Raw genomic sequence first — 230,686 nt, 5'->3', positions numbered from 1 at the left:
GGATATAGGATCTCCCTTCACTCAACATATTTCCCCATTCAGGTGTCGGCGGTTGTATCCCTAATCCTAAAAACGACAATCCCGAGATTGCCAGCATCATTCCTCCAATATCCAAAGCCAGCTGCACCAGCAATGGAGATATAATATTAGGAAGAATATAATAAGTAATAAGTTTTAGTGTTCCGGCACCTGCCATCTTGGCTGCATCTATGTATTCGCTGTTTTTCGCCCCCATTACAAGCACTCTGGTTAATCTGGCATATTTTGTCCACCATATTACAGATAACGCTAATATCGTATTGACTAAGCCGGGACCCAGCATTCCTACAATCGCAATAGCAAATATAATGTCCGGAAAAGAAAGCACAATATCTGCTATCCTCATAATGATGGCATCAACGGCTCCTCCGGCCATCCCGGCAACGATGCCCAGTATTAGGCCTAACACAAATACAAGACCTAAAAGCATAAACGTTATGCCAAGGGAGACTTTTGCACCGCATAAAATCCTCGAGCATATACATCTTCCTACTTGATCCGTCCCCAAAGGATACCGCTTGCATGGACCCTTCAAAACATTGGAAAAGTCGGTTTCCAAAGGATCATGGGGAGCAAAACCCGGTGCTATCAGAGAAAATAAAATGGTTAAAACCGCAGCGGATAATATCACAAAGAAAAAAATCTTTTTATGTTGTAGCGTCCTCACCTATTTTTATCCCCCCTTATATCCACTCTCGGATCAAGAGCCTGTGTAATGATATCTACAATAAAGTTGATACTTACATAGATTACAGCCATGAAAATGACATATGCCTGTAATAACGGATAATCTCTGTAAGTTATCGCTTCCAATGCCATAGAACCCAGGCCTGGCCAGGAAAATATATTTTCCACTATAACAGTTCCACCTAACAGTAATGCCGTGGACAAACCGAAAAGAGTGATAATGCTCATCAGCGCATTAGGCAACACATGTTTAAAGATAACTGCACTTTCTCTTATCCCTCTGGCTCGAGCCCCTACCACATAATCATAAGACAATTGATCCAATATTGCCGCCCTTATCTGTCTCGTATATCTTCCTATCAAAGGAATGGCCAATGTAACAGCCGGCAAAATGATGCTTTTAAAGCTATTAGGGTTTGTGATGGTAAACCAATGAATCTTCACAACAAAAGAATAAATCAATATTAATCCCAGCCAGAAAGTAGGAATGGAAATCTCTGCAAACGATAGTATTCTGATGATATAATCTAAAGGTTTGCTTTTATTGATAGCGGACAAAATTCCAAGTACAAGGGAGAATACAGCCAAGAATAATAATGCTGCAGCTGCCAGCTTGACGGTCATAGGTATCTTTTGTGCCAGCACACCGGCTACGGGACTTCTCGAAATATAAGAATACCCCAAGTCTCCTGTTAGTATATTTTTCAACCAAATTCCATACTGCATCAAGAAGGGCTTATTAAGTCCCATTTCTTCTCTCGTCTTTTCCAACATTTGTTCCGTTGGGACAATATCATGGGATTTAAGCATTAACTCCGCGGGATCACCGGGACTAATGTAAGTAAGTGCAAAGGTTAAAAATGTTGCTCCCAATATAACAATGATTAATTGTATAAATCTTTTTCCAATATAATTTTTCATAATATTTATCACCACTTAATGACTCTCAAGAATGAACACTTTATTGAGCATTTTTTTTCTATACAAGAAAAGAACGGTACTTCTGCCCAGACTAAATAGTATAAATGCAAGCCACAGGCCATGATTCCCAAACTGAGGGACAATAGCATAATATATTGAAACAAACACAGCCAGTGAAAAAATCATAGAGTTCCTAATAGGAACCGTATAGGTACTTCCTGTATAAACACCTTCATATACAAGCGCAATACAGATCACAAAAGGAAATACAACCAACCACATAATATACCTGCCGGATAAAGATACTATGTGGGCTAAATCTGTAAAAGTCATGATAATACTATCTTTGCAAAGCATTATGATCATTGACAGTACCACGCTTAATATGCCGGCACAGACATAGGATATATGTATCACTTCTTTATATTGTTTCACATTGTTTTCGCCAAGATATTTTCCCGCAAAAACACTGGAAGCATTGCCTAATCCACCATACAAATACGCAATGATGTATTGCAACTGGAATAACACTGCATTAGCCGCTAAAAAGTCGGTCCCCAGTTCACTTCCCTTGGCTACAAACATATTGGTCATGGTCAAAAGACAGACTGTCCTTATCATAAGGTCAGTATTTACACCTAATATCTTTTTGAGTGCGGCTTTCTCTAAAAAGTCTCTCTTATATTTCACTATTTTCAGCAAATCCAGCTTTTTTGCTATTAGAACTGTTCCTAGAATAAAACCGTAGAACTGGGAAATAAGTGTGGCATAAGCGACACCTGCTACCCCCATCTTTATTCCCATTACGAATATAATATCCAAAACGATGTTCATAACGTTTGTGGAAACCTGCAAAAATAGTGTTTCTTTTACATATTTTCTACCCATCAACCATCCTAGATTCACATATCCTATGAGCACCAAAGGAGCACCCCAAATAAGTATTTCAAAATATGTACCGGCATGAACACCCACATCCGGCTCAGGATTATATATTTGCATAGCTGCATTTTTAATAAATACTTGTAAAATAATAAATACACTGCTTACCACTATCGCAATTAAAACAGGCCTAAAATAAGCGTAATAACTATCCTTTTCTCTCTGGCTGCCCAGTGCTTGTGCAGAAAATCCGGATGTGCTTACCCTCAAAAAACCAAAAAGCCAATACATGGTATTAAATATTACCGCTCCAATTGCGACACCTCCAATATAAGATGCCTCCTGTAATCTACCGATTACAGCGGTATCTACTGCGCCTAAAAGCGGCTGCGTTACAGTTGATATCACAAAAGGTATTGCGACAGCTAAATATTTCTTATAGTCCATAGGCCACCTCGCAAATTACATTATTAGTTTTAACAACCTATGCTGTACACCCATTCCAACGAATTTTTATAATAATTAAAAATGGGGTTGTCCCAACACCGGAATGACAAAAACAGCGAAAAACCCCTTAACTAAAAGTTAAGAGGCTTTTAAATACACAAATGAATAATGAATCTCATTTATATCACCTCTCCATCACTCGTAGAGTTTCATGGTGTAAAAAACAGGCAGGTCTTCTGGCTCAAGCATCTTCATCCTTACAGCCTTCCTGGTTTCCCAGTGGCATGTTGCAAGGACTCCTCTTTCACAGTGGCGGGACCGCGTGGGATTTACACCCACTTCCCTTTTCATCAATTCATGTTTTTCTTGCTCAAAAACATGATTGACACCTGTTTTTTTATATTAAGTTTTTATGTCCTTGTTATACTATATTATATAAAACATCTTTTGTCATGTAAAAATTTCATTTATTTTATAACTTTTTTCGGATTGCTATTGCATCTCTAGTTTTTTAACCATTTTATCTCAATACCTCTTAGCAACTGTCAAATTTCATCCAAATCCCCTGTAGGAACAGCATAAACTATCTCCAGATTGCTGCGTAAGCATGCTAAACTTCTCCTTGCTCCCGGTCGTTTTTTGCCTCTCGGTACTTCTGCAATGCTGCACCACATAATTGGATGTTATCTGAAAATCCGAAATGATTCTTGAAATATCCACAACCTCAAGCTCAGAACATAAAGTCGTCCTGAACTCATAGTCAAGCCCGCTGCTTTTTATAAGCTGGACGCTTTTCTTTATAGCCGGCAAATCCAGTTTTATTCCACATACGCTTTCGTATTTGTTTAAAGGTGCTTTGATATCCATCGCAATAAAATCTACAAGCTTATCTTTTATTAATGCACTTAATACATCAGGATTCGTTCCATTGGTATCAAGCTTTACACAGAGGCTCCTGGACTTCAATTCTTTTAAAAAAACACCGATGTCTTTTTGCAGCGTTGGTTCCCCTCCGCTTATCACTACAGCATCGATCATTCCGTTTCTTTTTGAAAACCACGTTAATACATCTTCACCCCGAATATCTTCAAGCGCATCATTGGTCTCATTGCTGTTTAGCAAACCGGGATTATGGCAATAGCAGCAATCAAGATTGCAGCCCTTTGTAAAAACAACAGCAGCTATCTTGCCGGGATAATCTACAAAAGATGTTTTAACAAATCCGCCTAATTTCATCAAACCACCTCTGGCATCTTAAACTTTTTACGCAGGTTGTATTCTTCCTTCTTGCCAACATTATAATTTTGCACCGGTCTTAAGTAGCCGGTAACCCTTGACCATACCTCCGCCGCTTCCCCGCATTCCGGGCAGTGATAATGCTCCCCGCTGATATAGCCATGGGTAGCGCAAATACTGAAGGTGGGTGTAATAGAAATATAAGGCATGCTGTATTTTTCGAACACCTTACGGATCAGCTGCTTGCATACCTCAATATCTTCGATTGCCTCACCTAGGTATAAATGCTGCACCGTACCTCCCGTATAAAGAGATTGCAGTTGATCTTGAAGCTCAAGTACTTCAAAAATATCATCGGTATAATTAACAGGAAGCTGTGTTGAATTCGTATAATAGGGAATATCTTTTCCTGCCGATATTATTCCTCCATATTTTTTATGATCCAGCATCGCCAACCGATAAGAGGTTCCCTCAGCAGGGGTCGCTTCAAGATTATATACGTTCCCTGTCTCTTTTTGGAATTGCAATAAGATCTTCCGTAAATAGTGCATTACTTCCAGTGAAAATGTCCGGCCTTCTTCCGATGCAATATTCTTCCCCATGAAATTCAGAAGTGCTTCATTCATTCCGATGATTCCAATTGTACTGAAATGGTTGTGCCAGTACTTTCCGAAACGCTGCTTCGCATTTCTCAAATAGTGTGCGGAATAGGGATAAAGCCCTTTTTCTGTTTGCTGTTCAATCATCTTTCTTTTTATCTCAAGAGATGTCTTTCCTATTTCTGCAATCTTGCGGAGATTGGACAGAAAATCCTCTTTTGTGTCTGATAGATAACCAATACGGGGAAGATTGATTGTAAAAACACCGATAGAACCCGTTAATGGGTTACTGCCAAAAAGTCCGCCCCCCCTTTTCTTCAATTCACTAATATCGAGCCTGAGACGACAGCACATGGATACCGCGTCTTCCGGTGAAAGATCGGAATTTATATAATTGGCAAAGTACGGAATCCCATATTTGCATGTGACTCGCATAAACGCATCGGCTACCGGGCTTTGCCAGTCAAAATCGCCGGTAATATTCAGCGTAGGAATGGGAAAAGTAAACACCCGGCCCTTTGCATCACCTTCCAGCATCACTTCGCAAAAAGCCAAGTTAAATACATCCATCTCCTCTTGAAAATCGCCGTATTTGTCATTGGTATACTGTCCACCCATAATGACCGGTTCATCTTTCAAAGTAGAAGGCACCCGGATATCAAAGGTAAGATTGGAAAACGGGCATTGGAACCCGACCCTTGTCGGCACATTGATATTAAATATGAATTCCTGCAGGCACTGCTTCACTTGTTTAAAGCTTAGTCCGTCATAACGTATAAACGGGGCACAATAAGTGTCAAAGCTTGACCACGCCTGTGCTCCTGCCGTTTCACCCTGTGTGGTAAAGGTTGAATTTACAATTTGCCCCAGAAAAGAACGCAAGTGCCTTGCCGGGCCGCTTTCCACTTTGCCCGGCACTCCTCCGAAACCATCCGACAATAGCTGGCGCAAATCCCAACCGGCACAATAGGGACCAAAGAAGCCTAAGTCATGGATGTGACAATCCCCCTCTTCGTGTGCCTTCCGCACTTCCTCCGGATAAACTTCATAAAGCCAATATTTTTTTGTAAATACATCTCTTACATAATTATTAAGACCATTTACACTTTTTTGCGTATTGGCGTTTTCATTTATTTGCCAATCCTTGTCTCCGAGATAATCGGAAAACATCTCAATGGTCGCACCGATTAGCGCATCCATTTCCCGGGCGCTTTTTCTTTTCTGACGGTACAATATGTATGTTTTTGCAGTACGGGCATGCCCATTTTCAATCAATATTTTTTCAACAACATCCTGTACCCTTTCGATATCGGGTGTTTTATTTCCATATTTATCTTCCAGTACTTTTACAACTTGTCTTGTCAATTCTTCGGCCGTTTGAAAGTCTTTCCCTCCACACGCTGCTGCAGCCTTAAATATAGCATGTGTAATCTTCTCCGCATTAAAGGCTTCACGTCTTCCATCTCTTTTAATAATCTCTGAAATCATGTTTACCTCCTGTTGAAAATAATAATCTTCCTGACACAGACGCTTTTATACACAATATGTAGATATATGCATTTTATACTATACGATATATTGTTTCAATCCAAAAAAATACAATTCACTCCATAAGTCGGAACGCTAAGCACTTAAAGTCCTAAACCCTTTTCCTATAATCTCCGATGTATTTGTAATGGACATAAAAGCTTTATCATCTATACTCCTAATATAGCTCCTAAGAGCAACTGCCTGTCTTCTATTAACAATAGTCGTAATGACCTCCTTTTCTTCATCGGTAAATGCTCCTCTCGCACTATAAATGGTGGCACCACGATGCAATTCTTTGACGATATAGTGTTTGATTTGCTCCGGCTTCTCACTAATAATAACAATCTCTTTGGATATATTCATCCCTTCTATTGCCAAATCAACGATAAAACCTTTCATAAATAAACCAAGCATGGAATACATCCCTATTCTTATTCCAAATACTGCTCCTGCTATCAATGTTATTAAAAAATCTGCTATTAGAAGCGTTTTCCCAATATTAACATGCATATATTTATTGAGTATTTTAGCAATAATATCTGTTCCCCCTGTTGATGCGTTTTGATTAAATACGATTGCAGATCCGATTGCGGGAAGAACAATCGCAAATATCAATTCCAAAAACGTATCTCCCGTAAGAGGCTGCGATATTGGCGGACATACTTTTTCCAACAGCCACACCATCCCTGATAACACAAAACTTGAATAAGCCGTTTTAGAACCAAAATTAAAACCTATGAATATAAAACCTGCAATCAACAATACGATATTGATGATCAGCATAAACGGACCAACCGAAATGGTTGAAAAAAAATAACTCATAATCATCGCAATGCCACTCACCCCACCTGTAGCAAAATTATTTGGTATCTTAAAGAAAAAGATGCCTAACGCAACAAAAAGTAATCCGATATTGATTAACAGAAAAGCTTTAATCTTTACAAAAAAAGGTTCCCCCATAATATTTGTCCACCCTTCCGATCGCAATTATAAAATTATAGATATGTACTTTGTGATAATTCTTTACTGTTAAAAAATAGACATCCCACATATCATGAAGTGCACCATCCAACAAACAGGATATTTTTGAACATTATATTACTCAATGAAAAATGATTTGAAAAGAAAATAGGATAAGCAATGAATAAATTTTTTTGCATGTTCTTTTCCTCCTAATATTGTTTTATAGAGGAAATAGACACAATTTGACCTCAAATCGTCCCTATCTCCATACCCAAAGATTGAGATTAGCATATAAGGCAGGTCTCCTGGCTTACCATCATCCTACTCTTCCAGCCTTCCCGCAGCAATCGCAGTGGCATGAAGGAATTTCGTCAAGTTTACAGTAGTGGGAGCTGCCCGGGATTCTCACCCGGTTCCCTATTATCCTCTATCCTTAGAGGCACCTCACAGCTAATTATCATTCTATTTGCAAAGTACATAATTGTCAATATTATTTATAATTTTAAGCAAATATTAACAACTAAACTCGATAACGGGAAATCCAACAAAAAAGAGCGTTTACACGCCCGTTAATATCAGATTTTAGTTTTATAATCAAAATCATTTACAAAAAAATTTTTATAATGATAAATTCAGGGTATTCAGATTACTAATCAGCCCCCTTGGCCTGTTATCCCTTGTTCTTCCTTCTTTATCCTGCAGCAGATAAATAATCTCATTCCTAACCTTAACCAGTTGAGGCGCTGCCAAACTTCTTTTGGCTTTGAGTATCTTTATATCGAATTCTTTAATTACTCTTGCAGGTCTGCCGGATAATATCAGTATCCTGTCTCCAAGCAAAAGTGCTTCATCAATTTCATGGGTAACAAACACAATGGATTTTTTTGTACTTTCCCACAACTCCAACAAATATCTTATCATATCGAGTCTCAGATTGTAATCCAGTGACTTAAAGGGTTCATCCATCAGCAATAAACCCGCGTCGTAGTTAAAAGCCCTTGCTATGGAGCACCTTTGTCGCATACCGCCGCTTAGCTCCGAGGGATAATACCCTTCAAAGCCTTCAAGTCCTACTTTTCTAATCAAATCCAAACATTTTTCCATGGAACATTTCTTGTTTACAATTTTTATATTCTCATAAACATTTTTCCATGGCAGCAACCGGTCTTCCTGAAAGACATAGCTTATATCAGGGCTGTTATTTATAATTTCACCTTCCGAAGGCACCAACAATCCTGAAATAATATTTAAAAGTGTGGATTTTCCGCAGCCGGAAGGGCCGATAATACATACTATTTCTTCTTCATTGATTTTCATGGAAAAATCATTTAAAACACAAACAGTATCAAAGCTTTTTTTAATCCTATCAATTTTCAAAATCATAATTTTTTCTCCGCAATGGTTTAAAATCCAAAATTAAAGCAATAATTTTTTGGGACAAAAAACAAAGCATAATAATGATAATCCCCCAGGCAAATACCTTGTTTGTTTCAAGATTCATCCTGGCATCGGTAATCTGTGCTCCCAAACCGGTACCCGAGCTTAATACCTCTCCCATCACCACCAGTTTCCACCCCAGGCCTACAACAATAATCAGCCCTGATTTAAAGTATGCTTTTAACGAAGGCATGATAATTTCAACAATCATTTCCATCGGTGAAAACTTAAATACCTTGCCCATTTCCATCAGTTTTACATCAATATTTTCAAACCCTTCCTTTATATTAACGGCCATGACGGGTGTACCGGCAATACATATAATAAATACTGTCGCCTGCCCATCCAAACCGAACCAAATCATCGCAAGGGCCATATACAAAATCGGTGGAACCGATTGAATAAAATAAATCAGCGGTTCAAACAAACTCTTTACTCTTTTACTGCCGCCCATCATAATCCTCAATTTTTCCTCCAATGCTTTCAGGTTTAAAGCTTGATAAAACATTGCAATACTTTTCTATATCCTTTGCCGCATCAAAGGATGTTTTATAAACGAACCGGATGCTCGGCACTGCATTTTCTATAAGCTTGCTGTTTGCATTTAAATATTTCTCTGCTAATGCTCCTGCTTCAGCATTGATGGATTATATTACTGCACTTTATTTAAAGAAAAATCAAAAACCAAAGTATTTTGTTTTAATATGTGAAAACAAATATTTATGTGTATTTTAATTCCCTAATTTCTTTCTCACAAAATTAGTCAAAATTTATAATAGTTCCATCAACAATTACTGATTTAACCATTGAAATATCTAATGGCAAGGAAGATATGCATTTAATTATCAGCTCTTCATTTTCCGTATATCTACTCACTGCATCAAATGTTCTTATACTGTCATCGGTCATATGAATACTAACAGTTATTTCTTCCAAACTACGGTCACTATTACCGCTGCCTATTAAAGTAACTCCCATTGGCGATACGGAAACACTGTTTACTGTCCATGTATCAAATTTAATGTTACAGTTACTTTGTCTTTTTTCTTCAGCAGGCCGTATTTTAAATGTAGTTTCCCAGTTTCCTGTTATATAGTTGCCGTTGGATACAAAATACCCCATAAGTTTTACCTCACTTAGATTTATATTAGTCACATCAAAAATATATTCAATGTATTCATTTCCGTATTCCGTATTACCTTCACTGTCCGTTCCGAAATAGATATTGCTCTCACTCATATCTATTTTATTTCCCAAAGCGTCAACAAAATATAAATACCCATGATCATCAACGCCGTCTCTGGTCCACTTGGTTTGAATATGGAGACGTCCATCAATATAGCCGATATTTGAAATATACATAAAATCAATTTTAGGCAGCTTGATATTCATCTGATCTGTTTTTAAAACATCTATGATTCCTTGTGATTGAAATTCTTCAAATAAATCTCCTCCCCCACCTGGAATATTATTCATATCAAGTGGGATCATTTGAGAACTGTCTGCATTATTTATATCTGACAGATTAATCCCTGTATCAACTGCATTAAACACTTGCTTATGGCTAAGAAATGAACGGATACCCCATCGTAGTTTTTTGCCACTTAGTTCTTTTCCTCCATTTGCTTGTATACGTAATGTTGCGGTTTTGCTTGCCTTATCATAATGAACAATTTGACTATTGAACATATGTGCTCCAGCCAGTGAATAGTCATAAATGTCTAAAGTTTCATCAATCCTATTCTCTGTTAGATCCTGCATTGTTATATAAATAACCGCCATTTCATCATCATTCATAGCCCCTATTACTTCCATTTTAATCCCATTATCTTCACTAATACTTTCAATTGGCTCAAGCATTAACGCTATATCAGGACTAATAATAGATAAAAGTTTATTGAAACCGGAAGTGGTCTGTGCCATCACAGAAATAGAGAGTATAAGGCACAAGCAAGCCCCCAATGCAATAGAGATTACTTTTTTAAAATTAAAAGGATATTTTAACGATTTGATTTTCTTTTCTACTTCTGCTGTAATATCATATTCAGGTGTTCGAATAGTATCAAGTGCATTTTTTATTATTCTTTCATTAGAATCATACTTCATTTTCCTTCCTCCAATCTTAAATAGTAGGGGTTGGTTTCTTTCAGTACTTTAGCCAACTTTGTTTTTGCCCGTTCATAACGTTTCCGTAATGTAGCAGTAGAAGTTTGATAGATAGACTCTAATTCTACATAACTTTTTTCATCAATAATTCGACTGAACACCAGGGCTCGCTCAGTTGGAGTCAGCGTCAAAAGCGCCTTTTTCAAATCATTCCCTATAAGATTTGAACTTGTATGGGTTTGTTTTTGCGATACTAAAAATAACACTTTTTTTCTTCTTAATATGTCAATACAAGTTGTATATGAAATACGGTATAACCATGCTGATAGAGATGTGCCGCTTCTAAAGCTTTTTCTTTTATTATAAGCTTTTATAAATGTTACTTGTACAGCATCTTGGGCTTCATTATAATCACAAAGAATACTATGACAATATCTCAAAAGGGGGCGGCCGTACAATTCTATCGCACAACGTAACTCATCTTCTCCTCCTGAAGCGAATTCCCGGTCTAAATCATTATTCTCCATCTCATCTCCTCCTCATATAAATCCTAATTCCCTCTTCACTTCTATAACGTAAATAATTAGCATTTTGTGACATTATAAGAAATAATTTTTATAAAAAGTTTGCCCAGTAAGCTATATCTCTACTGAGCAATCTTCATATAATTTATCTATAAATCCCTTTTACCTCAAAAATATAAAACTCTTCTTTAAGCATAATCTGTTTATATATTGCTTTTTTGATTTTTAAAGACATAATTGAAGTTGTAAAAATTCCGACAATTTACCAGTATAACTATAATAGGCTTTAAGCAGCCAATCAACATGAGGGATTGAATAAAACTGCTTTGATAAAGAGCAGCTCTCCTTTTCCAAAATAATGCGATTTAAGTCTGTTTTGAATATCCACCCTTAGTAATTATAAAATTCGATAGCAGCATGATCATTAATCCCATAAAGCCGGACAATGCACCTGCGGACATGACATTTAATATAAACTAGGCTATCCCTATAACCTGACCGGCAATATAGGCGATATTAAATAGTGTTAAAGTACTGACACCTATTCTTAAAAACTCGCTGTTGTATCTTTTTCCCACCCAATGCGCCAATGTAAGAGAATTTTGTTCCACGCCTACTTTCCTGAACCTCCTTGCAAAGAACAATAGGCCTAAAACAGTGCAAACAAATATACTGCATAATCGCCCTTGCAAGCACATTTTCCATCTTTCATTAGATATCCTCCTCTATTAGACTAACTCTAATACTAATATTATAAAACATGCTATCCTCTGCCTCTATAAAAAATGTTCACATTTTTTGTACTCTTTTATGTTCTTTACTTTTTTATCATTTTTTCTTTTGACAAGTTTCCAAAAAATAGCTTCCGCTCTCCATCCTGTATTTAATGTCTTCTTTTCATTTCACTATTTCGCTCCACCTTAATGGAGCAATTATATATATCTGACAGGCCCCGTTTCAGAGGTGTTCCATACGGATTCAACCGCTCCATGTAAAAAGAGACATTACAGCTTTATCCGCTGTACTGCCTCTTGCATTATTAGCCCTTATGAAGACAATTCGTACTCCAGTCAATGCTGATGCTTAATTGTCATTGTAATCTCCATATGTGTCTCTACATCCGTAATAGATTATAGAGAATCTGTGCCATCTGCGCCCTGCTGGCTGTCCCATTGGGATTAATGCTGTTGCTGTTGCTGTTGCCGCTGCCGCTGATGACTTCTGTACCGATAAACAGTTCTATCCCTTCTTTTGCCCAAGCTGCAGTTGCCCCGGCGTCGCTAAAGCTTGACAATGTTTTTGTGCTTGTACCCTCAGGCAGTTTGCCCATAAGCTTCAAAGCATTGTACAGCAACGTGAACATTTCCTGCCTTGTAATTTCTTTGTCGGGTGCATACAGGTTGTTTCCTGTTCCTTTAGACAAGCCCAGCCTTTTAGCTGCCGCAAGATAATTCGTATAATATGTGCTTCCCGCATCACTGAAATTATCTTGGGGATTTTCATCAAGCTTCACTCCATAGGCCTTCATCATCATCACAATAAACTGCCCCCGCGTCAGCTTATCATCCGGACCATAGTTTCCGTCTCCGGTACCGGCAGCTATACCCCTAGCAGATACAAAGCTGACTGCATCATGATACCATGCGTTTATGTCTACATCTCTAAAACTCACATTGTTATAACCAACCGCATATTGCGAAAAATGATCGGTTTTAAATGAAACCGTTCCGGTTGCGGCATCATATACGCAATTGGGGACTGGTTCCGGATTTCCGTCGGCATTGATGTAATAAATAACGATGGCATTCACGTTCTCACCGTCTTTCGGTGTGTATGGGATCGACACGGTTACCGTTCCGTTAAATTGAGATATTGTTTTTGCTCCGCTAGTTACTTTAAAATCAAACACCGGCCTGTCAGCTACCACCCGCTGTGCTTCCTCCGAAAGGTTTGATGCTTCAATCCTGGAGGCTTTTATTGCTACATTTCCGGATGCTTCACCCGATATAGCAGAAAGCGCTTTTACATCAAAAGCAATGGAAGCAACAGGCGTGGATACGATGAGAGCTTCGGTATTACTTTCCAATATCAAGTCCAATGCTTCATTTGGAATACTTGTTTCTACTGTTTTTGCATCTGCTGCTGTTTCCACCTTGATTTCAATCATTGCAGCCTTGTCTTTTCCTTCCTTTGCCGCTTCAGCCACAGCCTTGCCGACCGCGTCACTTATCTGCGTTTTGGTGACTTCTGCGGTTGCATTGCCATTGGAATCAACCTTTGCTTCAGTGGTCATCACGGAAGTTACTATGTTTCCGTTTTGATTGGTCACCGTAATTTCGGTATTTGATGTTTGAGGGGCTGCGTCACTCCCTCCGCTTTCGCTATCCGATGAACTGTCATTATCGTTGCTTTTTAATTTCCATTGTGCATATACCGTAATATCTGCCGTTAACACGGTTTCTGCCGTAAACGTTATACCGCTTCCATCTGCCTTAGTATTCCATCCGTTAAAACGATAGCCATATCTCATTGGAGCTGCCGGCAGCGCATCCAGGCTTTTGCCTGATATTGCCGTTTTTATCGTTGGACTTGCTTCCGTATCCCCGCCGTTCTTATCAAAGGTTACCGTATAATTTAAAGGTGCTTCCGTCAATACGATATTTACACCCGAAGTCGTTTCATTTTCCACAACATTTACATTCGTTGCACTTCCGCTAGTATAGCCGGTCTTGCTGGCCGTTACGATATAGCCGTTTCCGACAGGTACATTTGAAATGCTGTAGCTGCCGTCTTCTATCGTTGTTGCCTCGTATACAGCATTTGACACCGTCAGCCTCACATTCGCTCCTTCTATAGGATTGTTGCTGCTGTCTGTGACCTGTCCGGATATTGCTCCTATTGTTGAGACAGTGTTGATATATCTCACCTCTGAACGGCTCAATCCACCGTAGCTATCTGAGGCCTCAACATACCATCCGGCCCCGCCACTCTGAGCTGCATTCTCCCAAATTGCCGACACAATACTGCCGCTGGTAACATTTTCTTGTGTCGAAATCACTGTATCGGTATAAATGTTGACCTTAAAACTGTCTGTAGAGATATTCTTCTCCCGTGGAACGATGCCCAGATCTGCAAAAGGTATTTCAAACTCCTGATTAACCAGGTCCAGTGATGCATCATCTGCATCGTAGTCTTGTAATGAAGGTGAATAGGTGCGGCATATGATTTTTTTATCCTTCAAGCTAAAATGCATTAAACGAAGATAACCCAAACCACCTTCGGAAAGTCCCTGATAGTTGAATAAAATCTGATAGACCTTCCGGTCATTGATTCCATCGCCATTATCATCAAACTCATCTATTCTAGTGAATGCGTCATGATAATGTCCTGAAAACACCATGCATATATTCGGATTGACTTTGACAACTTCATCGTAAATACGCTGTGGAATCTCTCCTAGCCCACCGGTAGTCAGTATATACTCGTGGAAATTCAATATTGCCTTGCGTTCAGGATACTGCTGCACAACATCATTTATCCATTCGATTTCCTCGTCACCAATACCCCAGCCCATGTAGACCATTATAAAGTCTATACCGCCAACCGACAACAAATCGTAATGGCCGCGGTTATTCTTATAGCTGCCTCCATACCAAGGGTTTTGATTATACCGGTCTTCTCCGAAGTATTTGTAGTACTCCGTATAATCACTGTCTTTGTGACTCACATCATGATTTCCCGCTAGAACGCCATAAGGCAAGCCGGCATCGTCAAGATTTTTGTATGCTTCGTCCGCTCTTTCCCATTGATCCGTTTTATCCGCCTCATCCACAATATCCCCGGTGTGGAACAGATATTGAATATTCATGCGTTCCAAATTATCCAGTACATAATTGTGTATATTGGTTTGATGCCAATAATAGTCCTCATTATAATATTGTGTATCCGATTCCCACACAAAAGTAAAATCATAATCTTCTGCAAGTGTGTCTTCAGGATGTACTACAGGCGACCTGCCTGTATCATACCATTCCTTACCTGCGTACCCTTGCGAATGCTGCACAAGTATGGTCATTGTAGAATCTTTTACCCTGTTTTCATTGGGGACATCAGCTGTCAGGGTAAACACATCGTTATTAGATGTTATATGCCGGGCAAGTTCCTCCCATTTATTTTCCGCATAATTATAAATATACATATTGATCTTTGCTGATTCATTTGCGGCACCCGTCCATACGATATCAGCAATGAAACTCTCTCCTGCTCCCGCCGGGACTCCGACTTCATATAGATAATACGGCATCTCTTCTGCAAATGACTGGGTTATTTGTATCCCATCCGTATTGATAATGCTTTGAAGCTCTTCAATGCTCAAAAGCTGCTTATCTGTTCTGTCAGCTGATAAAGCCCAGTTGCTGCTTCCTTTATAGCTGCTCACACTGCTGTCAATGGGGCTCAGCCGATAACCCTGTTTAAATTTCACTGTCATACTATCAGCCGTGGAATCGTTTATTTTTGCGGTCAGCGTTACATCTTTATCCGTGATATGCGCCCCATCTTCAGGAAAAAGAAGTACGGGCCGGTCAGGTTGTTCTACAGGCGTACTGAATTTCACTTCAAATACAGCACGGTTTCCTACTCCATCCTCTGCCGATAGAATTAAAACATGTTCGCCGGCATCAAGAAGAATAGAAGAAGTTTCATAAGGTAAAGCAATACTCTTGCCATCCAAAGAAGCTTCTGCTTCCACTGTTCCGGTGATGGCATCATTTGCAGAAGCAGTAATAGTGAAAACTCCCTTATACTCTTTTTCTTCTATATTGGTAGAAATCACCGGCGCGGTATTGTCTACGGTCACAATGCTTTGGACACTGTTGGTTCCGTCATCAGCCGATATGACATGCTGGCCGTCAGAAACATCTGTCGTATCCCATCTGTAGCGGACTGTTTTAAAAGCATTTTCAGGCAGCGTAAACTTGCAGTCGATATAATCATTCTTGCCTGAACTATCGCCCATCTGAATAATGGCATCAGCATCCTCATAACCTTCCGGTCGAAGTTCTTGTCCATCAGGGAGAATTAGCCGAAGATTACGTATGGTAAAATCATCATTGTTTTCATCCAAGTCGATTGCCGGCTTTGCTTTGGTTCCGGCATAAACACTCAAGGTTAATTCCTGTCCCTTTACAAAATAATTCACATCTACATTCGTGCTGATGGTCTCCCATCCGGAATAAATACCATCATCAAAAATGCAGAGCACATCCTCTCCTATCAGCACACCATTCTTAAAGAACATATCCACACCGGAAGCTTCAAAAGCAAAAACTGCACTATTTTCTATCGAAGGCTCGGACTGTCCGGTAACATCCAGACTATCTACCGTTAAACCGGCATTTATCGGATAGTCATCTCCGCTCACCGCCACAGAAACTTGTCCGGATACGATATCTCCATCTTTCAGATTTAATCGTAACGGATCGGTGCTGACCCCTTGCACTTCCGCTCTCTGTGTGGAAGAAATTTGTGTATTAATTCCATCGCAAGCAGTGAAATAATAGTCATAATATTTTTTACCCGTGATGTCTGCGGCATTCACTATCTTATGGTAACTCCCGTTCTCCGATACCGTAACATTGTAGGCAGTATAGTCCTGTTGAAGATCACTCTTCAAATATAACGTAACTGTTTTGACAAGATTGTCATCAGTAATCTCGGCGCCAATATCAAAATCTTTATTCTGATCAATATGCTGCGCTGTTTTTAACGTGATCACAGGTGCCGATGAATCGGGCAGAATATAAACAGGCTGATCCGGTTTTTGTTCAACCGAGATCCTTCCAGGTGTTGCGTCCGCCAGGCCAGAAAGCTGTTGAACCGACGGCTGGTCCAGCACATAGATATACTGAATACCCTGGTTAGCCTGAGTATTATCTGCACCATCCATATTGTAATAGCCGGCAGATAAATATTGCTGTGTATTGGTAGATATTTTTACACCTCTCGCACCGGAATTGGCCATTCCTCCGGAGGCTATCTTCACGATATCTTGATTTTCAACCAAGCCGGTTCCAAAGTATGTATTGAAATCACTTACCGTAAGTTCATCATTTTTACCGTTTATAATCCAAAACACCAGCGTTTTACCCGGTGCAATCACGACATCATCGGGTACACTCGGCCATACAGTTTCACCTCCGGAATCCGGGTAGCAGTATATGATTTTATAGTCTTTAAAATTGATGTACCGGTCGGAGTTGTTGTAAATTTCAATAAATTCATATCCATCCGCACCATTGACATTCCCAGAATCCGGTAATAGTTCCGTAACCATCAGCGGAGAAAGTTTCTGATAGGCTTCCTGCATCTGTATATTAAGGGCATCCGGAGATACAGATCCCGGTGAGGGTACCCCTGTTTCTTCCATGATTTCCATGGCATCAGCAGACATGTCCGCCGGCAGCTTAAACTGTATCGGATGATCAGGTGCAGCAGTCCGTGCGGGATAATACGCATCCATAATGATATTATCTTGTGCATCTGCAATCCTAATGCCGCGGTTTCCTGTATTGGCCATACCGTTTTGTCCGGTAATCTCTACAAGTTGATAATATGTATCTTTATTAACGGATAAATCTTTGTAAAAAGCTTTAAAATCGTCCTCGGTTTTGCTGAAGCTGTCTACCTTGCCATTGGTATAGCGCAGCCAGAATACCGCTGCCTCTCCTGCTTTAATGGTAGTCCCGCCGGTATAAGTCAACGGCACATCATTTTTATAATAGTAATAAAATTTAATGCCCGCTTCCGAAAGATTTATATCTTGTTCCGAAGCATTATATACCTCAAAATATTCATAATGGTCATCACCGGTATTATCGGGACAAATCTCCGTGATAAGAAGTTTCGGACTGTTAACGTACGGCGTTTTATGAATGCTCACCGTATACGGTCCGGCTGTAGTAGTATTTGAATGTATATCTTGTGCAATGATTTCATATGTAATGCTGTCCGAAGCTGTGTTTTCAAGAACGGAAGGCTCTATGTGGGCAGTATATACGGCATCCGTAACTGTCATCGCCTTTTGCTGATATGATGTTCCATCCACACTATATGACACTACAGCTGAAGCTACTCCGGAAACATCCTGGATATCCGCTGAAATTTCCAGTCCCTGTGGAGCATATACCGACGATACGACAGTGTGTGTAATAGATGGCCCGTCAGTATCTTCACCAGCCGCAGGGAATTGGACAACCTGTGCAGGAACTTGTGCAGGTTTAACGGCTCCCGGATTGGCAGCTGCATAATCGTCCGTCAATATCATTGCATAACCGGTGGAGGGATATGCATACTCCAATGTAATATCTTGACCATTGGAGGTGGTATAAGAGGCTTCACAAATAACCACATTATCATCCGAAGCCAGTTGAAGCTTTCTTGCACTGGTGTTGGCCATTCCTCCGACAGGATCGGACGGTGGTGCCGGTACCCTGACAACCTGGTCTTCCGTGATGGTTACGCCCTTATCTTGAGCATAATAAACAAAATCCGATACAGTGAAATTTTCATTTGCATTATTTCTAATCCATGCCAATGCAATATCTTGGGAACCTACTATGCAATCAGTCGATATATCCCAATCATATTGCTTTGTTCCCGTATCATAAAGCAGCTTATAGTTTCTTAGATTCAAATTTTGATCCGTATTATTATAGATTTCTATATACTCATATCCATCAGCTCCACTGACATTGATTGTATTTGGAGCAATTTCGGTAATGAGCAGTTTTGGTAGAGTATTGTAATCCCCAACTTCCGCTGCAAACGTTGAATAAACCGGTAAATATCCTACCAGCAGTAAACATACTAGAACAGTACTTATAACCCTAGCAAATCTACACATTGAATACACCTTCTTTCAAAAATTATTTGATGGATTTCTTATCCGTTTCTGATAGCGACCCTTAATAAATTACAACACAAATATTAAAAAATGACTCATCAATGTCAATTTATTGTTATATTTTTGTAAAAATATCAAAAAAAATGAATATTTGTTGGATATTGAATCAGACAAACTAATAGGGCTAGGTGATATACTCAGATATATTATCTGGCCCCATTTTTAACTTATCTATCGGTATTTAGTCATTAATCAGCATATGTTTACATAATTTTGTCTATTGCTTTTCAGCACGTTTTTTGATAAATTTTAAATATCAGCTATCATACAACAATTTACGGTATTTTTGAGTTCTTGGATATTTTGTATGAAGAAAAAACGGGGGTTACATAACAATGAAAAAAACAATTATTAAAAAATTGGTATTATCATTATTGATTAGTTTTATTTCAATATCTTTAATTTCGTGCGGCACCCGAACAGTACAGACAGATACGGCACAAGAAAATCAAATAGTAAATACTCCAGTTACTACAACAAGTCAGACAGATCAAAAAAGCTCACATATACAAAATCAAGATCCGCAAGATCCAAACACAGCAGAGATTACCCCTGCTGATTCTTCAAAAGATAAAGATATTATAATTAATAATGCACACAAGAAAAGAGTGAAAGCAAAAGGCCTTTATTTAACTGCTACATCAGCAGGTGTACGGTTGCAACATTATATTGATTTAGCTAATACGACCGAAATAAACAGTTATGTTATAGATGTTAAAAACGACTATGGAAATGTATGTTACGATTCCAGTGTGCCATTGGCGAAAGAAATAGGAGCAATAGATGTAAGATATGATATTGACAAAGTTATAAAAGAACTTCACGATAATGATATTTACGCAATTGCCAGAATAGTAAGTTTTAAAGATCCTGTGTTAGCGAAAAGCAACCCGGAATTTGCTATTAAAAATAAAGATGGTGAACTATATGTCCATAATAAAATGAATTGGGTTAACCCATATAATAAGCAAGCATGGCAGTACAATATCGACCTGGCAAAAGAAGCGTTAGCAAAAGGATTTGATGAAGTACAGTTTGATTACGTGCGGTTTCCTGACGGCAGGAAAAGTGAAATGGTGTTTGGTGATACCCACGGCAAGAAAATGTACGAAACAATCAACGAATATTTGGCTTATGCACGTCAGGAAATGCCGGATGCAATATTATCGGCAGATGTGTTTGCAATTATTGCCGAGAGTCCTGGGGATACGGAAGGAATCGGACAATACTTTGAGCATATCGGTAAAAACATGGATTATATTTATTTGATGGCCTACCCCTCTCATTATGCCTTAGGCCAGATTATTAATAATGTAAAGTTCCCAAAACCTGACTTGGACCCTTATGGCGTTATCAAAAACACCCTTTTAAGAGCCAAAGAAAGATCCTCCAAGGTTGATGGCCATACACCTGTTGTTAGAACCTATTTACAGGACTTTACTGCATCATGGATCGGACAAGGCAATTACCAAAAATACGAAGACAAGCAAATTAGACAGCAGATACAAGCCGTATATGATGCGGGATACGAAGAATGGATACTGTGGGACCATATGAACAGTTACAGAGAGGGAGCCTTTGAAAAGAACTAGATATCAATGCATTGATTCTAATGTTTAAAAAAGCTATTAAAAAACGGGGATTATCCAAGCAAGTAAATTCCCTGCTTGTGTCATTGCAAAAACACCTCTGACAATGGTATACTATAAAATACAGAGAGACAGGGATTTGGCTGATATAATACGGCAAAATAGTGATGAAATTTGTATGATTAGGTTTAAAAGTGGCTTATTGCGCTTGTACTATTGATACAGATCCCTAAAATGGAGGGGTCTAAAAAATGCAAAACAAAAAAAGATTTGCTTTGCTTGGAATACTTGTTGTAGGAGTTTTGGGATATCTCTTTATACATTATTTTATTATGCCGGTAATGTCTCTAAATTTCTTTGGAACTTTGTTTTTATTATTGGCGTCAACAGGAATTATCGCGGCAATCCTTATATATTATAAAATAAAATTTGCCTGGGTAATTCCCGTACTGGTAGCCATATTAGTGGTTTTCAAAACAGTCTCATCCTTTGCTTTTTTTAATCACATAAAATATAGGAACATGATTGGAGAAGTAAAAGAAAAAGATTTTTCTGTAGAAATATCTCCGATTGATTTGTCCAAACTACCGGTTGTTGATGCAGAATTAGCCGCTAACTTAGGAGAAAAAAAACTTGGAGAACAAGTGGCACTTGGAAGCCAAGTAACACTAGATGAATTTACATTGATTAATGTAAAGGATACGCTATATTGGGTATCTCCATTGGTTCATACAGGCTTTTTTAAATGGAGCGCAAATCGTGAAGGAACACCGGGATACATTCAAATTAACGCAAGTAACCCAAGAGATATTAAGTTAGTACAAGAGATTGACGGACAAAACCTTAATATAAAGTATCAACGACAAGCATATTTTGGAGATGACTTAAAGAGGAAAGTTTATCAATCAGGGTATAAGAGTGTAGGATTAACTGATTATTCCTTTGAATTAGATGATAGCGGTAAGCCTTATTGGGTGATTACAAAGTACGACAAAACGATAGGAATTTCGGGGAATAAGGCTATAGGAGTTATTATCGTAGATGCGCAAACCGGTGAAATCTCTGATTATGACTTGGATAATGTTCCTCAATGGGTAGACCGGGTAATTCCTGTTGATTTTGCATTGAAGCAATTGAATGATTGGGGAAAATATGTAAATGGTTGGTGGAATCCAAGCAATAAGGGTGTGCTTCGGTCAACTGAAGGTTATAACTTTATTTACAATAATGGCAGAGCCTATATATATACAGGGCTCACATCATCAGGTGCTGACGAGTCTACAGTAGGATTTACGCTGATTGATACAAGGACGAAGGAAGCAACCTTCTATAAAGTGTCCGGCAGCCAAGAAACGGCTGCCATGCAATCGGCGGAGGGAAAAGTGCAGCATCTTGCATATGAAGCAACTTTTCCTATACTGATTAATGTAGATAACCACCCTACTTACTTTATGACATTAAAAGATAAAAAAGGTCTAATAAAACTTTATGCAATGGTTAATGTAAATGATTATAGCATAGTAGGAACCGGGGAGTCTGTTAGTAAAACCAAGTCAGATTATATAAAATACCTTAAAAACCGCGGAGATTGGCAAGGATTAGGGGATAGCGGAGCAGAGAAATCTATGGAAGGAACTATACAAAGGATAGGTAGTTCTATGATTGAAGACACAACCTTTTATTATATTATTTTAAATGAGCAACCAGACAAAATATTTATTGCCTCACTGAATATCTCCAATGAGTTACCTCTCACAAAAGAAGGAGACAGAGTAAAATTAGAATATTTTAATAATAGCAACTCTAGTATAGATTTGATAAAATTTGATAATATGACCTTTATGCAAACGGTTATAGGGGAAGAAGAAGAGATAATAAAGAGTAACGAAGTGCTAGAACAAGTACTGGAAGAAAAATTGGAAAGTAAACATAATAACAAATAGTTAAACAAGAACCCGATGTTTTGCCTAAAAATCAAAGCTGCTGACATACTTATATTTGTCAGCAGCTTTGACAGGTAATAAAGCTATACTCCAAATTTTGATCGTTAGATCGATGTTCTTTAAAGTAGATTCTTTTTGATAGAAAAAACATAGATTTTGGGCTTCCAGCAAGACTACTTCTCCCTTCCGGGTTTTGCAACATATTTTTATTATCTATTTACAATCGTATCGAGTTCTTATAACGCTACTGCATACTCTACTACCAAATTATCCACTTGACCGTATTGGTATTTATCCTTTATTGCTCTTCTTATATCTTCCCGGGCTTTATCATATTTCTCAAAAAGAGTACGGGCAACATCCGGGTTATGATAAACTTTCCAGTAACTGCACAGGATGCTGTTCTCACCTCTATATTTTATGAAGCCAACCACATCTTCCACAGGAATCCCCAAGAATATTCCGATTTCATGGGGACATACACGCTCAAATCTCTGTTTAAGCCGTGACAAGCATGCTTCCAGCGTCATCAACTTGCCATAACCTACCCTGTTTAAAAAATCCCTGCATTCTTTTTTATAAATGCATTCCTCTAACTGTTTTCTCTTGTAAAACAATACCCGGACACTATTGCTTTTTTTATTAAACTCTATAAATTCCAAATCCAATTCTTTGCCTACTTCGGATTTATAAGTATTCCACAAATTATAAAGATTCTTACCGTTTTTAGTAAAGGTCATCAGAGAGGAAGGTTTTTCCTCCCTGATAGTAGGCGCCGTTCCATAAGAGATCATAGAAAGCAGATATTCCCTCTCCGGCAGCCGGTTAATCAGATTTATAAAATGCAGTTTTTCATGTTTTATTACCATTAGAACCCCCTGAAATATTTCATCAGCCGTCAGCCAGTTTTGATCCCAATTCTTTGCAGCTTGCAATTCCGTTTTCATCCGGTGTATTCTGCACGGTCAGACCTTCTGCTACAAGCTTGACTCCCAGTTTTTCCATCCTATCTGTCCAGTCCCTCATCCACTGTCCGTCTCCCCAGTCAAAAGAACCGAAAAGTGCCATAGGCTTACCCTTTAAATCTTCTTTTTCCAATGCCTCTACAAAAGGTTCCATCTCTGCCTCTTCAAGAACCTCGCAACCCATGGACGGGCAACCAAGTGCTACGGCGTCGGCTTTCAGTACATCCTGTACGGAAGCATTCGCAACTTCTTTTAGCGTTACTTCCATCCCTTTTTCTTTCGCTCCTTCAGCGACAGCAACCGCCATCTGTTGTGTATTCCCTGTTCCGCTCCAGTAAATAATAGTAATATTTTTCATATCTAAATACCTCCAAATGTTTTATTTTTCCCTTTTTAAGAGGGACAGGCAGTATCCCCTACAATATTTATTCTTCCTTGTCCCTTAAATATAATGACTTCCATACAATACCTCCTAATGTTTATACTTCTGATTGCATTTACAAGTTCTAGCAACAAATTTTTAATTGATGTAGCTTGCAATATCAACGTTAACCATCATCATTAAAGTTTCTCTGCTATTTTTCACACAATAGTGCCTGTATAATAAGATATAGATCTATTATTGATTATGATAATCATTATCATTTAACTACTTTTAAAAAAGTTGCTTTCTTATTTCAGCAACCTCGCTTGCTTGACTATTTTTATGTTTACCATTAAATGATATTGATAATTAATTTCATTTACACTTTATATTTTAGCAATCTTTAACAACCTTGTCAATATGCAAACTCTTTTTTCACATAAAAAAACGTAAAAGAAAGGATTTGTGCGTGAAGGGTGGCGTGGCACTGGCAGAATTTAAAGCGTGGCTGGAAAAATGAAACAGGTATAGCTATATGAAGAATAATATTATTTTTATGTGCATTGTATCTACTATGCACATATTTTATGTTAAAATGTATATAATGATAGTAAAGGAGGAATGTCAAATGTCTGAAACAACGAATTTAACCATTCGGATGGATAAAGAACCGAAGGAGCAAGCAGAGCAGCTTTTCTCTGAGTTAGGCATGAACATGACAACGGCCTTCACCGTCTTTGTCCGGCAGGCTGTTCGACAGGGAAAAATACCCTTTCAAATTTCTTTGAATATTCCAAATGCTGAAACAATAGCGGCTACGGAAGAAGCCAATAGAATAAGCCGTGACCCAAATGCAAAACGCTATTCAAGATATCATTCCTACAGAATATTGCCAAATGAATGAACCGTCCCCTTATTTGCCCTTATTTGCATAAAAAAACCACCTAAAAGAAGGCGGATTTTTTAGTAGAATAACATCATCCTGTACTTATATTATTTTTTCTTATATAAATCACACTTCAATTTCATATTTCCTTATTTTGCTGTATAAGGTATTCCTTCTAATTCCCAAAGCTTGCGCGGATCGAGTGATATTACCTTTATATTTTTTCAGCACCTTTTCCAAGTGCTCTTTTTCAATATGCTCCATATTTAGGCACTCTTTATTGATGCTCAACAATACATCATTATTCTTTTCTTCCTGTCCGAAATACCCCGATGGTACCGATTCTGTGTTGATGATAAGCTCTATTACATTTTCCAATTCTCTTATATTTCCCGGCCAGCTGTAACTCAACATTGCGTTCAGGTATTCTTCATGTATTTCCACTTCTTTCTTATTTAACTTTTCCGATATATTGCCCATAAAATACTTTATCAGCAGCAATATATCTTCTTTTCTCTGTCTTAATGGCGGCAGATACAGCGGCAGCACATTCAGCCTATAATATAAATCCTTTCTGAATCTACCCATTTCCACTTCTTTTTTTAGATCTTTATTCGTCGCAGCGATCACTCTTACATCCACAGAGATCGTTTTCGAACTTCCGATTTTTGTGACTACACCTTCTTGAAGAACCCTTAAAAGTTTCGTTTGCATGTCCAGCGGCATTTCTCCGATTTCATCCAACATGATGGTCCCACCATTAGCCAATTCGAATTTACCCAGATTTCCTCCTTTTTTAGCACCGGTAAAAGCACCCTCTTCATACCCGAAGAGTTCCGATTCTATCAGTTGATTAGGTATGGCACCACAGTTTAATGCGATGAAAGGTCCATCCATTCTGCTGCTGTAATTATGAATGGATTGCGCAAACACTTCTTTCCCCGTTCCACTTTCACCTAAAATGAGGATAGTAGATTTGCTGTCCGCAATTTTTTTTGCATACTGTATTATTTTCAGGAAATTTTCATTCTCCCCTATAATTTTATCAAAGGTGTAGTAGGCCTGATATTCATTTTTCTTCTTCGCTTTTTGAGCTTCTTCAAAAACATGTACGATCTCAATATTATCATCTTCCGGATTATAGACAGTATTGGCAATAAGACGGCATGGAAACCGACTTCTCAGCGTCATGATATTGATTTCCTGGGAAATACTTTTACCTAAACATATCTCATTCTTTACTCTGTCCCAATCTTCAACGAGATATTTCATTTCCTTCGCTTTTAACTGGTTATCGGTATTGCCGAATAATTCTACAGCTTTGTTGTTATGAATTTTTATATTTCCGCTTATATCGGAAGTTACAATAGCCAGCGGCATAGAATTAAATATTGAGATAATATGCTTACTGTTCAGATTCTGAAGCTTGTTGAATTCTTTGACTTTTGCCATTTCCTCTATCGCATTGGAGGCTGCAATAACCATGCCCAATGTATGCGGATGTACCTGCTGGGTGTATCCTGTCAAATTCAACGCCCCTATTAGGTACCCCCTGTTATCTTTGATAGGGGCTGCCGAACAGGTCCATCTATGGTATGCTGTAATGAAATGGTCTTTACCGGAAATTTGTACTGGTTGTCCGGTTTTAATTACAAGCGACATGGCATTGGTTCCGATGCTTTCCTCATTCATAAAAGCCCCGGGAACCATCTTTAAATCAAAAGCTTCAGAAAGTATTTTCTCATCTCCGCTGGCATTTAAAATACATCCTTCACCATCGGTAAGCAGTGCAAAAAAGTTGCAGCCTTTTACAAAGTTGATCAACTGCTCTATATAAGGCGCCGCAGTAACAATCAGTTTCCTGTTTTGAGCAAACTTTTCTTGCAGCTCCGTATCATCGATAATTTTTCTACTGAAAATCCGGTCTTCTTTAATTCCTAAAACTTTACACCTCTCATGCGAGAGTTCTATTTCGCGCTTGCTATCCGCTATTAGCATGTGATTACCCCTTCAAACATATTGTCTCACACAACCATCGTTGACATCTTCCATCCCAATGAAGTTGATTGATACATCCATAGGGCTGACCTATTTTAAGTATTTCTTTCAATGGATAGCCCAGAAGTTTACTTAGGATGACCCGGTTCACTCCTGCATGCGCAACCACTAAAGCGCTTTCGGTTGTGCTTTTAATGATGTTTTCAAAAGCAGGCATGACTCTTTTTTGCAAATGCTCAAAGCTTTCCCCTCCGGGAGGTACGAAAACATCGATATTTTCCCCTCTTCGTTCATACTGCTCAGAAAAACGATTCCTTATATATTCCAAAGGAAAGTTCTCCCAATCCCCCATACTGATTTCTCTCAACCCATTGACCGGTATCCGTTCAATATTTCTGTCTTCCAATATTATGTCAGAAGTCTGCACACACCTTTTCAATGGGCTGATATAAGCTTTTTCAAGCCTAATACCGCCAAAATATTCTTTAAGCCTGCCGATTTGTTTAATCCCGCCAGTACTAAGCGGTAAGTCCGTCGTTCCTATATAACGTTTTTCTGTCCCGTAGTCAATTTCACCATGCCTGATCAGGTAAATCGTCTTATCCATAATGAAATCCTCTTCCAGTTCTTTTTTCTATCTTCCTTATAATTTTATTGGCGGCATCCCATCTATTTTTTATTTTCATCAGAACTTCAGGGTGATCACCGTATGCTTTCAATGCCAACGCAAATCTATCTTTAAGAGCTACAACTTTATCTTCTTTTACCAGTTTGTCCGCCAGGTAAAGTATCTCATTTTCAGTAATCATATCATCTTCATCTACTTTAATATCGGTGTGGGTCGCTATGATAGCACCTACCTTTTTATATCCGATCTCTTCAATGATCTTTCCGCCTATCTTGGCATGATTTCTTTCCTTTCTTGCAATATCGTGTAATAGCGCGGCAGCTTCCAAAGCTGATCGATCCAATTCACACCCCGTGCGTTTTAAATTGTTAAGGATATCATTCGATACACCGGCTACTTGTATACAATGACTTACAATATGCTTAGGAATGTTATAATGATTCATAATAGCATGGCATTCTTTTCTACTGGGTGCACCGGAATAGAAATACTCTAAAAGCCTTTCGTAATCTTCCGGGGTATCCATATCCATAAGGACTGACTCATCAAATACCGGAACGCATAAAGCATCATCTGCAAAGTTTTCAAGTATTTTTTTCAATCCCCCGTACCCGTCATCATCTAAGATGGCCTTCTTATATTTGCAGTCTATCAAAGGCGGATGACCCTTATCCCCGCAAAATTCTGGGTACAAAATACCTTTTCCATGTTCGATATACTTGCTTTTGAGCATCTCAACCGTCTCTCTCTTTACAAGAGGAATATCTACAGGATGTAAAAAAAACGCTGCAATATCCGTATCCAGTGTTTCCACACCCTTCCATACCGATGAAAACATACCCTGTCGGTAACTCTCATTCGGTACGCACCGAACATCTAAATGATTCAATTTTTCGGCAACTTCGCATCCTTTATGTCCTGTCACAACGATGATTTCATCAATACCGGCACTTTTATGGGCATTGACAACCATCTCTACCGCTGTAGTCTCCCCAAATTTTAGCAGAGGCTTAAAACTGCCCATTCTGGAAGAATACCCCGCAGATACAATAATGGAAGCAATTCTATCGTTTCTCATTTTGCGGTCCTCTTTTCACTTTTATCAATTCCGCTGCGATGCTGACGGCGATCTCTTCCGGTGTTTGTGCATAGATGGGAAGCCCAATAGGGCTATAGACCCTATCCAAATCTGCCGAAGTAAATCCTTCATTCAGAAGACTGCTATAGACAAATTCCCTTTTACTCCTGCTTCCAATCATGCCGATGTATTTTGCATTGGTCTTAAGCATCTGTGCCAGTACCTCTTTGTCATAAGCATGACCTCTGGTTACGATAATTACATAACTATTGTTATTTATTATAACATAGTTGGGCAGATTATCAAAAGACGGGATTACCTTTATTTCATCGGCCGTATTAAACCTTTCTCTATTAGCAAACTCTTCACGATCATCCACCACTACAGTATAAAAACCCAGCATTTTTGTAATGTCTGCTATTTTTTGTGCTACATGTCCCGCTCCAATAATCACAGCACTTTCATAATTTAAAAAAGGTTCTACTAAGTATCCTTCATTTCCAGCAATAACTTCCTGTACTCTCATCCCGTAAAAATTCTCCCGGATTTTTCTTATAATCCCTTGAACCTCATCAGTTTCAATACCATAAAATCCTGTTTCAGTACAGATCCATTTATCCGCTCCCATGATCTTCTTTTGATGCTCTGATAATTTTGTTATCATAAAAAAATCAATTTTTTCTTTTTTTAGTTCTATTGCTTTAGAATATATTTCAACCACTCCTGAATCCTCGCAGTCTACATATTCCAGCAACACCTGTACATCTCCGCCACATACCATCCCCAAGGTTGAAGCTTCTTGATTGGATAGACTGAAATCTTCAATAATGAATTCATTATTTTTAAATACCTTTGACGATAACTTGATCGTCATCGCTTCTAATAGTCCGCCCCCAATGGTACCGTTGATAGATAAATGTTTTCTAACCAGCATTTTTGTTCCTTCTTCCCTGGGTGCAGAACCGGATTTTTTTAAAATAGTAGCTAATACGAAATTCTCTTTGCAATCCAGCAACTCTTTCATGAGTTCATAAATATCTTTCATCTTTCAACTCCCCCTGCAGTCATAAATCTTTCTTTTGATCATGCTATTGGTTATTTTGTGGCTATTATTGTCCTGCTTTTCCAATACTTTTACGCTTATTTTATATCCGGATTTTTTATATAAGGCATCTTCTATATTGCGTACTACTTCACCTTCAATCATTCGGAACGCTGCATTGTTTCGTGCCGCAAGTTCAATAATTAAGCTATTCCCGTCAGATATATAGGCTCTGTAATCCATCACTTCCTTAAAAGATAGCACCGTTTCATCCAGCTCTCTCAAATATATGCATTGATTCTCCGTTATACAGACTTTATTGTCTATTCTCCCTAATACCCTTCTCATGGCTTTTAAAAAAGTCCCACAAGCGCAAGAGGTTGATGAAAATGATCCTATATCTCCCGTCTTATATCTAATAAGAGGCATGGCCTGCCTTGTAAGAGTTGTGAATACTACTTCACCCCACTGTCCGTCCGGAAGTACCTGACCGGTCTCAGGATGAACGATTTCAAAGTACAAATCTGCTTCCCTCATGTGGTACCCATCCAAAGCCTCGCATTCCACACCCCCGCCGTATCCCATTTCAGTCATACCATAATGGGTAAAAACTCTGCACCCATGCTGCACCGTTAATTCCCGGATTAAAACTTCCGGCACATAATCTGTACTAAGCAGAACTTTTTTTATATTTCTTTTGAAAACATCTGCTTTAATTCTGCTGAAATACAACACCTGCATAGGAATTCCAACGATACAAGTAATATTATTTTGTGCAATACATCTTGCTGTTTCTTCCGGATCGTTAAGGACTCCCTGTACAAAACACTCTATCTTTGACATCGCTAATGCCTTTTTTAATAAATCCCCTATGCTGCCATAAGCCTTGCCCGGCAAAAGTACCAGCACTTTATCCGTCTCATCCGCCAAACAGTCCATACCATGCTTGAAAAAGTCAACAGTAAGACCCAGGTCTTCTTCGGTAAAATAGATTCTTTTTTCTTCACCGCTTGTTCCCGAACTGTTCAATGTCACAATCCTTTTGATATCCCGCAGAGGTACACACAAAAAAGAAAGGGGATTTTCCTTTATCTGATTCGGAATAGTAAAAGGGATACGCTGTAAATCTTCTAGATATTGAATTTCATCTGCATCAATGTCTCTTAATTGCCCGCTGTAAAACAAGCAGTTTTTCTTCGCATAATGTATCATCTCTTTTATTTTATTCAGTTGGTACGCCTCTAATGCGTTTCTGTCCCTCTCCTTTATGCCGGATTTATTCATGATCCAGTGTTCAAGGGGTGTCAGCTTCATAGTTCATCTCTCATTTCTATGTTCTATATAACGTACGTCCTTGCATATCCGTCAGGTTATAAAGGCAAAAGGGAATCAGCTTCCCTTCGGGATTCACCACATGAATACAGCAATCTTTCACTCTCTCCAGATTAACATTCCAAACATCCTGAAAAGCCATGGCAGAAATACTAAAAGAATTGTTATGAATATTGTCCAATATTTCATCCCATCCTGAACTAGTCTGCGAAGTACAGTTTTCTTTATCCTCTTCTGATTTTCTATAGGACCAGTTGCGTGAAACATACTCTTTTGCTTTGATGGCTCCCTCTTCTGCCTTTTCAGTTTTACAGCAGCAGCTTGAATGACCGGTTAAAGGCTGCAGTTTCCAATTCCCTTTATAAAGATAATTACCGTGAAAGGAGCATAATGCATTTTCACATCCCGGAGGTTTCAAGCTTTCCAACTTGATTTTTCCCGCTGTTTGCTTCTCGATTTCTTCCATAACCTCAGGCAGGGTAATCCTGTCTTCCTCCTTCGGAGCACAAGGAATTCTGCCAAAATAGCTTACAGGCTGAAAGTGTACTCCCCTGACTGCCGGAACATACTGCAATGCAAAATCTATGATATCCGCTATGTTATCCACATTTACTTTGGGAACGATTGTCGGAACCAATACAATCCCTATACCATATTTATTGCAATTTTCTATCGCTCTGATCTTTACCGCCAGCAGCTCTCTTCCTCTGAGCTTTTTATATATTATATCATTTGTACCGTCAAATTGTAAAAAAATCGAATCCAGCCCGGCCATTTTCATTTCTTTTACAAATTCCTCATCTTGGGCAATACGCAGCCCGTTTGTATTCACCTGTATGAATTGGAAGCCCAACTCTTTACCCATCCTGATGATGGCAGGCAAATCATCTCTTACGGTAGGTTCTCCCCCCGAAAGCTGTATATTGCACACGCCTGATGCTTTAAGCACACTTTGATACTGAAACTGTATTTGTTTTAGGGATGGCTCCTCCTTTTTAGAGGGATTGGAATCAGCAAAACAAAAACGGCATTGCAAATTACAGTGATGCGTAACTTCTATTAATGCCGTACAAGTATGCTGCCTATGTTCACTGCATAATCCGCAATCAAAAGGACAGCCTCTCCTTATTTCAGTAAGAGGGTTATTTATATAGGCTCTCTCCTTTTTTCTAACCCATTTCTCAATGGGAGTTCTACCTTTCCATATAATGGTCCTAAAGCTCCCATGAACCGGGCAGATTTTTTCCATATAAGCGTTTGTACCTTGTGAAAATATATTGGCATCGATCTTTTTTAAACAGACCGGACATAGACTTTGTGTTTTTGAAATCACTTTAGTATTATCCATCATTATTCTCTGCTCCCGAATTCAAAACCGTGATTCATCAATATTTGCTGTATATTTCTATAGCTTTCCACCAGTATATCTCCACATTTTAATAAATAGTTCTGATTGGTAGTATAGTCGGTGATGTTACCCACACCAATAATATCATGGCATTCCGTGCTTCCGAACCTGCTTTCAAACCACTGGATATATTCATTCACCATACCGGCATATTCTTGCTTTTGGTATTCGGTTTCATCCCCTTTCCCTGCATAGAGCCCCAGGATTGCGACCCCTCCTGTTAAGACCCCGCATGTTTTTTGAGTACTGCCGATACCCATACAGAGACCATTTACAGCCCTAATCAAATCGTCATTTTCTTTTTCTTCCGCTTCCAGTGCCATTTTCATCATAATTTGAGTACAGCAGTAACCGGAACTCGCCAGCTTATACATTTCAAAAGCGATATTATCCACGATTGACCCCTCCCTTTCTGGCCACTAACATAAAATATCCGGGTTTACAACGTTTTAATGCTTGCTGAAATTTACATCCGTCAATGCAGTTTTGCGTTGTAATATTCCAAAAAACATCCATTGATCCATAGGAAAACCCTATTTTTACCATCAGTTGTTTTAGCAGATCACTATGATCCTCCAAAAGATGAATTTCAAACCCCGATCCTTCCAGTTTTTCAATCAGCACTCCCAGGTCGTGAAGTCCTCTCATACAGCTATTTAAGGAGAATTGATTAAGTTCCTCAATATTATCGGAATGTTTGGCGTAAACATCGGTAATTATAAACCATCCCTTGTCTTCTAATACCCTGTAGACTTCCTTTATTGCACTGTCCACATCATCCATGAGAGATAAGGTGCATTCTGCAAATACACATTGAAAGTTTCGGTCATCAAACGGAATATCCTCCCCTCTTCCGATGACAAACTCCAAACCCTCACACAATTTTCTCGCAGCCTCTATCAATTTTTCCGAAGGATCGATGCCTACCGCTTGGATATGATGTCTTTCTTTCAGATAAACTACCGTAGCTCCTCGTCCGCATCCCAAATCCAACACCCGATGTGCTGTAGAGATGTTACAGAAGCGCACCCCTTTTTCAGTCAGATTGAAGCCTCCCGGCCTGAGTGTGTGTCCCATCGTTTCTTTCATGATGTCACTCTCATATGCATTGCAGCATTTCACCCTATTTATCCTCCAATCCTTTTTCTACCTCCAGCATCTTGCCTAGTGCTAAATCCTCCTCAATAAATACCATATTGCATTGAGGGCATTTCATTAATTCTACTTCAAAATGCCCGCCCAAATAACGTACCTTTACCTTACGATACTCTAGTTCTTTTTTGCATTTATCACATAGCCACGGCAAATCCTTTTGATGTTCACTTTTCATGTTCTACTCCTCCACTACTTCCATTCTGTGGCCGTAAACGCTGTTGATCAGTATCCCTTCTTCATGCTCTTGATACTTGACCCAATAGGTAATATTATCCAGTCTCAGCCTAGCCAAATAGTTTGAGTCTTTAGGATTAAAGAATCGTTCCCCGGTTGCTTGCGCATTCGCAACTACTTTTGCAATGTCTTCTTTCAAGATATAGCGCTGTTCCATCATTTCCCATACTTCATCAGGGATGATCAAGTTCAAGCCATTACTTTTTTCCGATTCCATTCCCGTTTGTTCCCTCCATAGCTCTTTTAAAAGTTTACTTTTCAATTGCATTCTATTTTCATGTCTTTGGGATAGGTTAGGCATTTTTTTGAGGGCAATGTTTTCTAAATCCTGCGCAAATATCAAATCCAAGATATGATAGGTTCTTTTCCCTCCGCTTACAAACAAATCTTTACACATCGCGCAATAAACAAGCAAATCATCGCTGCTTTCATCCATCCGGTCTTTTACAAAGTCCTCAGCCTGCTCCCGGTTGGCATAATACACCAATCCTCCATAGCCACAGCACTTTGTCTTGTCTTTGGAATACTTCAATTCCTCTATTTCATACCCCAACGCAGATGCAATCTTTCTTACACTGTCATGGATCATTTTATTATTCCGTGTAGCGCAGGCGTCATGAACATTTAATACATAATTTTGCATTTTTCCGTTATTTGAAGGAATGCCAAATCTTTGAAAGATCTCCCACAAAGATACTACTTCTATATCCTGTAAATACTTTTCAAAAATGCTCAAGCAACTGGAACATGCCAAGATAAAGGTCGGCTTTCCTTTCTCAAGCCAAATCTCTTTCAGCTTTTGAACATTCTCCTGCATCAAATCTTTTCTTCCCGCCCAATCCGCCGGAGCACCGCAGCAGCCTAACATTAATCCTACACCTTCCTTAATACCGGAAAGCAAGTACTCATAAGTTTTTTGTACATATTCCGGGTAAGACGCCGACAATTGACATCCGGGATAAAACAGGTAATCCACTTTCGCATTCTCTGGCGCTTCCCCTTTATACATCGATTTCGCATAATTTGAAAAAGTAATACGTGGATAGGTAAACAACTCCCGTTCTCTTTCCCTTCTCTTTTCATCCGGGATGGGAGGTGGGGATTTTACCATAAAAAACTTGCTGCTATTACTGAATGCCATATCCTTCAACGCAAAATCATGAGCAGACGGAGGCATTTTATCCCTCTCCACCATACTTTCTCTGGTTTCTTGGATAATGTCCTTCATGCTGATATCTAAAAAGCATTGTTCTTTACACAGCCCGCATAATGTACACGAATTGATCATTTTGTTTGCATAGCGCGTTCCCATGATGACATTCTCATTATGATTGATCTGCCGGGTATATCTCTTAGGTGGCATCTGGAATTTCTTCATATGGCTACAGGCTTTAATACATTGATTACACCTGCACTTTAAGCATCTCTCCGCTTCTTTTACCGCTTCATCTTCATTATAAACCCCTGATGCCTTGTTCACCCTCATTACAGGCTGTACATCATCCATCTCAAAATTCAACGGTGTTTCAAAAGACCCTTCCCTATCCCGGGAAGCTGTCATTGAAATTTTTTTAACATATCTTTCAATGGATACGGCCGCTCTTTTGCCTGAGCTTACCGCATCAATCATTGAGTTATTTCTATTTAAAAGGCTACCTCCTGCAAACAATGGAGAATCTTCCACTTGAAAAGTTTCCGGATTTATATTTAGTGTTTCTTCCCATTCGCCCGTTGCCAGGTAAACCGCATCATATTCTACGATTATTTTTTCCAAATCTGTCTGATTGATTTTATGATTTAAATTTACATGAATACCTATCTTGTGAATAACTTGCAGCTCTTCTTCAATGATCTTCTTATCAAGAATGGCGCCTTCACAATCCCATATATATCCACCTAATTTGTCGGATTTCTCATATATCGCTACTACAAAACCTTTTTTGTCCAATTCAAACGCAGCCGTTATTCCATTCATTCCTCCGCCTAAAACAGCCACTTTTCCATTTTTTTTGGGGATTGGCAGCGTTTTTTTCGGTGGCGTATACCCAAGGATTACAGCAGCTTTTTCCAGCTCCGATATGCTGACTGCTTCATCACATCCATTTCTTACACAAACACTTTCACAAGGATGATCACACACTAACCCAATGATCCTTGTAAATGGAATTCTTTTCTCCATTACTTTATAGGCCTTTTTAAAATCACCTTTTTGCATCTCTGCCATAAATGCAGTTACATCCATATGCAAAGGACACCACGCCGTACATGCCGCAGGCTCGTCATGGATACACTTGTCCCCTGTCTCCAATAATTTATCGTAATCCATTTACACCACCTCCTATGGGGATAAAACCCGCAAAGCCGGTTTTATCCCCATCAGGTTCATTATATTATTATTTAGTGATAACTATTTTTTAAGCTGTTGCAAACCTTCCAGCACTTTTTCAGGATATGCGGGCAGCTTGGTAATACGCACACCGGTCGCATTATAAATCGCATTAATAACGGCTGCATGTGGCGCTGAAAGCGGCATTTCTCCAGCTCCGGCAGCTCCGTAAGGTCCGAATGGTCTTGGTGTTTCTTGATGGATGATCACCATATCATCCGGTATATTCTTTATTTGAGGGAATCCGCAGCCGGTAAGTGTAGTGTGTTTTTTCAAATCTTCAAAATCTTCATATAAAGCTAAACCGATCCCTTGTGCAAGTCCGCCTAAAAGCTGTCCTTCTACCAATAATTTATTGATGATGGTTCCGCAGTCGGATACGATGGTCATTTTTTCAACTGCCGTCTTACCTGTAGTGGTATCCACAGCAACTTCCGACATGATGACACCATACATATGCACTTTAAATGGTTCTCCTTGTCCGGTAGTTACGTCACATGCGGTACCGGGAGCAGTCCATTTTCCTTCGTATTTAACCGGCAGGTTCTCAGCAACCATTTCATCATAGGTTCTGTACGTACCGTCCTTCTTTTTAAGTGCAGCCAGCAGGTTTTCACAGGCAACCTTAGTAGCACTTCCTGTTACAACATTTTGACGGCTTCCGCCCGAAGGACCGCTGTCCGGAGTGAAATCCATATCATTCATGACTAACTTAATCTGTTCGGGTTTTATTCCCAAAGGTCTCAAGGTTTCATAGGCAAATGCCAGTGTTCCCATATCGGCACCTTGTCCGTGGTCTTCCCACGAATTTCCAACCGTCACTCCTGTAGGCGTGATTTCTGCCCATGCATTTGATGTATCTGCACCATCAAGACCGCAGCCATAGTTATTCAAGGATATACCCACGCCGTATCTAATGTTGCTGCCTTCCGCTTCCGCCTTCTTATTCTTTTCTGCCACTCTTGCTTTTGCTTCCTTATAAAGCGGCCTCATTGTATCTATTGCCTGTGGAAATGCTATTACATCGGGCGCACAACCGGTAGGTGTGGTAGAACCCTCTCTATAAACGTTCAAATATCTGAATTCCAATGGATCCATGCCTATTTTTTCTGCCATTTCATCAATTAAGACTTCTGTTGCAAATAAGCTCTGGGGTGATCCGTATCCTCTAAAAGCAGAACCCCAACCATGATTGGTAGCAACGCATCTTCCTTGGCTTCTGTCGTTTGGAATATTGTAGTTCGCACCAATGAACTGGGTACCTCTCATTGTAAGAAGATCACCGAATTCACAGTATGGGCCGTGGTCAACAGTCCAGTCTGCTTCCATCGCTTTCAGCTTGCCATCCTTATCGGCACCAAACTTAAGATTAATAAAGAATGGAGATCTTTTTCCGGTATAAGTAATCTGCTGGAACATGTCGAATTCCAGAAATACCGGTCTTTTTGTGACTAATGCGGCAACACCCAACAGTGCTTCATTGGTAGGACTGAATTTATATCCGAAGGTTGCACCTGTAGGATTCTGTACGATAGTTAATTTTTCTAAAGGAATCCCGATTCCTTCTGCCACCATCAAAGCATGGCAATGAATTGCGATACTCTTAGAATGTACGATAAGTTTTCCATTCTCATCAAGATACGCAAAACCTACATCAGGTTCCAAAGGAAGATGGGGCTGTCTACCTACATAGAAATCATCTTCAATAACATACGGAAGACTTTCCATCAAAGGTTTTGTATCCTCGCCCTTGACTCTCCCTGTCTCAAAATATACATTCGGTGTTCCCGGATGGATCTCGATAGCATCTTCCGCCATTGCTTCCGGTGCGCTCATATAGGCCGGCAGTACTTCCAATTCAACCTTCACCTTTTCCGCTGCCTCTTGTGCCTGCGTTGGAGTATCTGCAAGAACTGCTGCCAGGACATCACCAAACTGGAATACTTTCTTATCATTAAGGATAGGTCTTTCTTTACCGTCACCCTTATTCTCAGGGAACGCAAGTCCATTGATCCTGTTGGTTCCCGGAACATCCTTATAGGTAAGCACTTTGAAAACGCCGGGCATTTTCTCTGCTTCCGAAGTATCTATGGACAGTATATTTGCATGGGATACTTTCGCTTGTACTACTTTCATGTGCAACGTATTTTCAGGAAGCTTCAGTCCTAAATCCGCGCCGAAATCCCATGTGCCTGTTACTTTTGCGAGTGCGGACGGACGAACTACAGGAGTACCCAGTATGCTGTCGCCTTCCTTCAGTTGGAACCATAAATCTTCTTTCGTTATTTCTCCTCTCATCAACTTGGCAGCATCCATTACACCATCCACCAATGGCTTATATCCGGTACATCTGCAAAGGTTTCTGTTCTTTTGGAACCAATCCCTTACCTCTTCTCTTGTCGGGTTTATGTTTTGGTCCAGCAGCGCTTTGGCGGACACAATGAACCCAGGTGTACAGAATCCGCATTGTGCTCCCCCATTAACCATCCATGCCAACTGCAGCGGATGAAGGTTATCTTTTGTCCCTACACCTTCAATGGTGATAATTTCAGCTTCATCACGGACCCTGGAAACTTTTACAATACAGGATCTTACCACTTTTCCATCCAGGATGACGGAACATGTCCCGCATTCGCCTTTACCGCATCCTACTTTAGTACCTGTAAGATGGGCTTGCTTTCTAATTACGTTTGCCAACGTAGTGTCCGGCGCAACTACCAACCGTTGTTCCACTCCGTTGATAATGAGTGTTTTCTTAATCATTTTAATGCCCCCTTTAGTTTTATTATTTATATTAATTTTTAGTACTGCCCGCTTTTTCCAAACCCACAGTTGGGATATCTGCATTCATCACATACCAAGCACAATCCCCCATGGGCCAATTGAATGATATCTTTCCTTTCTATTCTTTCTCCCGCTACCAGTCTGGGAACAACCAAATCAAAGATGGTCCTTTTGCTGTACATGACACAGCCAGGCAATCCCAAAACCGGAACATCTCCTATATACGATAGTAAAAACATCGCTCCCGGCATGGTAGGTGCACCATAGGAGATAATTTGCGCACCTGTTCTTTTTATACCGGTGGGCGTGACGTCATCAGGATCTACCGACATGCCCCCTGTAACCAATACGATATCTGCGTTCTCTTTTATTAACTCTTTGACAGAATCTGCAATCATATCCGGATCGTCTTTTGAAAACAACTGTTTAAACACTTCACATCCCATGTCCTGAAATTTCTTAGTGAGTGCCGGACCAAATCTGTCAGGAATACGTTTATAAAAAACTTCATTTCCTGTTGTTACAACACCGGCTCTTAACTTGCGCAGAGGCACAACCTGTATGATGGGATTATTATGCTTGCAGATGCGTTCCATCCAAACAATCTTCTTTTCTTCAATCTTTAAGGGAATGATCTTTGTTCCGGCCACAAGGGTACCTTTATTGACCAATTGATTGGTATGAAGTGTTGATACGACAATCTCATGAATATCATTGATTTCAATTAATGCCTTTGCATTAATCTTCAACAGTCCGGAATATTCAGCAAAAAGGTTTACTTTCCCCTCTGATGCTTCAGAAAATGTTATACCTTTACCTGCTGCCGCTGTTGCCATACGGAAGGCTGCTTCATCTTCGTGAATATCACCTTCTTTGTACTCTATAATATAGATGTTCTCTTTTCCCATATTCAACAATCTTGGAATATCTTCTTCTTCTACGATGTGCCCTTTTTTAAAGGCAGCACCTTTATATTTTCCAGGAATGATTTCTGTCATATCATGCGCCAGCACCATTCCTATAGATTGTTCAACAGGTATCATTTTCATATCCCGACTCCCCTTCGTTTCATCACAGCGCTATTAATGATTGATACTTAAAATACTTACAACAATATATAAAGCAAATTCCATGCCAAATCTAAAAGCCGCATGAATTGGGAGCTGGCATTTCAAATATTTTAAATTCGTTCGATATTTGAGCGTTTTTTCCCATGGAAACTGTTCGTTTTTTATACAACGCGCTTTTTTAACACATCTATACTAAATAGATCTATATTATTGCTTTATAAATTTAAAATACATTTCAAAGTGGTTTCAGCTCCTTCATACCAGCAATAATGATGATTAAAAACAACAGCGTTAGTATGGACTTTTTGACGCGAAAAATCTCCATAACACAGAACTTGCTCCTAACACATCTAAGAACCGGTTCTTATCATGGAGATTTTTGTATATCGCATTTATTTACTTCTTTGTCTTCGCATTTCTCACCTCATCTTAAAAGCTTTCCCGGATAATTGCCGGTCAATTTTCCATCTTGATAAACCCTTTCACGGTAGATACACGGCAAATCCTGCTTTGATGCTTATTATATATTAAAATTCCAGATATATTAAGGTAATATTCTAATATATTGCATTATATAATATTAATGGAATTAACATATTCACTAGGGTGTTTAATGTTTTTTATATTACCGGATTGATAACATTACACTTATCAGGGAGGTATAAGAAGCATTTATATTATGTGGGGGTAAAACAATGAAGAAGAGATTAATAATTGTAACAATTATTGCTAGTACGACTGGGGTTATTCTAATCCTTTTAGCTTCATACCTTGAGATATTTTTTCCGGCAAAAAATGCCTTCTATATTGGAGTTTTCGGCGATGCTATACTTTCAATAATAAAAGGCTTAGGTATAGCACTAATAACCTCTGCTTTGATTAATGCGTTAAAATATTTTGCAGAAAACGCAGAAACGTTAATAAGAAATGATTTTATCAGTATACTAAAAAACGAAGAACTCAGATCAATAAAAAGCAGGATTGACCATGCACTATATTTTAGAGGAAGAAATTATGATGAGGATAATTTCTATACTTTTTACGAGAAGGAAATATCATCACTCTTAGATAGTTATTACTATAAGTCATATAAAACTTTCATTGACTGTGAGTTTTCAACCTACTATATAAAAAAGACAATCCGAAAACAACTTGAAATGATTAATGCTGGAAAAAAATCCTGTACTACAAAAATCCCCTTCGAAGCATCCTTACAAAAAGTAAATGGCTTTGATATGAACGATCTGTATCAAATCAAAAAATTCACAATAGATTCTAAAGATTATACACAAGAAATAAACGAAAAACTAACGATTTGCGACAATAGTAATAATTCAACTGATGAATACTGCATAAATGCAAGTACAAGCTATGAAGTTGCTTTTGAACATAGATGCCAAATTGATATGATTATTGAAACAATTGTACCAATAGATGATACTCACTTCTCGAATAAAGTAACTGTTCCTTGCAAAGAATATAGCATCACATTTAAACTAAATAATCCCTTATATAAATTGTCCTGGTATAGTTTCGGTTTTTCAGGGAATCATAAAGACAAATTATTATATGAAATCCCTTTAAAAGACGCTTTAGAAATAGGATTTAAGGAATGGATACTTCCTGGTGACGGCGTATTAATCGCTATAAATAAAAAGGTATAAAAATAAAAATATTGGAAAAAATAGTTAAAAATAAGCACTGGACATGCACCAAAACAAATGAATCCGATATAATGATATTGGAAGGAGTTGTATACTATGTTTGATGAAAAAACCATTAATGCTTTAGATGAAAAAACTGTGAACTAAGAATATTTTTTAATAATTATCTATAATGTACCGATAGATAAGAATATTTGAATTTTGGAAGCCTCCAATATATTTTAGATTTAGCAACGGAGGCTTCGTACGTTTCCGATTATCACAAATCTATAATATTTACTTTATCCCAACCTTCACTCAATTGTGGGTCCTGAATCCTATCGTACATTCTTATTATAACATTCTCAGGGACATTTCTATCTCGTATTTTGTTTTGATATAATGCTTTTTCTAAAGATATCTTAATGTAATAGCATTCCTTATAATAGGGCATGAATCTTTTCAGTATGCTCTTACGTTCTGATCTTCTAATATTTGTCGCATCAAAAACAACACTTTTCCCTTGATTTAAGTACATATGAGACTTACTAAACATTTCACTAAATAAGTCAGCATTTTTTCTAAACTCCCAGACAGTTCCAAACAATTCTTCCCTTAGTTGATCTGAAGATACGATTACGCCATTTTCTTTTCTTTTAATTTCTTCCGCAAATGTACTTTTTCCACTACCTGGTATACCAATCATCATTATAAATTTGCACATATCTTTAATCCTTTGTTAATATACTAAAATATTTTCTGCTCTATTATTATCTCTCAAATTCCCTAAAAAATTTTAAGTTACCTAAAAATGGATGTATCTTTTTTGCCTCTATCATTTTAGGTAAATTTTCATTTCTTGATTACCATTTAGCAAAAAAACTTGGATGATTATAACTCAAGTTTTTTTTGATATACAATTTAAACAGCGGATGCTTTCGCTTTTTTAGCTTCTTTTCTTTCGTTCAAAAATGCGATCACCACCATGACAACAGTTAATACGAGAAATACCCCTGCAATGGGGGATGTAAGAATGGGCATAAAACTAACCCCGGTACGCATGAGTGAACGTCTTAAGTTTTCCTCCGGAAGAGGTGCAAGAATAAAGCCCACTACCATTGGAGATATCTGACAGGAAGTATCAATAATCCCTTTACCCTTGCCAAGGGCAGTAGAATAGAAATTAAAGAAGAGGTTATAAAAAATATTAACGCAGGTATCAATTTGATCTCTCCCGAGTGCGCTATACCCTTTAATGTGCCGAATATTAATTTGATGGAACTTGTCAATACTGCTCACAGAACCAAATCTTTGTAATGATGCGATATAATAAAATACCTAAGCTTTTATACAAATGAATGAATGTACTATTTGTATAAGCTTAGGTATTTTATATGATGATAAGATTCTTCACTTTTATAGATAATAAGCCGCTTCCTTACTCATTACCTTTTATATTATTTGGCATTCTAATAACAGCCTTAAATAGATCTCCGTCTATTTCTATATGGAACCTCCCTTTTTGCAAATCTATCAGGCTTTTTGCGATAGAAAGTCCTAATCCGCTCCCCTGGCTGCTTCTGGATTCATCTCCCCGTTTAAAACGCTCCATCAGTTCATCCGCCGAGACATTGAGTTCATAAGCTGAAATATTTTTGATTGTGATCATGATTTCGTTCTCTAAATCTTCAATGTCTATATAAATCCTTGACCCTTTGAGGGCATATTTAAATATATTTGATAATAGATTTTCTATGGCTCTCCATAATAGTCTGCCGTCGGCTGAAATAAACATTTTATCTTTAGGATGGTTAATCTTAAATTGTAATTGCGATGCTTTAATTTTATCATCCAGTTCTCCCAGCCCCTGCGTTATTAATGACACGATGTCTATTTTCTCATAATTGACCGGAATACTGCCGCTAGAAGCTTTTGCCGCTTCAAACAGATCATCGGTTAGTATTTTTAATCTTTCAGCCTTCCGATCTATAATCTCTATATATTCTGCTGACTTTAACGGATCTTTTTCTTTTTTTAACAAATCAATATACGTAATAATCGAGGTCAAAGGTGTCCTGATATCATGGGATACATTGGTAATCAATTCAGTTTTTAACCGTTCGCTTTTAATTTCATTGTAAACCGCTTTATTCAATCCTTCTGCAATGCCATTGATCTCGGCAGCAAGCTTTCCGAACTCTCCATTTCCCGGTACATCTACAATATGATGAACATCTCCGTTTTTTATTTTTTCTACCCCTTCTTTTATTGCATTAAATTCCTTCACACGCTTAAGCGCAAGCCATGCTCCTACGCCTATCGTAACCGGAAACATAAAGAATGTTGCAGCAACCAATAACGGGTATCCTATTATAATCACAATAATTTTAATACCAACGTTTCCGTTGCCATACACATCTTTCCCAAATTTAAAAATCCTGTACAAAAGGCTATATAACAATGTATGCTTTATGATGGTTTTATTCTTAATATGCTTAATCAATGATAACACCAGAATCAATCCCAATGAGGCAATAAAAGCAGTTACAGGTATTAAAAATCTATCGGTGCTGCGAAAGTATACATCTTCCATAAATACAACCCAAAGTACGATCAGCCCAAAGCATAATACCACATTAATATCGTTATATAATTTGTCCACCCAATTCAAATGTACTTCTTTATCCTTAAACGATTTTCTGCCAATAGTAAATACAAGATACAGGAATGATATCAACAATCCCAGCAAAAAGAGCGCGATTCTATTAAGACCGTCCGTCATCATTACTTTCGCTGCAACCCACTTGTTAATCTTTGAATTTACAAACTCATCTGAAAATGCAATATATATGTCCAAATCTTGCTGTTCTAATTCATCAATAGCATAGGATAACGTCCAATCATAATACTTGCTGTCTTTGACCTCTTGAGGATATACCTCTTTTTCATCTGCATCAAATACCATATAGGAAGGAAAGGTTTTAAAATACTTTTTACTGATATCGGAACTAGTTGTTATTTGATTTTTCCCGTCACTTGCATAAAAGATCATCCCTTTATAGGTTTGTAACCTTTTCAGGCAGCGGTTATATTCTTTTAAGTCTTGTTTGATTAATCTTTCTTTGATTTGTGAAATCTCCTCACCATAAGCTTCTTTAAAATCTGCATAGGCTTTTTTATAATTATCCTTGTCATTCAAATCCATCTCTTCATTATTAAAGTCATGCTGATGTTGTGAAAACAGCTCCTCTTCTTCCCTTTTGATTTCATCTTCAGTAACAGTACCCCCCTGCAGAATATATTCTTCATTCTTAAATTCTTTTATGATTCGGGTTAGATTATTTATAATATCTTGATTTGTTCTCATATATTCGTTGCCGAGATAGTAACTATCTTCAAAAGCTATATCGAGAGTACCTTGCTCATTTTCCAGAAGATATACAAACGTTGTAATCGCACCGGTAAAGCACGTGATTACTATCATAAACATGATGATTTTAACTATCACCGAATGGCTATAATTTTTCGACTTTATATCCAATTCCCCACACCACCTTCAAGTATTTTGGCTCTTTAGGATTTATTTCAATCTTTTCTCTTATTTTTCTTATATGAACTGCTACGGTATTTTCCGGATTATAGGCAATCTCTTCCCATACCTTTTCATATATTTCATCTATGGAATACACCTTCCCCGCGTTTGCAGTCAAAAGTCTTAGTATTTTATATTGTACCGGAGTAAGCTGGACCTCTTCTCCATCAACAGTAATGATCTTACTCTCATCATCGATGACTAGTCCGCCTGTTTTATAAATATTACTTTTCACTTCAAGACTTCCTAATGTTGTATATCTTCTTAGCTGTGACTTAACCCTTGCAATTAATTCCAAAGGATTAAAAGGCTTGGTTACATAATCATCGGCGCCCATATTTAGTCCCATTATTTTGTCTGTATCCTCGGTTTTTGCAGAAAGCATAATCACCGGTATATTATTCTCTTCTCTTATTTTCATGACAGCTCTTAGTCCATCCATTTTAGGCATCATGATATCCATGATAATCAGATGTATTTCATTTTCTTGTACTATTTGCAGCGCTTCTATTCCATTAAATGCTTTCAGCACCTTATAGCCTTCATTATGTAAATAAATTTCTATTGCATCTACTATTTCCTTCTCATCATCGCAAACAAGTATATTCAAGAAGTATCACCTCTGCATATCAATTTGTACATATTATAACACACCCCTTATCATTTTGTTTAAGGTAATGATATCAATCAAATCTTAATAAATGCTCAATATAAATCTTAAGATTTTCTTAATAATGATGATAAGAAAGCTTATTTTCTGCCCTTCAGCCTACAAAGACTCTTACGGCTTTTAAAGATATTTGTTATAATATTAAGTATTAGGATATATATTCAACATACTCGAAACGTTACGACGTTTGCCTTGACGGGCAGCGCTTAAAAGGACGGCCAATGGCCGCCCCTTTAGGCATACTATTCAAACGATCTATATATAGTCCCTTACTTAATGTTCTGTTTAGTAACACTCAAATATTTACATCCCTAAAGTTCTAAAAAACCGGAAGAGCAATCTCTCCGGGTTTTTTATTCTACCTTTCTATTTTTTTCATATTGATAAATAACGTTTCCCAAATTGGATAGGAATGGGCGGTTAACACGGGCATAATCGTTGTAATTATCAAAAGCACCATCATGAATAACAGCTGTCAGCAGGAATTCTACATTGTTTTCCTCATCCATAATATAGGCATTATTAATCATATATCCCCATGCATAACCGCTTTTTCTGAATACGGCAGTACTGTTAGGGAAATTATATCCGGCTTGTCGTGGTGTTACCGCAAGGTATTTTTGTAAAAAGATGTGATCATCGTCTGTAAGGTTGAATCGTTTAGATTCAGGCGTTTCCCATTTAAATATAATGGCTTTTAGAATACCCTGCAAAACTTCAATAGATATATAATTGTTCTCTGAAAAGTTAACCGAATTCACACCCGTTCCTTTAACAAAACCCTCCTGGTCAAGCTTTTGACTATAATCTTCTTGATTATACCCACTAGGTTGTTCATAGATGACCTTGTTATTCTTATAGAAGGTGAAAGGATTAGTGTGCCGATTCGCCTCTAGAGATGCGTGCTGAGCTAACCTATGGAGGACTTTTATATTGCTGTATCCTTTGTTCCATAGAGTTTCATTATAGTATTTCTGCCCTAAGAACTCATATAACCTGTTAAAGGCATAATTATCACTAAAAATCAAAATACGCTTAACATATTCTGCGATGGTTCCCGATGTGGTGGTTTGACCAGGATAATCAGCACCAACTTTCAAATATGTATATTTATCCAAGCCCTCAATATCCAAGTTATTCAATTTCTCAAGCGCAAGCACACACGCAGACAGTTTTATAGAGCTTCCGGGATAAAAGTATTTTCTTGGATCTACACGATAATAATATGATTGAAAGGATGGTGTCCCGCTATCGTCGCGATGTACCTGAGTATATAGTATCTGTACTTCATGCTTATCAATATTATCGAGTATTGCTCCAAACAAGTCTCTTCTGGACTGCAATAAATCTTCAATCAGGTTTTTATTTTCTTCTCTACTATGATCACTGATATTGATATTATGTTTCTCATCAGGCTGCGCAACAGTCTCTATCGCTTGATCTTCATTATTCTCTGTATTCGTATTTTCATTAACATTTTCTTCATCATGTTTATCTTTAACAGGCTTTTGAGTAATATCTTCATTCCTATCAGTGCTAGTATCTATATCTATATTAGCATCCATATTCTCATTTTTACTCATACCTTCATCTGAATATACAGAGCTTGTATCTACCGGCGACTGTATTGCAGCTGCAAATGTATGACCTGTAATCAGAAACATCAATAGCCATGCAGCCAATATTTTAAATGAGATTCCTTTCAATAAAAGCATCTCCTTTTCTTAGGATTTAGAATATAGTACATAAAAATATATGAATGACAGATATTTTATATGCACCAATTATTCTAAATTCCAAGAAAAGATATGCTGAAGCTTTCAAAAACAAATGAGCAGAGTAGGTACCTACTCTGCTCATTTATCACTTGTTATGCGGTAACAATACGGCTTTCCGCCTGTAACCCTAATTTTTCAACAGCGTGTTCACGCATCTTATATTTCATGATCTTTCCGGCAGCATTCATCGGAAACTCGGTAACAAAATCGATGTATCTCGGAGTTTTATGCTTTGCCATGTGTGAACGGATGAAATCCTTAAGTTCATCTGCAGTCAGCGTTGCACCCTCTTTGAGTATCACGCATGCCATAATCTCCTCGCCATACTGCTTGTCAGGTACTCCGATTACTTGAACATCCTTTACCATAGGATGCGTGTAGATAAACTCTTCAATTTCCTTAGGATAGATATTTTCACCGCCCCGGATGATCATATCCTTAATACGTCCGGTGATTTTGTAGTTACCATTGGCATCACGTCTTGCAAGGTCTCCGGTATGCAGCCACCCATTTTCATCAATAGCCGCGGCTGTTGCCTCAGGCATTTTGTAGTAACCTTTCATGATATTGTAGCCACGCGCAACGAACTCGCCATCTACATCATCGGGCAAATCCTCCCCGGTTGCGGGATCTACAATCTTACATTCAACACCAGGCAGCGCCCGTCCAACAGTATTGACGCGTACTTCAATCGGATCATCCACGCGGCTCTGGGTACAGCCCGGAGAAGCTTCGGTCTGTCCGTATACAATACTAATCTGGGTCATGTTCATTTTGTCCACTACATCCTGCATAACCTTTACAGGACATGGGCTTCCTGCCATGATACCGGTTCTCATGTGGGAGAAATCGGTTTTTGGGAAATCCTCATGCTCAAGCAGTGCAATAAACATGGTAGGAACACCGTGGAAACAGGTGATCTTCTCCTTGTTGATGCATTCAAGAGACTGCTTTGGAGAAAAATACGGTATCGGTGAAAGTGTAACACCATGTGTCATAGAGGCAGTCATTGCAAGCACCATTCCGAAGCAGTGGAACATCGGTACCTGAACCATCATCCGATCCGCAGTGGAAAGGTCCATACAGTCTCCGATATTTTTTCCGTTATTCACAACATTATAGTGGGTAAGCATAACCCCTTTTGGGAAACCGGTAGTTCCGGAAGTGTACTGCATATTGCACACATCATGTTTGTTAATGAAAACCGCACGGCGGTAAACTTCATCAACAGGAACCTTCTCCGACATCGCCACAGCTTCCTCCCATGTCAGACATCCCTTCTGCTTAGAATCAATGGTGACGATATTGCGCAGGAAAGGCAGGCGTTTCATATGGAGAGGTTTTCCTGCCTCAGCAGTTTCCAACTCAGGACAAAGTTCCTTAACAATACCGACATAGTCGGAATCCTTATATCCGTCAATCATTACAAGAGTATGGGTATCCGACTGGCGCAGCAGATATTCTGCCTCATGAATTTTATAAGCAGTATTGACCGTAACCAGAACCGCACCGATTTTAGTGGCTGCCCAAAACGTAATAAACCACTGTGGGACATTGGTTGCCCATATGGCAACATGATCGCCCGGTTTAACGCCCATTGCAATCAGCGATCTGGCAAAAGTATCGACGTCATCGCGGAATTCGGAATAGGTTCTGGTATAGTCCATTGTCGTATAGCGGAAAGCATACTGATCCGGAAATTCTTCAACCATACGGTCAAGTACTTGAGGAAAAGTCAAATCTATCAGTGAATCCTTCTCCCAAACATATTTACCGGTCTTTGCAGCATTATCATACAGCTGACCTTTTACTGATTTCTTTTCAACATAACGACTCATATAGTTTGCAAAGTGCGGAAAGACAACACCTGCATCGTTAAGATCGGGCGCCCAACGCTTCACCCATTCTAAAGAAACAAAACCATCGTAATTGATTGATCGCAATGCAAGCATCATTTGGTCAATGGGCAAATCTCCCTCACCCATCATGCAATACTGCAGCACCCCGTTTTCCATAATGGAATCCTTCACATGCACATATTTGATATAGGCACCGAGGTTTTGTACTGTCTTTTCAGGTGATTCTCCTGCAAATCTGTATGGATGATGAACATCCCACAGAACTGCTACTGCGTCACTCGCTACGTGGTCAAGCAGTCCCCGCAAGCGTGTAGTGTCGGAATAGACGCCGTTGGTTTCTATGAGCAGGGTTACGCCGTTCTCTTCTGCGATCGGAATCAAACGATTCAACACAGAAAGTACCACCTCATCATCTACAGCACTTCCGGGTTGAGGGTCAATATCGGCCAAGATACGGATATATGATGTCCCAAGCTTGGATGCAAGTGCAATATATTGCACAATTTCTTGGTAGTTTTCTTCCGCCTTTTCAGCAAACTTCAGACAGCAACCGGAAGAAAGACAAGGAATTTCAAGGCGCAGGTTGGAAAGCTTCTTTACTGTTTTCGGAAGCTGGGATTCAGTGAAGGGCTGTGCCTTAACTGCAAATATGTCGTTGCCCAGTCCGCGGATTTCAATACCGTCAAAACCAAGATCCTTCGCCATGGAATAAATATCGTCCCAATCAAAATCAGGACAGCCGAGAGTTGAGAATGCAATTTTCATAAAATCCTCCTTTAAATAAATAATGACGGATAACGGTTACTTGTCTGGTGAGATTTTTCTCTTTTACCTATGGAATAAAAAAGCTTTCGTCACTTAGCATTTCTACTAGAGACGAAAGCATTATACTTCCGTGGTACCACTCTTATTGGTATATACATACCCACTTATGCGGCATCATCCATAATGAAGAATGCCCTCTCTTTATAACGGCGAGAAACCCGGTCACTCCTACTTGCTGCAGCTGCCATAACAGCTACTTCAACTTTCAGATGACTGCTCAAGGGGGAGTTCACAATCCGCTCTGTGCACTGTTTTTCAGCAACCAACAGCTCTCTGAAGCATCATACGCAGCGTGTTTTCCCTATCAACGCATTTAACTAATTTGTTAAATATGCTATCAAATTTTATGATATTTGTCAAGTACGACTCTTTTTAAAAATCGGCATCATCTTAAGATCTTATTTCTGAATATTTCATTTCTACTCTCGTCTTTACATTTTCCTGTAGGTTCCGGAAGAAAAACTGATAATCATAGATATGGAATACTCCTCTTTCAAAAATATCTAAAACAGGAGGATATTTATCTGCACTCACATCGGTCACTTTAAGAGTTCCTCGCTCGGGATCTATATAAGCTCCTGTAAACTGGGAAATCTCATTTACAATATTCCCGGTATAATCCGTAAAACAAGCGCCAAGATGAAGTTCCCTGGACGCAAGTGTGCTGTCCGACTTCCAGTTTAACGGGTTGATTGACAAGGTGCTCTCAGGAACAATAATGGAACGGTCCACGTTTTCCGCTTCACAATTAAAGGATACGATCACCCCGGTATCTTTCTCTCCTTCAGCCATCTGCAAAAACGGATATTGTTCAAGGTCCTCATCGGTCACCCTCCAACCGATGATGTAAGCCGCAACCAAAAGGTCACGGTATTTATCCTGACCAAAATATTCTTTCATCAACCGCATAGCCATATCGGATCCCTGCGAAAATCCGGCCAAAACAATAGGACGACCTTCATTATAATTTTCCATGTAGTATTGAAAGGCTGCTCTGACATCCTGATAGGCAATATCCAAATATGCTTCAGCCTCTTCTTCCTTCATGGAAAAAATATTTAGCCCTGCTTGTCTGTAATAAGGTGCATACATCCGGCAGCTTTCTTCATAGATCCCTTGTTCCATATTAAGTGCACCTAAAAACTTCTTTTTGGTTTTTTCATCGGAAAGCGGCATATTGTACCGATTTTCTTCCCCCTTATACACAGTGGGACAGATTAAAAACAGATCCGCTTTTTTATTCTCTCCGACACCCAAATAAGCCCAATGTTCACTGTTAGAATACAGCGATTCTTGCTTATTGACTTGTGTATCGGCCGCACAGGCTGAAAGAGTGAATGTTAACAGCAGGACAAAAAAAAGGATGGAGCTGATATTTCTTCTTTGTATCTTCCTCATAAAATGACCTCCCCTAAATAAAATAGTGTAAGAAGACTTTTTCTCCGAAGCTAAAGTGCTTCCATGATTGATTCAATATTATCTATTAGTAATTCCTGTGCAGTTATATTATAAAAGTTTTGTTTATAGCTTTCACCATCATGTCTTTCTTTTAGGATTGTCGTTATCCCTATTTCTTCGCCTTTTGCTGTTGCAATCTTCGCATTTTTACCATCGGTTGTTTCTATTTCTAAATATCCTTGAAGCGTTAAATATTCTGCTAATTTTTTTGCAGATATTTTCTTGTCACACCTTTGCAAAAGTAAGGCATTTATCTTATCCGTAAACCTACTTATAGGGATCATTTCCTCCGATAATTGTATACTTTCTTTTATGAAGCTGCATATTTCATTTAAACTGTAGGTTGATGATACCGGTTGTAAAATTTCATCACTATCAAAGTTATTTATAATCTCTAAAAATGCTTTGCCATACCGTTCTAGCTTCATTTTCCCCACACCCGATATCTCTAAAAACTCATCATCATTTCTAGGCATTTTGCAGCACATATCCGTTAATGTCGCATCTGAAAAAATAACAAATGCCGGGACTTTTTGCTCTTGTGCCAGTTTAAATCTTAATTCTTTTAATTTGTTAAGCAAGTCACTATTTACTACTGCTTTTTGTTTTATAGGTTTTGCTTCTCTTGCTTCCTCTTTTACTATTTTCATAGTTAGTTTTTCCCCATTCAGAAGTACATTTCTTGATTTTGAGGTTAGCTTCGCTATTGGAAATTCCGAATTGGTCAGCATCAGATACTCATTTAGTACCAAATGATTTATAATCTCTCGGATACGCTTTTCTTTGATACCGGACATGATGCCATAGGTTTTGATTTTATCCAAGCCTAATTTTACTACTTTTTCCGCCTTGCTGCCGCGCAAAGTATCAATGATTATTTTAATGCCGTACCGTTCTCCCATCCTCACGATACAGGACAGTATTTTCTGTGCATCTTCTGTAATATCTATGTCCTCAAAGTTGGTATTACAGTTACTGCAATTACCGCAAAAATTCGCTGTTCTATCACCAAAATATTTTAATATATATTCTCTCAGACAATCAAAGCTATGACAATAATAAGTCATCTGCTTTAGGCGCTCTCTATCCTTCTCTTTTACTTGCTCTAAAGTTTCCGGATCCAGATCATTTTTGTCATCGGTGATATCTATTAAGAATTGGTTGGTAATTACATCTTGACCGCCATATAATAGAATACAATCGGCAGGAGTTCCGTCTCTTCCTGCTCTGCCTGCCTCTTGGTAATAGTTTTCCAGATTCTTAGGCATGTTATAGTGAATAACAAAGGATACATTGCTTTTATCAATACCCATTCCAAAGGCGTTGGTTGCCACCATGATCGGTTTTCTATCATATAAAAAGTCGTCTTGATTCTTTGTTCGCTCATTTTCGGATAATCCTGCATGATAGCGTGTTGCGCTGTAATGATCCTGAATTAAATGATCACATACTTCTTCCACTGTTTTTCTTGTGGAGCAATAAATGATACCACTCTTATTTGCATTATTTTCCAAATAATTCATAACCGCTTTATATTTATCGACCGGTTTCTGAACTTCAAAGTATAGATTCTCACGATTAAATCCTGTTGCCATAATAAAAGGATCGTTTAATTTTAGAATTTCTATGATATCTTGTTTAACTTCACTAGTTGCTGTGGCTGTAAAAGCTGATATTACCGGTCTGCGGGAAAGCTTTTCAATAAATCCGTTGATTTTGAGATAGCTTGGCCTAAAATTTTGCCCCCATTGAGATACACAATGCGCCTCATCCACCGTTAGCATTGAGATATCCGCATTTTGGGCAAACTCCAAAAATTCAGGTGTATCAAGCCTTTCAGGGGCTACATAGATAATCTTGTACTTTCCGTTTTTAGCGTTTTCTATCGCTTTTATTGTTTGATTATATGTCAGCATTGAATTGATAAAGGCAGCAGCAATACCATTTGCAACAAGTGATTGTACTTGGTCTTTCATCAGAGAGATTAAAGGTGATATAACCAAAGTAATCCCATCGAATATCAGTGCCGGCACCTGAAAACATAGAGACTTTCCTGCTCCTGTCGGCATAATTCCCAGTACATCTCTTCCCCTTAAAACATTATCCATTAATTCCTCTTGTCCTGCCCGAAAAGCAGTATATCCAAAATATTGTTTTAAGATTTGTTCTTTTTGCATATCATATAGCTCCTATCTACCTAAGCATTTTTTCCTGTTGTTTCTTTTAATTGCTGTTGATTTAAATACGAAATAGCTCCATATTTTTCTCTAATTACATCTGCTTCCTAACAATTTTATATTCGTCATTAAATTCGAAATAGGGACAGTTATCAAAAGTATTGCTTAAAAATTTTCCCATTTCATCTTCATCTAAATTCACTTGACATTCATAATAGCTGTAGTCTTCATCATAAATATAATTTATGCAGCAATCGCAACTTTTTTTAGCTTTCATATCACAAATCCTCCCTTAAAATATAAATACGTAACATCCTACGTATGTAGCTTATCATTTTTATATTTATTTAATTGATTCCTATGTTTTTTGCACATTATTTTATCCTATCAAATAATTCAATATATTTTATCAAACATCTCCATATTTCTCAACACCTACGAAAACGGATGTTAAAAACTACTCATTTGCTCATCACTTGTAACTTGGTTATTGTATTTTGCCACTTGGTATTCTTTTGTTGACTATACCTTTAAAAACTAATATATTGTAAATGTAGCCGCTACAATTGTAAATAGAAAGGGTGAACTTCTCATGAAATACGTAATTGATGAGAATGAAACTTATGAGGATGTAGAGATTATTATCAAGTGTAAAAAATGCGATGATAGTATACTATCTTTGATCTCTCGCTTGAAAATGCAAAACGAAAAAATTATTGGAGTCATTAACGAAAAAACTTTTGTGCTTGACCCTAAAGATATTTTATATTTCGAAAGTGTTGATAAAAAAAGCTTTATTTATACCAAAGATGAGGTATATGAATCATCCCTACGGCTATACGAAATTGAAAAGATATTACAGATGCAAGGTTTTATCAGAGCTACAAAATCTACAATTATAAATATTTCTAAAATAAAGAGTATTAAAACAGAGTTCAACTCAACATTAACCGTAGAGATGGAAAACCATGAGAAGTTAGCTGTTTCAAGGCAATATGCACCTATATTAAAAGAAAGGTTGGTACAATAATTATGAAAAAATTTATACATGCAATAGGAGAAGTAAAATTTATTACCGGATTATATTTTATGGCAGCAATTATGCTAGGCTCCATTGGCAGTTATTTTATGCATGGCCTGAGAGAATTCTCATTTATAACCATATGGCAGCTTTTAGGAATGTCTGCTGTTTTTGGTGGCTTGCATTTCATACAATTTTCAAAGCTGCAGCCATTGATTAAAATAACAGTTCATAGCATATTATCCTATCTTACAGTGATACTTTTTTCACTATTTTGTAATTGGGGATTTACAGAAAGCACAACGGTATTTTGGCAATTTACTGTTATATTCTTAGGGATCTATGCTTTAATGTTTTTCGCTTTTTCACTGTATTATAAAAATGAAGAAGTATATCTTAACAAAAAACTAGACGAATATAAGCAAAAGAATAAATAAGTCGAATGAATAAACCGTCCCCTCATTTGCTCATATCCCCAACATCGACTATTTTGCTATCTTCCCTCATATAATCCTTATAACTGCTCCACTTATATCTCTCAATGGCGCTGATACCATGTTTCAAAGGACTTTATAGGAAATAGAAAAAGGGCTATTACTGATGCCCTTTTTCGTATAACAGCTATTTTAAATTTTTACTTGATATCTATCAGCTTTCTAATACTTCTCTATATCATGTGCCGCAAAAGGTTCGATAAGGACAGGCTGATGGCTCAGGCAGTGTGGAGTATTCCGCCTGTTCGGGGGAATGCGCATAGGGTTTTGAAAGCACACTAAGCAGCCGCTCCATCACACTGTAGTCTCCTTGTTTTACTGCGGCTTCTAGCGCTTCTTCTACCCGGTGGTTCCGAGGGATTATCGCAGGATTGGAGTTTTGCATCAACTGATACGATAAATTTTTCGATTCCTGCTGTCTGCCTAATCTCGCCTGCCACAGCTCATGCCACTGAGCAAATTCCGTAGTGCCAAACAGGGCCGTATCCGACCTCTCATCAAAAGTTAATGCGCGGAAGGTATTGGTATAGTCCTCACGATACTTCTGCATCATCCTTAGGAGACCTTCAATAAGTGATTCATCCTCCGGCTCTTGATTGAATATTCCCAACTTTGCTCTCATGCCTGCAAGCCAATGACCCCGATACAACTCAACAAAATCCGAAACCGCATCCTGCGCCAGTTTGACAGCCTGCTCCTGGTTAACATCCAGCAGCGGCAATAGGGTTTCAGCAAATCTGGCAAGATTCCATGCGGCAATATCCGGCTGATTGCCGTAGGCATAGCGGCCATGAATGTCAATGGAGCTGAATACCGTTGCCGGATCATAGGTATCCATAAAGGCGCAGGGACCGTAATCAATGGTTTCTCCGCTAATGGTCATATTGTCGGTATTCATCACTCCGTGGATAAAGCCAACCAACTGCCATTTTGCAATCAGCGCGGCCTGACGCTTGACCACTTCCTGAAGCAGCGAAAGATAGCGATTGTCACCAGTATCAACGTCTGAAAAATGTCTTTGCAATGTATAGTCCGCCAGAGCCCGGAGATCTTCAACAGAACCCCATTTAGAAGCATATTGAAAAGTACCGACGCGCAAATGACTGGCGGCCACACGGGTGAGAATTGCGCCAGGCAGCACAGTATCGCGGATAATGGACTCACCGGTTGTCACTACCGCTAAACTACGGGTGGTAGCAATACCAATCCCATGCATTGCTTCGCTGATGATATATTCACGCAGCATAGGTCCAAGCGCCGCTCGGCCATCGCCCCCTCGGGAATATGGTGTTCTGCCTGAACCCTTAAGTTGAATATCAAACCGCTCACCTTGGGGAGTAATCTGCTCGCCAAGCAGCAGTGCCCGGCCGTCTCCTAACATGGTAAAATGCCCGAATTGATGCCCGGCGTAAGCTTGGGCAAGAGGCAAAGCGCCTTCGGGAACTTGGTTGCCGGCAAGCACTGCTACACCATCATTACTTTGCAGCATCTGGTCGTTTAACCCCAAGGATATTGCCAAGGGATGATTGAGAATAATTAACTTGGGTGATGGTACAGGATTTAGATTGAGACTTGTAAAAAATATTTTCGGCAGACGAGCGTAACTGTTGTCTAAGTTCCATCCTGTTTCTATTATTTCTTTTCCCTTTGTCATGTTATCTCCTTTCCTTCTCTGATATTTGTGTATTCTAGACTTTTTTACATAAAACAAAAAGCATATGCACTATCGTATTTTTATTTATTTACTTTCAAAACAATCCAATCTTTTTTAGTGTCTACTTCTGCCGATTTATTATACCTTTTCCACACATAGATAGGATCTTTTAGATATTCTTTAAGAATATATTGAAAAGCCTCGTTCTCTCTTGTTTTCTCATTCCAATTTATTCTACTTAAAAATAAAAATCCGGCAAAGGTAACTTCTCCTCAGCCGGCATATTTGCAAAATATTCAATTTTACTTTTGACTGCAATACGTCATGAAAACAACTTTGTCAAATACATCAAATCTTAACTTTTACATATATTTCTATTCTGATGTTAATACTTTTTCTTTATTTGTAATTTAAACCCAGCAAGTCTTTAACCACATATGCTATACCATTCGAAGGATTGGGTATCTCTACACCTATGGTTTGCAATATAGCCATCGTGAACGCCAACAGTAAAAACAGTGAGAAAACAATAAGTTCACGCCGGTATTTTTTCCGGATAAGGTCTGGAACTTCAAATAATGCTATTCCTATAAAAACCATGATTAACAAAAATATCACCGACATTTCCCCCTCTGCATTTTGGGTACCCTGCGTATTTTAGCTATCAATAGTGACATGAGAGGAATAATAAAATAAAACAAAATACTGAAGACAGGCCAAATACTGCTGCCAAAATAAGCGAATTCCATGGTAGACTCGTGGCTCGCCACTCCAAGGATAATACTGATAATCCCGATGGGAAGAACCAGCGGTACATAAGAACGTAAATGCAACAACTGAGCCATACCCAATACACCTGCATAATAGAAAACGCTAGCCTTTATAAATATCATATTTAACATATTGATTGCAATCAAGACCTCGAGCCTGGTTAAGATTTTTGCTATATCTATCAGTCGTACTGCATCATACGCAGGAAATCCCACAATGGTGGATATAATTCCGAGCACAGCTGTATCTCTTACTGAAATAATTAATAACGTGGCTCCTCCGATGAGTAATCCCGACAAGACAGCACTTTTTACCTGGTTTTTCTCATTCATATAAGGAATAATCATGAGAAAAACCAGTACTTCCAAAAATGGGATGGATGCAATGACATGAGTCCCCTGCATAAAATCTATCACAGGAATGTCAAAAACCGGTAAAAAGTTGACCCATTTCATGTCTTTCAGCAATAAAACGAATGTTAAAAACACTATTATTAGGGTAACTCCTACAAATATAACACTGATACGGGCTATTACTTCTATCCCGCTGCGTACGGCCCAGGCACAAATGAAAGCAAACATAATTGCAATTACCAGTAAGGGAGTCTCCGGCATAATATAGATCAAAAAAAAGTCGCCAAGAAAACCTAATTGGAAAGAGAATATTGATAAAAAAAGCCATACATATAGTGCAGAAATCAATTTGCCTAGATAATGGCCGTAAATAATATCATGAATCTGGATCAAGTTTTTACCTGGGAATCTTTGGGCAATCGCTATGTAAATCAGTACAAGGAGCAAGCATATCACCAATGCTGCTAAAATAGCCAGCCAAGTATCATGATTGGTTATCTGATTAATAAAAGATAGCGTTAAAACAGAACCCTGAATCAAACCCCCTATTAAGAACATCAATTGTGAACTCGATATTTCTCCTTTTTCAAGCCTCATAAATTGCTCTACTCCTTTTCCGTACTGGCAGGTCTAGTTATTCTACCTGTTCTGCGCAGCTTGGCCTCAACTATTACTTCTACTTCTATATTGGGAAAAACCTCATCCCATCTGTCTTCTAATTCTTTCCACTCTTTGCGATATTTTTGATGTACTGCTTCACCAAAACCAAATATATCCGTGTTAAGTTTCCTGGCTTTTTTCAATGCAGCCATAACTTCACTTCGAATAACAGCCTCTTTCTCTTTTTCCAGGAAATCAACCTTCGGTGGTAATGTCAAATCTTCAAGACATGACTGGCTGCCCAAATTTCCTTCTTCTTTGATTTCTATCTTCATATGTATCCTGCCATCCTTTATTTTCGGCGTAATTTTACTGCTGGCCCGGATTATTTCAAGGCTGGCTTTACCACCGCCGGGACAATCCACATCAATAATACCACTTTTTATTTCTCCTATGACCCATAAAAGGCCTCGGGTTTCAGTCTTATCCAGCTCGCCGGTCAGTTTATCCTTCTTAAAAACTGCCGTTCCCGATACGAAGGCTTTTTTTTCTTTGCCTGAAACTTCAATGAGAGGAGCTACAGGCGATGTAGTTTTACTTAACAACCGAGTAATAAAATGCTGCAGCTTAACAATACTTGATTGGGATGTAGCCTTCTGTGCTTCAACCAAATCACTGATTTCTAGTGCCGGAATTAACTCCAACTCAGATTTTATTTCTAAAAGCTCATCTGCTTTATCTTTGGCAACTAGTATCCAAACCGTTAACCGGGTTTCAGGGTCACGCACAAAGAAATCAATATATTTTTGCACTCCTTCTTCAGCGGTGTTCCGACTGAAAATGATTACCTGGTTATGGGGAAAATACAGCTTGCGTGTTGCTCCATGTGTAAACTCCCTCACCGCAGTAAAGACAGTATCTCCTGTGCTTTCTATATTAAAGTAGGCATCCTCCGGGCTACTGCTGCCTTCTCCAGGCTTTAATGCCCTTGGTTTGACTATTTGAGCCGTCAGTTGTATTTCACCATCCTCCTCAGATTTATCAATACCCATACCTGCAACAATAGAAAATTCATCCAATTCATGGCGGCTCCAACAGCCGGTTAAAATTGAAATGAACAACATATAAATTACTATTTTCAAAAATAAACCTATACGGTTTTTCATCAATTACACTCCCAATATAGAGTTTTCTCTAACCTTACCGGTCATCCCTCTCTTTTGATGGAGGTTTAGGCTTTAATCTGAATTCCTGCCGTTGAGAATTATGCCAGGCTATGGCTCTGGGTTGGGTAAACATAGCCCAAATAGGCACTCTGACAAATACATCCTTTAGATCACGGAAGGTGAGCGGAGCCACAGGCGACAAATAAGGGGTCCCAAAAGACCTTAAAGAAGCCAGGTGGATCAAAATACCCAATAATCCGATCGCAATCCCAAATCCACCCATGAACCCAGCAAGAATGAGCAGAATAATACGCAGAATAACTCCTGCATCTGTCTGGGATGGCACAACAAAACTGGAAACAGCCGTTATGGCGATTACAATAACCATAGGTGCTCCGATAAGACCGGCTGCTACCGCAGATTCGCCGATTACCAATGCGCCTACAATACTGATGGCCTGTCCGACCGGACGGGGTAGGCGTACTCCGGCTTCCCTGAGTATTTCAAATGTTATCATCATCATACCGGCTTCCAGTATTGCGGGAAAAGGAGTTCCTTCACGGTTTGCTGCCATGGTGAATAAAAGAGCAGTAGGAATCAACTCCTGGTGAAAGGTTGTCAAGGCTACATATACCGCGGGACCAAGAGTGCTTATAGTAAAAGCAATGAATCTCAGCATTCTGACCAGGCTTGCAAAATATGCACGGGAATAGTAATCTTCCGAGCTTTGAAAACCTTCAATGAAGACCATGGGAACGGTAAGCACAAAAGGTGTGCCGTCAACCAGAACAGCTACCCGCCCTTCCAGCAGTTTTGCAGCAACAATATCAGGCTTTTCACTGTTGGCAACAGTTGAAAAAATAGAAAAAGGTGCATCTTCAATAAATTCTTCAATATAACCCGACTCCAGGATAGCATCGGTATAAATTCTTTTTAACCGGCGCCTGACTTCTTCTACAACCTTGTCATTGGCCACTCCTTTTAAATAGGCAATGCATATACTTGTTTTTGTTTTTTTGCCTAATTTCATTGTTTCAAGGGTTAAATCAGGGTTTTTAATTTTACGCCGCAGCAGTGTCGTATTGGTACGCAAATTCTCAGAGAAAGCTTCACGCGGTCCCCGGACAACAGCTTCGGTCTTCGGTTCATCCACACCACGGGTGGCCCAACCCTTGGTATGAATATCTAAAGCTTCTTTGGACCCATTTATCAGCAAAATGGTATCTCCTGATAAACAATCATCCACCAGTTCATCTATAGCGGTTACTATACCAATATTCCCCACAGAAAGCATGGTATTTTTAATACTATCAATATTAATCGCTTCTGATGTTTCTTCGCTACATATAAAACGGCTGTCATACATCAAAGGCTTTATTATACTTTCATTGATAGTCACTTTGTCCGTCATGCCTTCCAAAAAAATAAGTGCAGCATTGATTTGCCCTTTATGACCAAAGGAGAATTCTCGGATAATAATATCATCGCTTGTGCCCAAAATCTCTCTTAAGGTTTTCAGATTTTTCTTAAGGTCATGTGAAAGGTTAACTTGAGATAATTTTTGAGGATCATTCTCTTTATTAAAATTTCGGTTAAGTATTTGCCAAAAACGTAATTTATTCGATAGAAAATGAAACATAAATCCCCTCCACTTACCGTAAAATTCATTCATGTGTAATTATTTCCAAATAGATTGAGGTTATTCAGTACCGTTGGTGTTGAATTTAAATAATAATATATGTATCAAAAAAGCAAGAATTCATTAGCTTCATATTTATATCATTAAAGAAGTCCGGTGCTGTCTTACACACCGGACTTCTTTACCTATTTAGCTGACACTTTTGTCCCACCACTATAAATTATAGCCTTTTTGGATAAATATTCTTTATATCATTTAAAATAATCTATATAAAAATAAAAAAATGCCATGGTAAGATATTAAACTTACCTCTGGCACCAGCGCCTTTCAAAATATTTATTGACCATGAAACATCTAAGACCAAACTTGCAAATTTAATCGTTTATTTTGGCTTCAGTATAGCATAGCAATAGATAAATGTCTATGTATCTATTGACAGAAAGCCCTTATGCACAATGCATCTATAGTTGATTTTCCCTAAAGAATCGGAATATAAATCAATTTGTAATTTGTGAAAAGATATCCTGTTGAATGATTCTTAATAATTCTTAAAAACCTCTTATGATCATTCAACAGACAAGTTTTTGCCCTCTCGCTTGTTCAAGCGACTGATAAAAACACTCGTAGTGATAGTATAAATCCATAGTGAAAAATCCGAATTTTCTTTAAATGTATTAATCTTTTGAAATGCCCGGATAAATACCTCTTGCGCAAGCTCGGATGCATGACAGGAGTCTCCGACTTTATTGACGAATAGCGTATATACTTTGCTTTCATATCCTTCAATAAGGCTCTCAAAAGCTTCAATATTCCCTCTTTTCGCCTCTTTTAGAAGCTGACTGTCACATTTGCCCACTGCCGCACTCCCCTTTTTTCGGTAACTCCATTATAATAAAATTAAAGGGTGAATAGTTTACAAAATGGTTACAGTATTTATAAATAGAGTTTTTAATCTCGAAGGGAGTGGTTTTCTCTAAAGATCCATTGTCCTATAAAAATAAGCGCATACTTTTTGATTTCAGTCGATTTCCTTTACTAGTTCAGTTCATTGAGAAAACTTTCTTCCCACATATTCACATAATCACCAACGGCCCATTCTGCCATAACCACCATTGCTCCTTCTTGGATGGGTATTTGGTTAGCAGGCTTATGAGATAAATCCCCGTTATTTATAGTATAGATATAGATAACATTTTTACAAATGATGACTGCAATATCTTTATTAGGCGACGTATACGCGTCTAATGCCGTCGGAACCTTACTCTTTATCACATTCCATGATACCGCCAAATCATCATAACTAATCATGTTTTTGGGGGGAATAACGGGAATATTAAAATCGGCATCATGATCCATAAACCGCTTTGCTCTGGCATTTAACCTCCCCTGCATCATCCAATGTCCGTTCTTCCTTGTAATGGTAAAGCTTTCTTCATCAGGGGTACTTTCCACTCCATCTCTGTTTTCCTTGTTTTGAGCGGAAAAGTACGCCTGCGCTGCATGGAACATCGCTTCTTTTCCGCTTTCTCCTAAAATTTCGGATATTTTTACGCCTTTATTGCTTTCGATATTGTCTACAGGCAATACCTTAAGCCTATGAAAAGCCTCCCTATCTTTTTCTTGTACAGTATACTCCAATGCCATATAGTCATTCCCGATAAAAAGTATGCTTTTTTTCGAAGTGGAGCTAATCAAAGAAGCATTATCATTGATATTATTAATGTTTATTTCATTATCTACCGGATAAGCGAACAGAGAATCATTCAACCCATTTGTTTGTACTTCCCTGGTGACTCCTACTTTCCAAAACCCGTTTCGCCGGGGCAAAAATAAATTGTCCATCTCCAGTACCGGTCTAAGCCTTTTATAGTCGGCCGAAATCCACAACGTTTTGTAAAATACCCGCTCCCCGTTTTGACCCGGTAATTTGCTCTTATCAAATCCGCTTTCTTTTAAAGAACGCAGTCCCAAGACCACGCCTGAATGATACCGAAAAGCTTCCATCTTGTTTTGGCTATTTTCTGCAGATCCCTGCCTTCCCCCTGTTGGAGCTTTATTTTCCTCCAATTCATCCGAAAGCTTTTTAAGATAAAGCATCCGGTTGCCCATAGATAGAATCAACTGTGAAGCATCTATTCTCACAAATTCGTAAAATAATTTATCGCCGGAAGTAATGGTTATAACATCAACTTTTGCACTTTTTATCCCCAGTTTTCCCGCATCTGCCTTATAGGTATATAAAAAATAATATCCGGCATCAACATTTTTTATTTTATATTGAGGATGCTCACATAATTCTTGTGCAAAAAAAACGTAATCCTTACCGAATTCCGCTTTTTCTCCCAGCCATTTGTCTTGTTTTTTCCCTTCAGTGTCCTCCTTTGCCAGAGAAATGCTTTTTTCGATAATCCAAGTTCCTTTGATAGGAATTGCATTGTTTTCAGGTGCACCTATTTTTTCATCCGTTTCTATTTCTATATGATTACAAGCTGCTAATAGAAGCATAGGAACTATAAATAATATAATCAACCATTGTTTCATGTGTTTTTCTCCCCTTTGGGAAGTTCCTCGATGCTACAGCGGCAGTTTTACATACACTGTAGTCCCTTTTCCCAATTCACTTTCTATTTTGAAAATACCGTCATGCATTTTTATAATTTCGTCACAAATGGATAAACCTATTCCGTTCTGAGCCTTGCTGCTCTTACCTTTATAAAACTTCTCCTTCACTTTTGGCAAATCTTCACTGCTGATTCCGCAGCCATTATCAATCACCGACAGTATAAGGTATTTGCTATCCGCATTTGCTCTTAAGAGAACCTTCCCACCCTCCGGTGTAAACTTGAAAGCATTATCCAAGATATTGATCATTACTTGCTTCATCCGGTTTCTATCAATAAGCACGTTGGGAAGATCTTCATCATACTCTACGACAAATGCTATTTGTTCCCTCGCCGCCCGTGGGGCCATGTAACGCTTGATATGCTCAATGAAAAAGGCAAACTCCGTCCGTTCTTTCTCAAGCGACACTTTGCCCGAAACAAACCGCGAAAAATCCAATAGCTCCTCCACCATCCGGGTCAGTCTTTCACTTTCTTTTTCTATAATGGCAAATCCCTCTTTTAACATAGGCTTATCCCCTAAAGATTCTTCGGTATTCAGCGTATCTACCCATCCTCTGATGGAAGTAAGAGGCGTTCTGAGTTCATGGGAGACTGAGGAGATAAAGTCATCTTTCAGCCGGTCTTTTTTCAATATTTCATCTGCCATAAAATTAAGCGTATCCGACAGCTTCCCGATTTCATCTTCCCTTTGTTTGATGCTTCTGACTTTCAAGTTTCCTGAAGCCATGATACCGGCAATACCGGTTACTTCTTTTATAGGCTCCACAATGCTATTTGCCAAAAGTACGCTGACACATCCGGTAACTATAATGACAAAAGCACCTATGGCTACGAAAATCCTCGATATGTTTCGGATGCCTCTGTCAACTTCACGAAGTGATGTAACAAACCGCAGCACGCCGACAATCTGTTCATCCGACCGAAGGGGATAAGCTACCGCCATAGTATTAAAAGAATTATATTCAACTTTTCCCAACCATCTTCCTTTTTCTCCCGTCAGCGCTTTTTTGACGTCATTTGTTTGCAAGGGCTCCTTAGGCATAAACCCTACCGAGTCCATGAGAACCCTGCCCGAGAGATCAAGAATTTGGACTTGTGCTTCGGTTTGATTCCAGAAAACATCCACATTTGCCATAATATTGTCTTCCAAAGAAGCGTTGGAAAAATATCTTGCGTAAAAATCTGCAGAAATCTTTATCTGGTTTGTGAGAATTTCCTCGGTATTATTATAATAATACTGCTGTACGAAGTTCATAAGCAGTATCTCCAATATTCCGACGCTGATCAGGATGACCAGCATAAAGCTTCCCACTAACCGCATTTTTATACTTTTCATAATTACCCGCCTATTTTATTTGATGACCTGCCCATTTATACCCGATCCCCCAGATAGTCACGATATATGTGGGGTTTACCGGCGAATCCTCTATTTTGGCTCTTAACCGCCGGATATTGACATCTACCACTTTGGGATCACCCATATAACTGCGCCCCCATACCATGTCCAACAGTTCATCCCGGTGAAAGGCTTTCCCTTCATTCTCCATAAACAATTTTAAAAGAACATATTCCGTCGGAGTAAGCTCGATTTTTGCCTCTTGCTTAAAGGCCTCTTGGGCATATATGTCAATGGTGAAGGGACCGCTTTTTATCCTTTTATGTTCTTTTGTTTCATTCTTGATATCTAGCCTTCGGGACAGAGCTTTCACCCGCAATATCAATTCTGCTGTATTAAAGGGCTTTACTAAATAATCGTCTGCTCCGTTTTCAAGACCTGTAATCTTATCGGCGTCCTGACTGCGTGCCGTAAGCATTACAATTCCCATACTCGAAAATTCTTTTCGTAATGCTTCGCAAACCTTAAATCCGTCCATACCGGGCAGCATCACATCCAGTATGACGATTTGAGGCTCTTCCCGTCTTGCTTTTATAATACCTTCTTCTCCCGATTCGGCCTCTATCACCGTATATCCGTTACGCTCAAAATTTATTTTTAAAAATCTCCGTATATTGCTCTCATCCTCCACAATAAGTATCTTGTGTCCCATTTTTTCTCTCCCGATGATTTTGAAATATGATAATATGATTATAACATATTGTATTTCTCTCCCAAATACTTAATCTAGTGTTCCGAATACATAGCCCTGTTCTTTAAGATATCGGATAATTTCCGGCAGCGCTTCCACCGTGCTGTGCTTTCCTGCGGAATCGTGCATGAGCACTACAAGATGGTCTTTCCCTCGTGAGGTTTCTTTAACCCGTTGAATGAGCCGGGAAGCATCAGTCTTTTTCCCCTCGGCATCTCCGTTCAAACAGTTCCAATCGACATATCCGTATCCTTGCTTTATGATTTCTTCTCTAAAAAGCACCTTACTCTTTTCAAAAGACCCCCCTGGAAATCTGAAAAGTCTTGTTTGAAAGCTCTCCCCCAGGATATTTTTAAGAACCGAATCCGCCTGCCTTACTTCTTTCATAAAGCTGCTTACATCGGCATAGATCTTCTTGTATTTATGGGAATAAGTATGGTTTCCAATCATATGTCCTTCTTCTATATGTTTTTTGATCAAATCCGGATTTTTTTCTGCCAGTGAGCCGATAACAAAAAATGTAGCATTGATTTGGTTATTCTTTAATATTTCCAATATTTTAGGTGTGATATCCGGAGTAGGGCCGTCATCAAAAGTTAGATAAGCGATTTTTCTCCCATCAGGCTTATAAATATTTTTTAATCTTTCCGCAATATCCTGGGTATCTTTCATTGTTGTATCCTGAGCACCCTGCGCCTGCGGCTTCAATGCTTCCGCAATATCCGTGTCGTCAGCTTTCAGGTCTGCTGCCATATCTGCTTCCTCTTTTTGTTTTAAGATATTGCGCTGTAAATCCATACCTGTATTCGCTTCATTGGCATAAACCGTATTGTTGAAAAAGACATCTGCCGACTGTGAAACCACTGATAAAGTCGCAATTTTTTGAGCCGAAGAAATCAGACTAGGGGACTGGTCTGCTGTCAGGCCTGATTTTTGGCCGGACTGCGGCCCTGTCCCCTTGTGTGATTTCTGAACAATCAAGTAATTTTTCAGCGGCCTCGCCGACTGTACCTGTCTTTTTTCGCTATTTGCTGCAGAAAGGTGTTTTTTCCCTAACGTATTTATGAAAGACACCCCGTAAGTAAACATATATATAAATACGGCCATGCACGTCAAATATATCAAAACTGTTCTACGGTAATTTTGCCACTTCAGACTTTTTTGTTCAGCTTGTCCCTCCATAAAATGCCCCATAAAAAATAACCCCCGATGTCGAATTCTGAAATTCTATTTATATATAGAATACTAAATTCCGACATTATGAGGGTTACAATATAGTTACAGATTCATAGACTTTCACGTACCCAATCTAACTTTTATATGCGTTGTATTTCTTAATTTATATACAAACAAAGACACCAAGTCTTTTCTCCTTAGTGCCTTTGTTTTTTCTATAATCAAATTTTTTAGACAAACAAAAAGTTTCTCATAATGCGAATATGTCGATTGCTTTCTTTAATGCTTCATTAAAAAATGCGAAGTCATTCGCACCTTTCCATTCTTCATAGGTAAAATCAAACTTCAATTTCTTTCCAAGCCGGAAGTTTTGCCATCATGCCTTTGGCAGCATTCCGGGCAGCTTCTTCATCTAACCCTTGTGTTTTGACAATAAATCCTGTCATACCTTTTAGCTTTTCATCATAAGACTGCATAGTACCATCAGGCCTTGCACAAAATTTGCAGTAATCCTTACTCTCATCCCCCATCGCAAAATCTTCTTTTGTTTTCATCGGCATTCCGCAAGCAATACATGTCTTCATATTGGTTAACCCCTTTCTTCACTCTTTCTATGTTAATAAATCGAACTTTTTCAATAATCTTGTACATGTCCCGTTCCCATGTCTTTCTTTCACTCTGCAACCGATATACCTATAAATTGATATATTCCAATATCATCACCGACACTTTGTCCTTTAATTTGAGACACCTCAATAGTATCTTCATCTAAGACAGCATTTACTCTCCGGGGTTCCCAGCCTCTGGTATTGTTTCTTATCCAGTCTCCAACGCAAAGACCGTGTTGAGGGATTTTTATAATAGTCTCAGTAGTTCCCTCCTGAGCTATTAAATTTTTTTGCTTCGAGAACTTTTCTATAGTGTCTCCGGCAGCTTGCCCTTGAATAGCATATTCATGAGCTATAATGTCAGGGCCTATGACCTGCACTGTCCTGAATTGATTGTTCCTCTGTGTATTTACTACGGCATCATTAGCCTTCAATAAATGATTTGATATTTTTATAATTTTCTCCTCCGTCGTTTTGGACGTAATGACAACTCTAAACGGAAGAACCGGCATATCTACGTCGTTGTACAGGCTAATATTAGGATAGTTGACCCAAGCATATCTCACTCCTGCCGGTTCTAAAATCTCATCATGCCACACCTCTACAGTATTGTTCTCTGTGTTAATGATTGCATTCGCCATATGCCATTTCCCCTGCTTGTCAAGAACTTGGAAGTCTTTTGGAATATCCTTTTTAAAGTAAATTCTCCCATAATGGTTGTCGAATCCGATAATTGCTTTATTTCCTTCAAATTCACAATACTTAAGCTTAGCGCTTTTTCCTTCAATTTGTTTTCCATATATCAGATCCATTGCTAAATATGCAAGGCGTCTCCCAATCTCTTTTTTTTCTTTAGGATGTATTTCTATCGGATCCTTATCCGACAAATCTATTGCAGTAACCAGTCCGGTATTATCCATACCTGCTACTCTCATCTGAACATCCCGTATTATCGGCCATTCATTCCTGTCGGTTTCATAATCATTGTAACTGTAACCGGCAAGCTGAACAAGCATGGCGGGTAAGTGTGAATCCTTAAATTCCATTCTTAAACCCCGCAAATAATCTCTAAGCAGGGACTCATATTTGTATCCCAGGTGGGTGCTGTTTTCTCCCTGATAATATATAACTCCTTTTATAGCAAAAGGTGTAATGGGTTCCATAAACCCATTCCAAAAGCCCGACATAATCGGTTCATCATCTCTTTGGATATAACCGCTTTCTTCAGTAATAGCATTGGGCATAAAAGCTTCCACAGTGGTACCGCCATACGTCATTCTAATAATACCTATAGTAACATCGTTCAATTGTTTGTTTAATTCAAGTAATTTTTCCGCAAAAAAAGTCCCGATTGCCGAGGAATAATCAATCGCCCATCCCTCAGAATACTCCCATTGTCCTTTACTGGTAAAATTCGGTGTAACCGCTGTGATCTGTTCACCTGAATAAAATCTCAAATTTGATTTACCCTCGAATTTTTTCCGCGTTTCTTCCGCTCCGTAACATTCGTATAAGAACATTTCGGCATTTGATTGGCCCGCTACAACAAATACCTCACCAACCTGAATATTATTTAGTGTAATGGTATCTTTAGTATTATTAACAGTTAATGTATACGGACCTCCATAGGGTTCCGGGTCAAGTTCCAGATACCAATGGCCGTTTTTTACAGTGGTCGTTTTGGTCTGCTTTTTAAATTTGACAGTAATGGTTTCCCCTGAAACTCCTCTACCCCAAACAGGAATTTTTTTATTTCCCTGCAAAACAGCTCCCGATGATAATATATTGGGAAGTTCTAGATTATAATTCACTTTTCTAATGCCGGCATCCAGCACTCTTAATATTATATTAGCAGTATCTGCACGGCTAACCAAGCTATCTCCCATAAATCTGAAGGAATCACTTAATCTAAGATAACCTTCGTTATAAGTATAAAGGGCCGCATTCTGATAGTTACTCGGAATAAACTTATAATCCCTGATAAAAGATGCATATTTTTTATCTCCCGTTAAATTCCCGTTAAACCTTGTAAGCATTAATGCTACATCATATTTGGTAATAGCCTTATTATAATCCGGAAATTCATTTTCTTTAATAATTCCAAACTCTATTCCTCTATTCATATAATGGTCAGCCCAATCAGACTGGTCTTCAGGATACTTTTCACCTTTCAGGGTAAGCAACATTTTTATAAATTCCGCCACTGAAACATGTTCATAGGGTCTAAAGGTATTATCAGGATGGCTATCTAGTATCCCCCTATTAATTACATATTTTATTTGTCCATACGCATCGTTTGATACTATATCTTGAGGATTAGTAGATATATATTTCTTTAATTGTTCCTCATATTTTTCAAACTCATGAACATCATAGAGGTTTATATTATCATAGCGTACAACAGGAGGCGTCCCCCAGCTACTATCCGTATATCCTACCGTTCCGAAAGCCGGTCCTGTAACACCGGATTTTATTCTATATTCACTGGTATCAGTATATTCAAGCAGCGGCTTATATTCCTTCATAGGATTTGTCGGACCATCGATGTAAAATTTTATGCTAACATTATCTTCATATGTATTTTGAATGAATAGACGGGCAGTGTAATCCACGTTCTCCCTTAACAAATAATATCCTTCAGCAAGGGGTTTCATTTTTGTCGGTGCCGCCGTATTTATTATCGCCCATTTAAATTTAAACTGATTTGCCACCGTGTTTTGCATATAGTAAGTAACGGCATAATATTCATTAAAATCTTTATCCTTTGAGCGAGGAATGACAACCGCGATTGGCCTGCCGGAATGACCTTCATTTCCCACTTTCTGGACATTTATAGTAAATTCCATTGCATAATTCTGTTTTTTTGCCCATAAGTCCTCAGCCAAAGCAGCGCGCTGCATATATCGGGCGCCACCCAGTTCCAAAGCTCCCGTATCTGTAATAGTATTTGTTTGTTTCTCCACATTATTAATTTGCCATATTGTTTTGTTTCTTTTATCAAGCACCCGGTTATTCTTTAAAGATTTATCAGAAAATGCTTCATGAAAATAACAGTATCCATCACTTATATCTTGTCCATCACTTATATTCGGTACCACTTCAGAAGCCTTAACCTCAACACAGAATATGACTAAAAAAACACCAATAAATAAAAAACGTATGAATGTTCTACTCATTATTAAAAACATCTCCTTTTTTAATTAAGGAACAGTGAAATAATAAGTTCCGAAATTTTCAGCGAGGGATTTTTTCGTCAGGCTAGGCGAAGGCCTTTGGCAATACTGGCGTATGGCAAAGGTCGACAACGACGCATGGCAGAAAAATAACCGCTGAAAAATCGGAAGTTATTATTTTGCTGTTCCTAAGCTTTACAACCTGTTATTTATAGCTCACAAACAACGATGGAAATATGTGTTCTTCATGATATATAGCTTTTTCTGCGAGTTCCCAACTTATTTTTATGATATATAAGTTGTAATAAATATGTTACATCCGCTACGCCACGGGGACAGTTCCTCAGGCACATAAAAAACATATGTGCCAGACGAACCGTCCCCATGACTCCGCTTTGCAACTTATATAGTTAAAATATTTTATATTCTCAAATGCAATTTTAACGGAATTGAGGCAACTCGTCTTTTGTAATAACATAATCGTGTTGATAGGCTTTTTTCAACATCCATGCTTGTGTGTATTCGTCCGAATAGGACTTCTGATCTTTTGTAAGCACAAATTCACCGCACCATGTCATATACCAAAGCCATTTTGTCCCTGTTGCCAACAAAGAATCCGGATCCGGAATTACTCCGGTTTCTGTGAGTGCAGCCATTTTATGTTTATCAGTATACACTTCCACTGTTTTAAACTCTTCATCCCTGGGAGAGTAATCGTTTTGGGGTCCATAAAAATCTATTCCGACAATATCTACCACATCATCACCCGGATACCACTCCTGATTCTCACCGTTCCAAACCCATATCAAATTAGATAAGTGATGATAATTTGTCATCCTGTCAAACATTATTCTCCACAACTTTTTATAAGGCTCGGATCCTTGGCTTCCCCACCAGAACCACCCACCGGATGCTTCATGTAACGGTCTCCATAGTACCGGAACTCCTTCTTCCTGAAGTTTCTTCAATTCTTCAGCAATAACATCAATATCACGAATCATTAACCGGTATTCTTCAGATTCTGTGTTTTCGATTCCTTTTGCGAAATTAAAAGTAGTTGCTTCGGTATAAAATCCACGATACCATTGCTTATCGGGTCCTTTGTCGATGAGATTCATGGGTGCATTCCAATGCCAGCAAAAGGTCGCAATTCCTCCTTCACGCCACCATTGAATTGCTTTTTCCGTGTCAATCCCTTTAGCTCCACGTTCCACTCTGGAAACTGAGTAATCCATAAAATCAAATCCAAGGAGTGCAGGTTTCTTTCCCGTGATTTGATAAATTGCCTCCACTTCCGAAAAATCCTCAGATAAATGTTGACCGGAAAGAATCTTCTTCCCGTAAATGTCTTCCAAATATTCCATTAATTTCATAGTATTCGCATGAGTGACTGAAGAAAATTCTTTCTTTTTCTCTTCACCTATCATTTGAATATTTTTTTCACTTTCCACCATTTGTGCACCGGCATCAACTTTTTCTTCAACCATTGTCACTTGAGTGTTTTCTTCACCCTCAACAGTTTGTGCTCCGGAATCAATTTTTTCTTCAACACTTATCATTTGAATGTTTTCTTTACCTTCCATAGTTTGCGCGCTGGAATCAAGTTCTTCTTTACTATCTGCGACATTATTGTTTTGCTCATCTTCCACATTTTTTATAGCCAAATCGGAATCTTCGTTCATATCTTCCGTAAGATTGACCGGGGGAGGCAAGTCTGCTTGGTGATGATGATAACCCATAAGATAACCGATATATAACAGTACTATTGTATATAAACCATAAAAGATAACTCTATTTGCAAGAAATTTTTGTCTTAAGTTAGTTCCAAACATTGCAACATCTCCTATTACATGTCGTTATTAATAGGCCAATAATGAAAAAAGTTGATCGAAAGAAAAAGCGGAAAGCCGATTCAAATCAATAAATCCCCCGTAAAACTCGTTACTCTCTAAATTCTGCATATTTTTCAACCTTTTAACCGCTAAGTAATAAAGCTCCTCATCATTATTCAACTTTGCAATACAAGCAGCTATAGCATATATTGCAGGAGATTCCACTGCATTAAGGGGTTTTCCTGCTGCAGAATAGCTGCCATATAAACCCCGCTGCTTAAGTTGTCTTTTTAACCAGCTAAGGGATTGGTAATCTTTTATTCCTACCTCAGATAAATGCATCATAATCATTAAATTTTCTATTGTAGGGAATCCTTCGTCTTCGGTGAACCATTCATCTTCATAAAAAGGCAAACCCTTAACCTGATGATTTAATATGTTTTCCATATTTACATCTGACAGTTTGTTCCATCTTGTATCAAACTGCTCCATCAGCTGCATTGCTTCAAAATCATAGTATACAAAAGGTGCTTTAGGACTATCCGGCGAATCATAACTCTTAAGATTATCTTTAGTTATACTGTGCATAAGCAGCTGGGTTGAAAGTCCTTTGGCAATAGCTTCATACTCATTTTTTTTCCATTTCTCAGCTGCCCTAATCAATGCTTTAACTATCCTTAAATCATCAATGGTGGCATTAACCGTCTCTTGGTTGCTGCCACGGCGAATACGCCATTTAACAAGCCGGTTGCTGTTCATAAAATGATCCGTCAATATATTGACCTGTATTTCAAACTTTTCCGGCTCATCCCTCTTCAGATGATAAAGCATCAGAAGACCTACTGACTCCGACAAAATATCTTCTCCTGAGGCGTTTTCTCTTTGCTCCGAATCGGTTAAGTTTGTTCTAAAGAAACCGTCTTCTATAAAATACTGATTAACAAATGCTTCCAGCGCTAACCTCTCCTCCTCATATCCTGGGAACTTGGTATATTCTCCCAGATTTAACTTAGAGGACTGTTTTTGAACAAATGAATAATAAAGCCCTATTCCTAGTATTAATAATACAATCGCGAGGCCCGGTTTCCTGAAGAAAGGTTTTCTATCCATAGCAAAGCCTCCAACACCTGATTTACTCAGATTATCATTTATTCTTTCTATTTTTAAACATATAAAAACCTAGAGCAATAATAAAAAATAACACTAGTGCGCCTGTAAATATAAAATAATCTCTCATACTCTTAGTAGAAGATTGTACTGTCCCGACGATCGGTCTTTCATCTTGATCCTTTTGAAATCTAAAATTTAATAGTTCTCCATCTCTACTAATAATCGCTGCATCTCCTGTAACTAGCCCCCTCTTGTCATCTTCCAAAAAATCCATAGCTTTGACAATGCAATCCTTATCTAACGATGTAATAGTCATAATTCCTTTATTGCCATTATACGGTGAGGTCTTTAGTTCTAAAAAAGTAGCAGTAGTTGATATTTCCGGTAACAATTCAACTTTTTCATTGGATAAAATACGGCTAAATTGGCTGTCATATTGGAACCACAGATTTTTATTCATACTCTTTATAGCACTATTCTCTTCTGGAGTACCAAAGATGATTAAATTATTATCATGATACTTTTCATCAAACATAGAACCTTTTACAGCATCAATAATTCCTTCATTATTTTTTACACCTACTCCCACTAACTCAGCAATTTTACCGGCAATTCTAAAGTCTTCCCTTGTAGGATTATCGGGAATTATGATTGTAGTTAAATCCAAATCATCGTTTCTCGAAAACGGAAATGGCAGATTATTCAGCAACATAAGCCTTCTTTCCTGCCTCGGGAAATAATAATAAGAATCCGCATTGATATACGCCCACGGTATGCTTGTCAAATATTGCTCACAAGTTAGGATACCGCTTGGTATAAGTTCAAACACGATACGGACATCATAGTAATTATTCCGTCTTAAAGATTCCGGCATATAAAAGGTCATTAAATGCAAATCTCTCTTGTCCCGGTCCATCTTCTGACTTCCTATAGGAACCCCATTTACATATACCGAAACCATGGATTTGTCAAAATCAAGATTATCCGAATATCTTATATTTAAACTGATATTTGATTCGTTAGCCAATACCTGATCAGAAGGAATTCTCAAGCCTATATTAGCAACCTGTTGATTGATTCCTTCAACTTTAATACCATTAATGCCCAAATCGTTTAGATAAATATAATCACTCATTCTTTGTTCTTTTATAGCTGTATCTAATTCCGGCATCAGTTTAATATAGTTATCTTCCATTTGTGCTTTTAAGTCACTGTTATTAAGCGCTTTTACAGCTTCAACTAGTCTATCTCCATTATCAGAAACAATTGCAAATATAGGCTTTCGGCCATCATTTACTGTAACTCTGTAAATATTAGCATTTTCAGCATATATATTTTCTTCATTGTTTATGATAGTTTTGAGCTTTTCCGGCATACCATTATACTTGCCGATGTAAATAAGGCTATCATAATGACAAATAGACGGGTTACTGGCTGTTATTAGTGTGCAAGGTACTTCATAACCGGAACTATATGTTTTCATATGTGCAATCAAAGTCAAGGCGGCAGAAATTTCTTTATCGGTATAGTCATCGGGAATAGCTACCCCTATACCCTGTGCTTCATCAGCATACATACCTGCAAAAGGTCTTGGGAAATCCGATATATCTCCGGATGAAGCCACTTTATCATATTTTATTACATAATTTGTGTTTCCGTCAATAATTACCCAATTGGCAATGTTCTTGTCATCTTCGCATGGCTCATCCGTTATTCTAGAATGGGTTCTGACTTTCAACTCATTATAACCTTTCTTAATCATATTAACGGGTATGTTAATTTGCCAGCTGTTGAGCAACTCATCCTTTAAACTTTTTATCTTCATTGACTTTATGGGAATATCATTCATATAAACAGTAAAATATGAATTATCTATTCTAATTAATTCGCTAATCTTCCAAAATAAATTGAATTTAAAATCTACCGTCTCCATATCTTTATCTACATTAAAAAACCACTTACTTTCACCATTAACACCTCTTAATTCTATATCATCTATAACTCTATAAGTATATTCCAGATTTCCTTCAGGCGTTTCATTAATGGTTATTTGTTTTTTTTCTCCAGGTAAACCATCAGTTATTTTACCAGATACATCAACAGATTCTTCAGCAGGTTCTTCGACAGGTTCTACTGCTGCTTTATTATCGGCTGCTGTTTTATTAAGATAGGCAGTCATCTGCTCCTTGGTGAGTTTTACAACATGGGCTTTTTCCGAATACTGCCTTGCTACGCTTACATCTTGTGACGCCTCAATTTCACAGCAATATATTCCATAAAAGATAGTATAAAACGATGTGCTTATCTTATAAGCATCAACACCTTTATTTTTTAACTGTTCAATATAATTGTCTGCATGTGCTTCATTTTTAAATACCTGCATCTGAATACCATAAAATACATCGTTTGTTTGTGCTTTGACTTGCATAACACTAAATACCATTTGTAGAATGATTATAATGCTTAGCATTTTTTTCATGTTCCGCCCCCCTAGAATCTCTCAGTTTTATACCAGGTTATTTGTCTTTTGAATATAGAATCATTGATGAAACTAACCAATCCGATAACAGCAACAATTGACCACAATTTGCAATAAGTGAAATACATTATTAAAGTGATTGCTGTGTTAGCCCCATTTATTTCTCCCTTTTCAGCGCTTAAAGCAATTAGAACAGATAACACAAAGAGAATATAGGCCATAAACCATAGCAGCAAACTATACCCCATAATTGTGGTTTCTATAAAGCCTCCAAAACCAAGTATAAAAATCATGTCAGAAATTATAGAGGATGACAAGAAGAGGACATAAACCGCAGCAAAATAAAGAAGATCAAATCTTATCGGGCCTGTATTCCTATCAAATAAATACTTGAAATTCTTTATTAATACGTAATAATTACCCTTTACCCACCGCTTTCTTTGCTTAAACCACACTGACAGAGTCTCAGGCTCTTGTTCCCATGTTGCAGAATGAGGGCAGAATCTTATATGATAACCCAACTGGTAAATCCTAAAACTAATTTCCGTATCCTCTGTTATAGCGTCCGTATCCCAACCACCAAGTTTATCCAGGATACTTCTACGAATAATAAAATTTGTCCCGGGAATTGTACACAACTTTAATAGCTGCCATCTACCTGCTTGGGCCATCCATTGAAAATAGACACCTTCGATATTAATAAATTTTGTTAAAAGATTCCTATTCTTGTTTCTGCACCTAAATTTACCGATTACCGCTCCCGCCTTTTTATCCTTTATGATTGCGTTGACTAATTCTTTTAACGCCTGTTTTTCCGGTGTATTATCGGCATCATATATCACAATAAATGAACCTTTGCTTTGAGTAAACCCTATATTTAAAGCATTCGATTTACCCTTTCCTCCAATAATACTGTCAGTATTAATGATTTGCAGAAGTCTTTCGGGATTATCCTCTTTAATTTTTCCAAGGATTTCTGCGGAATTATCATTGGAATTGTCATTAATAACAATAATCTCATACTTGTCCTTATCGTAATCCATCTCCAAAACAGATTTCAACGTTTTAGCTATAACCTTAGCCTCGTTATGTGCCGGAATCAAAACAGAAATAAAGGGCAAGTCTTTGTCAGGTATAAGTTCGTCACTTCTTTTATAATTTTTTAAATAAGAAACAAACCCGCTGATTACAAGTATTTTGTTCATAAGAACTACAATCCAAATAGAAAACAATGACAACAGCAAGAGATAATCATATATATTCTGCAACATAAAATATCACGTCCTTAAGTCTTAAAAAATTTCTTCACTTCAAAACGCTTTCCAATAAACACCATAATTATTAATGCACTAAGTAGTATAGTAGCTACAATAACAGCTGTACTGGTGAACCTTGATATATCATAACCTTCAGCAGTTTGTTCCTGTTCCAAATTTTCACCCCTTATTTTTTCCATCTCCAAATCCTTAAACATTTCAAGCTGTGTTTTTTCCTCTTTTGATGAGCTCTCATTTTCAATCGTAGCATAATTGGTATCCTTTAATTTTTCATAGTAATCTTCAGTCAAAAAACTTCTTATAGCAACCTTTTCAAGTCTAAATATTTTTAATAAATCCAGTAGCTTTTTTTCTTCATCCTCAATAGATATATACACAGATTGCTGATTGTATGGATATTCTTTTTGCTTATAACGAAAGATATCAAAGTGATTAATATCAACACCATTGATAATGGTATATTGATTAAGCACCTGAGAAACTTCCAACAAATCCCTATCCGTATCCACTTTTCTTTCACTCTCAGTTGCAAGAATGAATGGCAGCTTTAAATCTGCAAATACTTCCGTTCTAGTAAATATCTTGTCTTGTGGCATGGTTATTCCCATTATATCAAGACCTCGTTTACGGTATTCGTCCACAACTTTCTTTAATCCAATCCCGGGGTCTAAATTATACGTACCGTTTTCATTTTCAACGGGGTAATGGATAAAGAGATGCCCTCCCCTTTTGCTCACATATTCGATAACCTTTACATATGTATCAAAAGCCTCAAGTTCATAGTTATCATAAACGGGCATAATCGTTGCGATAAATTCAATTCCTTTATCATTTAACATCTCTGCCATATCCATCAGTTTGTTGAAATCAGAAAAAGGATAAACCTTATTGATAACTATTATGACATCCGTGGAATTCAAGCTTTCTTCCGGGATAATCAATTTATTGTCAAAAATCACCACTTGCGAATCATTTAAAGTATCTAAAATCCGGTGATATTTTTCTACCGACTCAAAACTTGAAGCAGCAACAATAACTATAGCATCATCTTCTATTTTTTCAGGGGGAAGCTTCTCTGCTTGAAGCAGCAGCACATCATGTCCCCTTGATCTCAATTCCATATACTGCAAAAGTATATCACTTGTATTTGCACCGTAACCGTACAAATGATCGTATACTAATACATACTTTGCAGGCTTTTGTAATGCATATGCGTGAATATTATTCAAAGTAATGATAAAAAGCAAATAAATAATAATATGCTTACATATAACAAAAGATTTTTTGGTATACATTTATACATCAAACTCCAAATCTTTTTCAGCCTTTTTAAAAAGCTCATAAGGACTGCTGGTTTCTTGTACATTATACCGCACCAATCCCACCTGGACTTCTAGCCAAAATCTATTAATTTTGGTATCATCATTAAAATTGATATTTTTGATTGTTTCTTTCAACCTGTTCTTTACATATTCTCCTCCATCTTTATTTGCTAAGAGGATAATGCCAAACATGTTAACATCTCTCAATATATATTTCTTATCTTCTTCCCGAAGCATTAAGCTAATCGCTGTAGATATTTGATTCACTATTTTAATGTATTTTGATTGTCCAAGGATTCCGATTACCTCGTTTTCATATTTAATTTTCACTAACATTAAATAGACTTCAATATGATATCTTTCATTGATTTTCATAAAAACCTGCAGTTCATTGAAAAATGTTTGAGAACTTAATAATCCTGTATCTTTATCAATCATAACAAATTCGTTATTTTCTTTTTCTAAACGGCTGTTCCGCTCTTGAATATTTCTAATTAATCCTCCATAATATGAAAATGTAATGGAGAATATCGGTACAGTGACCATCCAAAAATAAACATCGGCACTAACAGGTACTCCCTTAGAGATATTTAAAAAGATATGAATACTGGCATATAAAAAAATAAAAGTTATTGAATACAGCATTGAAGTCATAAAATTTGTATAGTAGCCAATAATCGTTCCCAACATGACAATAAATATCAGAAAAACATTCATGGGATTTTCATTTAATCCCATATATGAAAAAGCAATAATTAAGAAAAAAAACATGGTTATTATGACAACACTTGTTAAATCAATTTTCTTTATCATCTTGTTCTCCATCTTTTCCATTATAGCAGCTCCTTTTTAATTAATCTTTCAGTATTTCTACTCTTATAGATCATTGAAATTGCATAAGCAAAATAATAATAAAATAGTATGTCCAACGATACTGTCGTCATAAAAAGATGCTTTTTTAAGTCCGTATCTCCTGCAGCAATAAATGATATTAACACTTGAGAGAATCCAGTTAAGAACACGTAGAGCATTACAATTTCACTATAGAAAACTGTACGCACAGCCCCCTTATTCCTATATTCCACCACCTTATTTATAGCCAACGCTAAACAAATTACAAAGAAAAAATAAGCAAAGTTGGAGGAATGAGGAATGTGATTTTCCTTCAAATAACTCCACAATCCAAAAAAATTTGTTCTCTCACCATACTCTTTCCCTGAATCTCTTTCATAATTTCCTAAGACCTCGGGTCTTATGGTGTAACTGTTTTTCCATGCAAATTCCATAATTTTAGAAAATGCACTGGGATTTTTCAAATAATAAATAGTAACAGAAAATATATTATACCGGCTATAAAAGTTTTTTAGTAATATTTCATCCTCCGGATGGATTACAGGAGTCCTGTCAAAATAGATTGTCTCTGATAATAAAGCAAATTGTTCATCAATGCCTGCTTCTTTAGTCACTGCTTGAACATCCGGCTCAAACAGCATTACACCTCTGGTGATCATGTGGTATTTGTTGATAAGGTAGATTCTGTCATCAATCATAAAATACATCAAGATTGAAGACCCCAGCAAAAGAGATGCCAAGATAACCGAAAGCACCTTTTCTTTGTTAGGAATCTTAAAATACAACACCGATGTCAATAATGCAAAAGAAAAGATTCCATTTAGCGAAAACTGGCTTTTTGAACCCATAAATATAAAACTGGAAATAAAATATATAAACAAATATCTTTTTCTAATATCCCCACCCAGTGAAAATTTCAATAAAGATGATATCGACAGGAGGTAAAAAGGATAAGCAACTCCTTCTCCAAAAAAGCTATTAAAATAAGCAGTATAACCTATATCACCAAATATAATCACAGCAACTAATGCCATAAGATACTTAAAGCTTTTATGCTCTACCATTCCTTCAACGACTTCAATCATCCAATAAATGCTTAATGCAAGAACTGCAAGACTAATGAATGCTATAAATCTGATATCAAATTTTCCGTCATCAGTAAATATATCATCCAAACCCATAGCAATCTTTATGATTATACTATGAGTAGATTTTGCAGTTCCTTCTACTCCGTTATAATACTGCAACCTGTCATATTTGTGATTGAAGTAACCGAAATAATCATTTGAATCACGCTGCTGTTCGTGCTTTAAACCATTTGGCACCATTATTCTACCGAAGTCTCCGTTATCTGCTAAACCAATCAGCGGCGATATAAATAATGCATATCCGGAAATTAAAAATAGAATCAGCACGGCAAATATTGATGGTTTCATAATTCTATACATTAATCATACCCCTTTGGCAGCTTTCTCCTATTTAAATACTATGAATTCACTTAATAGATAATTTGTACAAATTACTATTATACTCCCAGCAATTTTAACCCCATATTGATCAAGTTCCATCAATGTTATGCATAAAAACAATATGATACTCTCCATCAAAAGTGTAGAAATTCTAGAGCCGGTAAATCTCATAAACTCACTAAAATCCATTTTGCTTGAATTTGGCGTAATAAAGACCCATCTTTTATTTGTTATATATGCAAATATAATTGATATTATAAAAGCCAAAAAATTGCTTGCCAGATAATAAATATTTAATCGTATACATAAGCTGAACGTTACGATATTTAGTAACGTGGTAAGTAATCCCCAAAATAAATAACTAATTACTTTTTGTAGCTTATACCCACTATCTTTCAGACATAGTCTTTTTATCATTATATTCGTTAATAAAATAAAGGGGTCTGTTTTTCGTTTCATCAAAAATTCTCCCTAAATATTCTCCTATAATTCCTAAGCTGATGAGTTGAATACTGCCGAAAAATAAAAACAAACTAACTAATGATGCGTATCCCGCAACCGGGTCTCCAAAAACTAATTTTTTTATAATGATATACGTCACATAAATAAACCCAATAGCAACCGCTATAAACCCCGCAAGCGTACAAATCCTTAAAGGAATTGAGCTAAACGAAGTAATCCCTTCAATGGCAAGCTCTGTAAGCTTGATGTAATTCCATTTACTTTTACCGGCAATTCGTGCTTCCCGTTCAAACAAAATCTCTTTTTTGTTAAAACCTATCCAACTAAAAAAGCCCTTTGTATAGCGATGGTGCTCTCTAAACTCTCTAATGGCTTCCACTGCTCTTCTGCTGAGCAATCTGAAATCTCCGGTATCTTCTTGTATCTCAATTCTGGATATTTTTTTTAAAATTTTGTAGAAATAGTGTGATGTCTCTTTCTTAAGCCATGTTTCACCATTACGGTTCTTTCTCTTTGCGTAAACATCATCAAATCCTTCTTCCCAATACTTAATCATCTCGGGAATCATTTCCGGAGGATCTTGAAGATCCGCGTCCATTATAATGACTGCATCACCTGCTACATAATCAAATCCTGCCGCCATAGCTATTTCTTTTCCAAAGTTCCGGGACAAATCCAGATAAGATATACATGGGTCCTTCTGCCTCAGCTCTTTTATTATTTTAATAGATTTATCTTTGCTTCCGTCATTAACAAACATGATTTCATAATCATATTTAATATCTTTTAAAACCCGTATTAATCTGCTATAAGTAATAGGTAATGTTTCTTCCTCATTATATAAAGGTATCACAATAGAAATTAATTTGTTCATAAAATCTCTCCTATGATTATCAGTCATATCTACACCGCTGACAATCCAATATTTCTTGATAATAAGAAAATAAGAAGAAAACAGATTTTTCGATACTTTGCGCGTCTTCATGTCCCATAAGTCTATTATATATTAAAATCGAAGCTATTTCACGATATAATTACTGCAAAACCACATTATTTTGTTATATTTTAGTATTCCGTGAGAATTTTGTCAACTATTCCGTAAGGAAATCATTGGTTTCTGCATACCAGTAGATAATTATTATGGACAACTGCTGTCTTCATTTTGCTTTTCAAGTTCATCATCTTAGGTCTTTCTATCATTCTTTAAAGCCGCTCCTTATTAGATATATCTAAGCTAATTTTAAATATAACTTATGACATTTTTACATATTTTTCTGCTCAACATCGATAGTCCGACATATATTTTACAATATGTTTGTTATAGAAATACCATTCATTGTTACAAAAATGTAACCAACACGTTTTTTATCAAAACTTGTAAATGACACACTAAGCAGATTATAATTTGGGGTAGATTTTTGTAGAATATTACGTAAGTTAAAACAAGCTGTATTTAACAAAAGTCTGAACCTTTTTATTCTTAAAACTTTTAAAGAATAAATTCTATATATGTTGGTATATATAAATCATATACATTAAAATAGGAGGCTTACATTTCAATGAATGACGAAAGATTTTCAAAACCGGATAAACGAGAACTTAAGGAAAATTTGACTCCAATACAATATAAAGTAACACAGGAGAATGCCACAGAGCCTCCTTTTAATAATGAGTTTTGGAATCATAAAGAACAGGGGATTTATGTAGATATCGTATCCGGTCAGCCATTATTTAGCTCTTTAGATAAGTTTGATTCAGGATGTGGGTGGCCTAGCTTTACAAAACCTGTTAAAAAGGACAATATTTATGAAAAAATAGATAAGAGTCATTTCATGATTCGTACTGAAGTGAGAAGCAAACATGCAGACTCTCACATCGGGCATGTGTTTAATGATGGCCCTGCTCCAACCGGCTTACGCTATTGTATAAACTCCGCATCACTTAGATTTATTCCCGTTAAAGATCTTGAGAAAGAAGGATATGGAGAATATCTAAAGCTTTTTACTTAACCTAGACACAGTAACAGGTGATGGGCTTCCACTCATCACCTGTTACCTATATCATGCTTTCTTTTTAAATATATTATATTAATCTGAGGTCTTGCAAAAAACCTGATCGGTATGCATCCTACATTTCCGATCCCATTTGATACCAGCACTTCGGTATATGGCAATTTAACAAGCCCGCTCCTGTATTTCTGTCCATGTCTTGAAGTCATAAAGGGCGCCCATAACCCAAATATGGTTCCTTGCCCCCCGTGGGTATGTCCACTTAGTACTAGATCTATCTTATCCGTTTTAATATTTTCAGCATAATCAGGATTATGAGATAATAAGATTACAAATTCATTATCCACTCCTTCAATCGTTGGATTTACATCTTGAATATCATTCCAAAAATCGCCTACTCCTCCAATCCTGATTCTATCTCTCCCTCTATGTAACCAGACTGCCTTATTATCAAGACATGAAATGCCGGCTTTCTCCATAGCATCTATAAGTATTTTTGCACCTGCCCGATGGTCATGGTTTCCTAATATCCCATAGACACCATGTGTTGCTTCAAGATTTTTCATCTCTTTAAAAAGTGTCTGTATATATTTTTTTTGATCAACGTAGTCACCACCTAGTAAAATCAAATCAGGCTTAAGCAGGTTAATTCGGTTCACCAGTGCTCTTACCCTCTTGCTTGAATATACTATGCCATGATGAATGTCTGAAACGAATACAATCTTAAAGTTTTCAAACGCTTCAGGTATTTTGTTATGAGCATAGTACGTTTCTTTATTTTCTATTCGATAAGGCTCTATCAATCCATAAGCGAAACAAGCAAGCGCAGGTATAATAAAATAATAGGTTCCCATTTTACATAAGGCCATAAAAACAACCCCCAATATAATCATCATCGTCCATTGCTTTAATCGTAATTTCAACATTAATGAATGCCCCTCTTGTATCATATAATATATCTATTTCTACAAATGTTTCTAAATTCCTTTTTTAGTATAATAATCAATATATTTTTTTAGAAGTATAAAGATGCATAAGTATCAAGCTTATCAAAACTAACGCTAATCCGGAAAAGAGCATTAATATTGAAATTGATGTATATTTAAGAAGTATACCAAATAACCCATAGGATATAGGCAGTGATATCTCACCAACCATGGATGAAATACTAAAAACACGTCCTGCCATATCATTAGAAGTATTAAGCTGAAGCATTGACTGCCAATACACAGAAGCATTTGCAATCACTATTCCTACAAGGCATAGCAAAATCATATATGGTAAAGCAACGGAGTTTGTTATAGCCTTGGTTATTGCTATGGATACATATAAGATACCCATAGCGGCAATAAAAACAAACAAATTGTTGTCTTTAATATGACTTTTAGCTCGTACTTGAATTGAAAGAGCACCCAACAACATCCCAACGCCCAGCATCATTTCCAAATTTCCTAACGTTTGTATATTGTCTCCCGACAGCGCTTTTGCCAAAAACGGCAGAGATACTATAAGCGCCCCTACAAAAAAGTGCGCTATTCCTATAACCCCTATTGTAATTACGATCTTCCTTCTACTTAGTAAATACTTGATTCCCCTTCCGATCTCATACCGCAGGGTATAGGCATCGGAGTGCGAATCCATATGTGAAGGAATAGTCATAAAAGATTCAAAGAAGGCTGAATTAAGATAAGAAAGACCATTAATGAGAAATACGATGGTAAAACCAAAGAAGCTTACAAAGGCAGCTCCTAGCACAGGACCGATGATGATACTGGCGGCATCCACCATTTCACTGAGAGAATTTGCCCGAGGTAATTGTTCTGCTTTAACGATTTGAGGGATGATTGCCTTTACGGTGGGATCAAAAAAGGCAGAACATAGAGATATAAGAATAGCTGCGACAAAGATATGCCATAATACAAGGATATTCATAGCCGAAAGGATTGCAATCATGATGACGCAAATCCCTCTCATCATATCGCTCATAATGATAATCATTTTACGATTCCATTTATCTATGAATACACCTGCAAAAATGCTGAAGATTAATCCCGGCAATACAGATGCTGCCATAAAAAGGCCCATCATTACAGAAGAATTGGTTCTCTGTAAAACCCACCATGCAAGGGCAATCCCATAAAACTTATCACCAATTTGAGATACAATCTGTCCTGTCCACAGTAAAAAGAAGTCTTTGTTCAAGAATAGTTTGCGAAACATTTTATTTACACCCTCCCTATTTTTTGAGTACATTGGTAGAATAAACTATAAAGTTATAGTCAGGTCAAGTACTTTTATTAATGCACTTAGGTATAAAGGTGTAAACTCCGGCAAAATAATTAAGGCCCTTCAAAGCACGGATATCACGCGATTCAAAAAGGCTTTTATTTTTAACCGCTAATTTGCTGTTGTGATAATTTTTGGGAATATTCCCTGATTAGACGAATTTCATCAACGGAAATACCCAGAAACTCCAGAAATGTTTGATGCTCCTTTGGATAACGCCTTTCAAACTCCGCATGAAGTTTATCCATTTCCTCCTCTTTCAGTCCGATGGTTTTTAGGATATCTACAAAATTTTCTTTTTCAATAAGTGATGTTTGCAGTGGCAATTCTTTGTTTTTTAATATATTTATGATAAACCGCTGTTGAAATTTGATCTTATTGATCTCATCATTTAAGCTTTCTAACCTTTTTTCGAAGATATCAGATAAACTACTCTTTGGAGAGTCAAGAATGGTTTTGATATCCTCTAAAGATACTCCTGTTTCTCTATAAAGAAAAATATGTTCCAATCTGGCTATATCCTCTTTTGAATACACACGATAATTTCCTCTTGTTCGCATCCTAGGCGTCAATAGCCCAATAGAATCATAGTATAAGAGCGTACTCCTTGAAATTCCAAATTTTTTACAAACCTGTCCAATAGTAAATATAAGATCACTTCCTTTGCATTAGCATCTTTGTTTTACAACGTTGTACATAGTCGTTCACGTATATTGACCACCTAGTAGTTGTTTAGTCACTCACTAAGAATAGAGCCTAATATCTATAGACATAATACCAAAAAACAAGGCTGAAAAACAAGGCAGATAAGTTAGAATATAATTTTTTAAAAAATTCACACCCGAAATTAACAAAGGGCGGAGTCATCAGCAGCTCCGCCCCCTTTAGAAAAAACGATCTCTTTTGTGAATACCAACTATACGTTGCTACTCAATAAAATTCGAACTATTTGAATTAATACTATTCAACAAATCTTCTTCATCCTTTAAGCTCTCATCATTCTCGGAAGAATCGGTGCTTCCTTTCCTGCTTTCAATTTCTGCAATATATTCGCTTCTTGATATAGTTCCTTCTGCCAACATATTTTTTAATTCATATTCAGAATACTGTGACAAATCGCTTGAATCGGTTGAGTCACTTGATTCATCCGATGTTAATGCTTCTACAGCAACTGCAGCAGCTGATGAGACTTCACTTGTTTCTGTTTGTTCAATTGGCACAGCTTTTTGGGGCTTGGACATGCTCTGTCTTTTACTCATACCCTGCTCGCTTATTTCAACAGTATCTCCATGTGAAGACATTTCGACTATTGCTTTGCCTTCAACGGATGATATTGTTTTTGATCGGATATTTGTTGACTCCTCTGCTGTTTTTTCAATACCGTTTTTAGTGTTTTGGCTTTGGTCGTTTTCTTCTGAGTTCAGTTTTTGAGTCTGAACTTCGGAGCTGTTATATCCCATACTAGTTGATCCGGAAATAGCTGATATACTCATTTCAAATCACTCCTATTCCTTTGATATATTAATTGTCTCAATTAATATATCGACCAAAACCGTATACTTGAATGTGGCAAAATTGCGGCAACTAGCTCTCTAAAAGTCCAGTTACAGATCCCCTTTCAGCCCAATGCTTTCTGCAACTTTTTGCATTCCCTTTAGAGTCTCTTCCATGATATAATCAAGCTCCAACCCCAGCATTTTTGCTCCTTGCTCAATAATCTCCCGGTTCACACCGGCTGCGAATCCTTTTTGTTTCCACTTTTTCTTAACCGATTTTAGCTCTGTATCCAAAATACTTTTACTTGGTCGCATTAAAGCCGTTGCTGCAATTAAGCCGGTAAGCTCATCAATGGTAAAAAGCACTTTTTCCATTCGTTCATCAGGCTTTACATTACAACATATTCCCCAACCGTGACTCTCAACGGCATGAATATAGTCCTCAGGCCAGTGATGCTCAGCAAGAATTTCTCGCGCCTTTAGACAGTGCTGCTCAGGATACATTTCATAATCAATGTCGTGTACCAAACCGACAATTCCCCACTTTTCCTTATCTGCTTCTTCTAAAATCTCAGCAAAATGGAGCATGACCCCTTCAACTGCCAACGCATGCTTGATTAAACTATCACTTTTATTATACTTTTCGAGCAGCTCATACGCTTGTCTTCTATTAGGTTCTACTGTGCTCATTTAAAACCCTTCTTTCTTTTTATGTGTTGATATATCTCTAAAAAAACGGCTCTCGAAAGTGATCAACTTACAAGAACCATAAAATTTTTCAGTATTCTCAATAGGCTTAAAGTAAGTTACACTTCACCTTTCCGTTTGAGCGGCTACCAAACTTATTGCACCGTATTTTCCCCTTAATCTCGGTTTTTCGATCTTCCCGGTAGGATTACGGGGAACTGTATCAAAAATAATTTTTCGCGGACGTTTGTAACGCGGCATTGGTGTGCAGAATGCCTTTATTTCTTCCAATGTGCAATCGCAATCTGGCTTTAATTCTATGATAGCAGCCGCTATTTCACCTAAACGCGCGTCAGGCAATCCAATCACTGCTACATCCTTAATTGCATCATGCGCACGTAGAAAATCTTCAATTTGTACCGGATATAAGTTCTCCCCACCGCTGATGATCACATCTTTTTTCCGGTCAACCAAATAAATAAAGCCATCTTCATCCATCCGGGCCATATCTCCTGTAAACAGCCAGCCATCCTTGATTACTGCTGCAGTCGCTGCCGGGTCGTTATAGTAGCATTTCATTACACCCGGTCCCTTGACCGCCAATTCTCCAACCTGTCCCTGTTCTACAGGATATCCATTCTCATCTGCAATCTTCACTTCCCAATTATAACCGGGTATTCCGATAGCACCAACCTTGTGAATATTCTCGGTACCTAAATGGACACATCCCGGACCGATAGATTCACTCAGACCATAATTCGTATCATAAAGATGATGAGGAAAATACTCCTTCCATCGATAAATCAAGCTGGGTGGAACAGGTTGAGCCCCGATATGCATCAGTCTCCATTGAGAAAGGTCATAGTCCTCCAGTTTGACATCTCCTCTTTCAATGGCATCCAGAATGTCTTGTGCCCAAGGAACCAAAAGCCAGACAATCGTAATTTTTTCTTCAGAGACTGTCTTAAGTATCCAATCCGGCTTAATTCCTCTAAGTAATACTGCTTTACTTCCCGCTAGCAAACTACCAAACCAATGCATCTTTGCCCCGGTATGATAAAGCGGAGGAATGCATAAAAAATTATCTTCACGTGTTTGACCATGATGCTTATACTCCGTGTAACATGCTGACATCAAACTCTGATGTGTATGTAAGATGGCTTTTGGAAATCCCGTAGTCCCCGAGGAGAAATATATTGCTGCATCATCTTCATCCGAAAGTTCAATCTGTGGGGTTTCTGAAGAACAGTTCGCAGTGAGGCGATCATAGCTTTCCGCAAAGGAAGGACGGTCCTCTCCTGCAAAAAATAGAGTTTTCACCTTAGGCATTTGATCATATATGGTTTCCATGCGACCGATAAACTCAGGTCCGAAAATCAAGGCAATGGTATCGGATAGATTCAAACAATATTTTATTTCTTCAGCCGTATATCGAAAGTTCAATGGCACCGCGATCGCGCCGGCTTTTAATATTCCAAAATAAATAGGCAGCCACTCCAGGCAATTCATCAAAAGAATAGCCACCTTATCTCCTTTTTTTATTCCTCTTCTCAGCAATAAATTAGCCATTCGATTGGCTTTCTCATCAAAAACTCGCCAGGTCATTTCCCTCCGGTACTCCCCTGCCGGATTGTTTTCAATCAGTTCATATTCACGCCAGATGACATTGTGGCTTTCCTGAAGATCCAAGTTAATCTCCGTCAGGCATATTTCCTGGCCATATTCATGGGCATTGCGCGATAATATTTCAGTGATAGACATTTTTCTTTCCTCCCATTCTACCATCATTACAAAAAATATCGTGTATTTAATAATAAAAAACCGTTCTACACTTACTATATTATAAGCTGATACAAGTCGTTATTCAACAGATTTTTATTAATTAATGACAGTAATCTGGGATTCGGTATTAATCCTTTTAATAGGCACGTAACATTAAATATTTCTAATCACTTTGCAAGGATTTCCTGCAGCAACTGCATTATCAGGTATATTTTTGGTCACAACGCTCCCTGCTCCTATAGTGACATTATCTCCAATTTTTACTCCGGGGCATATAATTGCTCCGCCACCAATCCAAACATTATTTCCTATAATAACAGGCTTAGCATATTCTTTACCGGTAAGCCTTTCTAGCGGATCAATCGGGTGCGCAGCAGTATATATCTGAACATTTGGTGCTAAAAGTACGTTATCTCCGATTTTAACCTTATTTACATCAAGTATAATACAGCCATAATTCGCATAGAAATTTTCGCCGACTTCGATATTATAACCGTAGTCACAGTTAAACGGTGCTTCAATATGAAATGCTCCTTTAGCAGCAATCAATTTTTTAATAATCTCCAGTCTTTTTTGATTTTCAATTGGTCTTGTATTATTAAACTCAAAAGTTAAATTCCGTGCATAAATCCTTTCATTAGTCAATTGTTCATCACTAGCATTATAATATTCACCTGCCAGCATTTTTTCCTTTTCACTTTTCATATATCATCCTCCTTTTTTATTTTTCAACAAAAACACCTGTAAAACCAACAGTTTTACAGGTGTTTTTAGCATAACACAGTATGATAAATAATATGCTTATGGATCAATAGTTTTTATCAGCATATCCAACCCAGCCGCCTTCTTTAACAAGAGTCTTGTCAAACTCGCCGACTTTGAAGTCGATTGCTTCTGATTTACCTGCTGAAGTTACAATAATTTGATCTTTATCAATATCAATTTCTATTGAAGTATCTTTGCCTGAATAGTTCTCAAGAAGATATTCAATCTTATCTTTTGGCAGTTCTATTGCGAACATACCACAATTATACATATTCTGCCTGAATATTCTTGCAAAGTTTTCTGCAAGAACTACATTGATTCCGTTTACTTCCAAAGCCCATGGCGCATGCTCTCTGGAAGAACCGCAGCCAAAATTGGCTCTTGTTACAACCACAGCTTTGTCTTTAATATCTTCTCTATTGTTGAAACCGGGAAGAGACAAGTCTTCTAATAAATATGGCTTTAATGCCTCTTTCGTAATCTCAGTCAGATATTTTGCCGGAATGATTTCATCGGTATTGATATCATTTCTATCTAAAAATAAAACTTTTCCGCTAAAATTCTTCATCATTACCTCCACTATCTAAGCTTTATAAATCTCAGAATTTGTTATTTTCCCTTCAATCGCTGAAGCTGCAGCAGTCGCAGGACTCATCAGATGAACTTTACCGCCTTTTCCCATTCTGCCGTTGAAGTTACGGTTTGTAGTAGAAGCGCAGGATTCACCATTGGCAAGTACACCATTACTCATGCCAAGACAAGCTCCGCATGTTGGGTTTGTAACGCAAAAACCGGCACTCTGGAAAATTTCAATAATTCCTTCTTTTAAGGCCATGGCATAAATATCCGGAGTTGCAGGACTTACAATTGCACGCACATCATCACTTATTTTTTTACCTTTAAGGATACTTGCAGCAATTCTCAGATCTTCAATACGGCCATTGGTACAGCTTCCTATATAAACCTGGTCAATTTTTGTGCCGGACATCTCACTGACTGTTTTTACCTGATCAGGCTTAAATCCAAATGTAACCATCGGTTCCAAGTTCGAAACATCATATTCATATACTTTTTCATAGGAAGCATCCTCATCCGAAATCCATTTTGAATATTCTTTTAAAGCTTCTTCCTTTGTACTAAATTCGTCTTTTATAAATTCCCATAAATATTCGACTGTTGTCATATCAGGATAGCATACGCCACAAGTGCCTCCGGCTTCTATGGCCATATTGCATAACGTCATACGTGATTCCATTGACATTGCATCGATGACCGGCCCTGTAAATTCGATGACCATGTTTGTCGCACCATTCACAGTCAGTTCTTTAATGATAAAAAGTATAAGGTCTTTTGCATAAACTCCCGGTTTCAAGGTACCATTCAGAACAAATTTTATTGTTTTCGGAAAGTGGAATGCACATACACCCTTTAATATACCAACTTCAAGGTCGGTAGTTCCCACACCTGCTGCGAAAGCTCCAAATGCGCCATGCGTACATGTGTGCGAATCACCCATAATAACGGTGTAACCCGGCCTCACGAAACCTTTTTCCGGAAATATCGCATGACATACGCCATTTCTTCCAATGTCAAAAAAGTCTTTGATACCATGTCTTTTGGCCCAATCACGCAATATCTTTCCCTGTTCAGCAGTTTTTGAGTCTTTTGCAGGGGTTACATGGTCTATAACCGCCTTTATTTTCGTAGGATCAAAAACTCTGTCCATTCCTCTTGCCATCAGATCTGTGATTGCAATCGGTGTGGTAATTTCGTGACAAAAAACCCTATCCAATTTTAAAACATGCGTATCAGGAAACGGCATATTTACTCTATGTGCGTCAAATATTTTTTCAGCTAACGTTTTACCCATTTCTTTCTCCTCACCTTTTTATTTATCACAAATCGATCAATTTGCACTCATTGTGTAAAGAATTAATGATCAATTTAATTCTTTTCTATATTGTAGATATTTTATATTATACAATCAATTTTTAAAATTTTAAAGTCAATTTCAGATAATTCTAAAAGTGAGCACGTTTAATGTGAATGATTTTTCTTTTATGAATTCTCGTTGGTATGGAGCGGTAACCATATAGGGTATACCAACTTCCCCCTCGGTGTACCTTTTCACCTTATATTCCCATGATAAAATTCCAAAAACTCTACGGAGCGTTGATTGAAAAATTATTTATTTACAGTTATATTTGATATATAGACAGGAGGAAATCGTTATGGACTGCAATAAAGTTGGATCACTAATTATGAGTTTACGTAAAGAAAAAAATATGACCCAGAAAGATATTGCTGAGAAGATGAATATTAGCGACAAGACCATCTCAAAATGGGAACGTGGTATGGGTTGTCCTGATGTGACACTACTCGGTGACCTTTCCAAAATATTAGGAGTTAACATCGAAAAAATTTTATCGGGTGATTTAGAAGAAAAAGATACGGATGGTGGTAATATGAAACGAATTAAATTCTATGTGTGCAGAAATTGCAGTAATGTTATAACCAGCACAAGTGAGGCTGAAATCTCCTGCTGTGGCAGAAAGTTAACCGCTTTAATTGAAAAAGCGGAAGATGAATCTCACAGGATAAATGTCACTGATATCGAAAATGACTACTATATTCAAATGCATCATGAAATGAGCAAAACTCATTATATTTCATTTGTCGCGTTTGTCTCTTTTGACAAGGTAATACTTACAAAACTATATCCTGAACAGAATGCAGAATTACGAATTCCCAAAATACGACGAGGAAAGCTATATACTTATTGCAGCGAGCATGGCTTATGGGTGAAAGGAATATAATTATGGATGTTAAATTTAATCCAATTGATTTGCAAACATGGCCTCATGGTCAGATGTTCTACTATTTTTCTAAAATGGCTCCAACAGGGTATTCATTAACTGTTGATTTAGATGTAACAATGATGAAAGCTGCTTTAAAAAACCGCAAAATCAAGTTTTTTCCTGCCTACCTGTGGTTAACAACAAAAATGCTTAATCGGCAAGTTGAGTTTAAAGTAGCTATGGTTGACAGTGTGCTGGGGTATTGGGATGTCCTTACGCCCCTATATGCTACCTTCCATGAGGATGATAAAACAATTTCATTAATGTGGACAGAATATGACGATACTTTTTCATTTTTTTATGACAGTTATTTAGAAAACCAACAGCAGTACAGCAATCATCATGGGCTTCTATCTCAGTCAGACCGATTGCCTCCCGCAAACAGTTATACTGTATCATCTCTACCTTGGGTAGGATTCAAGCATTTTGCATTTCATAGCTATGAAAATAAACCCTATTATTTTCCAACCATCGAAGCCGGAAAATTTATTGAGAATAATGAAAAAATCATGATGCCTCTTTCCATTACTGTTCATCATGCAACAACAGACGGTTGGCATATCAAAACATTCTTAGCTGATTTACAGCATGATATGAACCATCCGGAAATTTGGATAGATGAAAGTGCAACAATTTGATTTAAAAAATGTTATATCGCTGTTTTCTCGCCCCCTTTAAAACAGCCGTTACCTATTCTCTATACTCAATCCTATCTCATGAAAAAATGGCCTGCTTTAGAGTTTGCTGTGAGGTTGAAATTGCCGGAAGCATCTCCTTTAAATATGCCAAGTTTTGTCATGGTTCCGAGTATATTGTATATAAGATAATTAAGACAAAGGAACCGTCCGTCCCCCTGTCTGTTTGAGGCTGGCACCCATCAGACACCACGTATCGGGCATCGAATTACAGGGAATGCCAAGGTGCCAAGGGGGCATGCCCCCTTGGCATTTGCTTGATTTAAATCAACCGCCTCCTACCGGCGGAAAGATTGATACGGTATCATTTTGAGCAATAACCGTATCAATCTTTCCGCCTCTTCCGTTGATAAGTATTATTGCTGCATCTTTTTCCAGGATATTTAATCGCTCAATAATATCTTTGGGAGTGGCACCTTCCGGCAAATCCATCAGCATCTCTTTCTCGTTATTTATTCTCAAAGTCGCAAATAGCCTAACTGTTATCTTCACTATATTCACCTCTTTTAACTGTATTTCATTAATATCTAATGACATTTTATGATTTGTCCATTTTTATGGGCAAGCTATAATGCGTCTGGCCCAGAGACACTCTGCACAGGACGGGCTGTTGCCCCAGCAATCCATTTCGTTGCTTTCCGTATAACTGCAACCGTCCTGATACTTACAGTCAGTACAAGATGGGAAAAGATTTTCATTAACGACCCGCCTGAAATTGATATATCCGGAATCCATCCATATTTCTTGAAGTTTTTTTTCATTGACATTACCCAGGTAGCATGGGTGCATTTGTTTTTTTCTTCCATAAATATAACACTGATATGAGTGCATCAATGCATAACATGGACTCACATTCCCTTGATAATTGATACAAAAAGATTTATCTTTTACGAACTTACAGCTGCGTTCCGTTCTTAATTTCATATTGGATACTTGTGCCCAAATGGTGGTTTTTAAAGATTCTTTCCCAAACATACATCCTGTGTCATCCATATCATAAACAATTTCGTCTGCCATGGACTCGTGATACGGCAGCAAATTGCTGACAATAATATGACCGGCATTGAGATCGTAAGCCATACGAATCAGCTTAGGCAGTTGATAGAAATTTTTTTTCATGGCGACAAACTCTATTCCAAGCTCCGGTTTTTTGACCTTGCGTTCACGTTTCATAGCCTGTAAATTTGCGATATTCTGAGAAACACTCTGAAAGTCGGCTCCTTGCCTAATCTCGTTATATCGTTCTTCTTCAGGACTGTCAAGGGATGTAAAGAGAATATCCAACTCCAGGTCTATTAATTTATTAATATTCTCCTTGCTTAGATAAGAACCATTGGTGATCATTTCTACTCTTAGACCAAGTTCTTTAACCGACCTTAACATATCAAATATTTTGGGGTGCATCATTGGCTCGCCAAAACCGCCAAAATGTACCGACTCTAAATAAGGTAATTCTTTGAGGTTTCTAAGTATGTTTTCAAAAGTCTCCCAGTCCATATGCATCAGATTATCTTGCCAAGAGCTTCTTATGCAGGTTATACACTCAAAATTACACTTAGTAGTAACTTCAATATAGATTCTTCTTACATCTGGTAATAAAGGAATTAATCGGCAACCGTCTTCTGTTGATACAAATAGTACTTCCTGTTCTTTTCCCGCAGAAACCGGCAACTGTGTATAACCATTTTTCGAAATTCGAATCTTTTGGCCGGCTGCAAAAAGATTCGTCCCTAATGTTTCAAACTGTTTCTTCATATAATGCCCCTTATTATCAGAATTTACTCTTTCTTCTTGATCTTAAAGTTAGCTTCGTTGTCTTGGTTTTTACTATAAAATCCAAGGGCTATCCGATAAGGACCAGGACAGCCCGGCGGCAGAAAGGCCATTCGGTCACCAGGCCGGATTATGGAATCTAAAGGGTGAACAAATCCGTTTATAAAGATAACTTCAATTTCATCTAAAGGAATTTTTAATTTTTCAGCTAGAGCAATACCTGTAGTCGGAGTATCTAGATCAAGGATCAAAGGTATGGTGCCATATTTTTTTCTTAGAAAGGCATCTAAATGAAGAAAGCCCCTTACTTCAATTGTTTTTTTGCTTTGTTCAGCCATACAATCTATCCTCCTTATGAATACTCTTGTATTAAATAAAAAAATATTTTTAACAGTCCTTCGGTTAATATTAAGATATACTTCAACAGTAATTACAAATGAATTGAATAAAATACCAATAAGCCGGACCTAAGTCCGGCTATTTATAGTTATGTCTCCGAAAAACACGTAGACTAAAAGTAAAGATTAAAATTAGAAGTTATAAACTTCATCGATCTCTTCAGGAGTAAAGTCCCAAACCACGTTGTGTGGAGGTAATGGTTCATATTCGAAAAATTCAGGTAAACGGTCATGAGCGTTTGTAAAACCGGCTCTTTTATTGAAATCACGCTCAACCTTAAGGACAGATTCACCTAATTTATCAACATCTGTAGCAGTTAAAGATAGACCATATTGAGCATTAATCATATCAATGAGCGCTTGATATCCGCCAGGATTGTCAGCGATACCAAAGTAAACGAACAGACACATACCCGTACTATCAACTGCAGCAGTTCCGATTTGCATCGCACGAGCATACTCGATTTGTCCATCTTTCTTAAGTGGGTCTAAATCTGCTCCTACCTTTAAAATGTTACCGGATATACAATATCCTGCAGTATGGTCGGCACCCATTGTGGTAGTGGCATAAGTTAAACCGATACCTTTAACGGAACGTGGATCGTAAGCAGGTATTGCTTGATCTTTTACTACCGGTACTCTATATAGACCACAAACTTTACCAACAACTGCACAACCTCCACCAATGATTCGTCCTAAAGGAGTAGGAACAGCTATTTGTTTAATAACATCAAGTGCAGCTTTACCGTCGCCCCAAGGTAACAAACCACCTTCCATGGCAGTTGCTATTGCAACGGCAGTCTCGATGCTGTCAACCCCTATATCGTCCATGGCACGGTCCATATAAGCAATATCGTCTAAATCTTGAATGCCTGCATCAGCACCAAGTCCCCAGATGGTTTCATATTCAAAACCACTTGTTATATATTTACCTTGTTTGTCAGGATACCACTGAGAGCATCTAATAATACAACCACGATGACATCCATGAGATACTTTACCTTCGCCGCCACGTTCTGTAATGGTAGCATTTAATGTCTCGCCAGAGATATTATCATTATGATCTATACGGCCTTTTGTAAAATTATAAGATGGTAATCCACCCGCTTCATTCAAGATATTAACCAATACATCCGTCCCATATGCAGCCAAGCCTTGACCGGCAACAGGATGATCGAGAAGGGCTTTAGCAAACACCTTTGAAGCTGCTCTAAATTTCTCGGGATCTGCGATAGGAACTTGTGAAGCACCTGTATCGTCGATAACGAGAGCTTTTACTTTCTTTGACCCTAATACAGCTCCTAATCCTCCACGGCCTGCACTACGGATGTTTCCTTCAGGATCTTTAAAAGAAATATTAGCAGAAGGCAAACGGTGTTCACCTGCGGGACCCGCTAAGGCGATACCAACATCTTTCCCGTATTTTTCACTTAATATTTCAATCGCTTTGTAGTTGCCGCAGCCGCCAATAATTTCGGCAGGAGATTCTTCAATGGTAACGCCGTTCATATCAATTTTAATAATATAAAACTTGTCATCCTCAGGCATCCCTTCAATAACCAATGCTTTGATATCCATTTTTGCCATTTTTTGCGAAAACGAACCACCAGTATTACATTCTTTAATTGTTCCGGTTAACGGACTTTTTCCTCCTACAGAAAGACGTCCCGAGTTAGGAGCAGATGTGCCGCTGAGCAGACCAGGTGCAAAGATCAGCTTGTTGTTCTTGCCTAGGGCATGGCAGGTAGGTTTAACTTCATCATTAACGAAGTTGGAAGTAAGTGCACGTCCGCCCAGACCTACATATTTTTCGGGCACCGCTTCAGTAGTGACTTGCTTTGTTGTCATGTTTACGCGAATAAACTTATTCATAAAAATACCCCCTTTTTTTGGTTTGGTGATAGTCATTTGCAGATTACAACTTTTTTAATTTTTTACATCCCATTTCTTCCAAGCATTTTGCAAATTCCTAATAATTCGTTTCATAAAATATATAAAGCAAAAACTATGCCAAAATAAAAAACCCTCTCAATATGAGAGAGTTCAATGACTACAGATTGCCATTTTTAATTTCGTTCCATTTTGGAGCGATAAATTGCATGTTTATGTGTTACATATCGGAACACCGATCCATTTCAGAACAATGGCATAATTACAGAAAATATGACCTGACCGAGTTCCGACTTTAATTTACCTGCCTTGCAGCAAACTCATAAAACAAGCTTTTTTTATGCATCAGCTCATCATAGCTTCCTTCCTCCGCAATCTTTCCCTTGTCCAGCACAACAATCCTATCGCAGTCCTTAACGGTGGATAGCCTATGAGCTATGACAATCCTTGTACAGCCAAGTTCTGAAAGGCTGTCTGCAACATGCTTCTGGGTGATGTTATCCAGCGCACTTGTGGCCTCATCAAAAAACAGAATTCTGGGATTTGAAGCAAGCGCTCTGGCAATCAATATCCTCTGCCGCTGTCCGCCGGATATGCCTCCGCTTCCCTCGCTAATCAACGTATGCATTCCCATAGGCATTGCCTTGATATCATCCTCAAGCCCTGCCATACGGGCTGCCCTCCACGCATCCTCCAGTGTGCTCATGGGTGCGGTAATGATGATATTAGAAAATATATCCCCTGAAAACAGCTTTCCGTTCTGGAGACAGACTCCGATGTTTTGTCTTAACGAGCGCACATCCAGCGTTTGCATATCATTTCCGTCATAATACACTGCACCCGACTCCGGCTTTTCAAAGCCCAGTAATATCCGCATCAGCGTTGACTTCCCGCATCCGCTCCTGCCTACAATAGCAACATATTGCCCGGCATCTATCTTCAAGCTTATATTGTCAAGAACGGTTGGACCATCCTCCGTATACCTGAAGAAAACATTTGATATATCTATATTTCCGGATAGAGAGGTAACCGTCTTCTTGCTTTCATCTATTTCCGGCACAGCCTGAAATATCGGTCTGACCATTTCTAAAAGCGGCTTGATGTTGGCAAGGGTTAGGACGGACCCTGCAAGAGAAATGATGGCCCCGCTTACGATACCATATGCACTGCTGAAGGCAATATAATCCGATTGAGAGATGCCTTTCCTTGCTGCAAAATAGTAGAGAAGCAGCGTACCGCTTAAGGTGATCGCACCGGATATGGCGGGATTCAACCGCAAAAAAAGTGGCGGTGAATAGGCAGCCCTTCCTAATAATTTGTATTCTGCTGCCCATTTTGCAAACGCACGTTTTTCAGCACCGGCAAGCTTAATCTTCTGCAAACCGTTAAACAAACCAAATACCAGTCCCCTTAGCTTTGCCGACAGCTTCATACGCTTTTCGGAGTTTTTCTGCTGGATAAGGCCTGTCAATGCCGTAAATACACACATGGTGATAATCACAAGCAACCCCGGCATTAAAAGCGAAGGGGCAAAGCTGCCCATCTGAAATATGTAGACGAATGAAAAAAGTGCGGACAGCCCCGTAGTCATCACCGCATCCGACAGCATGGTGCTGAGTTGATTTATGCTCATAGCACGGCTGCTCAACTCACCTGAAGAATAGTCCTTAAAAAACGTCGCCGGCAGTGAAAATATTCTGATCATTGTTGCGGTTTGCACCGAGAGATTGATTTTGTCACGCAGCCTCATCAATATAAAACTCCGGTTAAGTGAGAACAAGGATGAGCCTATTGCCGCTCCAACCAAGAGCCACGCTACAGGGAATATATCACTTTTTATGCCGTTTGGAATCACACTGTCGAAAATTTGCTTGTTCATAAACGGAATAAAAAGACCCAGTAGGTTGACAAGTAAGCTCGTACCGAGAATCAACACGATATCGGCGCCTGTTATTCCCCGCAGGATAAACAGCCCCAAATCAAACAGATTTAGCTCCTTCGCCGGCAATGCACGATAAAAGCAATAGGCGTCGGTTCCGAGCTGTTGTGCTGTTTTTTCATTTACCCTGACCCATCTTCCCGTTTCGGCATCGAAAAACTTGTAACCGGATGGAAATACCGGCAGTATCGCCGTCACACCACCGTTTTTAGTACTGCCCAGTAAGACTCCGGCAGTATCCTTCCACCATTTCCCCGTCAGTTCCACACGCCTGCGCATGGTACCCGACCGATGCAGCACATATTCCAACCGTGCATTCAAGGACTCTATCTCTCCCGGAACCTGCGGCATCTTTATGCCAAGGGAACGCATGACTTGATTTATTGCGTTATCAATAACCGCTTCTTTTTCCTTTAGCAGCACACCGGCTTTACCGTCTCCAATAATCGCAGCAAGGTCTGCAAATGCACTATCCATCGCTTTATTATCATTTTCCATACGTCTTTCAAGCTGTTTTTGAAATGCCAAACAGTCACCCCCATTACTTATGTCAATCCGTTCCATCAATTGCTTATCAATGCAGCATATTGACCGCCTGTTTTTATCAGTTGCTCATGGGTTCCCCGCTCAACCACCTTGCCTTTGTCCAGCACAATAATCTCATCACAGTCACGAATGGTGGAAAGCCGGTGTGCTATAATAATCAACGTAATGCCCCTTGCCTTAATCGCCTCCATAATCAGCTGTTCGGTTTTTGTATCCAGCGCGCTTGTCGCCTCGTCAAGTATGATGATGGAAGGTTGCTGCGCAAATGCTCTTGCAATCTCAAACCTTTGACGTTGTCCCCCCGAAAAGTTTTTACCGCCTTCTTTAATGATGTGTGAATAACCTCCTTGGCGCCCCATAACCTCATCGTGCATCTGAGCGTCCTTGCAGGCGTTAACAATCGCAACCTCATCGATTGTCCTGTCCCACATGGTAATATTATTTATGACCGTATCCTCAAAAATAGCTACATCCTGATCGACTACCGCCAGTGAGGCGGTGAAGATACCGCGATTGATTTCATTTTTCAACAACCCGTCAAAGCGGATTTCTCCGAACCAAGGCTGATATAATCCTGAAATCAGCTTGGCCAAGGTGGATTTTCCGCTGCCGGATCCTCCTACAAAGGCAACACTCTGTCCCGGTTTCAAGCTAAGCGAAAAACCCTCAATTAAAGGCAGAGACAGTCTATTATATCCAAAAGTAACGTTACCGATATGAATTTCGCCCTTGAGCTTTTCTGCTTTTCCATCATCAGCCGCCTTTTCCTCATCATCCTCGACATCCGGTTTATAATTCATCACATCTTCCAACCGCTCCATCTGTGAACGCACTTCAATCAATGATTCTCCCACCTCCACAAGCTGGTTGACCGGCGTCAAAAAGGAGGTTAGGAAACCCTGGAACGCAATCAGCATTCCTATCGTCAAATCACCGTCCAGAATTAGGTAAACCCCTATCATAAGAACGCCGATATTCGCCATCTGCTGCAGCAGCGGTGGAATAGTATTAAAAAGTTTGCTGACTGTGTAAAATTCAACCAGTGCATTCCTCTGCTTTGTGAAATATCCTGACCAGCGCTCAAAAAAGCCTATTTCTGCCCCGGATGCCTTGATGGTTTCAATCATTTCAAGACCCGACATTGTTACGCCGGATAGCTTTCCTCCGTCACGCTGCACCCTCCGGGCCATATTGGCGCGCTTATGAGATACGAAACGCGCGATAACCATGTTAATAAGTACCGCAGCGATACCTACCACCGACAGGGTTATACTGTAATTTATCATCACTGCCAGGTAAAATATCAGCAGACAGACATTCATGAATATTGGCGCAAGCTTACTGATCAAAGAGGAAGCGATACTTTCATTTGACTCCTGTCTTGATACAATGTCACCGGCAAACCGCTGGGAAAAAAATTCAACCGGTAAACGCAGCGCATGCCACATAAAGGATGCATTCGCTTCAATTGCAATCTTTCCCTCAATTTTCAGCCAATACACTCCTTCTATCGCACCAACTGCAAATTGAAAAACAAGTGTGATAGCCATAGCGGCAGTAAAAAGCATCAGCCATTCCGGATTTTTACCCGATAGAATATTGTCCAGAAAAATTTTTGAAAAGATAGGGGTAATCATCCCTAGGACGGATGTGAGCAGCCCCGTAAGCATAATAAATGCAAAAGAAGCAGCTGTACCGCGAAGCCTTTTTTTCGCAGACTCCCACATACTTTTGGGCTTGCCCTCGGGTACAAAAGCATCGGTTTTTTCAAAACGGAGTACCATCCCATTGAAAGATTTGTAAAACTCTTCTAGCGCAACCTCAACCCTTCCCTGTGCAGGGTCGTTCAGTACCGCTTTATCTTTTTTAAATCCGTTGAGTACCACAAAGTGATTTAAATTCCAATGAACAATCGCAGGCCAGGTAATATCCCTAAGCGCCGCCGGTTCCATACGATGTTCGGATACATTAAGACCGTAAGCCCTTGCCGCTTTCACCACATTCTTAACGCTGCTCCCGTCCTGGGATACGCTGCAGTCCGAGCGCACCTGCTCCAATGGCAGCCACTTTCCATAGTATGCCAGTATCATGCACAGAGCAGCTGCACCGCACTCCAACGCTTCTGTCTGCATGACTACCGGCACTTTTGCAATTCCGGGCATTCATTTACCACCACCAATTTGTGAGCCACCGTGCCTGCCAATCATAATAACAATTGCTGACAGTGCCAAGCCAGCTGTTATAAGTACCTTCAGTGCCATCCATGGCATTGTCGGCAGATACCACATTCGAAATAATGTCATTTGTTGTTCTTTCTCCGAAATTGCTTTTTCCTCTTATGATGCAAAAACGATATACTTTTTCCTGTCCTGAATGCTGGAAAATAACCTTAATTTCATTCCGGCCTTCATTCAAATTGATCACTGTATTGCTTAAAAGTACCCCAAGGTCTTGACCTCCGGAAGAACTATCATTTCTGCTGCTATACTTCACATACTCCAATCTTGCGTTTTCCAAGCAGAACGTTTGCAATGTGACCTGAGCACTCTTGGTGAAAAAGAATCGGTATGGCCGGTTCATGTCTACCGCTCCCACAAAGTCCGTAAAGCTCAAACCTCTGACGTTTTTTACTACATTGCTTACAGCATCTCTATAAGCTGTTTCGTTAGCACTTTTCGCATCAGCTGCAATTACTTCATTGATCACGTTCTTTTTGAAAGCTGCCGTTGTCTCCGGAGGTACGTAAAAAATGGTGATCTTGTTGACAGTTTCACCCTGTCCGTCTGAAAACCTCACCTCTATTTCGTTGATCGTCTGATTAAGATCTAATGGCAAAAGGCTGTAAGAGCCTGTCATGGCTTCAACTTCAGTACCGTTTATCCAGATTCTTGCAGTCGCTTGATATGCCGTTAGTGCCAACTGTAAATTCTTAATTTCCGAAATAAAAACCCGGTAATGCGGTTCCTCAGGAAGAGGCCCTGTGAGCCCTTTTATATCAATTTGTTTGACACGGAGCAGTTTATTGATCTCATTCCCGTAAGACGCTTCATCGATGCTTCGTGCATTTGCCGAAGGCACCGCGCCTCCCACCAGACTGCGTAATGACGCTTGTTCTTCGGTTGGCAGATAAAACAGACATACTTTATATATGTTGATGCTTCCATTGACTTCATGGCGGATTTCAAACTCATTGGGGCCACGCTGCAAAGATATGGGATTTGAAACAGCCGCACCGTCTTTGTAAACGGCTGACGTGCCTACAAGATTCATTAGTTCTGCATTTACCTGAGACCTCTCGGTATAGTAGATGGAAAATGGCTTGTTGATTTCCACTCCCACCGGTGCAATATAAAAGTACTTATAATTCCCTAAGGCTGCCGCTTGAGAAACAAAACTGTTATGATCATAACAACTGCTGTTTGCCTTTATAACGGATTGTATGATATTCTGGCGTATGGCTGCACTAACTGTTGAGGGAACATAAAATACTGCTGCTCTATATGTTTTAGGAAGCAAAGGATTATTTAATGTTATTTCTATGTCATTTCTTCCCACGTTTAGCTGTACATTCACGGTATCCCTTCCTGTTAAGACCGACTTGACCACGCTGCCGTTAAACTTGACCTCTGCCCCGAAATCGGAAGCTACATCAATAGATAAATTGTTATTTTCATAATATAAAATATTATATGGATTTTCCAGATTCATTCCGTTTATGTTTGCAAACTGCTTATATAACGCATCCGGCACAGCAAGCTTTGTGCCCCAGCTGTCCCATATAACAACCTTTCCATCCGACTGCAAGGCCAAAAAGTAAGGCGAGTCACCTTTAGAGCACTTAACCTGGACAGGCTTGGTGATATTTACTGAAGGAAATACTTCCTTAAGATCGATTACACGACGATCATAATCGCTAATATATCCGATTGTGCCGTCTTTTCGCAGAAGCAGAACTTCTCCATCGTAACTATAACTGGCTGAAGCGCTGTCCACATTGGTCCACCCAAAATACTTGATATACTCAGGTCTTTGAAACGTTCTGTCACCGGACCATGTCAGCAGCGTATTATCGTTTTGTATGGTATAACATTGCCCTATTCTGCCCAAAGTCATTCCCCGAAAGTCATATCTGCCTTCTGTCTGCGAAGAATATCCGCCATCCGTCCCGTTAAAGATAAAGCTTCCGTCGCTTTTTATAAAGCCGGATTCCAAGTATCCTGCTTGCACCGCACTGATGCCTGTAAGACCGTTAGTTCCGCCATAGCTTGCGCCCCATGTGACTACCGTTCCATCTTGCTTTAGGGCTAGTGCGTGCATATAACCGGCAGAGATTTCTTTTACATCCGTTAACCCTTGGGGAACATTGCACTGCCCCGCGCTATTGTCTCCCCACGCTACAACTGTTCCATCTTCTTTCAGTGCAAGTGAAAATAATCCGCCTGCCGATATCGCTTTAACATCCTTAAGGCCTGCCGGTACATTCCACTGCCCTTTGTTATAATATGAATAAGATTTTAGCGGCCATGCCAACACTGTTCCATCATCCAGCAATGCCAATACGTGCGCTTCTCCGGCATCTATCGCTTTTGCTTTCCCTACTTTGTTCATATTTATCATATTGTTTATATATTTGATGGTATCTTCATAAGAAGATTTATCAACAATGGTATCCTTGCTGCTATCTATATGGTTTGTAACCAATTGGGCAACCTCGGGCACAACGGTTGACAATCTAAAGACGCAGATTTCATAAAGAAGGATGCTATCTCCCTTATTAAACTCAATTTCATATTTGTTTTCGCCATCATCCAGTACCGATTCTATCGCAAAATCACTGCCCTCTTCTCCGGTATGCAAAAGTGTGCCGTCTTTTCTTACAGACGCATATCCTTTTGAGGAATAAACTGCAACACTCACACTATCCCGATTAGAATATAGGACGCTATAATGTTTTTCCATATCCATCTCATCAGCAGCACCATACATAGAAATGGCATCTATCTGAGATGCGGACTGCACCTCGGCAACCGCAGCTGCAAATGAAGCGTCATTGATGCATTTTGGATCAGCATCTGAAATTGCACTTTTAACAGCATTTTTCTTAGCCTGCGGACTGGTTTCCGGGACATAGAACATGTTTATTCTATAAGTCCATTCATAGCTGCCGTTTGAACCTTTGAGGATAATATCGTTTGATCCCGGATTCAAAACCAATTTGCAATACTTCTCTTCATAACGGCTTGTAAAAGTCCCAACATTCTGCTCAATACCATCGTGTATCACACGCCACTTATCGACACCCGTGTAAAAATAATTATCAATGATGATGCTGCAGTTTGGGTAACCTGCATATACAATATTGTATGTCTTGGAAATTGGAAAAGCACCTGAGTCATCCGAAACGCGTATCCGCGCCGGCATTTCCTCCGATGCCTCCGCTTTCTCCGCGGACATCGGGCTTGTAAAGAGTATCGCTATGGCCAGAATACCAAACAATAGTTTTTGTATGTATCCATGATAATTCTTCATTCTCTTCTTCCTACTCCTTTTATTAAGGAACAGTGAAATAATAAGTTCCGAAATTTTCAGCGAGGGATTTTTTCGTCAGGCTAGGCGAAGGCCTTTGGCAATACTGGCGTATGGCAATGGTCCACAACGACGCATGGCGGAAAAATAACCGCTGAAAAATCAGAAGTTATTATTTTGCTGTTCCTAAGTATCATTTCCTCTCCATTCGGAATCTTCGGGATTCAAATGGACTTTATGGAATCCTATCCACATGGAAACTTCCATATTTCTATTCGAACTTCATGTCAGGAGAAGGCTTTGGGGGCCTTGGCTTTAAAGAGGCCAGTTGCTGGTCTGCATCAAAACTATTTGTTCCTCCTGATACCTTATCCAATTCATCGTCCTTTAACATTTCATTCTTGAGAATATTTATTTCTTTTATTTCTTTTTTCATATTACCGTCTCCTCTATTTTTATTATTGAATGCTACTGACTTTTAATGTTGGTACCGGAGGAAACGCAGCTTCTCCCGAATCCGGAAGCATCTGCATGCTGTCGACAATTAACCGTTCCCCGCCTTTATCAGCACCAAGCATCTCAATAAACACTTTGATCTCCATCTCATTTTCATCAGCCAAATATTGATTGTTTTCAACAATAAGGCTTGCACTATATTCTTTCCATTCATCGGTCGGCGTAAAGTATTGCGAGTATTGAATACCCTGAAGTCCACGCAATCCGATGCGGAATTGCTGACATCCTTTGGCATGCAGAGATAGGGTGTAGGACGTATCGGCGGCCTGGTCAACCAAAGCAGTGGTATGAAACATAAGCGGCTGTGTAGTTAGGTTTGTAATTTGCATTGCATATTTCCCATTATAAACATCATAAACACCTTCGGTCACAGTCATTGACCCATTTCCGGCAGTTTCCCATGCAAGAGGATCCCCTGCCCACCACATGTTTTCTTCGAAAGAGCCATTGAACAACACATTCACAGTGCAATCAAATGTTATAATATGCATACCTCCGGTTGCGTCATAACAGTCAACCGCCGCAACCGATTGTCCGTATGTATTGCTGCTAAAATTCATGCTTCCGTTCACCGGATCAAGGATTTCAAATGCTATAGGGTTGCCTGATAGTACCCTTGGATTCGCAAATTCTACAATATTAAGATCTGAGGGTATCTTCTCCTTCAAATCAACCATGTTCACCTTTTGGATGCCTTGGTCCATCATTTGTACAGTGAAGTATGGCGCTGAAACAATACTCTTATCAACCGCGATGCTGCCCACTTCAGAAGATTGGAATCCATAGCTGCTGTTGCATGCGTATACATAAGCAGCAACACTTGCCTCAGCTCCTTCGGCAGCAGAATAACTCAATGTGAAGTATCCCTCATCGGCAAGCACCAATTGATCAACCCCGCTACCGGCTGTTACTGCCGCAAAGTCGGCATTGTAAACATATCCGCTCACGGTAATACCATTGCTCTCTGTTTTCTCTACATATACGTTCCCAACCTTTGTAAGAACCGGGTTGTCTATTGTCCAACGGCCGATACCGCCTTTGACAGTATAAAGGCTGCTGGTAAGCTTGCCTGATTCAATCTTATACAAAGCACTATTATTTTCATCAAGGCTTCTCTTTACATAGGATGCTGTTAGTACAGGACCACTAGAAGGCTGGAGAAGCAAGGTGGTACCGTTTAAATTGTCATTTGAAGACATTTTGGCTACAACCAAGTCCGAAGCGGCTGCATATACTACCTCTGCAACTGCCAGAGGCCCGTTATTCCCATTATCTTCGGAATCCTGCGAGCCACCGCTGCTCCCTAAATCATCTGAAGTTTTCCCCTCCTGATTTATGATAATCCCATTCCCTTTTCCGATCCTTTTATTATTAATGAATACACCATCAGCAGCTATATCAGCCCTCAGTATTGTTCCAGAACCGGTAACAGCAGTTCCATTGGCGGTTTCAGAAACTACTATTTCTTTGATAACAGCCCCTTCTTCCATTTCAATAATGGCTCCTGCGTTAATAATCATTCTTTGTATTATTGAGTTTCTTGCAACCGTTATTCTCGCTCCAGAGTGCGTTTCGACCAAACTGAAACATCCCTTTAGCTTGACTTTCCCTTGCGGGGTGACTGAATCTTCTATTACTATGTTAATTGGTTCTGCTTCCGTACCATTACCATTTTCAATAAACCCTCCGGATTTCATAGAAATATGAGGAACCTTTGTCCTTCCCTTTAAAATTACATGAATACTCCCATTATCTTTTCTGACACTAACGTCCTTATCAAAAGTACAATCTTCAAAGGCAACCGTATTTTCACCGCCGCCGGAAACATATGTATTCCCATAAACATGTACGTTTCTCAATGTTACTTCTCCCTCACCGATTCCTGCCGTAAGGTACAAATCTCCCTTAACAACCGTATCGGAAAGCGCAACGCCCTGTATATTAATAATTGCATTGCCCTCAATATTCATATCACTATAAGGCCCAGCCTTATAAATGTATTCATTTACAAGGCCATCAATCATTTTTACAAGCTCTGCCCGTGTTACTGCTGCCGAAGGACGGAACGTGCCGTCAGGATATCCCCGTACAATCCCTTTTTCAGCAAAAGCCTCAACAGACTCTTGTGCATACGGATGTATGTCTGCGTTATCTTTAAAATCAACTTGTGATGTTTGCTCCTGTACCAGATTAAATACCCTTGATAGAAAGACGGCTGCCTGTTCCCTGGATACCGGCTCATCCGGCTTTGCAAAATTACCCGGATACCCCGTCATAAATCCTGCTTTTTTGGCTTTTTTGAGTTCAGCGCTATACCATGCCCCCGGTTGTACATCTGTAAATGAATCCTCCGACATCTCCATAAACCCGAAAAGGGAATTCACTATTTTAGCCATCTCTGCACGGGTGACACTTTGATCCGGGCGCATGGTCCCATCTTCGTACCCGCTTATCAACTCCTGTGATGCCCATTTTCCCAACAATTCCGCCGCCCAATGTCCCTCCACATCAGGGAAAGAGCTTCCATAAACGTTATAGACGGGCTGGATTGAAATTACAATCATGAATATAAGCATAAAACTAAGCATTCTTTTCATCAAGCTATGCACCTCACTTTCTCTGGTAAATTTACTGCTTTGTGATAAATTCCATAAACATTCCGTTCTTCATTTGCGAGGCATATTTACCTTTTACATTCCCTAACACATATAATACATATCTTGTACCCGGGAGATATTTCTGCCCTCCTGCCAGTCCAACCCGTACGGTACCGGCCTCCCCTCCGGTAGTTATGCTGAGAGGCAGTCGGTTGCCCATCTGATCCGTAATCACAATTTGTGAGGCAGCGTCTTCAAGATCAACCGGAAGGTTGAATCCTATGGTCCAAACCTTGTCAACCTCTACTCCTGTTTGGAGAGTGCCCCACGCTTCCATAGAAGCCGGATCAATACCTCCGTTTAGCTTCGCCATCAGACTGTACTTTGCATTTCTAGCTTTATCGTACTGGTTGTCCAGTACCAATGCGTCATTATAGGCCGCAAAAGCTTCATGATACTTTCCCTCCGCTTCAAGAATCAAACCTTTGTTTTTATGAATTGCCGGCCGGCTTGGATCAAGAAGCATCGCTTTTTCTATAATATCCATCGCTTGGTCGTACTTTTTTGCCATATATAGCGCAAATCCCTCGTTGTTGTAATAGAGAACCTTTTCGGCATCCGCCACACCATCCATCTCCGATACAATCCGGTATAAGTCGGCGGCAGATTCAAACTGCCCAATATCCATTAAACCCATTGCTTTCCACAAATAGTTGTTTGAATACCCATACAACTGTATGCTCTGATTGAAAGCTTCCAACGCTTGCTCCTTCGCCCCCATTATATAGAGGCATATACCCTTGTATTCATACGGGCTGTAATGAGGCTCAAGTGCAATGGATTTATCAAAAGCCGCCAGAGCTTCTTCATAAACGGCCATGCGAAATAGACACGCCCCCATCCATTCATAATAAGCCGCTTCATTCGGATTCTCCTCTGCTGCTGCTTCGAACATCCCTAGCGCCTCTTCGTACTTTTCTTGATAAAATAATTGTTCACCCTGTGCAAACAATTCATCCTCCGTCAATCCATAAACAATGGAGGAGTTCAGTACAAACACGAACAGGCAGACAATTAATAGACATATTGCTTTTTTCATTCAAATCCTCCCTTTTAAAAGCTGCATATAAATAAAATACCATTTGCTTCTCTAACTCCATTAGCTCGCCCGCACACTTGCAGCAAGCTGTTTACGTTAAAAACCCCTCCTTGTTTTCCACAGACTGCTTTATCCATCCTTGATCTTCTACAGTTTTTCGGCACCTACTAAACTTTCGAGCATATCATTCTTTAACATGGCATATGATACATGATTTGATTTGCTATACAAATATACTACTATTGCAATGTAATAATTTTTCATTGAATTGTTATGGAAATGTAAAGAAAAAAGTCGAATGTTGTCGGAAACAACTCTCTTCATTTGAAAAACAAAAAAAGGCTATATTACAAGCCTTTAGACAAAGGGACGGTTCTTCTGTCTAATTCTTAAGAATTTTGTTTATCTTATCCTTATTAAATCCTGTAATTGCCGCAATTATATCCAAAACCTTGTTCATCTTCACTCAACTTCAACCTTACATCTTCACCTTGTTTACTAGATCATTATGACGGAATCCTATCAAACAAATGAACCGTCACCTCATTCGAATGAACCGTCACCTCATTCGCTTTGAAATTATATCTTTCTATAAGGAAAGCACCTGCGAACAGGTGCTAAAAACTATGAATTTATTTGTCTAACGGGTCTTGCTTCAATATATCCTCTATAACCCATAGGTGCCATCTGAAATCTGGGCCCATCTTCATCCGCCCATTTAAATCCATACATTTGAGGATTATAGTCTTTCATAACCTCCCACAATTCTTCTATTGCCTCCCCAAACTTTTCATCATCAAAGGGTTGACCTTGAAACACCATCATTTTACATGGTTGCAGCTCAGTTATTTCAAATCCATCTGGTACTTCTCCTTCATAATTCAAAGACACTTCTACACCTTGGGCATAAACTGCTGTACCATGTTTATAAAGATTTTTCGGCAGCCACATCCCTATTGGCTCATATAAGGCTTCTTTTATACTGGATAATACCCCCCAGACATCACATCCAACTTCTTCACAATATTCAAAATAGTGTGTGGCTTTCATACCTCTTTTTAAGATTAGCTTTCTTGCAGGTCTGTCAATAACTTGAACAAAAACAGTATTAGTATTTGGTTTTTTAGTCATAGTACTCTCTCCTTTTTGTAATATGAGGTAATAATCGCGGATACGGTAAGGCATAAAAAGCTTAAGCGGTGGTGTATTCTTACTGTAATACGCAGGAGTTATACCAAATTGCTTTGAAAAGGCCCGTGTAAATCCCTCATGAGAATCAAATACAAAATCAAAAGCAACATCAATAATTTTTTTGCTTTCATCTCTGATTTTAACTGCTGCTAGTGAGAGCCGTAACGATCTAATATACTCAAATGGCGTTTTTCCTGTTAGTTCTTTAAATATTCTTGCTGAATGCCATGGAGAATACCCGGCTGCTCGAGCAAGCATATATAAAGTAATTGGCTGAGAAATATGCTCTTCTATATAATCTTGCATACGTTGTACCGCATTTATTTTTTCCCAACTTTCCAAGTTATCACCTCTTGGTATCATGATAGCACTAGACTATACCATCTTTCTTGACTTCTATTGCTATATATCAGTAATTAAGATTACTTTAAAACGTGTAAACGCTTCCTCAATTGATTAATTGATTCTTTCATGCTCTCCAATGCCAACATCTGAATAAACCCGCTTCTTCAGATTATGAAATGCCCTGCAACCCCAATAAATGTTCCTAAGATAACCGACATTACAACCATTGGCTGAATTGATTTTTTATCTTCTTTAGAAACGATAATGATAATCGGAATGGCGAGTGTCAAAGCAATGACACCACCTTTTAGCCACCAAGCCATTCCAAATAAATCTGTGTTAAAAATAATAAAAGGCATAATAAAGTAAAATATAAACGCAGAGAAAATTGCATATTTTTCAAGCTTCATTTTCACCATTGGTAAAATATCAATTACCCCCGCAATGACACCAATGAGTACTGTTAACAATAGTGTTTTCATAGCATTTATTCCTCCATAAAATTTTAAATTACAAGCCTTGCGCATAACTTCGTATTTGAAGTAATTTAAACTTTTCGCAATAATGGAAAACAGTGATGATTGATTAGTCAGGCAGCACCATCTATTTTTGATTTTAATTAAATGATCCTGACTTTCCGTTGGAAATTTTCATCTGCAAAGGAAAGATACACACTGCCGCACCCATTTTTTCAAGCTTCTATTTTTATAATGCTCATATTATCGGACCTCAATAGTTTTTTGAGAAAATCCTTTATAACTTCGGTTGAACGGTACTTAGGCAATTCGGCAAAAACAAGAGATAACTCATCCATTTTTTCCATTGCCTGCACGAAACCCATAGATACATTATCATCAAGCTTTTTCAAATTGGTATATTCCAGATTATGCGGGTTAAGTCTTTGGCTTTGAATTGCATAGCCAATACGCTTTCGGCAACTGCATCTCCCTGTTTCAGACAAACCACAATAGACACTGAGAAAATCTCCCACTTTTCTTCGTATGCGTGAAAGTCTTTGACGATAGGTTTCTGGTGTGATACCTAAAATTTCACCGCAAATTTTACTGCCTGCCTTAAACATTACACCCAAAACATAGATACATCTGCTTTCTGGGTCAAGGCATTGCAACATAACATTTGTGCAGGACATCTTTAATTCCTCTGCCAATAATTCTTCATTTACATTTTGCAATAAATCTTTGGTGTTATCTATAAAGCCTGCTTCTATATCTGCACCGAAAAATTCAAAACTCAGTGGCCTTTTTCCAAACATGGACTTCTTGCAATTGAGCAAATAATTAGTAGCTATCCGATATACCCAAGTGGAGAACGAACTTTCTTTCCGGAAGGTTGATAATTGTGTTATGACACGAACGATAATCTCCTGTGCGGCATCTTCCGCATCATGAGTACTTCCGAGCATACGGAGAGATAAATTGTAGATTAGATCCTCTACACTTAAAATCAGATTTTCCAGTGCCTGCTTATCACCGCTGACAGCTTTATCTACCAAGTTAAATGTTTCATCCTGCATGATAACTGCCTGTATAATGAACCACCAAAATAATCCATCATACTTCTCCTTTCTTAATTATTTTTAATATAATCAATTTAGATACTGTGAATTTGTTACCATATTTCTTTTAAATTAATTATACATTAGATTAGACAAGTTAAGTGTATTGATTGTGACAGGTAACGAAAAATTTTTTCAGAAACACAGAGGGACAGGTACGAAACCATCGGTGGTATGGAGTAGAAACTATATAAGATATACCAACTTACGCCTACATCTATTAGTTCTAATTTTAATTGCAGCCAGATGAGAAAAAGCAAAAAAATTTATGTCACAAATATTTAAAGCAGGAATTAATCGAATTATGTCGAATTATGTAATATATAGAGAATTCTAAGTTTCTCACTAAACACGTCATAAAGTGGGGGGGAATGGGCCATATGTTCTGTTGGAAACAGTATGAATATGAAGATAGGTGCGTAGGTTAGAAAAAATTATATAATTAAAAAGGAGGCTTTACAATGAAGATTTCAAAATTTTTAAAGATAATGAGCGTAGTATTTGCAGTAACAATTATTTTAACTATAACTTCAGTTACTTTTCTAAATAAAACGTTCCATGATGAAAGATTAGCTGTTGAGAGACAAATGGAATTTAAGCAACTAGGAATTGACTTGCAAAATGCCTCTGATTATTTAACAGAACAAGCTAGAAGATATGCTCAATATGGTGAGAGAAAATTCTATGATAATTATTGGAAAGAAGTAAATGAAACTAAGACAAGGGATAGTGTTGTCAATAGGCTGAAAGAGCTGGGGGCTTCTCAAGATGAACTAGATCTCCTTGCGCAAGCAAAAAATAATTCTGATGCGCTAGTATCTACAGAAGAAGCGGCCATGAAGGCAGTCGCTGAGGGGAATTTTGAAAAAGCAAGAAAATTAATGTTTGATTCTAATTATGATGAAAACAAAGAAAAGATCATGAAGCCTATAAACCAATTCCAGAGTTTAATGAACTCAAGAGCTATGTCACAAGCTCAAACCGTGGGAAAAAGAGCCAATTTACTATTTATGACTTCAACCGCTTTAATTATACTTCTTATTATATTCATAATCTTAACCATAATCATTTTACTCAAAAAGATCTCTAATTTAAGCCAAATAGCAGATAAGTTAAAAGAATTGGCTAATAATGAGGGAGACCTAACATCTAGAATCTATATAAATAGTAACGATGAAGTAGGTGAAATCGCGTCCTCATTTAATAAAATGCTTCAAAGCTTACAGAATCTCATAAGAGAAATTACAAGCACAACTAAAGAGGTTAGAAAACAAAGTGCTCAATTCTCTGCGATAGCCCACGACTTTCAACAAGGCAGTGAACAAATTGCTGCGACTATGGAAGAAATGGCAGCTGGAGCTGCAGAGCAAGCTAGCTCAGCGGTTAAAGTAGCAACGTCTAGTAAAACTCTGAACCATCTTATTGAAGAATCAAATACTAGCGGAGATATACTCATTAAATCCTCAAGTGAAGTATTAGAGATTACTCAGCAAGGCAACAAAAAGATGGAAGACTCTGTTAAGCAAATGCTGTCCATAAACACTATCGTTAACGAGGCTGTGAATAGAGTGAAAGGGTTAGACATGCAGTCTCAGCAAATATCTAAATTAGTTCAAGTGATTCAAGCTATATCCGAACAAACTAATCTACTAGCATTAAATGCTGCAATAGAAGCAGCGAGAGCTGGGGAATCAGGACGAGGGTTTGCGGTGGTAGCTGAAGAAATTAGAAAGCTAGCTGAAGGAGTAGGGAAGTCTGTTAATGAAATCACTCAAATTGTTGTTAAAATACAAGAAGAATCTAATACAGTATCGCATTCGTTGCAAAAAGGATACGAGGAAGTTGAAATGGGAACTCGTCAAATTCAAGATACTGGAGAAACCTTTAAGGTTATAAACTCAAAAGTTTTAGAAATGGGAGATAAAATTAATAACGTATCTGATAACCTTAAGAAAATTTTACATAATGGTAAAAAGATAGAAGAGGAAATAGAAAAAGTAGCGGAAATCTCAGAACAAAACTCTGCAGGGATTGAAGAAACTGCTGCTTCAGTGCAAGAACAGAATGAGGCTATGGTAAAAATAACGAAAAATACCTCCATATTAGCAAACTTATCAGATAATCTAAGTAACATGGTCGGAAAATTTAATATATAATTTTATCACGGTCAAGGGATGCTGCCAACCCTTGGCTCTTTTTTGTAGTGCAAAATCATGAACCCCTTGAACCCGGTATAATTACCGCTCGCCATAATATGATTTTCAAACCGTTTCAAAACCTCAAGGCATAGGTCTATTCCATATGCTTCGGCAATCTTTGATACTTCCTGAATGCTTGCTACTCCTCTTTCTCAGTCTGTTAGTGTAAAGTTTTCATATAATAATCTTGCTATATATGATGAATTAAATATTTGTAATGATCTAATTATGCAAAATATGTAGGGACGTACGACAATACGTCCGATTAAATGTCCTATGTCTGTATTCCTGTTTTCGGCCGTATTTCCATACGGCCCTACTAATCATCAACATGAATATTAGACTAATAGTCCAATTATTTAATTCAACTTATATAACATAAGCAATATCAGTAGGTTGGGCAACTTTTAGTGTATACCCCCCATAACTTCTCCATTCCTTCCTCTTAACTGCCAGAAAATGTCCCGCAAATCATTCTATCAGGTAGAAATATCCCCAGAATATCCATATAACAACTGGAATAATGGTAAGACTTACTCCAAGGAGGAGAATGAAAATGCTGGCAAGCATATTTCTTTCCTTCTTCCATACGAACGAAGCATACCTGACAGTGTAGCCTGTTAACACTATCAAGCTAAGCATTCCTACCCATTTCATCATTGTCCACCCCCTGCTTCCTCATCATTGGGTGGTTGCAGTTGCTTACCAACTCCCTTGATAGTAACATTATACTGTACAGTCACTTCTGCTTCAGTGTATCGGTTCTCCCAGTCATATCTTTTGAATTCTCCCCATGTCCCAAATTCTCTTCTCGCCAGTATGGACCACTTAAAGGGCTCCCCTCCGAATTCTTTCTCGGTCTTTTCCACAAGTTTCATGGCTTTTTGGGCCAACTGCTTTTCAATGGTTTCTTTCAGCAGCTTTTGCTTATCTAAATCCTCGACATAATTAACACCGCTTGGTATGGAAAGAAGCTCCATCGAAATAGGTACTGTTATTTCAATTCGAGGCTGCTTATCTTTTACATTGATCTTTATCTTTGTTTGCCTTGTCTTGGATACTCTGACAGTAATACGGTATTCACTCTTTATAGGATCTGAAAAGGTAGAATAGAAGGAAGGAAGCTTCTCATTTTGCCTTAAAATCAGACTCAGTCTGACTTCCTCACCAGTTAATGTGCCGATCATCTTGGTTCCCTTAAAAACAGCTGCCCCAATCATCTGCACAGGATTTCCCCCTTCTATTGGAACCTCCCCGGCAATAAAATCATCTTCTGTCACCTCTTCCTTGGGCTTTTGCTTTTCAACAGTACCATAGACTGCCAGAAATAGACTTCCGTGTCCATCATTTCTTTTAATGAGCTCATTTAGCGTAGCTAGTGGTACAAGGGCAGTATCCTGCCATCGTTCCGACATGAAATCATAAAACTTGTGGGGGCGGGTCTCCAGCTTGGGTGCATTGCCCCGAATGAATTCCGAAGCTTTCTCCCTGGAAATTACCAAAAAGATATTTCTACGGATTTGTTTATCCCTCAACATGCCATCCAAAACTGCCAAGAATTCATCACTTCTTGCCATTTCTTCACCCACTACCAGAACGGATGCATGAGTAAAGGAAAGCTTCCTGGTTACCGAGGCATTGGCTGTATCGCGGGCCGATAGTGGACCTACTGCCTGAATGGTAATAATCTCTGCAGCAGGTTCTTTTGCACTGCTGCCTACCACATTGCTAAATCCTCCGCCTTGAGGATTGGATATCTTATAGGTTACCTCAAATTTATTCTTCCCTACCTTATCTATTCCGATTAAACCTACAAAGGCCATATCTTCTATTTCAAACCTGTCCCAGCATCCTGTAAGGGAGAGAATACCAAGGCAGATTATTAAAAGTACTGCCACCATTCTGTAATTTATACTTATTTTCATCTGCTTTTCCCCCTCCTGAATCTGGATATTAACCACAGTATCAGTGGAAGCCCGAGAAAGATTGGAAATGAGCCTGTAAGCAGCACATTGTCTCTGAGCTTGAAGATCCCATCAATAATGTTCCTGGGGATCAGTCCCAGTATAATGACCAGAGCGGCGAAAGGTAACAGCAGCGGCTCGGATTCTTTCAACCGAATGGTGCGGGAGAAAACAAAGGCTGTCATATAGAGATAAATGGAGAATCTTACAACAGATGCAACAATCCAAAACCCAAAGTAAAAGGATTCAAGGTTTTCCAGGAACCGTCCGGCACGAACCATCGTAGATATTTGTTGAAAAGGAAATATAACGTGGTTAACTGCGGGGTATCCAAATACTAATGCGAACATTATAAGGAAAATAGATAAGCTTAGAATACTGACTGCAAACCCTACAAGAGCTGACCATTTAAAATCCTCATAAGTTCGGACATAGGGAAAAATCGCCGTAAGTATAATGATGTCCCCCAATATGGAGCCGTGCTTGGCTGTGCATTCCAGGACTCCTCCGATTCCATTCCCCCAGAAAGGATAAAGATAAGCAACATCTACCTCCCGGATTGCCATGATAGAGATAGCCACCAATGCCAAAAAGCTAAGGGGGAAAATAAACCAGGAGGCTCTTCCGATAGCTTCCAATCCATAGTTGGCCAGTAAGTAGCTGAATCCTATCAATAAAGCGTATAGAATAGCGGTGGGAGTCTTGGTGAAAAACAGCGTTCGAATAATCTCGATATGATCCCTGCTGTTTAGTACTGTTGCGGTTAGTGTAATCATAAAAAGGGTCATATTGACAACGAACCCTATCGGTCTACCCAATACCTTATACACAATCTCAATGAGCCCCATATCCTGGTGCCGTTTTAACAGGGACAGAAGCGCCATAATGGGAAAAATGAACAGTATTCCAGCGAGCAAAGGTGTCATCCAGGCAGCACATCCAGAAAGCATATACAGAATTGCCGGTGTGGAGTTCGTAATCTTAATAGCGATGCTGAATAAAATAATGGTAAAAAACTCCCGTGTACCGATTTTCCCATCCGACTGTCGTATCATGGTTTGCTCCTCCTGTTAGGCTCCTTTTTCTTGGTAGGATCCTGTGGATTGATGTTCCTGGGGCGCTGCCACTGTTTCCATGCAGGGGCACGGAAAACCATATCCCTGGATGATGAAAAGCGAGGAACCAATGGAGAAAGAAAAGGAACATCAAAGGATTTTACAGAACATAGATATCCGATGCAGAATACTGCAAGCAGTGCAATTCCATAAAAGCCCATAAAAGAAGCAGATAACAGAAAAGCAAATCTTGCCATTCGGATCATATAGTTGGTACTGTTTTCGGGAATGGCAAAGGAAGCCAACCCGGTAAGGGCAACCACAATAATTAATATGGGACTGATAATTCCCGCCTGGACAGCAGCCTGCCCCAGGATTAACGCTCCCACGATACTAATGGTAGGACCTAAGGTGGTAGGAACCCGAGCTCCCGCTTCCCGGATCAGTTCAAAAGATATTTCCATGATCAGGATTTCTATGAAAACCGGAAAGGGTACCAGCTCCCGGGTTGCTGCGATGGACAATAAAAGGTCTGTAGGTACCATTTCCAAATGATAATTACTCAGGGCTATATAGCCGGCTGGCAGCAAAAGGGCTGTATGAAAGGCCAGCATACGAATAAGGCGAATAAAGTTTCCATAGGGCCACCGCTGGTACTGATCCTCAGCCGTATGAAAAAACGACCAGAATGTGGCTGGTACCACTAAACACCCCGGTGTTGTATCCACTAGAACAATGTGCCCCTCCTGGAGAAAAGAAGCGGTGCGATCGGGCCTTTCGGTCAGTAGAACAGTAGGGACAAGGGAATAGGGCCTCTCCTCAATATGCTGCTCCAGTTGTGCAATCGTTATCAAGCCATCTATTTGTATTTCCGATAGCCTCTTTCTAACATCCTCCACCAATTTGGGATCGGCTATGTCACTGATATACATCATGGCAATTTCATGGTCAGATCTTTCTCCTATATGAATCGTCTCTGTAACGAGTTTCTCACTTCTCACATATTTCCGAATAAGAGAACGATTAACACGGTACGAATCCACAAAGGCTTCTTTAGGCCCTTTTATGACATTTTCAATTTTCGTCTGTTCTACACTGCGATGTTCATAACCTACAGTGTTCAATGAAACACCTTCAAAACAGCCATCAATAAGTAAAATGGTCTTTCCAGCCATGATATCCTTCACCATTTTATTAAACTCACCGACTTTTTCTGCTTTGGCAACGTGGAACACTTCATGGATTATATCATCCAAATCCTCACCAATGACTTCCTTTTTCCCTGCTGTCATCAGAGGATTGATTATATATTTCTCTATCTTTTCTTCTTTCACCATTACATCAAGATATACGAGCACCCCTCGTTTGCCTAGAGCTTTTACCCGTAGGGGACGAATCACAAAGTCTTGATTCAATGGATATTGAAAGATTTCCTTCAATTTATTAATGTTATTGGTCAGGTTAAATGAAATACGCTCTTTTTTTACAGATTTCACTTGAGGATTGTTTTTTCTATTATTAAATTCTCTAAAAAATGGGATCGGAAATCGCATTCTTTGTTTCTCCTTTTCGTGATCACTCTGAATCTGAAATATTATTCCCATCATATACAACTTACATTCAGCATGAATAAATTACCACTACCCTTTTATGTTGCGTAGCGATATATCAACTTGCTAATGAGCATGATTACGATCAGAATTAGTGGATTTACCATAGCTTACGTAAAAAAAGCGCACTGAACCAAGGTATACCACTAACTCCGGCAACCCAATATATCCCTTTTATTAATAATACATTTTCGAGATTACTATGGATGTCGTGTTAACTGTCATTCTAAGAATTCTTCAATGTCTATATCTAGCAGTTCCAGCACTGTTGTTACAGTTAATTGTTGGTGTTCGCTATAAAACCCATAACTGTAGGTATCTTCTTGTTCTTTCACAAAGTATGCTTTTTCTAAAGCTTCAAGCACATATTTGATGGTAGGGTTTTCAAGCTTCTTGTTATTCCAGCCAATACGTGGAAGCTCCTCTTCTGATTCATTGATACTTTTACGAATCTTGTACTGAACAATTGCACGAATCAGAAGTGAGATGTTCATGAGCATGACCAAGGCATTAATTCGCTCTGGCGTTTTTAAAAAGATTGAAGCTGCAAGTGCAGGTTCTTTCAACAGTCTAAACTGCGCCTCAACAACAGTTTGTTCTTTGTACTGACGGAGGATCTCCTTGCCATCAAATTCTGTCTCATGAATACTTGTGATCAGCACGAAGCATTCTTCTTCGTGTTTTAGTTTCTCCACAGCTGTAGCATTTTCTGCTTGTATGTGTACAGTTACACGCCAAGATATTACGATAACTGGAGGTTTAGGATTTTTTCCCGGATTACCACGTGGTCTTTTTTCTGTTTTTTCTTCCTTGAAACAGACGTCAAATAGAAAAAGACTCTTCTTGTGAGCTTTTTCAAAGCGAGCCCACTCTTCACGGGCATCCGCTTCACAAACAAATACTTTGCCCGATAATGTCAGGATATCTTTTTTAAGCTCCATACGTTGCTTCTCCAGCTTATGCTCAAAACGATCTTTTCCCGCACTACTGCGGACAACAATAAACCGGGTATCACAATTTTCAACAGCCTCCATAAACTCCTGCATTTCATAGGTACATGCGTTCTTGCCAGAACCTATCTGACCGATATCAGTCCATTGATCAAATTTATAAGCTTTCTCGATCAGTCTTCCGGCAACCTTGCCGTAAAAATTTGCAGGACACCGCGATATGAACCGTATCCTGTTGTCTGGATCGGTAAGCTGCTTGAACGTTGGCAGATTAATAAGCTTAGAGTCAGCAATATAAGTTACTTCATTCAAACAATCTCCGAATATTTGCTTTGTAAGGGCTAAGGCTTTTTGATTCCATTCAATATCGGAAGTATTTCCATCCATAGTTGAACTGGCTACGGCAATACCATGTTCATTGACAATCTTACCTACTACGGCCTGTTTGCAATGCGGAAGGTGATCCTTGTTATATCCTTTGGTGATGTTCAAAGCACCCTCCGGCGCATCGTCGCACATATATTGCCCATAAAAGGACAATGTTGTTGTATCAGAATGCAGCCGATTGAAAGCAATATGAAACACGCTGTACATAGACAAACAGATAGATGAAAACAATCCTTCAGGTTTAGCTTCACTGATTCGGTCTAATGCACGTGCGATGGAATAGTCATTTAAGTGTTCTGGCATAACCCCTTTGCCAAACAATGCTTCAGTATCATAACCGGCAAATGCCCGCTTGATCCTGTAAAGTGGGGCTCGTACCTGCATAAATGTTGCCAATATCACGGCCTTAGCTAAATTACCGGGAGACACTTTCCAATGACTTTCATCCCATTCAACACTACCATCTATGAATTCAACAAAACCAATGAGTTTTAAAAACTTGTTTGCAAGCAGTAAAGCAAAAGGAAGGATCAAAGGTTGCTCTACTTTTGCCGGATGCAGTATAGTAATTTTACGCTTTTTATTTCTTTTGTGTTTATGTGACTTCTTTGAAGCTTTTGCCATACGAATCACTCCTATAATTTTGTATATAAAAGAGATTCGCCAAAAGTTCTAAATTCCATTCAAGTTTACATAAATAATGCATGGTAATTTATTCATGCTGAATGTGAGTAATATTTGACAATTACGTATATATCACAAAAATTAAAAGAAGTCAAAACCATCCAGTCCTGACTTCTTCCATACATTAACATCTGGAGAAACTTTTTATTAAACTATTGCAGCTACTTTTAAAACATTATTAAAAATCTCCACTAAGTAATCAAGGATCTCGATACCTTCTTCAAGAGTTATAGTAGTATTATTAGCCATTAAATCCTTAATTTTCCCATCTTTAATATCAAATCCCATTTTAAAGATATCAGTGTATGTATCACTAAAGTCTATGGAGCGTTCAAGACCAAAATGATTTAGACTGAAGAACTGATTAGGTGCCACAACCTTCACACGTTCATATACTTCATAGGGCTTTGCATTTGCATTCTCTGCTAAAGTCAATAAGGGCTTAGCTAATACTGAAATCATAAGCTGTGCCATAACAGAATAATTAGGTTGATCATGAAGTGCATATCGTGATAAAGGACGTCCTAAGTTCATTAGATATAGACCACCTCCTGGAAGAATCCCTTCTGTTTCTTTAGCAATGCGTTTTAGATAGTTTTTCATAAATTCAATAATCGGTTGTAATGATTTAACAATGTTTTCTTCACATTCAGGGTTTTTCACAGACTGTTTTATTAGCTCATTACAAAGTATAAGAGCAGTCTTTACACCATCCTTTGGCATTTTAGGTATATTTAAAACAGCAACAGCACGCTGTATATCTTCATCTTTAAACATTCCGTCTTGAATAATCGTTCCAAATGATGTTGTACACTTATACTCTCCTGTTCGTGACATATATTGAATCAGTTCGTCTGTACCATAAATTTTCTCCGCTAGAGTTGCCAGCTTATCTGTACCTCTAGCTAGTTCATTACAATATTTAACCGTCCTTTTTGAAGTATTATACATTTTACCCTCCTTAATGGCTCTTATTGCACTATAAAGATCTAATCTTCTTTGCAAAGTCCTCTAGAAAACTGTTTGCTATTACAGTTCTACATTCTGTTTGTTTAAAATAGTTTGTATTTCTTTAATATTAAGTTCTAAAGGCTTCTTGTCATGGTCAATACATAAAGATGCTACAACACCCATTGCTTGACCCATGTTCATTACAATTGGCATAATTCTATAATTGGAGTGTGCCTTATGGGTACCACTTATGTTTCTACCATTTAATAATAGATTTTCTATTTTTCGTGGAACAAAACAACGTATTGGGATTGTATACGGCTTTTTCTGAACAAATTTAATTTGTGCTCCGTTAGCATCTAGTCCTGCACCTATAACATTATGTAAATCAAAGTTAAACCTTGATTTTGTAACAACCCAATCATCAAATGTACGGGCTTCAGAAATATCGTTCTCATTAAGTTCATAGTAGGCATGGAATCTCCTTGTTTCACGGACGCCAATAAAGCTAGAACTATCCACAAGGTAACACGCTTCATAACCAGGTACATGTTTACCCAAAAACTCAGTGATAATGTTAATTTGTTTTCTACACTCATATTCTGCACGATTCATATCTCTTACATCAGTACCGTCTACATCAATGGAATTAGTCATATTTACTGTAACAATCCCCGGTAAAGATGATGGATAAAGAAGAACATGACCTGCCGGATGTGGTAGCTCCTGTCTGCCAAGAGTCTGCAAATCCCCCTCAGGCAGAGCTACTGTGTCCTCAAATCCCCAGAAAAACATTGCTCTATCCATATCAACTCCTGCAACCTTAAACATAATAGTCATCGGCTGCATGCCGCCATCATTAGCCCTACCCTTATCAAATGGTGCACCTGCTTTAGCAGCTACATCTCCATCTCCAGTAGAGTCTATAAGCATTTTACAACGAATTGCTTCCCTACCAGACTTACTTTCAGTAACAACACCTACAACTTGATTTTCTTCCATGATGACATCACAAAATGTTGTGTAAAGTTGAACTGCTACACCTGCTTCGTACAACATTTCAAGCATTAACATTTTAAGCTTTTCTGGGTTGATAACCTGGGCACATTCACAGTCTCGCGCTCTTTCACGAAGTTCGGCAAAGCAACCACCCTCTTGATATCCAGTCCAGTGGCTCATGATTCCAATAGTTGCAACACCTCCAATGGCACTTGTCTGTTCTATAAGAAGTGTTTTCTTTCCCATTCTAGCGGCAGTTAAAGCAGCTCCAAAACCTGAAGGTCCTCCACCGACAACTAACACATCAGTTTCCATAACCACTGGTATTTGTCTACTTGGTTCTTGATAATATTTCATTAATAATCCTCCTACTATCGTATTCTTCACCTACACATAAATTTTTTATAATATTTAGGACTCGTTTAATTACGTTTCATTTACTTTACACACTTTCGGTGCATTTCCTTCCCGTCTTAGCCCTATAACTATTTATGAAAAAAATTATTATCGATAAAGCGGCCATTATTAAAAATGCCAAACTTATAGGGCGTGTTAAAAATATTGTATAGGAACCATCTGAAAGTACCATGGAACGTCGGAAATTATCTTCTGCCAGTGGACCTAAAACAACCCCTAAAATAATCGGTACTACTGAAAAATCCAATTTCCTTAAGATATATGACATAGCTCCAATACAAACAGCCAATAGGACGTTAAATGTATTTGTAGTACTTGAAAAGGTCCCCGCTACGCAATAGATAATGATGATGGCACTCATAAGTTCATATGGAATACGTGTTATATTTGAATAATAACGGGTAAAGAATTTCCCGACAACAAACATCATAAGATTTACAACTATGAGACCCAACATAATGGAATACATGATATCTCCAAAATCCTTAAATAAAGAAGGTCCTGGTACCATTCCCTGTAACATTAATGCACCCATCAAGATTGCTGTACACCCGTCACCTGGGATACCTAGAGTAAGAGTAGGAATAAGGGTAGATCCTGTCGTTGCATTATTTGCTGACTCAGAGGCTGCAATACCTTCTAGTTCTCCTTTTCCAAAGTTGTCTTTATATTTAGAGGTTTTCTTAGCCTGGTCATAGCTAATAAATCCTGCAATACCACCACCAGTACCAGGTGTTGCTCCAACAATTGACCCTATTACAGAGGACACACAGATCGTTTTAAGACATCTTCTGAATTCTGACCATGTAAGTTTTTGATGATCAATTTTTAATTTTTGCTGTCTAGCTTGATCACTCTTGGGATTGTAATCCGATTTTATTAGAAGCTCTGAGATTGCGAATAATCCAACAAGTGTTACGATAAGCTGTATGCCTCCTGCTAAATTTTTGTTACCAAAGGCAAATCTTACAGCTCCACTAACATTGTCCATCCCTATTGTAGAAAGAAAGAAACCTGAAATACCCCCAATAATACCTTTTATGATATTGTCGTTAGAAACACCTGCAATAATAGATATACCGAAGATTGCAATTGCAAAATATTCAGGAGGCCAAAAAAACTGTGTGATTTTGGCTATATTGGGCGCAGCAATTAGAAGTAATAGTGCACTGAACAATCCTCCAATTACTGAGGCATATAGGGCAATCGTAAGAGCTTTATATGCTTGCCCATTTTTTGTCATAGGATAACCATCCAAGATTGTTGCCGCACTGGCTGGAGTCCCAGGTGTATTAATTAATATTGCAGTAATAGATCCACCATATGTTCCAGCACAATAAAGACCCAATAGCATAAGAATGGCTGCAGTAGGCTCCATAGTATATGTTATTGGTAAACATAGAATAATCGCTAGGTCAGCTGTAAGACCAGGAATTGATCCAATAACAATACCACATAGAATACCAATAAGAATAGCTATAAAGCTATCAAGTGACCATAGAACTCCAAGTCCTAACATGATATTTTCCAACAAATTACTCACATCCCTTTCCGCTTCTATGGTAAATTAACACGTAATAATACTTTAAACACATAATACGCAATGATGACATTTCCACTGGCAATAGCATAATACCACCATTTACGTGCTCCATAATATAATAAAATTCCAACAGATAGAAGCAAGGATGATATTATAAATCCTATATGTTTCAAAATAATGGCATAAACTATAAGCATACCTATATAAACCAATGATTTCATTTCAGTTTTAAATTTCTTATTCTTAAAAACATCCATGTCCACCACATACTCATTGCTAATACCAAAAGAACCTTGTATTAACAGAATGATACTGCATATTATCAGACCACGTATTAGCAAAGTAGGGATTGTTTGTGCATTGATGGCTGAAGTCTCATAGGTCTTAATCTGGCTAGGTATAAGAATATACATTGTAATTGAAATTATTAGAAATAGAAATCCACTAATGAGGTTTGAATTACTTTTAATTTTCATATGATATCTCCTATTATTAACGCACCCAATAACCTTAAAATTATTGGGTGCATAAGAATTATAGTTTACTCAATAACTTTTACATAATTATCGAAGGAAGTGAATTGTCCTTTAATAACGTCAAGAATCTCGTCAGAGTCTGCTTCCCAAATTGATTGATGTATCTCTTTCATATAGGATTTAAATTCTTCATCAGCATATACTTTGTTAATTGTATCAATTAAAATCGTCTTAATTTCCTCTGGAACTTCAGAACGAACTGCAAAGGCATCCATACCTAAGAATTCAACATCTGTTCCCAGCTCTTTAACCGATGGAACTCGGCCAAACTCCGTTTCAACGCCGTTCGGATCAAGTGTTGCAACTGCTTTAATAGAGCCTTCTCTTTGGAAATCGTAGTATCCTGGTGGAGTAGCTATGGCCATATGTACTTGACCAGTCACAATGGCATTTATTGATTCACTCTGGCTGCCAAAAACAACAGGTTCTGCATCTATTCCTAGAGTCTTGAACATCGCTGTAGTACAAACATACTGATCTCCGCCTGGGCCACTGGATGTGGCATATTTTATTTTATTTGTTTTCCCATATTCTATTAATTCTTCAAAGGTATTGATTCCTGTTTTTTCTGGATTCACCAAAAACACAAGAGAGACAGTTCTTAGTCCTTTAAGCATTGTAAAATCTTCTATCTTATAATCTGTACTTACATATCTAGGAGTTAGAGAGAAAAGTGGTCCATTTGTTACCACCATTGTATAGCCATCTGCTTCTCTTGAAAATGCAGTTGCCATACCAGTTGTACCTGAGGCTCCAGTATGATTTTCAACAATAACTGGTTTACCTAAATGTTTTTCTGCTAACTGTGCAAATTTTCGGGAAATGACATCAGCACCACCACCAACACCCCATGGTACTACAATGGTAATTGTGTCTTTCGGAAAGTCAACTGTCGTAGATTCACTAGGAGTATCTCCTTTAGTTGGTTCTGAGGAACCGGCACAACCTGTAAGCATTGCTAATGCCATTACAAGCGTAAGAATTATTGCTGTAATACGTTTTTTCATTATTTCTCCTCCTTTTACATTTGTCTCCGTACATCGGTGTGTTATAACAAAATCTTGATAATTATAAAAGTATTCATGAATTTGCTATTTAACACCGCTTTAATACAGAGTTTCTTTTTTTATTTAAGCAGTAAATTATACTGATTAAATACTTTCTGTGCATACGTATGTAATTTTTCTCGTGCATACGTATGTAATTTTTGAAAAATATAAACCTTACTTAAAAGTATCTCGAATTATAAGTTCTCCGTTTAATGTTATTTTGCGCGATTCAGAAAAATCAAGATTCTGAATTAGTTCAACAATCCATTCAGTGGCAACAGATATAATTCTTTCATAGCTAATAGAAATAGTCGAAAGATATGGTTTACACCATTTAGCCATTGGAATATCATCATACCCAATAATAGCTATATCTTCAGGTACCCTAATGCTATTTTGCTTCAATGCTTCTATCACTCCTATAGCCATCGTATCATTTTGAACGAAACAAGCATTGGCTTTTTTAAACCTCTCAATACTTTCCATAGTAACACGAAAAGCATCCTCAAACTTGTAGTTTCCATACAACATATCACTTGAAGTTAGTTCAAACCCCTTTTCACTTAAGGCTTTTGCGAATCCATCATGCTTATTTTTAACATCGATACGATCACAAGGACCAAGAACCTCCACAAAATCATTGTATCCTTTATTGCAGAATGCACTGCCAACTAAATAGCCACTTTGTTTATGATTTGGTGAGATAACATAATTATAAGGAGAGCTTTCACTAGTGTCATATATAAAAATATAAGGTATTTTATAGGCCTCTAATAATTCTTGTATATTAGGATCTATTTGCCCTCGATTTATTATTAGTCCATCAACCCTCCTATTCCTTATGCATTTTTCGATATTCGGCATCTCTCCATCAAGTGTGTAGTCAAATACGGGCATGAGATCCAGTTTTCTGTTTATAAGACGGCTACGAATCCCATAGTAGAGGTCACTTTGTATGTAGTGATTTGCAAAACCTGAAAAATCTTCAGAGAAAACATATCCAATAATACCTGTCTTACTTGTTTTTAAGCCTCTCGCACTACTATTAAATTCGAAATTATGTTCCGCTGCAAGTTTTTTAATCCTTTCCTTTGTTTTCTCAGAGACAAGAGGACTATCATTCAGACATCTAGATACAGTTGATTGAGAAACACCAGCAAGTTTTGCTAGTTCTAATGAGTTTATCATACTGGTGTACACCTTCCTTTATGCATACGTTTTCATATCATGAACTAAGTTTATCACACTAATATCGATATTGTCAACATGTAAAAAGCTAAATATTCATAAATTCAACTCAATTTTCCCATTTCTCCAATCATTTACATAGATATTATACTAGTAAGAGTGCAATTATATCCATTTGTATTGCACTCGTATGCATTACAAGAATCTTCTTTTAAGGTGAATATTTCGGTCAAAAACATGCAGTTAAATCGAAAAGTGAGTGCAGTCCTCTCGGAAAGATAGTGCATGTGTCTCGGTCTTAGTGCGGTAGTGGATTTTTCTGGCAAGGGAAACACTTAGAAACACTTAGGGACGTGCCTATTTTTGCACGTTACAGCGTGTAATTATTCCCCTTGAAATACCCGTTAGCCGCTCCAACTGTCCTATTGTAAACTTTTCTTTTTCTCTCAAATATCGCAATATTTCATCTCGCCCTTTTCGAGGCTTGTTTCCAATTTCTTTAGGATCTAACCCGTCTAAACACTTAATAACCTTTCTACGTAATTGTTCGTCAGTTAATTTTTTACTGCCGGCTATATGGAAGTTCTCACTTTCAATTTCTTTTTGTAGCTCGATAAACTCTCGTCTAGCTTCTTCTGCGTCAGCAGATAACATTTCCAGTATTAAATAGGTATCTGTAATCTTTTCTCCTGAATTTAATGACATATAATCATTATAACTGCTCCAAGCATATTTGCTTATTTGTTTGACAATTCCGGCCCTTATCGGATTTTGATGAATATATCTAGTCAATGCAAAAAAATACCGCTCATCTTCTATAGGTTCACTTTTATATCTATTACCAATAAGACTTCCGCTTCTCTGGTATTTGAAATTGTACCAGCCTACATATTTCGTCAGCAATTTATGCATAACTTTCACAATATCGCCCGTACAGTTTTCTCTAATAAACAGATGCACATGGTTATACATTAAGCAATATGCATATACTTCGACACATCTTTCTTTTTTTATTCCGAATAATATCTCAAGCATTTTGTGAAAATCAGCGTCTTCTTCAAATATATTCTGTCTATTTAATCGTCTAAAAATAATATGATATAATCCTGTTTGGCTCAATACCCTTGGTGACCTGCTCATACTTACCACCTCCAAACAGGATTGTATCATTTGAATTGTTACTAGTCAATAATTATGTGCAGGATCAGGCACGTCCCCATATACACTATCCGTTAATTTAATCATTGCCCTCCAAATATAAGTACCGGGCCATGTCTTAAAAGAAGGAGCCAGGAAAAAGAAGAAGGAAATATTTCAATCCTAACTCTAATTCTCTCTCTTAGAATTATTGTAGAATTATTTAAACTTTGAAATAAGGTTTTTCTCATAATTATCTAAAAGGTTCTGTTCTCTAAATAAACTTGAAACAGCATCTTCATAGTCATGCAATCTTACTGATTTCTTAATTTTCTTTGCATATTTTTCATTCTCAGAAAACATCGAAATCATACAAAACCAGAGATTTTTCATTTTATATAAGATATTTACATCCCCAAAAAGCACTCTTTTATATTCGCTATATACTTTATCATGGAACTCTCTTAATGTATTTTTATCGACTTTAATATTATTTTTTATTTCTTTTGTAAGTCCGGGGTTGACTAATAATCCCCTACCTATCATTATAGAATGAACATCAGGAAACTCAGCTGTAAACTCCTTATATTCTTTCATAGTAAAAATGTCACCATTATAGCAAAGGGCATTTTTACTATAACTCAAAGCATATTTAAAAACATCTATATTGGGCTTATTTTTATAAAAATCTTTTTGAATCCTAGGATGAATGGTTAGTTCTTCAATAGGGTACTTATTAAATATCTCTATTAATTGATAAAATTCGTCTGGATGTTCTTTTCCTATTCTGGTTTTTAATGAAATTTTGGTTCCTCCCCAAGCGAAAATCTCATAAAGAAACCCATCAAGCTCTGCTGTTTTTGCTAGAAAACCTGCTCCCTTATTTTTGGCAACCACAGTTCCAGAAGGACATCCCAGATTCAAATTTATCTCATCATATCCCATAAGCTTTATTTTATTTGCCATCAAAATAAAATCTTTTGCTTTGTTTGTTAGTATCTGCGGAATCAAAACCAAATCTTGATTATTTTCAGGTGCCAAGTCATCTAGTTCTCGCTTTTTAAAACTTCCACTTTCATTAGCAGAAATAAAAGGAGAAAAGTATTTATCAATACTATTAAAATAAATCCGATGGGCATTTCTATAGATGTATCCACTTAAGCCTTCCATAGGCGCGAAATAAAAATTCATAATACAATAATACCTTTAAAAATTAATCATCAGCAATATAACTATCTGATGTCATAATTTATGTTCCCTTTCTTTTTTATTAAAACTGTGTTTCGCCCTCATGTAAAAAAATAAGAACTTTAGTCCTATTTATCTACTATAAAACCTTAAAGCCTTTTATAGGCAATGGTAATAATAACACAATTATTTTTAACTTAAAAGTCCTAAATAAATCTCGTTTGACAATAGATATTTTCTCACATCACTCCATAGATGGCCTTTTGCGAGGTTTACAACACCAACAGGAGATTTCCCTGCATGCAAGTCCGGCAGTCCCACTACTTTTCTTACTCCATCCAATTCCGATAATGCATTTAGCTGCATGACTGCGGTATGTTCTATCCAGTTCTTCCCGCTTGTTATTAATAACGTATTACTCCTTCCATTCTCCTTTTCATCTGAAAAAATGCATAAAAATACCGTGGTTCAACAACCCACGGCTCATTCTTCCCCCTAAAAAAGGCAACAAAAAAACACGATAACCAAAATCGTGCCTCCAAAACTTATTAGGCTTATGGTTGTCTCAAAATTAATAAATTCAGTTATCATCCACCTCGTAATTAGTTACCAACATATGAAAACACTCCTTTCACCTAAATTAGGCGAGGAATTAGAATTATGAAAAAACAATTCAATCTTTTTAAATACCAATAGTTGTTGGAAACAAAGGATGACTTAAACCGGATGTGTGGAAACGCACAAGTCCGGTTCTTAGGAGAGAAAGGGACTGTGAAGTCTCCTACTTACCCGCTTTCCTCGCAATAATTATATACTATTTAAGGGAAATACCCTTCTATCGATAAATTCATTTGGGAGTTATGGGCATATGGGTTCGATGCTGACAAAGCCATATGCGAGCCACAGGAGGATATGGAAGGAAAAGCAAAGCTTATTGATCTTCTGCTTAGTACACAGTATTTTATCTAAAAGCTTCATAGCCGTTTTCAACTATGAAACTTTTAGTGTTTGTCATGGAAATGATGCTGAACTATCGCTGAATAATCATTATAATACCCATGATTATCATAAAAGTATATATAATCTTGCTTAACATGTTACTGTTTAACTTTTTAAAAATCGCCAACCCGATATAACACCCTAATGTCGCTCCAATGATTCCTACTGAGGATAGCTTTAATGTTTCGACATTGACATTTCCATAAAGAAAATGCAGAATAATGGAAAATACCGCTGAAAACACCAATGTAACTTGTAAGTTCGCATTGTACTCCATCTTTTCCTCTGTGGCTACGAGATAATAAATACTCAGAGGAGGTCCCCCTATATTAAATATTCCACCTGTCACACCGCTGATTAGCCCTGCTATTGCACCATTTCTATTTGAACCCTTAATGCTGATTTTATTTTTATAAAAAGCAAAATAAATAGACAATAATATCAATGTATATCCTAGTAGTACTTTAAGAATGCTTTCCTTATAACTCATTAGAACATGCACACCTACTATTCTTCCTATCAACAAGGCAATGACAGGGAAAACCAGTAGTTTGATATTAATATGCTTCCTTAGTTGCAATGCTACTTGAACGGCTATAAAAAATGATGCAAATACCACAAGCACTGCAGCAGTTTTTAAAGGCATAATAAAAGGAAGCAACGGCATAGCAAATATAGCTAAACCAAACCCTGCAATGCCCTGAATAACACTTCCAAGTAAAAATATCAAGAAAACATATAATAAACTCATGATTTAGACCTCATGAAATAAATATTTTGCAGCACATCTTATCATAACAAAATTTACTCTTTTTTTCAACTCATATCCAAAATAAACAAATACAAATTAGATGGTAAGCAATCTGTACAGGTTTCCGTTGCTTGATCCGTATTGCCCTATGACAAAGTCCGGGAATCCATCGCTGTTGTAATCCTCGAATTGCAAGAGAAAAGTCCTATTGAATATCATGTCTCCTCCATTCTTTTTAAAAATGAATATAAAATAGCCGCCAACAATATGACAACTAAGTAAAAATTATTTCCTTTTATAGCTTTTTATGGTACGATAATATATGAAATTAACTGTAATGTGACTTTCATCTGGTAGCCACATTCCGCTTATTTATTAGCCTATGTCTAAATAATAATGGGAAAGTTTTGAGGAGTTCGCTGATGCAAGATAAATTCAAAAAACAAATAATTAAATACGAAGTAGAATTACAGCAATACTCTACTATATTTAACATAGTAGGATACTTGAAACTGGCGGTTCTCTTAATTTTTATCAGTACGGTTTTTTTGACCTTTTATAAAGGGTTTTCATATGTATTTTGTGTAACCGGCATTGCAATCCTGCTATTGCAGGTTTTTCTTTGGATTTATCATAGTAAGGTTCACGATAGTGTGAATTACGCTAAAGCCATGATAATTATTAATAAACAATATTTAGATAGAATCTCAGGTGACTGGGTTCATTTTGCTGATATCGGTGAGGAATTTATTGATGTGAAGCATCCATATGCTTGCGATCTTGACATTGTAGGCAAAAAATCGCTATTTCAGCTTCTTAATGTAACAAAAACTTGGCACGGAAGACAGGCTTTTGCGAATGATTTATTAAATCCGGACTATAACACAACAAAATTGCTTTCAAGGCAAGAAGCTATTTTGGAATTAAGCAAAAATATTGAGCTTTCAGCAAAATTCCAATATCATCTTTCAAAAATTGAGAAAAGTGATTCCATTTTAAGGCTTTTACAGGATTTAAAGAAAAAAAGGTCGTTTATAAAATCCAAGTTTTTAAAGTGCCTTCTAGTATATTGTCCTTTGATAACGGTCACCTTTATCGCAGCCATGATCATCTTTCAGTTAAAAAACTTTTATTTAGCCGGAGCTGCATTACTATTGATGCAATGTATAGTTTGGATTGCCGGTGTCACTAAAACGAATGAATATTTGGGGTCTTTGGCAGGCTTGAATTATAAACTTGCCACTTACAGTACTGTACTAAGTATATTGCAGAATGAAAAATTTACCTCAGCAGAGCTTATTAACATAAAGAAGCAACTGACTTCGGAAAACTTATCAGCAGCACAAGCAATAAAAGATTTAGGCAAAATATCTGATAGAGTAAACGTTAGACATCAAGGAATCATTTGGTTTATTTTGAACGTCCTCTTTTTATGGGATTATGAATGTGCCTTCATGATGGAGGAATGGAAAGAAAAGTATGCGCGAACAAGTGAGAATTGGTTTCTTGCATTAGGAGAATTTGAAAGCCTTTTAAGCTTTTCTACCATACCCAATGTATGCAGTAATGTTACTCTTCCTGATATCACAAATAAGAGTAAGGTCTTTGAAGCAATGGATATAGGACACCCGCTAATTCTAAACAGCGCACGAGTTTACAACAACATCATTGATAAGAATAATATAATCATTATCTCTGGCTCAAATATGTCCGGAAAAACAACTTTTTTAAGAACAATTGGTATAAATTTAGTTATGGCAAATGCAGGAGGCTTTGTTTGTGCCAAAACTATGACTTGTTCCCTGTTTAAGATCATGACATCAATGAGAATTTCAGATGATTTGAATGACGGGGTTTCAACCTTTTATGCTGAACTCAAAAAGATTAAACGCATTATTGATACTGCTAAAAATAGTAAAAATACTATTTTCTTGATTGATGAAATATTCCGTGGCACAAATTCAGTAGATAGACTTTACGGTGCAAAGACTATTATTTCCAAACTGGATTCTTTTGAGGTTATGGGTGTCATTACTACACACGATTTAGAGTTGTGTGAAATGGCAAATCAATATTACCGTATAAAAAACTATAGCTTTTCTGAGCATTATAAGGAAAACAAAATTTTATTTGACTATAAAATAAGACAGGGAAAATCAAACACTACAAATGCCAAGTATTTAATGCAAATGGTCGGTATTTTATGACGATATTGAACATAAATGAAAACAACGCGATTAATTTTGTATTATGTGGTATCCAGAATGAAATTCTATTTGAAAATTTTAGTAATCTGCAACTTTGTTTACCGTATTTACATCAAAATCCAACATATCTGAAATTGATTCATAAGGTATTTCAAATTTTTGTGGTCCGGCCGCTCCAGCTGCTAAAGCGTATTTAGGATAGAAAACCACTAATGAATTTTTTGAAAGATAAAAGTTATTTGGGTCAAAGTTTCGAATACTTTTGTAACCATCACCAGTATAGGCATCATCAAACATATAGCAGCTACCGTATCCTGCTTGTTTGTTACTGTTAATTTCATTCATAATTTTTTTAGATACATAATCATATATGAAATCCATATATTCGTCTTTATTAACCTTAAATATATCTTTTAGACTCAATTTTTTCCCAGTATTCAAATCAAATGAATCCCCTTCTATACCAGCCCATCCCACACCACCAGCCCCACCATTTAAATTTGCTGATACTGAAATGATATTTCCAAACACAGCTTCAAGCTTGTAATCAGCACTTCTATACCAATTATCTTTCTCACCCTCTACTTTTATATTAGTTTCCTTTAAACTATCAAGTGGAAGCTCATTGTAGAAAAACTTTTCTTTGCCAACAAAATATTTATTTATCTCAGGTATTCCATCGTAACTCCCATCAAGTCGTGGTAATTTTAATTTTAATTCTGTAAAACCTTTTGCGTCATTAAAATATTTTTTGTTAACGTCAAACGTTGAAAAGTTAATAGTTTTTTTGACAAGTTCATATCCTTCTACTTTCCCCGCAACGAAATTGATTAATGTGTCTATACTTTCATTTTGCTGTCCCGCATTGATTTTCTCATCCAATTCAGGAATACATACAAATCTCTTCTCCTTCTGGAAATATATTTTTGAGTGATGGAAAGGAATAGCACCATTCTTTCCGACGCCACTCATGTAGTCCGCAATGATAATTATATCTTTCAAGCCATCTTTATTAACATCCCTAAATGCCACAGCCCGAGCTTCAGAAAGAAGCCATCCGGGATATTCAACGAAATCGGAAAAGCTATATAACACTGTACCTTTATCATCTGTTAAGAAAAAGACAAGTTTAGGAAAAGGGTTAGCTGCTAATGTAGCAGTAACAAATTTTACCTTGCCCCACTTTTCAAGTTCAACTTCAAATGATTGATTTTCGATAATTTCCAGACCATTTTTCTTAGGATCATTTAGATTTTCTTTAACTTCGGTTTTTGGTTGTTGAACTAAACTAGTGAAATCCCTCCATACTTCATTTTCAGCTTTAATGTTATTTACGATATCCTGATATTTGAATTCAAATTCTAAATGATCTCCATATACATGAGGAAAACTTATACTAATACCTAAAGAATCTTTAGTAAAATAACTAAAGATATTATTTGTATAGGTTGCCTTGTTTATTTTATAATTCATACTGTCTGGATTGTTTTTATCAATTTTACCAGTTACATTCTGCTGAATATTTGAGCTATTAACAACATCCGTTTTTTCAGCAATACATGCTGTTAACATTAGAGCTAATGCCATTAATATGGTTATCACAGTATTTTGCTTCAATATATAACTCCACCCTTCTCTCCAAACTGTCATAATTCAATAAAAGTATTTCATTCCTCAGGAGTTTGGTACAGCTTATTGTTTTTCCTCCATTTCCGCAAGCCACAAACAATTGCAATTAACGTACAAAAAATAATATTTGCAATAAAATAGCCGGAGGTGAAACACCCATGGTTAAGCCTAGTTACCCAACGATCCATTTTAATTTTTTCCTCTCAATACCGGTTCTAAATAGACCCATGCCACATCCAATATCATTTCCTATGATGTGTGGGTATATCATTCCTTCGGTTACTACCGCAACACCAACAGGGACTTTTCCGGCATGCAGGTCAGGAAGTCCGGCTACTTTTCTCACTCCATCCAATTCCGATAATGCATTTAGCTGCATGACTGCGGTATGTTCTATCCAGTTCTTACTGCTTGTTATTAATAGAGGATATTTCATAATTCAAAAATCAAGAATGTGGATAATTCCTACTGATATTTTTGAAATTGTGCAAAAAAAGGTTAGACTATCCTTACAATAGATAGTTATCCACAACTATATAGTTTTGAAATTAAGAAATATCATCTCCTGTTCCTTGATAATTAAAATACTAAGCTGCAATATTTTTTGATTGTTCTGCTTTTGTAATTCTTGTAGCAATAATTGCAATGCAGGCTAAATCCATGAATACTTTTGCTTTTTTTAGCCCTGCTACACGCAGATTGTTTAAAGCATAGTTTTCTTTTCCATCACCAAAAAAGCGTTCAACGGATGTTCTTTCATCATATAGATTGTCCCATGCTTCTGTTCCTCGTAATGGATAAGATATAAACCGTGGATTATCCTTAATTTTAACTTTGCCAATGTATCCTGATTTTGTACTCGTACACCAACTTGAACCCATAGGACAATTGGCTTTTCCGCAAGCGTGGGGACATAATAACCGAATGGTTCCATTATCATTTCCACCATTCACATACGGATAATTCATGGTGCAAACAAGTTGACCTTCCCAGTTAATGCCTTCAGGTGGAGTTTTCGTATTTCTCCAGTTAATTGGCATAATAGCTTGAGCACCAAATGATACAGCATGTTGATAGATAGATGGTATATCATAGCCTGTATCCATAATGTAGTAAGATGGTTTGAATAAGTCTTCATAATCTGCCTTAAGCTTATTCATTAGTGGTATTGCCATTACCATATCTGCAACATTTGCAGGGGTTATGATGTACCCTAATGGGATTCCGCTTGTTGTATCTACTACAGCATGCATCTTCCAACCAAACCATTTTATCATATTGCCATTGGTATCTTGCTTGGCACCCCAGTGAGGAAACTCTGGATTGTTTTCTGGTATTTTTGATTTTGGTACAGCATGCTCAAAGGCATCAATTTTCGATGCATCTATTGAGACATGGGAACCATTAATAAGTCCCAAGGTTTTGGCTCTACGAACCATTCTCTGAAAAGTTTTTTCAAGTACATCGGTTTTAGAGAGCTTTTCTATAAACCTAGAGAAAGTTGAAGCACTAGGCGTTTTGCCAATAGTATCAAACCCGCAGGTTACTCTTAAAACGGGGTCTGTTTTCAACCTTTTAACTAATGCTTTAATAGTAGGTATTTGATCTATTTGCATTGCAAGTAAAGCATTGAGCAAGCTGGTATACGCAAATCCTTTAGGACCACGTTTGCTGACATCAATTTTAAAAGTTTCAAGCATAATTGAATAATCAATAAATGTTAAAACAGCTTGTAATTTTGTTAATGGTTGAATTTCTATAATTTGCTCTAAAGTAAATAATGTTGTTTGCCGATTCATAATTCGTACAACGTTTACTCCTTTCTGTGGATTGTTTGGACGAATTATTTATCGGATTGGGGTAAACTATTTTTTATGCTTTTTTCTAACCTTGTGTTTTCAAGGATTAGAAATTATGAAATTAACTCAATAATATATTACTCATTAAATTCTCCTTTTCATCTAAAAAAATGCATAATAAAAAATTATCAGCGCCTATCCGATTGGATAATTTTATCTTACCGACATCGGACAGGCTATATTGGATTTATGACTTATCAAATCCTTAAGAAAATCTTATAAAGTACATATTATTTTCCTATGCTGCTGTATACAGCTATTGCATCGGTAATATTAAACTGTTCCAAGTGGTTATCTCCTTTTGCACCAGCTGTAAGCAAAACATATTCTTGATTATCCACTTTGGCGAAACTCGCGAGACACAGACCAGCCTCATCAGTATATCCGGTTTTTCCTCCTAAAATTTCTCCACCAGTAATGTTTTGACCACTGAGTCCTTTCAACATGGTACTGTAAAAGGTTATCCCATCAGTATCCGTATAATATCAAGAAAAAGCATGAAATAATTAGATATAAAAAACTACATATTTAATAAAATCTGATTGGAGTCTTTCTGAATATGAATCCAAAAATTCCGGAAAGGGAACTGATCTGAAAAGTATGATTCTACTTTTGTCTTATAACTACCATCCATTACCCTTTCAACATGGAAGGTAGGCCATTGAGCTAAATAGCGCATTTCATCCCTTGAAAATGTTTTGTCCGGCAAAACCAGATGCAACATCAACATGACAAGTATAAATAAAAACGGAATTACACCTATGATACTCTGTAAAGCAGCAGAAGTTTTTTTTCTATTTATTCGCATTGCAATCCTCCAGATCAAAATCGAAAATAAATAAATGGGTTATAGGTTGAGGCAACCATATATACGGTTGAAAAGAACATTAGTGCACAATAATATACGTTAGCAGCAAATCTATAAATATTACAATGATTATTTCTAAAATACAATGACACTTTTTTAGGCCATGGAGAAGCGGCAATTATACCAACAATAAATAAAATAGCATAAGCTTTTAGCTCCATAATTGCTTGGTTGTTAATAAGCGCATTGCCTCTTACTCCAAACATGCTCATCAGAAAACTTAACGCATCCTGCAGATTTGTAAATTCAAAAAATACCCAGCCTATCACAACAAACAGCAATGAGTATATATGACAAACAGCTTTTGGCCATCGTTCCATCCTCTTCTGCAAAAACAATTTTTCTATAAATATTAAAGCTCCAAAATAAATTCCCCATAAAACGAAATTCCATCTTGCACCATGCCAGAGCCCTGTAAGAAACCATACGATGAACAGGTTTCGTATCAGTTTCCACTTACCGGCACGGCTCCCGCCAAGAGGAATATAGACATATTCCTTAAACCACGATCCAAGGGAGATATGCCACCTCCGCCAAAATTCCGAGATACTTTGCGAAATATATGGATACTGGAAGTTTTCTTTGAAATGGAAGCCAAACATTTTTCCCAATCCGATAGCCATATCTGAGTACCCGCTAAAATCGAAGTAAATCTGCAGTGTAAAGGCAATAATCCCTGTCCATGCCATGAGTACTGAAATTTCTGTACCGGGCATGACTTTTACTTCAAACCATAGCAGACCTATATTATTGGCAAGAAGCACCTTTTTCGCCAAACCACACAGGAAGCGCCGCATCCCGGATTTTAATCCTTTAAAAGTCGCACTCCTGTCAGCTAACTGTGCTTCAATGTCTGCATAGTTCACAATAGGCCCGGCTACCAGTTGCGGGAACATCGTAATATAAAGAGCAAAAAGAGTGAGACTTTTCTGCGATTTTATTTTCCCCCTGTATACATCAACCACGTAGGATAGAGCCTGAAAAGTATAAAACGAAATCCCTATAGGTAGTGCTGGTGTTCCTACATTTAGATTCCAGCCAATAACGGATGCTATTGTACTTATTAACATGCCTAAGTATTTAAAATATGCGAGACAGCCTAAATTAAACACCAGACTTATTATTAATAAAAGCTTCCGTTTTCGTCTGCTGGTATTGTTTTTGTCGAAAAAAGAACCTATGCAATAATTAATCATTATGGAGATACACATCAATATTACATAGGCAGGCTCTCCCCATGCATAGAAAAACAGGCTTGCGGCAAGCAGTACAATATTCCTCAAATGCTTTCCTAAAGAATAATATAAAATTAATGTGACCGGCAAAAAAGCAAATGTAAAAAATAGGCTACTGAATACCATATGTCCCTCCGCTATAATGATTCGGAGAGCTTCTTCAGCCACAACTGATAAAATTCTTTCTTGAAATGAACACCATCTTCGGCAAATAAATTGTGGTTTTCCTTTGCCAATGCTCCTATGTCTACATAATTAATTGATAATTTACCCGTTAGCTCTTTTAAAAGCTCGTTATATTCCTCTATTCTTTCATAGCGGGGTTCTTGTTTTAATGCCTCCTGTGTGACAGGTGCTATGGATTGGAGATATATTTTTGCGTTGGGCACTTCTTCCTTTATTTTATTAATCAGTTTGGTCAAATCACTTTCAAATAATGCTTTAGGATCATCTACCGGCATGAGCATGTCGTCCGATCCTAACATGATAAAGACGTTATCCGGTTTCTTTTCAGCTAAATCATCTATATACTCTTCATAGATATAACCTGCTGTAGCTCCTGCCCCAGCCATTACAGATTCGTTCGGTAGGATTTCATTAACAGCAAAACCTTCGGTAATGGAATCTCCCATAAAAACACTGTTCTTAAACTGAGCTGTAGCATCCTTTTCAGCAGTTTTATTCCCGCAGGCAGCCGTACCAATCAGAAGAATGCCTATCAGGAAACACATCATTAATTTTTTCATATAAATACCTCTTTTCTTTATTTGATACATAGATATTACATTAGCAAAGTGCAGAACAGATGCAGATGAGATAAAGCCTGGATATTATTTATTACCTAATTACAAAAAACAGCCATGAAGTATCCTTCATAGCTGTTTTGCTGGTAGATATTATTATTCATTTCTTATAATTGGATCGGCAGTGAAAAGAAAAAGCGGACGCCATCTTTCGTATTTTCCACACCATAAGCTGCTTGATGAAGCTCCAGTATTTCCTTGGATATGGAAAGTCCGAGACCCGTACCTGATTTAGATGTCCGTGCCTCTAAACGGTAGAATTGGCCCCATATCTTTTTTCTGTCTTCCTCTGAAATCGGGTTCCCTTGATTTTCCACGCTGATTTCAACTGTCTGTCCATTGTCTTTTACGGTAATTATGATTGCATGTCCATTCTCAGTATGTCGGATTGCATTACTGAGAAAATTAGTTATAACACGACTGATTAGCCCTTTATGACCTACAACCATCTGAGAACAAATTCTTGATGTAAGAGAAAGATTTTTCTCCTGTATTTGTTCAGCCAGAGACCTGCATACTTCGGTAATCACTCTATCTATTTCAAAAGGAGCCATTTCAGGCTTATAGGTACCAGATTCGAACTTAGCCAGATCCAACATGTTTACAACCAGCAAGTCTGTCCGCTGTATTTCGTCTTCCATCGCCTGAAAGTAATGTTCCCTTTTTTCAGCTGCAATTCCGTCTTTTAAAATAGATAGACAGCTTTTTATAACAGCAAGAGGCGTTTTCAACTCATGAGATACTCCCGCAATAAATTCCTTCCGTATATTTTCCATCTGCTTTTCTTTATCAAGATCCTGTTTCAGCTGACTAATATACGCTTCCATCTGGTTCGACAGGTAATTGATACTTTGGGATAGCTGGCCAATTTCGTCTGTAGAACGCACCGGCAGTTTTTCTGTAAAATCCATGTTTGCAATTTTCCCTGTAATCTGGTTGATAGATATCAGCGGTTTGGCCAGCCATTTAGAAAAAATAAATGCTAAAAGAATAACACACAGAACAGTAAATCCAAAAAAGTACGGATAGAATTGCCGAATAACCGATATTGCTTCATCTACCGGCTGAAGAGAGGTCATAGCAAAAATATATCCCTTTACCCCATTTTCAACAACCGGTTTAATGATTATTTTGTATTCCGTAAAATTTTCTGTTGCACTATGTTCTTCCGTATGCTGAAGAGGTTTCGCATGATCAGCCAGCAGGCTGGCTTGAAATTCTTTTATCTGTTCCAAAAAATACTGTTCATTGTAGGGAAACTGAATATCCACTGTATGTTCCGGAAATACAGCTTTGGCTGTTGTTCCTCTTAATATACCGACTGCAAGGTTACTATAAGCCTTATCGGCATGCGGACCATGCAGCTTGTTTGCAATGCTTAAATTTACAACTCCGATTGAATTAGTTTGTATTTGGTAAGGTATCCTTTCATCGGCTATATTAACGGTATCAATAATCACCTCATCACCGACCTTTAATAACAAGAGTACATCGGAAGAATATTCTCCTTCAAAGGAGTACATTGGAATTCGCAAAATATCCTGTGAATTCTTCAATTTCACTTCAATATAGTAACTTTCTACATCGCTGATACGTCCGTATTTATCCAGTTTTGTTATCCAAATATGGTTATTCTTATAGAGTTCGACCGATGCTGCTTCCGATCCTTTTTTCGCTGCCAAATCAGAATACTTGTTCATATACGCTTTGAGAGTATCCGATTTCTCATTAATGTAATATTTCTCAAAAAAGAAATTTTGCGCGATCCCAATGAATAAAAGCATCGTGGAGAATATTAGAGCTGTTAACATAAACCATTTAAAAACAATACTTTTTTTCATAGCTGTCCCTCTTCGAATTTATATCCCGAACGGATAACCGTAACAATGCAGTTGCCTTTACTGCCCAACTTAGCACGCAGGTTTCTAATATGGCTGTTCACTGTCTTTTCATCACCATAAAAATCATAACCCCATACTTTAGCGATCAGTTGCTCTCTGGTAATGACAATCCCTTTATTTTGCATTAAGTAAGCCAGAATTTCAAATTCTGTATGTGTCAAATTAATTGTAACGCCATCTGCATAAACAAGTCTTGATCCCATATTTATGACAATACCATCAGATGATATTGTCATTCCATCTATAGTACCTGAGTATTTTTCAAGAAAGCGTTTCACTTTTGCCATTAAAACACGAGGACTGTATGGTTTGATGAGATAATCATCCGCTCCCAGCTCATATCCCATAAGAGAGTCATCCTCATCTGAACGAGCGGTTAAAATGATTATGGGAATACCGGAGCTTTTTCGTATCCTGCGGCATACGGACCAGCCGTCAAGCTTCGGCAGAACAATGTCAAGTATTACCAAATCAACTAAATTTGATTGAAACAGCTCTAAAGCTTTCTCTCCATCTGCGGCCTCTAATACCTGATATCCACCCTCGATCAAATAATCTATTATCACTTCACGCAAAATATCTTCATCTTCAACAACCAAAATTTTATTCATCATATGATCTCCTTAACACCTCCTTCCGAATTAGGGAAGCACTTAGGGACGTGCCTATTTTTGCATGGGGAAGCACTTAGGAAGCACTTAGGGACGTGCCTATTTTTGCATGTTACAGCGTGTAATTATTCCCCTTGAAATACCCGTTAGCCGCTCCAACTGTCCTATTGTAAACTTTTCTTTTTCTCTCAAATATCGCAATATTTCATCTCGCTCTTTTCGAGGCTTGTTTCCAATTTCTTTAGGATCTAACCCGTCTAAACACTTAATAACCTTTCTACGCAATTGTTCATCAGTTAATTTTTTACTGTCGGTTATATGGAAGTTCTCACTTCCAATTTCTTTTTGTAGCTCGATAAACTCTCGTCTAGCTTCTTCAGCGTCAGCAGATAACATTTCCAGTATTAAATAGGTATCTGTAATCTTTTGTCCTGAATCTAATGACATATAATCATTATAACTGCTCCAAGCATATTTGCTTATTTCTTTGACAATTCCGGCCCTTATCGGATTTTGATGAATATATCGCGTCAATGCAAAAAAATACCGCTCATCTTCTATAGGTTCACTTTTATATCTGTTACCGATAAGACTTCCGCTTCTCTGGTATTTGAAATTGTACCAGCCTACATATTTCGTCAGCAATTTGTGCATAACTTTCACAATATCGCCCGTACAGTTTTCTCTAATAAACAGATGCACATGGTTATACATTAAGCAATATGCATATACTTCGACACATCTTTCTTTTTTTATTCCGAATAATATCTCAAGCATTTTGTGAAAATCAGCGTCTTCTTCAAATATATTCTGTCTATTTAAGCCCCTAAAAATAATATGATACAATCCTGTTTGGCTCAATACCCTTGGTGACCTGCTCATACTTACCACCTCCAAACAGGATTGTATCATTTGAATTGTTACTAGTCAATAATTATGTGCAAGATCAGGCACGTCCCCATATACGCCACAAATCAACTTGAAAATGCTGACTTATTATGAGATAATCTTACTGGACGTTATGATGCCGGAAACAGACGGGTTTGCCTTTTGCCAAAAGACGCGGGATATGGTGGATTGCCCCATCCTGTTCATCACCGCTAAAACAATGGAATCCGATGTAATGTACGGGCTTGGCCTGGGCGCGGACGATTATATCAAAAAGCCCTTCGGCACCGGAGAATTGAGAGCAAGGATCAACGCGCATCTGCGCAGGGAAAAGCGAGAAAAACGAAATGCATTGCATCTGTCCGGATTGGAGTTTAATCTCGCGGCAAAAGAAGTGACCGTAAAAGGGCAAAGAATTCCGCTCACCAAAAACGAATATGGAATTTGCGACCTCCTTGCGAAGAACCACGTCCAGGTGTTTTCCAAGGAGCAGATTTATGATGCGGTCTGGGGGATCGGATATAAATGGGACTGCATTTTGTATCGCTGAAAACCGGCTTTGTTATCTCTGTCGGTGATGTGGAAGCAACCATTGAACGCCAAAAGCCCACAATTGCCTCTGTCGAAACCGTGAGCGCGGAGTTGATTCCCAAGACCTGCAGGTATGCCGTCGTAACCGCAACCGGGGAGCTTTTGTCGGGGAGTATGACAGAATCCGAAGCAGCCACGGCATGGGACATTGTTATGAGTGGCAGATCAACCTCGGGAGGATACCTGAAGCTGAATGTGAAGTGCTATTTCCCTATTCAGCGGGAGAAGCAAATCTGTATCGTTGAGTATTCCTCCATGTCTCAATTTTTATCGCAGCTTTTGCAGGAACACCTGCCCGTCCCGGAGATTATGCTGTTTTGGATGATTCTTGCAGCGTTTTTGATAGAGATTTTCCTGCTTTCCAGGCTTTACAGCAGGAAGATCAGCCATAGGCTCATTCCTCTACAAAATGCCACGGAAAAAATACGGGAATTTCAGCCGCAGTTCGAAATTGCATTATGGAATGGGACTTTTTATTTCCGATTCCATTGTAAAGCAACATGGTGGAACCCTTGTAATAGCATATTCTCCTATCACAAGCGGCATGGTATCAATTAAAATCAATACATTATAGAGCAAAAGTTTATTCTCTACACAGCAAAGATTTAAAAATCTTACGGAAAAATCAGGATTTGAAAGGTAAAGGATATGAGAAAAAGGATAGTTTTAATATTAATAGCACTATTTTCAGTTTTAGGATTATGTGCGTGTTCTGCTAAGCTAAATGAAGATAATCCAAATTCCAATTTCCAAGATACGTATACAAGTGAAGCTAAAACAGATGATTCTTCTGTCTCTGCCCCTGGTGTGGCTGCGTTGAATGTTTCTATTGAAGAAAAACGAATTATACAAGATCAATCATTTAATGTAGAGCTGAATGATTGGGGAAACGTGAGGTTTATTTCTTATGAACCAGATACCGGCATTGATTTTGAGGATGTTTCATTTTTCTTAATGAAAGATAATAATGTTATATATTCTTTCCCACACTACTGTGAAAACAACAGTACGGAAAATTATGTGGGTCTTTTTGATAGTGTGGCAGCTGTAGATTTTCGTGACGTGAATAACGATAATATCAAAGATGTAATCCTCATAATTAATTACGTCACAGGTGCCGGTCCTCATGGTATGATTCCACGACCCAGAGCCAGAATATTCTTAGCTGACAAAAAAGAATTCTATCCGGCAACAGACTTAATTGATGATATAACAAGCAATATTGAGGAAAAAGAGCTTACAATTGCCGCGATATATGAATATCTAAAAAACAGGTAATGCTATGTAATATTAACTTCAGATTGTCGGACTTATCAGGAGGGAAAATATGAGAAGAAAAGTGTTTATATTTGTGTTAATATCTATATTGTCTGCCTGCTTGGCCGGGTGCAGCTATGTATCCATATTTGAAAATGAACCTGCAATTGAAGCAAGCACTTTAACACCTGAGGATGCAAAGAAAGAAGAAAACGATATTCCAGGTAATACGTCTGAACCTTTTATAGGAAGGAAAGCTTTGGATAGTGAAACTGAGAAGTTTTTTTATGGAACATGGAGCGTTGAGAAATTGTTAGGGTTTGCAGATTCTTATAATGATGCGTCTGAATATCCAGCAGGGCAAAAAATTATTGGCAATCAAATTGTAATTGATAAAAATTTCTTTTCATCAAAAGGGTTTGAGGATTATAAGACTTATCAATTTGAGCTAGATAAGCCAATCTATGATATTGAAGAGATCCACTATAATGCAGATTCTTTTTATAGAGTAGATAAAATTGATATGCCAAGTTTAAATATGAACGATGAAGTAAAAGTATTAGGTGTTTCTGATTCCTCCACAGGACTAGCGATACCTGTAAGTTTTTTGGATGTTAATAATGACAGACTTCTCCTGGTATTGGAGGCAACCGTATTTGAGCTAAAAAGAGTCACGGAATAAAGATTATGCGATAAATTTGTGCAGCTCTCTCAAGCAAGAAAGACCAGCCTAAAGGTTGGTCTTTCTTGCAGATATTAGCTTAATGAACTGTTGCTACCAAGTCCATAGTGGCCTTAAACCGCCAAGCTACTGCCCATGCAGGGCCAAAGCACAATGTTGTGCATATATAAATCAGACTAAACTGATTTATCAATCAAACCCAGTGTAGTGTCTGTATTTACCACATGACTATTCCCTTGACTTACCCTCGCGGCATTATTCCACGCCTCATTATATATGCCCCAAAGCTCAGATTCACGGGCGTGTTCTGCCTTTGTTCCATATGAAATCCATCTGCCATTTGAGTAACTAGCTACCATTTCGCCATTACTGTCGTAAAACTCGGCATAAGACACATCTGTTGCTTCTTTACAATACTTAACGTTACCAAACAGATAGTCTATCAAGTTAAGAGTTTTAGGTTGTGGCTTATTATTTTTGAATATTGCTGTTAATCCCGCCGTGATAATATTTTTTCTGTCCGGAGAAACAACAGAAACATAGCTTTTTACTAAGCTTCTAAATCCGGCGGATTCCGATTGAAATTTTCCGGCAGACTGATCTTTTTGGGCCTGCTCTATTATAGCCTCCCTGTATTTTTCATCACTCATAGCAGAGGCTTTCTTGGTATTAAAGTTAAACTCGTTATAATTAGGCAAGGGTACATTCCCGATTTTCCCAGTGCTGTATAATCGACGGCTTTGAGTAAAGGTGTTGTAATTTTCTACGCGCATTTAATATCTCCTCTCTTCTTATCTAGATTCTTTGAAAATTTCCAAAGTTTGGATACACTAGAGTCTTTAGAATATATATCGGAATTTTAAATGGAAACTATAGCTATTATAATGAGAGAGACAACAGATATAATAAAAATGATCAGCACGACCTTGTATAACTTAAGACAGATACTCATATAGTGCTCCTTTCCACCATAGAGCATAGTAATAGTCAAGGATATGACAAAGGCCTGCTCCTTATGAAAAAGAGCAGGCCTTCAATTTAATTGCCGGCAGTCAGGCTATCATAGCGTTTACACACCATAGCCCCTACGGCTTTGCGTCCCCATCTTTGGATGGGTTTACTCCTGGATTTATTCATTTGCAGGAAACCATATGGCGTCCTTGACAAAACAGTATATATCACTGATCTGCAACAATCTATTTTATCAACAAGCTGTACAGCACCTGTGCCATTAAGCAATATGCATATACTTCGACACATCTTTCTTTTTTTATTCCGAATAATATCTCAAGCATTTTGTGAAAATCAGCGTCTTCTTCAAATATATTCTGTCTATTTAAGCCCCTAAAAATAATATGATACAATCCTGTTTGGCTCAATACCCTTGGTGACCTGCTCATACTTACCACCTCCAAACAGGATTGTATCATTTGAATTGTTACTAGTTAATAATTATGTGCAAAATCAGGCACGTCCCCATATACGTTCAGAAAAAGAACAATTAGTGGATGCATAGTTATCTCAATATATTATTAGGCTCTATTGTCAAAAGTAAGAGGTGAAAAAATAAAAAACATCCTCTTGACACTGCTCACTTATTATATAACAATGGTTATATAACAAATGTATCATATAACAATAAGGAAAGAGGTGAATTATATGCCACCTAAAGCAAAAATATCTAAAGAAATGATTTTAAATACTGTTTTGGATATTACAAAGGAAACGGGATTTGAGACTGTAAATGCGAGGAGTATTGCATGTAAATTGCAATGTTCTACTCGTCCGATTTTTACTTGTTATAAAAACATGGATGAATTAAAAACAGAATTTCTTGATTTTGCTTATGAATACTACGAGCAATATGTGGCTAATTATAATAATTCGGTTAGTGTCAGTCCATATTTAATCCTTCCCCTTTCCTACATTGAATTTGCTCAAAAAGAGACACACTTATTTAAACTATTATTCATAAATGATATGGATTTAGAAATGACAGAAGCAAAAGACTTTTATAAGGAAATTGACAATGAGAAAAAAGCAAAACTTTTTTCAGAAACCATTGGAGTAGAGTTAGAAAAATCAAAAATTATTTTTTTAGACTTATTTCTTTACACACATGGCATAGCAGTTCTAGCTGCCACGAAAAAACTAGCATTAGATAGAGACAAGGCTGAAAAAATGATGGCCAATATTTTAACAGCCTTTGTTAGACAAGAAAAGCCAGATTGGAAATTGTCCATTTAAATTTTATTATCAACAGAGGGAGTGCAATATGAATACAAACCAATATCTAATTAACCATTACAACAAGTATGATGAAGATAGCCGTCTTGTTCCAAAACATGGTTCCGTTGAGTTCCTTACTACAATGAAATATATCGAGAAATACATAAAGTCTGACGACCGTGTGCTTGAAATCGGTGCTGGAACAGGTCGATATTCCCATGCACTGGCACGAGAGGGATATGATGTTGATGCAGTGGAGTTGGTTGAACACAATATAGAGATTTTCAAACAAAACACTCAATTGAATGAAAATATAACCATTACACAAGGCAACGCTATGGATTTATCTGCGTTCTCAGACAATGAGTATGACATAACTCTGCTGTTAGGACCGTTGTATCATCTTTACACCAAAAAGGATAAACAACAAGCTCTGAGCGAGGCGATTCGTGTAACAAAACCGGGAGGTGTGGTTTTTGCTGCGTATGTTATATCCGATGGTTGTCTCCTTGACGAAGGGTTCAAACGCGGTAATATCAGTGTCGCCGCATATATTGAAAAGGGCATGATTGACCCCAAAACATTTGCTGCTAAGTCCCAGCCAAAGGATTTATTTGAACTTGTCCGTAAGGAAAATATTGACGAATTAATGTCTGTATTTCCCGTAAACCGACTGCACTATGTTGCGGCAGACGGTTGTGCCTTATTTATGAGGGAAGCAATAGATACAATGGACAATGCCACTTTTGAGTTGTATTTAAAATACCACTTTTCTACTTGTGAACGCGAAGATTTAATGGGCATTACAAGTCATGCTATTGACATATTCCGAAAATAAGTATTATCTGCGCAATCTGAATTTTTAAATGGATACTGAGCGGAGGATCAAGGTATTCGCCTTGCTTTTGATACTTTTATAAAGTATACTAACAACCCTACAGTAAACCACCAATGTTTTAATCTGTAGTATCATGAGCATGGAGGTGTATGCCAATGCATGTTTATAAAACCCATGAGGTTTCAGAAATAATTGGTATTCATGTGAATACCGTAAGGCTTTATGAAAAGTATAAACTGATTTCAAAGCCAGAACGCTTGGCCAATGGATACCGGGTTTTTACCGATCTCCATATCGAACAGTTTAAGATGGCACGAGCGGTTCTTAAAGTGGAGGTGTTACAAAACGGCCTGCGGAAGCAAGCGGTAGATATGCTGAAAATGTCCGCACTCGGCAATTTGGAAAGTGCCATGAAAATGGCAGAATGTTATTTACAGCAGTTGGACTTAGAAATGAGCCACGCCGAGGAAGCCATTGAAATAGCAAAAAAAATTTTGAATAGCGACGATTCGGATATACCAAAAGAAGAAATTTCTTTTACCCCTAAAGAAACGGCTGAAACATTACAAGTTACAATGGATACGCTCCGGAATTGGGAGCTAAATGGATTGATTACAGTTAAGCGGAAACAAAATAGATACCGTGTTTATTTCTATGAAGATATTCAAAGACTGAAAATTATTCGTTCGCTTCGGTGTGCCAATTATTCCTTATCATCAATTTTACGGATGCTGGGGGCATTGTCACAAAATCCTGCCACTGATCTTAGGAAAAGCATCAACACACCCCAAGACAACGAGGATGTGATAACAGCCTGTGATAAGCTTCTGACTTCTCTGTCTGAAGCGAGAATCAATATGTTATACGCAGTCGCTCAAATCGAAAAGATGCAGAAAATGAAAAAATAAAGTCTCCACTTTGCCACCACTCTTTTGCTGTGTGATAACCTAATTTCATAACAAGCAAAGGAGGGATGAAAAATGAAATCCATTATTGAAGTTTCAGATCTGCGTAAAGCCTATGGTGAACTGTGTGTCCTTAACGGCATTGACCTATCCATCGCCAAAGGAGAGGTTTTCGGGTTGCTGGGGGCTAATGGCGCAGGAAAGAGCACCATGATTGAATGTATCTTGGGTACCAGAAAAGCGAATGGAGGAAGTGTCTCTATTTTAGGCATGAGTCCTCAAGGAGATCGAAAAAAACTGTTTGAGCAAGTGGGTGTACAATTTCAGGAGGCAAACTATCCCGATAAAATTAGGGTGGACGAGCTTTGTCAGGAAACAAGCTGCCTGTACAAACACCCTGCCAGCTACAGGGAATTGTTGAGCCGGTTCGGGCTTACAGAAAAGGAAAAAAGCTTCGTCAGTGAGTTGTCAGGAGGACAAAAACAAAAGCTGTTCATCATTCTTGCACTCATTCCAAATCCGCAGGTGGTGTTCTTGGACGAGTTGACCACCGGTCTTGACACGAAAGCGAGAAGAAGTGTCTGGAAAAGCTTAAAAGAGCTGAAAGAAAAGGGCTTGACCATCCTTTTAACCTCTCATTTTATGGATGAGGTTGAGGAACTCTGCGATAGAATTGGAATTCTGAAAGGCGGGCAGTTTCTCTTCTGTGGTACAGTACCGGAAGCAATTGCTAAAAGTCCATATAAAAAGCTGGAAGATGCATACCTGTGGTTTACAGGAGAGGAGGTTGATGAGAATGAATAAGTTTTTCACTATGCTGAGAACACAGATGAAGTTATCTTTTCGCGGCATGGACATGATTATTTTTGCCATTTGTATGCCTATTGTTATGGTGGTACTGCTTGGCATTATCTCTGGAAACAAACCCGCTTATGACAGTGCAGACTACAGCTTTCTGGAACAATCCTTCGGTGCAATTTCAACCATTGCCATTTGTGCAGGAGGCGTCATGGGGCTGCCGCTTGTTATTTCCGACTATCGTCAAAAGAAAATTCTAAAGCGGTTTCAGGTAACACCGTCAAGCCCGTCCCTATTGCTGGCGGTGCAGGTAGCAATCTATTCAACATATTCGTTTATTGCCCTTGCATTGGTTTATCTGACCTCTGCTTTGTTTTTCGGAGTCCGCTTGCAAGGTGCTTTCCTTCCGTTTTTGGGTTCGTTTGTTCTCGTTATGCTTTCCATGTTCAGCATTGGAATGCTGGTCGGTGGACTTTCTCCGAACATGAAATCCGCAAGCATCCTTGCAAGTGTGCTTTACTTTCCCATGCTAGTTTTCTCCGGAGCAACATTACCCTATGAGGTTATGCCTGCTTCATTGCAGAGGATCGCAGATGTTATGCCTTTAACACAGGGAATCAAACTTTTGAAAGCAACCTCACTTGGGTTGCCTGCCCAGGGCGTACTGTTCCCTCTTGCGGCTATGGCAATCATTGCGGTAGTTTGTGGTGGTATCTCCATCCGTTTTTTCAAATGGGAGTGATACTGTTAGTGTCATGCGAAATACAAAAAACGTGCAAGGAACCATCTTTACAGCGATAATTTAATAATAGGTTAAATTGCAAAGGGCAAACCCGGTGAAAACCGGCGGCGCAAAGCCATAGGGTCTAAGGTGTTATTTAACACTACGATAGCCTGGCTGCCAAAAACCGCGCAGGGTCTGTCCTCTACACAAGAGGGCAGACCCTTGTACTTTTTTCATGGCTTTTGACAGATCATTTGGATATCGGGATACTGGCTTTCGCTCTGCTTTCAGTCGAAAGGGGTATCTCTATGGGGAATAACAGCCACCCTCCCGCACGGAGGTGTAGATAAAGACGGCGCTGTCCGTCAATACCTTCCTCTACATAAACAATTTCATAAGTCTACTTTAAAAAAGTCAGTATTTTGCCAAAGGCAATCTACTGACTTTTTTCATTCGATAAGAAACCGTTCACAACGACAGGGATTTACAGAGTTTTACAATCCACTTTTATATAAGGCAGCTATCGTTCCCCGCTGCCGCTCCCCTCCGCTTCTGACATTTTGACACACCATCAAAATTTCAGAAAACGGAGGACAAGCCATATGGCAGAGAAAAAAGAAGTTAGGGAATGCTTAGGGAATGCTTAGGGACGTGCCTATTTTTGCACGTTATAGCGTGTAATTATTCCCCTTGAAATACCTGTTAGCCGCTCCAACTGTCCTATTGTAAACTTTTCTTTTTCTCTCAAATATCGCAATATTTCATCTCGCTCTTTTCGAGGCTTGTTTCCAATTTCTTTAGGATCTAACCCGTCTAAACACTTAATAACCTTTCTACGTAATTGTTCATCAGTTAATTTTTTACTGTCGGTTATATGGAAGTTCTCACTTCCAATTTCTTTTTGTAGCTCGATAAACTCTCGTCTAGCTTCTTCAGCGTCAGCAGATAACATTTCCAGTATTAAATAGGTATCTGTAATCTTTTCTCCTGAATCTAATGACATATAATCATTATAACTGCTCCAAGCATATTTGCTTATTTCTTTGACAATTCCGGCCCTTATCGGATTTTGATGAATATATCGCGTCAATGCAAAAAAATACCGCTCATCTTCTATAGGTTCACTTTTATATCTGTTACCGATAAGACTTCCGCTTCTCTGGTATTTGAAATTGTACCAGCCTACATATTTCGTCAGCAATTTGTGCATAACTTTCACAATATCGCCCGTACAGTTTTCTCTAATAAACAGATGCACATGGTTATACATTAAGCAATATGCATATACTTCGACACATCTTTCTTTTTTTATTCCGAATAATATCTCAAGCATTTTGTGAAAATCAGCGTCTTCTTCAAATATATTCTGTCTATTTAAGCCCCTAAAAATAATATGATACAATCCTGTTTGGCTTAATACCCTTGGTGACCTGCTCATACTTACCACCTCCAAACAGGATTGTATCATTTGAACTGTTACTAGCCAATAATTATGTGCAAGATCAGGCACGTCCCCATATACCACTCGGACAACTGCTTTCTATCCCGGGCAGCATAGATTAACACAGAAGTCTCTTTATGCTTCAGTTTCCTATTCAATATTTTTGATTGCCTTTTGATAATCAGCGATAAGTTCATCCAGTTCCCGGCTGACACGCAAGATTTCTTGTGTGACCAGGTGATGATGCGCTTTAGTAATCAAAAGGTGCAAACGCTGCCTCACCTGATCAATAGACTTTTTCATTGCTTCCAACTCTCCGGAGGCATTCGAAGATGGACCATCCCCTGCCAGTTGACAATCCAAATTCAAAGCCGCCCCCGCCAGTTCCTCTTTTTTTCCAACATGGTTACACATATATATTTTCCTCTCAAAAATGAATTTGAGAGGAAAATTAAAAAAGCGCACATGCAGAAAAACGTAGTTCTCCTACACGTGCGCTTTATGTTATTGAAAACAAAAGCCAAATGCTGTATAATAACATAAGGTCGCAGTGGTAGCGTATGCTATTCGTGTAGGTGGTGTAGGTACCTGCATGAGCTTCCGGGTGTTGGCGCACCTGGAAGCCATGGCGACTTCTTTAATTTTCCTCAAAATGATTATATACTATTTGGAAAGAAGAATGCAACTTTTTTATGATAATTTTGTATTATTATGTAATATTTTATCCTTTAAAATCAAGTACCTGGGAAACCTCCGAAAAAAGCCTACAAAAATTCGTGATTCTCTAGTATATGAATTAAAAGAAGTGAAATACCAGGCACCCGGCTACCCAGATATCTTAGAGGTAATGAAACTGTCCCCCTGTTGCACTGCCGACAAATCAACACTTTTTCAGTGATTTTGAGCCGTCACTGAATTTTCATCCTCCTTTTCCATCCCGTACTAAAAGACAAGGAGTTACTATTCATGGTAACAATATAATACGCTTATTCATATTATGTAAATATGTGCATACACTTACAGCGTTTGCGCATCCATATATCATTCGTATTGTATGGAAGTTATTGATTGCATTTTGATTTGTAATATAATGATTCACTCGCCCATTATAAACTTATTTGGGAAATGGAAGAAAAAACAGATGGATAATTTTAAAATAGAAATAAGAGCTATAGAAAAATTGTAATTGGCTCAGGCGGTAAGGGGTCAAAAAAAAGAAGAATGCCTACTAGCCGAAGCATTATTGGATGCTGAAGTTAGGATTGGTGAATTATTAAAAAACATCCCCACTGTCCAAGGAACCAGAAGCGGCTTAACATCGGTCCACCGGTGGACCGATGTTGGAAATGCCTCGAATCATACCTGTGAAAATCTCTCCCTACCTCAGAAAACCAAATCACAGATTGGAATAAGTCAAGTGCCTGGGAAACCTCCGAAAAAGTACCTTTTTTAAAATTCACTATACCATATATAGAACGACTACTAGCTGGCAAATGCGATATACGGTATGTCTGAAGTGGGTAGTCTTTATGTCAATTCTGAGAGTTCTCTCATGTTTTGCTGTAGATTTATGTACAGTTTTTTATATTGCTCAAAATATTTATCATAAATTTTTGTATTATTAGTATTTGAGGATATTTCATAATTCAAAAATCAAGAATGTGGATAATTCCTACTGATATTTTTGAAATTGTGCAAAAAAAGGTTAGACTATCCTTACAATAGATAGTTATCCACAACTATATAGTTTTGAAATTAAGAAATATCATCTCCTGTTCCTTGATAATTAAAATACTAAGCTGCAATATTTTTTGATTGTTCTGCTTTTGTAATTCTTGTAGCAATAATTGCAATGCAGGCTAAATCCATGAATACTTTTGCTTTTTTTAGCCCTGCTACACGCAGATTGTTTAAAGCATAGTTTTCTTTTCCATCACCAAAAAAGCGTTCAACGGATGTTCTTTCATCATATAGATTGTCCCATGCTTCTGTTCCTCGTAATGGATAAGATATAAACCGTGGATTATCCTTAATTTTAACTTTGCCAATGTATCCTGATTTTGTACTCGTACACCAACTTGAACCCATAGGACAATTGGCTTTTCCGCAAGCGTGGGGACATAATAACCGAATGGTTCCATTATCATTTCCACCATTCACATACGGATAATTCATGGTGCAAACAAGTTGACCTTCCCAGTTAATGCCTTCAGGTGGAGTTTTCGTATTTCTCCAGTTAATTGGCATAATAGCTTGAGCACCAAATGATACAGCATGTTGATAGATAGATGGTATATCATAGCCTGTATCCATAATGTAGTAAGATGGTTTGAATAAGTCTTCATAATCTGCCTTAAGCTTATTCATTAGTGGTATTGCCATTACCATATCTGCAACATTTGCAGGGGTTATGATGTACCCTAATGGGATTCCGCTTGTTGTATCTACTACAGCATGCATCTTCCAACCAAACCATTTTATCATATTGCCATTGGTATCTTGCTTGGCACCCCAGTGAGGAAACTCTGGATTGTTTTCTGGTATTTTTGATTTTGGTACAGCATGCTCAAAGGCATCAATTTTCGATGCATCTATTGAGACATGGGAACCATTAATAAGTCCCAAGGTTTTGGCTCTACGAACCATTCTCTGAAAAGTTTTTTCAAGTACATCGGTTTTAGAGAGCTTTTCTATAAACCTAGAGAAAGTTGAAGCACTAGGCGTTTTGCCAATAGTATCAAACCCGCAGGTTACTCTTAAAACGGGGTCTGTTTTCAACCTTTTAACTAATGCTTTAATAGTAGGTATTTGATCTATTTGCATTGCAAGTAAAGCATTGAGCAAGCTGGTATACGCAAATCCTTTAGGACCACGTTTGCTGACATCAATTTTAAAAGTTTCAAGCATAATTGAATAATCAATAAATGTTAAAACAGCTTGTAATTTTGTTAATGGTTGAATTTCTATAATTTGCTCTAAAGTAAATAATGTTGTTTGCCGATTCATAATTCGTACAACGTTTACTCCTTTCTGTGGATTGTTTGGACGAATTATTTATCGGATTGGGGTAAACTATTTTTTATGCTTTTTTCTAACCTTGTGTTTTCAAGGATTAGAAATTATGAAATTAACTCATTTGGATATATTGTGTCTTTAAAAGTTAACCATTTTAAGATGATTTTTTCATCTTCAAAAACTCCGGTGGCTATTCCGGCAAGAAGGGCGTCTGCCAATGGTGCCTCTACATCATTTTTTATTATTTTTATCGGCCTGCCTGTAACATCGGCAAATATTTGGGGCCAAACCAGTGATTTTGCACCACCACCTACTAATATGATCTCCTTATTTAGCTTTACTTTGGTTCCTTCCACTAACTCTATATTATGTCTAAGCGCATAGGCTACCCCTTCCATAAAAGCCTTATATATATGCGCTTTAGTATGTGATAAACTTAGACCTATAATGGTTCCTCTTGCTTTTGCATCCCAAATTGGACTTCTTTCTCCCATAAAATACGGCAATACCATCAGTCCATTTGACCCCGGGCCGATTTCAAGAGCCTTTTGATCCAGCAAACCATATGCATTAACATTTGTCATATTTTCTTGCTGCAATTCAAATTCAGCAAAGGTATCCCTGAACCATCTTAAAACAGCTCCTGCAGTTGCGGCTCCGCCAAAGGTATAAATCATTTTCTTTGATTTGACAGTATAAGGCATGCTGACCAGCTTGGCGGATAAATTAGGAGTTTGCGTAACAAACCCCCAACACATAGATGTTCCCATCATTGCAACGTTATCACCTTCGTCAAAAACACCTGCTCCAACTGTTGCAACTGCTGCATCGACACCGCCGCATACAACACTCGTACCTTCTTTTAATCCTGTTAATGCTGCAATATCCGGTGTTATTCGTCCAACAATTTCTGTGCATTCAACAAGCCGCTCAGGAAACAAATGGTTTGGTATGCCTAGTTTATCCTGCATTACTGCGGACCATTTCTTTGTTCTAATATCGAAAACACCTCCGATATTGCCGGCAGAAGAATAATCCACTGCTATTTCATTGGTAAGCTTATAAATAACATAGCTTACCGGCGGCAAGAAATATCGTATCTTTTTCCATACATGAGGCAAATTATTCTTAATCCATAGTATCTTTGTAAATCCAAAGTATGAGTTCACATGATTTCCTGTTATTTGAAATAGTTCTTCAAGATCGATATTTTCTTCTACCCATTTGACTTCTTTTTCAGCTCGTCGGTCCATCCATATCAAGCATGGCGACAGCGGTTTAATATCTTTATCAACCGGAATACCTGACCCTCCATATAATCCGCTAATAGCTATTCCTCTAATATCCGCTGCATTTACCCGACTATTATTTACAACGCCTTTAATGGTCTCGATCGTCGCATCAAACCATGGCTCGGCAGATTGCTGCGCCCACGAAGGCTGTGGTGTTTCTACATCATATCCTTGATAACAATGGGATAATACTTTCCCGGCTTGATCAATCAGAACCGCCTTCGTACCCTGTGTTCCAATGTCCACACCAATCGTATATCTCATAATTCTTACTCCTTGTTTTATTTATATATTGGTCCGTATGTTTTACATGCTCTATAATCCGCATTCTCTAATTCACTTGTTCCGAATGCTGCCCATGCATGGGGTCTAAAAATCTCACCATCACCAATGTTATGCATGGAGACCGGAATTCGAAGCATGGATGCCAAAGTCACCAAGTCTCTGCCTATATGACCATAAGTAAGGCTGGCATGATTTGCACCCCAGTCAGCCATTACCGAATATACATCTTTAAAGGCTCCTTTCCCTGTGAGCCTAGGTACAAACCAAGTAGTAGGCCAAGTAGGATCTGTTCGTTGTTCCAGAACATTATGTATTTTTTCAGGTAATACGATGGTGTAACCTTCTGCAATTTGAAGCACAGGCCCGATTCCGTGTATTAGGTTGATTCTCATCATAGTCACAGGCATTTGTGCTTTGGTAACAAAATGAGAAGAAAAACCACCGCCTCTAAAATATTGCAGATCCGCCGGACACCAATCGGTAGCATTCAAGCATGCTTTAATATCTTCTTCCTCCATGTCCCACCAAGGCTTAATGACGTTTTGATTGTTCTCATCTTTTACTTCTCCGCAGCCATCCAAAGCGGCAGCTCCTGAGTTAATAAGATGTATAAATCCTTGTGCTGCTTCTCCTGTTAACTCTTCTCCTGTAACACGCTTAACAGCGTCAGGACTCCAATAAGTTCTGACATCGGCAAATATACTGGCTGTCCCGGTTAATAGATGACCAAACAACATGGAAATACCATTTAAGCTATCATTTTCAGTAGCAAATATGATAGGTTGTTTCTTGCCATTCCAGTCAAAAGACGAATTTAATATTGCTTCAGTAAAATCTCCATTAGGCTGCCAATCCGACCACATTCTTTGACCCTGGAATCCGCCGACTAAGCCGTTTCTTCCACTTGCTTCTTCATGATATCCAATTTCAGCTAGTTTGGCATTGCCCAGCATGATATCCTTGCAGATTAGTGTTACTTTAACGACAAATTCCCATTCCTCTTCTTTTTGTTGCTTTGTGTGTGGAGATTGGTTTTTATCCCATCCTTCTTTGCAGTATTTCCTGGCCCACAACAAGGCTTTTTCATATTCTTCTTTATCAAAAATATTTAGTTTTATTCTTCTTAATACTTCGGTCATATCAACCCATTCTGTGCGCATACCTAAGTATTTATGCAAAAATGAGGCATCACAATTTGATCCGGCAATCCCCATAGATACGCTTCCGATATTTATATAAGCTTTTTCCCGCATTTGGCCAACTGCAACTGCGCAGCGTGCAAAACTTAATATTTTTTCAGATACATCCTCAGTTATGGTATCAGCATGCAGATCCTGTACATCTTTTCCATAAATCGAGAAAGCCGGCAGACCCAACTGTTCATGTGCAGCCATAACTGCAGCCAAATAAACTGCTCCAGGCCTTTCTGTTCCATTAAAACCCCAGACAGCTTTTAACGTCATAGGATTAATATCCATTGTTTCACTGCCGTAACACCAGCAAGGGGTAACAGATAGAGTAGCACACACATTCTGCGTAGAAAAATATTCTGAACATTTGGCAGCTTCCGCACCGCCGCCAATGGTGGTTGGCGCTATGACACATTCTACACGGGAGCCATCTGCATAGCAAAGATGATCCTCAATTAACTTCTTAGCGGCTGCAGCCATTCCCATTGTTTTTTCTTCTAAGCTCTCTCTGATCCCTAATCTGCGTCCATCAATTATAGGTCGAATTCCGATTTTAGGTTTACTCATGGGTACACCTCCTAATCATTATATGTGATTTGCAAAATTTAATTTTTAGAACTGACAATCCTATCATAAATCATACTTGATTCATCCGCAGATGGAATAGAACTCTGCGCACCCTTCCTGGTTACAACAAGCGCAGATATTTCAATTGCAAAAGAAATTGACTCTTGTATGCTATGTCCTTTTGCAAGCATGTATCCCAATGAAGCAGTAAAACTGTCACCGGCCGCCGTTGTATCAACAGCATCCACTTTTTCGCCCGGAAAATGTCTAACATCATTTTGTGACAAATATATTGCTCCCTTATCGCCCAATGTCACTATAACTTCAGGCACTCCTAGATCCATTAGCATTTTTGCTGCAATCTTAAAATCATCCATATTTTTTACTGACACGCCGGTAATAATTTGCAATTCCGTCTCATTTGGTTTGATTAGATCAATATTTTTGAGCAAATCTTCAGGTAATTTTTTAACTGCCGGTGCAGGATCAAGTATAACAATTTTTCCTTTCTCCTTTGCATTTTTAGCCACAAAAGCTACCGTTTCAATAGGAATTTCCAATTGTAGTATCACAATATCAACATCATCTATTACTTGAATATTTTGCTTAACGAAATCTACAGTAACTTCCTTATTAGCCCCTTGTTCAACAATAATATGGTTTTCCCCACATTTATTTACCGAAACAAATGCCATACCACTGTGGGTATGATCGCTGCGGCATACATATTCTGTATTAACACCCGCTTCTTCCAGACCTTTTAGCAACAAGTCCCCGTTATCATCTTTTCCAACTGCCCCCAACATCATGGTTTCGATTCCTAATTTAGCACAAGTGCAAGCTTGATTTGCTCCTTTCCCGCCACAAACAAGACTAAAATCGCTGCATAAAATGGTCTCACCATTATGCGGAAGATGATTGACCTCTAATACATAATCCATGTTGATACTTCCAACAACCAGTACTTTCCTCATTCATATACTCCTTACGGTATTTTATAAAATGTAACACGGGGACGGTTCTCCTGTCACCCAAAATCGTTGTGACATGAAAACCGTCCCCATGTCACATTTTTTCTTCTACGCCTGACTGTAATGTACTTAGTGTTATTTATATAGTAGATTTATATTATTTATTTAAAAGGTTTCTCGGTTTTTTTCCATCAAAGATTGTCAATAGTGCGGTTGCCGTTTCAATCCCTGTATCATGATATACTTCATAGGATTCCGCTGCCGCATGAGGCGTACATATAATATTATTCAGTGAAAGCAGCGGATTTTCTATTTTAACCGGCTCACTTTCATACACATCTATGGCCGCCATTGATAATTTATTCGAAAGCAGCGCATTATATAATGCATTTTCATCAATAACCGGGCCTCTTGCAGTATTCACTAAAAAAGCACCTTTTTTCATCATTCCAATGGTTTCATCATTAATCATATGTACGGTTTCAGGAATACAAGGCACATGGATAGATATGATATCACTGTTTTTTATGACATACTCAAAATCACATATTTCCACATTAAGCCGCTGTGCTTGCTCAACCGCAGGATACTTATCGTACGCTATCATTTTACATCTAAAAGGGTTTAGCTTTTCTGCAACTAATCGTGCAATACCTCCGAAACCAATAAAACCGACTGTCATTTTATTTAACTCGTGGCAAATAGTCCTTTCCCACATGCCTTTTCTGGTAGTACCGTCAAGTCTCGGTATTTGCCGTATCATTGATAAGATAAGCGCTACAGCATGTTCCGATACTGAGTTGCTGTTAATTCCGGCACAATTCGTTACCTTGATTCCATATTTTTTGGCCGCAGCCAGGTCAATATTGTCGACACCCACCCCGAATCGTGCAATCCCTTTCAACTTTGGTGCCAGTTTAAATACTTCTTCATCCCATGTATCTACGCCTGCAATGACTCCGTCAATATCACCAATCACTTCCTTTAACTCATCAAAGGTATAGGGTCTCCCTTTCGTATTTTCTATAATTTCATAGTTATTTTCCAATAGCATCTTTTTTGCTTCTGAACATAATGCCGAAAAATTTGTCGCTGTTACCAATATCTTATTCATTGATCATTACCCCTTTAACATTTAAAGAACTATACTTTGGTATTGATTTTCCAACAATAATTTCATTAATGCGTCTTGTTCTTCAGGAGATACTTCTTCCATGGGTGCACGCATTTTTGTCGTCTTAATAATCCCTTTGTTTTTCAACACAACCTTATAACAGCCAATATTATTCTTTTCGCATAGAATTTTATTAAGTATGTTTGTTCTTCTTTGAAGTTTTGTTGCCAATTCAACGTTTCCTTCTTCAAGGGCCTTATTTAAAGCATAATAATGTTCCGGTACAGCCATAGCATTTCCTGAAACCGTTCCTTTTCCGCCCACCGAAACAACTGCCTGGAACAAGTGATCCGGTCCAACCAGCACCGAAAATCGGCTGTCATTAATCAGCATAAATTCCTGAAGCTTGGTAAAATCAGGATAACTATATTTAATCCCTATTACATTTTTGCACTTTTCTGCAATATTTTTGGCTGTTTCAGGAGAAATATCGTTTACTGCATTTTGAGGTATTGCATACAAATAGACCGGGAAGTCCTCCGGAACACTTTGGGCAACTGCTGTGTAGAAATCTACAAGTGCCTTATCGGTCAACTTGAAAAACACCGGTGTGACTACACCAATACCGTCGGCCCCAATCTCATAAGCATGTTTTGCCAATTCAACGGTTTGCTGCTGATTCATTGCACCTACTTGAATAAATACCGGAACTCTGCCTGACGCTTTCTTAACAACTGTTTCTGCAACTAATTTTCTTTCTTCCATTTCAAAATATAGCATTTCTCCGGTAGTACCATTTGGATATAAACAGTTGATACCGTTTTCAATAAGGTATTCGGTTAAATTCTCAAGAGACTCAACATCTACCTCATCTGTTTCTGTCAACGGAGTGATAAGCGGTGTTACGACACCATATAATTGTTTCATTAAATCAATCCCTTTCATCATAAAATGTAATAAATTGTTTACTTCACTAAATTAAAGAATCTTGGCAAAAATAAAATCAAATCGGGAAAATAAGTTACTATCGCTAACGATGCAAAGAGAGGTATCAACCAGGGTGCTGTATGCCTAACTACGGTACCAAATGGTTTTTTTGTAACACTGGACAGCATAAATAATGATTGACCAATAGGAGGAGTCATAAGTCCAATCATAAGATTCAAAACAACAATCACCCCAAGATGTATATCATTGATCCCCAATTGTCTTGTCAATGGTAAAAGCATAGGAACCATGAGCAGTATTACTGGGGTAGAATCTAAAATCATACCAAAAAAGAGCAATAATAAGTTAACCAATAAAAGTATTATTTTGGGGTCATGAGAAATGTCCAGCAATCCTTTTAATATAATTTTGTCAAGACGTTCAAATTGCAATACCCATCCAAAAAGTGCAGAAGACGATATGATGGTTAATGCAGGTACAATCCCCACAACGGTTTCTTCCATCACTTTAGGTATTTGCTTCACTCCCATTTCCTTATAAACTACTAATATGACAAACAGCACATAGACAATGCTTACCAATGCAGCTTCAGTAGGCGTAAAATATCCGCTCCAAATGCCGCCCATAATAACTACCGGCATCATAAGCGCAAAGAATGTCTTTCTTAAAGTATGCAATCTTTCTTTAAATGTTGCTTTTTTATGTACCGGATATTTTTTTCTACGCGCAACAAAAAATATGGCAACACAAAGCACTATGGCCATGATTGCTCCCGGAATAACACCTGCTGTAAATAGCGCACCTACTGATACGCTGGCAGCCGACCCGTAAATAACCATTGGGATGGATGGCGGTACAATCGGCCCCATTGTGGATGAAGCGGCTGTAATACCGATGATCATATCGTCATCATATCCTTCATCGGCCATTGCTTTCATTTCAACTTGCCCAAGTCCTCCTACATCTGCCAGTGCCGACCCGGACATACCTGAGAATAGTAAACTGGCCGCAACATTAACATATGCAAGTCCACCCGGGAAATGCCCTAACATGGCCCGGCAGAAGTTGAATATCCTGTCTGTAATACCGCCTGTATTCATCACTATCCCTGCCATCATAAACATTGGAATAGCTAACAGCACAAAATTGTCCAAGCTCCCGAACATTTTCTGCATAATCATCATGTCATTGATCCCGCCGCCTATAAAGCAATACGATAATCCACTAACCAGCAGCGCCAAATAAGTAGGTGCACCAATGAGCAACAATACTACAAAACACATGATAAAAATTATTAAAGCTATACTCAAAATATCCCTTCTTTCTATAAAATACTACAATCTTGATGGAAAATAATGCTTAATATCCCTAAAAAACTTTTCAATAACCCGAATGATCATCAATAGTCCACTAAGCGGAATAATTGCAACCACTATTGATTTTTGAATATTTAATGCATATGTTCTGGTTATACTCGAGTATTCAACATATTTTAGACCTGTATGAAAAATCCAAATAAATACCGCCAGAGTCAATACATTTAAAAGCATATCTACAATAAATTGAATTATTTTCGGGAATCTAGCGTATAAAAAGTCAACACGAATATGCTTGTCATAACGCGTTGCAAATGAAAGTCCTAAAAAAACCATCCAGACAAATGAATAGCGGGATACTTCTTCCGTAAAGCTTAACGGACTTTTAAAAAATAATCTCATAATAATTTGAACAAAAATGTTCAATAAGAAAACGCCTAAGAACACAACCATCAAATACAATTCGAACTTATCCCATAAATTCTTAATTTTATTAATCAATGGCATATCTCCTTCTAAATTTTTTTAACCGGCAGCAATTAATTGCTGCCGATCCTTTTTTGTAATTAAGTACATTTTTGTAACTTACTTGTATCCAAAGTATTTGCGGATATCCAATATAATGTCCTTATACTTTTCATTTGACATGTACTTCTCATCAATCATTTTAGCAGCACTATCATAGAATGCCTCCATATCCAGCTTATCTTGTCCGACAATTTCCATGCCCGCTTTTTGAACAACTTCCTCCGCTTCTTTATAATAGTCATCCATCAGCACACTATATTCATCTACACAATATTTGTTAAATAACTCCGTGAATTTAGTCTGCTCATCAGCACTTAACGATTTCCAAGCATCGCTGTTAATAAAGAATCCACTGAGCGTATAACTATGTTCTGTTTTATAAAAGTATTTTTGAACTTCATAAAATTTTGCATCATAAACATTGGCAATACCATTGTCCTGCCCTTCTACAACACCGGTCTGCAAAGCAACATATAATTCATTATAGGCAATTGGAACAGGTGTAGCACCTAATGCTGAAATAACATCTTGCCATACTTGAGCTGTCATAGAGCGAAGCATTACTCCTTTAAGATCGGCAGGACTTTTAACAACTTTATCTTTTGTTGTTAATGCACGGGATCCATTTAATGAATCACCAACAAAATGTAAGTTTGTCATCTTTTCCAAACTTGCCCACAGCTCTTTCGCTTTCGGAGATTCATTTAGATACTTATGTGCATCTTCATATGAATGAAACAAATACGGCAGCGCGAACACACCAAACTCTGGCATAAAAGACGGCAACCCCGATGTTACATTTCCAAAAAACGCTTGTAAGGTATTTGTTCTTGCCATTTCTGTTAACTCTTCTTCACTTCCCAGTGAATTGTTGTGATATACTTCAACGGTGATTCTGCCATTGGTTGCCTTGGAAAATTCATCTGCAAATTTTTGTAAAGTAACTGACTGAGGATGTGTATCTGAAACACCATTACACATTTTCCATACCTCATTTTTCTTTTGCTCCGCCGGTGCACCAGGTGCAGCTGCTTCGGTTTTATTAGTGCTTTCTTGGCTTGGGTCGGTCTTAGGTTCCGTATTCTTCTGACTACATCCGACACTTCCAAACAACAGTAATGCACAAATGAGTACTGCTACACTTTTTTTCATAATTTGCCTCCTTAAATTTGATGTACTAGAAAGAATTTTTATATTTTCTTTCTATGAGGGTATAATAACAGGTGTTTGATAAGATTGTATATCGATAATTCTTTTGAAATATTGGAAAATCTACTAAAAAGGCATCGTCCATTTTTATGATTCATAGTAAAATTTAAAAGCAACATATGAAAATCCCTCAATATTAACCTTTTTAAAGCTCATAAACCGTAGATAAATATATTTATTATATAAGTCACACTAAGTATGTTACATGTTTGCTCAGAAATGTGACATGGGGACGGTTCTCCAGTCACCCAAATGCGTTGTGACAGGAAAACCGTCCCCATGTCACATTTCTTCTTTCTCTCCTGACTGTAATATACTTAGTGTTATTTATATAGTAATAAACTTACTCTATATTTCTAATTGCTTCTCCGTTTAGAATAACAAAAAAGGTTATCAAGCGACCCATTCCGGCACTTAATAACCACTAATCAACTACTGATATTATTTAATTTTACTTTTTATAGATTTCTTCAATCTTTTCCTTTAAATTATGCATCGATTTTTCCGGTGTTAATTTACTGCTTATCATTTCTTGTACAGTATCATTTAATAACCTCAAATTATATACTTCACCGGCTTTTGATGAAAATTCACCCTTATATCCCAAGAATGTAAGATTTTTAACTGATTCGATAAAAGGTTTATTCATTGGGTCCTGCCATATAGGGTTATCTTCAAGCTGAGAATAAACAGGGCATAAAAGCGGCGCACTTTTATCTATCCAGTTTGAATACCAATCGATATCCATTAAAAATTCTATAAATTTCTGAGCTAATTCCGGGTTATTGGAATTGCTGAATATACCTAGAGTATTTTCTATCCCCGGTATGAATTGTCCTTTAGGTCCGGCCGGAAAAGGTGCTAATCCCGTATTTTTATACAGTTCGGGATTATCCGTTTTAGCAGCGTTGGTTATGCTTCCGGTATTAAAAACTGTTACCGCCTGCCCCGATAGATAAGCTTTATTATTCCCGCTGTCATCCCAGCCAATTGCACTAGGGGGAGTTGATTTATCCAAAAGAAATATATCCGAGATGAACTTCATCGCATTAACAGATTCAGGGCTATTTACAATGACTGTCTTTCCATCAGTGTCTATTTCGGCACCGCCAAATGACCAAAGTACCGATCTTGTAAACCATTCCGAATCTGAATTTCCTTTTCCATATCCAATGCCTGCACCATATATTCCTTTAGCAGGGTCTGTTATGGCTTTGGCTATTTTTCTATACTCATCCCAGGTTTTGGGAGGATCCGTAAATCCTGCGGCTTTTAAAAGATCTTTCCGATAATACATTACCATTGTTTCCGCCCAAAATGGTATTCCATATTGTTTCCCCTCAAAGGTTACAGCATTTTTTAGGCTTGGGTAAAAACATCCGTTTTGTGCTTCAATCTTTTCGCAAAGTGAGCTAAGATCCATCAAAACTCCCTTTTCATAAAACTGGCCCACTTCCTGATATCCCAAAAAACTCACATCAGGGGTCTTGCCTGACTCTATTGCAGAAATCCATTTAGGTAAGAAATCTTCGTAAGAAATTATTTCAACATTCACTTTAACATTATATAACGCTGCAAACTCTTTTCCTCTCTGAATGATCATTTTATTGGTATCTTCTACAAGGCCCTTTTTCATCCAAAAAGTAATTTCATTATCTTCTGCAGAATCCTGTGATATTCTTTTGGTATTTTTAATGCCTTTAATTACTTTGTCAACATTACTTCTTTTATCACACCCGGCAAACATTAATAAAAATATACTAACTAAAAATACAACTAATAACTTTCTTAAAATCTTATTTATTAGCATAATATCCCAATCTCCTAATGAAAAAGTAATTAGTATATAAACCTTTATTGATATTATCAAAGAAGTCGTTGAAAAAGTAAATCGCTTATTCTTTTGATATGTAGCAAATTCTAATTATCCATATTCCATTGAAGACGGACTCGGCTATATTATTCTATTTTTTATACATTTCTCTGAATTGACCGGGCGTAATGCCTTCATATTTTTTAAATACTTTTATAAATGTATTTGAATTTATATATCCAACTTTATTAGAGATTTGAGAAACCGTTAGACTAATATCATTTAAATATGTCTTCGCTTTCATAATTCTGTATCTATTTACATACTCTACAAAATTAATTCCCGATACCTCTTTAAATACTAAACTGAGATATGACGGAGATAGACCCACTACCTCCGAAACATTATCTAAAGATAATTCCGACTGATAGTTTTCGTCAATGAATTTTATTACTTTCTCATAGACTTTAAGATTATTGCTAACCTTCCTTTTGTTCACAAATTCCGTCACAGTTTTAAAAAGAAATAAAATATAACCTTTCTTTTCGGTAATAGTACTTTTAACGCTTATTTCATTATAAAGGTCATACTCTGACTGAAAAACTTCTTTCACAGTGGATTGCATCTCATATATAGTTCTGACAAGTGTTCCTATCAGTGCATTGAAAAAATTATTTACCATTTCAGGAGATGCGTTGCTATTATTTAAGTTTTTCACAAGAGTTTCTTCAAGTATACTTGTGATAGATTTTATATCTCCGGATTTAAGCTTATTGATGAGATGTCTTTCTGTTTCAATGGGATATTCAAAAGTATTTGTCGGTATATCACTAACCTCATCAATATGTATGATTGTATTATCTCCTTTTACAACTTTGTATTTCAGCGCAAAAAGTGCTTCTATAAAAGACATGGAACATTTCTCATAACTGGCATACGCTTTGCCAATCCCAATGGTAAATGTTATACCATAATTTTGTCCAAAATATTTTATAACTTCATCAAAAAACTCATTAGATATTCCTGTATCCTGAGAGCTCTCTTCATCATTAATTATTGCTACAACCTTATCCTTGTCCTTACCTTTTTTTATAAGATATATCTTTGCGCTATTTTGAAATACCTTTAACGCGATAGACTCTATTGCTTGTACAATTTCCGAATATAGCCTTTTCTGAACACCTTTATCAAGATTCAAGTAATCATCTATTTCAAATACGATCACTTGAAATAAATTATAAGGCAAGTTAATCCCTATATTTTCACATAATTCTTTAAATTTCAAGTCATTAACTTTTCCATCCAGTAAATCACTTAAAATTTTCTCTTTTAACATAGGTATGCTTTTATTATAAGATTCTTTTAGGCTCTTATTTTCACTATATACATAATTAATAATATTATTTATAAAAGCAAATTCATCATTGCTCTTATCTTTTTCTTTTCCGATTCTTTTATTATTGTTAATAATATTTAGATAACTGATAATCTTATTAATAGGATTATATATTTTTTTAACCAAGATATATGAAAGTACTGACCCTACAATAAAGCTTATGATAATAATGACAATTGTTATATTTCTTATATTGTTTACTTTTGAAGTTATAAATGAGTTAGGAATTAAAGTAATGTATCTCCAATCATTTACATTTGAAGAAATAAACTCTACCGTATACTCTCTTCCATCAATAACTGTGTTTACTTCTCCTTCTTTATCCTGAGCAATGATTGAATCTACCTCATCAAACAACTTATCATCAACATTATACGTATACTGATTATCATTACAAAAAACTATATTATTATTTGAATCCACTATATATGTCAAAATCGGATTATTTTTATCCATATTCTGAATTGCACTGCTTAATACTTTTTCATCCATATTAATAACAACAGTTCCTAAAGGTACAATATCACCAATAGGAATTGACCTTACAAAAACAACAACCGGACGACTGGTATAGTTAAAATATATTTCTTGTCTTCCAATGGTACTAAACGCATAATATCCATTGAATATCTTATCCCACTCCAAATTCGATTTATATACACAAACATCACTAAAAAAAGCATGCTCTTCATATATATCTTCAAAGTTTACAATCTTATTTGATTTATTAAATTTTATCCATATATTAGAGTAAAGATCATTTGTTGATTTTAATGAATTAAGATACTGACTTATTTCACTATATACATCTAAATCAGAAGCAGACTCGTCCCTTGAAAAATAGCTGGCTTTATTTATTTGCTTATTCACAGCTATCTTTACACTAATATCATTAACTCTGGCTATCTCTTTATCAATAGAATCTCTCGCCTGCTTAAGTATGAGAATATTTGACTTTTTAACCTCATCTAAAAGACTTTTAGATGAGGTTGTATAGGAAGTAGCACCAACCAAAAGAATCGAAATCAGAATAAACCCGGTAAAACCAAGTAATAGTCTTATAAAAATGCTATTCATTTTAAATATCTTGAAACTTTGAGGTAAAAAATTCATATTATTCTCCCTAAGTTTATTTTGAATTTACAACTCAGCATTTTTAGATAATTTAAAGTATCCTTAAGAAAGACTCGAATAATTACCATCAGAAAAGTATGGAATCTGAATTTTATAATTTTTAGTAAACCAATTATACCACTAAATCAAACTTAGGTCCACTCTAATTTAAATCATGTTAATGTCAAGTAAACGTTGGTAATTTTTCCTAATTTAAACAAAAGTCAAGAAGTCAAGCTGAACAAATGGGTTTTAAAGATTTAGAAGATATGCACGATTTTCTCAATAACAAAAAAAGAAAGAGATAAATATATAAGATAGGAATTAATCATATTAAGCCGGAAGGGCTTTAGCGCCCTTCCGGCAATTTATCGTTTCTACACTCTAATGGTCTTTCCTGCTAAAACACCTTTTTTAAATTCTCCGTTATCAACCACCACCTGCCCGTTTATGATAACATAATTAATCCCTTCCGGAGGTGCATCGGGCCGTCCTGTTCCTAGATAGTCCGCTTTATCTTTTATCTTGCCGAGATCAAAAATTACGATATCCGCATCCGCACCTTCCTTTATTCTTCCTTTGTTTTCCAAACCCAACCTTTGAACAGGTAACAGTGTAGCTTTTCTTACCGCTTCGGTGAGAGAAATCATCTTTTTTTCTTTAACCATTTTTTGAAAGAACTTAGGAAATGTTCCTGCACTTTGAGGGTGGCCGCATCCCGGTTTAGGATGTCCTACAGCACCATCTGTCGAAACCATCATATAATCCCACAACAATGCTTTGTAAATATCTTTTCGTTTACAAGCGAACATAATAACCACATCTTCTTTGTACTTCTCTCTTAATTCTTCAAATATTTCTTTATTACAGCGCATTCCCGCATATTTACCTGTTACTGCAATTAAGTTCTTATATCCGCACCCCCATCTTTCAAAACAATCATCATCATAAACAGGCGTTCCGATGGGTGCAGCGAACGCTTCATACATCCCGCTATCTGCCGTTACATCTATTCCCTCTTGCCGGGCCTTATCCAACACTTTCAACACTTGCTCCATTATGCCCATACCTGCTTGATATGCAAAACAAGAAATATGCAGTGAAACACCCGTCAATCGCGCTATCTGAACAAATTCATTAATAGACTCCATCCATTTCCAACCATCATAACGTAAGTGTATACCTATAAACCGTCCGTATTTGGCAACTATCTTACTAAGTTCCATCACTTCCTCAAAGGATGCGCCAGGAGCATATGCCAAGCTGAAGGATAATCCGATCGCACCTTGTTCAAAAGCACGCTCCAACAGATAGACCATATCTTTGATTTGCTGGGGTGTAGCCGGAATATAGGGATTATCTGCTCCTACCCTTCTCCTCAGCCCGGATAAATGGCCTACCATCATTGCTTGATTAAGTATAAATCCTCGGGTATCTAAATCGTCAAAGAAACTTTCCGTATTTGCAGGACTTATGCCGCAGTTACCCCCGACAGAAGTTGTCACCCCCTGCTTTACCATGCATTCCGCAGAATAAGATTCCCCGTCAACATGCGCATGTATATCAATAAAACCGGAGCAAACAACACTTGAACCTGCATCGATCTCTTTTCTTCCTTTTATGTCTTCACGGGTAATAGCAATGATTTTACCATCTTTAATACCTATATTCTTAATTAAGGTAAATTGCCGTTCCGGATTAATCAAGTTGCTATTTTTTATTACTACATCAAAATCTTTCACAGACATTAGCCACCTCACTCTGAGAAAAAAACAAAAAGTCTTCCCATCCAAATTCTATTTGAATAAAGAAGACTGCCTCGTCTCATTATTGCAATTCAAATACACACAAACTGCAATATTGCAATAGTATATATATACTATCCGCATTATACTATTTTAAATATATCATATTTCTATCATTTTTGCAAGTAATACTCATATAAATTTCATAAAAGCATTATTCTATTCCTTTTACTATTTTATATATAGCATGCATATCGAGATGCTCACGAACCATCTGCGCTATTTTGTCATACTCCCTTTCCTTAAACTCTTTAAAGGAAACTTGCTCATCCTTTATATCTCCCAAACCTTTTTTCTCTCTGACATTATTTAGAAGCCCTCGGGTTTTCAACACTTCCTTCAATAGAATATAAACTGATAAAGTCAGGAGATGCTCTAAATATAAGGCTATCCTGATTTTTTTGTTGTCAAATTTTGCATTAAATATGTTGTATGGTGTTGTATTTTATGATATAATAGAAGTGGAGGTGTAATATGAAGCTAAACTATGATAGAAAATCCAAAGATCCAACTTACTTTATCCAGATGGGAATCAGAAATGGGAAAAAAACCACAACAAAAAATGTAAAACGAATCGGAAAGCATTCTGAGTTGCTGGTCATCACCCCTGATCCTCTTGCATATGCAAAAAAGCAGGTGGAAGAATTCAACAAAGAGTACCAGGAAGGGAAAATAGACATGAGTTTCAAGGTTGATTATACTGAGAAACTCTCAGCCACCAAAGATATCTCTTCTAGATCCGCTCTCCTAAATGTTGGATATTTTGTTCTGCAAAATATATATCATGACCTCAAACTGTCGGATTTCTTTAAGGATATAAAAAGCAATTCCAAGATCACTTTTGATTGCAATACCATCAATCGTTTCCTTACATTTGCAAGGATTCTGGATCCTAAATCAAAGTTAGGGACCTTTGACAGGCTTGATTCCTATTACGAAATGCCCTCTTTCGAGTACCAGCATATATTGCGTTTCATGGATTTACTGGAAGAACACTACGACAACTATCTAGAGCATTTGTACACCAACAGTGAAAGTATCATCAAGAAAAACACGTCTGTATGCTATTTTGACTGCACCAATTATTACTTTGAGTCAGAAGATGAAGACGATGAATATGTAGATGAAGCCACCGGCGAGATTTTGAAAGGTCTTCGCAGATATGGTCCTTCCAAAGAACATCGACCCAATCCAATTGTTCAGATGGGATTATTCGTGGACGGAAACGGGATTCCTATATCTATGTGCATCAACTCAGGCTCTGACAATGAGCAGAAATGTGCTGTTCCATTGGAACAGAAAATCACAAAAATGTTTAACAATAAGCAATTCATTTATTGTGCAGATGCAGGGCTTGGCTCATTTAATATACGAAAATTCAATTCCATGGGAGGAAGGGCATTTATAGTAACCCAGTCTGTGAAAAAACTTTCCGACAAACTGCAGAAAGCTGTTTTTAATGATTATGATTATCGGCGCATTTCTGATGATTCTCCTATTACCATCAGCCGCATGAAGGAATTCGACAGATTTAACAAAGAAAACCTGCCTCTTTATAACGATACTGTTTATAAAATCATAGATGCAGACAATGCCATAGATGTTGGTCTGTACGAGGAAAAAATATATAAGAATGGTAAGTCCAGAATGGTAAAATCAAAGGCACTTCTGAAACAGAAAATCATCATCACATTTTCAAGAAAAATGATGGAATACCAAAGACATATAAGAAATGCCCAGATTGAACGGGCTAAAAACATCCTCAACAATAAAAATGTAGAGGATGTAAAAAAAGGACCTCATGATGTCACACGTTTTATCAAGAGGACATCTAAAGGTCAAGACGGTGAAAAAGCTTCTGACTACTATGAAATTGACCATTCCATCATTGATAGAGAAGAAAAATACGATGGCTACTATGCAGTCGCCACAAATCTAGAAGATGATGCTAAATCAATACTTGCGGTAAATTCAAAGCGCTATAAAATTGAGGATTGTTTTCGGGTACTGAAAACCAATTTCAATGCCAGACCAGTTTATCACAGAAATCGCAACCGGATTATCGCACACTTCATGGTCTGCTATACTGCTTTACTGATTTATCGGCTGCTTGAAAACAAACTGGATCAGTATGGAACACATTTCACTACAGATAATATTCTTGACACGCTACGAAACATGAATGTTATGAATACACAGGACGCTTTTTATACAGCAACATACACAGGAAGTCAGGTATGTACGGCATTAAACGGAATATTTAACTTAGGATTAGACAAGAAATTCTATCTACCAAAGGAACTAAACAAAAAAATAAAAAAAATTTTCAATTAACTATTCCATACAACATCTTTAAAATAAGAAAAGAGAAGGAAAGTGGCAATTTAAGCGAGGTTCCTTCTCTAAATTTTTGCGTAACTGTCGAAAACGAGAATATATCATATTTCTATCATTTTTGCAAGTAATACTCATATAAATTTCATAAAAGCATTATTCTATTCCTTTTACTATTTTATATATAGCATGCATATCGAGATGCTCACGAACCATCTGCGCTATTTTGTCATACTCCCTTTCCTTAAACTCTTTAAAGGAAACTTGCTCATCCTTTATATCTCCCAAACCTTTTTTCTCTCTGACATTATTTAGAAGCCCTCTAAGGAATTTCGTATTATCAAATATCCCATGGATATATGTTCCAAAAACATTTCCCTCATCATTACAAAATCCATCTGCTACCGTAACGCACTTGTCCAGTCTTTGTACGATCTCTGTTAGCGGCCTGCATCCTTCTCTCTGCTTGCTGATTCCCATATGAATTTCGTAACCTTCAATATCATATTCATCTAATCCTTGCAAATACAAACTTCCATAAGCATAGACCTTCGCCTTCACCCTTGTGGTCACTTTTTTACTTTCAAAGGTTGTGGTCAAGTTTAATAAATTCAGGCCTCTGATACTCTCAAGATTGGATTCAGTATGTAACGGATCATGAATCTCTCGGCCCAACATTTGATATCCTCCGCATATCCCGATGATCAACTTTCCGTTTTGGTGTAAATCATTTATTTTTCTTTCCAATCCGGACTCACGGAGATATGCCATATCTTCTATGGTATTTTTAGAACCGGGAATAATCAATATATCCGGTTCACCCATTTGTTCGGCTTTTGAAATATATCTGATACTAACATCCGGCTGATTTTCCAATGCTACGAAGTCTGTAAAATTAGATATATGAGGCAACCGGATAATCGCGATTTCAATCTCTTGTGATCCTACTGTTTTCTTTTGAAATCTCTCACTTACACTATCTTCATCCTCTATATTAATATCCCCATAAGGGATTACCCCCAACACCGGAACCTTAATAATATCTTCCAGCATCCTTAAGCCCGGCTCAAGAATCTTTACATCGCCACGGAACTTATTAATGATGACTCCTTTTACTCTCTTCTTTTCTTCTTCTGTCAGCAGCAGCATAGTCCCGGCCAGAGAAGCAAAAACGCCGCCTTTGTCAATATCTCCAATCAGAACAACCGGTGCGTCTGCCATTTCGGCCATTCCCATGTTAACAATATCCTTATCTCTCAAATTGATTTCCGCAGGACTTCCGGCTCCTTCAAGTACGACTATATCATTTTGCGCTTCCAGCTGATCATATGCCTCTTTAATTCTTTGTGCCAGTTGAGGCTTGAATTCATGGTATTCAACAGCCGACATATTCCGCAAAACTTCACCCATTACGATGACCTGGGCTTTTCGGTCAGTGGTGGGCTTTAAAAGAATAGGATTCATTTCAACCGAAGGCTCCAGTCCGCAAGCTTCTGCTTGCACCACCTGCGCTCGGCCCATTTCTTTTCCGTCATTCGTTATATATGAATTCAATGCCATATTTTGTGATTTAAATGGTGCTACTTTATATCCGTCCTGTTTGAATATTCTGCATAAAGCAGTTGTCAGCAAGCTCTTTCCCACCGACGATCCGGTGCCTTGGAGCATAATACATTTACCTTTCATCTGTTTCACCTACCATTCTGCCAGATGCCCGGCACTATAAGTCCGAAGCAACTTAACTAATATATTATTAAGTTAGGAGTGGAAAGTGGGGGGTGGGGAGTGTCTTATGCTCTCCTCACCCCCCACTTTCCACTAAAGCAATATATTCCATGTAAAATCTTTAATGCATTTAATATAGCATAAAAATAAGTTGTTCTCCCGTGAACTGTGAACTACTACGTCTTTTTTTGTGGTAATTTCACACACTTATTCAAAAAATGCTGTACTATTACAGGATTGCTCCAAAAATGTACATGCGCGTATCCTGCAACAATATTATGCAGGGTATATCCGCACTTCCAAGTATCAAGTATTACTCCATCCCTTTGTTTTGTTACCTTATAACAACATCCATCATCTTGAATCTCTACCACTGAACGATGAAATTCATGCGCCCGGAAGGTTGTCCCTTTTTCTCCAATAAGGCAGTTAATGCCGAGTTCCACATTCACATATCCGAAACGCTGCAATCTTGCCGTCATCTTGCTATGGCCGTGAAATATACCTACCATATCATATGTCTTACCTTCAAAGTCTTGGATGCTTTCAGTAAGATACATCAATCCTCCGCATTCGGCATAAGTTGGAAGTCCTTTTTGAAGTGCCTGCCTTATAGACCACCGCATTAATTGGTTTTGTTCCAGCTCTTGAGCAAAAACTTCGGGAAATCCCCCTCCTAAATATAAACCATCTAATTCTTCAGGTAATTCCCTGTGTTCCATCGGACTAAAGTATATCAGCTGGGCACCTAGTTTTTCTAACAGATCAAGATTGTCCTCATAATAGAAATTGAATGCTTTGTCTTTGGCCACACCAATTCTTACTCCATCAAATGTTTGCATATCCGAAAACAGATGTCTGCATTCCTCTAACTCGTCGGCAGCATAAGCAATCTCCATAAGCTTTTCCATGTCAACATACTGCTCAACCAATTGGCGGATTTTATCCATTTTACGCTGCAAATCTCCCATCTCGACACTTGGCACCAATCCAAGATGCCTGCTTGAAAGACTGATGTCGGTATCGTTAGGAATATATCCCAATACCGGCGTGCCCGTATCTCTTTCGATAATCTCTTTTAAAAGTTGAAAATGCTTTTGACCGCTCACCCTATTAATAATTATTCCCGCAATTCTGACCTCCGGATCATATAATTTATATCCCAGTACCATCGCCGCAGCACTGCTGGAGATACCTCTCCCATTAATGACCAGTATGACGGGAGCCTTTAAGATTTTTGAAACATGCGCTGTGCTTCCACTGTCTTTTGTCGTTCCAAAGCCGTCATAAAGTCCCATTACACCTTCAATAACGGAAATATCCGCCTTTTGCGAATGGTCATTGAATAAGTATTTGATAGTATTATCTTCCAGCATCCAACTATCCAAATTTCTAGACTTATTCCCTGTGACATAGGTGTGATAAGCGGGGTCTATATAATCCGGCCCTACTTTATAGGGTGCGACGCTTAAGCCGCGCTTTTTAAGCGCCGCCATTAATCCTAACGATATGGTTGTTTTTCCCGTGCCGCTGTGCGCACCGGCAATGATAAATCTAGGCAGTTTCAAGGGATTCACCTCAAGAAATAACCTGAACTGTTTTTCCAGGTTATTGTATTATTTATACTTGATTATACACGAAGAATTCCGGTATAACAATGCTATAACCATAAAACACCGCACCAAATAAAAAAAGGATGATGATAAAATACATATCACTATCCTTTTTACAAATGAAGTCTATTAATCAATCTAAAATTCTAATACAACCTTCAACATACTTCCTGCATTTTTATTAAAATCATCAAATGCTTTTTCAGCATCATAGGCACTATAGGTGTTTGTTATGATTTTTTCCAAATCAACTTGGCCTTTCGAAACAATATCTATCAGTTGTTCAAAATCTTCTTTAAGGGCATTTCGTGACCCGTAAACATTAAGCTCTTTTTTCTGTATCATAGTAAAATTAAAGTCAAGATTTGATTTACCGACACCTATGAGTACCACTCTTCCTCCAAACGCCGCAGCATCTATACAGTTTTGGAAGGTGGAGGGCAATCCGACTGCTTCAATGGTCACATCAAATCCATCATTGCTTGTAAATTCATCCACTTTGGCTTGAAAATTCTCCGGACTATCATTTAAAATTACACCGTCCGCTCCAAGCTCTAATGCATGATCCAGCTTACCTTGGGCAACGTCGCTGACATACACCTTTGCTCCAAATTGTTTAGCTGCTATCATTGCAAGTACGCCGATGGTTCCGGCTCCGATGATCAGCACTTTTTCCCCTGCTTTGATATTCGCACGCTTTACACCATGATAACTGATGCAAAATGGTTCAATGAGGGCAAGTGCCTTTGGTGAAAGTCCTTTTCCGCTATAAATACGTTCAATAGGCATAGTGATATATTGAGCAAATGCCCCTTCTCTTTGCACACCCATCGTCTGGTTGGTGGTACAGCAATTAACCAAACCTCGACGGCATGAATAGCATTTTGTGCAGTTAAAATACGGATTGGCTGTAACAACCATGCCCTTTTTTAAACCTTTGTTATTATCCCCTATTTCAACAATTTCAGCCGAGAATTCATGCCCGGGAGTCCGTGGATAAGATACATACGCAAATGTTCCGCGGTAGGTCCCTAAATCCGATCCGCAGATACCTCCATATAGAAGTTTAAGAAGCGCTTCTCCTTCTGCAGGTACAGGCATTTTTCCATCATGGATTTTTACTTTGCCAGGCTCTGTAATTACTATACTCTTATTCATTGTACCCTCCTATATTATTCACAAAATAAGGTGTTATATACTTGTTGTATACATCATAATATGCAATGATTATATAACTATCCCTACATATTGTCAATATGAATGTGCTCTTATATGTCTAATTTCCAACCTATTTGATAACGCCAAGAAACTTATACTTTATATTAGTAATAATTATGCTATACCTTGCTTCTCCATGTTATTTATAAAAACTTACCGAATTACATCAATATGCTGGACAAAGCCGCTTTCTTAGAATTGTCCAGATGATTACACATGCTCATTGCTGCTTCTTCTATCTTGTGCTCTATTAATAGTTTAATAATATTCAGATGCTCTTCTTGTGTTTGCTTAAGCCTTTGATCTACTTTATTTCCGGATAATATACGCATACGTTGCATTTGATTATATATATAATCCATCATCTGTAGAAAATATTTATTATTACTGCTCGAAACAATAAAGCGATGAAAATCATCATCTACTTGATAAAACTTAGCTGCGCCTTCTTTATCCATATGGTCTATAATGGTAGCATACATCCGCTTTAATGATTGCTTATCAATATCTTCACCACTTGTCCGGATAATATACGGTTCAATACTATGTCTCACCTGATAAATCATATTAATTTCATTAATAGATAATTCAGATACGATGACACCTTTTTTAGGCATGATGGTCACAAGATTTTCCTGCTCCAATTTATTCAGAGCTTCACGTATAGGCGTCCGGCTGGAATTAATCTCCTCCATCAAGATGCTTTCATTTAAAAAAGTATTTGGCAAGTACTCACAATTAACAATCTTCGATTTGATGATGTTGTATGCTTTCTGCTTCAAGTTTTCTTTTTTCACGTCGTTAAGCTCCTTATATTATTTCAGAAACAACTCTATATAGATTAGCATAAAACAAGTTGCTTTTCAACTATATATAACGCATTAAAGAAATTACAGCAGCAGTAGGTTTGGGGTGGTGTATGTTTCCGTAAGAGACCGTCCACTGTTTGAACGAAGTGAGTTTGGGCGCGTCTCTGAAGGACACACACACCATCTCAAAACCGTTTGCCAATGTAAAAACTTTAATGCGTTATATAATTGAACTGAGTTTTCCACGAAATAGAAAAGAAGCAAAGAACATTCTTTGCTTCTTTTCTATTTCCATCTTACCCTTCTGCTACTAATTTTTTATCATAGGCTTCCTTTTCAATTCCTTGATAGCAAGATTTCAAATGCTCTTCCGGAATATCACATTTATACAACAAGCTCATACCGATAGTAACAATAATGGAAATAGGCAGCGCGATAAAAATCGGATCTACCAATCTCCAGATAGTTCCTTGCGCAATAGTGTCGACTCCGAATATAAGTTTACAAAGCAGCAGCTTCTTTGATTCAGCTTCATGTACGAACAACATCCAAAAAATACTGGAAACAAAACCGGAAACAATACCTGAAATCGCAGCAATTTTCGGCATATTCCTAAAATATAAAGCACCAATGTAAACAGGCAGAAATGATGCCGCACATAGTCCGAAGAATAATGCCGTACCCGAAGCAATAATCAATTTACCCTCTCCTTGTAAATAAACCGGCAGAAAATATGCAAGGAAAGTGGTAACCAAGATTGAAAACAATACACCTATTTTTGCAATCCATACACTTTTATTGCTCTCATCATTTTGTTTATAAAACAAGTCCCTTCCTATGGCCGTACCCATGGCATGGAACTGTGAACTTAATGTGGACATCCCGGCAGCCAGCATGGTAATTAAAAATATGGAGCCAAACCATTCCGGTAAATAGGTCTTTATAAACAATGGGATAATATTATCCGGATTTGGAGGATTCCCACTGGCTAATAATGCGATCTTTCCAATATTCGGATCATTGAAAAAATATACATTCGATAAAGCACCAACGATAAACGCTACACCTGTCATCATTAGAATAAAAATCCCTCCGATAGGAACCGCACGATTCAATTCCCGATTGCTCTTTACCGTCATAAATCTAACTGCAAGCTGTGGTTGGGCCAGCACGCCAATTCCGACACCCATAACAATGGTAGATACTAATGTCCACCAATTTGGAGAACCCCATTTCGGCATAGCACTCCACCCTTGAAAGCCAGCCTTTACCATGCCGCCCACAGATTTTTGAACTTCCGCATTATTAAGCATTTCTCCCAAACGGATATGCGCTTGTGTAACCCCACCCAAATTCTTATACGTGAACCCTAAAAGTATAATCATACCGATAAACATAATGGATGCCTGAAAAGCGTCGGAATACATCACACCTTTCATACCGCCCATCGAGACATATATCGCAACGATTACTGCAAAGAAGAACAGCGCTGTATTATAATCAATACCAAAAGCCGTTGCCAGGAAATGGGTCGCACCTATCATTACTGCTGCCGCATATAAAGGCATAAATAAGAAAATAATTGCTCCTGCAAATTTTTGAATAAATTTCGACTGAAATCTGATGGCTAATAATTCCGGGAACGTATGGGCGTTTAGATTATGGCCCATCTTCCTGGTTCTCTTTCCAAGAAGCGCAAACGCAACAAAAATTCCTACAAAAATATTAAGAAAAGTAAGCCATAACAGCCCCATACCGAATACTCCTGCAGCGCCACCAAATCCGACAATAGCTGAAGTACTGATAAAAGTCGCCCCATATGACAGTGCCATAACCATAGGATGAATCTTTCTTCCGCCGATCATGTAATCATTAGAATCTTTTGTATGCTTGTATCCTAGAAAACCAAGAAATGCCACAACAACAAGATAAATAAGAGTTGTAATAATAACGATAGACATAGTTTACCTCCTCAAAAAATTTGATAACTCTTTGAAAAGAAGTAAGCTATTTCCCGGGTATTTGACTATTCTCCTACCCCAAACCACTAACTTCCTACGATATATGGGCATTATATTTTTCTACTATAATGCTTCTTCTATTTCATGTTCAGTTTTCTCCCACTTAAGCTCCTCAAGGATCTCAATGGGTTCATCTTCCTGCCCCTTGTTCCAATTATATATACCATATGTTAAACAAACAATGGCACTGATGATACACAGTAAATAAGCTGATAAAATTCCAAAATCATTTATACCCAGCACTAAAAGCCCCCCTTTCTCCAATATACACCCCATACCAAAATACAATCATCCATATCATTCACACAGACTCGTACCCCGCGAACATCTGAGAACAAAATTTCAAAAAAGCATTTGAAAAGTTAATATATTTAATAAAATAAAACAAAAATAAAAAAACCCAAATAAACCCTGGAAACTATTCCAGAGTTAGAAGGGTTTGTATCACAAATCTATAGGAATCCCCTTCCATACTACCATTCTACAAATATTATCATTCTACAATATCATATGATCTACCATGCTACTATGCGATTAATATTATCATAAAAACCTTCCAAAGTCCATACCGGGATATAAAAAAAGGCTGCTAGGTAGTTACGTTTACCAGCAACCTGAATATCTTTTATTGAAAGAATCCAATTTGTTTTACTTCCTCTATTTTACTGTAATCATCATATCACGAATCATACGAATCAAATCGTCATATCCCGCTAGGAACTGAAGCAATGTTCTCGAAGTTGCACCATAGGTTTCAAACTGTTCAACAGGCATGCCGTCAGGCTGATATGCCTTATTGAAATCCGGAAAATGTTTTGCAAGCTGTTCTATAATCTTCGGATCTACAGGCTTATCAATACGGGGCTCTGTCGTAATATCCGAATGATTGAATCTTTTAATCCACTTATTGGTTATGGTGAGCGCCATATCCGCACCGATAAACTCAGACCACTGGAGATGGTTTCTGTAGGCTGCTGCCAATAACTGTGTTCTATAGCCTTTTTCCTTGTAGATTTTGTAGGCGTTTTTCATTACTGCCACACCGGCCCATTCCAGACATACCGGGTCAACGATCACGTCATCTCTCTCTGCAATCGCTTTTAACCAGTCATCCAGTCTGCCTACCATGATAGTACATACCGGATGCATCCATGATGTGTCTTTTCCTTCGGCTTCACGTCTCTTTAATCCTCTTTCAACAGCTTCCGCAACTGCTAAAGCTTGGGGAACAGTAAAGCTAACCGTTGCATTAATACTGATACCCTGGTATGTAGCCTCTTCAAATGCCTCAATACCCGCTTTTGTAGTTGGCATTTTTATCTGGATATTAGGCGCCAGGGTTCCAAAATGCAGCGCCTGTTCAATCAGCAGCTTAGGATCCTTATAATATTTTGTATTGGTTTGTATAGAAATACGTCCTTTTTGGCCTTTTGTTTTTTCATAAATTGGATAAAGTACCTTTGCACCTGCTACCGCCATTTCTTCATTCAATTTCCACGCAATATCGTCCTCTGTTGCTTCAGGCATCTCTTGAATAAGCTCTTTAATCCTGTCTTTATACAGGTGCATTTCTTTCTTAAGGACTTCTCCTACAATCACCGGGTTGGTTGTCGCTCCAACTCCACCGTATTCCATTGCATACTCTAACTCGGATATTGAACACGAATCATTCCAAAAATCTGTCGGTGTCGTACTTGCCATCTCATGTAAAGCACTCTTATATTGATTGCTCATCTTTTTTACTCCCTTGCTTTAATTTTTTATGATTTATTACAGTGTACAATAATTCTTCATCGATAAAGATTACTATTTAAATATACAGGTTTTGATCAGATATGTAGTAACAGTAGCCAGATTATTATTCCCGGCACAAAAGATCAGCGTATAACCACAAAAACCATTAACGTAAAATGCATTGGATCATTCTTTATTTATACTATTATTAGTTTTCCGGCTATGTAGTTGTAATACAAATTATTGATTATTTAAATTATATTATACATATGACTATATGTCAACAAACAAAAACCTTAGTAATTTTGTGTATAAATTTAATAACATGCTAACGTTATAGTTACATCTGTAATACATATTGTTTGACCAAAAAAGTGTCTCCTTATCTTTTAAAAAACCATTTTTAAATATTATCGTAATGATTTTGTCTTAGGCCTAAGCAGTACGAACCTTATTACCATATCAGAAACATTGGTTGTCAGCCCCTCCTTAGTGTAAGTACTTGAAACATCATATAAGATTATGTAACCTCTACCAGCATTAAGTCATATAATATATTATAAATACTTTTTGGGGGTAGTATTATGAATAATTATTATATTAATCAACCACCGTTTCCTTTTGGTGAGGGAGGAAGAGGCTTCGGACCCGGCAGACCTGATGGTCCCGGCAGCCCCTTCGGTCCATCTTTCCCTCCCGGATTCCCACCTGGACAGCCTGGTCCCGGCGCCGGTGCTCCAACGACACCACCGCCATCAACAGTACCTCGCAGACCAACCGGTGTCGGACAGCCCGGTCAGCCCGGCTTATTCTTTGTTGATCCGGGAGCAATACGGCAATGTTTATACCAATTCGTCTACATTTGGCTGGTAAACGGTCAGCAATTCTGGGTATGGCTGGTGTTTGTCGGACCAAACTCTATTGCAGGATACAGGTGGACTGGGTTTAGATGGGTCTACTTCGGAACAGACTTAAGAAATATTGATACCTTTGTATGTTACTAAGAGCATAGATATACCTGAAAAAAGACGGCTCACCATGGTGAGCCGTCTTTTTAATGATTCTAATTTATTTATTCAGCAGCTGCAAGTCTTGCATAACTTTGGTATCTTTCCTTCGCATGCTTCTCAGCCAGCGCGAATAGTTCTTCTGCTTTTTCAGGGAAGGTTCTGGTAAGTGAAGAATAACGAACTTCTCCCATTAAGAAATCTCTGAATGAAGCAGTTGGTTCTTTTGAATCAAGGATGAACGGATTCTTCCCTTCTTCTTTCAATACAGGATTGTATCTGTACAGATGCCAGTACCCTGCTTCAACAGCTTTCTTTTCTTCAAGCTGTGTACAACCCATACCTACCTTCAGACCATGGTTGATACATGGTGCGTAAGCGATAATGAGCGATGGTCCCGGATAGCTTTCTGCTTCCGTGATTGCTTTTAATACCTGACTCTGATTTGATCCCATTGCAACCTGTGCAACATAGACATAACCATAAGACATAGCAATCATACCGAGATCTTTCTTTTTCACAACCTTACCGGATGCAGCGAATTGCGCAATTGCACCGGTTGGTGTTGCTTTAGAGGATTGTCCTCCTGTATTGGAATATACTTCAGTATCAAATACAAGCACGTTCACGTCTTCACCGGAAGCCAATACATGGTCCAAGCCGCCGAAGCCGATATCGTAAGCCCAGCCGTCTCCACCGACGATCCATTGTGATTTCTTCACGAGGAACTCTTTCTTTTCTATGATTTCATCAAAGATCTTCTTCGCATCCGCATTGCTGCCGTCATAAGCGATTAAAGCAGCAATCAGCTCTTTAGAAGCTTTCTTTGAGCCATTTCCATTATTCATGTTTTCAACCCATGCAGAAAGTAATCCTTTTAATGCATCGGAAATATCTAATCCCATTGCTTCATTACAAAGATCAGCAAGTCTGCTTCTGATTTGTTTTACGCCTAAGAACATACCATAGCCGTACTCTGCATTGTCTTCGAACAATGAATTTGCCCATGCCGGTCCATGACCGTCTTTATTTAAGGTATATGGTGTTGCAGGTGCACTTCCGCCCCAGATGGATGAACATCCTGTTGCATTAGCAATCATCATGCGGTCTCCATATAACTGAGTAACAAGTTTTGCATATGGGGTTTCTCCGCAGCCTGCGCATGCTCCTGAGAACTCGAGTAATGGCTCTTCAAACTGGCTGCCTTTTACTGTTTCAGGATTCATCGGGTTTTCCTTAACGGAAAGCTGCATAGCATACTCCCAGTTTTCTATTTCTACAGTTTGCGTTTCGATCGGCTTCATCACCAACGCTTTTTCTTTAGCCGGACACACTTCTGCACAGTTTCCGCAGCCTGCACAATCAAGCGGTGATACCTGCATTCTGAAGGTATAGTTTTCCATTCCTCTTCCGGTTGCCTTCTTAGCTGTGAATGTTTCCGGAGCTTTTGCTGCTTCGTCAGCATCTACTAAGAACGGACGTATTGCTGCATGCGGACACACGTATGAACACTGGTTACACTGAATACATTTGTCCATATCCCATTCAGGAACGTCAACAGCAATTCCTCTTTTTTCATATTTGGAAGTACCCTGTGGGAATGTTCCATCTTCTCTTCCAACAAAAGCACTGACCGGAAGCTTATCTCCCTGCTGGTTGTTCATCGGTTCCATAATGTCTCTGATGAAAGCAGGAACTTCTTTTGTAGCAGCAGCTTCGTCTACTGAATCAGCCCAAGATGCAGGTACTTCTATCTTCTTAACAAGTTCGATACCTTGATCTACAGCAGCGTAATTCATTTGAATGATCTTATCGCCTTTTTTACCATAGGACTTCACGATCGCGTCTTTCATGTAACGTACAGCATCATCAAGCGGAATAATTTTAGCCAGCTTGAAGAACGCAGCCTGCATTACCATGTTGATTCTGTTGCCTAAGCCGATTTCTTTTGCAACAGTAACTCCATCAATGGTATAAAGGCTGATATTATGCTGAGCAATATATTTCTTCATTTCTGCCGGAAGTTTTTCTGTTAATTCATCTACAGACCATCCGCAGTTTAACAGGAAAGTTCCCCCATCTTTTAGGTCGGAAACCATATCGTACTTGTCTACATAGGAAGGATTATGACATGCTACAAAATCCGCCTTGCTTACAAGATAAGTTGATTTAATAGGCTTCTTACCGAATCTTAAGTGAGATACAGTGATACCTCCGGATTTCTTTGAATCATAAGAGAAATATGCCTGTGCATACATATCTGTATGGTCACCGATAATCTTAATGGAGTTTTTGTTTGCTCCAACAGTACCGTCGGAACCTAGTCCCCAGAATTTGCAGCTTACTGTTCCTTCTGCCGCAGTATCAATCGCTTCTCCCAAAGGCAGAGACAGATTGGTTACATCGTCAACAATTCCGATGGTGAAGTGGTTCTTAGGCTCCTCTTTCTTCAGGTTGTCATAAACTGCTGCGATTTGAGTAGGCGTAGTATCTTTTGAACCTAAGCCATAGCGCCCTGCTACGATAACAGGTCTGCTTGCTTTGTCAAAGTATGCAGTGCATATATCTTGATATAACGGTTCTCCGATTGCACCCGGTTCTTTTGTTCTATCTAAAACAGCGATCTTTTTCACGGTATCCGGAATTGCTTTAAATAAATGTTCAATAGAGAACGGTCTGTATAAACGAACCTTTACAAGACCTATCTTTTCTCCTTTTGCCATCAAATAATCGATCGTTTCCTCAATCGTATCACATACGGAACCCATCGCAACAATAATTCTATCCGCGTCAGGCGCACCATAGTAATTAAATAATTGATAATCTCTTCCTGTAATCTTGCTGATTTCTTTCATATATCCTTCTACAACTTCCGGAAGCTCATTATAAAATTTGTTACATGCTTCACGTGCTTGGAAGAATACATCAGGATTTTGTGCTGTTCCTCTTAACACAGGATGTTCAGGATTTAACGCATTTTTTCTGAACGCTTTTACCGCATCCATATCCACTAATTTAGCGAAATCCTCATAATCAATTGCTTCAATCTTCTGTATTTCATGAGAAGTTCTGAAGCCATCAAAGAAATGTAAAAATGGTACCCTTCCTTTAATCGCACTTAAGTGCGCGACTCCTGCCAAATCCATTACTTCCTGAACATTAGTAGCTGCAAGAAGCGCAAAACCTGTTTGTCTGCATGCCATGACATCGGAATGGTCTCCAAATATAGACAGCGCGTGACTTGCTACCGCACGGGCACTGACATGCAGTACGCCTGGTAGTAATTCACCTGCGATTTTGTACATGTTAGGAATCATTAGCAACAATCCCTGTGATGCAGTAAAAGTAGTAGTAAGTGCTCCTGCTGCCAATGAACCGTGAACTGTACCTGCCGCTCCGGCTTCTGATTGCAGCTCAGCTACCTTGACCTCTTGGCCGAAAATATTTTTTCTGCCATTTGCTGACCATTCATCAACATGTTCTGCCATTGGTGATGAAGGTGTGATTGGGTAAATACCTGCAACCTCAGTAAAAGCATACGCTACATATCCGGCAGCAGTATTCCCATCCATAGTCATCATTTTCTTTGCCATTTAAATACCCCCCAAGTAATTAGTAATTTGATATGTAATTAAAACTTCCAAATCAGCAATAATATTGCTGCCACATTACTCTTTAACTACATATCTTTTGTATATTGTATACACATAGGTGTATTCATTATATACCCAAAAGATTATCAGTTAAACCTTATAAAATTGATTACTGCATCTTGAATTACGGTATATATTACCCCATACTTATTATAGTACTTGATTGTTTTAGTGTAAAGTAGTTTTACAGATATTTATGAATAAGTTTTTATTCCTCAATGTTTTATAAATACGGGTCTTTGACAGTTGCAACATTTCAGATAGCCTGTAAAGCCTTGCAATAAGCAGATTTACGTGTCAAATTTTCTTATTCAAAAGTGCGTACTTTTAAGTGATTTTTCTAAAATACTGTTGAATTTCACATCATTACTGTCGATATGAAAAATAGTAGCAAACGCACTATTCACAAGGCATACAAAAAAGTACGCAATTTTTTATCAACACTATAATCTTAGAAATGCCTATCCCCAAGGGTTTGCAAGCTTTTTATGTTCTCTAACTGTCAAAGATGGGATAGTACTTGATTGTTTTAGTGTAAAGTAGTTTTACAGATATTTATGAATAAGTTTTTATTCCTCAATGTTTTATAAATATTTACATATCAGTAATTAATTACTGTATTTTGTATACACAACATACTATAAAAAAATTACTATTTTATCAAATAGCATATCCGATTTTTCTATGACCGATTTTCTTCCATTCCGGTTTCCTTTGATTATATGTTGTGATATACCGAAATCCTGCTTCTTCAGCCATCTGAATAGCTTCCTTAATTCCTTTTCCTATATCCTCGGCACAGTGCGCATCAGATCCTACGGTGATGATTTGCCCACCCATTTTTCTATATAACTTTAAAATGTCAAGTGATGGAAGACATTGCCCCATTTTTTGGCGTAATCCTGATGTATTGATCTCAATTCCCTTTTTATTTTTAATAATAATTGCAAGGACTTCTTCCAAATCTTCTTGATAATCCATTAATGAAATCTTCACACCATAATTGGCAGAATATCTCTTCGGAAGGTCCAGATGACCGATACAATCAAATTGGTTCCATTCCGCAAGGTGTTTCAATTGCCTGAGATATTGCTTGCAGTAATATCTGACATCTACATTTCTATAATCAAGCATACCCATATCAATATCCCCTGGCAGCTTATGTGCTGAGCCAAGTACAAAATCATAGGAATATGAGTTAATTAATTTTATCGAATACTCAGGGTATAACTGCGGCTGCCCCAACTCAACAGCCAGCTTAATTTTCAGTCTGTCTGCAAAAACAGCCCGAGCTTTTAGCACGTCAAAGAAATAAAACTGCGGACTATAATATTTAAATTCTTTATCTCCGCTCACAGGTTCAAAATGATCGGTAATGGCGATTTCCTCCATCCCTGCTTCTACCGCACGCTGGCACATTTCCATCACGGAATGATGCCCATCCGGCGAATTATTGGAATGCATATGATAATCATATAAATAATACATTGTGATTCCCCTTTAAATTTTGATACATTAAAATACATTTTGTCAATATTATATTACCACTTTATTGTAAATAAAATATTAAAATTATATTAAATTTACTATTCATATTTGTTAAATTGATCCAGATCCAATGTATTAACGGGTGTATCAAGCTGAATTTCATCTGCTGCTATTAAAAGAATCTCTGAAAGTTTCGCGCCGTTGGTTAATGCCTCCGACATCTCTTCCATTACAGTCAGTGCTAAACCATCATCTTTATATTTGTAAATCATATTGCGCAAATTATTATATACCTCTTGCTCGTCGGTAGCATCTATCTCGTTTTTAATCATATCGGTAAAAGTGTTGCTCATCCTATTTTTTTCATCTTCCAGCCTTTCTACATCTGTAAACACCGAAAATAAATTGCCCTTTTCTGCACTAGTCATAAAAAATCCCTCCTACAAATTATGATAACCAAATAATGATATTACTTGCATGGAGAAGTTTAACAGGTAGTTCACAGTTCACAGATTTTATAACCACAGCTTTTTTTAGTGGTCACTCACTATCTTATAAATAATTAGGGCTTTTTATAATTATTTTATAGTTGTTAAAAATAATATGTGGTATCATATATGGTAAAGAAATTGGAAGTTAGAAACTATGGGAGTTGATATGATGGATTTAGGATATATTCGAGTGGCAGCTGCCGTGCCGCATTTAAAAGTTGCAGATTGTAAATATAATACAAAAAGAATTATTTATCTTATCAATGAAGCTGTAAAAAATGATGTGCAAATGATTGCTTTCCCTGAGCTCTCCATTACAGGATATACATGCGGGGATTTGTTTCATCAGCAGCTGCTTATAGAAACAGCCGAAGACCAGCTGAAAGAAATACTGGATATTACGCATAACACCGAAATCGTGATTATGGTTGGTATACCTGTAAAAGCCGACAACCAGCTTTTTAACTGCGTTGTTGTGTTACAAGGCGGCAAAATTCTAGCTGCCATTCCAAAGACTTATATACCGAATTACAGTGAGTTCTATGAAAAACGTTGGTTTGCTTCTTCGGCAAATGCTGTAAGCGATTCTATTTGTCTATGTAACCAAGTTGTGCCCTTTCATACGAATATTCTTTTTAAAGATAGAGATGTTTGCTTCGGCATAGATGTCTGTGAAGACTTGTGGGTACCTATCCCCCCCAGCAGCTTTCACTGCCTGCACGGCGCCAATATTATATTTAATTTGTCCGCCAGCAATGAAGTAATCGGTAAGAATGAATACAGAAAATCACTTGTGATGCAGCAGTCAGCCCGATGTATGTCAGGATATATATATGTTTCAGCAGGCGGAGGGGAATCTACTACCGATGTGGTATTTGCCGGTCATGCGTTAATCACTGAAAACGGGAGTGCCTTAGCGGAATCTCAACGGTTTAGCCAAGAAGAACAGCTCATCATCAGTGAAATTGATGTTGACCGTTTAAATGCCGACCGTCAAAAATCCACCAGCTTTATGGGCTTGATGGGCAGCCATGACAACTTAAATAAGCATTATCAATATATTCCGTTTCGCTTAAAAAAATCGACTTTTACTCATATACTCAGGACAGTGGATCCATATCCGTTCGTACCTCAAAATGACTTGGAAAGAGATCAACGCTGCGAAGAGATATTCTCCATACAGGTCAGCGGCTTGTTAAAGCGTATTAGCCATACAGGATCCAAATGTGCCGTCATAGGAATCTCCGGTGGCCTGGATTCGACCCTTGCACTTTTGGTAGCGGTAAGAACCTTCGATGCTTTAAATATGCCTCGTAAGAATATCATAGGGATCACCATGCCCGGCTTTGGTACTACAGGAAGAACCTATAATAATGCACTTGACTTAATGAAATCCTTGGGAGTAACCATTAAAGAAATAAACATAAAAGATGCGTGCATGCAGCACTTTAAGGATATTGAACATAACCCCGAAAAGCATGATGTCACCTATGAAAATACGCAGGCCCGTGAAAGAACTCAGATTCTTATGGATATTGCTAACAAGGAAAACGGCCTTGTCATAGGTACCGGTGATTTATCGGAACTAGCTTTGGGATGGGCAACCTATAACGGAGATCATATGTCCATGTACGCGGTAAATTCCGGCGTTCCCAAAACATTGGTTCGCTTTTTGGTGAAATGGGTAGCTGAGAACCTTGTTAATGAGCGTTCTAAAAATACATTATTGGATATTCTTGATACCCCTGTAAGCCCTGAGCTGCTGCCTGCCAATGACAAAGGCGAGATAGATCAAAAAACCGAAGATATCGTAGGACCTTACGAGTTGCATGATTTTTTTCTCTATAACTTAGTAAGGTTTGGATTCAGGCCCGCTAAGATATATTTCCTAGCGCAAACCGCTTTTAGCGGTAAATATCCTGCCGAAGTCATCAAAAAATGGCTAAAAATATTTTACCGGCGGTTTTTCACGCAACAGTTTAAACGCTCCTGTCTTCCGGACGGTCCCAAGGTAGGTTCCATCAACTTATCCCCCAGAGGTGACTGGCGTATGCCAAGCGATGCAAGTTATAGACTATGGATGGATGAAGTTGAAGATTTATAGATATAAAAAGAGTACATAGATCTATGTACTCTTTTTATATCTTATGATAATATTTACAACGATGTCTCCTGCATTGTAATGTTGCCATTGGGTAGGTTCTGTGGTGACCATAGTACTTTATACGCTGCCAGCATAGAAATAAAGCATGCCAATAATACAAAAATAGTAACTGACTTCTTGATTCGTGGCTTTGACACACACATTCCCCCAAATATAAATTTTTAACTTATATAATATATATTCTACATTTATTATAAAATTCCTTCTTTTTTTTATATTTTTTTGTTTATTTTCACAATTAAGTTCATTTTTATTCTTTCAACCCCATGAATCATATATTATTCTAAGCCAAAAAAGTCTTTTACATCTTAATCCACAAAAATGTTTTTACCGCTAATTTATATGGTATAATTAAATTATATTTGTAAAATAAAACCTAAAAAGCCGCAAAAACGGGAACAAATTTACTTAAATGCTGTCTAAAGTATTATACAGCAAAAACACATATGATTAATTTAAGGGGGAATTATTTTGAATGCACTAACTAACCAGCTAAGTCCTTTTGCAATTGTCATTATCGTTACAATTAGTACAATCTTTATTGCAGCAGTTACATTAGCTATCATTATCCGCAATAAATATCACAAGATTTATAAGGATTTTTCCGCAGGAAAAGAAACCGGTGAAGATAAATTTGAATCAAAGGTGTTAACACTTATTGTGAAAAACTATATCGCATCGGCAAAAAAGAATTTGGAGGAGATCAATACACAAGCAATTATTGAAAAGCACTTCGCCCAAGAACATCGTTTTCTACTGCTGGGTGAACGATTTGTAAAGCATTCTATTTCACTTATGATCATCCTTGGTCTACTGGGAACCTTCTACGGCTTAACGCTTTCTATCGATAAGCTGGGCGAATTGCTGACAAATGGAAATAACATTGCCGCATTGGACTCTATGGATACTATTGTTAACGGACTTATTGCATCATTAAAAGGAATGTCGGTGGCTTTTATCACTTCACTTTTCGGAATAGCAGGTTCTATCCTCATTACCATCGTGAATATCGCTATCAACATTGAAGAAAAACGCGAAACACTGATGATAGAAATAGAAGAATTTCTGGACAATACGGTTTCTCTAGACTTTATTAACAACAAACAAGATGATTATCGTGCATTGGTAGAGTCGTTAGAAAATATTTTCGGGCAATATACTGCTAAGATGGATGATAATTACAAAATAATCACAAACAGCCTTACCGATAATCTTTCCGCTGCCGCTAGAGAAATGGAAAGTACTTCCTTAGCCATATTAAAAACCGTTCAGCAATTTGATAAATCCATCTCAACTTTTGTTGAGAATACCCGTGATTTTTCGCAATTTAATTATGAGCTAAGAACGAATATAGAGAGAATGAACGTCACCTTTGCTGATTTTACATCAGATATGAAAGCCGCTGCAAAAGTTTTTTCAAACAAGCAGGGTTAAATGATGAAACCAAACCGAACAACGGAAAAGAATCAGGAGGGTACTAATGAAAATAAGAAGGAGACATTTCAGACAAAGCAGTGAAGCACAAAACTTTTGGCCTTCTTTTACCGATATGATCTCGACCATCGCGCTGATTTTGTTTTTTCTTATGCTGCTTGCATACATACAAAACATCATTACCGGAAATAACCTTGAATACGCAAAGCAGCAGTTGATGGATACTGAAAAAAAGCTGGAAACTTCAAATATGGAAATCAAACATGCAGAAAACAATCTTAGACTACTTGAAGACCGCCTGGAAGATATCAAAGCTGAAGTAAAACAAGGCGAAATCGCACTTCAGATCTCAGAGCAAAAAATCGAAGAACAAAAGGATATCATCGCGGCAAGCAATAGAGAATTAGGTAATCTTAGAGCAGAACTTCGAAGTATCGCAGTATTGAGATTAGATGTATTAAAGAAGGTAAAAGAGTCCATAGAAGATGAACTGGGCAAAACAGATGATACAGGAAAACCATTGGTCACAATCGGAGAGAACGGAAATATCCGTCTAAGCAACAGCATTGTATTTGACCCGGATTCCACTACTATTAAAACCGAAGGCAAGAAAGTACTGAATGAACTGGCAAAGTCTTTCGAAGCAGTACTTAATGATAAGAATGTAAGAAAATATATTGACGCCATAGAAATTCAGGGACATACAGATAAACGGCCATATTTGGAACCTAACCGAAAACTGTCTACCGATAGAGCTACTGCAGTGGTAGACTATCTGATGAAATCCAATCCTACGTTAGCAAATAGGTATGGCGAATATTTTGCGGCAACCGGTTATTCGGAATACCGGCCTGTTGCTACCGGTAATACTGAAGAAGCCTGGGCACAAAACCGAAGAATTGAAATTGCCGTTATCTTAAAAGATCCGAATATACAAAACCTTATCGATAATTATCTCAAAGACTCTCTGGATGTCTTTGAACAATAACAAAACAAAAATAAAGCTGTAGTCATAATCCTACAGCTTTATTTTTGTTTGCAGAAAGGCACATAACCTCCTGCACAAACTGCTCCCACTACATTCATTACCATATCCAGGTCCGTATCTACTAATCCATGCTGATTGTTGGAGTTAAAAATACTGTCCAGCAAAAATTCAATGATTTCAAACAATGTTCCCGCGCTTATTCCGATAGATACTATAAAAATAAACACAAAGAGATTTGAATAGTAACAAGGTTGGAGGGTTTTGTTAATAATAGAAAAGTAAAACAAAGAGAATGAAAACGTACCTGTAATATGCAGCAGACTATCAAAATACTTCGAACGGTGATATAGATCAAGATACTGCCCTAGAATACTATGCGCTATTATTACAACTATGATCATAGCCCGTATATGATTCTCCAGCAGTATGCCTCTTTTCTTTTCATATAAGACAAATAGAAGATAGATTATATAAACGGCCACTCCATTATATGCGAAAAAACGATCTTTTCGTATCACAAACCCAATAACGGTAGCAATATGGATGATAGAGAATACTATTAATAATAGTCTGGCGCGGTCCTTTTCCTTCATTTGTTTTACTGTCCTCTCTCATGATTATATTCACAGGTATAGAATTTGCACAACTGTTTCATTCTATACCCGCCGAATATAATCATAAACACAGAACATATATATTCATAATATTGATTTACAGCGCTTCCGCCCCCATCTCCAGCAAGTCCGGCTTTATATCCAAAGCTCTGTCTTCATCCGTCAGGATCAATAAAGTATCTCCTGCATAGATCGTTGTATCGCCATTAGGAATTATTTCCGCTTCTCCTCTGATTAATCCGACAATTAAGCAATTCTGCGGCCATTCCATATGTTTTACAAGACAGTTTTCCAAAGTAGAACCGATTGAAACCGGAATCTCCAGCAATATTTTTTTGCTTCCGTCACCCACAAAACGTTCTTTTCCGACAGCACGCATCATGTTTTCCAACAAGACATCATAGATAGCTTTAGAATTAAGCAGATCCGTCACTATAAAAGCTACCATTGATACCATAATTAAAGATAATAAGTGATCAAATGAACCGGTCATCTCGGTAATCAATATGCTTCCTGTAATCGGCGCCCTTGTTACGGCGGTGAAATAAGCAGCCATGGCCAATATCATAAAATTCAATGTATAAACATCGCTAATCCCAAAAAATTTGATAGAAAAAACTCCGTATATTTTTCCAATCACCGCACCGATGACCAGCATAGGCAGAAATATTCCGCCCGGCACCCCAGAACCATAACAAATCACTGTAAATGCGAATTTCACTACTAGAATCACCAATAATACAATAACACTTACGCTATATATGTTCAAACTTTCTACCAAAGGATGCCCGCCGCCCAGCACTTCAGGCAGCATAATACCCAATATGCCGGCTAAGATAGCGGGGAAAACCGGGCGAAGAACAGCATATTTCTCCGGTATAATTTTATACCAACGTGAACTGTTTACGATACATACATTAAAAGCTTTTCCCAATATTCCCGCAACGACACCTAATCCAATGAGTACCCAGTAATCCTGCAAAGGCATAGGCAATACTTTGTGAAAATCAAAAGATGGCTTAACACCTAAAAAATGTGAACTGACAAAATTCGCGGCCAAAGATGAGCTCATTACACATGTTAGTAATAAAGGCGAAAAATTCTTATGTAGTTCTTCCAATGCAAAGATCATACCGGCAAAAGGCGCGTTAAACGCAGCGGACAACCCGGCACTGGCACCTGCAGTTAATAAATATTTCCTCTCAATATTGGGACGCTTTAAAATCCGTCCTATCCCCAGTCCTACATGTGCCCCCATTTGAACTGAAGGACCTTCCCTTCCTAAAGAAAATCCCATTCCTATTGCAGCCACACCGCCAAAAAATTTTGAGATCAATTCCTTCCACCAATTCATTGTGAATTGATGAATAAGAACCCCTTTCACCTGAGGGATACCGCTTCCTTTAATCATTGGCAACTTAGTAACAAGCTTTCCTAAAGCAATGGCAATCAAAATTAAGCATAAAAACCACAAAAACGCTAATATTCCATTACCTTTTAATATCTCGCCGTATATACCCTTTCGCCAGCCTTCTACTGTTTGTAAAAGTACACGATACAATACAGTAATCAAGCCCGCAAGTATCCCAACTAAAATCCCTTCACCAAACACCACTAATTTTGCGTGCTGTCTATGCTGCATCATCTTTACAGTTTCACAATCCTTCACTACTGACACCCCTAACTTATGTACACCACTTATTATTGTACTACTCTTAGTTTAAAAGTCAATAGTTTTATAAGGATTGTCCCCTCTATGTCATCATACGTAAGACAGTATATCTTCACATCGGACGTATTATTACAATTATATATCTATATAAACTGCAATAAAGAATTTACATCAGCAATCATTAAGTGGGAACCTTTAAGCTCTCCCCACTATCCACTCCCCACTTAAGCAATATATTCCATGTAGCGTCTTTAATTATATAAAAAACTTAAGAAATAACTTTATTTTTTGTTTATATGCCTGATAATGTGGTATTAATATTATAGGATCAATTTTAAAAGTTATAAAAATCAATTATGCTTATATCTCATTTATTTGATTAATAATATATATTTTCACAAAAGATAAATTTCCTCCCTATAGCTCAATCTCTTAAATTCAGGCATCGGACCAAGTAAATCCCTTGCCGATGCCTTTTATATAATTGCGTTGACTATCTATTTTTTTAATTACCAATCATTCAAATTTATGGGTCTTTATATAATTTTCAATCAGACTGTTGTATTGGCTGCTTATAGCATTTACTGTAGAGTGACTTCCGGACGGATATCGCTTCTTACCTATATTGGAAACTGGTAAGACCTTAATAGACGTTCCACTGATAAATACCGCGTCAATTGTATTCAACGCAGCAACATCCACTAGTGTTTCGACTACTTCTACACCTGCTTTTTTACATGCTTCTAAAATGTACTGCCTTGTGATCCCTTTCAAAACATATTCACCGGGAGCAGTAAATACCCTTTTCCCTTCAACAAAAAAAGCATTTGACCTGCTTCCTTCAGTGATCTTATCGTCATTATTTACAAGCAAGACTTCAAATAAATCGTTTTGCTGTATTTTATCACTTACCATCTTTTTATAATCATCATTTACTAATTTAATATTTGGATTTTGACGTTCCAAATATAGTAGATCAGCCGGCACACCATTTTTAATCTCTTCACTGCTTGGATAGTAGCTTCTACTGATATATATCAAACTGCTTTGAACTTCCTCTTTTAAATACACAATGACTTTTACATTACAATTGATCAGTTGGTTTGCTTCAACCAGCACATGAATTTGCTCCCTAAGTTTTTCATAGGAAATGTTCAAATCCATTTCAAGTAAATCAAATGATTTCTTTAAGCGCAAATAATGCTCTTCAAGAAAAAGAGGAACCTTTTCAATAATGCGTATAACTTCATACACACGAGTATCTGCAGGAATATTAACTTTTTTAAGTTTATCTGCTGTTTCAATAGTATTATTTAGAATAAATTCAGTTCCTATATTATCTAACATTCTCATGCACCTCTTTAGCAAATAGTATCCTTTTTGATTACAATATATTCTCTGATATACAATTTGTCAAATTAAGTTTAAATAAATCTACAAATAACGAACTTTATACTTGCAATTTACTAAGTTATATATCACGCTAATAGTTTAGATTGCGTAGGAACGGACGACTCTGTCCGCCCGTAGATAGGGTAATAGTACGGCGGGTGGACAGGGCCGTCCACCCCTGCGATAATAAAACAGATATATTGAAATAAGAATTAACATATTGGTTCTTAATAACTTTAGAGTTTTTTATCTGTAAAAGAAATGGCTCCCAATATCACATCAGGAACCATTTCTTTTATAAACAGCAAGATATCCATACTATTCGGCATCAACATCCGCGGGCGCATTTCAAACCGCCCCACTAATATTATACCGCTTTATTTAGTGCATCTACCAGTTTTTCAATGTCAATCGCATGAACCATAGCTGCTTCTTCTATTGTTTCAGCTTGCGCTGACGGGCAGCCCACACAGCCCATTCCAAAACTCATCAATGTTTCGATTACTTGAGGATAGGTTCTTACCAATTCCCCGATCGTCATGTCTTTTGTGATACTCATAAATATACACCCTCCATTTTTTATTTATTAATTAAAAAGCTTGATTTACAGATAGTATGTAAATACGCTTTATAATGACTGATTATTAAGTATATTTTATAAATAATTTTGTGATTATTCGGTAACATATGTTACAAGCCGAAGGTCTTCGCCTTATTTTACCACGCCATCATATGTCATAATGGCTTTATACATCTCCGGTCTCCGGTCTCTAAAGATACCCCATGATGTCCTATACTTATCAATTTCTTTTAAATCAAATTCTGCTATAAGCACCTGTTCCGAGACCCTGTCTGCCTCGGTAACCTTTTCACCTAAGTGATTTGCGATAAAAGAAGACCCATAAAACGTAATCTCCGAATCACATTGAACCTCTTTTCCAATTCTGTTGGATGCAACCACAGGGATGATATTTGCGCCTGCATGTCCTTGCATACAAATCTGCCAGTGATTTTTGGAATCTACATCAGACTCCTCCGGTTCCGAACCGATGGCAGTAGGATATAATAAAATTTCCGCCCCCATGAGCGTGAGACATCTAGCGGTTTCAGGATACCACTGATCCCAACAAATTCCTATTCCTATTTTCGCATACTGTGTATGCCATACCTTAAAGCCTGTATCACCGGGATTAAAGTAAAATTTCTCTTCGTATCCCGGCCCATCAGGAATATGTGTCTTCCTATATACACCCAATACGCTTCCATCGGCATCAATCACTGCAATAGCGTTATACCTTGCATTATTTTTCCTTTCATAAAAGCTGATAGGAATAACCACTTTCAACTCCGCTGCAATCTTTTTAAAATGATTGATCGCTTTATTGTTTTCCACTTCCGTAGCATAATCAAAGTGTTCTATTTCTTCTTTCTGACAAAAATAAGGTGTCTCAAAAAGCTCTTGCAGTAAAACAATGTTAGCTCCTTTGGACGCAGCCTCTCTCACCAACTTCTCAGCCTTTTCAATATTTTCTTCTATATTCGCCGAGCAGCTCATCTGGGTTGCTGCAACAGTAACCTTACTCATTTCCTTCACTTCCTTCCTCATAACCTCGCAGGAATACCTTCCGGCATCTGCTGCGTCAAACAATGTATGTTTCCGCCGCCCCTTGTAAGGGGTAATCCGTTAATAGCCACAATCTTTCTATCAGGAAAAACCTCTTTTAACTTTTCTATGGCAGCCACATCTTTTGTACTATTCTCACCACCAAAAACAGGAAGAATGATTCCTCCATTCACAAAATAGAAATTGAGATAACTCAATGTAAGGTGTAACCCATCATATACCACCGGGTTGGGCTGCTCGATCTCAATGATCTCAAACGTTCTTCCTTTTGCATCAGTAGTACTTCTTAGTATTTCCAGATTATTTTGTGACCGCTGATAATCCGGTGCATTGGGATCAGAACATACTTGCGTTATAATCACACCCGGTTTCGCGAAACATGCGACATTATCAATATGCCCATCGGTATCGTCACCGTACAGTCCTTCTTTCAGCCACACGATTTTTTGGATATTTAAATATTTCTTTACCCTATCTTCTATCTTTTCTCTTGTCAGATGAGGATTGCGATTAATATTCAATAGACATTCTTCTGTCGTAAGCAGTGTTCCTTCTCCATCAACATGTATTGATCCGCCCTCCATAACAATGGGTGCATCAAAGCGGGGAATATTGTAGTGCTTGAGAACCGCGGGCGCAACTCTATTGTCGTTTTCACAGGGATATTTTCCTCCCCACGCATTGAAAATCCAGTTAATACCGGCTATCTCACCCTTATTATTGATCACAAAGGTAGGCCCATTATCCCTTGTCCATGAATCATCATTAATAAATTTCATAATTTCAACCGCTGACCCGCAATAATCATGAACCTGGTCCATCAAGTCCCCTCTTGCAATCATTGTAACCGGTTCGAACATTGCAATCTTTTTCACGGCATCTGAATATGCCTCCAAGATTTCCTCCAGCGGTCCCGGCCATTCGGCTTCTACTACAGGCCAAGCCATAATAGTTCTGGCATGTTTATGCCACTCTGCCGGCATTCGAAATCCCAAACTTGCGGGAATATCATCAATAACCATATCAACACCTCATCTATTATCATTATCATTTACAGGCTTATTTAATCTTGCAATATATTATTTTATATAAAAACATCAAATAATACAATATAAATTACTTTATTGTTGATACTTAACCAATCAATTCAATGATTTTAATATTTTTTTCTTTTGACATATCAATATATTTATCATCAACTTTTATGATTGGAAGAGAAATGTTGTGGGGTGTGACATAGACAACCGTTCCATGCTTTCCGTTATCCATTATCACTTCAGAGCCTATATAGTAACTTGCAATATTATGCAGAAAGGTCATCATGATTTTTATATCGAAATGCCTCAATCCGGTTTTTTCAATAATCGAGAAAGTCTCGAAAGGCGTGATCCTTTTTTTATAAACTCTTTCGGAGGTAAGCGCGTCGTATACATCAGCTAACGCAATGATTTTTGCATATAGCGTAATTTCATCTCCACCGATTCCAAAGGGATATCCTGTTCCATCTTCTCTTTCATGATGCATTAATATCCCGTCCAGAATTTCATCGGAAACATGTGCCAGATCTTTGGCCATATTATATCCGTACATAGGATGCTTCTTCATAGTAAGGTACTCTTCATCCGTTAGACGTGCATTTTTATTTAAAATCTCAATGGGTATCAGTGATTTGCCCATATCATGAAGCAGTCCCGTTTTAATGGCATCTCTGATCTTTTCTTCCGGCAAATAAAGCCATTTGGCGATCAGCATGCTATAAAGGGCCACATTTACACTATGGTGGAAAGTATATTGATCAAAGTTCTTTACTGTACTTAGACACCTGATAATATGTGTTTTCTCATCTATTTCTTCATACAGATTTTCGGAAGCTTGTTCGATTTTAGTATAATCCAAAGGTTTGCCTACCGCTAGGTCTGTAATCACTTCTTTAATAGCCGAAATATTTTCATCATATTTTTCTGCTACTTCCTGATATTTATGCTGATATGCGGTTTTATTTTGATCGGGATCATTTTCATAAACACATAGTTCAATGATATCCAGGGATTTTAGTTTACGGATAATGTATTCATTGAGTTGAGTCTTTTCAGTAACCACTAATATTCCGTTATGATTATAAATATCTTTCGCAAGTACATCCCCAATCTTACATTCATCAATATAAACATTCTTAACCCTCATCTCCTCAACCTCGCTGTCTACTAATAAAATTACCTTAATAGATATTCTGGCCTTCCGGTTCCCATTAGGCTAAAAATGCCTTTGCATTCAACAGGAAGATCATACATCTGATTAAGATACCCTACGAATATGCTGCAAAAACTTACTAATTAGATCCGGATCAAACTGGGTCCCTCTGCATCTCATGAGTTCTTTCAATGCATCTTCTTTGCTCAAAGCGGATTTATATGGTCTATGATGTGTCATTACGTCATAGGCATCAAGTATGGCTATGATTCTTGATATGTACGGAATTTGGTTCTGTTTCAAACCATAAGGATACCCTGCACCATCCCAGCGCTCGCGCATAGCCAAAATAGCCTGGGCCAATACAGGCTCTTCAATAGATTGTGCCATTCTATATCCTATCTCGGTATGGCTTTTCATTATTTCCCATTCATTATTGGTAAGAGAACCTTCTTTGCCCAATATTTCTTGAGGTATCGCTACTTTACCTATATCATGAAACGATGCAAGAAGCGGCAGATTCGTCATTTCGATGGAATCTGACGCGATGTCCAAAGTCTTTGCAAAATCCAAAGCCATCTTTTTGACGCGTTCAATATGACCTTTATCTTCAAAGCACTTTGTATGCAGTGTTTTTTCTATACCTAAAATAATTTTCCTTCGTACACTCTTACTTTCTGCAAGCTTGTTGCTGTACATCATGTTTTCAGCAATATTAAAAAGCTCGGATATTTTTGTATTCGGATTTTCCATTGTTGCTATTCCTAATGAAACGCTCACTTCAATAGGATCAGGCGGAATATTGCCGCATTGCTTTTTGATTTCCGCGCATATGGCTTTACATCTATCATAACCGGTATTGGGAAGTATGATCAAAAACTCATCTCCTCCCCATCTTGCTGCGATATCATTTCTCCCGCAGCAAGCAAGAAACACCTCTGCAATATGAATAAGAAGCTTGTCCCCGTATTTATGACCGAATACATCATTTGTAAGCTTCAATCCGTTCATATCACCTAGAATGATACTCAGCGGCATGTTTTGATGAGATTGAAGCTGGGATGCAATACTATCAATGTACGCTCTATTGTAAAGAGATGTCAATTTATCATGATAACTAAGGTATAACACCTGATCCTCGGCTTTTCTTTTCTCAGTAATATCTGTTAAGACCAACATCAGCGCATCATTCTTAATGGTAAACCCGTCTTGATGTATAATTTTATACTTTATGCTCACATAATTATCATTTATTTTCAATACATTGGGAAGCTTATTAAGATATGAAGTTTTGATATCCATATCTTCTACCTCAAAAACCTTTTTAAAAGTTTCCTCAAAAAGATTATTTTGATCACTATTAAGACCGGCCAATAGTTCAAGGATATTCATATTGGCAATTTTCTTATTAAAAATCCTAAAACACTCAACACTATATTCCTTATTCACAATCAGGTCCTTACCGAACGTTAAAAAGCCTTGATCAGAATTATCCAAAAGGTTTTTGATTTCATTTTCACGTCTTTTTAATTCTTCCCCTTGCGTGTCACTTATTCTAAAAATCTTCTTGGTCAGCTTAAGGAGCTTTTCATACTGCAGCACAAGCTGACCGTAGTTATCCAGCAATTCATTGCCTTCATATCTCAAATCATTGATATCTGCTGCCGCCTCTTCCAATACTTCAAATTCCTTTTTAAAGAGTTCTTTTTCAAACATATCTGTAGACATATGATATTCAACCTTTCTTCAGTCTTCAGCATAAGTGCTGCGAGCTTTCGGAGTATACGGTTTGAATACCAAAACCGTTATATCATCTCTCTGCAGCTCACTTCCCATGTAGCTTTGAAGCTTCTTCTCAAATATATCTTTTTGTTGACCCAGATTGAGATTCATACATTCACTTATTATTACCTCAAATCTTTTTCTGCCAAACGAATACTGATTGCCATCTCCATTTTGATCTAAAAAACCATCTGTCGTGATATAAAATACGCTCTCATCATCAAACTCAATGTTCACGCATTCAAATTCATATTCTTCTGTGGTCTTTTCATATCCGATTCCTTTATTATTTCCTTTAACGAAATGCACGCCGCTTTTATCCGTATAATATAGTGATGCTTTAGCACCTGCAAACAACATTTCCCCATGCTCTGAAATATAAAGGATCATCCCATCCAACCCATCATCCAATGCACGGATGGAATTCCTTCCACGCAGTGCTTGCTTTAATAACCGGTTAAGTTCCTTAAGAATAACAGCAGGATTATCATTACAAATCTCATCCACAATATGGTTTAATATAGAATTGACCGTCATGGTCATAAGTGCACCCGGTACCCCGTGGCCGGTACAATCTCCTACAGCTGCGATATAACCTTTATCTAATCTTCGGGTATAGTAAAAATCTCCACCTACAATATCTTTAGGCTTCCAAAGAATAAAATATTCTTTAAAAAGTTTTGCCAGTTCTTCCACAGGGGGTAATATAGATTCTTGTATCATTTTAGCATATTCAATACTATCTACAAGCTTGGTATTCTTTTCGTTCAATTCGCGGGTCCGTTCATCTACTTTTTTCTCCAGTTCCCGGTTTATAAGAAGGGTTCTCTTATATGGATCTGCTATTTTGTGTGATATCATATAAAACATAACAATGACTAAGAGCAATGTAATAAAGCAGGCGATACCGGTATTGATCATGATAGAGTTAACAATGGATATACTCTCACTCCGCGGAACCTGGAGAACCAGTTTCCAGTCAGTGGCCGTAATAGGCTGATAAACCAGATCATACACCTGCCCATTGTTATTCTTGTATTCCAGAACCTCTAAATTCATTGCTAAGTTACTATTATTTGAAAATAACCGCTTCTCGATTTTCTCAGGAATATAGCTGGTAATATTCTGTCTTATTTGCTCAACATCTTCCGAAATGTAAATGTCACCCTTATTGTCAATGAGCCACATATTGCTGTTTTCTCCGAATTTGTATCCTTTAACCTCTTCCGAAATATCTTTTAAATTAAGTCCTACCCCTGTAACCGCAATAGGGTTATTCACATCTCCCATTAATGCATTCACAAATACAAAAGTATCTCCACGCTCATTGTTAGAATCTATTACAATAGATATAGGCTGTTTAGACGCAATAGTATCAAAAAACCACGTATCATCCTCATCGTCAGCAGACATCGTATCTATTAGTTTCCCGTCTTCAGCCCAATAGTGATTCGTTACGGAGCTTACAATAAAAGAATTGCTGTAGTCGTAATTTCGCGCGATGTCGGTGATTTTCTTCATCACATGCTTACCCAGCATTTCATCCTTTTCTGCATCTTCCAACCATCGGATAACATTCGGGTCTTCTGATAAAACACGCGATGTTTCAACCGCTCTTTGGATACGTCCGTCTATTTTAGCGGTGATGGACTGGGCTATATACTTCAGATCTTTTGCCTTCAGCTTTGTGATAATAGCGTTCTTTGCAACGCTATAGCTTATTCCGCCGGTCAGCAATACGGCTAGAAAAATAACGATACATGCAAACATAATTACTTTCAGTGTACTATTGTCAAAAACATCAATCTTATTCTCTCTATCTTTTTCTTTAGTATTCTCTGCAAATCTGTCCATCACTGTTCCGCCTCCTAAAAACATCAACCCGCATGGTCCGCCTTTAAAATATAAAATGGAAGCGTTAAATCTTCTTTAAATTCTTCGGCACATTCAAAACTGCTTTCATTGTCTTCATCATAATACCAATTTATGGTTACCTTTTTCCCCTCATTGAAGGCATCTTCAAATTTATCAAGAAGCATCATAATACATTTTGAACTGCTTGAATTAATATATGGTAAGCTAAAGTCTATCTCTATTGTGATCTGCCCGTGCACCTGCTCAAGAAATTCCTCAGTCCATTTGAATATCGGCTCATAGAATTTAAAGGCATTCTCAGGATAAGACTGCCCCTTTAAGATTAATATTCCTGTATCAGGGTTGAAATCAACTTGAGGTGTCCCTTTTGTCTGTTCTATGTATAATTTATCCATAAATATTCCTCCCTACACAATGACTCTTAACTCAAAAAACGAAAATTTATCATCAATCTTTTCAACAGAATATTCTAACGGCCGGCTTGCTTTTCTTGCCATTTCTATAAGTCCCACACCGGCTCCCATACTATCGGGCAGCACATCTTTTTTCATCTGTTCTTTATATAATTTTTTCAGTTCGTTCTTATCAAGTTTTTTAACATACTCTAATTTGTCGATAAGTGCTGTACTATCAGCATTCTCAACCATATTTCCCGACCAGATAAAATAACCCGAATCACTTTTTCCTATGCTTACAATCCCCGAATTGGAAATCCTGTCATAACCTTCGCTTCCTTGTTTCAGCGAAGTATAATTCTTTATATTTTGAGTCTGCTCAATAAATACGGCAAAAACATTGAATACATCGCTTTTAGGTGTATCTTGTGCCTCCATATGCTTCTGTATAGCTTCACCCAGTTCTTCTATGATTCCTTGGGAAAAACGTCCGGAGAAACTAATTAATATCCCGCTCTTTCTCAGAATATTCTGTAATCCAAGTAATTTTTTCTCCATTATGGTAAGCCTCCTCCAATTAAATATCCATAAAATACTAAACTATATCAATATTATAACAGGATATTTGACAATAAGAAACACAGAACGACAATTTTATTGTATTTTACCAAACGTGCCTAGAAAAAGCCATCAAAGCTGTTTATAAGCTTTAATGGCTTTTTCTATCATAATCACTTGATTACTAATTATACAGATCAATATTGAAGATAGTTTATGCGTATGAAAGCATCGCTGCTTTTTATTGATTATAGTTCCGCAAGCTTTTCATAAATATTAATCAAAGCATCATAGCTTTCATCAAATATGGGTATCATCTTCTTATATTTTTCAACATGATCTTGTATGGGTTGCTGTGTGCTCTCTATTTTTATAAACTTATTAATAACCTCAAAATCTTTAAAAATCCCTACACCAACACCCCCTGTAACTGCCGCTCCCATGGATGTGGCTTCTTCAAGATAGTTTGGTTTTAAAATACTTAAATCATATACATCTGCCATGATTTGACGCCATATTTTCCCTTTCGCTCCGCCACCTATGACCACCATTTTGTTAATCTCTGCATACTGCTTAAACACCCCCAGAATAACATTTAAATTCATGGTTACCCCTTCCAATACCGAACGCAAAATGTCCTTTCTTTGATGCTCCATCTTAAGACCGATAAAGGCACCCTTGGCGTTTGGATTCCATCGTGGGCTTCTTTCTCCCAACAGATAAGGCAAATACAACAATCCGTTTGCTCCGGCCGGGGATTGCGCAATCTCCTCATCAATAATCTGATAAGGACTGATTCCTCTTTCCTTCGCTTCTCTAGTTTCTATTTTACAGATCTCATTCTTTAACCAGTTGTACGATCCGCCCGCACATTGCATGGTTCCGCACGGTGCAACATATCCCGGCACGATATGAGCCCAATTAAATGTACGCATACGGTCATCATAAATGGGTTTTTCGGTAGTCAGCGCAATCCACGAAGAAGACCCTACATAACTGAAGGCTGTCCCTTCCTTGATACATCCTGCCCCAACCGCAGCACAGACACCATCTCCTCCACCGCATACCACAGGTGTCCCGGCAGCTAGTCCTGTCAGCTCCGCCGCCTGTTCTGTTACGCCACCTACTACATAAGTAGACGGTCTAAGCGTCGGAAGCTTGTTTCCATCAATTCCTGAGATCGCTATGATTTCATCCGACCACTGAAGTGTATTGAGATTAAGGATACATGTTCCGGTAGCATCGGAGTAATCGGTAACGAATTCTCCTGTTAGCTTAAAAATGATATAGTCCTTAGAATTAAGCATTTTATATGTATTTTCATATATTTCCGGTTCATTATTTTTTATCCATAGAAGCTTTTGAAGACTATAGGAAGGGCTGATGCGGTGTCCGCTTATCCGGTAAAATCTATCTTGAGATATAGCATTTTCCAAAATCTGCGTCTCTTTCGCTGCCCTTTGGTCTGCCCAGATAATTGACTTACGCAGCGGCGTGCCATTCCTATCTACACACAGGCACCCCATCATTTGTCCGCTAAATGATACGGCTGCTACATCTTTGCTGTCAATATCGTTCAATATTTCTTTAGTAGTCGCACAAACAGCTTTCCACCAATCTTCCGGGTCTTGTTCTACCCAGTTATTATTAAAGTAATCGGTTTCATACGAAAATACCCTGCTTTTTACCAGCTGCCCTTCTATCGTATATAGTGTCGCTTTATCCCCCGACGTACCTAGATCATGAGCCAGCAAATATTTAATCATCCCCTTTATCTCCCCCTTTATTCTATCTTAGATAATAATTTCTACTTTAAACTTATTTCTGTCTCCCCTATACCGGGCAATAGAATACTCTATAGGTTTTTCTTCCCGATTATATCCTATGGTGGTAAAAAGCTGTATAGGGTATCCTCTTTTTATCTGCAGCAGCTTACTTTCATATTGGCCGGCAACCACAGCCTCTACCGTTCGTAACACCTTGTATATCTTGGACCTAGTATCTAAAGAAAGTACTTCATAGAGAGATTTTTTCTCCATATCATATTGCAAAATAGATAAGCATGAATTGTAGGGTAAATAGGTTTCTACAATTACAATAGGCTCATCATTGGCAAATCTAAGGCGAACCAATTTAATCACCTTATCGTTTATGGGAAGCTGCAGGACCGACGCAATCTCTTCTTCCGCTTCAATCACAGCCAATTCCAGCACTTTCGTACTTGGAACCAGTCCTAACTTTTTCATTTGCTCACTAAAAGTCTCAAGCTTCCATATAAAGTCCTGATTGATTTTGGGCTTCGATACAAATGTACCTTTACTTTTAATTCTATATAAATATCCTTCTTTAACCAAATCTGAAATAGCCTGTCTGATAGTGGATCTGCTGATATCAAATATATCGCTTAATTCCTTCTCTGTAGGAATAGAGTCTCCAGGCTGCAATTTTTCTGTTTTTATTTCGTCCAGTATGATTTCCTTTAGTTGATAATACATCGGTATAGGTGTATTCTTGTCAATCAATCTACTAAATAAAGGCATGATCTACTGCCCTCCTTTTGGGTACATAAAGCTATATTTTTATATTGTTATTACATTATTAATTAATTACTTACCTTGTATTATATCAAAAAAACCTTCAGTTTTGTAAATAAATCATAAATATTTTAATCCGGGCAGTCACAAGCACCTTATAAGACATATTGCGCACACCTTTACTATTTATTTCCATTTAGGGTTATCAACTACAATCGGATTTCCGTTTTGTTCCAACACTAGTTTTCTAAACCCTTTTGTTTCTATTGTACCATAATCATGCCCTGCATCTGCCCTAAAAGTATAAAAAGTAATAAATGGTTCATTTCCTATATTGATACTCCTGTGTGCATACCTTGGAGGTACATAAACCGCTTTTCCCGGTGTCAGTACTTGGATATCCCAGTCACCTTCCGGATTCTCCATCAGCATATACCCTATTCCGCCTATACAATAATACACTTCAGCAGTATCCAAGATGGTATGAAAGTGACCTTTTGTCATAAAATATTCCATCCCGACCTTTCCCGGATATGTAACACTGGTTCCAAAAGCTAAATCCCCATCTGTTTCCGGCATCTCTAAATCATAAAAATCATATGTCAGCGGATTCCCGTTTTCCATCATCTTATCAAACGCTTCATTATCATAATACATCCCTTTCATGTCAGAAAGATGCCTGCTTATCGGGTTCTTTGTATCACTCAAGCCATTATTCAAACTGAAGTACACTGTAAACGGATTTATACTGTTTTCTTGCATCATTAAAATCGCCTCCTAAATTATTTTCCCATTCTTAAGTCCATTGCTATTTTTTCTAATCTATCAAAAACATCCCCTTTGATGTCTACATGGAATACTTCGGCTATGACTTGGGTCCAGCCATGTATAAAGTAAATCCACCCGTCTTCTACATATAGGTTTTTGGTGTCTTTTTGGCTTAATGCTTGATGCATAAAATCAAGAGCCCCACGGTAATTCAATTCCCATACCAGACTGTTCTCTGGAAATTGTCCCGCATCGGTCAGAGGCGACCCGGGTCTGTCCTTGCCTAATCCTGTAGCATTTATAACAAGTGAATAGGGCTTTAACTTCTCTAGCACAGCATCATTGTCTTTACGCTCAGGACACAAATAGTATTCGAATTGTACATCGGTATCCAGTTGTGATAACAACACTTTGGCAGAATCCAACCTGGATTGGCTTCTATTGGTGATAATAATCTTTGACGGAACATTATCACCCCTCTCCTTTTTTACCAGATATGAACTGATTGCCAATGCACTTCCGCCGGCTCCCATAATCATAACTTCTCCTCTATGTTCTTTCCAGTAATCATCCGGAATGAATGCCTCCATCGCTAATCCGCTGGATATGGGGTCTTTTGCATAACCTTCCAATTTATTATCTTTCTTGGATATGGACGAAAGTTCATCGAACATTTTCGCATACGGATCCAAATACTCAAAGTATTCTTTAGCAGCGTTGTATAGATCAATTTTATGTGTTGTGACAAGTGCACCCAATGAGAGTTCATCGTTCTTTATAAATTCAACACATTTCCTATAAACTTCTTCATCCGCATGAATTTCAATATCGATACCCTTAATAACCGCATTGTGCAGTCCCAGTTCTTTTGCCCAAAGCGGGAATAAATTCATGATTGATGATTGAGTGGTAGTAACCCCTATAAAATACATTGTTGGCTGGGTTGCTTTTTCAGGTAAAATCATTCAAAATCCTCCTCGTATTCGGTTTATCGTTTTATTGCTAAAGCTTTTGCGGGATTGATAACCATGCACTTTTTAGCAAATTCATCGGTTATTCCGTAATTTTTCAGTAATGGGATAAAAGTTTGGGATATATACGAAAGTCCTATATCCCCGCCGTAACTTTTCAAACGGCTTCTGGTAGTATCCAAGCCTAATAATATCCTGTCCTCATGCCCCCCTTCAATCATTCTTGCTATTAAAAGGGCTTCATCTTCATCGGTATGATATTTAAACCTTCCTATGGTATCATATTCCAAGTAGACTCCCATTTCAGCCGCCGCTCTATGATAAGATAAATCTTTTGCTGTCCTATCCATATGACAAAGAATAATAGCATTTTCTTTTACTCCCTGTTCTATTAAGAATTCAGCAAGCATTAATGAATGTTCTCCCACTTCGGTATGACATAAAATAGATACACCGGTTTCTATTGCAGCATAGGCTGCCACCGTCAGCAAATTTTGATAGCGTTTGGTTAGTCCCTCTTGATCCAAAGCAACCTTCACGATTCCTGCCTTTGCTTCTATTCGCCTTTCGGGATATTCTTGATCGCAATACACAAACATTCCTTCACGCAACTCACTTACGAACAACTCCGCCAGCGATGACGGCCTTAGTCCATTGATCCAATGACTCTCAGGATAAAAGATCAGTTTGTGAAATCCGGTTGATGCGATAATATGAACCCCCGACAAACGGGACGCTTCTACCAGTTCATACGCCATGCGTCCGCAACCTATCGGCTGCGCATCTACAATACTCGTACCTCCGAACTGCTTGAACATTACCAGTTCTTGCGTACTTTTATTCAAGTCATCTATTCTAAGAACAGGATTAATTTTCGCCGATTGGCCATTCTCAATAAATAAATGTTCATGGCAATGACAATATCCTAACTGACTGCTGTCTATTAATCCTAATACCGTCTGTACTCTTTCATTCAAAATCTTCATGATTATACCAATCCTTCGAAAATCTATATGTCGAATAGACCATTGTATTATCTGTCTAACCATACTTAAGCGCACAATGTATTATTGTATTAATGTCATTACATTAATTTATTTTTTTATGTTTTAATGATGAATTACAGTTTTCTACATCTAACTGTTTACTGCAATCAATACTTTCATCACTTTGTCTTTCTTTTCTTCAATATATTCGTATCCTTTTATAAAATTCTTAAATTCAAAGGTCTTGGAAATGAGAGGATCAAATTTAATCTTTTTTTCTTTAACCAGGTCAATCGCTGATAACCAATCCTGTTCTATATACATAAGGGTTCCAATCAGTCTCAACTCCCGGTCCTGCACTAACCCCAAATCTATTGCCGCTTTTTCGCCAAACACCCCTACAACAATAATATCCGTGCCTTTTCGTGCATATTCTATTGCCTGGTTCATGGTTGGATTAACCCCCACACATTCTAAAATAACATCCATTTTATCAGTTCCGAATACCTCGTCAATTTTTTGCTGCAAATGGTCTACCGAAGGATTAACACAATAATCTATTCCGCATTCTTTCGCAACCCCAAGACGATAATCACTTAAATCGGTAATCATCACCTTTTCAGCGCCCATCCCTTTGGCTGCCTGACCCACAAGATTGCCAACGGTTCCGGCCCCTAAAACCAAAACTTTTTTCCCTTTTAAATCTCCGCCTCTGCTTAAAGCATGTACGGCAACAGCTAATGGTTCGATCATTGCACCTTCTTCAAAGTTAAGACCTTCAGGAAGTTTCAGCACCTTTTCGGCGTCTGCTGCAAAATATTCAGATGACATTCCCATGGTTTGAAATCCCATCACTCTTAATTGATTACATATATGGTATCTGCCATGCCGACAGTTATAGCATTCCCCACATACCACTTGCGGCTGAACAGTTACTTTGTCCCCTTCTATCAAATGTGAAACTTCCGAACCCACCTTTACAATCTCACCTGATACTTCATGCCCCTGAACTACCGGATATGAAGTAAACGGATGTTTTCCATGATAAACATGGATATCCGAACCGCAGATCCCTATCCTCATCATTTTAATAAGAACCTGGTTTTCTTTCATCTCCGGTATGGCAACTTCATTAAACTCAATGGCTCCCGGATTACACATCACTGCTTGAAGCATCCATCATTCTCCTTTACCATAATTTTATCTTGCATCAAACCGCTTCATGCTTATCTCGTTTAAGCTTCTTTGAAACTTTCGGATTTTTGCAGTATTACAGCGATAATAATGATCAGCCCTTTAATAACCTGCTGCGGATATGCAGGAACATTCATCAAATTCATGATATTTCCTATCATTCCCAATATCAATACCCCTAGAAAAGTATTCAAAGCGCTACCCTTTCCTCCGTTTAAACTGGCTCCGCCGATAACGACAGCAGCTATAGCGTCCAGCTCAAACCCATCCCCTACAAGCGGAGAACCTACGCCTGTCCTTGAAGTACTTATGATCCCTGCTATTGCTGAAAATGCGCCTGAAAAAACATACACCATTAATTTATAATAAGTGACCCGTATGCCGGATAACCGCACCGCTACTTCATTACTTCCGATAGCGATAATCATTCTTCCAAACACCGTATATCTAAGAATGATAAGAATCGCAATAAAAATAGCAAACATTAGATAAACGGGATAAGGAACCCTGAGGAAATAATCTGCACCAAACGATGTAAGCCCTTCTTGTTCTACCATAATAGGGGCGCCTTTGGAGATTATAAACGCGAATCCCCGGGCTATTGTCATTGCAGCCAGTGTAACTACAAAGGGTGCAAGCTTCTTTACTGATACAAGATACCCGGAAAAAACTCCAAATACCACTCCCATTAGAATTGTTAGCGCTATGGCTGCAGGCAAAGGCATGGATAGCGCAAAATACGCTGACAATACGCTGGAAAGTGCTACAATTGAACCCACCGAAAGATCAATCCCTGAAGTAAGTATAACCATCAGCATACCCATACTGATAATACCCAGTCCGGACATTTGCCTTAATAAATTAAAAATATTTCTTTCGGTAAAGAATGACTTTGATATGATACTGGAAACCACCGCAAGAATAATAAAAATGATAACACTATTATATTCCAACAACCAGTTTATTATTTTCTTCGGTTGCATGGTCAGTCTTTTTATATTGATGCTTCCGCTTGTTTCACTAATTTTTCCATTACTCACCTTGTTTCCCCCCAATAGCCATTTTCATAATAGATTCTTCAGAGAATTCACCTTTACTCAATTCTCCTTTGATACTCCCTTGTCCAACAACCAGAATCCTGTCACACATTCCGATAATCTCCATTAATTCAGATGAAATCATAATGATTCCCACACCTCTGGCCGCAAGCTCATTAATCAAACAATAGATCTCTACCTTAGCGCCTACATCAACACCACGGGTAGGTTCATCTAAAATGATGACCTCACAATCCGCATTTACCCATTTCGCAAAAGCGACTTTCTGTTGATTCCCTCCGCTCAGATTGGCCACATATTCTTCAGTACTTCTGGTTTTGATGGTCAGTTTTTCGATCAGTTCGTGGACATCGGCTTTTTCTTTCTTCTTTTTTATCAGTCCGGCAATCCCTGTAATCTTCTTCAGGCTGGACATGGTCACGTTATATCTGATAGGCAGCGTAAGAATGACCCCTTGTTCTTTACGACTTTCGGGCAAAAGGCCTATTCCGTATTTCACCGCTTGCTTTGGAGTTTTGATTTTCAACTCCTGGCCCTTCAAAAATACTTTTCCGGATACAAAAGCGTCGGCACCGAAAATGGCTCTGGCTATTTCAGTTCTTCCGCTTCCCACTAATCCCGCAAGTCCTACCACTTCCCCTTTTCTAACCGAAAAGGAAACATTATTTACTTTTTCATCACTGTTCAAACCTTCCACCCTGAACAATTCTTCACCGATGACACATTCACGCTTCGGGAAAAGTGCTGACAATTTACGGCCGATCATCAAGCTAATCACATCATCGGTGGATACCTCGTGAGGGAATACGGTTCCGGTAACACAGCCATCTTTCATCGCGGTAATTCTATCGGATATTTTGAATATTTCATCCAATCTATGAGAAATATAAATAATACTGACACCTTGCTCCTTCAGCTTGAACAGTATCTCAAACAAACGTTCCGCTTCTCTAGGCGCCAGCACAGCGGTGGGTTCATCCAGAATCAACACTTTCACATTTTGGGATAATGCTTTAGTGATTTCAACCACTTGCTGAAAAGCTACACTTAACTTGTTTACGATGGTACGGGAGCTTATATTGAATCCGATGCTTTTAATTAACTCATCGGCTTTACTATATAATTCACGCCAGTTCATAATTCCTCTCCGGTTGCCCATCCGGTTTATGAAAATATTCTCGGCTACCGTAAGATGAGGCGCTAGGGCAAACTCCTGATAAATGATTCCAATCCCTAATTCTTTCCCTTTATGAGGATTATTGATATTGACCTGTTTCCCATCAATTCTTATAACGCCGCTATCCTTTTGGTAAGCACCCGATAGTATTTTCATCAAAGTGGACTTCCCTGCGCCGTTTTCTCCCACCAACGCATGGATCTCTCCCGGCTTTACGCTAAAAGTGACATCCTTGAGTGCATGAACTCCTCCAAAAGATTTCGAGATATTTTCCATCTCAATTCTATATTTTTCGGACACTTTGATTCCTCCTAATCAATCAGTACGGATTGGCCTAACTGAATAGATTTATTTACAGCCGCAGCGATTTTTACTGCCTGTAATCCATCTTCTGCTCCAACTTTAGGATTTCTGTGCTCAATAATACAATCTATAAAATGCTGCGCTTCCTTTACATAAGCATGTTTGAACCTGTCAATAAATGATGGTGATGCAGGTACCGAAAGTTTCTTGCTCTTATTTGCGCTTATAACATCCACATGCCCCATATCTCCTATGACAATCACCCCTTCATCTCCTACAACTTCAACTCTGGCATCATATCCATATTTGATATTAAGAAGTCCGTCCACAGAGCCTAAGGCTCCCTTACAAAACTCCATATTAATGACCAGCGTGTCATTGATCATTTTTCCTCCGCACCGGGCAGCAACGTCTTTTGACGAAAGGATTCCGGCTTGGGCATAAACTTTTCTTACCTTATCATCCATCAACCAACACATTCTGTCATAATCATGTGAACACAACTCAAAGGAAATATCTCCACAAGCTTCCGGATTAGCACCCCATCCCGGCACCGGTGGCAATCCAGGGTCTCTGGATGTTGAGCGTATAAAAACTGGGGTACCCACCACGCCTTGTTCCAATGCCTCTTTTGCCGCTTCGAAAGCATCATCAAATCTGCTCATAAAACCCAATTGATAACAACATCCGCTCTCTTTCACCGCTGCTGCTATTTCTTCCGCATCTGCCACTGTTAATGTTAACGGTTTTTCACAAAATACATGTTTTTTTGCTTTTAATGCTTTTAGGCTTAATTCTTTATGGGTTCCGATAGGTGTCGATATACAGATCGCATGGATATCAGGCCTCATGAGTATATCATCCACTTGACTAAATACTTCCGCCCCTAAATGACTGCCAAGCTTATCCGCCGACTCCTTGTTCTGGTCTACAACCGCCGCTACTTTTCCTTTGCTAACCTTCCCATGGAAATTGCCTGCATGAAGCCACCCCATTCTTCCGGCGCCTATCACGGCAACATTTACATTATTCATAACATCATCTCCATTCAAAAATATGTTCTCTGCATGGTAGATATCTACCATGCAAAGAGGGTCTATATTTTTATCGAAACCATTGTTTAGAAATCTGCATCTGCCCTGTAGTACTTGTCTACGTTTTCTTTGGTTATGCACATAGGTTGAGTATAATATACTTTTGGAAAATCTGTTTCACCGTTCAGCACTTTGATTGCTGTTTCTACTCCCGTTGTGGCCACCAGTGCAGGGTCATTCATTCCGGTTGCACCGTATTCGCCTTCTTTAATCAGTGCATAGGCTTCCTTTTGTCCGTCTGCAGCTGCTGCAATCAATATGTCATTCTTCTTTCCTGCTGCTTCAATAGCCTTTATTGCGCCCAATGCCATACTGTCATTTTCAGTTACCAATACATTGATATCGGGGTGCGCCACCAAGATATCTTCCATTGCTTTTAATCCGCCTTCATTGGCCCAGTTGCCCCAGCCCTGTGCCACGATTTCAAAGCCCGCTTTGCCTTCTTCTCTTAGCTGATATTCCGTCAACCCCCAGAAAACTCCGTTTCTGCGGTTTTCACCGGCCGGATTTCCTTGCTCACCACTAAGCACAGCCATTTTAATTGCTTTTCCTTTCATCTGAGACCCTAACCAATCTCCTACCAGCTTCCCATTTTCAAGATTGTTGGACTGAACAGTTGTAATAAAATCTGCTGAAGGGTCAATAGAACTGTCAATAATGATTACAGGTACCCCTGCTTTCTTTGCCGCTTTAGTAGCCGGTACCATTCCTTTGGGGTCTGTCGGATTTAAGAGAATGATATCCACCTGTCTTGCAATCAGATCCTCTACATCAGCAATTTGCTTGCTCATTTGTCCCTGTGCGTCCAAACCGATAAATTTGACACCCAGTTCTTCACATTTCTTCTTCGCAGCGTTCATCTGTGCAGCAAAATATGGTGCTGATAATGTCTTCATGGATAAACCAATAGTGATGTCTTTCATATCTTTTTTTACTGCCGTACTCTTGTTCTCAGCTCCTGCCGATTTTGAATCTTCCGCATTATTCGCAGTATCCTTCACCTCTGCGGCATTTGTGTCTTCTTGTGAACTTCCGCATCCTGCAAATAATCCTGCCATCAATACAACTGTCAGAACAATCGCCAATACCTTTTTTACCTTTTTCATTTTGAAACCCTCCCATAATAAATTAAAATTAGGATATTGTAGTACTTCTTACCACCTCAGCGAGATAAGACTCACCTCCTTTCCCATGGAGCATATTAAAGTTATGGCTCACAATCTTAATTCCTTATTTTGCTCATATCCGGCAAGACCATTATTTTAATACATCCAACTTATTAAGGCTCTATATTAAATTTTTAAGAAAACAATTTGAATATTTTTCTATTGTGATATATGTGACATTTTCATTATTGTATAGATACGGTTCCAAATAAATCTGAGATATAAACAACTCGTTTAGTGATTGCCTATTTAAAAGATGCGCCAATTTATATTTAGGGTATTACCAGTACGATATCAATCTATCAGCCTGTATCAGGTTCTTCATAATACTTAATAACACTTTATTACTTTGTCATTACATTATGATATTATAATATATTCTACATCATTTTTAATAATCCTTCTTTTTTTGAAATTTTTTTTATTTTTGAAAAAACTAATAAGTTTTAAAAAGTGAACTTGCCCATGTACTAAGAAAAAATGTATCATACCCTGTTATAGCTACCGATCTACAAAATAGTTAATATACATTTCATTATGTTATTTTCTAGTTTGCATCTACTGCTTGTACTATGGTAAAATGACGCAAAAAAGCATATTCAAAATCATATACGTAAGTATGGCAATAAAGATGAAGTATTTAAAATCCGTTGGGCCATACTAAAAAACATAGAAGACCTTAGCCCTGAGGAATATGATATTCCTGAACTTAAGAAATTCATCAAAACTCTTGATAACTGGAATAACATACATCCTAAATTATTACGATTATCCGATATCTAATGGTACTACAGAAGGCAATAATCATAGGGTTAAAAATATTCAACGCAGAGCCTATGGATATCGTAACCGTGATCATTGGGAAATCAGAGTTAAATATGAATTTGAATGTGCTTAAAATTTTCAGTTTTCAAGGGGCCTAGGATACATGCAACTACCCATATTGCTATATTTATCCTCTAGTGGAATAATAGCTATACATAGATAAATATATCAAACATAGGAAATTTTATGTTCCCAATCAATAGGTAATCAATAATTTTCCTATTGATTACCTATTGACAGGGCAGGTGCACTATCTATCACAAAATTTATTGTTGAACCGAAAAAGATATTGCCGGGGTGCATGAGCATGAATTGATTTTAAACGCGATTCTTGCCGAAGATGAAGCAGCATTAAAAGAAGCGATCACTATACACATAGAAAGCGCAAGAACATCCATAGGGCTTATTTTGAAAGTGAATAAAATGTTTTAAAATAGAACACCCTTCTCTACAACAGCACTTAGTAGAGAAGAGTGTTCTATTGCAAAACTTAATTTATCAGTGCCAATCATTAGCTTCCTGCGCTGGCCGCAGCAGAGCTGGCCGCCGTAGCAGCCGAAGTCGCTGCAATAAGCGCGGCTGTTTGTGCGGCAATCATTGCTTCTATGGAAATTCCAATACCGGCTTCCAACAATTCATTACCTTGACTGTGTTTTTCAATATATTGATTTGCAACTAATGCGGTTGCTGCTAATACATTCATATCCTTGTTCACCCATTTAAAGTTTTTATCGGATTTTAAATCGCGGACTACTTCAATTACTTGTTCGACCGCTTCTTCACTCATCTCTCCCAGCAGTGATAGATGTCCTAATATACCATAATACGTCGAGGAGACATGAAGTTTTTCCTGCTTTAACCGGTCATAGATCCGCCGTGTTCGCTGCGCTTTCGTTTGTGCAGTACCGGGTAAAAAGGTCAATAGATGCGATAGAAACTGAAGTCCATTACTCTTTCTAAACCCTTCACGATTCAGCATATCAAAATTACTTTCTATCTCGTACATAAGCATGTCACTTTTTTCATCTGTCTCGGATAGCAATACCGCAATAGGATAATCATCAGCACCGGTGAGCCAGAAATGGTTTTCTTTCATTTTTTTATATAGTTCCACCGCTTTCCGAACTCTGTGCTGGATATCTTCGGCACTACATGTAAGCAGCAATGCATAAGATGCAATTGATAGATACGGACTATTCTTAAACCCAACATCTTTCATTTTTTCTTCATAGCTTAAAAGATCATCGAAAGACTGCCGCGGGTTATCAAATTTTGCAATCAATAATGCTGCTGTAGAAAACATTTGATGTCCTCTATAATAGGAAAAACGTTTAGAATTTTTCTTAATATATTTCACCATTTCATCAAATTCATTTTTATCAAAATTTTTATTACTCAAGACATATACTAAAGTTATAAATCGCAGTGATAAATCACCAATCGACCACCTATATTGTTTTTTAAATGTGTCGAAGGTTTCTATCAGCAACTTTACTTTTATCTTTAATTGCTCATCCATGCTTTTCATCCTCCCTTTAAACCCATTCTAATACTATTATATCTGATATCCTAACAAATATCTTGCAATAAAGTAGAATTATTAAATATTTTTTAATATTAACCGCTTTTTTTTAAAATAAAATACATCAATTAATCCCTTGTATTTATGATTAACAGGGTGTAAAATTAATTAAATAACTATAGAAAGTAGGTGATCTTATGCCTGTAATTACAATAGAACTTGGTAAAGCTACCAAAGAACAAAAGGCTGAACTTGTGAAAGAGTTTGTTACTAAAGCAAGCGAAATTCTTAAAATACCTGAGCAGTCTTTTGTAACTCTTATTAAAGAAAATGACTATGATAATCTCGGTAAAGGCACACAACTTCTATCCGAGATACGTTCCAAATAAGTCCAAAGCAATGAAACAAGGACGAACAGTATATTGGTCACATTTTGCGCCTACTATGCTGTCCGTCCTTTCCTTTTATGTTTATCCTTTTATTATCTTTATGTAAACCTTTCTATGTCTGGGTCCATCAAATTCGGTAAAGTAAATACCCTGCCATGTGCCTAACATCAGTTGGCCTTCATTTATAATGATATTTTTACTTAGCCCCATAAGACTTGCTTTTATATGTGCCGCTGAATTTCCTTCCATGTGCTTATATCGGTCTTCAAAAGGAACTACTTTATTTAGTTCCATAATCATATCGTCTACTACATCAGGATCGGCATTTTCATTAATAGTGACTCCCGCTGTAGTATGTGGAACATACACACAGCAAATGCCATTCACTATACCACTTTTATTCACTATTTCACGAATCTTGAAAGTGATATCAATAAATTGGGTATGACTTTTTGACGGAACTTCAATTTCATATACCATAGGCAATCACCTCATTCCAAATAATCGCTTACTCTCCTATCACCTTAACCAGTACCCGTTTGCGTCGTTTACCGTCAAATTCACCATAGAAGACTTGCTCCCACGGCCCCAGATCTAGCCTTCCATTGGTTATGGCAACCACAACCTCTCTCCCCATAATCGTACGTTTGATGTGGGCATCGGCATTATCTTCATAACCATTATGTTTATATTGATCATATGGCTTTTCCGGAGCTATTCTTTCCAAGAATACTTCGAAATCATGATGTAATCCACTCTCATCATCATTAATGAAAATACTTGCCGTAATATGCATAGCATTACATAATAGCAAACCTTCTTTAATACCACTTTCTACTAAACAGCGCTCCATTTCGGGCGTTATATTGATGAACTCCCGCCTCTTATCGGTACAAAACCATAATTCCTTACGAAAACTTTTCATAACCTATCACCTCACTCGCGTTAATTCTTAATTTTGTCTTATAAGAAAAAGGCATATATATCCATGCCTTCAACTGGTTATCATCTAAGATTATATTATAGCTGCAGTCTCTATACAAGAGTCACATACATTCTTATTACTGCGCTTTCAAAGCTCCCATCGGACATACCATCACACACTTCTTGCACTTGATACATTTCTCTTCATCCAAAACCGGAGCAGAATACCCTTTTTGCGTTAACGCACCTACAGGGCAAAACTTTATCGCCGGACATGGATGATTTTCAGGACATCTATTTTTATCTACTGCTATTTGCATCATTATCACCTCTTCATTGATTTATATATACATTATATACCCCCTTAGGGTATATGTAAACATTTTTTACATATAATTTAAATATATCTGCTATAAAAAATATGGGACCAGGCACACTGATTTGTTTAAACCGGTGTACCTAGTCCCATAATTCTTTGTACTCTTATCACTATTTTTAAAGACAATTATTTTTGTGATTATGCTTTGGAGGTGCTGCCCAAGACAAACTTATGTATTGCATGCGCAACACCATTCTCATCATTTGATAAGGTAATATAATCTGCTTTTTTCTTAACACCCTCTTTGGCATTTGCCATAGCTACACCCAATCCGGCATATTCCAACATGGAAAGGTCATTATGACCGTCACCTACCGCAATCATCTCACTTGGACTTATTTTGTAGTGTTCTCCAAGCTTTTTCATCGCTATTGCTTTAGATGCATTTTTATCTACAAATTCAAGAAAAACAGGCCGTGATGTATGATAATTAATAGCGTCACTTAAATATTGTCCCACTTCATTTTCATGCCTTTCAATGACATCCGGTTCATCATACCACAATACTTTTGTTACACCATTCTTTACGATTTCATCTATATCCTTCATTAAGACCGGCTCTACCCTAATTCCTTCTGCGTATTTCCTTGACCTATCATCTATTCTATTTACATATAATTGATTATCCACCCAAACGATAATAGTAGTATGGTACTTTTTACCCAGTTCAATGATACTCTTCGCATGCATAGCAGATAAATTCTGTTGATACAGAATTTTTTTGGATTCTCCCATGATAACCATCGCACCATTGTAAGTGATAAATGGTAAGTCCAACCCGATTTGTTCAATAAGAGGTTCAACCCCTTGAATGGGCCTTCCGGTAGAGATAGTGAAAATCAAACCTTTCTCCACACCAAGTGTAATAGCCTTTTTTGTTTCATTAGAGAGTTCACCGTTACTATCTACCAATGTACCGTCAATATCTACTGCCATTAATTTATACCGCATCGCTACACCCCGTATTATCTAAACATATTTTATGAAGATTATTATTATTCAATTAAACTATATACCTTTTTACCGCATCTTCATATCCATTATACATTATTATTGTTTTATATGTCTAAATAATATCATAATATTTTCACTTTAAACCACATTGCTTAATTGTATCATGGCACTTTATTCTTGTATTTTCCAAATGTATTCAAGCAGATATACGATACCGCAACTTGCTCCCGCCGCTGCTATGACAGCTCCACAAAAAGAAGACAGTCTCCCGAACTTACTTTTTATAAAAATAGTAACTAAGTTGCTAACTGTTACAGCTCTTATAAGCTTGTCTTCGCTTACATCCAGATATTCTCCATAACTTACTACGGGCATTGTTGCCGCTCGCCTCGCATTCAACAGATTGAATATTTCCTTCTACCGCTTTGTATGCTGCTGCTGCAGCATATGCTAAAGCAATAGGTTCTGTACATCCAAGTGCCGATAAAATTTCTTTCTCCAATATATTTTTCATAGCACATAATTGCCTCCCTTAAAGATTCAAGGAATAGTTTTCAATTTTTCCCTCTTAATGTAAAAAAATATTTTTTCCTGTAAAAACTACCTTCGCATACGCTGTTTCCTTGAACAATGATTTTGCCCAGTTCAAACTGAAATTGAGCAAATTGAGAATCATAATTTACCAATTTGTATATCATGTGCGTTCTTGCAGGGACGGACAACCCTGCAAGCAGTCATTTAAATGGTTATAGTTATAAAAGAAAAGCCTTCCCAAAAGGAAAGCATTTAAGAAGATCTCACATAAACTACTAATGTCCGATCCATTATTGGGATTCCATACATTATATAGAATAAGTGAATATTATTTAATGTGATTCGCATTGCAATACTTCTGAAGTATACTTAATTTTATAGTCTTTCATCTGGAGCTGGTAGCCGGAATCGAACCGGCGACCTGATCATTACGAGTTAATTCTTACATATAAGCCACAACAATAGCTACACCTAATATAACCGCTTATTTTACTGGTTTTTAATACTATTTCATATCACAACAAACTATAATTAATAACAATTAATTATAAAATTATAACTACATAATAGCTACAAAAATAGTTCGTATTTATGTGACTATTAAAATAATAACAAATTTCGACATTTTTTTCAATACTTATATGATATTATAATGCTAAAATTTACACAGGAGTGATCGTATGAGCGATAACACCGTAAACCAACAAACCAATAGTTATCAACCCGTTAATTATCAACCACAGCCTAATATGCAGCAACCTGCACAGTATCCACCTTACCAGCCACCTACTATTATTATTAACAATACAAATACTAATATGAATACTGGACAGCAATACATTTATAAAAAGAAACTGACAGCATTAATATTATGCGCTATTGGACTATTAGGATTCGCTGGTTTTCATAGATTTTATGTCGGTAAAATTTTCACAGGTATTATATATTTCTTAACTGGTGGGCTATTTTTTATAGGAACAGTGTTTGATCTTGTTATGATTTCAACTGGATCATTTAGAGATAAAGCAAGCTATCCATTAGTATAAAAATTTAATTAATATGAATAGGTAGGCGATATGCCTACCCTACTTTTTTATCTGCTTCAAAAATCTTATCTACTTTTGATTGAATATCCCGTAATGATTGATGCGCATAAACTTGGGTTGTATTTATGTTTTCGTGGCCTAGCTGAATTTGTATAACTTCTAAGGGTATCCCTTTACTGAGCATGAACATGGCAAGGGAATGCCTAAAAATATGCGGATGCACATTAGTTTCTATTCCTGCTCTTACGCCCGTATTTTTTACGAAATCTTGTATCGCTTTAGGACTCCAACGGTTGCCTTGACTGGATAAAAATAAAGGCTCTCTATCATCATTTCGCGTATCAAGATAGGCTAATATCCTTTCTTTCGCTTCTATCCAAAACGAACATTCTCTTTCTTTATCACCTTTGCCACAGACAATAAAACGTCTTTTTTCGAAATCCAAACTTTTTCTATTCAATTGGTATAGTTCGCTTAACCGACATCCTGAATAAAAAGCGAGAGTGATCCATGCAGCTCCGCGAAGATCATTCTTCTTCTCACAGTATGCAATTAGTTTTTCAACTTCCCATTTTTCTAAATGGCCCCGAAGTTTCTTCCTAGTTTTTATCTTATCTACTTTGTCTAAAGGATTTTTCATGTCCAAGTACTCTTTTTTGATCATTATGCTGTAAAAAGTATTGAGCGCAGCATGTTTTCTATTAAGCGCTTCAGCTCCATTCTTTTTACCGCTTAACCGGCCTAAAGCGCAACACTGTAGAAAATCCTCAACGTCAGTATGAATAATTCCACTAAAATGTTTGTTATCTTTATGTTGCTTTAAATATCTTGCAAATAGATTTAGCTCTCCTTCAAGCGCCTTCAAACTTTTATTTGTAAGTCCATTCGTCCATCGTAAACCTATATATTTTTCGATAAGCTTACTATTACTTTCGTGTACCTTTTCTGTATTTTGAACTATCTTAAATCCTTTTTTATCTTTCTTTTTCTTTTTTGACATAAAGACCCTCCTGATTTTCACCTCTTGAAGAAGCCAATATGCTCTGATATAATAAAAGAGCATAGCATACTTGCTTCAAGTGTGTTTTTGTGGTGAGGAAGCTGGTTACTTTGGTCGGTGACAGCTTCCTCTTTAGTTTTGTTTGTTTTTTCCTATCCATTGCATTACAGCTTCTTTATTAAATCGAACGCCGCGTCCGACTTTAATACATGGCATCCCTTCCTTTCTCCACCTGTCGATGGTTGTTCTTGTTACTTTTAAGTAATCTGCTAACTCTAATAATGTAATTAATTTATCACCCATTAACTACCTCCTATATATTTACTTATATGTAATTATAATGAATTATATGTAATAAATCAAGTACTATTTTACTTATTTTCCCAAAACAAAAAGCTCCCGGTAACCCAGGAGCCATACGTCAAACTTTAGGTTAACGTAATATAAAGCCATCTGTTTCTAGATAAGAAAAAGAATTCACTGAGGTGATATAAAAACAGTCATTCTCATTTTTTCATTACTTAATTTTTCTAAATCTGTAATTAATCCAATCGGATTGCTGATATTTGCTTCTCTATCATAAATAAAACATACTAAATGGTTATATCCATTAGTTTGTTTGTACCTCTCAAAATCAATTATCAACTGTTCTCCTACTTGTTTGTCATGTAAAACATTGTTAGTCATTTTAGTTTCTATAATGAGACCGTATTTAGGCAACAGAAAGTCGACTCTTGAATTACCTCCGGCATAACTTGGTACATAGTCTTCTGGTCTAATATCATCGACAAAAAGCTTTAGTATTGAATGTATGGCATCCTGTAAATCATGCTCATCATTAATTTTAATTGTTTCTCTGTTGCCGTATCTGCGTTTTATTTTTATATCAAACTTATTAAAATTCATACAAATATTTTTTATTAAAGGTAATATATCCTCTTTAACCGGAATTGGAGGATATTCATTAAAGGCTTTAAGAATCCCTATGAGCGGATAAAATCTATCATTACCAAACCCATTTGCAGTCTGAGCTATTTCTCTGAATCTCTTTGTATCAGTATCACCCGGAAAATTTAATTCCACAAAACGAATAGCAACTGTCAACCATTCCTCATATTCTTGTCCAGAATAATATTCTCCAACATACTCACTATTTTTATAGCATTTTTTTGCTGCCTCTTCACCCATCTTAATTAGTTCAGAAATATTCATATTAATCCCTCCCACAAATAATCAGCTTTCTATTATAAATATTCGCTTTGCAAATCTTCTTTTATTTTATTCTTTTGAAATGTTATAAAACCCTGCAAAAAACAAAAATAAATTATCGCAAATTTCGACAAATAAAAAAGCCCCGGGTCCCGGAGCTATACAGCAAACTTTAGCTTTATACTATTTAACTAGCTCTAATTTAGGTTTTATACTTAACTTTTTCTCTTCAAAAAAGTCAGGATCTAGGCAGCACACATTCAAGAGCTCATCTTCGCTAAATAATATTGAATTAATAATTTCTGATTTCACTACAATACCGTTTTCTACAAGTAAATTAAAAGCCTCCTTAAACAGTTGTGGGTCCTCGCTTTTGGTTACATCATCTAAAGGTTCAAAAGTACGCCATTTTCTTTTACTAATCTGTTTTTGAAGCATTGTAAATCTCTCTTCAGTAATTAACTCTAAATCAAGGCATCTTCTCACTATTGCCCCTATAGATATTCCCCACTTAGCCTTCAATGGTAATAAAGCATCTAATGATACAAATGAAACTTCATCTATAACTGCTTCACTTGGGAATAAAAACTCACCAGCAAAGTAATTAGCTTCTTTTTCTCTCTTTTTTAAATCTTCTCCATCTTTTAAATTTCGATGTAAAACTATATGTGCTAATTCATGTGCTAAAGTAAATCTTGTTCTCGCTGCTGCATTTCTTTCTGTATTCAAAAAAGTATAAGGTCTTTTTCTTATCCATTTTGAATATCCATCTGTTTTTTCTGAATCTAACATCAATCTGGCTATTATACATCCATTTTCTTGCATTATATAAGTCAAATTCTTTATTGGTTTATCATGTAATCCCCAGTGCTTCCTTAACCTTTTTACAATGATCTTAATATCATCATCGCTATATTCTTTTTTATATTCAACATCAATAAGGTTAATTTCAGGTAAATTTATATATTGTTCTATAAAGTATGTTACCTCTGTTGAAAGATAATTAAGCTTTTGTTCCAACATTTCTTTCTTCTTACATGGTATAGCGCTACTTCTAAAGTAAACTTCCCCTTCGTCAGTACATACAATCCTTTTTTTATAAAAGAAATTAATAGGGAAGTCTAGTTTTTTAGATATTTCTAGCAGCATATTTAAAGGTGGAGTATTTGTGCCGACTTCATAATTGCATATAGCTTGCCTCGTAAGTCCTAACTCTTTAGCTAACTCTTGCTGTGTTAATCCTCTATAAACTCTTGCTTCTTTTATTCTTTCAGGGATTACTGCTTTAGTTTTATCTATTATTTCTATATTTTTAACTTTAGTCCCCGAATTCATCTCATTAACCCTCCAACTGTTGTTTTACATCCTTAATTATATTTTGTGCATTAAGTATGCTTTTTTCTTTTTCCCCATTGCTCATAGACGATATATAAATATGTAACTTATCCATCAAATTTATAGAATAATGTATTTGCTTTAGTTGGCTATCAAAAAAGACTACATCGGCAAAGCCAATACCATTCCAATCTTTTTCAGCCCCATATAGCAATACTCCATGATAATTATTTTCTCCAGAAATTTCTGGTTCAAATAACGAAAACTGCCCATCGAGTTCATTGTTTTTTCTGCATTTTTCCTTGAGATACGCTTTATCATTTTTGTCAATTCTTCTTCTGTTTACACTACGCATTATGGAAATTGTAATATCATCTTTTCTCAAAATAGGTATGCAATATTGATTTCTAACATTAATCTTTTCTTTATGTATTGTAAATGGACATGCTGGGAGGGAACATTGACTTGACAGTTGCCTATTTATACTATAACTCAGCAAGTGACCTGGCACAGTGTTTAAATAATCTGAACAGTTAAAAAACTCATTATTTAATTTCATGAA

190 protein-coding genes, 3 pseudogenes, 4 riboswitches and 1 other annotated feature (2 of these 198 only partly in view) are annotated in these 230,686 nt (G+C 37.8%); of the genes and pseudogenes, 28 read left to right on the top strand and 165 right to left on the bottom strand.

What is annotated here, in order from left to right; genetic code table 11:
* The 12 genes from nikC to QKW49_RS23180 all read right to left on the bottom strand — a co-directional run.
* Positions 1-706: the 5' portion of a nickel transporter permease gene (gene nikC / locus QKW49_RS23235; RefSeq protein WP_282865011.1), read on the bottom strand. The gene continues 113 nt to the left of window position 1, outside the view; the window shows 706 of its 819 coding nt (coding positions 1-706); its start codon is at positions 704-706; its stop codon lies off the left edge, out of view.
* Complete coding sequence (gene nikB / locus QKW49_RS23230) at positions 703-1,647, bottom strand: nickel ABC transporter permease (protein ID WP_282865010.1); 945 nt, start codon at positions 1,645-1,647, stop codon at positions 703-705. Before nikB ends, nikC begins: the two co-directional genes overlap by 4 nt.
* A gap of 15 nt (positions 1,648-1,662) precedes the next feature.
* Positions 1,663-2,976, bottom strand: coding sequence for an MATE family efflux transporter (locus QKW49_RS23225; RefSeq protein WP_282865009.1), 1,314 nt, complete (start codon positions 2,974-2,976; stop codon positions 1,663-1,665).
* A 208-nt stretch (positions 2,977-3,184) separates the two neighbouring features.
* A riboswitch (cobalamin riboswitch) is annotated at positions 3,185-3,384 on the bottom strand.
* Positions 3,385-3,528: 144 nt separating this feature from the next.
* Positions 3,529-4,212 carry an anaerobic ribonucleoside-triphosphate reductase activating protein gene (locus QKW49_RS23220; protein WP_282865008.1) on the bottom strand — a complete coding sequence of 228 codons (684 nt, stop codon included), beginning with the start codon at positions 4,210-4,212 and terminating at the stop codon, positions 3,529-3,531.
* Entirely contained in the window at positions 4,212-6,299 is a 2,088-nt protein-coding gene (locus QKW49_RS23215) for a ribonucleoside triphosphate reductase (RefSeq protein WP_282865007.1), read from the bottom strand. Before QKW49_RS23215 ends, QKW49_RS23220 begins: the two co-directional genes overlap by 1 nt.
* A gap of 135 nt (positions 6,300-6,434) precedes the next feature.
* Positions 6,435-7,301 (bottom strand): YitT family protein, encoded by an 867-nt coding sequence (locus tag QKW49_RS23210; protein ID WP_282865006.1) that lies wholly within the window; start codon positions 7,299-7,301, stop codon positions 6,435-6,437.
* A gap of 280 nt (positions 7,302-7,581) precedes the next feature.
* A riboswitch (cobalamin riboswitch) is annotated at positions 7,582-7,766 on the bottom strand.
* Positions 7,767-7,922: 156 nt separating this feature from the next.
* The gene (locus tag QKW49_RS23205; RefSeq protein WP_282865005.1) at positions 7,923-8,687 is read right to left on the bottom strand and encodes an ABC transporter ATP-binding protein; all 765 of its coding nucleotides are present in this window, start codon (positions 8,685-8,687) and stop codon (positions 7,923-7,925) included.
* Positions 8,671-9,198, bottom strand: a complete 528-nt coding sequence (locus QKW49_RS23200; protein ID WP_282868224.1) for an ABC transporter permease subunit — start codon at positions 9,196-9,198, stop codon at positions 8,671-8,673. The genes QKW49_RS23205 and QKW49_RS23200 overlap by 17 nt, the downstream gene beginning before the upstream one ends.
* A gap of 302 nt (positions 9,199-9,500) precedes the next feature.
* On the bottom strand, positions 9,501-10,847 hold the full coding sequence (locus tag QKW49_RS23195) for a DUF4179 domain-containing protein (RefSeq protein WP_282865004.1): 1,347 nt from the start codon (positions 10,845-10,847) through the stop codon (positions 9,501-9,503).
* Positions 10,844-11,374: an RNA polymerase sigma factor gene (locus QKW49_RS23190; protein ID WP_282865003.1), complete on the bottom strand. Its 531-nt coding sequence runs from the start codon at positions 11,372-11,374 to the stop codon at positions 10,844-10,846. Before QKW49_RS23190 ends, QKW49_RS23195 begins: the two co-directional genes overlap by 4 nt.
* 473 nt (positions 11,375-11,847) lie before the next feature.
* Positions 11,848-11,982, bottom strand: a complete 135-nt coding sequence (locus QKW49_RS23185) for a hypothetical protein (RefSeq protein WP_282865002.1) — start codon at positions 11,980-11,982, stop codon at positions 11,848-11,850.
* Between the two features lie 503 nt (positions 11,983-12,485).
* On the bottom strand, positions 12,486-19,274 hold the full coding sequence (locus QKW49_RS23180) for an S-layer homology domain-containing protein (RefSeq protein WP_282865001.1): 6,789 nt from the start codon (positions 19,272-19,274) through the stop codon (positions 12,486-12,488).
* 395 nt (positions 19,275-19,669) lie between these two features.
* Between QKW49_RS23180 and QKW49_RS23175 the strand changes: the two genes are divergently transcribed.
* Positions 19,670-20,926, top strand: coding sequence for a putative glycoside hydrolase (locus QKW49_RS23175; RefSeq protein ID WP_282865000.1), 1,257 nt, complete (start codon positions 19,670-19,672; stop codon positions 20,924-20,926).
* Positions 20,927-21,174: 248 nt separating this feature from the next.
* Positions 21,175-22,866, top strand: a complete 1,692-nt coding sequence (locus QKW49_RS23170) for a cell shape-determining protein (protein WP_282864999.1) — start codon at positions 21,175-21,177, stop codon at positions 22,864-22,866.
* A gap of 236 nt (positions 22,867-23,102) precedes the next feature.
* Here QKW49_RS23170 and QKW49_RS23165 read toward each other — a convergent pair whose 3' ends face one another.
* Together QKW49_RS23165 and QKW49_RS23160 are read right to left on the bottom strand one after the other, a co-directional pair.
* Positions 23,103-23,813 carry a DUF3793 family protein gene (locus QKW49_RS23165; RefSeq protein WP_282864998.1) on the bottom strand — a complete coding sequence of 237 codons (711 nt, stop codon included), beginning with the start codon at positions 23,811-23,813 and terminating at the stop codon, positions 23,103-23,105.
* Positions 23,758-24,189, bottom strand: coding sequence for a flavodoxin (locus QKW49_RS23160; RefSeq protein WP_282864997.1), 432 nt, complete (start codon positions 24,187-24,189; stop codon positions 23,758-23,760). The genes QKW49_RS23165 and QKW49_RS23160 overlap by 56 nt, the downstream gene beginning before the upstream one ends.
* A 634-nt stretch (positions 24,190-24,823) precedes the next feature.
* On the opposite strand from QKW49_RS23160, the gene QKW49_RS23155 reads away from it, so the two are divergent.
* A complete protein-coding gene (locus tag QKW49_RS23155; RefSeq protein ID WP_282864996.1) occupies positions 24,824-25,099 on the top strand; it encodes a type II toxin-antitoxin system RelB/DinJ family antitoxin in 276 nt (91 codons plus the stop codon).
* Between the two features lie 108 nt (positions 25,100-25,207).
* On the opposite strand, the gene QKW49_RS23150 is transcribed toward QKW49_RS23155, so the two are convergent.
* The 12 genes from QKW49_RS23150 to QKW49_RS23095 form a co-directional block, all read right to left on the bottom strand.
* A complete protein-coding gene (locus QKW49_RS23150; protein ID WP_282864995.1) occupies positions 25,208-27,079 on the bottom strand; it encodes a sigma-54-dependent Fis family transcriptional regulator in 1,872 nt (623 codons plus the stop codon).
* 4 nt (positions 27,080-27,083) lie between these two features.
* Positions 27,084-27,686, bottom strand: a complete 603-nt coding sequence (locus QKW49_RS23145) for a histidine phosphatase family protein (RefSeq protein ID WP_282864994.1) — start codon at positions 27,684-27,686, stop codon at positions 27,084-27,086.
* The gene (locus QKW49_RS23140; RefSeq protein WP_282864993.1) at positions 27,679-28,785 is read right to left on the bottom strand and encodes a DVU_1551 family NTP transferase; all 1,107 of its coding nucleotides are present in this window, start codon (positions 28,783-28,785) and stop codon (positions 27,679-27,681) included. The genes QKW49_RS23145 and QKW49_RS23140 overlap by 8 nt, the downstream gene beginning before the upstream one ends.
* On the bottom strand, positions 28,772-29,830 hold the full coding sequence (locus QKW49_RS23135; protein WP_282864992.1) for an XdhC family aldehyde oxidoreductase maturation factor: 1,059 nt from the start codon (positions 29,828-29,830) through the stop codon (positions 28,772-28,774). The genes QKW49_RS23140 and QKW49_RS23135 overlap by 14 nt, the downstream gene beginning before the upstream one ends.
* A gap of 3 nt (positions 29,831-29,833) precedes the next feature.
* The gene (locus tag QKW49_RS23130) at positions 29,834-31,141 is read right to left on the bottom strand and encodes a DVU_1553 family AMP-dependent CoA ligase (RefSeq protein WP_282864991.1); all 1,308 of its coding nucleotides are present in this window, start codon (positions 31,139-31,141) and stop codon (positions 29,834-29,836) included.
* A 16-nt stretch (positions 31,142-31,157) separates the two neighbouring features.
* The gene (gene trsS, locus QKW49_RS23125; RefSeq protein WP_282868223.1) at positions 31,158-32,507 is read right to left on the bottom strand and encodes a radical SAM (seleno)protein TrsS; all 1,350 of its coding nucleotides are present in this window, start codon (positions 32,505-32,507) and stop codon (positions 31,158-31,160) included.
* A gap of 2 nt (positions 32,508-32,509) precedes the next feature.
* On the bottom strand, positions 32,510-32,962 hold the full coding sequence (locus QKW49_RS23120) for a DVU_1555 family C-GCAxxG-C-C protein (RefSeq protein WP_282864990.1): 453 nt from the start codon (positions 32,960-32,962) through the stop codon (positions 32,510-32,512).
* Complete coding sequence (trsM, locus tag QKW49_RS23115) at positions 32,955-33,689, bottom strand: DVU_1556 family methyltransferase (protein ID WP_282864989.1); 735 nt, start codon at positions 33,687-33,689, stop codon at positions 32,955-32,957. The genes QKW49_RS23120 and trsM overlap by 8 nt, the downstream gene beginning before the upstream one ends.
* A 1-nt stretch (position 33,690) precedes the next feature.
* A complete protein-coding gene (locus tag QKW49_RS23110) occupies positions 33,691-33,897 on the bottom strand; it encodes a DVU_1557 family redox protein (RefSeq protein WP_282864988.1) in 207 nt (68 codons plus the stop codon).
* A gap of 3 nt (positions 33,898-33,900) precedes the next feature.
* The gene (locus QKW49_RS23105) at positions 33,901-36,282 is read right to left on the bottom strand and encodes a pyridine nucleotide-disulfide oxidoreductase/dicluster-binding protein (RefSeq protein ID WP_282864987.1); all 2,382 of its coding nucleotides are present in this window, start codon (positions 36,280-36,282) and stop codon (positions 33,901-33,903) included.
* Between the two features lie 81 nt (positions 36,283-36,363).
* A complete protein-coding gene (locus QKW49_RS23100) occupies positions 36,364-39,105 on the bottom strand; it encodes a molybdopterin-dependent aldehyde oxidoreductase (RefSeq protein ID WP_282864986.1) in 2,742 nt (913 codons plus the stop codon).
* A gap of 38 nt (positions 39,106-39,143) precedes the next feature.
* Complete coding sequence (locus tag QKW49_RS23095; RefSeq protein ID WP_282864985.1) at positions 39,144-40,175, bottom strand: molybdopterin-binding protein; 1,032 nt, start codon at positions 40,173-40,175, stop codon at positions 39,144-39,146.
* A gap of 716 nt (positions 40,176-40,891) precedes the next feature.
* Between QKW49_RS23095 and QKW49_RS23090 the strand changes: the two genes are divergently transcribed.
* Positions 40,892-41,860, top strand: a complete 969-nt coding sequence (locus QKW49_RS23090; protein ID WP_282864984.1) for a hypothetical protein — start codon at positions 40,892-40,894, stop codon at positions 41,858-41,860.
* A gap of 259 nt (positions 41,861-42,119) precedes the next feature.
* Here the strand turns inward: QKW49_RS23090 and QKW49_RS23085 are convergent, their stop codons facing one another.
* The 9 genes from QKW49_RS23085 to QKW49_RS23045 all read right to left on the bottom strand — a co-directional run bounded on the left by QKW49_RS23085 (position 42,120) and on the right by QKW49_RS23045 (position 54,475).
* On the bottom strand, positions 42,120-42,563 hold the full coding sequence (locus tag QKW49_RS23085) for an AAA family ATPase (RefSeq protein WP_282864983.1): 444 nt from the start codon (positions 42,561-42,563) through the stop codon (positions 42,120-42,122).
* A gap of 197 nt (positions 42,564-42,760) precedes the next feature.
* Positions 42,761-43,138 (bottom strand): hypothetical protein, encoded by a 378-nt coding sequence (locus QKW49_RS26080; RefSeq protein WP_349239060.1) that lies wholly within the window; start codon positions 43,136-43,138, stop codon positions 42,761-42,763.
* Between the two features lie 139 nt (positions 43,139-43,277).
* Positions 43,278-45,380: a HAMP domain-containing sensor histidine kinase gene (locus QKW49_RS23075; RefSeq protein ID WP_282864982.1), complete on the bottom strand. Its 2,103-nt coding sequence runs from the start codon at positions 45,378-45,380 to the stop codon at positions 43,278-43,280.
* Positions 45,355-46,041: a response regulator transcription factor gene (locus tag QKW49_RS23070; protein WP_282864981.1), complete on the bottom strand. Its 687-nt coding sequence runs from the start codon at positions 46,039-46,041 to the stop codon at positions 45,355-45,357. Before QKW49_RS23070 ends, QKW49_RS23075 begins: the two co-directional genes overlap by 26 nt.
* 413 nt (positions 46,042-46,454) lie before the next feature.
* Positions 46,455-47,807: a serine hydrolase gene (locus tag QKW49_RS23065; RefSeq protein ID WP_282864980.1), complete on the bottom strand. Its 1,353-nt coding sequence runs from the start codon at positions 47,805-47,807 to the stop codon at positions 46,455-46,457.
* A gap of 164 nt (positions 47,808-47,971) precedes the next feature.
* A complete protein-coding gene (locus QKW49_RS23060) occupies positions 47,972-50,503 on the bottom strand; it encodes an AMP-binding protein (protein WP_282864979.1) in 2,532 nt (843 codons plus the stop codon).
* A 104-nt stretch (positions 50,504-50,607) separates the two neighbouring features.
* Positions 50,608-50,880: a binding site (T-box leader), on the bottom strand.
* Between the two features lie 73 nt (positions 50,881-50,953).
* Entirely contained in the window at positions 50,954-51,961 is a 1,008-nt protein-coding gene (locus QKW49_RS23055) for a DUF3089 domain-containing protein (RefSeq protein ID WP_282864978.1), read from the bottom strand.
* 50 nt (positions 51,962-52,011) lie between these two features.
* Entirely contained in the window at positions 52,012-54,198 is a 2,187-nt protein-coding gene (recQ, locus tag QKW49_RS23050; RefSeq protein WP_282864977.1) for a DNA helicase RecQ, read from the bottom strand.
* A gap of 94 nt (positions 54,199-54,292) precedes the next feature.
* Entirely contained in the window at positions 54,293-54,475 is a 183-nt protein-coding gene (locus tag QKW49_RS23045; protein WP_282864976.1) for a DUF6472 family protein, read from the bottom strand.
* 315 nt (positions 54,476-54,790) lie between these two features.
* Between QKW49_RS23045 and QKW49_RS23040 the strand changes: the two genes are divergently transcribed.
* Positions 54,791-55,228: a LytTR family DNA-binding domain-containing protein gene (locus QKW49_RS23040; RefSeq protein ID WP_282864975.1), complete on the top strand. Its 438-nt coding sequence runs from the start codon at positions 54,791-54,793 to the stop codon at positions 55,226-55,228.
* Between the two features lie 2 nt (positions 55,229-55,230).
* On the top strand, positions 55,231-55,656 hold the full coding sequence (locus QKW49_RS23035; protein WP_282864974.1) for a DUF3021 family protein: 426 nt from the start codon (positions 55,231-55,233) through the stop codon (positions 55,654-55,656).
* Between the two features lie 235 nt (positions 55,657-55,891).
* On the opposite strand, the gene QKW49_RS23030 is transcribed toward QKW49_RS23035, so the two are convergent.
* The 20 genes from QKW49_RS23030 to QKW49_RS22935 form a co-directional block, all read right to left on the bottom strand.
* Entirely contained in the window at positions 55,892-57,367 is a 1,476-nt protein-coding gene (locus QKW49_RS23030) for a protein adenylyltransferase SelO (RefSeq protein ID WP_282864973.1), read from the bottom strand.
* Positions 57,368-57,766: 399 nt separating this feature from the next.
* The gene (locus QKW49_RS23025; RefSeq protein WP_349239059.1) at positions 57,767-57,991 is read right to left on the bottom strand and encodes a hypothetical protein; all 225 of its coding nucleotides are present in this window, start codon (positions 57,989-57,991) and stop codon (positions 57,767-57,769) included.
* The gene (locus tag QKW49_RS23020; RefSeq protein WP_282864971.1) at positions 57,982-59,088 is read right to left on the bottom strand and encodes an endospore germination permease; all 1,107 of its coding nucleotides are present in this window, start codon (positions 59,086-59,088) and stop codon (positions 57,982-57,984) included. The genes QKW49_RS23025 and QKW49_RS23020 overlap by 10 nt, the downstream gene beginning before the upstream one ends.
* An 8-nt stretch (positions 59,089-59,096) precedes the next feature.
* The gene (locus tag QKW49_RS23015; RefSeq protein ID WP_282864970.1) at positions 59,097-60,257 is read right to left on the bottom strand and encodes a Ger(x)C family spore germination protein; all 1,161 of its coding nucleotides are present in this window, start codon (positions 60,255-60,257) and stop codon (positions 59,097-59,099) included.
* 34 nt (positions 60,258-60,291) lie between these two features.
* Positions 60,292-61,896 (bottom strand): spore germination protein, encoded by a 1,605-nt coding sequence (locus QKW49_RS23010; RefSeq protein WP_282864969.1) that lies wholly within the window; start codon positions 61,894-61,896, stop codon positions 60,292-60,294.
* Positions 61,897-62,461: 565 nt separating this feature from the next.
* Positions 62,462-62,752 carry a sigma factor gene (locus QKW49_RS23005; protein ID WP_282864968.1) on the bottom strand — a complete coding sequence of 97 codons (291 nt, stop codon included), beginning with the start codon at positions 62,750-62,752 and terminating at the stop codon, positions 62,462-62,464.
* Between the two features lie 179 nt (positions 62,753-62,931).
* On the bottom strand, positions 62,932-64,437 hold the full coding sequence (locus QKW49_RS23000; RefSeq protein ID WP_282864967.1) for a hypothetical protein: 1,506 nt from the start codon (positions 64,435-64,437) through the stop codon (positions 62,932-62,934).
* Between the two features lie 33 nt (positions 64,438-64,470).
* On the bottom strand, positions 64,471-65,856 hold the full coding sequence (locus tag QKW49_RS22995; RefSeq protein WP_282864966.1) for an ATP-binding protein: 1,386 nt from the start codon (positions 65,854-65,856) through the stop codon (positions 64,471-64,473).
* A 10-nt stretch (positions 65,857-65,866) separates the two neighbouring features.
* Positions 65,867-66,568 (bottom strand): response regulator transcription factor, encoded by a 702-nt coding sequence (locus QKW49_RS22990; RefSeq protein WP_282864965.1) that lies wholly within the window; start codon positions 66,566-66,568, stop codon positions 65,867-65,869.
* Positions 66,569-66,637: 69 nt separating this feature from the next.
* A complete protein-coding gene (locus QKW49_RS22985) occupies positions 66,638-67,801 on the bottom strand; it encodes a polysaccharide deacetylase family protein (RefSeq protein WP_282864964.1) in 1,164 nt (387 codons plus the stop codon).
* Between the two features lie 320 nt (positions 67,802-68,121).
* The gene (locus tag QKW49_RS22980; protein ID WP_282864963.1) at positions 68,122-68,367 is read right to left on the bottom strand and encodes a zinc ribbon domain-containing protein; all 246 of its coding nucleotides are present in this window, start codon (positions 68,365-68,367) and stop codon (positions 68,122-68,124) included.
* Between the two features lie 89 nt (positions 68,368-68,456).
* Positions 68,457-71,567 carry a sialate O-acetylesterase gene (locus tag QKW49_RS22975; RefSeq protein ID WP_282864962.1) on the bottom strand — a complete coding sequence of 1,037 codons (3,111 nt, stop codon included), beginning with the start codon at positions 71,565-71,567 and terminating at the stop codon, positions 68,457-68,459.
* Positions 71,568-72,004: 437 nt separating this feature from the next.
* Complete coding sequence (locus QKW49_RS22970; RefSeq protein WP_282864961.1) at positions 72,005-73,396, bottom strand: glycosyl hydrolase; 1,392 nt, start codon at positions 73,394-73,396, stop codon at positions 72,005-72,007.
* Between the two features lie 27 nt (positions 73,397-73,423).
* Entirely contained in the window at positions 73,424-74,506 is a 1,083-nt protein-coding gene (locus QKW49_RS22965; protein WP_282864960.1) for a glycosyl hydrolase family 8, read from the bottom strand.
* A gap of 34 nt (positions 74,507-74,540) precedes the next feature.
* Positions 74,541-76,985 carry a cellulose biosynthesis cyclic di-GMP-binding regulatory protein BcsB gene (locus QKW49_RS22960; protein WP_282864959.1) on the bottom strand — a complete coding sequence of 815 codons (2,445 nt, stop codon included), beginning with the start codon at positions 76,983-76,985 and terminating at the stop codon, positions 74,541-74,543.
* A gap of 11 nt (positions 76,986-76,996) precedes the next feature.
* The gene (locus QKW49_RS22955) at positions 76,997-78,256 is read right to left on the bottom strand and encodes a glycosyltransferase (protein WP_282864958.1); all 1,260 of its coding nucleotides are present in this window, start codon (positions 78,254-78,256) and stop codon (positions 76,997-76,999) included.
* 14 nt (positions 78,257-78,270) lie between these two features.
* Positions 78,271-79,557 carry a hypothetical protein gene (locus QKW49_RS22950; RefSeq protein WP_282864957.1) on the bottom strand — a complete coding sequence of 429 codons (1,287 nt, stop codon included), beginning with the start codon at positions 79,555-79,557 and terminating at the stop codon, positions 78,271-78,273.
* Entirely contained in the window at positions 79,558-80,418 is an 861-nt protein-coding gene (locus QKW49_RS22945; RefSeq protein ID WP_282864956.1) for a diguanylate cyclase, read from the bottom strand.
* Positions 80,418-81,884 carry a hypothetical protein gene (locus QKW49_RS22940; protein ID WP_282864955.1) on the bottom strand — a complete coding sequence of 489 codons (1,467 nt, stop codon included), beginning with the start codon at positions 81,882-81,884 and terminating at the stop codon, positions 80,418-80,420. The genes QKW49_RS22945 and QKW49_RS22940 overlap by 1 nt, the downstream gene beginning before the upstream one ends.
* Before the next feature lie 409 nt (positions 81,885-82,293).
* Positions 82,294-83,241, bottom strand: a complete 948-nt coding sequence (locus QKW49_RS22935) for a glycosyltransferase family 2 protein (protein WP_282864954.1) — start codon at positions 83,239-83,241, stop codon at positions 82,294-82,296.
* 643 nt (positions 83,242-83,884) lie between these two features.
* Here QKW49_RS22935 and msrB point away from each other — a divergent pair.
* A pseudogene (gene msrB / locus QKW49_RS22930) lies at positions 83,885-84,376 on the top strand (peptide-methionine (R)-S-oxide reductase MsrB); the annotation flags it as partial.
* Between the two features lie 35 nt (positions 84,377-84,411).
* On the opposite strand, the gene QKW49_RS22925 reads toward msrB, so the two are convergent.
* From QKW49_RS22925 to QKW49_RS22885, 9 genes are all read right to left on the bottom strand, one after another.
* The gene (locus QKW49_RS22925; protein ID WP_282864952.1) at positions 84,412-85,302 is read right to left on the bottom strand and encodes a metallophosphoesterase; all 891 of its coding nucleotides are present in this window, start codon (positions 85,300-85,302) and stop codon (positions 84,412-84,414) included.
* A gap of 76 nt (positions 85,303-85,378) precedes the next feature.
* A complete protein-coding gene (locus QKW49_RS22920) occupies positions 85,379-86,596 on the bottom strand; it encodes an MFS transporter (protein WP_282864951.1) in 1,218 nt (405 codons plus the stop codon).
* Between the two features lie 170 nt (positions 86,597-86,766).
* Positions 86,767-87,303: a MerR family transcriptional regulator gene (locus tag QKW49_RS22915; protein ID WP_282868221.1), complete on the bottom strand. Its 537-nt coding sequence runs from the start codon at positions 87,301-87,303 to the stop codon at positions 86,767-86,769.
* A 285-nt stretch (positions 87,304-87,588) separates the two neighbouring features.
* Complete coding sequence (locus QKW49_RS22910) at positions 87,589-88,155, bottom strand: hypothetical protein (protein WP_282864950.1); 567 nt, start codon at positions 88,153-88,155, stop codon at positions 87,589-87,591.
* Between the two features lie 111 nt (positions 88,156-88,266).
* Complete coding sequence (locus tag QKW49_RS22905; RefSeq protein ID WP_282864949.1) at positions 88,267-88,848, bottom strand: hydrolase; 582 nt, start codon at positions 88,846-88,848, stop codon at positions 88,267-88,269.
* 123 nt (positions 88,849-88,971) lie between these two features.
* Positions 88,972-90,606, bottom strand: coding sequence for a class I adenylate-forming enzyme family protein (locus QKW49_RS22900; RefSeq protein ID WP_282864948.1), 1,635 nt, complete (start codon positions 90,604-90,606; stop codon positions 88,972-88,974).
* A gap of 174 nt (positions 90,607-90,780) precedes the next feature.
* Positions 90,781-91,332 carry a sugar O-acetyltransferase gene (locus tag QKW49_RS22895; RefSeq protein ID WP_282864947.1) on the bottom strand — a complete coding sequence of 184 codons (552 nt, stop codon included), beginning with the start codon at positions 91,330-91,332 and terminating at the stop codon, positions 90,781-90,783.
* A 103-nt stretch (positions 91,333-91,435) separates the two neighbouring features.
* On the bottom strand, positions 91,436-91,960 hold the full coding sequence (locus tag QKW49_RS22890; RefSeq protein ID WP_282864946.1) for a 3-isopropylmalate dehydratase small subunit: 525 nt from the start codon (positions 91,958-91,960) through the stop codon (positions 91,436-91,438).
* 15 nt (positions 91,961-91,975) lie between these two features.
* Positions 91,976-93,262, bottom strand: a complete 1,287-nt coding sequence (locus tag QKW49_RS22885) for a 3-isopropylmalate dehydratase large subunit (protein WP_282864945.1) — start codon at positions 93,260-93,262, stop codon at positions 91,976-91,978.
* Between the two features lie 361 nt (positions 93,263-93,623).
* On the opposite strand from QKW49_RS22885, the gene QKW49_RS22880 reads away from it, so the two are divergent.
* On the top strand, positions 93,624-94,208 hold the full coding sequence (locus QKW49_RS22880; protein ID WP_282864944.1) for a helix-turn-helix domain-containing protein: 585 nt from the start codon (positions 93,624-93,626) through the stop codon (positions 94,206-94,208).
* A 2-nt stretch (positions 94,209-94,210) separates the two neighbouring features.
* Positions 94,211-94,888 (top strand): CatA-like O-acetyltransferase, encoded by a 678-nt coding sequence (locus tag QKW49_RS22875; protein WP_282864943.1) that lies wholly within the window; start codon positions 94,211-94,213, stop codon positions 94,886-94,888.
* Between the two features lie 324 nt (positions 94,889-95,212).
* On the opposite strand, the gene QKW49_RS22870 is transcribed toward QKW49_RS22875, so the two are convergent.
* The 14 genes from QKW49_RS22870 to QKW49_RS22805 all read right to left on the bottom strand — a co-directional run bounded on the left by QKW49_RS22870 (position 95,213) and on the right by QKW49_RS22805 (position 114,299).
* Positions 95,213-95,437 (bottom strand): MoaD/ThiS family protein, encoded by a 225-nt coding sequence (locus QKW49_RS22870; protein WP_282864942.1) that lies wholly within the window; start codon positions 95,435-95,437, stop codon positions 95,213-95,215.
* A 63-nt stretch (positions 95,438-95,500) separates the two neighbouring features.
* Positions 95,501-96,700: a tungsten cofactor oxidoreductase radical SAM maturase gene (locus QKW49_RS22865; protein ID WP_282864941.1), complete on the bottom strand. Its 1,200-nt coding sequence runs from the start codon at positions 96,698-96,700 to the stop codon at positions 95,501-95,503.
* 23 nt (positions 96,701-96,723) lie between these two features.
* Positions 96,724-97,056, bottom strand: coding sequence for a MoaD/ThiS family protein (locus QKW49_RS22860; RefSeq protein WP_282864940.1), 333 nt, complete (start codon positions 97,054-97,056; stop codon positions 96,724-96,726).
* A 192-nt stretch (positions 97,057-97,248) separates the two neighbouring features.
* A complete protein-coding gene (locus QKW49_RS22855; RefSeq protein WP_282864939.1) occupies positions 97,249-98,988 on the bottom strand; it encodes an aldehyde ferredoxin oxidoreductase C-terminal domain-containing protein in 1,740 nt (579 codons plus the stop codon).
* Positions 98,989-99,301: 313 nt separating this feature from the next.
* Complete coding sequence (locus QKW49_RS22850) at positions 99,302-101,473, bottom strand: NHLP bacteriocin export ABC transporter permease/ATPase subunit (protein WP_282864938.1); 2,172 nt, start codon at positions 101,471-101,473, stop codon at positions 99,302-99,304.
* 35 nt (positions 101,474-101,508) lie between these two features.
* Positions 101,509-103,653 (bottom strand): NHLP family bacteriocin export ABC transporter peptidase/permease/ATPase subunit, encoded by a 2,145-nt coding sequence (locus QKW49_RS22845; protein ID WP_282864937.1) that lies wholly within the window; start codon positions 103,651-103,653, stop codon positions 101,509-101,511.
* A gap of 4 nt (positions 103,654-103,657) precedes the next feature.
* Positions 103,658-107,020, bottom strand: coding sequence for a hypothetical protein (locus QKW49_RS22840; protein ID WP_282864936.1), 3,363 nt, complete (start codon positions 107,018-107,020; stop codon positions 103,658-103,660).
* 268 nt (positions 107,021-107,288) lie between these two features.
* The gene (locus QKW49_RS22835) at positions 107,289-107,453 is read right to left on the bottom strand and encodes a hypothetical protein (protein WP_282864935.1); all 165 of its coding nucleotides are present in this window, start codon (positions 107,451-107,453) and stop codon (positions 107,289-107,291) included.
* Positions 107,454-107,475: 22 nt separating this feature from the next.
* Positions 107,476-110,130: an S-layer homology domain-containing protein gene (locus tag QKW49_RS22830; RefSeq protein WP_282868220.1), complete on the bottom strand. Its 2,655-nt coding sequence runs from the start codon at positions 110,128-110,130 to the stop codon at positions 107,476-107,478.
* Positions 110,131-110,161: 31 nt separating this feature from the next.
* Positions 110,162-111,229, bottom strand: coding sequence for a tetratricopeptide repeat protein (locus QKW49_RS22825; RefSeq protein WP_282864934.1), 1,068 nt, complete (start codon positions 111,227-111,229; stop codon positions 110,162-110,164).
* 14 nt (positions 111,230-111,243) lie between these two features.
* A complete protein-coding gene (locus QKW49_RS22820) occupies positions 111,244-111,366 on the bottom strand; it encodes a hypothetical protein (protein WP_282864933.1) in 123 nt (40 codons plus the stop codon).
* Positions 111,367-111,853: 487 nt separating this feature from the next.
* Positions 111,854-112,762, bottom strand: coding sequence for an AraC family transcriptional regulator (locus QKW49_RS22815; protein WP_282864932.1), 909 nt, complete (start codon positions 112,760-112,762; stop codon positions 111,854-111,856).
* Between the two features lie 167 nt (positions 112,763-112,929).
* Positions 112,930-113,247 carry a hypothetical protein gene (locus tag QKW49_RS22810; protein WP_282864931.1) on the bottom strand — a complete coding sequence of 106 codons (318 nt, stop codon included), beginning with the start codon at positions 113,245-113,247 and terminating at the stop codon, positions 112,930-112,932.
* A gap of 209 nt (positions 113,248-113,456) precedes the next feature.
* Positions 113,457-114,299: an RNA polymerase sigma factor gene (locus QKW49_RS22805; protein WP_282864930.1), complete on the bottom strand. Its 843-nt coding sequence runs from the start codon at positions 114,297-114,299 to the stop codon at positions 113,457-113,459.
* 503 nt (positions 114,300-114,802) lie between these two features.
* Between QKW49_RS22805 and QKW49_RS22800 the strand changes: the two genes are divergently transcribed.
* Positions 114,803-116,497: a HAMP domain-containing methyl-accepting chemotaxis protein gene (locus QKW49_RS22800; RefSeq protein WP_282864929.1), complete on the top strand. Its 1,695-nt coding sequence runs from the start codon at positions 114,803-114,805 to the stop codon at positions 116,495-116,497.
* A gap of 513 nt (positions 116,498-117,010) precedes the next feature.
* Here QKW49_RS22800 and QKW49_RS22795 read toward each other — a convergent pair.
* The 16 genes from QKW49_RS22795 to QKW49_RS22720 form a co-directional block, all read right to left on the bottom strand.
* Positions 117,011-117,199, bottom strand: coding sequence for a hypothetical protein (locus QKW49_RS22795; protein ID WP_282864928.1), 189 nt, complete (start codon positions 117,197-117,199; stop codon positions 117,011-117,013).
* Positions 117,196-118,464, bottom strand: a complete 1,269-nt coding sequence (locus tag QKW49_RS22790; protein ID WP_282864927.1) for a Ger(x)C family spore germination protein — start codon at positions 118,462-118,464, stop codon at positions 117,196-117,198. Before QKW49_RS22790 ends, QKW49_RS22795 begins: the two co-directional genes overlap by 4 nt.
* Positions 118,461-119,558, bottom strand: a complete 1,098-nt coding sequence (locus QKW49_RS22785) for an endospore germination permease (RefSeq protein WP_282864926.1) — start codon at positions 119,556-119,558, stop codon at positions 118,461-118,463. Before QKW49_RS22785 ends, QKW49_RS22790 begins: the two co-directional genes overlap by 4 nt.
* Entirely contained in the window at positions 119,555-121,111 is a 1,557-nt protein-coding gene (locus QKW49_RS22780; protein WP_282864925.1) for a spore germination protein, read from the bottom strand. The genes QKW49_RS22785 and QKW49_RS22780 overlap by 4 nt, the downstream gene beginning before the upstream one ends.
* Positions 121,112-121,389: 278 nt before the next feature.
* Positions 121,390-123,129, bottom strand: coding sequence for an IS1634 family transposase (locus QKW49_RS22775; protein WP_282863996.1), 1,740 nt, complete (start codon positions 123,127-123,129; stop codon positions 121,390-121,392).
* A 207-nt stretch (positions 123,130-123,336) separates the two neighbouring features.
* Entirely contained in the window at positions 123,337-124,140 is an 804-nt protein-coding gene (locus tag QKW49_RS22770; protein WP_282864924.1) for a TCP-1/cpn60 chaperonin family protein, read from the bottom strand.
* 78 nt (positions 124,141-124,218) lie between these two features.
* A complete protein-coding gene (locus QKW49_RS22765) occupies positions 124,219-125,496 on the bottom strand; it encodes an FAD-dependent oxidoreductase (RefSeq protein WP_282864923.1) in 1,278 nt (425 codons plus the stop codon).
* An 85-nt stretch (positions 125,497-125,581) separates the two neighbouring features.
* Positions 125,582-127,090 (bottom strand): tripartite tricarboxylate transporter permease, encoded by a 1,509-nt coding sequence (locus QKW49_RS22760; RefSeq protein ID WP_282864922.1) that lies wholly within the window; start codon positions 127,088-127,090, stop codon positions 125,582-125,584.
* A 23-nt stretch (positions 127,091-127,113) separates the two neighbouring features.
* Positions 127,114-127,575, bottom strand: coding sequence for a tripartite tricarboxylate transporter TctB family protein (locus QKW49_RS22755; RefSeq protein WP_282864921.1), 462 nt, complete (start codon positions 127,573-127,575; stop codon positions 127,114-127,116).
* A gap of 65 nt (positions 127,576-127,640) precedes the next feature.
* Entirely contained in the window at positions 127,641-128,642 is a 1,002-nt protein-coding gene (locus QKW49_RS22750) for a tripartite tricarboxylate transporter substrate binding protein (RefSeq protein WP_282864920.1), read from the bottom strand.
* 216 nt (positions 128,643-128,858) lie between these two features.
* Positions 128,859-129,872 (bottom strand): LacI family DNA-binding transcriptional regulator, encoded by a 1,014-nt coding sequence (locus tag QKW49_RS22745; RefSeq protein ID WP_282864919.1) that lies wholly within the window; start codon positions 129,870-129,872, stop codon positions 128,859-128,861.
* A gap of 357 nt (positions 129,873-130,229) precedes the next feature.
* Positions 130,230-131,012 (bottom strand): transposase, encoded by a 783-nt coding sequence (locus QKW49_RS22740; RefSeq protein WP_282864918.1) that lies wholly within the window; start codon positions 131,010-131,012, stop codon positions 130,230-130,232.
* A 216-nt stretch (positions 131,013-131,228) separates the two neighbouring features.
* Positions 131,229-132,200 carry a tRNA-dihydrouridine synthase family protein gene (locus tag QKW49_RS22735; RefSeq protein WP_282864917.1) on the bottom strand — a complete coding sequence of 324 codons (972 nt, stop codon included), beginning with the start codon at positions 132,198-132,200 and terminating at the stop codon, positions 131,229-131,231.
* A gap of 189 nt (positions 132,201-132,389) precedes the next feature.
* Positions 132,390-132,563: a hypothetical protein gene (locus QKW49_RS22730; protein WP_282864916.1), complete on the bottom strand. Its 174-nt coding sequence runs from the start codon at positions 132,561-132,563 to the stop codon at positions 132,390-132,392.
* Positions 132,564-133,227: 664 nt separating this feature from the next.
* Complete coding sequence (locus tag QKW49_RS22725) at positions 133,228-133,947, bottom strand: sulfite exporter TauE/SafE family protein (protein WP_282864915.1); 720 nt, start codon at positions 133,945-133,947, stop codon at positions 133,228-133,230.
* Between the two features lie 96 nt (positions 133,948-134,043).
* Complete coding sequence (locus tag QKW49_RS22720) at positions 134,044-134,166, bottom strand: hypothetical protein (RefSeq protein ID WP_282864914.1); 123 nt, start codon at positions 134,164-134,166, stop codon at positions 134,044-134,046.
* A 203-nt stretch (positions 134,167-134,369) separates the two neighbouring features.
* Between QKW49_RS22720 and QKW49_RS22715 the strand changes: the two genes are divergently transcribed.
* Positions 134,370-136,154 (top strand): DNA mismatch repair protein MutS, encoded by a 1,785-nt coding sequence (locus tag QKW49_RS22715; protein ID WP_282864913.1) that lies wholly within the window; start codon positions 134,370-134,372, stop codon positions 136,152-136,154.
* A gap of 78 nt (positions 136,155-136,232) precedes the next feature.
* Here the strand turns inward: QKW49_RS22715 and QKW49_RS22710 are convergent, their stop codons facing one another.
* The 10 genes and pseudogenes from QKW49_RS22710 to QKW49_RS22665 all read right to left on the bottom strand — a co-directional run bounded on the left by QKW49_RS22710 (position 136,233) and on the right by QKW49_RS22665 (position 145,942).
* The gene (locus QKW49_RS22710; protein ID WP_282864912.1) at positions 136,233-137,771 is read right to left on the bottom strand and encodes an RsiV family protein; all 1,539 of its coding nucleotides are present in this window, start codon (positions 137,769-137,771) and stop codon (positions 136,233-136,235) included.
* A gap of 184 nt (positions 137,772-137,955) precedes the next feature.
* The gene (locus tag QKW49_RS22705) at positions 137,956-138,219 is read right to left on the bottom strand and encodes an RtcB family protein (protein ID WP_282864911.1); all 264 of its coding nucleotides are present in this window, start codon (positions 138,217-138,219) and stop codon (positions 137,956-137,958) included.
* Between the two features lie 151 nt (positions 138,220-138,370).
* Complete coding sequence (locus QKW49_RS22700; RefSeq protein WP_282863267.1) at positions 138,371-139,582, bottom strand: transposase; 1,212 nt, start codon at positions 139,580-139,582, stop codon at positions 138,371-138,373.
* A gap of 290 nt (positions 139,583-139,872) precedes the next feature.
* A pseudogene (locus QKW49_RS22695) lies at positions 139,873-140,112 on the bottom strand (D-alanyl-D-alanine carboxypeptidase); the annotation flags it as partial.
* 50 nt (positions 140,113-140,162) lie between these two features.
* Complete coding sequence (locus tag QKW49_RS22690; protein ID WP_282864910.1) at positions 140,163-140,450, bottom strand: DHHW family protein; 288 nt, start codon at positions 140,448-140,450, stop codon at positions 140,163-140,165.
* A 14-nt stretch (positions 140,451-140,464) separates the two neighbouring features.
* The gene (locus tag QKW49_RS22685; RefSeq protein ID WP_282864909.1) at positions 140,465-141,871 is read right to left on the bottom strand and encodes an MBOAT family O-acyltransferase; all 1,407 of its coding nucleotides are present in this window, start codon (positions 141,869-141,871) and stop codon (positions 140,465-140,467) included.
* 11 nt (positions 141,872-141,882) lie between these two features.
* A complete protein-coding gene (locus QKW49_RS22680) occupies positions 141,883-142,491 on the bottom strand; it encodes a GDSL-type esterase/lipase family protein (protein WP_282864908.1) in 609 nt (202 codons plus the stop codon).
* Between the two features lie 164 nt (positions 142,492-142,655).
* On the bottom strand, positions 142,656-144,389 hold the full coding sequence (locus QKW49_RS22675; protein WP_282864907.1) for a HAMP domain-containing sensor histidine kinase: 1,734 nt from the start codon (positions 144,387-144,389) through the stop codon (positions 142,656-142,658).
* Complete coding sequence (locus QKW49_RS22670; protein ID WP_349239058.1) at positions 144,386-145,063, bottom strand: response regulator transcription factor; 678 nt, start codon at positions 145,061-145,063, stop codon at positions 144,386-144,388. The genes QKW49_RS22675 and QKW49_RS22670 overlap by 4 nt, the downstream gene beginning before the upstream one ends.
* Positions 145,064-145,159: 96 nt before the next feature.
* A complete protein-coding gene (locus tag QKW49_RS22665) occupies positions 145,160-145,942 on the bottom strand; it encodes a transposase (RefSeq protein ID WP_282864906.1) in 783 nt (260 codons plus the stop codon).
* 115 nt (positions 145,943-146,057) lie between these two features.
* On the opposite strand from QKW49_RS22665, the pseudogene QKW49_RS22660 reads away from it, so the two are divergent.
* The 4 genes and pseudogenes from QKW49_RS22660 to QKW49_RS22645 form a co-directional block, all read left to right on the top strand.
* A pseudogene (locus QKW49_RS22660) lies at positions 146,058-146,498 on the top strand (response regulator transcription factor); the annotation flags it as partial.
* Complete coding sequence (locus QKW49_RS22655) at positions 146,474-147,097, top strand: hypothetical protein (protein ID WP_282864905.1); 624 nt, start codon at positions 146,474-146,476, stop codon at positions 147,095-147,097. The pseudogene QKW49_RS22660 and the gene QKW49_RS22655, both read left to right, overlap by 25 nt.
* Before the next feature lie 90 nt (positions 147,098-147,187).
* On the top strand, positions 147,188-147,817 hold the full coding sequence (locus tag QKW49_RS22650) for a hypothetical protein (RefSeq protein ID WP_282864904.1): 630 nt from the start codon (positions 147,188-147,190) through the stop codon (positions 147,815-147,817).
* Between the two features lie 49 nt (positions 147,818-147,866).
* Entirely contained in the window at positions 147,867-148,478 is a 612-nt protein-coding gene (locus tag QKW49_RS22645; protein WP_282864903.1) for a hypothetical protein, read from the top strand.
* Between the two features lie 176 nt (positions 148,479-148,654).
* Here the strand turns inward: QKW49_RS22645 and QKW49_RS22640 are convergent, their stop codons facing one another.
* Positions 148,655-149,251, bottom strand: a complete 597-nt coding sequence (locus QKW49_RS22640) for a hypothetical protein (RefSeq protein WP_282864902.1) — start codon at positions 149,249-149,251, stop codon at positions 148,655-148,657.
* 271 nt (positions 149,252-149,522) lie between these two features.
* A riboswitch (cyclic di-GMP riboswitch) is annotated at positions 149,523-149,610 on the bottom strand.
* 64 nt (positions 149,611-149,674) lie between these two features.
* Positions 149,675-149,878, bottom strand: coding sequence for a hypothetical protein (locus tag QKW49_RS22635; protein WP_282864901.1), 204 nt, complete (start codon positions 149,876-149,878; stop codon positions 149,675-149,677).
* Between the two features lie 259 nt (positions 149,879-150,137).
* Between QKW49_RS22635 and QKW49_RS22630 the strand changes: the two genes are divergently transcribed.
* From QKW49_RS22630 to QKW49_RS22610, 5 genes are all read left to right on the top strand, one after another.
* On the top strand, positions 150,138-150,725 hold the full coding sequence (locus QKW49_RS22630) for a TetR/AcrR family transcriptional regulator (RefSeq protein WP_282864900.1): 588 nt from the start codon (positions 150,138-150,140) through the stop codon (positions 150,723-150,725).
* 28 nt (positions 150,726-150,753) lie between these two features.
* Positions 150,754-151,545: a class I SAM-dependent methyltransferase gene (locus QKW49_RS22625; RefSeq protein WP_282864899.1), complete on the top strand. Its 792-nt coding sequence runs from the start codon at positions 150,754-150,756 to the stop codon at positions 151,543-151,545.
* A gap of 155 nt (positions 151,546-151,700) precedes the next feature.
* A complete protein-coding gene (locus QKW49_RS22620) occupies positions 151,701-152,453 on the top strand; it encodes a MerR family transcriptional regulator (protein WP_282864898.1) in 753 nt (250 codons plus the stop codon).
* Positions 152,454-152,525: 72 nt separating this feature from the next.
* Positions 152,526-153,254, top strand: coding sequence for an ABC transporter ATP-binding protein (locus QKW49_RS22615; RefSeq protein ID WP_282864897.1), 729 nt, complete (start codon positions 152,526-152,528; stop codon positions 153,252-153,254).
* Entirely contained in the window at positions 153,247-153,990 is a 744-nt protein-coding gene (locus tag QKW49_RS22610) for an ABC transporter permease (protein WP_282864896.1), read from the top strand. Before QKW49_RS22615 ends, QKW49_RS22610 begins: the two co-directional genes overlap by 8 nt.
* Positions 153,991-154,064: 74 nt before the next feature.
* Positions 154,065-154,154: riboswitch (cyclic di-GMP riboswitch) on the top strand.
* 473 nt (positions 154,155-154,627) lie between these two features.
* On the opposite strand, the gene QKW49_RS22605 is transcribed toward QKW49_RS22610, so the two are convergent.
* The 15 genes from QKW49_RS22605 to QKW49_RS22535 form a co-directional block, all read right to left on the bottom strand.
* Positions 154,628-155,410 (bottom strand): transposase, encoded by a 783-nt coding sequence (locus QKW49_RS22605; protein WP_282864895.1) that lies wholly within the window; start codon positions 155,408-155,410, stop codon positions 154,628-154,630.
* Between the two features lie 153 nt (positions 155,411-155,563).
* Positions 155,564-155,827 carry an aspartyl-phosphate phosphatase Spo0E family protein gene (locus QKW49_RS22600; RefSeq protein ID WP_282864894.1) on the bottom strand — a complete coding sequence of 88 codons (264 nt, stop codon included), beginning with the start codon at positions 155,825-155,827 and terminating at the stop codon, positions 155,564-155,566.
* Between the two features lie 1,380 nt (positions 155,828-157,207).
* Positions 157,208-158,419, bottom strand: a complete 1,212-nt coding sequence (locus QKW49_RS22595; protein WP_282863267.1) for a transposase — start codon at positions 158,417-158,419, stop codon at positions 157,208-157,210.
* A 113-nt stretch (positions 158,420-158,532) separates the two neighbouring features.
* Positions 158,533-159,984 carry an FGGY-family carbohydrate kinase gene (locus tag QKW49_RS22590; protein WP_282864893.1) on the bottom strand — a complete coding sequence of 484 codons (1,452 nt, stop codon included), beginning with the start codon at positions 159,982-159,984 and terminating at the stop codon, positions 158,533-158,535.
* A gap of 17 nt (positions 159,985-160,001) precedes the next feature.
* A complete protein-coding gene (locus QKW49_RS22585; protein ID WP_282864892.1) occupies positions 160,002-161,762 on the bottom strand; it encodes an L-fucose isomerase in 1,761 nt (586 codons plus the stop codon).
* 38 nt (positions 161,763-161,800) lie between these two features.
* On the bottom strand, positions 161,801-162,736 hold the full coding sequence (gene rbsK, locus QKW49_RS22580) for a ribokinase (protein ID WP_282864891.1): 936 nt from the start codon (positions 162,734-162,736) through the stop codon (positions 161,801-161,803).
* Between the two features lie 154 nt (positions 162,737-162,890).
* A complete protein-coding gene (locus QKW49_RS22575) occupies positions 162,891-163,847 on the bottom strand; it encodes a phosphoglycerate dehydrogenase (RefSeq protein ID WP_282864890.1) in 957 nt (318 codons plus the stop codon).
* A 21-nt stretch (positions 163,848-163,868) separates the two neighbouring features.
* The gene (locus tag QKW49_RS22570) at positions 163,869-164,774 is read right to left on the bottom strand and encodes a dihydrodipicolinate synthase family protein (RefSeq protein WP_282864889.1); all 906 of its coding nucleotides are present in this window, start codon (positions 164,772-164,774) and stop codon (positions 163,869-163,871) included.
* 38 nt (positions 164,775-164,812) lie between these two features.
* Positions 164,813-166,105, bottom strand: coding sequence for a TRAP transporter large permease (locus tag QKW49_RS22565; RefSeq protein ID WP_282864888.1), 1,293 nt, complete (start codon positions 166,103-166,105; stop codon positions 164,813-164,815).
* A gap of 24 nt (positions 166,106-166,129) precedes the next feature.
* Entirely contained in the window at positions 166,130-166,612 is a 483-nt protein-coding gene (locus tag QKW49_RS22560; protein ID WP_282864887.1) for a TRAP transporter small permease, read from the bottom strand.
* Positions 166,613-166,696: 84 nt separating this feature from the next.
* Positions 166,697-167,791, bottom strand: coding sequence for a TRAP transporter substrate-binding protein (locus QKW49_RS22555; RefSeq protein ID WP_282864886.1), 1,095 nt, complete (start codon positions 167,789-167,791; stop codon positions 166,697-166,699).
* 508 nt (positions 167,792-168,299) lie between these two features.
* Positions 168,300-169,658: a sugar ABC transporter substrate-binding protein gene (locus tag QKW49_RS22550; RefSeq protein ID WP_282864885.1), complete on the bottom strand. Its 1,359-nt coding sequence runs from the start codon at positions 169,656-169,658 to the stop codon at positions 168,300-168,302.
* Between the two features lie 154 nt (positions 169,659-169,812).
* The gene (locus QKW49_RS22545; RefSeq protein ID WP_282864884.1) at positions 169,813-172,170 is read right to left on the bottom strand and encodes an AraC family transcriptional regulator; all 2,358 of its coding nucleotides are present in this window, start codon (positions 172,168-172,170) and stop codon (positions 169,813-169,815) included.
* A 377-nt stretch (positions 172,171-172,547) separates the two neighbouring features.
* Positions 172,548-173,918 carry an amidohydrolase family protein gene (locus tag QKW49_RS22540; protein ID WP_282864883.1) on the bottom strand — a complete coding sequence of 457 codons (1,371 nt, stop codon included), beginning with the start codon at positions 173,916-173,918 and terminating at the stop codon, positions 172,548-172,550.
* A gap of 211 nt (positions 173,919-174,129) precedes the next feature.
* The gene (locus tag QKW49_RS22535; protein ID WP_282864882.1) at positions 174,130-174,306 is read right to left on the bottom strand and encodes a hypothetical protein; all 177 of its coding nucleotides are present in this window, start codon (positions 174,304-174,306) and stop codon (positions 174,130-174,132) included.
* 143 nt (positions 174,307-174,449) lie between these two features.
* Between QKW49_RS22535 and QKW49_RS22530 the strand changes: the two genes are divergently transcribed.
* Positions 174,450-176,309, top strand: a complete 1,860-nt coding sequence (locus tag QKW49_RS22530) for an IS1634 family transposase (RefSeq protein ID WP_282864511.1) — start codon at positions 174,450-174,452, stop codon at positions 176,307-176,309.
* Positions 176,310-176,465: 156 nt separating this feature from the next.
* Here QKW49_RS22530 and QKW49_RS22525 read toward each other — a convergent pair whose 3' ends face one another.
* The 7 genes from QKW49_RS22525 to QKW49_RS22495 all read right to left on the bottom strand — a co-directional run bounded on the left by QKW49_RS22525 (position 176,466) and on the right by QKW49_RS22495 (position 185,429).
* Positions 176,466-177,995 carry a cobyric acid synthase gene (locus tag QKW49_RS22525; protein WP_282864881.1) on the bottom strand — a complete coding sequence of 510 codons (1,530 nt, stop codon included), beginning with the start codon at positions 177,993-177,995 and terminating at the stop codon, positions 176,466-176,468.
* A 215-nt stretch (positions 177,996-178,210) separates the two neighbouring features.
* The gene (locus tag QKW49_RS22520; RefSeq protein WP_349239057.1) at positions 178,211-179,602 is read right to left on the bottom strand and encodes a cobyrinate a,c-diamide synthase; all 1,392 of its coding nucleotides are present in this window, start codon (positions 179,600-179,602) and stop codon (positions 178,211-178,213) included.
* Positions 179,603-179,785: 183 nt separating this feature from the next.
* Positions 179,786-180,805: a zinc-binding alcohol dehydrogenase family protein gene (locus QKW49_RS22515; protein ID WP_282864880.1), complete on the bottom strand. Its 1,020-nt coding sequence runs from the start codon at positions 180,803-180,805 to the stop codon at positions 179,786-179,788.
* Between the two features lie 221 nt (positions 180,806-181,026).
* Positions 181,027-181,662 (bottom strand): GntR family transcriptional regulator, encoded by a 636-nt coding sequence (locus tag QKW49_RS22510; RefSeq protein WP_282864879.1) that lies wholly within the window; start codon positions 181,660-181,662, stop codon positions 181,027-181,029.
* Between the two features lie 308 nt (positions 181,663-181,970).
* Positions 181,971-183,635 carry a sodium:solute symporter family protein gene (locus QKW49_RS22505; protein ID WP_282864878.1) on the bottom strand — a complete coding sequence of 555 codons (1,665 nt, stop codon included), beginning with the start codon at positions 183,633-183,635 and terminating at the stop codon, positions 181,971-181,973.
* Between the two features lie 123 nt (positions 183,636-183,758).
* The gene (locus QKW49_RS22500) at positions 183,759-183,938 is read right to left on the bottom strand and encodes a symporter small accessory protein (protein WP_282864877.1); all 180 of its coding nucleotides are present in this window, start codon (positions 183,936-183,938) and stop codon (positions 183,759-183,761) included.
* Between the two features lie 414 nt (positions 183,939-184,352).
* A complete protein-coding gene (locus QKW49_RS22495) occupies positions 184,353-185,429 on the bottom strand; it encodes a transaldolase family protein (protein ID WP_282864876.1) in 1,077 nt (358 codons plus the stop codon).
* A 584-nt stretch (positions 185,430-186,013) separates the two neighbouring features.
* Between QKW49_RS22495 and QKW49_RS22490 the strand changes: the two genes are divergently transcribed.
* On the top strand, positions 186,014-186,433 hold the full coding sequence (locus tag QKW49_RS22490; protein WP_282864875.1) for a hypothetical protein: 420 nt from the start codon (positions 186,014-186,016) through the stop codon (positions 186,431-186,433).
* Between the two features lie 68 nt (positions 186,434-186,501).
* Here the strand turns inward: QKW49_RS22490 and nifJ are convergent, their stop codons facing one another.
* From nifJ to QKW49_RS22475, 3 genes are all read right to left on the bottom strand, one after another.
* Positions 186,502-190,029 carry a pyruvate:ferredoxin (flavodoxin) oxidoreductase gene (nifJ, locus tag QKW49_RS22485; RefSeq protein WP_282864874.1) on the bottom strand — a complete coding sequence of 1,176 codons (3,528 nt, stop codon included), beginning with the start codon at positions 190,027-190,029 and terminating at the stop codon, positions 186,502-186,504.
* 720 nt (positions 190,030-190,749) lie between these two features.
* Positions 190,750-191,577, bottom strand: coding sequence for a histidinol-phosphatase HisJ family protein (locus QKW49_RS22480; RefSeq protein WP_282864873.1), 828 nt, complete (start codon positions 191,575-191,577; stop codon positions 190,750-190,752).
* 98 nt (positions 191,578-191,675) lie between these two features.
* Positions 191,676-192,005 (bottom strand): hypothetical protein, encoded by a 330-nt coding sequence (locus QKW49_RS22475; RefSeq protein WP_282864872.1) that lies wholly within the window; start codon positions 192,003-192,005, stop codon positions 191,676-191,678.
* A 232-nt stretch (positions 192,006-192,237) separates the two neighbouring features.
* Between QKW49_RS22475 and QKW49_RS22470 the strand changes: the two genes are divergently transcribed.
* Positions 192,238-194,172, top strand: coding sequence for an NAD(+) synthase (locus QKW49_RS22470; RefSeq protein WP_282868217.1), 1,935 nt, complete (start codon positions 192,238-192,240; stop codon positions 194,170-194,172).
* Between the two features lie 53 nt (positions 194,173-194,225).
* Here the strand turns inward: QKW49_RS22470 and QKW49_RS22465 are convergent, their stop codons facing one another.
* Positions 194,226-194,369 carry a hypothetical protein gene (locus QKW49_RS22465; protein WP_282864871.1) on the bottom strand — a complete coding sequence of 48 codons (144 nt, stop codon included), beginning with the start codon at positions 194,367-194,369 and terminating at the stop codon, positions 194,226-194,228.
* Between the two features lie 334 nt (positions 194,370-194,703).
* Between QKW49_RS22465 and QKW49_RS22460 the strand changes: the two genes are divergently transcribed.
* Both QKW49_RS22460 and QKW49_RS22455 read left to right on the top strand, forming a co-directional pair.
* Positions 194,704-195,666, top strand: coding sequence for a MotA/TolQ/ExbB proton channel family protein (locus QKW49_RS22460; RefSeq protein ID WP_282864870.1), 963 nt, complete (start codon positions 194,704-194,706; stop codon positions 195,664-195,666).
* A 46-nt stretch (positions 195,667-195,712) separates the two neighbouring features.
* Positions 195,713-196,654, top strand: coding sequence for an OmpA family protein (locus tag QKW49_RS22455; protein WP_282864869.1), 942 nt, complete (start codon positions 195,713-195,715; stop codon positions 196,652-196,654).
* Positions 196,655-196,692: 38 nt separating this feature from the next.
* Here QKW49_RS22455 and QKW49_RS22450 read toward each other — a convergent pair whose 3' ends face one another.
* From QKW49_RS22450 to QKW49_RS22350, 21 genes are all read right to left on the bottom strand, one after another.
* Complete coding sequence (locus tag QKW49_RS22450; protein ID WP_282864868.1) at positions 196,693-197,247, bottom strand: hypothetical protein; 555 nt, start codon at positions 197,245-197,247, stop codon at positions 196,693-196,695.
* Positions 197,248-197,365: 118 nt separating this feature from the next.
* Positions 197,366-198,937 carry a ClC family H(+)/Cl(-) exchange transporter gene (locus QKW49_RS22445; protein WP_349239056.1) on the bottom strand — a complete coding sequence of 524 codons (1,572 nt, stop codon included), beginning with the start codon at positions 198,935-198,937 and terminating at the stop codon, positions 197,366-197,368.
* 519 nt (positions 198,938-199,456) lie between these two features.
* Positions 199,457-200,287, bottom strand: coding sequence for an aminotransferase class IV (locus QKW49_RS22440; protein ID WP_282864867.1), 831 nt, complete (start codon positions 200,285-200,287; stop codon positions 199,457-199,459).
* A gap of 412 nt (positions 200,288-200,699) precedes the next feature.
* A complete protein-coding gene (locus tag QKW49_RS22435) occupies positions 200,700-200,891 on the bottom strand; it encodes a DUF1858 domain-containing protein (protein ID WP_282864866.1) in 192 nt (63 codons plus the stop codon).
* A gap of 153 nt (positions 200,892-201,044) precedes the next feature.
* Positions 201,045-201,917: an N-carbamoylputrescine amidase gene (gene aguB / locus QKW49_RS22430; protein ID WP_282864865.1), complete on the bottom strand. Its 873-nt coding sequence runs from the start codon at positions 201,915-201,917 to the stop codon at positions 201,045-201,047.
* 17 nt (positions 201,918-201,934) lie between these two features.
* Complete coding sequence (locus QKW49_RS22425; protein WP_282864864.1) at positions 201,935-202,978, bottom strand: agmatine deiminase family protein; 1,044 nt, start codon at positions 202,976-202,978, stop codon at positions 201,935-201,937.
* Positions 202,979-203,090: 112 nt separating this feature from the next.
* On the bottom strand, positions 203,091-204,140 hold the full coding sequence (locus QKW49_RS22420) for an HD-GYP domain-containing protein (RefSeq protein WP_282864863.1): 1,050 nt from the start codon (positions 204,138-204,140) through the stop codon (positions 203,091-203,093).
* Between the two features lie 111 nt (positions 204,141-204,251).
* On the bottom strand, positions 204,252-205,874 hold the full coding sequence (locus QKW49_RS22415) for a diguanylate cyclase (protein WP_282864862.1): 1,623 nt from the start codon (positions 205,872-205,874) through the stop codon (positions 204,252-204,254).
* 18 nt (positions 205,875-205,892) lie between these two features.
* A complete protein-coding gene (locus QKW49_RS22410; protein ID WP_282868215.1) occupies positions 205,893-207,782 on the bottom strand; it encodes a SpoIIE family protein phosphatase in 1,890 nt (629 codons plus the stop codon).
* Positions 207,783-207,805: 23 nt separating this feature from the next.
* Positions 207,806-208,198 (bottom strand): DUF1987 domain-containing protein, encoded by a 393-nt coding sequence (locus tag QKW49_RS22405; RefSeq protein WP_282864861.1) that lies wholly within the window; start codon positions 208,196-208,198, stop codon positions 207,806-207,808.
* Positions 208,199-208,210: 12 nt separating this feature from the next.
* Positions 208,211-208,756, bottom strand: coding sequence for a SiaB family protein kinase (locus QKW49_RS22400; protein WP_282864860.1), 546 nt, complete (start codon positions 208,754-208,756; stop codon positions 208,211-208,213).
* Between the two features lie 248 nt (positions 208,757-209,004).
* Positions 209,005-210,522 carry a xylulokinase gene (xylB, locus tag QKW49_RS22395; protein ID WP_282864859.1) on the bottom strand — a complete coding sequence of 506 codons (1,518 nt, stop codon included), beginning with the start codon at positions 210,520-210,522 and terminating at the stop codon, positions 209,005-209,007.
* A 27-nt stretch (positions 210,523-210,549) separates the two neighbouring features.
* Positions 210,550-211,296: a GntR family transcriptional regulator gene (locus tag QKW49_RS22390; protein ID WP_282864858.1), complete on the bottom strand. Its 747-nt coding sequence runs from the start codon at positions 211,294-211,296 to the stop codon at positions 210,550-210,552.
* Positions 211,297-211,476: 180 nt separating this feature from the next.
* Entirely contained in the window at positions 211,477-212,055 is a 579-nt protein-coding gene (locus QKW49_RS22385) for a glucose-6-phosphate isomerase (RefSeq protein WP_282864857.1), read from the bottom strand.
* A gap of 17 nt (positions 212,056-212,072) precedes the next feature.
* The gene (locus QKW49_RS22380) at positions 212,073-213,023 is read right to left on the bottom strand and encodes a shikimate dehydrogenase (RefSeq protein ID WP_282864856.1); all 951 of its coding nucleotides are present in this window, start codon (positions 213,021-213,023) and stop codon (positions 212,073-212,075) included.
* 23 nt (positions 213,024-213,046) lie between these two features.
* The gene (locus QKW49_RS22375) at positions 213,047-214,015 is read right to left on the bottom strand and encodes a phosphotriesterase (protein ID WP_282864855.1); all 969 of its coding nucleotides are present in this window, start codon (positions 214,013-214,015) and stop codon (positions 213,047-213,049) included.
* Between the two features lie 150 nt (positions 214,016-214,165).
* On the bottom strand, positions 214,166-215,191 hold the full coding sequence (locus QKW49_RS22370) for an alcohol dehydrogenase catalytic domain-containing protein (protein WP_282864854.1): 1,026 nt from the start codon (positions 215,189-215,191) through the stop codon (positions 214,166-214,168).
* Between the two features lie 59 nt (positions 215,192-215,250).
* On the bottom strand, positions 215,251-216,249 hold the full coding sequence (locus QKW49_RS22365; RefSeq protein WP_282864853.1) for an ABC transporter permease: 999 nt from the start codon (positions 216,247-216,249) through the stop codon (positions 215,251-215,253).
* Positions 216,242-217,744: a sugar ABC transporter ATP-binding protein gene (locus QKW49_RS22360; protein WP_282864852.1), complete on the bottom strand. Its 1,503-nt coding sequence runs from the start codon at positions 217,742-217,744 to the stop codon at positions 216,242-216,244. Before QKW49_RS22360 ends, QKW49_RS22365 begins: the two co-directional genes overlap by 8 nt.
* A gap of 11 nt (positions 217,745-217,755) precedes the next feature.
* A complete protein-coding gene (locus tag QKW49_RS22355) occupies positions 217,756-218,781 on the bottom strand; it encodes a Gfo/Idh/MocA family oxidoreductase (protein WP_282864851.1) in 1,026 nt (341 codons plus the stop codon).
* An 86-nt stretch (positions 218,782-218,867) separates the two neighbouring features.
* Positions 218,868-219,947 carry a substrate-binding domain-containing protein gene (locus QKW49_RS22350; RefSeq protein WP_282864850.1) on the bottom strand — a complete coding sequence of 360 codons (1,080 nt, stop codon included), beginning with the start codon at positions 219,945-219,947 and terminating at the stop codon, positions 218,868-218,870.
* Between the two features lie 1,182 nt (positions 219,948-221,129).
* Here QKW49_RS22350 and QKW49_RS22345 point away from each other — a divergent pair.
* A complete protein-coding gene (locus QKW49_RS22345) occupies positions 221,130-221,264 on the top strand; it encodes a hypothetical protein (RefSeq protein ID WP_282864849.1) in 135 nt (44 codons plus the stop codon).
* Between the two features lie 79 nt (positions 221,265-221,343).
* On the opposite strand, the gene QKW49_RS22340 is transcribed toward QKW49_RS22345, so the two are convergent.
* Complete coding sequence (locus QKW49_RS22340) at positions 221,344-222,351, bottom strand: DUF4003 family protein (RefSeq protein WP_282864848.1); 1,008 nt, start codon at positions 222,349-222,351, stop codon at positions 221,344-221,346.
* A gap of 200 nt (positions 222,352-222,551) precedes the next feature.
* Here QKW49_RS22340 and dmpI point away from each other — a divergent pair, with 200 nt between their 5' ends.
* The gene (gene dmpI / locus QKW49_RS22335; protein WP_282864847.1) at positions 222,552-222,743 is read left to right on the top strand and encodes a 4-oxalocrotonate tautomerase DmpI; all 192 of its coding nucleotides are present in this window, start codon (positions 222,552-222,554) and stop codon (positions 222,741-222,743) included.
* Positions 222,744-222,824: 81 nt separating this feature from the next.
* On the opposite strand, the gene QKW49_RS22330 is transcribed toward dmpI, so the two are convergent.
* The 6 genes from QKW49_RS22330 to QKW49_RS22305 form a co-directional block, all read right to left on the bottom strand.
* Entirely contained in the window at positions 222,825-223,223 is a 399-nt protein-coding gene (locus QKW49_RS22330; RefSeq protein ID WP_282864846.1) for a secondary thiamine-phosphate synthase enzyme YjbQ, read from the bottom strand.
* Positions 223,224-223,251: 28 nt separating this feature from the next.
* On the bottom strand, positions 223,252-223,668 hold the full coding sequence (locus QKW49_RS22325) for a secondary thiamine-phosphate synthase enzyme YjbQ (RefSeq protein WP_282864845.1): 417 nt from the start codon (positions 223,666-223,668) through the stop codon (positions 223,252-223,254).
* A 136-nt stretch (positions 223,669-223,804) separates the two neighbouring features.
* Positions 223,805-223,990: a 4Fe-4S binding protein gene (locus QKW49_RS22320; protein ID WP_349239055.1), complete on the bottom strand. Its 186-nt coding sequence runs from the start codon at positions 223,988-223,990 to the stop codon at positions 223,805-223,807.
* Positions 223,991-224,184: 194 nt separating this feature from the next.
* Positions 224,185-224,997 (bottom strand): Cof-type HAD-IIB family hydrolase, encoded by an 813-nt coding sequence (locus QKW49_RS22315; RefSeq protein WP_282864844.1) that lies wholly within the window; start codon positions 224,995-224,997, stop codon positions 224,185-224,187.
* Between the two features lie 174 nt (positions 224,998-225,171).
* Positions 225,172-225,375, bottom strand: coding sequence for an L-serine ammonia-lyase, iron-sulfur-dependent, subunit alpha (locus QKW49_RS22310; protein WP_282864843.1), 204 nt, complete (start codon positions 225,373-225,375; stop codon positions 225,172-225,174).
* Positions 225,305-225,514, bottom strand: coding sequence for a hypothetical protein (locus QKW49_RS22305; RefSeq protein WP_282868241.1), 210 nt, complete (start codon positions 225,512-225,514; stop codon positions 225,305-225,307). Before QKW49_RS22305 ends, QKW49_RS22310 begins: the two co-directional genes overlap by 71 nt.
* A 700-nt stretch (positions 225,515-226,214) precedes the next feature.
* Between QKW49_RS22305 and QKW49_RS22300 the strand changes: the two genes are divergently transcribed.
* On the top strand, positions 226,215-226,580 hold the full coding sequence (locus tag QKW49_RS22300) for a TM2 domain-containing protein (protein WP_282864842.1): 366 nt from the start codon (positions 226,215-226,217) through the stop codon (positions 226,578-226,580).
* Positions 226,581-226,614: 34 nt separating this feature from the next.
* Here the strand turns inward: QKW49_RS22300 and QKW49_RS22295 are convergent, their stop codons facing one another.
* From QKW49_RS22295 to QKW49_RS22275, 5 genes are all read right to left on the bottom strand, one after another.
* Complete coding sequence (locus tag QKW49_RS22295; RefSeq protein ID WP_282864841.1) at positions 226,615-227,580, bottom strand: tyrosine-type recombinase/integrase; 966 nt, start codon at positions 227,578-227,580, stop codon at positions 226,615-226,617.
* A gap of 132 nt (positions 227,581-227,712) precedes the next feature.
* A complete protein-coding gene (locus QKW49_RS22290) occupies positions 227,713-227,883 on the bottom strand; it encodes a helix-turn-helix domain-containing protein (protein WP_282864840.1) in 171 nt (56 codons plus the stop codon).
* Positions 227,884-228,057: 174 nt separating this feature from the next.
* Positions 228,058-228,792, bottom strand: coding sequence for a hypothetical protein (locus tag QKW49_RS22285; protein WP_282864839.1), 735 nt, complete (start codon positions 228,790-228,792; stop codon positions 228,058-228,060).
* 180 nt (positions 228,793-228,972) lie between these two features.
* On the bottom strand, positions 228,973-230,124 hold the full coding sequence (locus tag QKW49_RS22280; protein WP_282864838.1) for an XRE family transcriptional regulator: 1,152 nt from the start codon (positions 230,122-230,124) through the stop codon (positions 228,973-228,975).
* 4 nt (positions 230,125-230,128) lie between these two features.
* A protein-coding gene (locus QKW49_RS22275; RefSeq protein ID WP_282864837.1) for a hypothetical protein crosses the window boundary here: on the bottom strand, positions 230,129-230,686 show its 3' portion. 108 nt of this gene lie beyond the right edge of the window; the window shows 558 of its 666 coding nt (coding positions 109-666); its start codon lies off the right edge, out of view; it ends in the stop codon at positions 230,129-230,131.

The sequence above is a fragment of the Petroclostridium sp. X23 genome, assembly GCF_030013905.1.
Classification (GTDB): Bacteria; Bacillota; Clostridia; order SK-Y3; family SK-Y3; genus X23.
The sequence above is the reverse complement of the archived record's forward strand: the minus strand, read 5'-3'. Positions and strand labels throughout refer to the sequence as shown.

What these genes read in the sequence shown, in the direction of transcription:
- QKW49_RS22975 (WP_282864962.1), bottom strand. Translation starts at nt 71,567, where the DNA reads ATGAGTAGAACATTCATACGTTTTTTATTTATTGGTGTTTTTTTAGTC.
- QKW49_RS22280 (WP_282864838.1), bottom strand. Translation starts at nt 230,124, where the DNA reads ATGAATTCGGGGACTAAAGTTAAAAATATAGAAATAATAGATAAAACT.
- QKW49_RS23040 (WP_282864975.1), top strand. Translation starts at nt 54,791, where the DNA reads ATGAAATACGTAATTGATGAGAATGAAACTTATGAGGATGTAGAGATT.
- QKW49_RS22835 (WP_282864935.1), bottom strand. Translation starts at nt 107,453, where the DNA reads ATGAAAAAAGAAATAAAAGAAATAAATATTCTCAAGAATGAAATGTTA.
- QKW49_RS22530 (WP_282864511.1), top strand. Translation starts at nt 174,450, where the DNA reads ATGAAGCTAAACTATGATAGAAAATCCAAAGATCCAACTTACTTTATC.
- QKW49_RS22960 (WP_282864959.1), bottom strand. Translation starts at nt 76,985, where the DNA reads ATGAAAAAAATGCTAAGCATTATAATCATTCTACAAATGGTATTTAGT.
- QKW49_RS22545 (WP_282864884.1), bottom strand. Translation starts at nt 172,170, where the DNA reads ATGAATTTTTTACCTCAAAGTTTCAAGATATTTAAAATGAATAGCATT.
- QKW49_RS23000 (WP_282864967.1), bottom strand. Translation starts at nt 64,437, where the DNA reads ATGAAACAATGGTTGATTATATTATTTATAGTTCCTATGCTTCTATTA.
- QKW49_RS22380 (WP_282864856.1), bottom strand. Translation starts at nt 213,023, where the DNA reads ATGATTTTACCTGAAAAAGCAACCCAGCCAACAATGTATTTTATAGGG.
- QKW49_RS23170 (WP_282864999.1), top strand. Translation starts at nt 21,175, where the DNA reads ATGCAAAACAAAAAAAGATTTGCTTTGCTTGGAATACTTGTTGTAGGA.
- rbsK (WP_282864891.1), bottom strand. Translation starts at nt 162,736, where the DNA reads ATGAGGAAAGTACTGGTTGTTGGAAGTATCAACATGGATTATGTATTA.
- QKW49_RS22800 (WP_282864929.1), top strand. Translation starts at nt 114,803, where the DNA reads ATGAAGATTTCAAAATTTTTAAAGATAATGAGCGTAGTATTTGCAGTA.
- QKW49_RS22645 (WP_282864903.1), top strand. Translation starts at nt 147,867, where the DNA reads ATGAGAAGAAAAGTGTTTATATTTGTGTTAATATCTATATTGTCTGCC.
- QKW49_RS22295 (WP_282864841.1), bottom strand. Translation starts at nt 227,580, where the DNA reads ATGTCAAAAAAGAAAAAGAAAGATAAAAAAGGATTTAAGATAGTTCAA.
- QKW49_RS22350 (WP_282864850.1), bottom strand. Translation starts at nt 219,947, where the DNA reads ATGAAAAAGGTAAAAAAGGTATTGGCGATTGTTCTGACAGTTGTATTG.
- QKW49_RS22330 (WP_282864846.1), bottom strand. Translation starts at nt 223,223, where the DNA reads ATGGTATATGAAATTGAAGTTCCGTCAAAAAGTCATACCCAATTTATT.
- QKW49_RS23225 (WP_282865009.1), bottom strand. Translation starts at nt 2,976, where the DNA reads ATGGACTATAAGAAATATTTAGCTGTCGCAATACCTTTTGTGATATCA.
- QKW49_RS22755 (WP_282864921.1), bottom strand. Translation starts at nt 127,575, where the DNA reads ATGAAAATTAAAAGTAATTCAAACCTCATTAGTGGATTTCTATTTCTA.
- QKW49_RS22735 (WP_282864917.1), bottom strand. Translation starts at nt 132,200, where the DNA reads ATGAATTTTTATTTCGCGCCTATGGAAGGCTTAAGTGGATACATCTAT.
- QKW49_RS22355 (WP_282864851.1), bottom strand. Translation starts at nt 218,781, where the DNA reads ATGAATAATGTAAATGTTGCCGTGATAGGCGCCGGAAGAATGGGGTGG.
- QKW49_RS22390 (WP_282864858.1), bottom strand. Translation starts at nt 211,296, where the DNA reads ATGCCTTTATTTAGTAGATTGATTGACAAGAATACACCTATACCGATG.
- QKW49_RS22400 (WP_282864860.1), bottom strand. Translation starts at nt 208,756, where the DNA reads ATGGAGAAAAAATTACTTGGATTACAGAATATTCTGAGAAAGAGCGGG.
- QKW49_RS22880 (WP_282864944.1), top strand. Translation starts at nt 93,624, where the DNA reads ATGGACTGCAATAAAGTTGGATCACTAATTATGAGTTTACGTAAAGAA.
- QKW49_RS22555 (WP_282864886.1), bottom strand. Translation starts at nt 167,791, where the DNA reads ATGAAAAAAAGTGTAGCAGTACTCATTTGTGCATTACTGTTGTTTGGA.
- QKW49_RS22620 (WP_282864898.1), top strand. Translation starts at nt 151,701, where the DNA reads ATGCATGTTTATAAAACCCATGAGGTTTCAGAAATAATTGGTATTCAT.
- QKW49_RS22790 (WP_282864927.1), bottom strand. Translation starts at nt 118,464, where the DNA reads ATGAAAATAAGTATAAATTACAGAATGGTGGCAGTACTTTTAATAATC.
- QKW49_RS22795 (WP_282864928.1), bottom strand. Translation starts at nt 117,199, where the DNA reads ATGATGAAATGGGTAGGAATGCTTAGCTTGATAGTGTTAACAGGCTAC.
- QKW49_RS22805 (WP_282864930.1), bottom strand. Translation starts at nt 114,299, where the DNA reads ATGCAGGATGAAACATTTAACTTGGTAGATAAAGCTGTCAGCGGTGAT.
- QKW49_RS22745 (WP_282864919.1), bottom strand. Translation starts at nt 129,872, where the DNA reads ATGATAAACTCATTAGAACTAGCAAAACTTGCTGGTGTTTCTCAATCA.
- QKW49_RS22855 (WP_282864939.1), bottom strand. Translation starts at nt 98,988, where the DNA reads ATGAATAAGTTTATTCGCGTAAACATGACAACAAAGCAAGTCACTACT.
- QKW49_RS23095 (WP_282864985.1), bottom strand. Translation starts at nt 40,175, where the DNA reads ATGAAAATGATACCTGTTGAACAATCTATAGGAATGGTGCTGGCGCAT.
- QKW49_RS23030 (WP_282864973.1), bottom strand. Translation starts at nt 57,367, where the DNA reads ATGACAAAGGGAAAAGAAATAATAGAAACAGGATGGAACTTAGACAAC.
- QKW49_RS23045 (WP_282864976.1), bottom strand. Translation starts at nt 54,475, where the DNA reads ATGAAAGCTAAAAAAAGTTGCGATTGCTGCATAAATTATATTTATGAT.
- QKW49_RS22810 (WP_282864931.1), bottom strand. Translation starts at nt 113,247, where the DNA reads ATGAAAACACTATTGTTAACAGTACTCATTGGTGTCATTGCGGGGGTA.
- QKW49_RS23210 (WP_282865006.1), bottom strand. Translation starts at nt 7,301, where the DNA reads ATGGGGGAACCTTTTTTTGTAAAGATTAAAGCTTTTCTGTTAATCAAT.
- QKW49_RS22550 (WP_282864885.1), bottom strand. Translation starts at nt 169,658, where the DNA reads ATGCTAATAAATAAGATTTTAAGAAAGTTATTAGTTGTATTTTTAGTT.
- xylB (WP_282864859.1), bottom strand. Translation starts at nt 210,522, where the DNA reads ATGATTAAATATTTGCTGGCTCATGATCTAGGTACGTCGGGGGATAAA.
- QKW49_RS22725 (WP_282864915.1), bottom strand. Translation starts at nt 133,947, where the DNA reads ATGAGTTTATTATATGTTTTCTTGATATTTTTACTTGGAAGTGTTATT.
- QKW49_RS22340 (WP_282864848.1), bottom strand. Translation starts at nt 222,351, where the DNA reads ATGGATGAGCAATTAAAGATAAAAGTAAAGTTGCTGATAGAAACCTTC.
- QKW49_RS22610 (WP_282864896.1), top strand. Translation starts at nt 153,247, where the DNA reads ATGAATAAGTTTTTCACTATGCTGAGAACACAGATGAAGTTATCTTTT.
- QKW49_RS22830 (WP_282868220.1), bottom strand. Translation starts at nt 110,130, where the DNA reads ATGAAAAGAATGCTTAGTTTTATGCTTATATTCATGATTGTAATTTCA.
- QKW49_RS22515 (WP_282864880.1), bottom strand. Translation starts at nt 180,805, where the DNA reads ATGAATAAGAGTATAGTAATTACAGAGCCTGGCAAAGTAAAAATCCAT.
- QKW49_RS22480 (WP_282864873.1), bottom strand. Translation starts at nt 191,577, where the DNA reads ATGTATTATTTATATGATTATCATATGCATTCCAATAATTCGCCGGAT.
- QKW49_RS22470 (WP_282868217.1), top strand. Translation starts at nt 192,238, where the DNA reads ATGGATTTAGGATATATTCGAGTGGCAGCTGCCGTGCCGCATTTAAAA.
- QKW49_RS22300 (WP_282864842.1), top strand. Translation starts at nt 226,215, where the DNA reads ATGAGCGATAACACCGTAAACCAACAAACCAATAGTTATCAACCCGTT.
- QKW49_RS22285 (WP_282864839.1), bottom strand. Translation starts at nt 228,792, where the DNA reads ATGAATATTTCTGAACTAATTAAGATGGGTGAAGAGGCAGCAAAAAAA.
- QKW49_RS22630 (WP_282864900.1), top strand. Translation starts at nt 150,138, where the DNA reads ATGCCACCTAAAGCAAAAATATCTAAAGAAATGATTTTAAATACTGTT.
- QKW49_RS23100 (WP_282864986.1), bottom strand. Translation starts at nt 39,105, where the DNA reads ATGATTAAGAAAACACTCATTATCAACGGAGTGGAACAACGGTTGGTA.
- QKW49_RS22410 (WP_282868215.1), bottom strand. Translation starts at nt 207,782, where the DNA reads ATGGACAGATTTGCAGAGAATACTAAAGAAAAAGATAGAGAGAATAAG.
- QKW49_RS22385 (WP_282864857.1), bottom strand. Translation starts at nt 212,055, where the DNA reads ATGATGCAAGAAAACAGTATAAATCCGTTTACAGTGTACTTCAGTTTG.
- QKW49_RS22700 (WP_282863267.1), bottom strand. Translation starts at nt 139,582, where the DNA reads ATGAATCGGCAAACAACATTATTTACTTTAGAGCAAATTATAGAAATT.
- QKW49_RS22840 (WP_282864936.1), bottom strand. Translation starts at nt 107,020, where the DNA reads ATGAAGAATTATCATGGATACATACAAAAACTATTGTTTGGTATTCTG.
- QKW49_RS22425 (WP_282864864.1), bottom strand. Translation starts at nt 202,978, where the DNA reads ATGGTTATTGATGATATTCCCGCAAGTTTGGGATTTCGAATGCCGGCA.
- QKW49_RS22955 (WP_282864958.1), bottom strand. Translation starts at nt 78,256, where the DNA reads ATGTTGCAGAATATATATGATTATCTCTTGCTGTTGTCATTGTTTTCT.
- QKW49_RS23220 (WP_282865008.1), bottom strand. Translation starts at nt 4,212, where the DNA reads ATGAAATTAGGCGGATTTGTTAAAACATCTTTTGTAGATTATCCCGGC.
- QKW49_RS22505 (WP_282864878.1), bottom strand. Translation starts at nt 183,635, where the DNA reads ATGTCTATCGTTATTATTACAACTCTTATTTATCTTGTTGTTGTGGCA.
- QKW49_RS22705 (WP_282864911.1), bottom strand. Translation starts at nt 138,219, where the DNA reads ATGAAATATCCTCTATTAATAACAAGCAGTAAGAACTGGATAGAACAT.
- QKW49_RS22450 (WP_282864868.1), bottom strand. Translation starts at nt 197,247, where the DNA reads ATGAAGGAAAAGGACCGCGCCAGACTATTATTAATAGTATTCTCTATC.
- QKW49_RS22895 (WP_282864947.1), bottom strand. Translation starts at nt 91,332, where the DNA reads ATGAAAAGTGAAAAGGAAAAAATGCTGGCAGGTGAATATTATAATGCT.
- QKW49_RS22675 (WP_282864907.1), bottom strand. Translation starts at nt 144,389, where the DNA reads ATGAAAAAAAGTATTGTTTTTAAATGGTTTATGTTAACAGCTCTAATA.
- QKW49_RS22325 (WP_282864845.1), bottom strand. Translation starts at nt 223,668, where the DNA reads ATGAAAAGTTTTCGTAAGGAATTATGGTTTTGTACCGATAAGAGGCGG.
- nikB (WP_282865010.1), bottom strand. Translation starts at nt 1,647, where the DNA reads ATGAAAAATTATATTGGAAAAAGATTTATACAATTAATCATTGTTATA.
- QKW49_RS22985 (WP_282864964.1), bottom strand. Translation starts at nt 67,801, where the DNA reads ATGGGGCATTTTATGGAGGGACAAGCTGAACAAAAAAGTCTGAAGTGG.
- QKW49_RS23150 (WP_282864995.1), bottom strand. Translation starts at nt 27,079, where the DNA reads ATGCTAATAGCGGATAGCAAGCGCGAAATAGAACTCTCGCATGAGAGG.
- aguB (WP_282864865.1), bottom strand. Translation starts at nt 201,917, where the DNA reads ATGAGTAAGGTTACTGTTGCAGCAACCCAGATGAGCTGCTCGGCGAAT.
- QKW49_RS23110 (WP_282864988.1), bottom strand. Translation starts at nt 33,897, where the DNA reads ATGAAAAGTGAACATCAAAAGGATTTGCCGTGGCTATGTGATAAATGC.
- QKW49_RS22640 (WP_282864902.1), bottom strand. Translation starts at nt 149,251, where the DNA reads ATGCGCGTAGAAAATTACAACACCTTTACTCAAAGCCGTCGATTATAC.
- QKW49_RS23190 (WP_282865003.1), bottom strand. Translation starts at nt 11,374, where the DNA reads ATGGAGAATAATGATTTAGACCGGGAATTCGCTTCAGGAGGAGAAGAT.
- QKW49_RS22370 (WP_282864854.1), bottom strand. Translation starts at nt 215,191, where the DNA reads ATGCTTCAAGCAGTGATGTGTAATCCGGGAGCCATTGAGTTTAATGAA.
- nifJ (WP_282864874.1), bottom strand. Translation starts at nt 190,029, where the DNA reads ATGGCAAAGAAAATGATGACTATGGATGGGAATACTGCTGCCGGATAT.
- QKW49_RS23180 (WP_282865001.1), bottom strand. Translation starts at nt 19,274, where the DNA reads ATGTGTAGATTTGCTAGGGTTATAAGTACTGTTCTAGTATGTTTACTG.
- QKW49_RS22635 (WP_282864901.1), bottom strand. Translation starts at nt 149,878, where the DNA reads ATGAGCAGGTCACCAAGGGTATTGAGCCAAACAGGATTGTATCATATT.
- QKW49_RS22770 (WP_282864924.1), bottom strand. Translation starts at nt 124,140, where the DNA reads ATGTATAATACTTCAAAAAGGACGGTTAAATATTGTAATGAACTAGCT.
- QKW49_RS23130 (WP_282864991.1), bottom strand. Translation starts at nt 31,141, where the DNA reads ATGAAGCTGACACCCCTTGAACACTGGATCATGAATAAATCCGGCATA.
- dmpI (WP_282864847.1), top strand. Translation starts at nt 222,552, where the DNA reads ATGCCTGTAATTACAATAGAACTTGGTAAAGCTACCAAAGAACAAAAG.
- QKW49_RS23195 (WP_282865004.1), bottom strand. Translation starts at nt 10,847, where the DNA reads ATGAAGTATGATTCTAATGAAAGAATAATAAAAAATGCACTTGATACT.
- QKW49_RS22290 (WP_282864840.1), bottom strand. Translation starts at nt 227,883, where the DNA reads ATGGGTGATAAATTAATTACATTATTAGAGTTAGCAGATTACTTAAAA.
- QKW49_RS22780 (WP_282864925.1), bottom strand. Translation starts at nt 121,111, where the DNA reads ATGCGATTTCCGATCCCATTTTTTAGAGAATTTAATAATAGAAAAAAC.
- QKW49_RS22655 (WP_282864905.1), top strand. Translation starts at nt 146,474, where the DNA reads ATGGGACTGCATTTTGTATCGCTGAAAACCGGCTTTGTTATCTCTGTC.
- QKW49_RS23020 (WP_282864971.1), bottom strand. Translation starts at nt 59,088, where the DNA reads ATGAGGCTTGAAAAAGGAGAAATATCGAGTTCACAATTGATGTTCTTA.
- QKW49_RS22320 (WP_349239055.1), bottom strand. Translation starts at nt 223,990, where the DNA reads ATGATGCAAATAGCAGTAGATAAAAATAGATGTCCTGAAAATCATCCA.
- QKW49_RS22860 (WP_282864940.1), bottom strand. Translation starts at nt 97,056, where the DNA reads ATGGCTGAACAAAGCAAAAAAACAATTGAAGTAAGGGGCTTTCTTCAT.
- trsS (WP_282868223.1), bottom strand. Translation starts at nt 32,507, where the DNA reads ATGGATAATACTAAAGTGATTTCAAAAACACAAAGTCTATGTCCGGTC.
- QKW49_RS22995 (WP_282864966.1), bottom strand. Translation starts at nt 65,856, where the DNA reads ATGAAAAGTATAAAAATGCGGTTAGTGGGAAGCTTTATGCTGGTCATC.
- QKW49_RS23205 (WP_282865005.1), bottom strand. Translation starts at nt 8,687, where the DNA reads ATGATTTTGAAAATTGATAGGATTAAAAAAAGCTTTGATACTGTTTGT.
- QKW49_RS23010 (WP_282864969.1), bottom strand. Translation starts at nt 61,896, where the DNA reads ATGTTTCATTTTCTATCGAATAAATTACGTTTTTGGCAAATACTTAAC.
- QKW49_RS23215 (WP_282865007.1), bottom strand. Translation starts at nt 6,299, where the DNA reads ATGATTTCAGAGATTATTAAAAGAGATGGAAGACGTGAAGCCTTTAAT.
- QKW49_RS22590 (WP_282864893.1), bottom strand. Translation starts at nt 159,984, where the DNA reads ATGAGATATACGATTGGTGTGGACATTGGAACACAGGGTACGAAGGCG.
- QKW49_RS22690 (WP_282864910.1), bottom strand. Translation starts at nt 140,450, where the DNA reads ATGCGAATAAATAGAAAAAAAACTTCTGCTGCTTTACAGAGTATCATA.
- QKW49_RS22525 (WP_282864881.1), bottom strand. Translation starts at nt 177,995, where the DNA reads ATGAAAGGTAAATGTATTATGCTCCAAGGCACCGGATCGTCGGTGGGA.
- QKW49_RS22315 (WP_282864844.1), bottom strand. Translation starts at nt 224,997, where the DNA reads ATGCGGTATAAATTAATGGCAGTAGATATTGACGGTACATTGGTAGAT.
- QKW49_RS22600 (WP_282864894.1), bottom strand. Translation starts at nt 155,827, where the DNA reads ATGTGTAACCATGTTGGAAAAAAAGAGGAACTGGCGGGGGCGGCTTTG.
- QKW49_RS22575 (WP_282864890.1), bottom strand. Translation starts at nt 163,847, where the DNA reads ATGAATAAGATATTGGTAACAGCGACAAATTTTTCGGCATTATGTTCA.
- QKW49_RS22475 (WP_282864872.1), bottom strand. Translation starts at nt 192,005, where the DNA reads ATGACTAGTGCAGAAAAGGGCAATTTATTTTCGGTGTTTACAGATGTA.
- QKW49_RS22970 (WP_282864961.1), bottom strand. Translation starts at nt 73,396, where the DNA reads ATGTTTGGAACTAACTTAAGACAAAAATTTCTTGCAAATAGAGTTATC.
- QKW49_RS22940 (WP_282864955.1), bottom strand. Translation starts at nt 81,884, where the DNA reads ATGTATAGAATTATGAAACCATCAATATTTGCCGTGCTGATTCTATTT.
- QKW49_RS22980 (WP_282864963.1), bottom strand. Translation starts at nt 68,367, where the DNA reads ATGAAGACATGTATTGCTTGCGGAATGCCGATGAAAACAAAAGAAGAT.
- QKW49_RS23025 (WP_349239059.1), bottom strand. Translation starts at nt 57,991, where the DNA reads ATGTCGGTGATATTTTTGTTAATCATGGTTTTTATAGGAATAGCATTA.
- QKW49_RS22495 (WP_282864876.1), bottom strand. Translation starts at nt 185,429, where the DNA reads ATGAGCAATCAATATAAGAGTGCTTTACATGAGATGGCAAGTACGACA.
- QKW49_RS22785 (WP_282864926.1), bottom strand. Translation starts at nt 119,558, where the DNA reads ATGATACGACAGTCGGATGGGAAAATCGGTACACGGGAGTTTTTTACC.
- QKW49_RS22670 (WP_349239058.1), bottom strand. Translation starts at nt 145,063, where the DNA reads ATGATGAATAAAATTTTGGTTGTTGAAGATGAAGATATTTTGCGTGAA.
- QKW49_RS22415 (WP_282864862.1), bottom strand. Translation starts at nt 205,874, where the DNA reads ATGTCTACAGATATGTTTGAAAAAGAACTCTTTAAAAAGGAATTTGAA.
- QKW49_RS22885 (WP_282864945.1), bottom strand. Translation starts at nt 93,262, where the DNA reads ATGGGTAAAACGTTAGCTGAAAAAATATTTGACGCACATAGAGTAAAT.
- QKW49_RS22665 (WP_282864906.1), bottom strand. Translation starts at nt 145,942, where the DNA reads ATGAGCAGGTCACCAAGGGTATTGAGCCAAACAGGATTGTATCATATT.
- QKW49_RS22950 (WP_282864957.1), bottom strand. Translation starts at nt 79,557, where the DNA reads ATGTATACCAAAAAATCTTTTGTTATATGTAAGCATATTATTATTTAT.
- QKW49_RS22965 (WP_282864960.1), bottom strand. Translation starts at nt 74,506, where the DNA reads ATGGATAGAAAACCTTTCTTCAGGAAACCGGGCCTCGCGATTGTATTA.
- QKW49_RS23200 (WP_282868224.1), bottom strand. Translation starts at nt 9,198, where the DNA reads ATGATGGGCGGCAGTAAAAGAGTAAAGAGTTTGTTTGAACCGCTGATT.
- QKW49_RS22945 (WP_282864956.1), bottom strand. Translation starts at nt 80,418, where the DNA reads ATGGAAAAGATGGAGAACAAGATGATAAAGAAAATTGATTTAACAAGT.
- QKW49_RS22435 (WP_282864866.1), bottom strand. Translation starts at nt 200,891, where the DNA reads ATGAGTATCACAAAAGACATGACGATCGGGGAATTGGTAAGAACCTAT.
- QKW49_RS22875 (WP_282864943.1), top strand. Translation starts at nt 94,211, where the DNA reads ATGGATGTTAAATTTAATCCAATTGATTTGCAAACATGGCCTCATGGT.
- QKW49_RS22925 (WP_282864952.1), bottom strand. Translation starts at nt 85,302, where the DNA reads ATGTTGAAATTACGATTAAAGCAATGGACGATGATGATTATATTGGGG.
- QKW49_RS22650 (WP_282864904.1), top strand. Translation starts at nt 147,188, where the DNA reads ATGAGAAAAAGGATAGTTTTAATATTAATAGCACTATTTTCAGTTTTA.
- QKW49_RS22440 (WP_282864867.1), bottom strand. Translation starts at nt 200,287, where the DNA reads ATGTTAGATAATATAGGAACTGAATTTATTCTAAATAATACTATTGAA.
- QKW49_RS22305 (WP_282868241.1), bottom strand. Translation starts at nt 225,514, where the DNA reads ATGAAAAATATATTGGAGAAAGAAATTTTATCGGCACTTGGATGTACA.
- QKW49_RS22540 (WP_282864883.1), bottom strand. Translation starts at nt 173,918, where the DNA reads ATGTCTGTGAAAGATTTTGATGTAGTAATAAAAAATAGCAACTTGATT.
- QKW49_RS23145 (WP_282864994.1), bottom strand. Translation starts at nt 27,686, where the DNA reads ATGGATAAGACGATTTACCTGATCAGGCATGGTGAAATTGACTACGGG.
- QKW49_RS22375 (WP_282864855.1), bottom strand. Translation starts at nt 214,015, where the DNA reads ATGAAGATTTTGAATGAAAGAGTACAGACGGTATTAGGATTAATAGAC.
- QKW49_RS22910 (WP_282864950.1), bottom strand. Translation starts at nt 88,155, where the DNA reads ATGAGTATATCAGCTATTTCCGGATCAACTAGTATGGGATATAACAGC.
- QKW49_RS22615 (WP_282864897.1), top strand. Translation starts at nt 152,526, where the DNA reads ATGAAATCCATTATTGAAGTTTCAGATCTGCGTAAAGCCTATGGTGAA.
- QKW49_RS23140 (WP_282864993.1), bottom strand. Translation starts at nt 28,785, where the DNA reads ATGAGAAACGATAGAATTGCTTCCATTATTGTATCTGCGGGGTATTCT.
- QKW49_RS22420 (WP_282864863.1), bottom strand. Translation starts at nt 204,140, where the DNA reads ATGAGGGTTAAGAATGTTTATATTGATGAATGTAAGATTGGGGATGTA.
- QKW49_RS22455 (WP_282864869.1), top strand. Translation starts at nt 195,713, where the DNA reads ATGAAAATAAGAAGGAGACATTTCAGACAAAGCAGTGAAGCACAAAAC.
- QKW49_RS22845 (WP_282864937.1), bottom strand. Translation starts at nt 103,653, where the DNA reads ATGCCCGGAATTGCAAAAGTGCCGGTAGTCATGCAGACAGAAGCGTTG.
- QKW49_RS22820 (WP_282864933.1), bottom strand. Translation starts at nt 111,366, where the DNA reads ATGGATAAAGCAGTCTGTGGAAAACAAGGAGGGGTTTTTAACGTAAAC.
- QKW49_RS23135 (WP_282864992.1), bottom strand. Translation starts at nt 29,830, where the DNA reads ATGAAAGATATTTATGAACTCATGAAAGAGTTGCTGGATTGCAAAGAG.
- QKW49_RS22595 (WP_282863267.1), bottom strand. Translation starts at nt 158,419, where the DNA reads ATGAATCGGCAAACAACATTATTTACTTTAGAGCAAATTATAGAAATT.
- QKW49_RS23105 (WP_282864987.1), bottom strand. Translation starts at nt 36,282, where the DNA reads ATGGATTACGATAAATTATTGGAGACAGGGGACAAGTGTATCCATGAC.
- QKW49_RS22775 (WP_282863996.1), bottom strand. Translation starts at nt 123,129, where the DNA reads ATGGCAAAAGCTTCAAAGAAGTCACATAAACACAAAAGAAATAAAAAG.
- QKW49_RS22750 (WP_282864920.1), bottom strand. Translation starts at nt 128,642, where the DNA reads ATGAAAAAACGTATTACAGCAATAATTCTTACGCTTGTAATGGCATTA.
- QKW49_RS22920 (WP_282864951.1), bottom strand. Translation starts at nt 86,596, where the DNA reads ATGTTTCGCAAACTATTCTTGAACAAAGACTTCTTTTTACTGTGGACA.
- QKW49_RS22720 (WP_282864914.1), bottom strand. Translation starts at nt 134,166, where the DNA reads ATGATATTCAATAGGACTTTTCTCTTGCAATTCGAGGATTACAACAGC.
- QKW49_RS22825 (WP_282864934.1), bottom strand. Translation starts at nt 111,229, where the DNA reads ATGAAAAAAGCAATATGTCTATTAATTGTCTGCCTGTTCGTGTTTGTA.
- QKW49_RS22990 (WP_282864965.1), bottom strand. Translation starts at nt 66,568, where the DNA reads ATGGGACACAAGATACTTATTGTGGAGGATGAGAGCAATATACGGAGA.
- QKW49_RS22625 (WP_282864899.1), top strand. Translation starts at nt 150,754, where the DNA reads ATGAATACAAACCAATATCTAATTAACCATTACAACAAGTATGATGAA.
- QKW49_RS22900 (WP_282864948.1), bottom strand. Translation starts at nt 90,606, where the DNA reads ATGTCTATCACTGAAATATTATCGCGCAATGCCCATGAATATGGCCAG.
- QKW49_RS23035 (WP_282864974.1), top strand. Translation starts at nt 55,231, where the DNA reads ATGAAAAAATTTATACATGCAATAGGAGAAGTAAAATTTATTACCGGA.
- QKW49_RS22680 (WP_282864908.1), bottom strand. Translation starts at nt 142,491, where the DNA reads ATGAAAAAATTAATGATGTGTTTCCTGATAGGCATTCTTCTGATTGGT.
- QKW49_RS22715 (WP_282864913.1), top strand. Translation starts at nt 134,370, where the DNA reads ATGCAAGATAAATTCAAAAAACAAATAATTAAATACGAAGTAGAATTA.
- QKW49_RS23015 (WP_282864970.1), bottom strand. Translation starts at nt 60,257, where the DNA reads ATGAAAAACCGTATAGGTTTATTTTTGAAAATAGTAATTTATATGTTG.
- QKW49_RS22405 (WP_282864861.1), bottom strand. Translation starts at nt 208,198, where the DNA reads ATGGATAAATTATACATAGAACAGACAAAAGGGACACCTCAAGTTGAT.
- QKW49_RS22935 (WP_282864954.1), bottom strand. Translation starts at nt 83,241, where the DNA reads ATGAACAAATTAATTTCTATTGTGATACCTTTATATAATGAGGAAGAA.
- QKW49_RS22490 (WP_282864875.1), top strand. Translation starts at nt 186,014, where the DNA reads ATGAATAATTATTATATTAATCAACCACCGTTTCCTTTTGGTGAGGGA.
- QKW49_RS22890 (WP_282864946.1), bottom strand. Translation starts at nt 91,960, where the DNA reads ATGAAGAATTTTAGCGGAAAAGTTTTATTTTTAGATAGAAATGATATC.
- recQ (WP_282864977.1), bottom strand. Translation starts at nt 54,198, where the DNA reads ATGCAAAAAGAACAAATCTTAAAACAATATTTTGGATATACTGCTTTT.
- QKW49_RS23155 (WP_282864996.1), top strand. Translation starts at nt 24,824, where the DNA reads ATGTCTGAAACAACGAATTTAACCATTCGGATGGATAAAGAACCGAAG.
- QKW49_RS22685 (WP_282864909.1), bottom strand. Translation starts at nt 141,871, where the DNA reads ATGGTATTCAGTAGCCTATTTTTTACATTTGCTTTTTTGCCGGTCACA.
- QKW49_RS22865 (WP_282864941.1), bottom strand. Translation starts at nt 96,700, where the DNA reads ATGAAGAAACAGTTTGAAACATTAGGGACGAATCTTTTTGCAGCCGGC.
- QKW49_RS23160 (WP_282864997.1), bottom strand. Translation starts at nt 24,189, where the DNA reads ATGAAAAATATTACTATTATTTACTGGAGCGGAACAGGGAATACACAA.
- QKW49_RS22740 (WP_282864918.1), bottom strand. Translation starts at nt 131,012, where the DNA reads ATGAGCAGGTCACCAAGGGTATTGAGCCAAACAGGATTATATCATATT.
- QKW49_RS22730 (WP_282864916.1), bottom strand. Translation starts at nt 132,563, where the DNA reads ATGCAGCTAAATGCATTATCGGAATTGGATGGAGTAAGAAAAGTAGTG.
- QKW49_RS23055 (WP_282864978.1), bottom strand. Translation starts at nt 51,961, where the DNA reads ATGAGGAAGATACAAAGAAGAAATATCAGCTCCATCCTTTTTTTTGTC.
- QKW49_RS22765 (WP_282864923.1), bottom strand. Translation starts at nt 125,496, where the DNA reads ATGAAATATTATCAAGAACCAAGTAGACAAATACCAGTGGTTATGGAA.
- QKW49_RS22585 (WP_282864892.1), bottom strand. Translation starts at nt 161,762, where the DNA reads ATGAGTAAACCTAAAATCGGAATTCGACCTATAATTGATGGACGCAGA.
- QKW49_RS23085 (WP_282864983.1), bottom strand. Translation starts at nt 42,563, where the DNA reads ATGTGCAAATTTATAATGATGATTGGTATACCAGGTAGTGGAAAAAGT.
- QKW49_RS22905 (WP_282864949.1), bottom strand. Translation starts at nt 88,848, where the DNA reads ATGAGCACAGTAGAACCTAATAGAAGACAAGCGTATGAGCTGCTCGAA.
- QKW49_RS22570 (WP_282864889.1), bottom strand. Translation starts at nt 164,774, where the DNA reads ATGAAACAATTATATGGTGTCGTAACACCGCTTATCACTCCGTTGACA.
- QKW49_RS22605 (WP_282864895.1), bottom strand. Translation starts at nt 155,410, where the DNA reads ATGAGCAGGTCACCAAGGGTATTAAGCCAAACAGGATTGTATCATATT.
- QKW49_RS23060 (WP_282864979.1), bottom strand. Translation starts at nt 50,503, where the DNA reads ATGAAAATTGCATTCTCAACTCTCGGCTGTCCTGATTTTGATTGGGAC.
- QKW49_RS23165 (WP_282864998.1), bottom strand. Translation starts at nt 23,813, where the DNA reads ATGAAAACGGAATTGCAAGCTGCAAAGAATTGGGATCAAAACTGGCTG.
- QKW49_RS23090 (WP_282864984.1), top strand. Translation starts at nt 40,892, where the DNA reads ATGAAGAAGAGATTAATAATTGTAACAATTATTGCTAGTACGACTGGG.
- QKW49_RS22310 (WP_282864843.1), bottom strand. Translation starts at nt 225,375, where the DNA reads ATGCCCGTAGTAAGTTATGGAGAATATCTGGATGTAAGCGAAGACAAG.
- QKW49_RS23175 (WP_282865000.1), top strand. Translation starts at nt 19,670, where the DNA reads ATGAAAAAAACAATTATTAAAAAATTGGTATTATCATTATTGATTAGT.